Consider the following 230,686-nt stretch of genomic DNA (forward strand, 5'->3'; position numbering starts at 1 on the left):
CGTCGCGGAGGGCTGAGCCGGTCAGCCCGTCCGCGGACGGGCCGCCGGCTCGGCCGGTCAGCCCTGGCAGAGCGACGACCCGTACCGGCAGGCCACGACGTCCGGCGTGTCGACGGGACGGCCGGCGTCGACGGCGTGCGCCAGCCGGATGAACCCCGCGTGGCTCCAGGACAGCGGAGTGGCCGAGAACGTCGGCTCGCCCGGCTCGAACTCCGTCCCCTCCGCCGACGGCGGCTGGTCGTCCCACACCTGCTCGGCGAGGAAGAACGACGCGTCGTCGGCCGAGCGGGCCATGGTGTCCAGCCGCTCCTGGGCACTCGCCGCGGCGTCCCCGCCGAGGGCCAGCTCGTACTCCCCCCGCTCACCGGTCAGCAGCGGCCAGCCGCGGCCGATCGTCTCCCGGGAACCCGGGTCCACCGGCTCCCACTGGGTGCCGTCGGCCTTCTCCCCGTACCCGTCGAAGCTCGACCGGTGCCAGAACTGCCCGTTGGCGGTGTCGTAGCCCAGCTGCTCGTCGATCAGCCGCAGGGTGGTGGTGACCACCGGGTCGTCGGCCGGCACGATCCCCAGCCGCACCAGGTCGAGGAAGCTCGGGTCGAGCACCTCCCGCTGGTCGACCAGCGGGCCGCCGTCGGCGATCTGGATCTGCGTGCCGGCGTCGGCGTCCCCGTCGGCGGTGATGCGCAGGTAGTACGGGTCGGGCGACAGCGGGCCGGTGGTGGTCACCGTCCACTCCGCCAGGCCGGCCCGCCAGGCGTCGGCCGTGGCGAGGTAGGTGTCGGCGCGGACGCTGTCGCCGTTGGCCCGGGCGATCTCGGCGGCGGTGACCAGGCCGGCGATCTCGGCGGCGATGGTGTTGGGCGACCAGCCGGCCAGGTTCTCCCAGCGCTCCTGCTCGGTGTCGGGTCCCTCGGCCACCAGGAAGTCCGCCGAGAGCCGCACGCGCGCCCAGTCCTCCGGCCCGGTGCGGCCCAGCTGCCAGGCCAGCACGATCGGCAGGGCGACCTCGTCCATCTGCAGCCCGCCGAACACCGCCTCCCCGTCCAGCCGGGCGTTCTGCGGGAAGCTCCCGTCGGGGCGCTGCTGCACCGTCCACAGGTGGTCCAGCGCCCGCTCCGCGGCCGCCTCGTCACCCATCGCGATCAGTGCGGTCGCGTGCTGGTAGAGGTCGCGTGACCAGACCTCGTGGTAGACGGGGAAGCGCTGCAGCTCGTTCGCCCACGCCCACGGCTTGCCCGGGGAGGCGACGAACCCGCCGCGGAACGTCTTGTCCTCGCTCGCCGCGACGACCATCGCCGACACGTCGTACTCCGTGCGCCACTGCTCGACGCTGGCCGGCGCAGGGGCGAGGCCGTCGAGGTAGCCGTGCCAGCCCTCGGTGTAGGCGGCCAGGGCGGCGTCGAAGCCGCGGTCGAGGGCCTGGTCGGCGGCCTGCGCGGCCTCGTCCTCCGTCGTCCCGAAGCCCAGCGCCAGCGTGAGCCGCTGGGCGCCGTCCAGGCCGGTGAGGTCGGTCCGCCCGATCTGGACGACGTTGCCCGGGGTGGGCGCGTCCCAGGTGTCGTCGAGCACGAAGTCGTCGCGCAGGTCGGACCAGCCGTCGCTGCGCTCGAGGTAGCCGCTGGAGGTGTCGGTGAGACCGCCGGAGCTCACGACCGCGCTGCTCAGCGCGCCGTCGGTGGCCAGCAGCCGCCCGTCGGCGGAGCGGCCGGTGTCGTCGTTGGCGTTGAGGCCCAGGCCCACGTCGTGCAGCACGTAGACCTGGTAGGGCTGCCCGTCGAGGGACTCGACCTGCACGTCGACGAGCACCGCCGACCGGTCGGGGTCGGTCGTGTAGGTCTTGGTGATCCGGTACCGGCCGCTGGTCGCGGTGTTGGTCTGCCGGTAGACCAGCGCCCGCGGGTCGACCAGCTCGACGACGGAGTCGGTGTCCTCGTCCTCGCGGTCGGCGAAGGTGGCCCCGTCGGTGACGACCAGCTGGGTGTCCCGCGAGCTCGGGGTGTCGATGCGCGGCGCGTAGACCTCGCTGAGCGCGCCGTCGTTCAGCGTGTACCAGACCTTGCTGTCGAGGGCGCCGATCGCGGTCCCGAAGCCGTCCTTGTCGCCGGGCGACCAGTCCGCCGCCTGACCGGGGTACCCGGGGGCCGCCTCCTGGGCGGCGGCGGGCGGCACCACGCCGAGGACGAGGACGCCGACGGCGCCCCCGAGCAGCGCGCGGGCCGGCCCCCGCAGGCGCCTGCCGCGGCGCGGACCCTGGACGACGTCTCGAGCGCTCACCGGCTGCTCCCCCCGGCCGCCGCCGCCCGACCCGGGACACCCCGCGCAGGCGGGGTCCGGGGTCGCGGCACGCGGGGCACCGTTCGGTCGGTGCCGACCCGCCGGGCGTCGCCGGGGCCGGCGCGGCGCCGCTCGCGGACGCCGCAGCTGGGCGGGCCGCCACCCGGGGCTGAGGTGTGACCCGCGCCACACCCTAGGGAGCCCAGCCGCACCGCGCCACCGCCGGACGGGGCTGCGGCGACCGCGACACGTGCACAGGACGCGACCCGGACGCGTCCGCCACCGCGGGGAGTGCACGAACCGCGGACGGCACCTCTCAGATGAGCCCCAGCTTGGAGCCGGCGTACACCGCCTCGGCGCGGCGGGAGACGGCGAGCTTGCGCATGAGGTTGGTGACGTGGAACTTCGCCGTCGTCGCCGAGATGTAGAGCTCCCGGCCGATCGCCTCGTTCGACAGGCCCCGGGCCAGCAGCGCCAGCACCTCCCGCTCGCGGCCGGTGAGGTCCGGTGACGACGGCGAGGGCGGCGAGGGCGGCGAGGGCGGCGCGGGGGCGGCCAGCGACCGCACCACCATCGCCGCGCTGTGGCTGTCGAAGGCGCTCTCCCCGCGGCGCACCGCCCGGATGGCGGCCACCAGCGCGACGGCGTCGACGTCCTTGAGCACGTAGCCGCGGGCCCCGCGCTGGATGGCCTCGAGCACCAGCCGCTCGTCGAGGAACGTCGTCACCACCAGGACGCCGGGGGCCGGCGTGCGGGCGGTGAGCTCGCCGCACAGCGCGAGCCCGGTGACGTCGGAGCCGGCCGACAGCTTGAGGTCGAGCAGCACGATGTGCGGCCGGACCCGGGCGACCAGGTCCAGCGCGTCGGCGGCGGTGCTGGCCTCGCCGACCACCTCGACGTCCGGCTCGCGCTCCAGGATCGAGCGCAGCCCCTGCCGGACGATGGCGTGGTCGTCGACGATCACCAGCCGGATCGGCTCAGACACCGGCGCCCTCGTAGTCGAGGATGTGCCCGCCGTTGCTGGCGACGACGGCGACCGCCTTGGCCGCGTCGATGACCGAACCACCGCCCAGCCCGATGATCACGTCGCAGCCGCTCTCCCGGTAGCGCTGCACACCCTCGGCGACCTCGGCGTCCTTGGGGTTGGGCGTGAGCCCGGACCAGACGGTGGGCCGCAGGCCGGCGTCGACGAGGTGGCCGGCGAGCTCGGCCCACCAGCCGGCCTCGATCAGCCCCGCGTCGGTGACCACGAACGGACGGCGGGCGCCCAGGCGCAGCGCGGCGAAGCCGGCCTCCGACAGCGCACCCCAGCCGAAGACGACCTCGGGCACCAGGTACTTGGTGAACCCGCCGCGGGCGGGCGCCGGCGTGGGCGTGGGGCGCGGCCGCAGCTCGCGCCCGATCGGGAGGCGGGTCGCGGGCGGGCCTGCCCGCAGCGGGACGGCGGTCACCGCGGGGGGCGGGACGGCGGAGCGGGGGCGCGGGTCTCTGCGGGCACGGCGACCTCCGGAGGCGGGCAGCCCGCCCACGATAGCCGGTTCGTAGTGCGCGTCACAGTATCGTGCGCGATGAACGCCCCTCCCCGGCCGGGAGGGGCGGGGCGCATCCGGAGAGGAGCTGCCTCAGCGGCCGAGGATGCCGCCGATCGCGCCGCCGAGGCCGCCACCCTGGCCACCGCCGCCGCTGAGCATCTTCACGAGGTCCATCGGGTCGAGGCCGAGCTTCTGCAGCAGGCCGGCGTGCTGGTCGGTGTCGACCTGGCCGGGCAGTTCCTGGTCGGCCTGCTGCGCCTTGGCGTCGTCGCCCTGGGAGCGCAGCAGCTGGAGGATCTGGTCCTTGTCGATCTGCATGGACCGCCCCTACCCCCGGGGTCCGGCCGGCACGCGCCGGCAGGTCAACACGCGGCGCGCACGATGCGGTCGGGCCGGACGGCGACGGAGGTGGCGCGGCCGGCCCGCAGCCACGCGGCGAGCACGCCGTCGACGTCGTCGACCCGGGTCCGCCGCCCGCCGGCCTCGACGGTCAGGACGCCGTCGCCGGCCGCGGTGAGCACCGCCGGCCCGGTCCCGAGGACGTCGTCGAGCCGGCACTCCCGTCCGTCCACGCGGACCCGCGCGCGGGGGACCAGCGTCCCGGCCAGCCGGCGCCCGGCCCGGCCGCGCCGGTCCACCAGCGGCCCGCGGCGCAGCGGCGGCGTGCGGCTGTCGGTGGCGTAGGCGGCCAGCGCCGGCACCCGGTCGACGGCGGCGAGCACCCCGCGGCGCACCGGCACGGCGGCCGCTCCCCCGCCGGTCATCAGCCGCCCGACCAGCGCCGCCAGCCGGACCAGGGCCCGCGCGTACGGCTCGCGCTCGGCCTGGTGGGTGTCGAGCAGCTCGTCGCCGGCCGCCCCGCCGACGACGGCGGCCACCTTCCAGGCCAGCTGGTGGACGTCGCGCAGGCCGAGCCCGAGGCCCTGGCCGACGAACGGCGGGGTGAGGTGCGCGGCGTCGCCGGCCAGCAGCACCCGCCCGCGGCGCCAGCGGTCGGCGACCTGGGCACGGTGGACGTACTCCGCCGTGCGCACCACCTCGGCGTCCTGCGCACCGAAGGGCGCGAGGAGGGCGCGCAGCGCCGCCGGCCCGGTGAGGTCGGCCGGGGTCTCCCCCGGGCGCAGCCGCGCCTCGGCGCGGTAGCGGTCGCCGGCGACGGGCATGAACGTGGCCGCGCGGAACGGGTCGCAGACCTGGTGCACCCCCGGCCAGACCCGCAGCGGCGCCGCCGAGCGCAGGTCGACCACCAGCCAGCGGTCGGGCCGGCCGAGGTCGCGCATCCGGGCGCCCAGCAGGCCGCGGACGGTGCTGCGTGCGCCGTCGCAGCCGAGCACGGCGGAGGCGACGACGTCCTCGCCCGGGGCCCCGTCGTGGCGCACCCGGACCGTGACGGACCGGTCCGCGTCCTCCAGCCCGACGACCTCGACACCCGTGCGCACCGTGACGCCGGGCGCCCGGTCGACGGCGGCGCGCAGCAGCCGCTCGAGGTCGGGCTGGTGGAACATCGACGCCTGCGGCCAGCCGTGCCGTCCCGCTCCCGGCGCGCGGCGGAACTCCGCCAGCGTCCGGTGGCCGGCGTCGAGCAGCCGCAGGCCCGCCATCGGCCGGCTGACCGCGAGGAAGCCGTCGGCGATGCCGGCGTCGGCCAGCGCCCGCAGCGCCTCGTCGTCGAGGTGGACCGCGCGGGGGAGGTCGTGCGGCCGGGGCCGGCGGTCCAGCAGCAGGACCTCCAGGCCCTGCCGCGCCAGCAGCAGCGCCGCGGTGGTGCCGACCGGGCCGGCGCCGACCACGACCACCGGCGCCGGGTCCGAGGCGAGCTGCGACACGCCGCCCAGTGTCGCGGACCCGGTCACGGCCGCACGGCTGGCATCGTGGTCGCGCCATGGCAGTCGCTCCCCCGCTCGCCCGCCACCGGGGCGACGCGTGGCGCACGCTCGCCGGTGGCCTGGGCCAGACGCTGGTCACCCTCGGCGTCGTCTGCCTGCTCTACGTCGTCTACCAGCTGTGGGTCACCGACCTGTTCGCCGCGCGCGACCAGGACCTGCTCGCCGACCGGCTGCAGGGCGAGTGGTCCGCGTCCGGGACCGCGCCGGCGGCGCCGGCCCCGCCGGCGGCCGTGGGCGTGGGTGAGCCGTTCGTGGTGCTGCACGTGCCGCGGCTCGGCGAGGACTGGTCGCGCGTGGTGCTCGAGGGCACCGCCGAGGACCAGCTGTCGCAGGGCCCCGGCCACTACGTCGGGACGGCGCTGCCCGGCCAGCAGGGCAACGCCGCGTTCGCCGGCCACCGGGTGGGCCGCGGCTCGCCGTTCCTCGACCTCGACGCGATGCGGCCCGGCGACCCGATCGTCGTCGAGACCGCCGACGGGTGGTTCACCTACCGGGTGCTCGGCGACCCGGTCACCGGCGACGTCACCGCGGACCCCAGTGGCATCCCGGGCGTGGAGGTGGTGTCGCCGTCGCAGACGGAGGTCATCGCGCCGACGCCGGACGACCCGGAGGCCGGCCCCACCGGCGCCTACCTGACGATCACCACCTGCCACCCCCGCTACTCGGCGCGGCAGCGGCTGGTCGTGCACGCCGTCCTCGACGGCCCGGGCGTGAGCAGGGCACAGGCACCCGACGGGCCGCCGGCCCTGACCGAGGGCTGAGGAGGAGCGCGTGTACCGCTGGATCTGGCGCCACCTGCCGGGGAGGACGGCGAGCCGGGCGGCCCTCTCGCTGCTGCTCGCGCTGGCCGCGTGTGCGCTGCTGCTGTTCGTCGTCTTCCCCTGGGTGGAGCCGCACCTGCCCTTCAGCGCGGTGACCGTCGACCCCGGCCGCTGAGCGTCCCGCCGCGGGCGACTTGACGACGGTTCCGTCCCGAATGAGTCTGTGGCGCGGCGCACACGCGCCGGGACCCGGCCGACGAGGGCCGGGCCGGACGGAGGGACGAGGGTTGAAGACCAAGGGCGCGATCCTGTGGGGTGTCGGCGAGGAGTGGTCGGTCGAGGAGATCGAGCTGGGCGACCCCAGGGAGGGTGAGGTCCAGGTCCAGCTGGCCGCCTCGGGTCTGTGCCACAGCGACGAGCACCTGGTCACCGGCGGCACGCCCGTCGCCTTCTACCCCGTGATCGGCGGGCACGAGGGGTCCGGCGTCGTCACCAAGGTGGGCCCGGGCGTCACCGGGCTGCAGGAGGGCGACCACGTCGTCACCGCGTTCATCCCCGCCTGCGGGCAGTGCCCGCCGTGCTCGAAGGGGATGCAGAACCTCTGCGACCTGGGCGCGAACCTGCTGGCCGGGACGGCGATCTCCGACGGCAGCTACCGCGTGCAGGCCCGCGGCAAGGACGTCATCCCGATGTGCCTGCTCGGCACGTTCTCCCCGTACATCACCGTGCACCAGGCGTCGGTGGTGAAGATCGAGCCGGACATCCCGCTGGAGATCGCCGCGCTGGTCGGCTGCGGCGTCACCACCGGCTGGGGCTCGGCCACCAAGGTCGCCGACGTCCGCCCGGGCGAGAACGTCGTCGTCATGGGCGCCGGCGGTGTCGGCATGAACGCCGTCCAGGGCGCGGCCGCGGCCGGCGCCAAGCGGGTCATGGTCATCGAGCCGGTGGCCCGCAAGCGCGAGTGGGCGATGGACCTGGGTGCCACGCACACCTTCGAGTCCGCCGAGGAGGCCACCGAGAGGGTCAACGAGCTGACCTGGGGCCGGATGGCCGACAAGACGATCATCACCGTCGGCGACATCCAGGGCGAGGACATCCAGACCGCGTTGAGCCTGACCGGGAAGGGCGGCCGCGCCGTCGTCACCGGCATGGGCAACGCGGCCAACACCGACGTCAAGCTCAGCCTGTTCGAGCTGACGCTGCTGCAGAAGGACCTGCAGGGCGCCATCTTCGGCGGCCTGGCCCCGCGCGCGGCGATCCCCGAGCTGCTCAGCCTCTACCAGGAGGGCCAGCTCAAGCTCGACGACCTGGTGACCACGCGGTACTCCCTCGAGGACATCAACCAGGGCTACCAGGACATGCGCGACGGCAAGAACATCCGCGGGATGGTCGTCTACACCGACGCCGACCGCTGACCCCTCCCCCCGCCGACGCCGTCGTGCTCTGCCCACGGGTGTGGGCAGAGCACCACGGCCGCGGCGAGGACCTCAGCTCCCCCGCAGCTCCGGGAAGTCGGTGTCGGCGTAGTCGGTGCCGGTGCCCCGCGGCGCCGCGTGCTCCTCGCGCTCGCGCAGCTCGACCCGGCGGATCTTCCCGGAGACCGTCTTGGGCAGCTCCGCGAACTCCACCCGGCGCACCCGCAGGAACGGCGCCAGCCGCTCGCGGGCGTGCCGCAGCACCGCCAGCGCCGTCTCCGGGCCCGGCTCCCAGCCCGGCGCGAGGGTGACGTAGGCCTTCGGGACGGCGGCCCGCACCGGGTCGGGCACCGGGACGACGGCGGCCTCGACCACCGCCGGGTGCTCGATGAGCACGCTCTCCAGCTCGAACGGGCTGATCTTGTAGTCGCTGGCCTTGAAGACGTCGTCGGTGCGCCCGACGTAGGTGATGTAGCCGTCGGTGTCCCGGGTCGCGACGTCGCCGGTGTGGTAGTAGCCGCCGGCCATCGCCTCGGCCGCCCGCTCGGGGTCGCCCTGGTAGCCGGTCATCAGGCTCAGCGGCTCCTGGGAGAGGTCCAGGCAGATCTCGCCGTCGTCGCCCTGCTGCCCGGTGATCGGGTCGACGAGCACCACGGGGACGCCGGGCAGCGGCCGCCCCATCGAGCCGGGCCGGACCTGCGCGCCGGGCGGGTTGCCCACCGACGCCGTCGTCTCGGTCTGCCCGTAGCCGTCGCGCAGGGTGAGCCCCCAGTGCCGCTGCACCTGGGTGATGACCTCGGGGTTGAGCGGTTCCCCGGCGGCGATGACCTCGCGCAGCTGCCCCGGCCCGCCCGACAGGTCGGCCTGGATGAGCATCCGCCAGACCGTCGGCGGCGCGCAGAAGGTGGTGATCCCGGCGCTGCGGATGCGCTCGAGCATCGCCGTCGCGTCGAAGCGCCGGTAGTTGGCCAGGTAGACGGTGGCCTCGGCCGCCCACGGCGCGAAGAAGCAGCTCCACGCGTGCTTGGCCCACCCGGGCGAGCTGATGTTGAGGTGCACGTCGCCGGGCTGCAGGCCCAGCCAGTACATCGTCGACAGGTGCCCGACGGGGTAGCTGACCTGGGTGTGCTCGACGAGCTTGGGCCGGCTGGTCGTGCCGCTGGTGAAGTAGAGCAGCAGCGGGTCGCCGGGGTCGGTGCCCGGGTGGCCCAGCGGCCGGTCGGGGGCGGCGGCGGAGTCGGCGTAGGGCGCCCAGCCGGCGGGCTCGCCCCCCACCGCGATGCGGCCGTAGTCGCCGGGGACGTCGTCGAACTTGGCCGCCTCGGCGGCGTCGACGACCACGTGCCGGGCGCCGGTGCGGCCGATGCGGTCGGTGAGGTCGGCGGGCGGGAGGGCCGTGGTGGTGGGCAGGATGACCGCCCCGAGCTTCATGACGGCGAGCATCGACTCCCACAGCTCGACCCGGTTGCCGAGCATGAGGACGACGCGGTCGCCCCGCTGCACGCCGCGCTCGCGCAACCAGGCCGCCACCTGGTCCGAGCGGCGGGACAGCTCGGCGAAGGACCACCGGCCCTCGCTGCCGTCGTCCTCGGAGATCACCAGCCCCGGTCGCTCGACGCCGCGGGCGATCTCGTCGAACCAGTCGACCGCCCAGTTGAAGGGCCCCTCGATCGCCGGCCAGCGGAACTCGGCCGCGGCCTTCGCGGAGTCGCCACGCAGGGCGAGCAGCTGGTCGCGGGCGGCGCGGTAGGCGGAGGTGGCAGGCCCGGGCATCGCGGCCTCCTCGTCGTCGTCGGGGTGCGTTCCCGGCATGGTCGGCGAGACCTCCCCCGCCCCGCCACCCCCGATCGCGCCGGACCCGGCGGCCCTCGGGCCGCGCCGGCGATCCCCCCTCCCGAGCTGCGCTAACGTGACCGGGGTCACCGCCCGTGAGCGAGGAGGTCCGCGTGCCCCTGCCGGCCGCCGCGCGCCCCGACGACCGCGACGTGCTGCGCGCCGCCGTCCGCGAGGTCCGGGCGACCTCCGGGATGAGCGTCGCCTTCGCCGGCCCGGCCGGGTCGGGCAGCGTCCGCATCGCCGAGCTGCTGGGCGGGCGCACGCGGTACCTGCGGGGCCTCGAGGTGCGCTCGGGCGCCGGGCTGGGCGGCCGGGTGCTGCAGGAGGGCCGGCCGGCCGGGGTGGAGGACTACGGCCGCGCCCTCGACATCACGCACGACTACGACGGCCCGGTGTTCGCCGAGGGGCTCCGCACGGTGGCCGCCGTCCCCGTGCTGGTCGACGGCCGGCCGCGGGCGGTGCTCTACGCCGCCAGCCGGGAGGGCGGCTCGGTCGGCGACCGGGTGCGCGACGCGCTGGCCCGGGCGGCCGCCCGCATGGCCACCGAGCTCGCCGTGCGCGACGAGGTCGACCGCCGGCTGGCGGTGGTGGCCGCCGTCCCCTCCGGGACGCCGGCGGCGGAGGACCCCGCCCGGTGGGAGGAGGTCCGCGCGGTGCACGCCGACCTGCGGCTGGCCGCGCAGGCCACCGACGACGCCGCCCTGCGCGACCGGCTGCTGTCGGCCTGCACCCGCCTGGCCGCCCTCGGCGCCGCCGGGGACCCGCCGGCGAGCGTGCACCTGTCGGGCCGCGAGGTCGACGTCCTCACCCAGGTGGCGCTGGGCTGCAGCAACCGGGAGACCGCCGCGCGGCTGTCGCTGCGCCCGGAGACGGTGAAGAGCTACCTGGGCTCGGCGATGACCAAGCTCGACGCGCACACCCGCCTGGAGGCCGTCGTCCGAGCCCGCCGGCTGGGCCTGCTGCCCTAGCCGCAGCCGGCCGCACGTGCCGCTGCCCGACCGGCTCAGCCCAGCAGGCGGGTCAGCGCCGGGCCGAGGTCGCGCACGGTGCGCACCATCTGCGCCGTCCCCCCGCCGCGGGCCGCGAGCGCGCGGGCGGCCTCCTCGGCCTCGGGCGTGGGCAGCGGGCACAGCACGTGCAGCCGGTCGATGCCGCCGAGCGCCGACTCCGGCGGGTCGCCGGTGGTGTGCAGGCAGTCCGACAGCAGGACGACGACCCGCTCGTCGGCGACGTCGGCGGCCAGCTGCAGGCGGGCGGCGCGCAGCGCGGCGGCCAGGTCGGTCATGCCGTGCCCGCGCAGGCCGACCAGGTGCGTGACGACGTCCTCGGCGGCCCGCCGGTGCCCGGAGCGCTGCACGACGTCGACGTCCCGGCCGAAGGTGATCAGGCTCGTGCGCAGCTTCTCGTCGCCGGTGAGGACGACGCCGGCCGCGGCCACCGCCGCGATCGCCACGCCCAGGCCGGTCATCGACCCGGAGGTGTCGACGGCCAGGCACACCGCCCGCCGGTGCCCCGTCCACCGGCGGGTGACCAGGTCGCCGGGCTCGAGCGGGGTGCCGAGGTCCCACCGGTCGAGGGTGCGGTCGAGGTCGAGGTCGCCGTCGCCGCGGTGGTCGGGCACCAGCCGCCGGGTCCCGCGGGTGCGGGCGCGGCCCACCCGCCCGACCTGCACGAACACCCGGCCGGCCAGCCGCCGGGCCGCCGCGCGCAGCTCGCGGTCGGTGGCCGCGGCCAGGTCGGTGAGCAGCGCGGCCGCCGCGTCGGCGTCCTCGGCCATCAGCGCGGCGAAGGCGTCCTCGTCGAGCTCCCCGACCTCCGGGCTGACCTCCTCGAACGCCTCGTGCCGGGCGGCCATCTCCCGGCGGCTGGTCTGCCGGCGCGCGCCACCGGACCGGCGGTCGCGGCGCAGCGAGGAGGGGGGGTCCGTGCCCGCCGGAGCGTCCGGCGGGCTATCGGCTTTTCCCTGACCACCTGCGTCCGCGGGCTCGGCGGCGGGGGCGTCCTGCTCGTCGGGCGGTGGCGGACCCGTCTCGGGCCAGACGTCGTCGAGGATGTCGTCGATGACCGCCTCGGGCGTCCGCTCGACGCCCTCGGCGATGCGGATGCGCCCCGACAGCGCGGCGTAGGCGGCGTCGCGGGCGGTCTCGCGGGCACCCTCGGCACCGAGGCCGGACTGCCCGCGGACGTCGAGCAGGCCGCCGAGCAGCAGCACCAGGTCGGTGGCGCCGCGCACCGAGGAGCCCATCCGCACGTCGCGGTGCTCGCGGGAGGCGCGCACCAGCCGGACGGCCAGGCCGATGAGCGCCGGCGGCGCCCCGGTGACCGCCCCGACGATCGCCCGCTCGGCCGCGGCGTCCTGGTAGCCGAGGACGACCCGGCACATCCGGTCGGCGATGGCCTGACCGACCCGCGCGGTCCCGATGGCGTCGAAGGGGTTCATCGCCGCGATCAGGCGGAAGCCGGCCGCCGCCCGCACGTGCCCGAGCCGGGGCACGGTGATCTCGCCCTCGGTGAGCACCGTGATGAGGACGTTGAGCGTCTCCTCGGGGATCCGGTTGAGCTCCTCGAGGTAGAGCAGCCCGTGCCCGCGCATCGCCGTGAGCAGCGGCCCGTCGGTGAAGCTGTCGGGCACGTACCCCTCGGCGAGCACGGCGGCGGGGTCGTACTGGCCGATGAGCCGGGCCGGGGTCAGCTCCGCGTTGCCCTCGACGAAGACGACCTCCTGGCCGGCGTCGGCCGCGATCGCCCGCAGCAGCGTGGACTTGCCCGTGCCCGGCGGCCCCTCGAGGACGACGTGCCGGTTGGTCCGCAGCGCGACGGTGAGCACCTCGCGCTCCCGCCGCAGCCCGATGACCGGGTGCGGCCCGGCCGGTGCGCTCACGCGGTCCTCTCCTGGTCGTGCGGGGGCTGCACACCCGCGGCGTCGGTCACGCCCCTGAGTGTGCAGCCCCCGGTGTGCCCGGCGTCACCCGGGCTCAGGCCGGCGTGCCCTCCAGCGGCGCGGTGTCGTAGACGATCACGCCGCGGATGTTCTTGCCGTTGACCAGGTCCTCGTAGCCCTCGTTGACCTGGTCGAGGGTGTAGGTCTTGGTGATCAGCTCGTCGAGCTTGAGGTCGCCGGACTGGTAGAGCTCGATCATCTTCGGGATGTCGTGGAACGGGTCGCCCGAGCCGAACAGGCTGCCCTTCACGGTCTTCTCGAACAGGGTGAGCAGCGAGCTGCTGAGCTCGATGTTGGTCTTCGTCGGGTCGGCCAGGCCGGTGATGACCGCCGTGCCGCCCTTGCGGATGGTGTTCACCGCGTCGGTGACGACCTTCGCGTCAACGACGCCCACGGTGATGATGGCCTTGTCCGCACCGACGCCGCGGGTGAGCTCCTGGACCAGCTCCTGCGCCTCCTCGGCGGTCTCGCAGCTGTGCGTGGCGCCCATCTGCTCGGCGGCCTCGCGCTTGTTGGGCAGCGGGTCGACGGCGACGACGTTGCGCGCCCCGGCCAGCGCCGCGCCCTGCACGCTGTTGATCCCGATGCCGCCGATGCCGTAGATGACGATCGTGTCGCCGGGCTCGGTGGCCGCCGCGTGCACCGCCGAGCCCCAGCCGGTCGGGACGCCGCAGCCGATGAGCACGACCTTGTCCAGCGGCAGGTCGGGGTCGACCTTGACCGCGGAGTTCTCGCTGATGACGGCGCGCTCGGAGAACGTGCCGAGCATGCACATGCCGCCGTAGTCCTGGCCGTCGTCGTCGTGGAAGCGGAAGGTGCCGTCGGGCAGGTTGCCGACGAGGATCGAGGCGCCCATGTCGCAGAGGTTGGACTTCCCCGTCGAGCACCAGCGGCAGTGGCCGCACACCGGCAGGAACGAGCAGACGACGTGGTCGCCGGGCTGCAGCCGGGTGACGCCGGGCCCGACCTTCTCGATCACCCCGGCGCCCTCGTGCCCGCCGACGATGGGGAACTGCGGGACGATGTCGCCGTGCCGCAGGTGCTCGTCGGAGTGGCACAGGCCGGCCGCGACGTAGCGGATGAGCACCTCACCGGCCTTGGGCTCGTCGAGCTCCAGCTCGGTGATCTCGAACGGCTGCCCGACGTCCCGCAGCACGGCTGCCCTGGTCTTCATCGATCCCTCCAGTCCCCGGCACCCGCGGGCACCGGCTCGGCTCCTCGGAGACGCGGCAGACCGTCGCCACCGGAGGTCCATCGTTCGACCCCGCCTGTGACGCAGGCCACCCCCGGACGGGGGGAGGTGCGGGTGCTCAGGACGGGCGGCCCCCCAGCAGCGGCCGCGGGTCGAAGGTGACCCGGATCCGCGAGATCCGCCCGTCCTCGACGTGGATCCAGTTGGCCGTGGGCGCCGGCGGCGCGACCGAGGTGTGCAGGTCGAACCAGGTGAGGACGTCGGGGCCGTCGACGAAGCGGTGCCGGACGACGACGTCGGTGAGCAGGCGCTCGCGCATGCCGCGCAGACCGGCGACGCACGCGTCGGCGTCGTCAGCGGTGCCCAGCGGGCCCTCGAAGGTGGCGTCGTCGGCGAGGGCGCTGCGCAGGGTGGCGAAGTCCCCGTCCACCCAGCAGCGGAAGTAGGTCTCGGCCAGTGCGGCGGGCGTGCGGTCGGTGTCCATGCCCTCACGCTGCCCGCGCGGGAGCCATGCGTCCAAGACGCGGTCGTGTTCACTGCCATAACCTCCGGTTGTGGAACTGCACCAGTTGCGCTACCTCGTCGCCGTCTGCGAGGAGGGCAGCTACACGCGTGCGGCGGCCCGCGAGCACGTGGCCCAGCCCGCGGTGAGCGCCGCGCTGGGCGGCCTGGAGCGGGAGCTCGGGGTGACCCTGCTGGAGCGCGGCCGGCACGGCGCCCGCCCCACCGAGGCCGGCCGGGCCGTCCTGGCGCACGCCCGGGCCGCGCTGGCCGCCGTCTCCGGCGCGCGGCACGTCGCCGACGAGCTCACCGGGCTGCTGCGCGGCCGGGTGCAGGTGGGCATGGTCGTCGGCTGCACCTCCGAGGTGCTCGCCGACCTGCTGGCCGACTTCACCGGCGCCCACCCGGCGGTGGAGGTCGCGCTGGAGGAGGGCGGCAGCGACGAGCTGCTGGCGCGTCTGGCCGGCGGCGAGCTGGACCTGGCCTGGGTCGGGCGGGCCGGGCCGCCGCCGGCCGGGATCGAGACCGCGGTGCTGTACGAGGAGGAGCAGGTGGCGGTCGTCCCCGCCGCGGAGGAGCAGGCCGGCCGCCTGCCGCTGGCCGAGCTGGCCGGACGGCGGCTGGTCGCACTCCCGCGCGGCACCGGCGGGCGGACGGCGCTGGACGAGGCCTGCGCCCGGGCCGGCGTGGTCCCCGCCGTCGCCTGCGAGGCCACGGGCCTGGAGATGGTGCTCCGGCTGGCCGCCCGCGGGCTGGGGACCGGGCTGGTGCCGGCCTCGGTGGCCGCGGCCCACGGCGGGGCGGTGGCGGCTCGGCCGCTGGACCCGCCCGTGCGCTCGCGCATCGAGCTGGCGTGGCGCGCCGGCGGGCCGGCGTCCCCGGCCGGACGGGCGCTGGTGGCCGTCGCCCGGGAGCACGTGGCCCGGGAGCACGTGGCCCGGGAGCACGTGGCCCGGGAGCACGTGGCCCGGGAGCACGTGGCCCGGGAGCACGTCGCGCGGCCGGCCGGGGTCAGCGCGGCCGGGGCACCGGCCTGACGGCGTCCCCGGCGCGGGCCGGGTCCAGCGGCACGGCGCTGGTCAGGACAGCGGGGCCCAGCCGCAGGACGCCGTCCGACAGGGGCGTGCAGCGCACGCCGCCGCGTCCGCGCATCCCGCGGTGCGCGCCCGGCGCGAGCACGGTGTCCAGCCAGGCGCAGGGGTTGGCCGGGCGGCCGCCCTGCAACAGCACCACGCCCTCGCCGCAGTCGAGGGCGAACCGCTCGCCGCGCAGCGCCTCGACCTCGGCGCCGCGCAGCACCACGTTGCGGCGGGTCAGCAGCGGGTCGAGGGGGCCGGCGCCGAGCTCGGCGGCCAGCGCCTCCACCGACTCGGCGGCCAGCACGGTCACCGCGGCGTCGCGGTGCGCGGGCCGCCCGGCGTAGCGGTCGCCGACGATGCCGTGCCCGGCGCGGACCTCGACGTGGTCCACCCGGTCGCCGTCCTGGGGCGGGACGGCGCCGCCCGGCCGCCCGTCGTACCGGTGCACCGGTGAGACCAGCAGCCCGACGACCTCCACGTCGTACCGGTGCGGCAACCCGAGGGACTCGCTCACCCTCCCCTCGTGATCACCGGCAGGTGGCTGCCCGACACCCGGCCCCCACGGCCACCCGCCGATGATCACGGCGGTCTCCAGCCCGCCAACGGTCGCTCAGCGATCGGCGGTGCGGTGGATCGGGCCCTCGATCCCGGTCAGCCGCTCGCCCGTGCCGCCCCACCGCCCGGCGATGATCTCCGCGGCGATCGACACGGCGGTCTCCTCCGGCGTGCGCGCGCCCAGGTCCAGCCCGATCGGGGAGGACAGCCGGGCCACCTCGTCCTCGGCCAGCCCGGCCTCGCGCAGCCGGTCGAGCCGCTCCTCGTGGGTGCGCCGCGAGCCCATCGCGCCGACGTAGGCCACCGGCAGCCGCAGCGCGACCTCCAGCAGCGGCACGTCGAACTTCGGGTCGTGGGTGAGCACGCAGAGCACGGTGCGCTCGTCGATCCGCCCGGCGTCGACCTCGGCCTGCAGGTAGCGGTGCGGCCACTCGACGACGACCTCGTGCGCGTCGGGGAAGCGGCGGGCGGTGGCGAACACCGGCCGGGCGTCGCACACGGTCACCCGGTAGCCGAGGAACGCCCCGACCCGGGCGACGGCGGCCGCGAAGTCGATCGCGCCGAACACCACCATCCGCGCCGGCGGGGCGAAGGAGGAGACGAACAGCGTCAGCTCGTCGCCGCGCCGCTCGCCGTCGTGGCCGTAGGTCAGCGTCCCGGTGCGGCCCGCGGCGAGCATGCCCCGGGCGTCGTCGGCGACGGCGGCGTCCAGGCGCTGCAGACCGAGGGTGCCGGAACTGCGGTCGGGCCAGAGCACCAGCCGCTTGCCGAGCCGGTCCTCCGGCCCGCGGACGACGGTGACGACGGCGACCGGCTCGTGCCGGCCCACCGACTCGGCGATCTCGCCCAGCTCGGGGAACGACTCGCGCGAGACCGGCTCGACGAACACGTCGAGGATGCCGCCGCAGGTCAGGCCGACGGCGAAGGCGTCGTCATCGCTCACGCCGTACCGCTCGAGGGTGGGGACGCCGGTCTCGACGACGTCCTTGGCCTCCTCGTACACCGCCCCCTCGACGCAGCCGCCGGAGACGCTGCCCACCGCCGTCCCGTCGGGACCCACCAGCATCGACGCCCCGGCCGGCCGCGGCGCCGAGCGCCAGGTGGCCACCACCGTCCCCATCCCGACCGTCTCGCCGGCCTGCCACCAGCCGACCAGGTCCTCCAGCACGTCCCGCACCGTCGTCCACCTCTCTGCCGCCCACCTGCTCAGGCACGGGAGATCACTCCCGACAGCTCCTCGAACGCCGCCAGGCTGTGCCCGGAGACGAACACGTCCACCGACGGCAGCGCGGCCTGCATCCCGCCGGTCAACGGCTCGTAGCCGGCCCGGCCCTTGTGCGGGTTGACCCACACGACGGCGTGCGCGAGCCGGCGCAGCCGCGCCATCTGCTCACGCAGCAGGTCGGGGCTGCCGCGCTCCCACCCGTCGCTGCACACGACGACGATCGCGCCGCGGGCGGTGCCGCGCTGGCCCCAGCGGTCGAGGAAGGCCTTGAGCACCTCGCCGAGCCGGGTGCCGCCCGACCAGTCGGGGATGGCGTCGCCGCTCGCCGCGAGCGCCCGGTCGGGGTCGCGCAGCCGCAGCTCCCGGGTGACCCGGGTGAGCCGGGTGCCCACGGTGAACACCTCGGTGGAGGACGGCCGGGCGCGCACCGCGGCGTGCGCGAAGCGCAGCAGCGCGTCGGCGTAGGGCGCCATCGAGCCCGAGACGTCGACCAGCAGCACCACCCGCCGCGGCCGGGGCCGGGCCCGCCGGTGCAGCAGCCGGGCCACCTCGCCGCCGTCGCGCAGCGCCCGCCGCACGGTGCGCGAGGCGTGCACCGCGCCGTGGTGGCTGGGCCGGCGCCGCCGGGACGGGCGCATCGGCGCCGCCGGGACCAGCAGCGCGAACAGCCGGCGCAGGTGCTCGCGCTCGGCGACGGTGAGGTCGGCGACGTCGCGGTGGCGCAGGACCTCGTTCCCGCTGGCCTGGGCGGCCAGGTCGGGGGCGTCCTCGCCCTCCTCGCCGGTGCCCGCACCCGCGTCCACGGGAGCCGAGGCGGCCAGGGTCGGCGGCTGCTGCGCCACCGACGCGGTGCGGCGGGGCGTCTCGCCGGCGAAGTACGCGGCGAAGGCGGCGTCGTAGCGGTCGAGGTCGTCGGGGCCCGCGCACAGCGTCAGGCGCCCGGCCCAGTAGACGGCGGTGGCGTCCAGGACGTCGAGCGCCGAGACCGCCGACAGCATCGCCTCCACCCGGTCCGGCGAGGCCGCGACACCGGCCGCCCGCAGCGTCCGCGCGAACCCCAGCACCGTGGTGACGACGTCGTGACGTGCTGGAACGGCCCCGTCCGGAGGTTCGGGCCGAGCCTGCGCGGCGTGAGGGGGAGGGGGTCCTCCGTCAGCCGCCACCGAACAGCGCTCCGCGGGCGAGGGAGTGCACCCGGTCGGTGTCCTCGCGGTACTTGAGCACCGCGCCGAGCGTGCGGGCGGCGAGGTCGGGGTCGAGGTCGCGCGCGCCGAGGGTGTGCAGCGCCGTGGCCCAGTCCATGGCCTCGGCCACGCCCGGCGGCTTGAGCAGGTCGAGGGTGCGCAGCGTCGCCGCCGCCCGGGCCACCTCGCGGGCCAGCTGCTCGGTGACCTCGGGCAGCCGGGTGCGCAGGATGGCGACCTCGCGGTCGAAGTCGGGGTGCTGCAGCCAGTGGTAGAGGCAGCGGCGCTTGAGCGCGTCGTGCACCTCGCGGGTGCGGTTGCTGGTCAGCACCACCAGCGGGGGCACCTCCGCGCGGACGGTGCCCAGCTCGGGGATCGAGATGGTGAAGTCGGAGAGGACCTCGAGCAGGAACGCCTCGAACTCGTCGTCGGCCCGGTCGACCTCGTCGACGAGCAGCACGCTCGGGGCGTCCTCGAGGGCCTGCAGCAGCGGCCGGGCCAGCAGGAAGCGGCGGTCGTAGAGCGAGGCCTCCAGCGACTCGGTGTCCCCGGTGGCGTGCGCGGCCTCCGCGGCGCGCAGGTGCAGCAGCTGGCGGCCGAAGTCCCAGTCGTAGAGCGCCTGGCTGGCCTCCAGCCCCTCGTAGCACTGCAGCCGGTACAGCGGGCGGCCGGTGACCTCGGCCAGCGCCCGCGCCAGCGCCGTCTTGCCCACGCCCGCCTCGCCCTCGAGGAAGAGCGGACGCCGCATGACCAGCGCGAGGTAGGCGGCGGTCGCCAGCCCCTCGTCGGGGAGGTAGCCGGTCTGCCGGAGCGCGGCGGCCAGCTCGTCGGGGCCGCCGGGCAGGCCGTCGGTCGCGGTGGGCGCTGCCGTGGTCTCGGTCACGCGCCGAGCATCCCACCTGCGTCAGCGGGGGACACACCGCCGACCGGACCGGTCGGACGGCCTACGCCCACACGGCGCGACGGCCGGCCGGAGGGTGTCCTCCGGCCGGCCGTCGCGGTCAGGTGCTGCAGTTCCCCCGCAGGGGGTGGTACCTCAGCGCCCGATCTTGCCGTCGTTGTCGCGGTCGAGGGCGTCCTTGGCCTTCTGCACCAGGCCGCGGTCGTCGTGACCCGTGGTCCCGGTCGTGGTGCCGGTGCCGGCGACGCCGGTCTGGCCGCCGTCGACCTCGATCTGCTCCTTGCGCACGTCGCCGCTGACGGTCTCCTGACCGGTCACGGTCTCGGTGTCGAGGCGGACCCGCTCGACCGGCGTGGCCTCCTTGGAGACGACGGGACGCTCGGCGTGCAGCGTGACCTCGTGCTCCTCCTCGGAGATGGCCGGCCCGTCCATCGCGCTGGGCATGTTGGCGTCGGTGATCGGCTCGCGCTCGACCCGGACCTCCTCGCGCGAGACCGGCACGGTCTCGGTCACGTTCTCGGTCACCACGTACTTGCGCAGCCGCGCCTTGCCGGCCTCGACGCGCTGGGTGCCCACGTTGAGGTGCTCCTCGGAGCGGGTCATGGCGCTGTCGGTGGTGGGACCGGAGGTATCGCGGCCCACGGCGCGGCCCTGGACGTCGTCGTAGACGCCGTCGCCGTCGCGGTCGCGGCTGGTGCCCGTGGTGGCCATCCCGGCGGTCCCGGCCGTGCCGGCGGTCCCGGCCATCCCGGCGGTCCCGGTCGTCCCGGCGGTGCCCGTCGTGGTCTGCGTGGTCTCGGTGGTGGACTGCGTGCCCATGCCGGTGCCCGTGCCGCTGCCGAGGCCGTAGTACCGGTACAGCTCCTGCTCCTCCTGCGGGGACAGGTGGCCGTCGGTGTCGATCCGCGGGGCGTCCTTGACCTGGGCCTTGCTCACGCGGACGCGCAGGCCGTCGTTGGTCAGGTCCGCGTCACGCAGCGGGACGAAGGACTCCTTGGTGCCGAACAGACCGGTGCGCACCGTGGCCCACTCCGGCTGACCGGTCTCGTCGTCGAGGTAGACCTCCGAAGCCGAACCGATCTTGTCGCCCGACTCGTCGTAGACGTCCTGTCCGATCACACGGCTGATGGTGTCGGTGCCGATCATCGTCGTTCTCGCTCCCATCTGAGCTCTGGTGGAACGGTCGGGTGGATGGGTGACCAGGCACGACGGACCGAAACGGCCGGATTGGATCTTCCTTCGGGCAGGGGCACTGCGTGACCGTCCCCGCGGTGTGCGGATGGGGCTGACCACGACTCGTTCGTACGGCATAAGCCCAGCTCAACGGCTCGTCGGGCACACGGGACGCTGTACCCGACGGCGCCCGGCCGCCCGCGACGAACAATGACGGAGCGCGATCACCGCCATGCCCGGGCGTGTCGCACTCCACTCGGCGACACCCCGTCCCGGCGCGTCTCCCCGGGGAGCGAGCCGTCATCGCGTCTCCTGGGGGCGTGCCGCCGCGTTCCCCCTATGACGACCTGGTGCACTCGCGCACCGTCAAGAAGCCGCCGCCGCAGGTCGCCGCCGAGCGCGACCTCGTGGTCGAGGACCCGAGCTCCGGCTTCGTCGGCGCCGTCGTCCGCTGCGAGAAGGACGTCGTCCACCTCGAGGACCGCCGCGGGCGCGTGCGCGCCTACCCCCTGGGCCCGGGCTTCTGGGTCGACGGCCGGCCGGTCGCGCTCGTGCGCCCGACACCGGAGGGCCCGGCGACGCCGACCCGCAGCGCGTCCGGCTCGACGTACGTGGCCGGGGCGCGGGCGCGCGTGGCCCGTGAGGGCCGGATCTACGTGGAGGGCAAGCACGACGCCGAGCTGGTCGAGAAGGTCTGGGGCCACGACCTGCGCATCGAGGGCGTCGTCGTGGAGCCGCTGCACGGCGTCGACGACCTGCCCGGCATCGTCCGGGAGTTCCGCCCGTCGTCGGTACGGCGGCTGGGTGTGCTGGTCGACCACCTGGTGCGCGGGTCGAAGGAGTCGCGGATCGCCGAGCGGGTGACCGGGGAGCACGCGCTCGTCGTGGGCCACCCGTTCATCGACATCTGGCAGGCGGTCAAGCCCTCGGTCGTCGGCATCCGCGAGTGGCCGACGGTGCCCAGGGGCGAGGACTGGAAGACCGGCGTCTGCCGCCGGCTGGGCTGGGAGGACGACACCGGCTACGTCTGGGCGCAGCGCGTCCTCGCCCGCGTGCGCACCTGGACCGACCTGGAGCCCGCGCTGATCGGCCGCGTCGAGGAGCTCATCGACTTCATCACCACCGAGTAGGCCCCCAGCTGACGATCACGGCGCCGTGACCGTCCCGGAGAGGTCTTCCGGTGGTCACGGCGCCATGGTCGCGGGGGCGTCCCTCAGCGGGGCACGTAGTCGAAGGTGTCGGGGTCGGGGCCGGTGCGCTCGCCGCGGTCGAGGCCGGTGATCGTCGCCATCTGGCCCTGGTCGAGCTCGAAGTCGAACAGCGCGAAGTTCTCCTCGACGCGGCTGCGGGTCACCGACTTGGGGAAGACGACGTCGCCGCGCTGCACGTGCCACCGGAGCACGACCTGCGCCGGCGTGCGGCCCAGCCCCTCGGCGATCGCGGTGATCGCCGGGTCGTCGAGCACCTTGCCCTGCGCGATCGGCGACCAGGCCTCGGTGACGATCTCGTGGTCGGCGTCGAACACCCGGAGCTCGTCGTTGGCGAGGTAGGGGTGCGCCTCGATCTGGTTGACCGCCGGCCGCACCTGCGTCTCGCCGAAGAGCCGCCGCAGGTGGTGGGCCTGGAAGTTGGAGACGCCGATCGCCCGGCAGCGACCCGACGCGTAGATCTCCTCCATGGCCTTCCAGGTCTCGACGTAGTCGACGTCGATGGTCGGCAGCGGCCAGTGGACCAGGAAGAGGTCCAGCTGGTCGAAGCCCAGGTCGGCCAGCGTCTGGTCGAAGGCGCGCAGGGCGTCGTCGTGGCGGTGGAAGCCGTTGTTCAGCTTGCTGGTGACGAACACCTCCGACCGGTCGATCCCCGACTCGCGGACCGCCTGGCCGACCTCCTTCTCGTTGCCGTACATCTCGGCGGTGTCGATGTGGCGGTAGCCGACCTCGAGTGCGGTGCGGACGGCCGCGGCGGTCTCCTCCGGCGGGATCTGGTAGACGCCGAAGCCCAGCTGCGGGATCTCGACGCCGTTGTTCAGGGCGATGGTGGGCACGGGTGCCACGGGGCCTCCTGGTGGGTCCGCAGAGGGGGTCTGCGGAGTGGGGTCTGCGGACGGCGGGCGGCGCGCCACCCGGTGGCACGCGATCTCCCCGCCCGCTGCGCCTACCCGCCGACCGCGTCCTCAACCGGTGCCGGGGCACCCTCGCCCGGTGCAGCCGCGGGTGCCCGGCCCAGCAGCGGCGCCCCGGCCAGGGAGAGGAGCGCGGCCGCAGCGGCCGCCAGCGCCGGGACGGCGAACGCCGCCTGCGCGCCCCAGGCGTCGACCGCCGCGCCGGCCAGCGCCGACCCGGCCGTGACGCCGAGGGTGAGCCCGGTGTTGGTCCACGCCAGCGCCTCGGTCAGCGCCGCGCGGGGCACCCGCGACTCGACCAGCGAGGCCCCGGAGACCAGCACGGGCGCGACGGCGAGCCCGGCGAGGAACCCGGCACCGACCAGCAGCGGGAGGGAGCTGACCGCCCACAGCCCCTGCGCGGCCAGCCCGAAGGCGACGGCGGTGGCCAGGAAGCGGGCCGCCAGCGTGCCGCGCAGCCGGGCGACGCCGTAGGCCAGGCCGGCCAGCAGGCTCCCGCCGGCGTAGAGGGCCAGCGCCAGGCCGGCCAGCGCGGGCACGCCCTGCTCCTCGGCGAACCCCACGACGACGACGTCCATCGCGCCGAAGACCGTGCCCACGCCCAGGAAGCCGGCGCAGACGACGAGCACCGCCGGCCCGAGCGCAGCCGCCCGCCCGTGCCGCTGGCCGGCCGCGACCGGCACGACCGCGGGCTCGGTGCCGCGCTGGCGGGCCAGCCACAGCCCGCCGACCGTGCCGAGCACGATGCCGGTGGTGAAGCCGGCGGCCGGGGCCACCATGGTGCCCAGCACGGTCACCAGCGGCGGGCCGACGACGAAGACGACCTCGTCGACCACGGCCTCGAAGGCGAACGCGGTCTGCCGCCGCTCGGCGTCGGCCAGGGCGGCGGCCCACCGGGCCCGCACCATCGCCCCGATGTTGGGCAGGCTCGCGCCGGTGAGCGCGGCGAGGAGGAACCAGCTCCAGCGCGGCGCGTCGAGGACCACCACCCCGACGAAGGACAGGCCGGTGACCAGGTAGGCGGCCATGGCCGGCCGCAGCGCGGCACCCTGGCCGCGCCGGTCCATGGCCCGCGACCACTGCGGCCCGGCCACCGACGCCGACAGCGCCAGGGTCCCGGAGACGGCGCCGGCCAGCGCGTAGCTCCCCGACTCCCCCTCCACGAGCAGCACCGCACCGAGGCCCAGCATCGGCAGCGGCAGGCGGGCGACCCAGCCGGCCAGGGAGAACCACGCGGCCCCCGGGACGGCGAACAGACGGGCGTAGGGCCTGAAGACGGTGCGGGGTGACACGGGCTCTCTCGCGCTTCCTGGCCACAGGCGAGTGCGGATCCGTCCGCCGGCTCCTCGGGTGGCGTCCCCGACGGTAACCAACCGCTCCCGCGTCGTCGTCCCGGTTTGTCGACACCGCGTGTCCCGGAGCGGTACATGAAAATTCATGTACTCTCCGCCACGACCCGCTCACCGACGATGAGGAGCCCTGTGGCCCCCACCTCCCGGCAGCCCGCGTCCCGCCCGCTGCCCCTCCGCGCCGTGCCCCTCCGCGCCGTGCTCGTCGCGCTGCTCGCCGCGCTGTCCGCCCTGCTCGCGCCCGGCACCGCGTGGGCCGGCGGCGACGACGGCGGCACCGCGGCCGGCAGCGCCGGCGGCGACTTCGCGGTCACCGTCAACGGCCGGACCCACGACCCCGCCGCCGGCCGCGAGGTCCGCCTGCAGGGCGTGACGCCGACCGGTCCGATCACCGTGCGCGGCGTGCACGTCACGTACAGGATCGACCCCGCGACGCTGGGTGTCTACGACTACACGCTGACCGGTGCGCCGAGCCCCGAGCGCATGGTCACCGCGCCGACCGTCGTCTTCGCCTCGAAGGTCCCCGTGCTGACCGCCGCGCAGCTGCGCGACGTCCGGATCAGCGACCTGCGGCTGCGCGACGACGTCCTCGTCGCCGAGTTCACCACCGCCGCCGGCAAGTTCAAGATCCAGTCGAAGGACGCCCCCCAGGGCGGCATCTTCCAGATGGAGCAGGAGTTCGGCACCGCCGTCGAGTTCGTGCACACCCTCGGCGCCGGCGTCTTCTACTTCGTGAACGAGTACACCGGCAAGGTCAACTTCGGGAACGGGATCGCCGCCGACGCCACCCACCGGATGCTGCTCGGCAAGGACAGCCCCCAGGTGGCCACCAAGCTGTCGCAGACGGCGACGACGACGCGCTGGTCGGTCGCCTCGGGCGGCCGCATGGGCGGCGTGCTCGGTGAGGACGCGATCGAGCTGTCGGCCGGTGCCACCAACTGCACCACCGACTGCCAGGCCCAGAACCGGGTCCAGGGCGACCTGGTCGTGCCGCAGGACCCGACCGACCCCACCCCGATCGGCTGACACCCGGCTGATCTGCACTCCCCCGACGGGGGCGGCCCGCACCCGGGTCGCCCCCGTCGCCGTGTCCGGGGGCGGCGCGGCCGGGCCCGACGCCACTACATTCGCTGGTGTGACCTCCCCCAGCCCCCTGCCCGACCCGGTGGTGCGCCGCCCGGCGCTCCCCGCCACCGCGCCCGGCAGCGGCGGGCTGGTCGACCGGCACGGCCGGGTCGCCACCGACCTGCGGGTCTCGCTGACCGACCGCTGCAACCTGCGCTGCACCTACTGCATGCCGGCCGAGGGGCTGCAGTGGCTGCCCAAGATCGAGCAGCTCACCGACGACGAGGTCGCCCGCCTGGTCCGCATCGGCGTGGAGCGGCTGGGCATCCGGGAGGTCCGGTTCACCGGCGGGGAGCCGCTGCTGCGTCCCGGGCTCCCGGGCATCGTCGCGGCGGCCACCGCGCTGACCCCCCGACCCGAGGTCAGCCTGACGACCAACGCCATCGGGCTGTCCCGGACGGCCCCGGCCCTGGCCGCGGCCGGCCTGGACCGGATCAACGTCAGCCTCGACACCCTCGACCGCGAGCGGTTCCGGACGCTGACCCACCGCGACCGGCTCGACGACGTCCTCGCCGGCCTGCAGGCGGCCCAGGACGCCGGGCTCACCCCGGTGAAGGTCAACGCCGTCCTGCTGCACGGCCTCAACGACGTCGACGCGGTGCCCCTGCTCGACTTCTGCCTCGAGCACGGCTACCAGCTGCGGTTCATCGAGCAGATGCCGCTGGACGCCCACCACGCCTGGACCCGGGGCCGGATGGTCACCGCCGAGGACGTCCTCGAGCGGCTGTCGGCCGCCCACACGCTCACCCCCGACACCGAGGAGCGCGGCTCCGCCCCGGCCGAGCGCTGGCTGGTCGACGGCGGCCCGGCCACGGTCGGGATCATCGCCTCGGTCACCCGCTCGTTCTGCGGCGCCTGCGACCGCACCCGGCTCACCGCCGACGGCCAGATCCGCAACTGCCTGTTCGCCCGCGAGGAGTCCGACCTGCGGACGGCGATGCGCGAGGGCGCCACCGACGACGAGCTGGCCGACCGCTGGCGGATCGCCACGCTGGCCAAGCTGCCCGGCCACGGCATCGACGACCCGGCCTTCCTGCAGCCGACCCGCCCCATGTCGGCGATCGGGGGCTGAGCCGGTGACCGTCACCGTGCGCTACTTCGCCGGCGCCCGCGCCGCGGCCGGCGTCGACACCGAGACCTGCGCGGCCGGCACCCTCGAGGAGCTGGTCGGCCGGATCGTGGACACCCACGGCGAGCGGCTCGAGCGCGTGCTCACCGCCTGCTCGTTCCTCGTCGACGGAACGCAGACGCGCGATCGCTCGTTGCAGCTGGCACCCGGGGCGGTCGTCGACGTGCTGCCCCCCTTCGCCGGAGGATGACCGCGCCCCTGTGAGCCTGCCTCACCATACGAGCCGTCCCCCGTCCCACCTCCGTCCCCGGACCACCGCATGACCGAGTGGTTGCTCGTCCTCGTCGGTGTCGTGCTGGTCCTCGCCTGTGCCGGCTTCGTGGCCTTCGAGTTCGCCCTGGTGACCGTCGACCGGGCCACCGTGGAGCGCGAGGCGGCCGCGGGCACCCGCGGCGCGCCGGGCGTGCTCGCCGCGCTGCGCACCCTGTCCACCCAGCTGTCGGGCGCCCAGCTCGGCATCACCGTGACCAACCTGGCCATCGGCTTCGTCGCCGAGCCCTCGATCGCCGCCCTGCTGCGGGGGCCGCTGGAGTCCGTGGGCCTGTCCGGCGCCGCGGCCCGGTCGGTGTCGATCACCCTGGCGCTGGTCCTGGCCACGGTCCTCACCATGGTGTTCGGCGAGCTGGTCCCGAAGAACCTCGCGATCAGCGACCCGCTGCGCACCGCGCGGGCGGTCGCGGGCTTCCAGCGGGGCTTCACCCGCGCCACGGCGCTGGTGATCCGCCTGCTCAACGGCTGGGCGGACGCGGTGCTGCGCCGGCTGTTCGGGGTGGAGCCCCAGGAGGAGCTGGCCTCGGCCCGCTCCCCCGAGGAGCTGACCTCCCTGGTCCGCCGCTCGGGCCGGCAGGGCACGCTGCCGGCCGAGACCGCGGTGCTGCTCGAGCGCGGCCTGGCCTTCGGCGAGCTGCGGGCCAGCGACGCCGCCACCCCGCGCACCCGGATGACCACGGTCGATGCCGGGGAGTCCGTCGCCGCGGTGCTCACCGCCGCCCGCGACTCCGGGCACTCGCGCTTCCCGGTCGTGTCCGCCGGCGGCGTCGACGACGTCGTCGGGATGGTGCACGTCAAGCACGCCCTCGCCGTCGCCCGCGACCGGCGGGGGGCCACCCCGGTGTCGGCGGTCATGCTGCCGGCGCTGTTCGTCCCGACCTCGCGCCGCCTCGACGACCTGCTCGGCGACCTGCGCCGCGGCGGCCTGCAGATGGCCGTCGTCGTCGACGAGTACGGCGGCACCGACGGCGTGGTGACCGTCGAGGACCTGGTCGAGGAGCTGGTCGGCGACCTCACCGACGAGTACGACACCGAGGCCGGTGACGACGTCGTCGACCGCGGCGACGGCACCTGGTCGGTCTCGGGCCTGCTGCGGCCCGACGAGGTGGCCGCGGCCACCGGCCTGGCCGTCCCCGCCGACCGGCACTGGGAGACCCTCGGCGGGCTGGTGCTGCACGTCCTGGGCCGCATCCCCGACGTCGGCGACCGGATCGAGGCCCGCCCCACGCTGCCGCCGGAGCTGGCCGCCGAGGCCGAGGGGCTGCCGGCCGGCGTGTGGGTGCGGGTCGACCGGGTCGACGGCACCCGGGTGGAGCGCGCCGTCGTCGGCGGCCTGCCCGCCACCACCGGCGACGAGGAGGAGGACGACCGTGGGTGACTGGGTCGGCGTCCTCGTCGCGGTCGTGCTGCTGCTGGCCAACGCGTTCTTCGTCGGCGCGGAGTTCGCGCTGGTCTCCGCGCGCCGCTCCTCGATCGAGCCGCTGGCCGAGGCCGGCTCGCGCCGCGCCCGGACGACGCTGGCGGCGATGGAGCGGGTCTCGCTCATGATGGCCGGCGCCCAGCTGGGCATCACCGTGTGCTCGCTGGGTCTGGGCGCCATCGGCGAGCCCGCGGTCGCCCACCTGCTCGAGCCGGTGTTCGAGCTGCTCGCCGTCCCCGAGGCGCTGGTGCACCCGATCGCCTTCGTCATCGCGCTGACCGTCGTCGTCGCGCTGCACGTGGTGATCGGCGAGATGGTGCCCAAGAACCTCGCCCTGGCCGGCCCGGACCGCGCCGCACTGGCGCTGGCGCCGCCGCTGGCCGGCGTCGTCACCGTGCTCAAGCCCGTGATCGTCGCGCTCAACGCGCTGGCCAACGGCGTGCTGCGGCTGCTGCGCGTCCAGCCCCGCGACGAGGTCACCAGCGCGTTCACCCGCGACGAGGTGGCCGGGCTGATCGACGAGTCGCGCGCCGGCGGGCTGCTCGACCAGCGCGGCCACGAGCTGCTCACCGGCGCGCTGGGCCTGGAGGACCGCGACACCCGCTCGGTGCTCATCCCCCGCGCGGCGCTGACCGTCGTCGGCCCGGGGGACGACACCGCCGCCGTCGAGCGGGCGGCCGCGGCCACCGGGTTCTCCCGCTTCCCGGTGGCCGACGGCGAGCGGCTGCTCGGCTACGTGCACGTCAAGGACGTGCTGGTGGCCGACGGCGCACCGGACTCCCGGGTCCGCGACATCACCCGGCCGCTGCCGCGGGTCGCCGCCGCCGACGACCTGCGCCGCACCCTCGGGGTCATGCAGGCCGGGCGCGCGCAGCTCGCCGCGGTCACCGACGGGGGCCGGGTGGTCGGCGTGGTGGCACTGGAGGACATCCTGGAGGAGCTGGTCGGCGAGATCCGGGACGCCGCACACCGGGGTTCGGAGAGGACGGGGCTGCGATGAGCTTTCTCGACAGGGCGAAGGCGAAGGCCGAGGAGCTGCTCGGCCGGGCCGAGGAGGTCTACGGGCAGTCGCACGGCGACGCCGCCGCGCAGGTGGCCGGTGAGGCGCACCGGCTCGAGGCCGAGGTCGAGCTGGAGGAGGAGCGCGGGCACGAGGCCGCGCCCGGCTCCGGCGCGGCCCGCCCCACCGACGAGGACGGCCGCACCGTCGGCTGACGCGCAGGTCAGCCGCCCAGGCGGAGGGCCACGAGCGCGACGTCGTCCTCGGGGCGGCTCTGCACCAGCCGCTCGATGAGGTCGTCGCAGAGCTCGTCGAGCGGCCGGTCGGCCAGCTCGCGGGCGGCGGCGACCAGCCGCGCCGTGCCGGTGTCGAGGTCGGTGCCGCGCCGCTCGACCAGGCCGTCGGTGAACAGCAGCACGGTCGTGCCGCGCTCGAGGGTCACCGCCTGCTCGGTGCGCGGGCTCTCGGGGTCGACCCCGAGGAGCAGGTCGCCGGCGCCCTCGGGCAGCGCCAGCGGGGAGCCGCCGGGGTCGAGCACGAGGGGCGGCAGGTGGCCCGCGTTGGACCAGCACATGCGCGCCCGGCCGGCCGCGGCGTCCTCCGCCGTCTGCTCGAAGCGGGCGACGGCCGCCGTAGCGTAGGTGTCGACGCCGAGGGTGGCCATCGCGGTGTCCAGCCCGCGCAGCACCTCGGCGGGGCCGGCGTCGCTGTAGGCGGCGATGCCGCGCAGCAGCGAGCGCAGCTGGCCCATGGCCGCCGCGGCCGCCGTGTCGTGGCCGACGACGTCGCCGATGACCAGCGTCGTCCCCCCGCCGGGCTGGGTGAAGGCGTCGTACCAGTCGCCGCCGACGCGGGCGGCCTCGGCGGCCGGCGTGTAGCGCACCGCGATGCGGCCCAGCGGCGAGCGGCGGGGCCTGGTGAGCAGGCTGCGCTGCAGGGCCTCGGCCAGCTGCCGCTGCCGGGCGAAGAGCCGGACGTTGTCCAGCGCCAGGCCCACCCGGCCGGCGACCTCCCGGGCGGTGAGCGGGTCGACGCGGGAGGTGACGCTGCCGGTGTCGGCGAGGAAGGTCAGCGCGCCGATCACCCGCTCCCGGCCGGGCAGCGGCACGGCCAGCACCGCGGGCGTGCCGAGCTCCCGGTACAGCTCGTGCGCCTCGCCGCCGGGGATGGCGGCCAGCACCTCGGCGCCGCTGGCCGCCACCGTCTCACCGGCCAGGGCCCGGACGACGGGGGCGGCGGCGGGCATCCCGGGCAGGCGGACCGAGGCGTAGCGGACCAGGACGTCGCGGCGCGCGGGGTCACCGTGCCAGGAGCCGAGGTCGCGGGGCCGGCCCTCGTCGTCGAGGACGGTGAGCAGGCAGGCCTCGCCCAGCTCGGGCACGACCATGCGGGGGATGCGGCGCACCGCCTCGGCGAGGTCCAGCGTGCCGGTCAGCTCGGCGCCCACGCGGGCCAGCAGCGCCAGCCGGTCCTGCGCGAGCCGGCGGGCGCCGACGTCGGAGAAGTACAGCGCCAGGCCGCTGGGCACCGGGACGGCCCGCACCTCGAACCAGCGGTCCAGCGGCTCGGGGTGGAACGCCTCGACCGTCTGCGGGTGACCGGTGGCCACCGCCGCGCGGTAGGTGCGGCCGAACTCGTTGTCGACGTCGTCCGGGAACGCCGACCACCACTCGCGTCCGACCAGCTCGTCCCAGGTCCGGCCGACGACCGCCTCGGCGACCGCGTTGACGTAGGTGACCCGCCAGTCGGTGTCGACGGCGACGTAGCCCAGCGGCATCGACTCCAGGACGGGGTCCCGCTGCGGCACGAGCACGTGGCGCACCCTCCGTCCGGTGTGGTGACGGGCCGGCGAGCCCGCGCACCGTTGTGCCACGGGGGCCACGCCGGGTCAAGGTGTCCGGCTGCACGCAGGGGCAGGGGCCGGTCATGGCACGCGGTCACCCCGGTCCGGGGCGTCAGCGCGTCACGGGCAGGCGACCCACTCCTCCTCGCCGTCGGTGAAGACCTGCCGCTTCCAGATCGGCAGCCGCTTCTTCACCTCGTCGACGAGGTCGGCGCAGGCGCGGAAGGCCTCCCCGCGGTGCGCGGCGCTGACCGCGCAGGCCAGGGCGACGTCGCCGATGCCGAGCAGGCCCACCCGGTGGGAGACGGCGACCGCGCGGACCTCGGGACGGGCGGCGAACTCCTCGGCCAGCTCGGTGATGACCTGCGCGGCGGTCGGGTGGCCGACGTACTCCAGCTCGGTCACCGACCGGCCGCCGTCGGAGTCCCGGACCACGCCGGAGAAGGAGACGACGGCGCCGGCACCGGAGTCGGCCACCGCCTGCTCGTGCTCGGCGACCGACAGCGGCTCGTCGACGACTCTGGCGATCAGGTGCCCGGCGATCACGGGCCCGAAGCTACCCCGCCGGGCGGCACGTCGAGGTCGACCGGGTCGGCCAGGCCGGTGCAGTCGACCTCGGTGACGTCGTGCGCGGCCAGGTAGCGGCGGGCGCCCTCGTCGCCGGTCGCGGTCGCGGCCACGCCGGCCCAGTGCTCCCGGCCGAGCAGCACCGGGTGCCCGCGGACGCCGTCGTAGGTGGCGACGGCCAGCGCGTCCGGGGCGGCGTGCGCGGCCACCGCGGCCAGCGCCTCGGGCGTCATCCCCGGCATGTCGACCAGCGTGACCAGGACGGCGTCGACCCGCCCCGGCCAGCCGCGCAGCCCGTCGAGCCCGGTGCGCAGGCTCGAGGCCATCCCGGTCCCCCAGTCGCGGTTGGCCAGCACGGTGGCGCCGTCGAGGTCCGCCGTCCGCCAGACGTCGACCGCCCGGGCGCCGAGGACGACGAGCACCGGGTCGCACACCGCCCGCGCCGTCCGCACCGCCCGCTCGACCAGCAGGCTGCCGCCGTGCTCGACCAGCGCCTTGGGCATCCCGTAGCGGCGTCCCCCGCCCGCGGCGAGGACCAGACCGGCGACCGTGCTCATGCCCGCCACCCTGTCACCGGGTGTAGACGGCGACCTCGGAGGCCTTCACCACCGCCCACACCGGCGACCCCGGCGCCAGGCCCAGCTCGGCGAAGGCGGTGGCGGTGACGTCGGCGACCAGCGGCACCTCACCGTCGAGCTCGCAGCGCACCGTCGAGCCGTGCGGCGTCGCGCCGGCCAGCCGCACCGGCCAGGCGTTGCGCGGGCTGCCCGCGGGCCGTGTCGGGTAGAGCGCGACCGACTCCGGGCGGACGGCCACGAAGACCGGGCCCGCCGCCTCCTCCGCGACCGCCACGCGGCCGCCGCCGTCCAGCCGCACCACCCCGCCCTCCCCCGTGCCCGGCAGCAGCGAGAGGCCCACCAGCCGGGCGACGTAGTCGGTGCGCGGGTGCCGCGCCACGTCGGCCGGGGTGCCGGCCTGCACCACGGCGCCGTCCTCCACGACGAGCACCCGGTTGGCCAGGGCCATCGCGTCGACGGGGTCGTGGGTGACCAGGACGGTGCTGCCCCCGAAGTCGGCGAGGTGGCGGCGCAGCTCGGCGCGGACGGACAGCCGGGTGCGCGCGTCGAGGGCCGAGAGCGGTTCGTCGAGCAGCAGCAGCGCCGGGTCGCCCACCAGCGCCCGGGCCAGCGCCGCCCGCTGCGCCTGCCCACCCGACAGCTGCCCGGGACGGCGGTCCCCCAGCTCGGCCAGCCCCACCCGCTCGAGCCACGCGTCGGCCGCCCGCCGCGCCGCGGCCCTGGGCACCCCCCGCGTCCGCGGGCCGAAGGCGACGTTCTCGCGCACGCTCAGGTGCGGGAAGAGCAGGTGGTCCTGGAAGACCATCCCGAGGGAGCGGCGGTGCGCGGGCAGGTGCACGCCCGCGCCGTCCCAGACCTGCCCGTCGACGGCGACCCGGCCGCCGTCGGGGGGCAGCAGGCCGGCGAGCACCCGCAGCAACGTGGACTTGCCCGCGCCGTTGGGCCCGAGGACGGCCAGCACCTCGGCGTCGGCCACCCCGACCGCGACGTCGACGGTGAGCGCACCCCGGCGGACGACGACCTGCGCGTCCAGGCTCACGCGGCCGCGCCCCGCCCGAGCCAGCGGTCGCGCAGCAGCAGCAGGGTCGCCACCGAGACGACCAGCAGCACCAGGGAGAGCACGATCGCCGCCTGCGGGTCGCGCTGCAGGGCCAGGTAGACGGCGAGCGGCATGGTCTGCGTCGTCCCCGGGAAGTTGCCGGCGAAGGTGATCGTCGCGCCGAACTCCCCCAGCGCCCGCGCCCAGCACAGCACCGCGCCGGCGGCCACGCCCGGGGCGACCAGCGGCAGGGTGACCCGGCGGAAGGTGGTCCAGCGGTCGGCGCCGAGGGTGGCGGCGGCGTCCTCGAAGCGGGCGTCGGCGGCCCGCAGCGCGCCCTCGACGCTGATGACGAGGAACGGCATGGCCACGAACGTCTCGGCGATGACGACGGCGGCGGTGGTGAACGGGATGGTGATGCCGGTGGCCTCCGCCAGCCAGCTGCCGACGATGCCCTGGCGGCCGAGCACGAGGAACAGCGCGACGCCGCCGACGACCGGGGGCAGCACCAGCGGCACGGTGACCAGCGCGCGCAGGACCGCCCGCCCACGCGCCGTGGACCGGGCCAGCACCCAGGCCAGCGGCACGCCGAGCACGACGGAGACGGCGGTGGCGAGCGTCGCCGAGACCAGCGAGAGGCGCAGCGCCTGCCCGACGCCGGGTGCCGTGAGCAGGGTGCCCAGCTGCGACCACGGCGTCCGCACGAGCAGCCCGACCAGGGGCAGGACGAGGAACGCGACGGCGAGGGCGGCGGGGACCAGGAGCGGCGCGGGGGTCCGGGCCCGCCTCACGGGGTGCGGAAGCCGGCGTCCTCGAGCGCCTGCCGTCCCTCCTCGGAGAGCACCAGGTCGACGAAGGCCCGCGCACCCGCGGGGTTCGGAGCGGCGGCCAGCGTGCACAGGGGGTAGTCGTTGACGGCGTCCTCGGCCTCCGGGAAGGGGACGCCCTCGACGGCGTCGCCGGCGGCGGTGACGTCGGTGGCGTAGACCAGTGCGGCGTCGACCTCGCCGAGCTCGACCTTGGTCAGCGCGGCGCGCACGTCCTCCTCCTGGGTGTCGGGGCGCGCGGTCACGCCGGCGGCGGCGAAGACGTCCTCGGCGGCCGCGCCGCAGGGCACCTCGGGCGCGCAGACGGCCAGGGTGAGCTCCTCGCGGCCGAAGTCGGCCAGCCCGGTGATCCCGGCCGGGTTGCCCGCGGGGACGGCGATCTCCAGGACGTTGCCGGTGAACACGGTGGGGTCGCCGTCGGTGAGGCCGGCGTCGGTGACGACCGACATCTGCGTGCCGTTGGCCGAGGCGAAGACGTCGGCCGGGGCGCCCTGGGTGAGCTGGGTGGCGAGAGCCGAGCTGCCGGCGAAGTTGAACTGCACGTCGAGGCCGGCGTTCCCGTCCTCCAGCCGCCGGCCGAGGTCGGTGAAGACGTCGGTGAGCGAGGCGGCGGCGAAGACGGTGACCGTGCCGCTGAGGCCGCCGCCGCTCTCCGACGCGCTCGTCGTCGCCGCGGCGTCGTCTGCCCCTCCCCCGCAGCCGGCCGCCCCCAGGGCCACCGCCGCCAGCACCGCCGCGAACCTCCTGCGCATCGGGTCTCCTCCCCGCCGGGCGGATCTCCCCATCCGCGCTCGCGGGACCATAGCCCAGTCGGCTCCGGACTTGCGGCTACCCGATCGGTAGTGCGTCCGCATCTCCGTGTCCAGCCGTCGCGGCCTCAGGGGACGTCGACGCTGACCTGCGTCGCCTTGACCGTGGCCACCGCGCGGACCCCGACCTCCAGGCCCAGCTCGTCGGCGGCCTCGCGGGACATCAGCGAGACCAGCCGGAAGGGCCCGGCCTGGATCTCCACCTGCGCCATGACGGTGTCGCGGACGACCCGCGTGACGATGCCCGCCAGCCGGTTGCGGGCCGAGGACCCGCGCGTGGTGCCCGGCTCGGGCGCCTCGTGCAGGGCGGCGGCGACGCGGGCGAGGTCGGCGCCGTCGACGACGGCCGGGCCGCCGCCGTCGCGGTGCGCGGGCAGCCGGCCGCTGTCGACCCAGCGGCGGACGGTGTCGTCGCTGACCCCGAGCAGCGCCGCGGCCTCGGCGATCCGGTAGCTGGTCGTCACCGCCGCAGGGTAGGAGCCGGGTGTAGGGCTGCGGACCTGGGGCAGGGAGCAGGCAGCCGGTGCCGGCCCGGCCGCCGGGGACGGGGGGACGCGACGAGCATGCGCCGGTGGCGCGGTCCGCTGACCGTCTCGGTGGTCTACCTCGGGCTCTGGCTGGGCCTCGACGTCGTCGCCAGCGTCTTCCAGGCCCGGCAGGAGGTGTCGCTGTGGTACCCGCCGACGGGGCTCAGCTTCACCCTGCTGCTGGTGTTCGGGCTGCGCTACGCCCCGCTCCTGCTGCTGACCAACCCCCTGCACGGACTGGTGCTGAGCAGCCCGGAGGTGAGCTGGGTCAGCGTCTGGCTCAGCGGCGCGTTCGGCACCGCCGTCTACACGGCCGTGGCCTGGGTCCTGCTCCGGCGACTCCGGATCGACCCCCGCCTGCCCGGTCAGCGCGACGTCGCGTGGTTCCTCGGACTGGCCGCCGTCGCCGGGCCGTTCGTCGTCGCCGTCGTGCAGGTCCTGCAGTACACCGTCACGGGCCTGCTGACCTGGGGGGAGTGGTTCCGGGCCGTCCTCGGCTTCTGGTCCGGGCGCGCCACGGGTGTCGGGGTGCTGGCGCCCGCGCTGCTGGTCGCGAGCCGGCGGGTGCCGGCGCTCTGGCGCGACCGGCCGGCGCTCCCCGGCGCGCCGTGGACCGGACGGGGGCACGGGCACGCCTCCTGGCCGGACCGGGTGCGCCCGCGCCGGCTCGGCCGCCTCGCCGCCCGCCTGCTGGACCAGGAGCTGGAGGTCGCCGGGCAGGCCGTCCTGCTGCTGACGACGGTGTACCTCGCCTACGGCGAGCCGTCGGTCGGCGGCCTGGATCTGGCCTACCTGGTGTACGTGCCGCTCATCTGGATCGCCGTCCGCGGCGGGCTGCCCCGGGTGGCCTTCGCCGTGCTCGTCGCCAACGCCCTGGCCGTGGCACTGGTCGGCCGGGACGTCGTGGAGAGCCCGCTGCGCCTGCAGCTGGGCCTGGTGACCCTCACCCTGGCCGGCCTGACCCTCGGCGCGCTGGTCACCGGCCGGCAGGCGAGCATCGCGGCCGCCGAGCACGCGGCGGTCCACGACTCGCTCACGGGGCTGGCCAACCGGGTCCTGCTCATGGACCGGGTCGACGCCGCGGCACACCGCACCGAGCGCAGTCCCGACGCCCGGTTCGCGGTGCTCTACTGCGACCTGGACGGCTTCAAGGGCGTCAACGACCAGCTCGGGCACGACGCCGGCGACGAGCTGCTCGTGGCGGTCGCGCGCCGGCTGGAGCAGGCGGTGCGGCCCGCCGACCTGGTCAGCCGCCTCGGCGGGGACGAGATGGCCGTCCTGCTCGACGGCGTGACCGGCGCGGAGGAGGCGGCCGGGGTGGCCGAGCGGCTGCTGGCGGCGCTGGCCGAGCCCTACGCCGTCGACGGCCGGGAGGTGGTCGTGACGGTCAGCGTCGGGATCGCGGTCGCCGACGCGGAGGGCCTGGCCGGGCCGCGGCTGCGCGAGGAGCAGGACGCCGCGTCCGGGCCGGACGGGGGCGGCCACGCCGAGGAGGTGCTCCGGGCGGCCGACATGGCCCTGCAGCGGGCCAAGGCGAGGGGCGGGCACCGCTACGAGCTGTTCAACGAGCCGCTGCGCCAGCGGACCCGGGACCGGCTGGGGCTGCGTGCCGCGCTGCGCCGCGCGGTCGGCGCGGGGGCGGTCACGGTCGCCTACCAGCCGATCGTGCGGGTGGCCGACGGCCGGCTGGTGACCGTCGAGGCGCTCGCGCGGTGGCACGACGACGAGCGCGGCGAGGTGCCCGCGGCGGAGTTCATCGCCGCCGCCGAGGAGACCGGGCTGATCCACGAGCTCGGCGCGCAGGTGCTCGAGCAGGCCTGCGCCCAGGCCGCGCGGTGGCGCCGGGTCTTCGGGGCCGCCACCCCCCGCGTGGCGGTCAACGTCTCGACCCGCCAGCTGCTCCCCGCCGACTTCGCGCCCCGGGTGCTCGCGCTGCTCGACCGCGTCGGGCTGCCCGCGGACGCCCTCGAGCTGGAGATGACCGAGTCCTGCGCCGTGGAGCCGGGCGCGCGGGCGGCCCTGGAGCGGTTCACCGCGGCCGGCGTCGTGCTGGCCGTGGACGACTTCGGCACCGGCTACTCCAGCTTCGCCGCCCTGCGCGAGCGGACGCCGCAGGCCTTCAAGCTCGACCGCTCCTTCGTCGCGCGGCTGCCCGACGACCGCCCGACCGACGCGATCGTCTCCGCCGTCCTCGCGCTCGCCCAGCACCTGGGGGCCACCGTCACCGCCGAGGGCGTGGAGACCGAGGAGCAGCTGCGGCGCCTCCGGGAGCTCGGCTGCCCGCAGGTCCAGGGCTACCTGCTGGGCCGCCCGGTGCCGGCGGACCGGATCGAACGGGAGTGGCTCGCCCGTCCGCGGTGATCCGCGGTGCGCCCGCGCGGGCCTGTGGACGGCGGCCGGCCGTCCACAGCGCCTCCGCGACGGCGCCGCGCCGCCGGGAGAGCATCGCCGGCATGGCGACGACGGCGGACGACACCTGGCTGCGGACCCTGCTGCTCGGCGGCGACTGGCACGCCGACGGCGCCGCCGCGGGCGCGGTGGCCGCCGTCCTGGCCGGACGCGACCCGGCGGTCGACGGGTCGGGCGGGGCCACCGGGGCGCTGCTGTCGGCCCTGGCGGACGCGTGGGAGCGGGGCTGGCAGCCGGCCGACGTCGCCCACGCGGTCCGCCGCCGGGCGACCACCCGCGCGGCGCGGCTGGTGGTCGCCCTCGTCGCCGAGGACGCCCGCCGCTCCGACGCCGCCTCCCGGGCGCCGCAGGGCTGGGTCGACCAGCTCCGCGAGCTGGGGGCGCTGACCGCCGGCACCCCGGCCGGCAACCCCGCCGTGGTGGCCGCCTGGCACCGGGCCGAGGGCCGGTCGGCCGGCGAGGCGTGGCGGGAGGTGCTGGTCGTGGCCGCGACGCTGCGCACGCTGGCGCGGATCGACCAGCTGCTGCCGCCGCCCTCGCGCTGGGGCCCGGCGGCGCGCCGGGCGGAGCCGGCGTCCGCGCCCGACGACGCCCGGGCGCTGCGTCGCATCCGGGCGCTGCTGGCCAAGGCGGAGTCCACGGGGTTCCCGGACGAGGCCGAGGCGCTCACCGCCAAGGCGCAGGAGCTGATGACCCGCCACGCGGTCGACTCCGCGCTGCTGGAGGCCGGCGGCGGGGCGGCCCGGACAGGTGTGGACACCCGCCGGGTCCACGTCGACGACCCGTACGTGCGGGCCAAGGTGCAGCTGCTGGGGGCGGTCGCCGAGGCCAACGGCGTGCGGCTGGTCTGGTACCAGGGTCTCGGCATCGCCACCCTGGTCGGCTTCAGCGGCGACCTCGACGCCGTCGAGCTGCTGTTCACCTCGCTGCTGCTCCAGGTCGGCCAGGCCCTCGGGGCCGCGGAGCGGGCGTCGCGCCGGGGGTCGGCCTCCCGCTCGTTCCGCCGGGCGTTCCTGCTCGGTTACGCGAGCCGCATCGGCGAGCGGCTGACCAGCGCGCGCGACCGGGCCGCGACGGCCGCGGCGACGGAGCAGGGCGTGGACCTGCTGCCCGTCCTGCGCTCGCGGCAGGAGGCGGTGGACGACGCGTTCACCGGGCTGTTCCCCCGCGTCCGCAGCAGCCGCGGCCGCTCCTCGGCGGACGCCGCGGGCTGGTGGGCCGGCCGCGCGGCCGCCGACTCCGCCGAGGTCGGCTCCCGCCACCCGCACGTGCACTGACGTCCGGCCGCGTCTGCGCGGCAACGCCCCCCGGCCGCGTCTGCGCGGCAACGCCCCCCGGCCGCGTCTCCGCGGCAACGCCCCCCGGCCGCGTCTCCGCGGCAACGCCCCCCGGCCGCGTCTCCGCGGCAACGTCCCTGCGCTTCTGACCTGCGGTTCTGTCACTGGCCGGCCATAGCCTCCGAACACACGATCGACGAGGAGACGCCGTGCCCGAGCCGAGCAGCACCCCGCACCCCTCCGGCAGCCCGCTGCCCGAACTGGCCCGGGCGATCACCGCCGGCGCCGTCCGGCTGGCGGCCGCCACCGCCGCGTGGCTGCGCCTGGTGGCCGAGTTCGACGAGCGCGACGGCTGGCACGGGTGGGGCATCCGGTCCTGCGGGCACTGGCTGGCGTGGCAGTGCGGCCTGACACCGGGTGCCGCGAGGGAACACGTCCGCGTGGCCCGGGCCCTGCGCCTGCTCCCGCTCACCGAGGCGGCGTTCGCCGACGGCCGGTTGTCCTACTCCAAGGTCCGAGCGCTGACGCGCATCGCGGAGCCCGACACGGAGGGGGCGCTGCTCGACCTCGCCGTCGACACCACCGCCGCCCAGCTCGAGAGCTTCGTCCGCTCCTGGCGCCGCGCCGACCGCGCCGACGACGAGGAGCACGACCGGCCCGAGTCCCGGGAGTCCTTCCAGTACTCCTGGGACGACGACGGGATGCTGACCCTGCGACTGCGGCTGCGCCCCGAACCCGGCGCCGAGGTGCTGGCCGCCATCGAGTCGGTCGCCGAGCGCGAGGCCCGGCGTGAGCGGGCGCAGAACGTGCGCACCCGGGAGGTCGGCCCGGCCCCGGGATCGGACTGGCAGGAGCGGCAGGAGCTGCACCGCCGCTGCGCGGACGACGACGAGCTGGCCGGGCTGGCCCACGAGCGCACCACCGCCCGCCGGCTGAGCGCGCTCGCCTCGCTCGCCCGGGCCGGGGTGGACGCCGACCGCCGTCCCGGCGACCCACCCCGGCGCGAGGTCGTCGTGCACGTCGACGCCGCCGTCCTCGCCGACGACACCGCGGCCGGCCGGGCGCACCTGGAGGGCGGTCCCGCCCTGACGCCGGCCCAGGCCCGGCGCATGCTCTGCGACGCCACAGCCGTGACCATGCTGGAGCGCGGCCGCGAGCCCCTCGCCCTCGGCCGCGGACGGCGACGCGCCAGCAAGGGACAACGGCAGGCGCTGCTGCGCCGCGACGGCGGCTGCGCACGGCCCGGCTGCCCGGAGACGCGCGTCGAGCGACTCCACGCCCACCACCTGCGCCACTGGTCCTTCGGGGGTCGCACCGATCTGGACAACCTCGTCCTGCTCTGCGACGTCGACCACGGCCTGGTGCACGACCGTGACCTGGTCGTGGCCCGGGTCGACGGCCGGCTCGTGGTCACGGCACCGGACGGGCGGCACGTCTGGGGCACGGCCGACGCGGCCTTCCACGGCGGCCTGGACGGCCTCGACGACACCTCGCACCCCCGGGACGCGGCAGTCGAGCCGACGACGCTCGACCCGTTCACCGGCGTCCACCCGATCGACGACGAGGTCGGCCGGCGGCCGGTGCGCGTCGCCCGCCGGGCCGAGGACGCCCAGGGGACGCGGTCGGCTCGTCGGAGACGGGCCGCGGCCGGACGGCAGGGCCTCCGCGCCGGGAGACGTCCGAAGCGCCGATCGCTCCGGCCGAGGACAGACTCCGCCGCCGGTGAGCACCCCTCCGCCGGCCAGCACCCCTCCGCCGGTCTGCACCCCTCCGCCGGTCTGCGCTCCGGCAGGATTCCCGGCCTGCCGCACCGGAGGAGGTACGCGGCGGAGGGCACTGCCGCGATGGGCAGGGTCCTGTTCCCCGCGGGTGAGCCGGCGCTCCCCGACGTGCTGCCCGCGAGCGGCGAGCGGATGGACCTGCGGTACGCGGTCGGGGTCCTGATGGACCACCGCGACCGGCTCCGCCGCCTCGCGGCCGGGGACGGGGCGTCCGACACCTGACGGCCGGCGTTCCCGCGGAGACGCGACCCAGCCGATCCCGCCGCATTCCCGCCGCGTTCCCGCGGAGACGCGACCCAGCCGATCCCGCCGCATTCCCGCCGCGTTCCCGCGGAGACGCGACCCGGCCGATCCCGCCGCGTTCCCGCGGAGATGCGACCGAGCCCGCGGAGCCCAGCGTCCAGCAGCGCTCCGTTTGCCGATCTCGGGCCCCGGGCAGCGCGTGCCGGTGCCCCGAGAGAAGCAGGACAACCCCGCCGGCGGCTCGGCCTCCGTCCGCACCCGCCGGCTGCGCGAGACGGCTCGCGACGTCCTCGGCTTCGACGACTTCCGCCCGGGGCAGGAGCGCGCGATGCAGGCCGTCCTCGCCGGCCAGGACACGCTGGCGGTGCTGCCCTCGGGAGCCGGGAAGTCGGCGGTCTACCAGGTGGCCGGGCAGCTGCTCGACGGTCCGGTGCTCGTCGTCTCGCCGCTGATCGCGCTGCAGCGCGATCAGGTGGAGCGGCTCGACGAACTCGGGGACGCCGTCGGCCGCGCCGCCCAGCTCAACTCCAGCCTGTCGGCCGGCGACCAGCGCGCAGCCCTGGAGGGGCTGGCGGACGGAACGGTCCGCTACCTCTTCCTCGCACCCGAGCAGCTGGCCAAGTCCGAGGTGGTCGACGCCGTCCGCGACGCCGGCCCGGCGCTGTTCGTCGTCGACGAGGCGCACTGCGTCTCCGCCTGGGGCCACGACTTCCGCCCCGACTACCTGCGGCTGGGCCAGGTGGTCGAGCAGCTCGGGCACCCGACGGTGCTGGCCCTCACCGCCACCGCCGCCCCGCCGGTGCGCGCCGAGATCCTCGAGCGGCTGTCGATGCGCGACCCGGAGGTCGTCGTCGCCGGGTTCGACCGGCCGGAGATCCGGCTGGAGGTCGACCACCACGCCGACGCGCACGCCAAGCGGCAGGCGGTGCTCGACCGGGCGGCCGGCGAGGTCGAGGCCGGCCGCGGCCCGGGCATCGTCTACAGCGCCACCCGCAAGGGCACGCTGGACCTCGCCGAGGCGCTGACCGAGCGCGGGCTGCGCGCCCGGGCCTACCACGCGGGCCTGAAGAAGAGCGAGCGCGAGGACGCCCAGCGCGCGTGGATGGACGACGAGCTCGACGTCGTCGTCGCCACCACCGCCTTCGGCATGGGCATCGACAAGCCCGACACCCGCTTCGTCGTCCACGCCGAGCCGGCCGACTCGGTCGACAGCTACTACCAGGAGATCGGCCGCGCCGGTCGCGACGGCGACCCGGCGCTCGCCGTCCTGGTCTACCGGCAGGAGGACCTCGGCCTGCGCCGCTTCTTCGCCGCCGGCGCCCCCGCCGAGGAGGAGCTGCAGCAGGTGGCCGGGCTGGTCGCCGCGGCGCCGGCCGCCGGGCTCGAGGAGGGCGTCGACGTCAAGCAGCTGCGCGAGGAGACCGGCCGTCCTGCCACACCCCTGGCCCGCGACCTCAACCTGCTGGAGCAGGTGTCGGCCGTCGTCCTCGACGACGAGGGCGCCGCCCACCCGGCCGAGGGCGCGCCGTCCCCCGGCGAGGCCGCGGCCGCCGCCCGCGAGCTGGCCGAGCACCACGAGCGTGTCGACCAGAGCCGGGTCGAGATGATGCGCGGCTACGCCGAGACCACCGACTGCCGCCGCCAGTTCCTGCTCGGCTACTTCGGCGAGCAGCTCGACGAGCCCTGCGGCAACTGCGACACCTGCTCCGCCGGCACCGCGCAGGAGCACGCCACCGTCATCGACGCCGACACCCCGTTCCCACCCGAGACGCCGGTCGTGCACACCGAGTGGGGGCCGGGGATGGTCATGCGGGTCGAGGACGACCGCGTCGTCGTCCTCTTCGACGAGGTCGGCTACAAGACCCTCGCGCTCAAGGCGATCGAGGCCAACGACCTGCTCCAGGTGCGCGGCGGCTGAACGTCCCGACCTCGGGCATGCTGTGCCGCACGTCACACCCGACCCCGGAAGAGGTGGCCCATGGCCCCGGCAGAACGGTCGCCGCTCGGCGACGAGGCCTTCGACCAGCTGCTCGCCCACGCCCGTCTGGACCTCAGCACCGAGCGGCGGGCCGCGGCGGGTCCGGCCGTGACCATGGTCCTCGGGCTGTACGACAGCCTCGACGAGATCGCCGTGGGCGAGACGCCCCCGGCCGCCGCCTTCGACGCGCGGTGGGCGTGAGGACGTGCAGCCCTCCGAGCTCGACATCGCCGAGGCCGCCCGCCAGATCGAGCAGCGCACCCTGTCCCCGGTCGAACTCGTGCAGTCCGCGCTCGACCGCATCGAGGCGGTCGAGGACAGGCTGAACGCCTTCGTCGTCGTCACCGCCGAGCAGGCGCTGGAGGCCGCGCGGCAGGCGGAGCGGGAGATCGCCGACGGCGGCCACCGCGGGCCCCTGCACGGCATCCCGGTGGGCATCAAGGACCTCTACGACGTCGCCGGCCTGCCGACCACGTCCAGCTCCGCGGTCCGCGCCGAGCACGTCGCGACGAAGGACTCCGCCTGCGTGGCCCGGCTCCGCGACGCCGGCGCGGTCGTGGTGGGCAAGACGCACACCCACGAGTTCGCCTACGGCGTGCTGACGCCCACCACCCGCAACCCCTGGGACACCGGTCGCGTGCCGGGCGGGTCGAGCGGCGGCTCGGGCGCCGCGGTGGCGGGCGGGGAGTGCCTGATGGGGATGGGCACCGACACCGGCGGCTCGATCCGCATCCCGGCGTCGGTGTGCGGCACCGTCGGCCTCAAGCCGACCTACGGCCGCGTCTCGCGCCACGGCATCACGTCCCTGTGCTGGTCGCTCGACCACGCCGGGCCCCTCACCCGCACCGTGCGCGACGCGGCCCTGACGCTCCAGGCGATCGCCGGCTTCGACGCCCGCGACCCGGGCTCGGCGTCCGAGCCCGTCCCCGACTTCACCGCCGACCTGGAGGCCGGGGTCCGCGGCCTGACGCTCGGCGTGCCGACCACCTACTTCTTCGACGACGTCGACCCCGAGGTGGAGTCCGCCGTCCGGGAGGCCATCGGCGTGCTCGAGGCGCAGGGAGCGACGCTGCGGGAGGTGGAGATCCCCTTCGCCGAGCAGATGATGGCCGTCGAGTTCGGGGTGCTCATCCCGGAGGCCAGCGCGTACCACCAGGAGATGCTGCGCGAGTCCGGGGAGCTGTACACCGACGACGTCCGGGTGTTCCTCGAGGCCGGCGAGACGGTGCTGGCCACCCAGTACATCAAGGCCCTGCGCGTGCGCACGCTGGTGCAGCAGGCGTTCCGCCGCGCCTTCGAGGGCCTCGACGCGCTGGTGTGCCCGACCCTGCCCGCCGCCGCGGCCGAGGTGGGGCAGCAGACCTTCACCTTCCCCGGCGGGAGGGAGAAGGCGGTGATCGACGCCTGGGTCGGCCACTCCGCCCCGGGCAACGTCACCGGCCTGCCGGCGCTGTCCGTCCCGTGTGGCTTCACCTCCGCCGGGCTCCCCATCGGCCTGCAGGTCATCGGCCGGCCCTTCGACGAGGCCGGTGTGCTCCGCGTGGGACGGGCCTACGAGTCGGCGACCGACTGGGGGACGCGGCGCCCCCCGCTCTAGGCCGGATCCGGTCACCGCACCCGGTGCTCACCCTGCGGGACCGCGGGGAGAAGTCGATGATCAAGGCCGGAGAGCCGGGCACCGAGCCCGGTGCGGGAGGAGAGCGCACGTGAAGGTCCTCGGCATCAACGCCATCTACCACGACCCGGCGGCGGCTCTGGTCGTCGACGGACGCGTCGTGGCCGCGGCCGAGGAGGAGCGGTTCAGCCGGCGCAAGCACGGCAAGCGCCCGCTGCCGTGGAGCGCGTGGGAGCTGCCCGAGCTGTCGGCGGCGTGGTGCCTGGCCGAGGCGGGCATCCGCCCCGAGGAGCTCGACGCCGTCGCCTACTCCTTCGACCCGGCGCTGATGGTCACCCCGGAGGAGACGGGTCTCTTCGACGACGGCGACGTCATGCGCAAGCGGTACGCCGAGATGGCGCCGGACTTCCTCGCCCACGCGCTGCCGGGCCTGGACCCCGCGAAGGTGCACTTCGTCAAGCACCACGTCGCGCACGCCGCCTCCGCCGGCAAGGCCGCCCCCCAGCGCGACAACGCGGTCCTCGTGCTCGACGGCCGCGGCGAGGCCCACAGCCACCTGGCCGGCCGCTACGTCGACGGGCAGCTGGACATCCTCGCCGGCCAGGCGCTCCCCCACTCGCTGGGCCTGATGTACGAGGAGCTCACCGACCACCTGGGCTTCCTGCGCAGCTCCGACGAGTTCAAGGTCATGGCGATGGCCTCCTACGGCAAGCCGCGCTTCCTCGGCGAGCTGTCCGAGCTCATCCGCGCCACCGACGACGGCGGCTTCCGCACCGAGCGGATCGACTTCGCCGAGTTCGCGCCGCGCCTGGGCAAGGACGAGCCGTGGACCGAGGACCACGCCGACCTCGCCGCCAGCGTCCAGACCCGGCTGGAGGAGGTGCTCGTCGACCTGGCCCGCTGGGTGCACGAGCAGACCGGCGAGAAGACCCTCACCCTGGCCGGCGGCACCGCGCTCAACTGCGTGGCCAACACCCGCATCCTCGCCGAGAGCCCGTTCGAGGAGGTCTGGGTGCAGCCGGCCGCCGGCGACGCCGGCACCGCGCTGGGCAGCGCGCTGCACGTGGCGCACGAGCTCGGCGAGCGCACCGAGCCCATGCCCGGCGCGGCGCTGGGCCGCGGGTGGAGCGACGACGAGATCGAGCGGTGGCTGCAGACGGCGGCGATCGACTACGAGCGCCCGGACGACGTCGCCGAGGCCGTCGCGGAGGTGCTCGCCGACAACGGGATCGTCGCCTGGTTCCAGGGCCGCAGCGAGTACGGCCCGCGCGCGCTGGGCCACCGGTCGCTGCTGGCCCACCCCGGGTACGAGGCCAACCTCGAGCGGATGAACGACGTCAAGGGCCGCGAGCAGTTCCGTCCCGTGGCACCGATGGTCCTGCTGGAGCGGGCCCCGGAGATCTTCAGCCGCGGCCCGATCCCCTCGCCGTACATGCTCTTCGTGCACGACGTCGCCGAGGAGTGGCGCGACCGGATCCCCACGGTCACCCACGTCGACGGGACGGCGCGCATCCAGACGATCGACCCCGCGACCGAGCCGCTGGTGCACCGCGCGATCGCGGCGTTCGAGCGGCGCACCGGCATCCCCGTCGTGGTGAACACCAGCCTCAACACCGCGGGACGGCCGATGGTCGACGACCCGCGCGACGCCCTGGAGTGCTTCGGCTCGGCCCCGGTGGACCTGCTGGCCATCGGCCCGTTCGTCGTCCGCCGCTCCCGCCCGACGCCGAGGCCCTGAGCGGCTGCCGGGCCCGCCCGCGAGCGGGCCCGGCAGCCGGCATCCCCCCACGGGGTGAGGACGCCGAACCGGGACGGCGGTGGCGCACGAAGACCGCCTGCACCACCGCCCCGCCGGTCACGGTCCGGACACGACGCTCCTCCGTGTGGATGAGTTCCGGTTCCCGCCGACTCGCCGGGGTACCCGCTGGAACAGAGCGCGCCACTCGGTTGCGCACAACACACTCGGAGGACCCCATGGCTTCGTCCGGTCACACCGGCGCCCGTCCGGCCAAGACCTGGCCGCAGACCCTCGCGCTCGCCTTCGGCGTCGTCTACCTGCTGGTGGGCATCGTCGGCTTCTTCGTCACCGGCTTCGACTCCTTCGCCGACAACGCGCAGGACGAGATGCTGCTGATCTTCATGATCAACCCGCTGCACAACATCGTGCACATCGTCATCGGCCTGGCCGGGATCGCGCTGTCCCGCACCCTGGCCGGCGCCCGCACCTACGGCTGGCTGCTCGCCGTCGGCTACGCGGCGGCGTTCGTCTACGGCCTCATCGCCATCAACCAGACGTGGGACTTCCTCAACATCAACGCCGCCGACAACGTGCTGCACATCGCCACGGCCGTCGTCGGCCTGGTGATCGCCCTCGGCCCGGTCAACGACCGCATCGCCCGGCCGTCGCGCGCCTGACGCACGGGCCCTCCTGAACGGGGGCCATCCGGGTGGGACACCGGGAGCCGGGCACCTCACGGGGTGCCCGGCTCCCGGCGTCCTGGCTCCCGGGAACGAGGCGGAACGGGGCCGGACCCCGGTGCGACGACGGTCACGCAGCGGGCTACCTTCCGAGCATGGACTTCGCCCTCTCCGCCCGAGCCGAGGACGTCTGCGGCCGGATGTGGGACTTCATGCGTGAGCAGGTCTTCCCCGCCGAGCCGGTGTACGACGCCTGGCGCACCGAACGCGGTCACGACGACCACGGACACCCCCCGGTCCTCGAGGACCTCAAGAAGGAGGCCCGCGCCCGCGGCCTCTGGAACCTCTTCCACCACGAGCTCGGTGGCCTCACCAACCTCGAGTACGCGTCCGTCGCCGAGATCATGGGCTGGTCGCCGGTGATCGCGCCGGAGGTCACCAACTGCGGCGCCCCCGACACGGGCAACATGGAGACGCTGATGCTGTTCGGGACGCCCGAGCAGAAGCAGCGCTGGCTCGAGCCGCTGCTGGAGGGCGAGATCCGCTCCGGCTTCGCGATGACCGAGCCCGACGTCGCCTCCTCCGACGCGCGCAACATCCAGACCTCGATCGTGCGCGACGGCGACGAGTACGTGATCAACGGCCGCAAGTGGTGGACCAGCGGTGCCGCCGACGAGCGCTGCCAGATCTTCATCGTCATGGGCAAGACCGACCCCGAGGGCGCGCCGCACCGCCAGCAGTCGATGGTGCTCGTCCCGCGCGACACCCCGGGCCTGGAGATCGTCCGGCACCTGCCCGTGTTCGGGTACCAGGACCAGCACGGCCACTCGGAGCTGCGCTTCACCGACGTCCGGGTGCCGGTGTCGAACATCCTCTCCGGCGAGGGCGACGGCTTCATGATCGCCCAGGCGCGGCTGGGCCCCGGCCGCATCCACCACTGCATGCGCGCCATCGGCATGGCCGAGCGGGCGCTGGCGCTCATGGTGGACCGGACCCAGAAGCGGGTCGCCTTCGGCCGGCCGCTGGCCGAGCAGGGCACCGTGCGCGAGGCGATCGCCCTCTCCCGGATCGAGATCGACCAGGCCCGCCTCTACGTGCTCAAGGCGGCCGACCTGATCGACAAGTTCGGGGCCAAGGGCGCCCGGACCGAGATCTCGGCCATCAAGGTCGCCGCCCCCCGCGTCGCCCTCGACGTCATCGACCGCGCCATCCAGGTGCACGGCGGCGCCGGCGTCAGCAACGACACCGTGCTGGCCCGCTTCTACGCCAGCGCGCGCACCCTGCGGATCGTCGACGGCCCGGACGCCGTGCACATCCGCGGGGTCGCCAAGGAGGAGCTCGCCCGCGAGCGTCCCTGGGTCGGCTGAGCCCCGGAGCCACAGCTCCCCCGCACGACGACGGGGCCGGCACCTCGGCGAGGTGCCGGCCCCGTCGCACGTGCTGGCCTCCCCGCCGGCTCAGGGGGACAGGCTGGTCCCGAAGCCCGCGGCCGCGAGCTTGGCCATCAGCTGGGTGCGGTCGAGGCCCACGTCGGACAGGGCGTCGGCGTCGCGGTCGGTGTCGATGTCGTCGGGCAACCCGTTCTCCACCGCGTCCGCGGTCGAGTGGTCGCCCTCCGTTCGCAGGATCTCGAGCAGTCGCTTCTTCTGCAGCTCCACGCACGTCCTCCGTCCTGGGGTCCGCTCGGTCCCCGGAGTGTGGTGCCCGTCACGGCCGCACCGCAACGCGGAGCTCAGCGCGCCTGGCGCGACCGGCGCAGCAGGGACCCGCCGACGGCGAGCAGGACGACGCCCAGGGCCAGCTGCGCGACGCCGACGACGGTGCGGTCGCTGGCGAACCACGTCGGCGAGGACAGCAGCAGCACCACGCCGATGCCGAGGACCAGCAGCGCGACCAGCCGCTCCCGCCGCGCCGTCGTCCCGCCGTCCCCAGCCCGTGCCGGACCGCCGCCCATCTCGCCTCCGTCCCGCCGGCCCGCGACCGGCTGCTCCGACCGAGCCAACCAGACGGCGGGTGGCAGGCCGCGGGGGGTCGGAGGCGGGCCGACGTCCCGGCCGCCCGCCCCGGCGTCCTCGCTAGGGTCGGGGCGTGGCGGAGCCGGTCGACCGGGTGCTCCCGTGGGCCCTGCTGCTCCGGGTCCACGCCGCCGTGCTCCCGCAGCTGGAGCGCGCCCTCGCTCCGCACCGGCTGCCCCTGGCCTGGTACGACGCCCTGCTCGAGCTCAACGCCGCGCCCGGGCGCCGGCTGCGGATGAGCGAGCTGGGGGCTCGGGTGGTCCTCAGCCGGGAGCGGGTCAGCCGGGTGGTCGACGAGCTCCAGCGCGCCGGTCTGGTGCGGCGCGAGCCCAATCCCGACGACCGGCGGTCGCTGTTCGCCGTCCTCACCGACGCGGGCCGGGAGCGGCTGCGCGCCGCCGCCCCGGACTACCTCGCCGGCATCGAGGCCCACTACACCCGCCACCTCGACGACGAGGAGATCGCCGTCCTCTCCCGCGCGCTGGCCCGCGTGCTGGAGGCCGAGGAGCGGCGCTGAGGCCGCCTCAGAAGGTCTTGCCCGCGTCGCGGGCCTGCGCGTGGGCCAGCCCCCGGCGGACGTCGACGTCGTCGGCGACGAGGTCGGGCCGCAGGTGGATCTCGGTGACGTCGGTGATCCCGGCCCAGTGCAGCCAGTCGGTGAAGAAGGTGCTCTGGAAGTCCGACCCGAACGCGGGGCCGCGGCCGGGCCCGTACACGGCGCTGGTGTAGACGACGGCGGCCTTCTTGCCGGTGAGCAGGCCTCGGTAGCCGGTGTCGGGGTCGAAGCCGAACAGCAGGCCCGGCTGGCTGACCACGTCGATGAACTGCTTGAGGACGTAGGGCACCCCGGCGTTCCACATCGGCACGCTGAACAGGTAGCGGTCGGCGGCGTCGAAGCGGCGGAACGTCGCCTCGACCGCCCGCCAGGCCTCGGCCGCCTCACCCTGGGGCTCCTGGCCGGCGAAGAGGGCCATCTTGCCGGCCGTGGCCGCAGCGCCGAAGGCCGGGAGCGTGCCGTCCCAGAGGTCGAGGGTGTCGACCGGGACGCCCGGGTGGGTCTCGGCGAAGGCGGTCAGGAAGGTGGTGGCCAGCGCGCGGGACTCGGAGGCCGATCCGCGCGGGGAGGCGGCCACGTGCAGCAGGGCGGACATCGGAGGTCCTCTCGGAAGGATGTGTGCGGACGCACGTAGTATGCTCAGGTGCGTGCGCACGCACAAGCCCTGAGGCTATTCCCACCGACGGCTGGTCCCCGCGGCTCAGCCGTTCTTGCTCGGCGGCTCGCCGGCGTCGAGGGCCGCCTGGGCCCGGACCGGGTCGTAGGCACAGGCGTCACCGACCTCGGCGGCGGGCGTGGTGGTCGGCGCTGCCGGCGTCTGCCCGGCGGTGGCGTCCCCGGCGCCGGCCGCCTGGTCGCCGGACCCCGCGGGAGCCGTCGAGGACGCCGCCGGTGCGGCAGAGGCAGCTGCCGCGGCCGCAGGCGCCAGGGAGTCGGACACGATCCGGCGCATCAGGTCGTAGTCGGGGTAGGCGGGGTCGATCAGGCTGGTGTCGAAGACGACGCTGCGCACCTCGGCGTCCTTGACCAGGAAGGCCAGGTCGACGAAGTCGTCGAGCGCCGAGCGCGGGATGTCGGTGCTGACGATGTCCTGCGTCGTCTCCGCGAGCTCCTGGTACTGCTCGAGCAGGGTGATCGGGTCGGCCGCGTCGATGATCGCCTTGATCGCGCAGCGCTGCCGGTCCATCCGGTCGTAGTCGGTGAGCCCGTACCGGCCCCGCGCGAACTGCAGCGCCGTGTAGCCGTCCATGTGCTGGTCGGGCCCGGGGGCGATGTAGTCGTCGGGGAGTTCCTCGCCGGTGATGCCGTTGATCGGCACGTAGTAGTTGACGTTGACCGTGATCCCGCCGAGCGCGTCGACCAGCCGGCTGAACCCGTCGAGGTTGACCAGGACGAAGTAGTCAATGTGCAGGCCGAGCGCCTCGCCGACACCGAGCTTGAGGAAGTCCGCGCCGGGGTCGTCGGTGGGCCCGAGGACGTCCGGGTGGGCAGCGGGCCCGTTGCGGTAGACGGAGTTGAGCAGGCTCTCGCTCTCGCTGCCGGCGTCGAAGCCGTTCGGGTAGAGCGCGGCCAGCGGGCTGTCGGCCGGGAACGGCAGGTCCTCGAGGTTGCGCGGCAGGCTGAACAGCGTCGTGTCGCCGGTGTCGGTGTCGATGCTGGCCACGATCACCGTGTCGGTGCGCACGCCCTCGCGGCCCTCGCCGCCGTCGCCGCCGAGCAGCAGGACGTTGACCCGCTCCTTGCTGCCGAACGGGTCGGCGGCGTCGTCGACGGTGGCCGACTGGCGGTCGTCGCCGAACACGCCGTCGAGGAGGCCGCGCTGGGCCACCGCCACCGTGCCGACCCGGTAGGCCGGGTAGGCGATCGCGGCGACCAGGGCGACGACGAGCAGCGCCCCGACGGCGAGCCTCGGGCGCGAGCTGCGCCGCGGCAGCAGTGACCGGTAGCCGGTGACGACGACGAGGACCCAGACGAGGGCCACCGCGACGATCCCGGCGAGGACCCAGTCCAGGCTCGTGGAGTCGACCAGCAGCCGCGCCGCGGTGCGCTGCCCGGCCGTGGCCAGCCAGACGCCGCCGGCCACGAGCAGCAGGAAGACGACGAGGACGGCGAGACCCAGCTTCCGGCGTCCGGAGGCCAGGAAGGCGGTCCCCGGGACGACGGTGTTCGCGACGGTCAGCCCGAGGACGGCGCCCAGGGACCGCGACCCGGGTCGCCCGTGCCCGGACCCCTCGTCGCGCCCGCGGGCCGTGGCGCCCGGCACCGGCGGGAGGGCCGGCGCGTCGCCGATCGGGCGGGTGAGGTCGTCGCGGTCGGTCACGACCGCACCCGGCGGGCAGCCGGGGTCCGCGTCGTCCAAGGCGTGGTCATCCGGCCATCGTCCCACCGGTACCTGTCAGTCACGGCGGCTCGGTACCCCGTGAACGCGCAGGTCACCCGGGAGGACGTGACCGTGGTCCCCTGCCGGAGCCGTCCCGGGCGGCGGCTCTCGTTACGCTCGGGTGCCGTGCGCCTCGCGACCTGGAACGTGAACTCCGTCCGCACCCGCGCCGACCGGGTGGTCGCCTGGCTGCAGCGGCGCGACGTCGACGTCCTGGCCCTGCAGGAGACCAAGTGCCGCGACGACCAGTTCCCCACGGAGCGCTTCACCGAGCTGGGCTACGAGGTCGCCCACGTCGGCCACTCCCAGTGGAACGGGGTCGCGGTGCTCTCCCGGGTCGGGCTCTCCGACGTCGAGGTCGGCTTCCCCGGGATGCCGACCTGGAGCACCAAGGAGGGCGCCGACCCCACCGAGGAGGCCCGCGCGCTGGGTGCCACCTGCGGTGGCGTGCGGGTGTGGAGCCTCTACGTGCCCAACGGCCGGGCGCTGGGCGACCCGCACTACGACTACAAGCTCGCGTGGCTGGCCGCCCTGCGCACCGCGGCCGGCGGGTGGCTGGCCGCCGACCCGGGCGCCCAGGTGGCCCTCGTCGGCGACTGGAACATCGCCCCCCGGGACGAGGACGTGTGGGACATGAGCGTCTTCTCCCACTCGACGCACGTCTCCGAGCCCGAGCGGGCGGCGTTCCACGCGGTCGTGGACACCGGGTACGCCGACGTCGTCCGGCCGCACGCGCCCGGCCCCGGCGTCTTCACGTACTGGGACTACACGCAGCTGCGCTTCCCGCGGCGCGAGGGCATGCGGATCGACTTCGTCCTCGGCACGCCGACGCTGGCCGGGCGGGTGACGAACGCGCTGATCGATCGCGAGGAACGCAAGGGGAAGGGCGCCAGCGACCACGCCCCCGTGGTCGTCGAGCTCGCCGACTAGGGACCGGGCGGCCTGTCCACCCGGCCGTCACCGGCCGGGTGGTCGAGCCGCTGCACACCGGCCGCGTGCCGGCGGGCGAGCTCCTGGTAGATCGACGGGTTGCCGTCGACCCACACCGCGGCGCCCTCCGACAGCGGCCCCCGCACGCGCGCCGGGGCGCCGACCACGAGCACCTCGTCGGGCACCTCCATGCCCGGCGGCACGAGGCTGCCGGCACCGACGAGCGCCCTTCGGCCGATGCGGGCGCCGTCCTGCACGGTCGACCCGTTCCCGACCAGCGCCTCGGCGCCGATCACCGACCCGTGGACGACGCAGACGTGCCCGATGGTCGCGCCGGGCCCGACCTCGGTGACCGGGTCCTCACCGCCGTGCAGCACGGAGTTGTCCTGCACGTTGGCCCCGGCCCGGACGACGATCCGGCCGAAGTCGGCCCGCAGCACCGCGCCGTACCAGATGGACGCGCCCGCCTCGACGACGACGTCGCCGACCAGCGTGGCCGTCGGGGCCACCCACGCGTCGGGGTGCACCTGCGGCGAACGGCCTTCGAAGGAGAACAGCGGCACGGTCCCGCAGCGTAGGCACGCCCGCGCGCGGGCCGGGACCCGGCGGTCTCGGACCGGCCGGGGGAGGGACGGCGACGTCTGTCACGCACGTGGGCCGACGTCGGCGGACACTCCTGGTGGTGCACGTGCCTCGAGCCAGGAGGTGTCCGGTGACGAGCACGCCGATGTCGGTCGGGCCACCTGCCGTGCGCACGGCGGACCGCGTCCTCCCCGCCGACGGCCTGCGGCGCCTCTCCGGGAGAGGGACGCCGTCGTGACCGGTTCCTCGAGGGCTCCTGGCGTCACCCCGCCCCGGCCCGCCGATCCCCCCGCCGCGCACCCCGCAGGTCGTGCGGGCGCCGGCGGCCTGGTCCTCGCCGCGCTGGGCATCGTGTTCGGCGACATCGGGACCAGTCCGCTCTACGCCCTGCAGACGGTCTTCTCCATCGACCACGGTGCGGTCCGGCCCACCCCGGGCGACGTCTACGGCGTCATCTCGATGATGTTCTGGTCGGTCACCCTGATCGTCTCGGTCAAGTACGTCGGCGTCCTCATGCGCGCGGACAACGACGGCGAGGGCGGGGTCATGGCCCTGACCGCCCTGGTGCGGCGCCTGTACGGGAGCCGCAGGCGACGCACGGGGCTGCTCGTCGTGGTCGGCATCCTCGGGGTGTCGCTGTTCTACGGTGACTCGCTGATCACCCCCGCGATCAGCGTGCTGTCCGCGGTCGAGGGCGTGCACGTCGCCACCCCGGCGCTCGGGCACGTCGTCGTGCCGGTCGCCGCGGTGATCATCACCGCGCTGTTCACGGTGCAGCGGTTCGGCACCGGCCGGGTGGGGTTCCTGTTCGGGCCGGTCATGCTGCTGTGGTTCGCGGCGCTCGCGGTGGCCGGCCTGCACGGCGTCCTCACCCAGGCCGACGTCCTCACCGGGCTGTCCCCCACCTACGCCGTCCTCTTCGTCGCCGAGCACCCGGGCACCGCGTTCATCGCGATGGGCGCCATCGTGCTGGTCATCACCGGGGCGGAAGCGCTCTACGCCGACATGGGGCACTTCGGCCGGCAGCCCATCCTGCGCGCCTGGTTCGCCGTCGTGCTGCCCGCGCTGACGCTGAACTACCTCGGGCAGGCCGCGCTGATCCTCCACCACCCCGAGTCGGTCTCCAGCCCGTTCTTCCTGCTCATGCCGGCGTGGGCGCGCCTGCCCATGGTCCTGCTCGCCACCGCCGCCACCGTCATCGCCAGCCAGGCGGTCATCTCCGGAGCGTTCTCCTTGTCGCGCCAGGCGGTCCAGCTCGGCCTGCTGCCCCCGGTCACGGTCCGGCAGACCTCCGAGCACGAGGCCGGGCAGATCTACCTGCCCGGCGTCAACGCGTTCCTCTTCGTCGGCGTCCTGGTCGTCATGCTGTCGTTCCGGTCGGCCGAGCGGCTCGCCACCGCCTACGGCGTGTCCGTGACCGGGGCTCTCGTCATCGACACCGTCCTGCTGCTCATGGTGGCGCGCGCGCTGTGGCACTGGCGCCCGTGGCAGCTGGCCCTGGCCGCGGTCGCCTTCGGCGGCCTGGAGGCCACCTTCCTCTCGGCCAACCTGTCGAAGGTCGCGCACGGCGGCTGGCTGCCGCTCGCCATCGCGCTCGCCGTCTTCACCGTGATGACCACCTGGCGCCGGGGACGCGAGATCGTCGCGGCCAACCGCAGGAGGCAGGAGGGGTCGCTGGCCGACTTCGTCGAGGACCTGTACCAGCGGCCGCTGCCCCGGGTGCCCGGGATCGCGGTGTTCCCGCACCCGGGCAAGGACACCACCCCGCTCGCGCTGCGGGCCAACGTCGAGCACAACAAGGTGCTCCACCACGACGTGCTCATCGTCTCCGCCACGTCGGCCAACGTCCCGCACGTGCCCGTCGCGGAGCGGTTCGAGGTCGACGACCTCGGCCACACCGACGACCGCATCCAGCACCTCGCGGTCCGTTTCGGCTTCTCCGACGACCCGAACCTGCCGGAGGCGCTGCACCACGCGTGCGAGGCCGGCCTGTTCGAGGGCGGCCTCGTGGACGCGTCGGCGGCGTCCTACTTCCTGTCCCGCGGGCCGATCCGGCGGACCTCCGCGCGCGGCATGGCGCAGTGGCGCAAGGTGCTGTTCCTGGTCCTCGCGCACAACGCGGCCGACCCCGCGGCCTACTTCGGCCTCCCGGTCCACCGCACGGTGACGATGGGCAGTCCCGTCGACGTGTAGCCGCCGGGCGGCGTCACGCCCGCCCGCTCGCGGAGGTCGTCGGGCACACCGGCCCGTCCGCCGTCGACCGGGAGATCGACCGACACCGGCGCATCCTGCGCCAGCGAGGAGCAGCCGACGTGCCCACGGACGCGACGACCGGGACCACGGACGGGGCCACGGACGGGGAGTTCGCCTTCCGGCCGATCCACCACGTGCAGCTGGCCATCCCGCGCGGCGGGGAGGAGCAGTGCCGCGCGTTCTGGGGCGGGGTGCTCGGCATGACGGAGCTGGACAAGCCGCCGGTCCTCGCCGCGCGGGGCGGGTGCTGGTTCCGCGGCGGCGCGCTGGAGGTCCACCTGGGCGTGGAGGAGCCGTTCACGCCGGCCCGCAAGGCCCACCCCGGGCTGCTCGTCGACGGCCTGACCGCGCTGGCCCGCCGCCTGGAGGAGGCCGGGCACCCGGTCACCTGGGACGGCGACTTCCCGGGTCACGACCGCTGCTACGCCGCCGACCCGTTCGGCAACCGCCTGGAGTTCCTGCAGCCGCAGGCCGACTAGCGATCGAGCGCGGCCAGCAGCTCGGCCTCCCGGGCGGCGCTGAGCCCCGCCCGCCGCAAGCGGTCGAGCCCCTGCGCGCGCTCCCACGCCAGGACGTCGGCCAGCAGCTCCTCCCGCGGGCGGTGTCGCAGCCCGGCCGCCGCGGCCCGCGCGCCCGAGCGGCTCGACCAGCCCCGGTCCTCGGGCGCGGGCAGCCACATCGCCAGGGAGTCCGTGCCCGCGTAGGGCTCGACGCCCTGCGCGAGCAGCCAGTCCGACGGCGCGGGGACCACCGGGCCGGTGTGCCCGCCCACGGCCCGCGACGCGGCCACCCACTCCCCGAAGGGGACCACCGGTCCCACGGCGTCGTGGACCCCGGTGACGGACCGTTCCGCACAGGAGACCAGCCAGCCGGCGAGGTCGCGGACGTCGACGACCTGGGTGGGGAGGTCGGGGGTGTCGGGGACGAGCAGCGCGCCGTGCGGGTCGCGCGCCGTCCGGGCCACCCAGGCACCGGAGCGGTCGGTGTGATCGCCGGGGCCGCCGATCAGGCCGGCCCGCGCGACGAGCAGGCGCTCACCCACCGCGGCCCGGGACGCCTCCTCGCAGGCCACCTTCGCCGGCCCGTACAGCTCCCGGCCGACGCGGGCCTGCCCGGTGGACCGCCCCAGCTCCGCGGTCTCGTCCCCGCCCGGCGTCGTGCGGCCGGCGTAGACGCTGACCGAGGAGACGTAGGTCCAGTGCCGCGCCCGCGCACCCAGGGCGTCGAGCGCGGCGCGGACGAACGCCGGCTGCCAGGACACCTCCACGACGGCGTCCCACGTGCGGTCGGCGACCGCGTCGTACGCCCCGGGCCGCTCCCGGTCGGCGACCACCAGCCGGGCGCCGTCGGCGACCCCGCCGGACGCGCCGCGGGCCAGGCAGGTGACCGCGTGGCCGCGGGCCAGCGCCTGCCGCGCGACCTCCCGGCCCAGCCACGCCGTCCCGCCGAGGACGAGCACGTCCACCCGGACCCCTCTCCGTCGTCTCAGCCCGCGAGCGCGGTGGGCAGCGCGGCGGCGGAGGCGACGACGTGGTCGATCAGGCCGTACTCCCGCGCCTGCTCGGGAGTGAACCAGCGGTCGCGGTCGGAGTCCCGCTCGATCTCCTCGACCGTCCGGCCGGTGTACTCGGCCTGCAGGCCGTTGAGGTCCCGCTTGAGCCGGCGCAGCATGTCGGCCTGGATGGCGATGTCGGCCTGGGTGCCGCCGACGCCGGCCGAGGGCTGGTGCACCAGGATCCGCGTGTGCGGCAGCGAGAACCGCTTCCCCGGGGTGCCCGCGGTGAGCAGGAACTGCCCCATCGAGGCCGCCATCCCGAACGCGTAGGTGGCGACGTCGCAGTCGAGGAACCGCATCGTGTCGTGGATGGCCATCCCCGCGGTGACCGAGCCCCCGGGTGAGTTGACGTAGAGGGAGACGTCCCGCCGCGGGTCCTCGGCCGCGAGCAGGAGCATCTGGGCACACAACTGGTTGGCGACGTCGTCGTCGACCTCGCGACCGAGGACGACGATCCGCTCCCGCAGCAGCCGGTCCAGGACGGCGTCGGACAGGCCCGTCGAGGCGCCGTCCCTGCCGTTGAGGACCGGTCGTGTACCGGTCGGCGTGTGGCTGGTCATGGTGTGGAGGCCTCCTCCGGTCGTTCCTCCCCGACGCCTGAGAGCCTGGCCGGAATGGCATGGAAATGCGCGCCCGACGCCATTGTTCCGCTATACGCAGAATGGCGTTCGCTCCCCGCGAAAACCGTTGACGGATCAGCCCCCGAGCAGCCCGTCGACCACGGTCGCCAGGCTGCCCACCAGGGCGAGGGCGAGGGCGGCGGCACGTGCCGCGGACGGCCGCACCCGGGTCGACAGGGCGGTGCCGGCCACCAGGCCGGCAGCGAGGGCGGCGGCCGCGACCGCCCAGTCCACGACGGGCAGGGAGGGCAGCCCCTTGGCCGCCACGGTGGCCGCGCCGATGACGGTGAAGCACAGCTGCGCCGTCGCGGCGAAGGCACGCTGCGGCCAGCCGGTGGCCACCGCGTACACCGTGAGGGCCGGTCCCCCGACCCCCGCGGTCGCGTTCATGAAGCCCGACGCGGCTCCGGCGAGCACCACGGGCCCGGGTCCGGTGCCCGGCGCGGACCCGCCCCGGGCGCCGCTGCGCCGGCCGATCACGAGGAGGGCGAGCAGCGCCACCACCACGCTGCCGCCCACGAGCACCTGCAGGACGGCCGGCGCCGTGTGGCGGGCGACCCACGCCCCGGGCAGGACCGCGAGCAGCGCGGGCGCCGAGAGCAGCAGGCCCCGGCGCACGTCGACGTCCCGCCGCACCTGCGCGAGCACGAGCACCGCCGCCGCCACACCCAGCACGTTGACCACGAGCACCCCGGCGAAGGGGCCGAGCAGCAGCACCAGGAAGGGGGCGGAGACCAGGGCGAAGCCGAGCCCGGTGATGCGCTGCGTCCCGGCCCCCAGGGCCACCGCGGCGGCGAGTCCGAGCGACGGGAGCCAGCCGGCGTCCACGTCAGCCGGCCCGGCCCGGACACCCCGCGGCCGGGCAGGGGCGGGTGCGGGCGGACACGTCCCGACCTTGTCCGACGCCGCCGCCGACGGCGACAGGAGGGGCCGGAAAGGCCGCTGAGCAGGGCATCAGCGGCCCGCCGCCGGTGTTGTAGACGGCGATGACCGCGCTGCTCGCACCGCCCGCTCCTCCCGCCCCCACTGCTCCCGCCCCCTCCCGGCTGTGGACCCCGAAGCGGGTCCTCGTCACCCGCTCGGCCGCCGAGCGCCCGCACGGACAGCGCGTGCTCGCGCGCCTCGAGGCCGCCGGCATCGACGCCGTCGAGCTGCTGCGCGGCGACCGGCTGCCCTCCCTGCGGGGCGACGACGACCGCGCCGCCTTCATGGCCGCCAAGGACACGATGGCGCTCGTGGTGCCGCCGCCGTCCAAGCGGAAGCTGCAGCCCATCCCGCCGTCGGCGGACTTCCGGCTCGACCTGGCCGAGGGCTGCCCCGCGCACTGCCAGTACTGCTACCTCGCCGGCTCGCTCGGCGGCCCGCCGATCACCCGCGTGTGGGCCGACCTCGACGAGGTCCTCGACGGCCTCGACGACTACGTCGGCCGCGGGACGATCACCTCCGGCACCCTGGAGCGCGGCGGCGAGGGGACGACGTTCGAGGCCTCCTGCTACACCGACCCGCTGGCCATCGAGCACCTGACCGGCGGCCTCTCACGGATGGTCGAGCACTTCGGCAGCCACGAGTGGGCCGGCCCGGTGCAGCTGCGCGCCACCACCAAGTTCGACGACGTCGCCGGCCTGCTGGACCTGCCGCACGGCGGCCGCACCCGGCTGCGCTTCTCGGTCAACGCGACGTCGGTGGACCGCCGGTTCGAGGGCGCGACGGCCACGGTGCCGGCGCGGTTGCGGGCGCTGTCGGCCGTGGCCGCGGCCGGTTACCCGGTGGGCGTCACCATCGCGCCGATCATGCCCGTCGAGGGCTGGCAGGAGGAGTACGGCGCGCTGCTCGACGGCATCGCCGCCGCCGTCCCGGCCGGGCACGACCTCACCGTCGAGTGCATCACCCACCGGTTCACGCCGGGCAGCAAGGAGACGCTGCTCGACTGGTACCCGCGGACGAAGCTCGAGATGGACGAGTCCCGCCGCACCACCAAGCGCGGCAAGTTCGGCTCGGTCAAGCACGTCTACCCTAGGGACACGATGGCCGAGCTGCGCGCCTGGTTCGAGCGCGAGCTCGCCGAGCGCCTCCCCCAGGGCCGCCTCCTCTACTGGACGTGAGGCCGTCTCGTACGCTCGGACGGCCGCGTCCCGGGCCCCGCCCTGAGCTTGCGAAGGGTGGGTAGGACGTGGTCCTCCTCCTGCTGCCGCCGTCGGAGACCAAGTCCCCGGACGGCGACGGCGACCCGCTCGACCTCGCCGCGCTGGCCACGCCCGAGCTGACCCCGGTCCGCGAGCGGCTGGTCGGCGTCCTGGTCCGGCTGGCCGCCGACCCGCCGGCGGCCCGCACCGCGCTCGGCCTCTCCCCCGGCCAGGACGCCGAGCTCGCCCGCAACGCCGCCCTGTGCACCAGCCCGACGAAGCCCGCGGTCGAGCGCTACACCGGCGTCCTCTACGACGCCCTCGGCGTCCGCTCGATGACCCGGGCGCAGCGGGCGCGGGCCGACCGCCGGCTCGCCGTCGGCTCGGCGCTGTTCGGCCTGGCCCGCGCGAGCGACCCCATCCCGGCCTACCGGCTCTCGGCCGGCTCGACGCTGCCCGGGCTCCCCACCCTGCGCGCGCTGTGGCGGCCGGTCCTCGGCCCGGCCCTGGCCGCCACGGGCGAGTTCGTCGTCGACCTGCGCAGCGGCGGCTACCGGGCCCTGGCCCCCGTCCCGGGCGCGGTGACCGTCGACGTGCGGAGCGAGCGTGCCGACGGCAGCCGGACCGTCGTCAGCCACGCCAACAAGTCGCACAAGGGACGGATCGCCCGCCTGCTGGCCACCACGACCGCCGAGCCCGACGACGTGGTGCGGCTGCGGACGCTGCTGCGCCGGTCGGGGTTGCACGTGGAACACGACGGCGGGACGGCGCTCACACTGGTCCTGCCGGCGGCCTGAGCGGTGGGCCGTCACGGGGTGTGATCCGACACAGCGGTTCGGGTGTCCCGTCGCAGCGGACGTCACCTACGATCTGTCCGGCTCCCTGACCCAACAGCGGCCGGTCGGCCACGGCACCAGAGTCGGCCACGAGCCGGGCGGAGAGGTTCGGTGGACGACACGTCGCGTCCCCCTGCGGGGGGCGCCGTCGCGGATCCTCGTGCGGCGGCCGAGGTCCTGCAGGCCGACCGCCCCCGGGCGCGGGCGGCGCGGCGGCTGCGCCTGCGCGACGCCAGCGCCGCGCTCGACCGCCTCGCCGAGCTGGCCGCCCGGCTGCTGGGCGTCCCGATCACCCAGATCTCCCTGATCGACGACGTCCAGGTCGTGGTGGCCGGCTCCGGGCTGCGGCCGGGCAGCGTCGGCACGGAGACCCCGCTGCAGGCGACTGCCTGCGCGATCACCGCTGCCGACCGCTCCCCCCTGACCGTCCCCGACGCGCAGGCCGACCCCCGGGTCAGCGCGCTGGCGCCGGTGGCGGCCGGCGCCGTCGGCGCGTACCTCGGCGCACCGCTGATCGACGGCGACGGGCACACCGTGGGGGTCCTGTGCGCCGTCGCCCCGGCGCCCCGGCCGTGGTCGGAGACCGACGTCGCCACCCTGCGGGAGCTGGCCGGGGCCGCGGTCACCGAGCTGGAGCTCGCCGCGCTCACCACCGCCTACGAGAGCGAGCGGCTGCGCTGGGGCCTGGCCGTCGACGCCGCCGGCATCGGCACCTTCGACTGGGACCTGGGCACCGGGGAGCTCACCTGGGACGCGCGGCTGATCGAGATGTTCGGCCACACACCGGAGACCTTCGGCAACAGCATCGAGGCCTTCAACGAGCGCGTGCACCCCGACGACCTGCCCCGGGTGACCGACGCGCTGCAGGCCAGCATCGAGACCCGTGGCGACTACGAGGCCGAGTACCGGGTCGTGTGGCCCGGCGGGGACACCCGCTGGCTGCAGGCCCGCGGCCGCACGCTCGTCGACGGCGACGGGACGGCGTCGCGGGTGATCGGTGCGGCGTACGACACCACCGCCGAGCGGGCCGCCGGCCTGCGGGTCACCCGGGTGCTGGAGGCCATGCCGGCCGGCTTCTACTCCCTCGACCGCGAGTGGCGGTTCACCCACGTCAACGCCGAGGCCGAGCGGCTGCTCGGGCGCAGCCGGGAGGAGCTGCTCGGCCAGGAGCTGTGGACCGCCTTCCCGGCCGCGGTCGGCAGCGTGTTCGAGGAGAACTACCGCACCGCCGTCCGCACCGGGACGCCGGTCCACTTCGACGCCCACTACCCCGCGCCGCTCGACGGCTGGTACGAGCTGCGGGCCTGGCCGAGCCCCGAGGGGTTGTCGGTCTACTTCCTGGAGGTCACCGAGCGGCGCCGGGTGCAGGACCGCGCCGAGCGCGGCGCCCAGCGGCTGGCTCTGCTCGCGCAGGTCAGCGCGGAGCTGGCCGGGGCACTCGACGTCCGGACGGCGACCGCCCACCTGCCGCGGCTGGTGGTGCCGGCGCTGGGCGACTGGTGCATCGTCACCGTCGTCGACCCCGACGGGCGCCCGCGCGACGTCGGGCACTGGCACGCCGACCCCTCGGCCCGCCCGCTGGTGGAGCGCTACGCCGCCGTGCGCACCGACGCCATGCCGGTCACGGCGCCGCTCATGCGCGCCCTGCTCACCGGCGAGCCGGTGATGGAGCTGGCCGAGTCCGTGCTCGGGGTGCTGCCCGAGGGGGAGGCGCGCGACCTGCTGGCCGCGCTGGCTCCCGAGTCGGCGATCGCCATCCCGCTGCGCGGCCGCGACCGGACGCTCGGCGTGATGACCCTGTACTTCCGCCGCGGCTGGACGCCGCGGGAGGAGGACCTGGCCACCGCCCAGGACGTCGCCGACCGCGCCGGCCTGGCACTGGACAACGCCCGGCTCTACGGCCAGCAACGGGCCCTCGCCGAGGGCCTGCAGCGCAGCCTGCTGACCGAGCCCCCCGAGCCCGACCACGCCGAGGTCGCCGTCCGGTACCAGCCGGCCGCGGAGGCCGCGCGGGTCGGCGGCGACTGGTACGACGCCTTCCTGCAGCCCAGCGGGGCGACGATGCTGGTGATCGGGGACGTCGTCGGCCACGACACCGAGGCCGCCGCGGCGATGGGCCAGCTGCGCGGGCTGCTGCGCGGCATCGCGACCTACAGCGACGCGGGCCCGGGCGAGGTGCTGCGCGGGCTGGACGCCTCGATGGCGCTGCTGCAGACCCGGGTGCTGGCGACCGCGGCGGTGGCCCGGTTCGAGCAGACCGACGACGAGCGTGCCCGGGGCGTCACCCGGATGCGCTGGGCCAACGCCGGCCACCTGCCGCCGCTGGTCGTCGGCACCGACGGCAGCGTGACCGAGCTGGCGGCCTGGCGCGGTGACCTGCTGCTCGGCGTCGACCCGGACACCCGCCGCGAGGAGTCGGTGGTGACCCTCGACCGCGGCGCGACGGTGCTGCTGTTCACCGACGGCCTGGTCGAGCGGCGCGACGCCGACCTCGACGCCGGCCTGGAGCGGCTGCGTGAGGTCCTGCGTGAGCTGGCCGACCGGCCGCTGCAGGAGCTGCTCGACGAGGCCCTCGAGCGGCTGGTCGACGGTCACCCGGAGGACGACGTCGCCCTGGTCGCCGTCCGGCTGCACCCCCAGGACCGGCCGCGCCCGGCGGTGGCCGGACCCAACCGGGTGCCCGACGTCGTCCCGGAGGACCCGGCCGGCCCGCCCCGCCGCTGATGGAGGGCCCCTGCAGGGGGACGTGAGCAGCCCCCCTGCAGGGTCTCGGCTCAGGCCGGGATGAGGCCGTTCGGGTTCAGCACGTACTTCTTCGCCGCGCCCTGGTCGAACTCCTGGTACCCGCGCGGTGCGTCCTCCAGCGGGATGACCTCGGCGTTCACCGCCTTCGCGATCTGCACCCGGTCGTGCAGGATCGCCATCATCAGCTGGCGGTTGTAGCGCATGACCGGGCACTGGCCGGTGGTGAACGCGTGCGACTTCGCCCAGCCCAGCCCGAGCCGGATGGACAGCGACCCGGTCTTGGCCCCCTCGTCGGCCGCGCCCGGGTCACCGGTCACGTACAGACCCGGGATGCCGAGCGCACCGCCGGCCCGCGTGATGTCCATCAGCGAGTTGAGCACGGTGGCCGGCGCCTCGCGCTCGGCGTCCTTGCCGTGGCCGCGCGCCTCGAAGCCCACCGCGTCGACACCGCAGTCGACCTCGGGCTCGCCCAGGATCTGCTCGATCTGGTCCTTGGGGTCGCCCTGGGAGACGTCGACGGTCTCGCAGCCGAAGCTGCGGGCCTGGGCCAGCCGGTCGGCGTTGAGATCGCCCACGATGACGACCGCGGCGCCGAGCAGGTGCGCCGACGCCGCCGCCGCCAGGCCCACCGGGCCGGCGCCGGCGATGTACACCGTCGACCCCGTGCCCACCCCGGCGGTCACGCAGCCGTGGTAGCCGGTCGGGAAGATGTCCGACAGCATCGTCAGGTCGCGGATCTTGGCCAGCGCCTGGTCCCGGTCCGGGAACTTCAGGCAGTTCCAGTCCGCGTACGGGACCATCACGTACTCCGCCTGGCCGCCGGTCCAGCCGCCCATGTCGACGTAGCCGTAGGCCGAGCCGGGGCGGTCGGGGTTGACGTTCAGGCAGATGCCGGTCTTGCCCTCCTTGCAGTTGCGACAGCGGCCGCAGGCGATGTTGAACGGCACGCTGACGATGTCACCGACCTGCAGGAACTCGACGTCCGAGCCCTTCTCGACGATCTCCCCGGTGATCTCGTGGCCGAGCACCAGGCGCTCGGGCGCCGTCGTGCGCCCGCGGACCATGTGCTGGTCACTGCCGCAGATGTTGGTGGCCACCGTCCGCAGGATGACCCCGTGCGGGGTCTTGCGGCCGACGTTGGCCGGGTTGACCCCCGGCCCCTCCTTCAGTTCCAGGCCGGGGTAGTCCAGGTCGGCGACCTCGACCTTGCCCGGCCCCATGTACATGACCGCCTTGTTGCCTGCCACGGACGCTCCTCCCAGTCGGCGGCCGGCACGCCGATGTGCCGGCCTCGTCCGTCGTCCACCGCGCCGGTCGGCGCGGACGTCCCCGACGGTCGGCGCGGTCCGGCGTCGTTGCTGGCCGCCCCGGTCGCGGGTGCTCGGGGTGGGTGGTGCTCAGCTGCCGCCGGCCCGGGGCGGCGATCGCCAGCCGGGCACGCGCGGCCCCGGGGGCCGGGCGGCGGGCATCGGTCGCGTCCATCTCGGACCTCCACGTCTCGGAGGCGGCAGGAGAAACGAGTGTGGTGCAGACCACTCGATCGCGCACCACGGGACGGGGCGGTTCCGGAGGGACCTGGCCCGTGTGCACGCAGCGTGGCTCGTCGTGCTCGTCCCGCCGCCGGGCGGGCGCCCCGTCGCCGGACGGAGGCCCTCCTGCAGGGTCCCGCCGCGAGCCTGCGAGTGGCGGGGGGCAGGAGGGTCCTTCATCAGCCGCCGGACTGCTGGTCGCGCAGCTCGCGGCGCAGGATCTTCCCGGTCGTCGTCTTGGGCAGCTCGTCGACGAACTCGACCGACCGCGGGTACTTGTAGGCGGCCATGCGCTCCTTGGCCCAGGCGATCACCTCCTCGGGCGTCACCGAGGAACCGGGCTTGAGCGACACGAAGGCCTTGACCGTCTCACCGCGGTAGGCGTCGGCGACCCCGACCACCGCGGCCTCGCGCACCGCCGGGTGGCCGTAGAGGACGTCCTCGACCTCGCGCGGCCACACCTTGTAGCCGGCCGCGTTGATCATGTCCTTCTTGCGGTCGACCAGGTAGAACCAGCCCTGCTCGTCCATGAAGCCGACGTCGCCGGTGCGCAGCTCGCCGCCCGGGATCGACTCCGCCGTGGCCTCGGGCCGGCCCCAGTACCCGGGCACCACCTGCGGGCCGGACGTGGCGATCTCCCCCACCTCGCCGGGCGGCAGCTCCTGGCCGTCCTCGCCGAGGATCCGGACGACGGTGTCGTAGACCGGGACGCCGACCGACAGCGCCCCGGAGTTCTCGTCCACCGGCGCCTTCACACCCATCGGCACGGCGTGCGACGGGGAGTTGGTCTCCGTCAGCCCGTAGATGTTGTGGATGTAGCGCCCGGTCCTCTCCTCGAACGCGTCGGTGACGGCCGGTGCGATCGGGGCGCCGCCGGAGTAGATGGTGCGCAGCGAGGAGAAGTCCTCCCGGCTCACGCCCTCGACCCCCGACAGCGAGATGAACACCATGATCGCCCCGACGGTGAACGTCGGCCGGTGCTCCCGGACCGCGTCGAGCACCACCTCCGGCTGGAACCGGTGTGCCAGGACCAGCGGGCAGGGCAGCAGCAGCGCGAGGGCGACGTGCCCGATCAGCCCGGTGATGTGGAACAGCGGCGCAACCCCGAGGACGACGTCGTCGGGCGTCAGCCGCATCCACTCCCGGTAGGTGCAGGCGTTGAACACCATCGTCGCGTGGGTGTTCATGGCACCCTTGGGCTGCCCGGTGGTGCCGGAGGTGTAGGTCAGGATCGCCACGTCGCCGCCGGACAGGGCGGCCGGCGACGGCGTCCGCCCGGCGTGGGTCTCCAACAGCTCGGCGAGGGCCAGGGTGCCCTCCTGGCGGGCCCGGACGACGTCCCCGAGGACCCGCGCGTCGTCGCGGGACTGGTGGTCCAGCGGCGAGCAGGTGACCACGGTCGCGACCTTGGTCTCCCCGCTCTCGACGACGTCGCGGGCGACGGACTCGTAGAGCTGCTCGAGGCACAGCAGCGCCGTGGCGCCGGAGTCGCTGAGCAGGTAGGTGAGCTCACGGGCCTTGTTCATCGGGTTGATCGCGACGGCGGCCCCGCCGGCCTTCCACGCGCCGAGCAGCCCGATGACGAACGCCGGGTCGTTCTGCACGTAGACGCCCATCCGGTCGCCCGGGGCGAAGCCACCCTCGGCCAGCGCGACAGCCAGGGCGTCGGAGGCCCAGTCGAGGTCGGCGAAGGTGAGGACGCCGTCGAAGTACCGGATCGCCACGGCGTCGGGCGCCGCCGCCAGCGAGGCGCGGAAGACGTCGAGCAGCGTCTCGTGCTCGGGCGTGATGTCGGCCGGCTGCCCCTCGCCGTAGAGGGCCAGCCAGGGCCGGTCGGTGTAGACGCTCACCGTCGCCCCCTCCTGCCGGTCACTTGACGGCGAGCGGGTTGACCGGCGCGCCCGTCGCCTGGTGGATCTTCAGCGGGGCCGCGGCGTAGAGGAAGGTGTACTGGCCGTCTCCGGCGCAGTCCTCGGCGAGCTCCTCCAGGTCGGCGATCTCGCTGAGGGTCACCCCGAGGTTGCGCATCAGCGCGCAGTGCAGCGGCAGCGCCGTCCCGTTGTTCGGGTCGTAGGTGACCTCGTTGGCGATCGTGTCGGTGGTCAGGTTGGGGATCTCCATGTCCTGGAACCACCGCACCAGCTCGGGGCTGTAGACCAGGCCGGGCTCGTTGAAGCCCTCGTAGAAGGCCTGGCCCTGGTCGAAGAACAGCTGCAGGAAGTTGGTGCGGATCAGCAGGACGTCGCGCTTCTCGATCGGGGTGCCCTGGGCCTCGGCGCAGGCCACGAGGTCCTCGTGGGTGAAGGTCTCGCCCTTGTCCAGGTGGGGCTTGCCGCGGAAGCGGGCCATGTCGAGCAGGATGCCGCGGCCGACGACGCCCTTGCGCGCGATCGGCTCGACGCTGGCCCGGTCCATCCCGCCGACGGTGCTGCGGGCGTCGTAGCCGTTCCAGATCTGGCCGTCGTACCAGACGTGGCCGAGCGCGTCGTACTGCGTGGAGCCCTGCAGGAAGGCGTTGATCTTGTCGTCGGCGTAGTGGAGGCCACCGGGGAACTGCGGGGCGTCCGGGGAGTCCCAGGAGGACTCGTCGAGGATCATCGTCCGCTCGGCCGGCGAGCGCCCCGGCCACACCGGGTCGCCCTTCGGGTCGCCGATCAGCCGCTGGAGGGTGAAGACCTTGCCCTGCCGGACGTGCCGCACGCCGCGCAGGACCTCGTCGGCGGTGAGGTAGTTCAGCGCACCGACCTCGTCGTCGTCACCCCACTTGCCCCAGTTCTTCGGTGCATCGGCGAGGACCTCGGTGATGGGGGGCGCGTCGGCCACGGTGTCTCCCAACTGTCGGGCCCCGGACCGAGTGCGCAGCTCCGGGGCGGGAAGGTGGTCAGCGTCACAAGGGGTGACAGTGGCGTCAAGCGCAGGCCGCGCGCGGATCCGGGGGACGGACGGGACGTCGCCGTCGGCCGGATCGCGGCCGGCCACCGTGGATGCCCATGCAACTCAGTGCATGACTATGCTGCGTCCGTGTCCTCCCTCCGCGTCGCCGCCGTGCCGTGACCGCGGCGCTCGACGTGCGGGTGTGCCTCTTCGGTGACTCCCTCACCGCGGGGGTCGGCGACCCGACCGGCGCGGGCTGGGTCGGCCCCGTGGCCGCCGCCGCCCGGGACGCCGGCTGGGCGCTCACGGCCTACGGCCTCGGGGTGCGCCGGGACACCTCGGTGGACGTCGCCGACCGGTGGCTCGGCGAGGCCCGTCGCCGGCTGCGCGACGGCGACCGCCACGGGGTCGCCTTCGCGTTCGGCACCAACGACGTCGACACCTCCGACGGGCGGCGGCGGGTCGGGCGGGAGCGGTCGCTCGCGGTGCTGGCCGGCCTGCTCGCGGACGCGTCCCGCGCCGGCTGGCCGGCGCTGGTCGTCGGCCCGCCCCCCGCGCGTGACGCCGACCTCAGCGCCCGGGCGGCCGACCTGGCCCGCGGGATGGCGGGGGTGTGCGCCCGCTCCGGCGTGCCCTTCGTCGACGTCGGCGGGCTGGCCACGGACCCCGTCTGGGTCGCCGAGGTCGCCGCCGGGGACGCGTTCCACCCCTCGACCGCCGGCTACGGGCGGTTGGCCGCGCTGGTCGGGCCGGCCTTCGCCGCCTGGCTGGCCGGTTCGGTGGCCCGGCCGGGAGGCGTCCCGTGACCGGGCTGCCGGCGGGGTGGACCGTGCGCCGCCCCGCCGAGGAGGACCACCCGCGGGTGCTAGCCGTGCTCGACGAGTGGTGGGGCGGCTTCGGCGGCGCGGCCGGGTCCCGGGAACGGGCGCTGCTGCTCCCCCGCCTCTTCCTCGAGCACTTCGCCGACACCAGCACCGTGGTCGAGGACGCCGGCGGGCGCATCGTGGCCTTCCTGGTCGGCTTCCTCTCCCCCGCGCGGCCCGCGACCGCCTACGTCCACTTCCTGGGCGTGGACCCGGCCGTCCGGCGGGCCGGCCTGGGCCGGGAGCTGCACGCCCGCTTCCTCTCGGCGGCGGCGCAGCGCGGCGCGCGGGAGGTCCGGTGCGTCACCAGCCCGGGCAACGCCGCCTCGATCGCCTTCCACACCCGGGTCGGGTTCCGCGTCGAGCCCGGCGACCTGGTGGTGGACGGCGTCCCGGTGCACGCCGACCACGACGGCCCCGGGCTGCACCGGGTGGTGTTCAGCCGGCCCATGCCCGGCGACTCCGCCCTCAGGGGTGCGGGCGCTCCCGGCGGACGGTCACCTTCCGGCCCTTGACGGTGGTGGCCCGCAGCGCCGCGATGACGTCCTCGGCGGCCGCGGCGGGCACCTCGACCAGCGAGAACCGCTCGGCGATCTCGATGGCGCCGACGTCGCGGCCGCGCAGCTCGGTCTCCCCCGCGATCGCGCCGACCAGGTCGCCCGGGCGCACCCCGGCGCTGCGGCCGGCGCCGACGAACAGGCGGACGGCGTCGCTCGGGCCCGACCGCGAGCGCGGGGGGCGGCCCTGCCCCCGGTCGCCGCGGCCGTCCCGGTCGCCGTCCCGCCGCGGCCGCTCGGGCCGCAGGGTGACCTCGGGGATCTCCTCGTCGTCGTCCGGGCCGGTGGTGGCCTCGTGGGCGAGCTTGACCGCCGCGAGCGCCACCTCGACGACGTCGAACTCGTCGGTCAGCGTGTCGACGACGGCACGGAAGCGCTCGAGGTCGTCGCCGAGCAGGCTCTCCCGCAGCGCGGCGCGGGTCAGCTCGAGCCGGCGGGCGCGGAGGTCGGCGACGGTGGGCACCCGCTCCACGGAGATCGGCGCGCCGGTGACCCGCTCGATGGTCTTGAGCATCCGGTGTGCCCGGGGCTCGACCAGCGTGATCGCCACGCCCTCGCGGCCGGCGCGGCCCACCCGGCCGATGCGGTGCACGTAGGTCTCGGCCGCGGCGGGGACGTCGTAGTTGACGACGTGGGTGAGCTGTTCGACGTCCAGGCCGCGGGCGGCGACGTCGGTGGCGACCAGCAGCTCGGCGGTGCCGCTGCGCAGCCGGTTCATCACCCGGTCGCGCTGCTCCTGGCTCATCCCGCCGTGCAGCGCCTCGGCGCGGTAGCCGCGGCCGTTGAGCGTCTCGGTGAGGTCGTCGACCTCGTCGCGCGTGCGGCAGAAGACGATGGCCGCGGTCGGGCTCTCGACGTCGAGCACCCGGCCCAGCGCCGCGGGCTTGGCCGCCCGGGCGACGACGAACGCCGTCTGCCGGACCCGGGGCGCCTCCCCCTCGACCGGCACCTCGCGGGCGACCTGGATGCGCAGCGGGTCGCGCAGGTGCCGGCGGGCCATCGCGTCGAGGCGGCGCGGCATGGTGGCGCTGAACAGCACCGTCTGCCGGTCCTCCGGCACCTCGTCGAGCAGCGCCTCGAGGTCGTCGGCGAAGCCCATGTCGAGCATCTCGTCGGCCTCGTCGAGCACGACGGTCGCGACGCCGCCGAGGTGCAGGCTGTTCCGCTGCACGAGGTCCAGCGCCCGGCCGGGGGTGGCGACGACGACGTCGACGCCGGCCTCCAGGGCCCGCAGCTGGCGGGGGATCGGCTGGCCGCCGTAGACCGGCACCACCCGGGCGCCGAGGTCGCGGCCGTAGCGGTGCAGCGCCTCCGACACCTGGATGCACAGCTCGCGGGTGGGGACCAGGACCAGCGCGAGCGGGTCGCCGCCGGGCCGGTCGTCGGGCAGCCGCTGCAGCACCGGTAGCGCGTAGGCCGCCGTCTTGCCGGTGCCGGTGGCGGCCTGGCCGAGCAGGTCGCGGCCCTCCACCATCGGCGGGACCGCCTCGCGCTGGATCGGCGTCGGCTCCTCGTAGCCGAGGCGGGACAGCGCCGCGAGCAGCTCGGGGCGCAGGCCGAGGTCGGCGAAGGTGCCGCCGTCCTCCTGCGGAGGCGCGCTCCCCTCGTCCGGTGCCGTCACCGTGCCCACCTCGCTGGTCATGCCCTGATGGTCCCCGGTCGGGGCGCCGCTCCTCCTGCCGGGTGGACCACGCGCGCTGGGCCTCCCGACCGGCCCGCGGTCACCGGGGGAGGGCGGCCCGTGGCACCCTCCCCCGGTGACCGCCGCGACCCCCGCCGACGACGACCTCTGCTTCCGCCCGGCCACCGAGCTGGCCGCCCTGGTGCGCGCGCGGGAGGTGTCGGCGCGCGAGCTGCTGGAGGCGCACCTCGCGCGGATCGGGCGGGTGGACCCGCAGGTCAACGCGATCGTGACGCTGGACGCCGAGGGCGCCTGCGCCGCCGCGGACGCCGCCGACGCCGCGCTCGCCGCCGGCGAGGACGTGGGGCCGCTGCACGGGCTGCCGGCGGCGCACAAGGACAACCACCTGACCGGCGGCATGCGCACGACCTGGGGCTCGCCGCTGCACGCGGAGAACGTGCCGCCGCACGACGAGCTGGTGGTCGAGCGGCTGCGCCGCGCGGGCGCGGTCCGGGTGGGAAAGACCAACGTGCCCGAGTTCGCCGCCGGCTCGCACACGGTCAACCCGCTGTTCGGGGCCACGCACAACCCCTGGCGGCACGGGTTGTCGGCCGGCGGGTCCAGCGGCGGCGCGGCCGCGGCGCTCGCCGCCGGGCTGGTGCCGGTCGCCGAGGGCAGCGACATGGGCGGCTCGCTGCGCAACCCGGCGGCGTTCTGCAACGTCGTCGGCCTGCGGCCCACGCCCGGCCGGGTGCCGAGCTGGCCGGCGGCGATGGGCTGGTCGACGCTGTCGGTGGACGGGCCGCTGGGCCGCACGGTGGGCGACGTCGCCCTGGTGCTGTCGGCGATCGCCGGGCCCGACCCGCGGGCGCCGCTGTCGCTGTCCGACGACCCCGCCGGCTTCGCCGCCCCTCTGGACGGCGACCTGCGCGGCCTGCGGGTCGCCTGGGCGCCCGATCTCGGCGGCCTCGTCCCGGTCGACCCGGCGGTCACCGCCGTGCTGCGCGAGGTGCTGCCGGTGGTCGAGTCGCTGGGCGGCACCGTCGAGGAGGCCTGCCCCGACCTGCGCGAGGCCGACGACGTGTTCGGCACGCTGCGCGCCTGGCAGTTCGACGCGACGTTCGGCGACGTCGTCCGCCGCTCACCGGAGGCGGTGAAGGAGACGATCCGCTGGAACGCGGCGGCCGGGGCGGCGCTCACCGGGGCCGACGTCGCCCGCGCCGAGCAGGCGCACACCCGGCTGCACGAGCGGGTGGTCCAGTTCTTCGACCGCTACGACGTCCTGCTGGCGCCCACCACGCAGGTGCTGCCCTTCCCCGTGGAGCTGGAGTACCCGACCGAGGTCGCCGGGGTGCCCCAGCCGGACTACCTGGGCTGGATGCGCTCGTGCACGCTGGTGTCGGCCACCGGCTGCCCGGCGCTGTCGCTGCCCGGCGGCTTCACCGACGACGGCCTGCCGGTCGGCCTGCAGCTCGTCGCCGCGCCCCGCGCCGACCGGCGGCTGCTGGAGATCGCCCACGCGATCGAGCAGGCCACCGGGCACGGCCGCCGTCGTCCGCCCCTCTGACGCCGTCTGCGGCTTTCTAGCGCCTGCACTAGAGAGCCGCAGACGAGGTCATCGACGCTCGGCCCGCGGCGGCGGCGGGGCCACCGGGGTGTCGGAGGACTCCTCCAGGACGTCGGCGGCCGAGCCGACGATGAGCGGGTCGGGGTCGCCGACGACGTCGCAGTCCTTGCCCTCGTAGTCCAGCCGGCACAGCACGTGGCGCATGGCCTCGAGCCGGGCGCGCTTCTTGTCGTTGCTCTTGATCACCGTCCAGGGCGCGTGCGCGGTGTCGGTGTGCAGGAACATCGCCTCCTTGGCCTCGGTGTAGGCGTCCCACTTGTCCAGGCTGGCGAGGTCGGTGGGCGAGAGCTTCCAGCGCCGGACCGGGTCGATCTGCCGGACGATGAACCGCGTCCGCTGCTCGCCGCGGGAGACGGAGAACCACAGCTTGAACAGCCGGATCCCGCTGGCGACGAGCATCCGCTCGAGCTCGGGGGCCTGCACCAGGAACTGCGCGTACTGCTCGTCGGTGCAGTAGCCCATGACCCGCTCGACGCCGGCGCGGTTGTACCAGGAGCGGTCGAACAGGACCAGGTCCCCGGCGGCCGGCAGGTGCTGCACGTAGCGCTGGAAGTACCACTGCGTCTGCTCGCGCTCGCTGGGCTTGTCCAGCGCGACGACGCGGGCGCCGCGCGGGTTGAGGTGCTCGGTGAAGCGCTTGATCGTGCCGCCCTTGCCCGCGGCGTCGCGCCCCTCGAAGACGATGACCAGCCGCTGGCCGGTGTCCTTCACCCAGCCCTGCAGCTTGAGCAGCTCGATCTGCAGCCGGCGCTTCTCGATCTCGTACTCGCGGCGCTGCATCCGCTCGGTGTAGGGATAGCCCTCTCGCCAGGTCTCGACCAGCAGCCCGTCGGGGTCGAACAGCTCCCGGTCGTCGTCCCAGTCCTCGTCGCTGTTCTCGTCGGGCAGGGCATTGAGCCGCCACCGGGACAGGTCCAGGACGTCGGCCGTGCGGGGCGGCTCCAGCCGGCACGGCGTCCCGTCCTCCGCCGCCGGGCGCGCTGCGGCGTCGTCGCGGTCGATCAGGGTGTCGGGCTGCACGCGGATCCCCTCCCGGGTCGGTCACGCTCCGGTGCGGCCGTACCCCGGACGCGCGCCGGCAGTCCTGCGCCGCACCGGCGGGCCGCCCGCCTCGAGCACGTGCGCGACGGCGTACTCCGCGAGCGACGCCAGCGGCCCGGGCGCGCAGCCGGGGACGAGGGCGGGCAGCAGGTGCACCTCGACGACGCCCCCGCCGGCGCTGCCGGCAGCGCTCACTCCCCCGGGGGGGGGGGGGGGGGGGGACGGCCGGCGCCACACCGGGCGGACTCCTCGCGCCGGGAACCTCGCCGTCGTGGGTCGACCCCCGGGTGCGCGCACGCGCCCGGGGGTCGGCCCCTGCGGGGTCAGTCGAACAGCACCGAGGACACGACGTCGTGCAGGTGGGTGTTCGGGTAGTAGCCGGTCAGCTCCTCGCTGCCCGGGCCCTCCGCGGTGACGACGGTCGGGACGCCGGTGTGCGCGGTCGTCGTCCAGTCCAGGGCGAAGTCGTAGGCGCCGTCGGTGCCGGCGACGGTGAACGGCCCGTCCTCACCGGAGACCGTCTCGCCCTCGACCGCGGTCTCCTGCGGCAGCGTGCCGCCGGGACCGCTCTCGTCCTCGGGGTCGACGTCCTCGATGGTCAGCCCGCCGCACTCGTGGTCGCCGGTGACGATCAGCAGCGTGTCCGGGTGCTCCTCGACGTAGGCGCGGGCGACCTCGACGGCGGCGTCGAGCGAGCGCATGGCCTCCAGCATCCGGGTGCCGTTGTTGTCGTGGCTCATCTCGTCGACCGCCTCCTCCTCGACCAGCAGGAAGAAGCCGTCCTCGTCCTGGGAGAGGACGTCGAGGGCCTTGGTGGTCATGTCGGCGAGGGGCACGACCGGGTCGTACTCGTCGCCCTCGCCCTCGGGGCGCTGCTGGAACATCTCCTCGTTGGCGAACAGCCCGAGCAGCGGGCCGGAGCCGGCGTCGGCGAACTCCTCGGCGGTGCTGACGTACTCGTAGCCCTGCGCCTGTGCCTGCGCGACGAGGTCGCCCTGGGTGCTGCGGGACACCTCCGGGTCCTCGGTGTCGCCGGTGCGGGGCGGGTAGGTGCCCTCGTCGCCGGCGGGCAGCCACCAGTCCTCGCCGCCACCCAGGATCACCTCGGGGTGGCTGACCTCGAGATACTGGCGGGCGATGTCGTCCTGCGCGGAGCGGTTGACGCTGTTGGAGAAGAACGCCGCCGGCGTGGCGTCGGTGACCTGCGCGGTGGTCACGATGCCGCCGGCCAGGCCCGCCTCCTCCACCTGCTGGCCGATGGTGGGCAGCGGATTGCCGTCGACGTCGACGCTGATCGCGCCGTTGTAGGTCTTCACCCCGGTGGCCCAGGCCGACGCCGCGGCCGCGGAGTCGGTGACGGTGTCCTCGGGGTCGCGCGCGTCGGTGGTCTGCAGCCCGGCGATCGGCAGCTGGTCCATGGCCAGCTCCCCGTCGAAGCCCTCCTGGTCGAGCCGGCCGGCCTCGCGGTGGGCGGCGCTCATCCCGTCGCCGTTGACGAAGATGACGCTGCGCGGGTGCCCGTTCGCGCTGCCGTTCCCGGAGCCGTTCCCGGAGCCGTTGCCCGGACCGCCGCCACCGGCGAACGCGCCGGTCGCCGGCAGCAGTGCCAGCGTGCCGCCCGCGACCGCGACGACGGCGAGCGTCCGCGTCCGCCGTCCTGTCCTCGACCTGGTCATGACCGTCCCCTCCCGCCCGGGAGCGGTTCCCGGTGCCCGGTCACCGTCCGGGGCGGCAACGTCCGGCAGGTGTGCGACGCGAGGACATCCGGTGAACCACGTCACATGCCGCGCCGCGTCGCCACCCGTTCGGGACGGATCGGTTCCTCACAGTCACCACCCAGCGACCTCGCAGCCGGCGCCCAGGAGGCCCGGGGGGATGAGCGCTCAGCGGCGGCGCAGCCCCCGCAGCGTCCGGACGGCGACCAGCAGCTCGGGCAGCTCGTGCCGGTCCCCCGCGGCGATGTCGGCGAGCTGGGCGGCGGCCCGGCGCTGGGTGGGGTCCCACCCGGCGGCCCACGTCTCGACCAGCCCGGCCGCGTCGGCTCCCCGGCCGCGCCCGGCCAGCACCTCGGCGGTGAGCTCGGCCTGCTCGGCGGCCAGGTCGTCGCGCAGCGACGCCCTGGCCATCGACGGCCACCGCCGGTCGCGGGGCAGCGCGATGACCAGCTCCCGCAGCGGCACCAGCGCCAGCCGCTCGGCCAGCGCCTGCGCCACCTGCCCGGCGAGCTCGATCGGCGCCCCGGTCCGCTCGGCGACGACGGCGAGGTCGAGCGCGGCGGGCATCAGCGGCGCGGCGGCCACCTCCGCGGCCAGCGCGGCGGGCACCCCCGCCGCCTGCAGGCGCTGCGACCGCTCGGCGTGGGCGGCCGCCTCCTCGCCGAGCAGCCACCCCGGCAGGCCGGCCCGCACCGCCGCCACGGGCGCGGCGAACCGGTCGGTCAGGGCCGAGATGCCGGCGGCCGGCCCGCTGACCAGCTCGGGCAGCCCCAGCAGCCAGCGCGTCGCCCGCTCGGCCAGCCGGGTCGCCTCGGTGCGCACCTCCACCTGCACCGGCGCGGGCACCCGGTTGTCCAGCGGCCGGACGCTGTCCCACAGCCGGTCGACGTCGAACACCGCCCGGGCCACCGCGTGCGCCCGCACCACGCCGACCAGGTCGACGCCGGTCTCCTCGGCCAGCCGGAACAGGCCGGTGACCCCGGCGGTGTTGACCGCCCGGTTGGTGAGCGCGGTGGCGACGATCTCCCGGCGCAGCGGGTGGCTGTCGACCGCCTCGGGGAAGCGCTCGCGCAGCGCCGCCGGGAAGTAGTCGCGCAGCAGCCTGGCCAGCGCCGGGTCGTCGGGCAGCTCGGAGGACAGGACGGCGTCGCTGACCTCGAGCTTGGCGTAGGCCAGCAGCACCGACAGCTCCGGGCTGGTCAGCGCCTGCCCGTCGCGCCGGCGCTGGGACAGCGCGCGGTCGTCGGGCAGCGCCTCGACGGCGCGCGCCAGCCGGCCGGAGCGCTCCAGGGCCCGGATGAACCGCTCGTGGGCGTCGAGCAGGCTGCGGGCGTTGGTCACCTCGGCGGCGAGCGTCGCGTTCTGCGCGTGGTTGTCGGTGAGGACGGCGACGGCGACCTCGTCGGTCATGTCCGCCAGCAGCGCGGCCCGGCCCTCGGCGTCGAGCGCGCCGGCCTCGACGACCCCGTTGAGCGCGATCTTGATGTTCACCTCGTGGTCGGAGGTGTCCACGCCCGCGGAGTTGTCGATCGCGTCGGTGTTGACCCGGCCGCCGGCCAGTGCGTACTCGACGCGGCCGCGCTGGGTGAGCCCGAGGTTGCCGCCCTCCCCCACCACGCGCACGCGCAGCTGCCCGCCGTCGACGCGGACGGCGTCGTTGGCCTTGTCCCCGACGTCGAGGTGGCTCTCGGCGGCGGCCTTGACGTAGGTGCCGATGCCGCCGTTGAACAGCAGGTCCACCGGCGCGAGCAGGACGGCACGGATGAGCTCGACCGGCGAGAGGGCGTCCACGTCGGCGGGCAGGTCCAGCGTGGCGCGCATCGGCTCGCTGACCGGGATCGCCTTCGCCGTCCGCGGCCACACGCCGCCGCCGGGGCTGATCAGCGACGGGTCGTAGTCGGCCCACGACGAGCGGGGCAGGTCGAACAGCCGGCGGCGCTCGGCGAACGACGTCGCGGCGTCGGGCGTGGGGTCGACGAAGACGTGCCGGTGGTCGAAGGCCGCCACCAGCCGGATGTGCTCGGACAGCAGCATCCCGTTGCCGAAGACGTCACCGGACATGTCGCCGACGCCGACGACGGTGAACTCCTGGCTCTGCACGTCGACGTCGAGCTCGCGGAAGTGCCGGGTCACCGACTCCCACGCGCCGCGGGCGGTGATGCCCATGGCCTTGTGGTCGTAGCCGACCGAGCCGCCGGAGGCGAACGCGTCGCCGAGCCAGAAGCCGCGCTCGAGCGCCACGGCGTTGGCCAGGTCGGAGAAGGTCGCCGTCCCCTTGTCGGCGGCGACGACCAGGTAGGCGTCGTCCCCGTCGTGGCGGACCACGCGCTCCGGCGGCACCACCCGGCCGCCCACCAGGTCGTCGGTGAGCGACAGCAGCGCGCCGATGAACAGCCGGTAGCAGGCCTGGCCCTCGGCCTGGACCTCCTCGCGGGAGGCGCCCTCCGGTGGTGGGTTGCGGACGACGAAGCCGCCCTTGGCCCCGGTCGGGACGATGACGGTGTTCTTCACCATCTGCGCCTTGACCAGGCCGAGCACCTCGGTGCGCAGGTCCTCGCGCCGGTCGGACCAGCGCAGCCCGCCGCGGGCGACCGCGCCGAAGCGCAGGTGCACGCCCATCACCCGCGGCGAGCTGACGAACACCTCGCGGGCCGGGCGGGGCTCGGGCAGGTCGGGGACGGCGTGCGGGTCGAGCTTGATCGCCAGCGGCCCGCCGGCGTAGTACGTCGTCCGCTGGGTGGCGGTGACGGCGGCGAGCAGGCTGGTCAGCACGCGGTCGGCGTCCAGCGACTCGACCCGGCCGATCGACTCCCGCAGCGAGCCGACCAGCGCCTCCTGCCGGGTCGCGCGGCCGGACTCGCGGCCCGGGGAGAACCGGGTCTCGAACAGCGCGACCAGCCGGGCGACGACGTCGGGGTGCGCGGCCAGGGTCGTCTCGACGTAGCGCTGGCCGAAGGGCAGGCCGGCCTGGCGCAGCCACTGCACGTAGGCGCGCACCACGGTGACCTGCCGCCAGTTCAGCCCGGCCAGCAGCACCAGCGCGCCCAGGCCGTCATCCTCGGCGTCGCCGCGCCACACCGCGCCGACCGCCTCGGTGAACCGCTCCGGCAGCGAGCCGGGGAAGGGCAGCTCCCCGCCGGGCGCGGTGAGCCCGAAGTCGTAGATCCAGGCCGGCCGGGCGCCGATCCGGTCGATCTCGTAGGGCCGCTCGTCGACGACGTCGACGCCCATGTGCTGCAGCACCGGCAGGACGTCGGACAGCAGCAGCCGCTCCCCCACCCGGTAGACGGTCAGCCGCGGCTCGGCCGCCCCGGCGCCGCGCGGGCGGCGCAGCCGCAGGCCCAGCTCGCCGGGCGCCAGGGCGTCGAGGCGGGTGAGGTCCTCGACGGCCGCCGTCGCCGGGAAGTCCTCCTGGTAGGCGGCGGGGAAGGCGTCGGCGACGCGGGCCAGCACCTGCCCGGCGCCGTCGCCGTGGTGGGCGGCCAGCGCGTCGGCGAGGTCGTCGGTCCAGCTGCGGGCGACGGCGGACAGCTCCTGCTGCAGCGCCTCGGCGTCGACCTCGGGCAGCCGCGGGACGCCGTCGCGGCCGACCGGCACCCGGACGACGAAGTGCAGGCGGGCCAGCACCGACTCGGTGGAGCGGGCGGTGAACTCGATGTCGCGCCCGCCCAGCCGGGACAGCAGCAGCTGCTGCATGGCCAGGCGGACCTCGGTCGTGTACCGGTCGCGCGGCAGGTACACCAGCGCCGACCAGAACCGGTCGTAGGGGTCGCGGCGCAGGAACAGGCGGGTCTGCCGGCGCTCCTGCAGGTACAGCACCGACATCGCCACCGGCAGCAGCTCGCCGGAGGAGGCCTGGAACAGCTCGTCGCGCGGCAGGGTCTCCAGGATGTCGACGAGCACCTTGCCGGTGTGGCTGTCCGCCGGCACCGAGGAGCGCTCCACCACCTCGTCGACCTTGCGGCGGACCAGCGGCACGTCGCGGACGCCGGCGGCCGTGGCCGCGGTGGGGAACAGCCCGACGAGGCGGTGCTGGTGGGCCGGGCGGTCGCCGTCGGCCGGCAGCGTGACCGCCACCAGGTCCAGCCAGGCGCGCCGGTGCACCGTCGAGCGCATGTCGGCCTTGGTCACGGTGACCAGCGCGGGGCCCAGCCGGCCGGGGGCCTCGGGCAGCGCCGCCGGGCCGGCGTCGCTGCGCAGCACGCCCAGGCCGCTGCCGGGGACGGCGCGGACGGTCCCCCCCACCTCGACCTCGCGGGCGCCGAGGAAGACGAAGTTGCCGTCGGCCAGCCAGCGCAGCAGGGCGGCGGCCTCGGCCGGGTCGTCGGCCGGGTCGGCGGTGTCGACGGTCGCCTGCTCCTCCAGCCGGGTGGCCAGCTCCAGCGCGCGGGCGGCGGTGCGCGGGGCGTCCTCGTCGACGGCGCGGACGTCGGCCAGCACCGTCCGCAGCCCCGTGACCAGGTCGGCGGCGGCCTCGTCGTCGAGCGGGCCGTCGAGGACGGCGGCGATCCAGGACTCGGCCAGCGCGTCGGCGCCGCACTCGGTCACGTCGGAGCCGCCGCTGTCGCAGAAGGCGCGCAGCGCGCCGGTGACGTCGCGGCGGACGACGACGACCGGGTGGACGACGTGCTGCAGGCCGGCGCCCTGGCGGACCACCTCGGCGGTGACCGAGTCGACGAGGAAGGGCATGTCGTCGGTGACGACCAGCAGCAGCCCCCGCCCGTCGGTCACCCGCTCCACGGCCACGGTGGCCGAGCCCTGCGGGCGGACAGCGGCGACGCGCAGGTGGCGCAGCGCGAGGTCGGCGAGGTCGGCCGGCTCGTGGCCGAGGACCTCGGCGGCCGGCTCGCTCCAGTAGTAGCGCTGCAGCAGCGCCGGCAGGTCGCCCGCACCGCAGCCGGCAGGCAGCCCCGGCTCGTGGTCCAGGGTGCCGGCCGCGGCCTGCGCGGCCCGCGTCAGCAGGGTGCGCTTCTCGTCGTTGGCCGCCTCGAGGGCGACCAGCTCAGGAGGTGCCGCGGGCTCGCTGGGGGCCGGCGGGGCGGGGCGCTCCGGCGGTGTCGCGCTGCCGGGCTCGTCGGGTCGTCCCGGGACGGCGGTGTCCACGCCGGACGTGCTGACCATGACCACCCACGCTAGTGCGCCCGGCGGCGGGCGTCATCGCGTGCGGTCCGCCCGGCGCGCCGCGCGGCTCCCGCCGTCGGGCTCCCGGCCGTCCCGGGGCGCTCAGCGGCGATCGAGGGCGACGTCGGCCAGCCAGCCGACGACGGCGAGCACCAGCCCGCCGACGACCGCGGTGCCGAACCCCTCGACGTCGAGCCGGTCGGAGAGGGCGGCGGTCAGGCCCAGCAGCGCGGCGTTGACCACGACGAGGAAGAGCCCGAGCGTCAGCAGGATCGCCGGGAACGACAGGAACCGCAGGATCGGCCCGACCACCGCGTTGACCACCGCGAACAGCAGCGCCACCCACAGGAAGGTGCCGGTGACGCCGAGCGGCGCCGCCTCGTTGCCGATGACGTCGATCCCCGGCAGGTACAGGGCGAGGAAGTAGAACGCCACCGCCATGACGACGACCTTGAGCGCGAACCTGACCACGGGACCACGCTAGTGGGGACGGCTGTGAGTTCCCTGGGTCCCGGGCGGTCCAGCGCTCCCCGGCTCCGGCGCTAGACCTGAGCAGCCGGCGCGAGGACCGGGGTCTGCGTGTACAGCGCGAGCCGCCAGCGCCCCCCGTCGTGGGACCAGAGGCTGCTCATCACGGCGGTGAACGGCGGCTCCTGCTCGCTCCGCCACGCCGTGCCGGTGTAGACGACGGCCGCGGCGTCCGCCCCGGCGCGGACCAGGCGGACGTCGTCCATCGCGTAGCGGTGCCAGGGCGGCGACGCGGCGAGCGCGGCGACGACGGCCTCGCGGTCCATCACCGACCCGTCGGCGAGGACCATGACGCCGTCGTCGGCCATGACCTCGCCGTAGAAGCCGGCCGCCGTGGCGTCGCACAGCGCGTCCCAGCCGCGGCGCTCCAGCGCCAGCAGCTCCGTCGTGACCTGGTCGTCCATGCCGGGGTCGTCCATGCCGGGCACCCTGGCGCGGCGGCGCCGCGGCGTCGACCCCCTCTAGCGTGCTCACCACGGAGCCCCCGAGGCCCGCGAGGAGAGGGGACGCCCGTGCAGCGACCGGCCCTGGTCTTCGACGGCGACTGCGGGTTCTGCACCCGCTCGGCGGCCGTCGCCCGGCGGCTGCTGCCCGCCGCGTGCGCCGTCGTCCCGTGGCAGGGCGCGGACCTGGCCGCCGTGGGCACCACCGCCGCGCGCGCACAGCGGGAGCTGCTGTGGGTGCCGCGCACGGGGGACGTCGTCGGCGGGGCGCGTGCCGTGGCCGCCGCCCTGCGCGCCGCCGGGTCCGGGTGGGCGGTGCTGGGCCGGTTGCTGCAGGTCCCGCCGGTCGGCCTGCTGGCCGACGCGGTCTACCGGGTGGTCGCGGCCAACCGGACGCGCCTGCCCGGGGGGACGGCGGCGTGCGCGCTCCCGGCGACGAGGGGCGCGACCCCGCGCACCGACCGTGGCGACGCGCCACCAGGACCGCGACACGATCGGGCTCTCTAGGCGCTTCTACGGGCTCGGCTAGAGGCGTCCATACGGTGCTCGACGTGGACCCCGTGCGGAACCCCTACGCCCCCGGCGCCGGTCAGCGCCCGCCGGAGCTGGCCGGCCGCGACGACGAGCTGTCGGCCTTCGACGTCGTCCTCGAGCGCATCGCCCGCGGCCGGCCCGAGCGCTCGCTGGTGCTCACCGGGCTGCGCGGCGTGGGCAAGACGGTGTTGCTCAACCAGCTGCGCTCGGCGGCGATCGGCCGCGGCTGGGGCACCGGCAAGATCGAGGCGCGGCCGGACCAGTCGCTGCGCCGGCCGGTGTCCTCGGCGCTGCACATGGCGCTGCGGGAGCTGCGCCACCCCGACCAGGAGTCGATGGACGCCGTCCTCGGCACGCTGCGGGCCTTCGCCCAGCGGCTGACGCCGGCCGACGCGAAGCTGCGCGACCGCTGGCAGCCGGGCATCGACGTGCCGGCGTCGAGCGGGCGGGCCGACTCCGGGGACATGGAGATCGACCTCGTCGAGCTGCTCAGCGACGCCGCGGGGCTCGCCGCCGACGTGGGCAGGGGCATCGCGCTGTTCGTCGACGAGATGCAGGACGTCCGGGCCGACGACGTCTCGGCCATCTGCGCGGCCTGCCACGAGCTGTCGCAGCAGGGCGCGCCGCTGATCGTCGTCGGCGCCGGGCTGCCGCACCTGCCGGCGGTGCTGTCGGCGTCCAAGAGCTACTCCGAGCGGCTGTTCCGCTACCTGCGCATCGACCGGCTGGACCGCCCCGCCGCCGACCGGGCGCTGCTGGCCCCCGCCGAGCGGGAGGACGTCGCGTTCGAGCCCGCCGCCCTCGACGCCCTCTACGCCGCCGCCGACGGCTACCCGTACTTCGTGCAGGCCTACGGCAAGGTCACCTGGGACGTCGCCGCCGCCTCCCCGATCACCGCCGGCGACGTCGCCGTGGCCGCGCCGGTGGCCGAGGCCGAGCTCGCGGTGGGCTTCTTCGGCTCCCGCTACGACCGGGCCACGCCCGCCGAGCGCGAGTACATGCACGCGATGGCCGACCTGGGCGGCCCGGCCGGCGCCCCGGTGGCGACGTCGGAGGTCGCGGCGAGCCTGGGCCGCAAGCCCGCGTCGCTGTCCCCCGCACGCGACTCGCTGATCAAGAAGGGGCTGGTCTACTCCGCCGAGCGCGGGCAGATCGCCTTCACCGTGCCCCACTTCGGCCGCTACCTGCTGCGCCACCCCGACTGAGGGGAGCCGCGCGCGACGATCAGGGTCCCTGATCGTGGAGCGTCCTCCCTCACCGTGGGACGTGAGGGAGGACGCGCTGGGATCAGGTTCCCTGATCATCGCGCCGGGCCGGCCGGGGTTCGGCGGAGGGTGCGGCGGGCACCGAGCGGGCCGTGCCGGAGGTCGTGCAGGCGGGGCTGTGGGGGCTGCTGGGCGGGGCCGCTCTCGTGCTGGGGGCGCTGGTCGCCTGGTTCGTGCGGGTGCCGCGGGTCGTCATCGCCTCGGTCATGGCGTTCGGCTCCGGCGTCCTCATCTCCGCGGTCGCCTTCGACCTGATGGCCGAGGCGGCCGAGACCGGCGGGCTCGGGCCGACGGCGATCGGCTTCCTGGGCGGCGCGGCGGCCTACCTGGCGGCCAACGCGGCGCTGGCCCGGCGCGGCGCCCGGCACCGCAAGCGGTCCGGCGGCGAGGGCCCCGAGCAGCAGCCCTCCGAGGACGAGCAGGGCGGCAGCGGGGCGGCGATCGCGATCGGGGCGCTGCTCGACGGCGTCCCCGAGTCGGTGGTCCTCGGCCTCGGGCTGCTCGGCGGCGGCTCGGTGAGCGCACCGGTGCTGGCCGCGGTGTTCATCTCCAACGTGCCCGAGGGCCTGTCCAGCGCCGCGGGCATGAAGGCCAACGGCCGCTCGGCGGGGTACGTCTTCGGCGTCTGGGGCGGCATCGCCGTGGCCAGCGGCCTGTCCGCGCTGGTCGGGTACGCGGCGCTGGGCAGCGCGCCGCCCGAGGTGGTCGCCGTCATCACCGCGGTCGCGGCCGGCGCGATCCTCACCATGATCGCCGACACGATGATCCCCGAGGCCTTCGAGCGCACCCGCACCTGGACCGGGCTGATCACCACGCTCGGGTTCCTCGTCGCCTTCGCGATCGAGCGGCTCGGCGCCTGACCTGCGCCCGGCGCGCGACGGCGGCAGGGTGGGGGCGTGAACGAGGTGCGCGACCCCGTCCAGATCGCCGTCCCGGTCGAGGGCGGTGAGCTGTCGGCCCTGCACTGGGCCGCCGACGCGCCCGGCGCGCCCATCGCCGTCCTGGTCCACGGCATCACCGCCAACGCCATGGCCTGGGCCCGCGTGGCCGCCGCGCTGGCCGGGGAGTTCGAGGTGGTCGCCCCCGACCTGCGCGGGCGCGCGGGCTCGGCCGGGCTGCCCGGCCCCTACGGGCTCGAGCGGCACGCCGAGGACGTGACCGCCGTGCTCGACCGCTTCGGGGCCGACGCCGACACCGGCGCCGACGCCGCGGTGCTCGTCGGCCACTCGATGGGGGCGTTCGTCGCGGCCATGGCCGCGGCCGGCCCGGCGCGCGACCGGGTGCACGGCCTGGTGCTCGTCGACGGCGGCCTGGCCCTCCCCCGCCCGCCGGGGGCCGACGTCGACGCGATGCTCTCCGCCGTCCTGGGTCCGTCGCTGGACCGGCTGGGGGCGACGTTCCCCGACCTGGCCGCCGTCCGGGAGTTCTGGTCGCGGCACCCCGCCGTCGGGCCGTGGGTCGACGTCCCCTCCGTGGCGGCGTACCTGGCGCGCGACCTGGTCGGCGAGCCGCCCGAGCTGCGCAGCGCGTGCGTGCCCGAGGCGGTGCGGGTCGACGGCGGCGACGTGCTGCTCAACGAGCGCGTGCTCGAGGCCACCACCGCCCTGCCGGTCCCGGCGACGCTGCTGTGGGCGACGCGCGGCCTGCTCGACCAGACGCCGGGGCTCTACGACGAGGTGCGGCTGGCCGGGCTGGGGCTCGAGCCCGCCGGCATCACCGCCCACGAGGTGCCCGGCACCAACCACTACTCCATCGTGTGGGCCGACCAGGGCGTGGCCGCCGTCGTCGAGGAGGTGCGGGCCGCCGTCGCCCGCTGAGCGGTCGGGCGGGGCGGCCCGGTGAGCGGTCGGGCGGGGCGGCCCGCTGAGCGGTCAGGCGGGGCGGCCCGGTGAGCGGTCAGGCGGGGCGGCCCGGCGCCGGGGGCAGCACCTCGGGACCGGTCCCGGCCGGCCGCTCCCCCGCCATCGGGTGCGCCCGGACGGCGAGCAGCGCGACGTCGTCCTCCGCGCCCTCCCCGAGCATGCCGGCCAGCAGGTCGTCGCACAGCTGTTCCAGCGGCTGCCCGGCCGCCACGGACACCAGCCGCCGCAGCTGCTCGCGGCCGTCGTCGAGCAGGACGCCGCGTCGCTCGAAGAGACCGTCGGTGAACAGCAGCAGCGTGCCGCCGGGCGGGAGCACCGCCTGCCCGTCGGTGCGCGGCCCCCGCCACCCGGTGCCGAGCGGGGGGCCGACCGGCGCGGAGAGGTCGCGCACCGTCCCGTCGGGCAGCAGCAGCACCGGGTCGGGGTGCCCGGCCGAGGACCAGCGCAGCCGGCGCAGCCCCGCGGCCCGGTCGTCGGCGTCCTGCTCGACCCGGCAGACCAGCGCGGTCGCCAGCGTCGGGACGGCGAGGCCGACGAGGGCGTGGTCGACCCGCCGCAGCACCCCGGCCGGCTCCTCCAGCCGGTCGAAGGCGATGCCGCGGACCAGCGTCCTGACCTGGCCCATCGCCGCGGCGGCCTCGATGTCGTGGCCCGTGACGTCGCCGATGACCAGCACCGTGTCGCCGTCGGGCTGCAGGAACGCGTCGTACCAGTCCCCGCCGATGGAGATGCCGCGGGTCGCCGGCCGGTAGCGGACGGCGAGCTCGAGCCGGTCGGGCTGGACCGGCGGGGACAGCAGGCTGTGCTGCAGGCGCTCGGCCACCTGCTGGGCGGCGCCGGCGAGGCGGGCGTTGTCCAGGGCCAGCGCTGCCCGGCGGGACGCGATCTCGGCGGTGCGCAGCTCGGCGTCGGTGTGCGGACCCCGATCCGGGCCGTTGACCAGGGTGAAGGCCCCGAACAGCTCCCCGCGGGCGAGCAGCGGGAAGGTCGCGACGGCGGAGACCCGCAGCGGGGCCAGCGCGGCCCGGCTCTCCTCGTCGGCCACCATCGCGCGCACGTCGTCCTCGGTGACCCGCGGGATGACCACCGGCCGGCCGCTGGCCAGCGCCGTGGGCACCGGCGCCGCCGCCCGGTTGCTGCGCACCCGCAGGTCGGCGTAGCGGTGCATCGCCGGGACCATGCGCGGGTCGCCGTGCGCCCGCCCGACGTCGCGGCGGGTGCCGTCCGGGTCGACCACGCTCACCAGGCACCAGTCGGCCAGCAGCGGGACGACGAGGTCGGCGAAGCGGGCGACGGCCACGTCGACGTCGGTGGTCGCGGTCATGGCCTGGCTGATGTCACCGAGCAGCACCAGGTGGCGCGCCGCGGTCTCGGCCCGGGCCGCGGCCTCGGCGGCCTGGGCGGCGGCCTGCTCGCGCGCCACGATCGCCGCCGCCCGCTCGGCCTCGGTGCGGCGGCGCTGCGTGACGTCGTCGAAGGTGACGACCAGGCCGGCCGCGGTGAGGAAGGCGTCGGCCCGGAACCACGCGGCCAGGCGCCGGGACTCCGCCTCGGTGGACCCCGCCTCGCCGGTCGCGCGCACGTGCCGGTAGAGCTCCTCGAAGGGACCGCCGACGGTGTCCGGGAAGGCCTCCCAGAAGACCCGGCCCACCAGTTCCTCGACGGTGCGGTCGAGCGCCGCGGCCCCCGCGGGGTTGACGTAGGCCAGCCGCCAGTCGCCGTCCAGGACGAACAGGGGCCGTTCCATGCCCTCGACGGCCTGCACGAGCAGGTCGTGGGGCGGCGGGGCGCTGCCGTCCGGAGTCATCGGGTCACATGCTGCCGCATGCCGGCCCCGGGACGGGCGGGGGCGTCCGGCGGTACGCGCGACACGCCCGGTGCGTTCCCGGACCGCCCCGATCCGCTGCGGCCCACGGTTGGGCGCCGGGTCGGCTGGGCACCCTGGAGTCGTCCGGCTGAGAGGACGACGACGGAGAGAGGACATGGGTCGACTGACGTGGCCGCTGCGGCCGCTGCCCGACGGGCGGGGTGAGCTGTGGCGCTGGGACCTCGGCCAGATCGCCGAGCTGCCCGCCGCGCGCGCCGGCCTGCGGGGCCACCTCGACGCGATCGGCTTCCCGCGCGATCCGGACGACCCGGCGGCCGACCGGCTCGTCCTCGCCTTCGACGAGCTGGCCTCCAACGCGCTGCGGCACGGTGTCTCCCCGGTCGTGGCCACCGTGGTGGCCGGCACCGGTGGCTGGCTGCTCGACGTCAGCGACCGCGACCCCGACACCATGCCGGCGCCGGCCGTGGGGCGGGACCCGGCCCAGGGCGGCCTGGGCCTCTACCTGGTGGCGCGCCTGTCGGTGGCGCACGGCTGGTACGTCGACGACGGGTGCAAGCACGTCTGGGCCTGCCTCCCCTCGGCGATCGAGGAGCACGCGGCCACCTCGGCCTGAGCACCCGCCCCCGCCGTCCGGTCCCGGAGATGACGGTGCCGGGAGACGACGGTGCCGGGAGACGACGGTGCCGGGAGACGACGCTGCCCGGAGACGCCGCTGCCCCGGGGCGGCGGGACGGTGGTCCCGCTGCCCCGGGGCAGTCGGTGCGGTGTCGTGACCGGTGGCGGGCCCGGAGGGTCCCCGCCGGGCGCGACGGTGGTGCTCAACGTCCGCTGGGGACGACTCCTGATCGCGGTGTCGTCCGGCAGGACGACGGTGTCAGGGCACGACGAGCGAGAGCCGTCCCTTGCCGTAGCCGGGCACCTCGACGGCGAGGTCGAGGCGGTTGAAGGCCGCCAGCATGCCTGCGATGTCGCCGGGCAGGTCGTCACCGGGGGCGTAGGACGCGTGCAGCTTCGAGTGCGGGGCACCCGGCACGTTGAACAGCGCCGAGAGGACGTTGACGACCTCGTGCAGTGCCTCGGTGAGCATCGCGGTGAGCTCGCCGTCCTCCTCGACGGCGTCCTGCACGCCGCCGGGCGGGAGCAGGGCCAGGGCGCCGCCGGTCCAGGCCGCCAGCGGCAGGTCCATGACGCACAGGGCGTTGACCGCCATCGTCGGGCTGACGTAGACGGCGACCGAGACGGGGTCCTTCTCCGTCGGGGTCACCGGGGCGCCCGGCGTCACGCCGACCGGCTTGCCGACGAGGCCGGAGAGCATGTCCTTGACGGCCTTGGCATCGGGCAGGACGACCGTCAGCGGCGCGGTCACGCGAGCACCCCGTCGAGGTTCTCGCGGAAGGTCTCCTCGGTGAACGGCTTGGCGATGAGGAAGAGGGCGCCGGCGTCGGCGGCCTTCTCCCGCATCTCCGCCGAGCCCTCGGAGGTGACGAAGCCGAACGGCACGGCCGAGCCCGACGAGCGCAGCGCCTGCAGGCACTCCAGGCCGGTCATGTTCGGCATGTTCCAGTCCGACAGCACCAGGTCGGGAGCCTCGGACCGGACCTTGTCGTAGGCGTCGCGGCCGTCCTCGGCCTCGACAATGTCGTGGTCGTCGTAGCCGGCCTGCCGCAGGGTGCGGATGACGATCTGCCGCATGACGCGGCTGTCGTCGGCGACCAGGATCTTCACAATGACACTCCGTTCGGGTGCGGGTTCTCGTGGTGCGGGGACGCGGAGGGCAGGGCGCCCTGGACGGTGATGACGAGGGGCTGGCCCCGCCAGAGGACCTCGACGCGGCAGACGTCGTCGGGGTTGCGGACGGCGGGGGCGTCGCCGACTTGGGGCAGGCTCAGCGCCGAGGGCCCGGGCAGGGCGGCCTTGACGTTGCCGCCGACCACGTTGGCGATCTCCCCGAAGGCGTCGGTGACGTCCTCGGGCTCGAGGACCTCGGGGGCGGCCTCGGCGAGCAGGGCGCGGGTCAGCTCGACGGCGGTCCCGCGGCCGGCGGTCAGGACCACCGAGCCCGTCCAGGGGCCGACGACGTCGACCCAGGTCGACAGGACGTCCGCCGGCAGGTCGCCGGGCACCGGGACGAGGAGCTCCTCCTCGCCCACCAGGGCGATCCAGGCCTCGCCGGCGATCGCCTCGACGGTGGCCTCGTCGATCAGGGAGCTGATGAGCGGCCGCGCTGCGGCGCCGTGCGCAGTGGCGTCGGGTGCGAGCGTCACAGGACGGCCTCCTGCGGGAGCAGGCCGAGCAGCGCCAGCTTGTCGCGGAGCGCGTCGGCGGTGAACGGCTTGATGACGTACTCGTGCGCACCGGCGGCCAGCGCGCGGACGATCTGGCTCTGCTCGCTCTCCGAGGTCACCATCACCAGCGTCACCGAGCGCCAGGCCGGGTTGGCCCGGACGGCGTTGACGAACTGCAGGCCGTCCATCACCGGCATGTTCCAGTCGATGGTGCAGAGGTCGGGCACCCAGCCCTCGTGGAGGACGTCGAGCGCCTCCTGGCCGTGCCCGGCCTGCCGGGTCTCGTAGCCGAGGCCCTCCAGGATCCCGGTCACGATCCGGCGCATCGCGCGCGAGTCGTCGATCACCAGTGCACGCATGGTCATGCCCCCTTCAGCGGGCGGTAGGCGGAGCTGCGTCCGACGACGACGCGGCTCCAGGAGTCGTCGACTCCGAGGGTGGTCTCGGCGGCACCGAGGAACAGCCATCCGTCGGGGCGCATGAGCTCGCGCACCCGGCGGAGGATCGCCTGCTTGGTCGGCAGGTCGAAGTAGATGAGGACGTTGCGCAGGTACACGACGTCGAAGGGGCCCATCCGCGGCAGCGGGGCGGCGAGGTTGCACTCCCGGGCGGTGACCATCCGGCGCAGCGCGGGAGCGACCTCCCACTCGTTGCCGGCCCGGGTGAAGTGGCGGACCAGCATGGGCGCGGGCAGGCCCCGGTTGACCTCGAGCTGGCTGAACCGGCCGGCCCGGGTACGCTCGACCATCTCGCGGGAGATGTCGGTGGCGGTGATCGCCACCCGCGACGCGGCGTGGGGCATCGCGTCCTCCAGCAGCATGGCGACCGTGTAGGCCTCCTGGCCGCTGGAGCAGGCCGCCGACCAGATCTGCAGCCGCTCCGCCGGCCCGCGGGTGGTGAGCAGCGAGGGCAGCACCGTCGAGGTGAGGGCGGTGAACGGGTCGCCGTCGCGGAACCACGACGTCTCGTTGGTGGTGAGGGCCTCGACGATCTGGCGGGTGTCGTCCGGCCGCGGCCGGCTGCGGACGGTGTCGACGAGCTGGCCGACGTCGGTGAGGCCCATCTTGCGTGCAACCGGCAGCAGCCGGGCCTCGACCAGATACTCCTTGCCGGGGGCGAGCACGATGGCGCTCTCGCGGTGCACCAGCTGGCGCACCCAGTCGAAGCTCGTGGTCGTCAGGGTCATCGGGGAGCTCCCGTCGCGAGGGTCAGGGTGGCGGGCTTCGGCGGGACACCGGGGACGGCGCGCGCGAGGTGGCGGGTGATCGACTCGGCCACGCGATCGAGCGGCAGGACCTCGTCGGCCAGGCCGGCCGAGGCGACGGCGCCAGGCATGCCCCAGACGACGGACGTGGCCTGGTCCTGGACGACGACGGTGCCGCCGGCGTCGCGGACGGCGCCGCACCCGGCCCGCCCGTCGGCACCCATGCCGGTGAGGACCACGGCGAGGACGGCACCGTCGTAGGCGGTCACCGCGGACCGGAACAGCGGGTCGACGGCCGGGCGGCAGAAGTTCTCCGGCGGGCCCTGCGACAGCATCGTGGTCGCGCCCCGGCCGGTGCCGCGGACGGTGAGGTGGAAGTCGCCGGGGGCCAGGTGCACGGTGCCGGGCAGCAGCGGCGTCCCGTCGACGGCCTCGACCACGGTCAGCGGGCAGAGCCGGTCCAGGCGCTGGGCGAACTGGCGGGTGAAGACGGGCGGCATGTGCTGCGTGAGCAGGACCGGGACCGGCAGGCTCGCCGGGAGCAGGGGGAGGACCTTGGCGAGGGCCTCGGGGCCGCCGGTCGAGGAGCCGATGACCAGGACGGCGGGCGCCTTGTGCGGCGTGGTGCGCGGCGCCGGCGGCCGGACGGCGACCGGGGCGGCAGCGGGCCGGGGCAGCCCGGCGACGGGGCGGCCGGTGAGCGCCTTGATCTTCGGGATGAGCTGCTCGCGCACGCTCTCCATCGACTGCGCCACGCTGCCGACGTTGGCCGGCTTGGTGACGTAGTCGTTGGCGCCGGCCGACAGCGCGTCCAGGGTGGCCGAGGCGCCGCGCTCGGTGAGCGTGCTGAACATGACGATCGGCACGCGGTTGCGGCCGGCGCGGATGGCGCGGACCGCCTCGATGCCGTTCATCTCCGGCATCTCGATGTCCATGGTGACCAGATCGGGCCGCAGTCCCTCGATCTTGGCCAGCGCGAGCTTGCCGTTGACCGCCGTCCCGACGACCTCGATGCCCGGGTCGGCGGACAGCACGTCGGTCACGATCTTCCGGACGACGACCGAGTCGTCGACCACCATCACCCGGATCGGGTCCACGCGTCCTCCTGCTGCTGCCGTGGTCCAGCACCCGGCACGGGGCTGTCCCTTCGGTGTCGGCACCGGGCGGCTACGTGTTGAGCGCAATCCGGTTTCGCGAGGGGGACCGGTCCCTCGGACCCACCGCCGTCGCAGGAGTTGTCGGCCGGGACGCGGGCGCGCTTGAGGCCGACGGGACAACCGTTACGGAAACGTCCGCTGACGGCCGCCCCACACGGCACATGTCGACCCGCCCGTCACACGGCCCGCCGCGAGCGTGCGAGCGGTGGGGGCGGGCGGCCTCCCCGCAGGGGCCCGCCGCGAGCGTGCGAGCGGTGGGGGGCGGGGAGGCCCTTGCTCAGCGGGGAGCGGTGAGGCGCGTCCAGGGCGCGCGGAGGACGCCGAGGGCGCTGCCGTCGAGCAGGTCGCCCATCGTCATGGCCTGGACGACGCCGGCGAGGGCGTTCCACGAGCCGGCGGCGCCGTCGGAGGCGGTGAAGCCCGCGTCGGCGAAGGCGCGGACGGCGAGCAGCTGGACGGCGGCCAGCGTGCGGGTGCGGCCGGAGACGTGCGCGGCCCAGGAGGCCTCGTGCATGGCGGCGGCCCAGGGGCGCTGCTCGGCACGGCCCTCGTCGACGGCGGCCCGCCAGCGGTCCCGGCCGCGGGCGTCGAGCGCGGCCACGACGGCCAGCACCGTGCGCAGCTCGGGGGTGGCCGGGCCGAGGTCGGCGTCGGCCCCGCGGGTGGCCGCGTCCGGGACGACGCCGGCGAAGGGCTGGTGCAGCTCGCGGCGGACCAGCGGGGGCAGCACCCCGGCGGCCCAGGCGCCCACCGCGGCGTCGGCGAGCACGTCGGCGGCCTGCTCGCGGGTGTCGTCGGCGAGGCGGGTGAGCGCGGGGTGCTCGGGGCCGAGCACGTCCTCGCGCAGCAGCCGCTCCAGCGACGAGGCGGTGCCGATGGTGCCCTGCTCCAGCTGCGCCACGAGGACGGCGGTGCGGTCGGCGCCGGCGCCGTCCGCCGTGCCCTGGCCCACCGACCGCAGCTGCGGCACGGCGGCGGCCATCTCCCGCGCGCGGCGGGCGCGCACGGCCAGGACCGACCGCTGTTCGCGGTCGGCGCCGTGCGAGCGCGCGCCGCGGGCGAGCGCGGTCAGCTCGGCGGGACCGGCGGTCAGGGCGGTGAGCAGCACGTCGGCGACGGTGCGGCCCGCGGGCAACCGCACCAGGTCGAAACCGAGGGTCGCGGCACTGACCAGCGAGTAGGGCACGTCGCCTCCAGGGGAGTGGGGTCAGCCCATGCTGGCCGCCATCCCCACGAGACGCCACGCGGCCGTCACCCGTTCGCCGGAGTGGCGGAGGGTGACGGCCGCGTGGCGGGACGCGTCAGGCAGTCGATCGGTGACCGTGTGTCACCGATCGGGCTCGCTCAGGCGCCGACGGCCTTCTGGACGTCGAGCGCGAGCAGCAGCTTCCCGTCGAGCTTGTAGGCACCGCGGATGAGCTCGCGGGCCTGCCCGTCGAGGGTGTCCGGCGGGGCCTCGAAGTCGTCGGCCGCCACGTCGACGACGTCGGCGATCGAGTCGACGAGCAGGCTCACCGCCTCCCCGTGCAGGCGCACGACGATGACCACGGCGTCGGTGCCGGCCGGCCGCGGCGGGCGGCCCAGCCGCTCGCGCAGCTCGATGGCGGTCACCACCTGGCCGCGCAGGTTGATCAGCCCGGCGACGGCGGGCGGCGCCAGCGGCACCCGGGTCAGGCCCTGGCTGCGCAGCACCTCCTGCACGTGCTCCACCTCGACGCCGTAGAGGTCGCCGTCGAGGCGGAAGGTGGCCAGCTGGCCGCTGGTCGCCCGGGGGGTGGTCTCGGTCGGGGTCGTCACGTCAGACCTCCAGCAGGGCGGACTCGGGGGCGTGGACGGGGGTGGCGGCGTAGAAGGCCGGGTCGGCCGCGAGGATCGCGGCGCGGACGTCGAGCAGCTCGGTCACCTTGTCGCCGAGGACGGCGGAGCCGAGCAGGCCCAGGTCGTCGATGTCGCTGCGGACCGCGGCCCCGCCGTCGACGATGTCGAGGATCTCCTCGACGACGATCGCGACGCTGCGGCCGTGGTCGCTGTAGACGATGACCTCGAGGACCTCGCGCTCGCTGCTGCCGTAGGCGCCCAGGTGCCGGTCGAGCCGGACGATCGGCAGGATCGCCCCGCGGTACTGCACGACCTCGCGGTTGCCGACCCGCTCGACGGCGTCGGTGCGCACCTGCTCGAGGCGGGTGACGGTGTCCAGCGGGATGGCCACGCGCCGGCCCTCGCCGATGGCGGCGAGCAGCATCCGCTGGCGCTCGGTCTCGGCCGCGACGCTGCGCGCCAGGGCCTCGCGGGACTCCTGCCGCTCGGTGGTCTCGGTGCGCAGCGCCCGGCGGGCCAGGGCCTGCACGTCGAGGATCAGCGCCACGGTGCCGTCGCCGAGGACGGTCGCCCCCGAGTACAGGCCGATCGCCTTGAGCTGGCCGCCGACGGCCTTGACGACGATCTCCTCGGTGTTGATGACCCGGTCGACGACGAGGCCGAAGCGGCGGCCCTCGGAGCGCAGCACGGCGATGACGACGTGGCCGTCGTGCCGGTCGCTGGCCAGGCCGAGGACGTCGGTGAGCCGCACCAGCGGGAGCAGCTCGCCGCGCAGCCGGTAGACCGGGGCCCCGCCGACCTCCTCGACGGCGTTGGCGGCCTTCTCGGCGTCGAGGCTGACCAGCTCCTGCAGGCTGATCTGCGGGATGGCGTAGCGGTCGCCGGCGCACTCGACGGTCAGCGCCGGGACGATGGCCAGGGTCAGCGGGATCCGCAGCCGGCAGACCGTGCCCCTGCCGGGCTCGGACTCCACCTCGATGGTGCCGCCGATGGACTCGATGTTGGTCTTGACGACGTCCATGCCGACGCCGCGGCCGGAGACGTTGGTGACGGCGGCGGCGGTGGAGAAGCCGGGCAGGAAGATCAGCTGCAGGATGTCGGCCGGGCTCATGCGGTTCAGCTGCTCGGCGGTGACCAAGCCCCGCTGCAGGGCCTTGGCGCCGAGCTTCGCGGGGTCGATGCCCGCGCCGTCGTCGGCCACCTCGACCACGACCTGGCCGCTCTCGTGCTTGGCGCGCAGGGTCAGCACGCCCTCGGTGGGCTTGCCGGCCTTCCGGCGCGCCTCGGGGGACTCGATGCCGTGGTCGACGCCGTTGCGGACGAGGTGGGTCAGCGGGTCCTTGACCGCCTCGAGCAGCGTCTTGTCGAGCTCGGTGTCCTTGCCCTCCATCTCCAGCCGGACGGTCTTCCCGCACTGGATGCCGAGGTCGCGGACGACGCGCGGCAGCTTGGACCAGATGTGGTCGATCGGCTGCATGCGCGTCTTCATGACGCCCTCCTGCAGCTCGCTGGCGATGAGGTTGAGCCGCTGGGAGGCGCGGACCAGGTCGGTGTCGGTCGAGCGCCCGACGTACTGGACGATCTGGTTGCGGGTGAGCACGAGCTCGCCCACCAGCAGCATCAGCGAGTCGAGCAGGTCGACGTCCACGCGGATCGTGCTGTCGGCGACGGCGCGGCGCGCCTGCTGGCCGCCCTGCGCCTCCGGCTTCGCGGCACCGGCGGGAGCGCCCGCGGGGGCGCCGGCGGGCACCTCGGCCGGGTGGTCCTCGTGCTCGTCGTGGACCTCGTCGTCGTGGTCCTCGTCGTGGTCCTCGTGCTCGTCGTGGACCTCGTCCTGAACCTCGTCGTGGACCTCGTCGCCGGCCTCGTCGTCGTGCGCGACCTCGGGCACGTCCCGGTGGGCGTCCTCGGGGATCGCGGCCGCGGCGACGGCGGGGGCCGCGGCCGCGGGGGGCAGGTCGGCGACGAGCGCGGCGGCGGCGGCCGCCGACGGGCCGTCCTCCATCGCGGCGCTGATCGCGGCGACGACGGTGGAGACGTCGACCGTGCCCTCGCCGCCGGTGGCCTCGATGGAGGTCAGCAGCGAGCGGACGGTGTCGACCATGCGCAGCAGCACGCTGGTCCGCTCGGGGGTGAGCGACAGGACGCCGTCGCGCAGCCGGGAGAGCATGTTCTCCCCGACGTGCGTGACCTCCTCGAGCCGGTTGAAGGCGAGGAAGCCGCTGGTGCCCTTGATCGTGTGGATCGTGCGGAAGATGCTCGAGAGCCGCTCCCGGGAGTCGGGCTCCTGCTCGAGGGCGACCAGGTCCGTGTCGAGCTGGTCGAGGTTCTCGTGGCTCTCGACGAGGAACTCCTCGACGATGTCGTCCAGACCGTCCACCGTTGCCTTCTCTCTCGTCGCAGGGGGACGTGGGCGTCCCGCATGGGTCATCGGCCGCGCCGCGCCGGACTCAAGGTGAGTCCGGCGCGGCCGTGCTCAGTAGGTGAAGCGGCTGACGCTGGTGCGCAGGTCGGCGGCCATCCGGGACAGCTCGTCCACGGCGGTGCGCGTCTGGGTCAGGGCCTGGGTGGTGGAGTCCGCCGCGGTGGAGACCCCGGTGATGTTGTCCGCGATCTGGCTCGAGCCCTGCGCGGCCTCCGACACCGACCGGCTCATCTCGTTCGTGGTGGCGGTCTGCTCCTCCACCGCCGAGGCGATGGTGGTCTGCCGGTCGGAGATCTGGGCCACGATCTGGGAGATCTCCTCGATCGCCCCGACGGCGGCACCGGTGTCCTTCTGGATCGCCTCGACCCGGCGGGCGATGTCCTCGGTCGCCTTGGCCGTCTCCTGCGCCAGCTCCTTGACCTCGTTGGCCACCACGGCGAAGCCCTTGCCCGCCTCACCGGCACGCGCCGCCTCGATCGTGGCGTTGAGGGCCAGCAGGTTGGTCTGCTCGGCGATCGAGGTGATCACCTTCACCACGTTGCCGATCTCCGCGGAGGACTCCCCGAGCTTGGCCACGGTCGCGGTGGTGGTCTCCGCGGCGGTGACCGCCCGGGCGGCGACGTCGCTCGCCGCGGCGGCGTTGGTCGCGATCTCCCGGATGCTGGCGCCCATCTGCTCCGCGCCCGCGGCCACCGTCTGCACGTTCCGGCTGACCTCCTCGGCGGCGCTGGACACGACACCGGACTGCGCGGAGGTCTCCTCCGCCGATGCCGAGATCTGCGCCGAGGAGGCGCTCAGCTCCTCCGACGAGGCCGCGACGGCGTCGGCCGAGGCGACGACGGAGGCCATGACCGTGCGCAGCTGGGCCTGCGCGGCGTCCAGGGCGGCTGCGGTGCTACCCAGCTCGTCCTGACGGTCTATGCCGGTGGTGCGGGTCAGGTCGCCGGCGGCAATGCCTTCTGCGACCTGCTGCACCGCCTGCAGGGTGCGGCGGATGCCCCGGGCGATCGACCAGCCGAGACCGAGGGCGAGGACGGTGCCGGCGGCCATGACGGCCAGCAGCAGCGTCCGGGCGGAGGAGGCGGTGTCGGCGACCTCGGCGGCGGCCTCGGAGGCCTCCGCGGTCTCGGAGGTCAGCAGGGAGTCGATGCCGTCCCCGATCACGGGGAGGAGCTGCTGGGTCTGCGCGAACAGCCGGGTACCGGTCTCGACATCGCCGATCGCGCCGGCGGCCAGCACCTGCTCGTTGATCTCGTTGTACTGCGCGTAGCTGTCGATCACGCCCTGGGCGATCTCGGTCTGCGCCGCGGTGGGAGAGGTGCTCATGTACCGCTGCAGCGCGTCGGAGACGGCGACCCCGGCGGCCGTAGAGGCCTCGGTGTATGCCGGTGCCGCGGCCGGATCGCTGAACTTCACGGCATACGCGAGGGCCTGGCCCAGCTGCATCTCGAGGAACTGGGCCCGCATGTCATCGACGCTGAGGAGAGCCAGCGTGCTGCGCTCGTAGGTGTTCTCGGCCGAGCCCGCCGCGGCGTTCAGCGAGACGACGCCGACGGCGCCCACCGACACGCCGGCGAGGGCGGCGACGGAGACCGACGCCAGGATCTTGCGAGAGACCGACATGTTCGCCAGAACACGTCGCACACCGCCATTCGTTGACATCGCGTGTACGTCCGATCGCACGTGGGGAGACGACCCGATCACCACCGGGCCGAGAGTTGCCGGAGATGCCGGCGACGCGACAGACGTTAGGGGCTGCCGACGATCATGCCGAGGAAATCCGCAGCGCGTCGCACGTCGCGCACGACAACGATCTGAGAACGGTGTCGACATTCTCGCCTGGCCGATCTGGTGACCATTCTTTGCATTGTCGACATGTCGCGAGATGGCAGAGGAGCGCGCGACCCCGGCGGGGTCGCGCGCTCCCTGTGCGTCCGGATCAGCGCCGGTGCGGTGTGCCCGTCAGTAGGTGAACCGCCCGACCGTGCCGCGGAGGTCGGACGCCATCCGGGACAGTTCGTCGACCGCGGTGCGGGTCTGGGTGAGCGCCTGGGTGGTGGAGTCCGCCGCGGTGGAGACCCCGGTGATGTTGTCCGCGATCTGGCTCGAGCCCTGCGCGGCCTCGCTCACCGAGCGGCTCATCTCGTTGGTGGTGGCGGTCTGCTCCTCCACCGCGGAGGCGATGGTGGTCTGCCGGTCGCTGATCTGGGCCACGATCGTGCTGATCTCCCCGATCGCGGCCACCGCCGCGGTCGTGTCGCCCTGGATGGCCTGCACCCGCCGCGCGATGTCCTCGGTGGCCTTCGCCGTCTCCTGCGCCAGCTCCTTGACCTCGTTCGCGACCACCGCGAAGCCCTTGCCGGCCTCACCGGCCCGGGCGGCCTCGATGGTGGCGTTGAGGGCCAGCAGGTTGGTCTGCTCGGCGATGCTGGTGATCACCTTCACCACGTTGCCGATCTCCGCGGAGCTCTCGCCCAGCTTCGCGACGGTGGCGGTGGTGGTCTCCGCGGCGGTCACGGCCCGCGCGGCCACGGCCGACGCCTCGGCGGCGTTGCTGGCGATCTCCCGGATGCTGGCACCCATCTGCTCGGCGCCGGCGGCCACCGTCTGCACGTTGCGGGAGACCTCCTCCGCCGCCCCGGCGACCACGCCGGACTGCGCCGAGGTCTCCTCCGCCGACGCCGAGATCTGCGCCGACGACGCCGACAGCTCCTCCGACGACGCGGCGACCGCGTCGGAGGCGCCCGCCACCGAGGACATGACGCCGCGCAGCTCGGTCATGGCCGCGTCGAGCGCGGCGCCCATGCGGCCCAGCTCGTCCCGCGTGGTCAGGCCGGAGGAGCGGGTGAGGTCACCGGCCGAGAGGCCCTCGGCCACCACCTGCACGCGGGCGACGCCCCGCGCCAGGCCGCGGGCGACCAGCAGGCCCAGGGCGAAGGCGGCGGCCAGACCCACGGCCAGGACGGCGAGGACCAGGGTGCGCTGGCTGGCCGCGGAGTCCACGCCGGCCTGCGCCGCGGCGTCGGCCTCGCCGTTCTCGATCTCGACGAGCCGGTCGATCGACTGCTCCACGCCGTCGGCCAGCGGCTTGGCCTGCGCCTGGTTGGCCTGGTCCCACGCCGCCGTGTCGCCGGTGCGGGCGAGGGGCTCGAGGACGGTGTGCTCGATCTCGACGTACCGGTCGAAGTCCTCGCCGATCTGCGACACCAGGGTCGCCTGCTCGTCGGTCAGCCCGGTCTCCGCGTAACCCTCGCGGGCGGTGGTGAAGCGGTCCGCGAGGTCGGGGATCGCGTCGAGCGCCTCCTGGATCTGGGCCGGGTTGCTGACGATGAGCGCGTCGCGGGCCTTGATCCGGACGTCCTTGAAGGCCCCGCGCATGGTGGTGACCTCGCCGAGGCCGTCGATCTGGGCGTTGAGGTCGGTGCTGCGGTCCGCGGCGGCGGCCAGCCCGACGACGGCGGTGACGCCGACGACGACCGCGACGCCGGACGCCGCGCCCACCGCGGTCAGCACCTTGGTCCTGACGCCGCGGTCGCCCCACCACGAGGAGCGGACGCCGGCCACGGGGCCGCGGCCCGGGACGTCGGTGGGGATGGCCATGGGGATCTCCTGGGGTGTCGGAGGAGCGGAGCGCCGGTTGCGCTGTCGGGGACCACTGTGGGGCACCCGGAATGGTCCGATGCGCATTTCCCGGCGGTGTGTCGGTGACGTTTCCGACACGGAGGGAATGGTCGTCGACGGCAGCTCGGCTGCCATTGTCGGTCGCCGTGTCGACATGGCTCCACGCGGAGGGCGGCGACCATTCTGCCGTTGCCGGAGAATGGTCGGGGAGCGTTCCCCGGGAGATGGCGCCGCCGTCGCTGCAGCACCGCGGACGCGCCGCGGCCCGCGCCTCCCGGGGTGGGAGGCGCGGGCCGCGACGTCGTCGGGTCCTCCCCCACGGCCGCCCGTGGGGGAGTGCAGGTCACCAGGTGAAGCGGCCCACCGCCGTCCGCAGGTCGCCGGCCATCCGCGACAGCTCCTCGACGGCGGTACGGCTCTCGTCCAGGGCCGAGGTGGTGGCGGCAGCCGCCGTCGAGACGCCCCCAATGGTGCCGGCGATCTGGCTCGAGCCCTGCGCGGCCTCGCTCACCGAGCGGCTCATCTCGTTGGTGGTGGCGGTCTGCTCCTCCACCGCGGAGGCGATGGTGGTCTGCCGGTCGCTGATCTGCGCGACGATCGAGCTGATCTCCCCGATCGCGCCGACGGCGGCGCCGGTGTCCTTCTGGATCGCCTCCACCCGGCGGGCGATGTCCTCGGTGGCCTTCGCCGTCTCCTGGGCCAGCTCCTTGACCTCGTTGGCCACCACGGCGAAGCCCTTGCCGGCCTCACCGGCACGCGCCGCCTCGATGGTGGCGTTGAGGGCCAGCAGGTTGGTCTGCTCGGCGATGCTGGTGATCACCTTCACCACGTTGCCGATCTCCGCGGAGGACTCTCCCAGCTTCGCCACCGTGGCCGTCGTGGTCTCCGCCGCGGTCACCGCACGCGCGGCGACGTCGCTCGCCGCGGCGGCGTTGGTCGCGATCTCCCGGATGCTGGCACCCATCTGCTCCGCGCCCGCGGCCACCGTCTGCACGTTGCGGGAGACCTCCTCGGCGGCCGCGGCCACCCGGCCGGACTGCGCCGAGGTCTCCTCCGCCGACCCGGAGATCCGTGTGGACGTGGCGGAGAGCTCCCCCGAGGAGGAGGCGACGGCGTCGGCCGAGGCCGCGACCGCGGTCAGCACGGTCCGGAGGTTCTCCTGGGCGGCGCCCAGCGCGGCGGCCATGCGGCCCAGCTCGTCCTGCGTGTCGACCTCCGGGGCCACGGTGAGGTCGCCGGCGGCCAGGGCGTCGACGGTGCGCTGGACGGCGCGGACGGTGCCGACGATCTGCCGGACGACCACGAAGACGATCAGGAAGCCGATGCCCACGGTGATCGCGAGGATCGTCCACAGGGTGGTGACGGCCCCGGCCGCCGTGTCGGCCCCGGCGACGGCCTGGGCGTCCGCCTCGTCGCGGATCACCTGCCGCAGCCCGGTGAAGTCGGCGGTGACGGCGTCCTGCGCCTGGACCTGCGGCCCGGCCGCCACGCCGCCGGCGGTGACCAGGTCCCCGGCGTCGAGCGCCGGCAGGAGCTGGTCGTCGCAGACCGCGAGGTAGTCCTCGACGTGCCCGGCCAGGGCGGTGAAGCGGTCGGGGTGCTCGGTGTCCTGCGCGTAGTCGTCGACGAGCGCGGCCAGCGCCTCCTGCCCCTCGGCGATCTGTGCCCCCAGGCCGGTGCGGGTGGCGGTGTCGGCCAGGAAGTAGGACGTGTAGCCCTGACGGAGCTCCTCGAAGGCGGCCTGGATGGAGTCCAGGTCGGACAGCGCCACGACGTGGCCCTCGTACATGTCCCGCTGGCTCTCGTCGAGGGCGCTGATCCTGCCGACGGCGACGAGGCAGAGGACCACGCCGACGGAGGCGCTGAAGGCCAGCAGGCTGAGGATCTTGACGGCGATCGGCCGGTTGGCGAACCAGCCGGAGCGCCGGCGCCGGGTCGCGGCGGCGGGGGAGTGCATCGGGTTCTCCTGTGCGGTGGGTGGATCAGTAGGTGAAGCGGGAGACGCTGGTGCGCAGGTCGGCAGCCATCCGCGACAGCTCGTCCACCGCGGTGCGCGTCTGGGTCAGGGCCTGGGTGGTGGAGTCCGCGGCGGTGGACACCCCGGTGATGTTGTCCGCGATCTGACCCGAGCCCTGCGCGGCCTCCGACACCGACCGGCTCATCTCGTTCGTCGTCGCGGTCTGCTCCTCCACCGCGGAGGCGATGGTGGTCTGCCGGTCGGAGATCTGGGCCACGATCTGGGAGATCTCCTCGATCGCCCCGACGGCGGCACCGGTGTCCTTCTGGATCGCCTCGACCCGCCGCGCGATGTCCTCGGTCGCCTTGGCCGTCTCCTGCGCCAGCTCCTTGACCTCGTTGGCCACCACGGCGAAGCCCTTGCCGGCCTCCCCGGCACGCGCCGCCTCGATGGTGGCGTTGAGCGCCAGCAGGTTGGTCTGCTCGGCGATCGAGGTGATCACCTTCACCACGTTGCCGATCTCCGCGGAGGACTCCCCCAGCTTCGCCACCGTGGCCGTCGTGGTCTCCGCGGCGGTCACGGCGCGGGCGGCCACCGCGGAGGCCTCCGCCGCGTTGGTCGCGATCTCCCGGATGCTGGCGCCCATCTGCTCGGCACCCGCGGCCACCGTCTGCACGTTGCGGGAGACCTCCTCCGCCGCCCCGGCCACGACACCGGACTGCGCGGAGGTCTCCTCCGCCGACGCGGAGATCTGCGCCGAGGAGGCGCTCAACTCCTCGCTGGAGGCCGCCACCGCGTCGGAGGCGCCGACCACGGAGGACATCACCGTGCGCAGGTCGGCCACCGCGGTGTCGAGGGCGGCGGCGGTCCGGCCCACCTCGTCGTCCCGGACCACGCCGGTGGTGCGGGTCAGGTCGCCGGCGGCCAGACCCTCCGCGACGTGCGTCACGGCGAGCAGCGGGCGGACGACCCGGCGGGCGACCGCCAGGGCCAGGCCGAGCACGACGAGGGCGCCGAGGGCGGCGACGACGCCCATCGTCCACAGCGTCCGGGTCTGCTGGGCGTCGGCCGCGGCCCGGGCGTCGGCCACCCGGCCCTCGAGCGACTCCTTCAGCTGGGCGGTCAGGTCGAGGATGCTGAAGTAGACGTCGTAGCCGTCGCCGAGGATGAGCGCGTCGGCGGCGTCCACGTCGGCCGGCGTCCCCTTCGTGTACAGCGCCACGGCCTGGTCGTCGACGTCGAAGAAGGCGTCCCACTGGTCGACGATCTGCCCGTACGCGTCCGCCTCGTCCGCGTCGAGGACGTCGGTGGGCATCGCCGCGAGCGCCGTCTGCATCTCGTCGGAGATGTCGAGGAAGCCGGCGCGGTTGCCGCTCGAGGGGTCGACCGCCTGCTGGGGACCGATCCGGCGGGCGTCCCAGGCGTAGGCGACCTGCCACCCGCTGACGTCGGCGTTGAAGTACTTCATCTCCTGCGCCTGGCCCAGCGCGTCGCTCAGCTCGGCCACCTCGGCGCGCGCGTCGCCGGCGCCCTGCAGGCCGCTGAGGGCGAGACCGCCGACGACGAGGGCGGCGGCCATGCCGGCCGCACCGACGCCGAGGATGGAGGTGCGCACGCCGAGCCGGGTGTGTCGCGGCGACGTCGTCGTCATGGGAGAGGTCCTCTCGGGAGGGGCTGTACGGGACGGGACGGGCGGGGTGGCCCCGCTGACGGGGCCGGCGTTCAGTAGGTGAAGCGGGAGACGGTGGTGCGCAGGTCGGCGGCCATCCGGGACAGCTCGTCCACCGCGGTGCGGGTGTGCGTGAGGGCCTGGGTGGTGGAGTCCGCGGCGGTGGAGACCCCGGTGATGTTGTCCGCGATCTGGCTCGAGCCCTGCGCGGCCTCGCTCACCGAGCGGGACATCTCGTTGGTGGTGGCGGTCTGCTCCTCCACCGCGCTGGCGATGGTGGTCTGCCGGTCGGAGATCTGGGCCACGATCTGGGAGATCTCGCCGATGGCCCCGACCGCGGCACCGGTGTCGGCCTGGATGGCCTGCACGCGGCGGGCGATGTCCTCCGTCGCCTTCGCCGTCTCCTGGGCCAGCTCCTTGACCTCGTTGGCCACCACGGCGAAGCCCTTGCCGGCCTCACCGGCCCGGGCGGCCTCGATGGTGGCGTTGAGGGCCAGCAGGTTGGTCTGCTCGGCGATGCTGGTGATCACCTTCACCACGTTGCCGATCTCCGCGGAGGACTCCCCCAGCTTCGCCACCGTGGCCGTCGTGGTCTCCGCGGCGGTCACGGCGCGGGCGGCCACCGCGGAGGCCTCGGCGGCGTTGGTGGCGATCTCCCGGATGCTGGCACCCATCTGCTCCGCGCCCGCGGCCACCGTCTGCACGTTGCGCGACACCTCCTCCGCCGCCCCGGCGACCACGCCGGACTGCGCCGAGGTCTCCTCCGCCGACGCCGAGATCTGCGCCGACGACGCCGACAGCTCCTCCGACGACGCGGCCACCGAGTCGGCGGCGCCCACGACCACGGCCATGACCTCCCGCAGGCCGGCCCGGGCGCCGTCCAGGGCCGCGGCCATCCGGCCCAGTTCGTCCCGGGAGGTGATGCCGGTCGTCCCGGTCAGGTCACCGGTGGCGAGCGCGTCGAGGGAGGCCTGGACGGTCCGGACCGGGCGGATCACCGAGCGGGCGGTCAGCCAGCTCAGCCCGCCGAGCAGGGCCAGGCCGACCGCCGCGGCGACCAGCGCGACGGTCTGCCAGCGGGAGATGGTGTCCGAGAGCGTCTGCTCGGCCGCCGTCACCGCGGCGTCGAGGGTGTCCTTGGCCGTGCCGACGGCGCCGTCGCTGAGGTCGTTGGCCGCCTGGATGTCCTCCCACCGCACGCGGGTGGCGGCCTGGTCGGCCACCGCGCCGTCGACGAAGGTGGTGATGGCGTCGGTGTAGTCGCCGAACGTGCCCGCCAGGTCGGCGACCGCCGCGGCCGCGTCGCCGTCCAGGGTGATCCCGTCCAGCTCGGCGAGCAGCGCCTCGGGCTCGGCGACGTCGTCGGCCAGCTCGGACAGCTGCTCGGAGGGGTCCTCCCGCACGACCGCCTTGAACCCGTCGACCTTGAGCTCGCTGGCGCGGGTGTCCAGCCGCAGCACCAGCTCCTGGGCGTGGTGCAGGTCGGCCAGCCGCGCCTCGGCGTCGCGCACGGCGCCGTTGCCCACCAGGACGGCACCGAGCAGGCCGCCGAGGGACAGCGTGCCGACGGCGACGAGCGCGCCGAACTTGACCGCCAGCGGGCGGTCGGCGAACCAGCCGGCCGAGCGGGGGCGCGGGGGGAGCGCGGCGTTCACGGTGCCTCCTGGGGCGACGGTGCACGCGGGTCACCGCGGTGACCCGACGGGCGTGCAGGAGGAATGGTGCTGGCCGGCACGGCCCGCGCCGCGGCACGGGGGACGGTCCCGACCGGATCGTTGTCGAGGAGGTGGCGACCGTCCGCCGGCCGTCGTCAGGTCGACCGCGCCGGGCCGGTCACCGGCCCCGCGAGAGGCGGGCGGCGGCGCATCGGTGCTGGTGGCGGGCGGGTCCCCCGTCGCCGTGTCGACGCCGCACGGGACGGTGAGCGCCCGAGGGGGCGACGGCGACCCCGGCCGCGGCGGCGACGCGCCGCGCGACGGGTCAGGCGAGCAGGTCGCCGAGCAGCCGGAGGACGCCGAGCACGGCACCGGGGTCGGCGACCCGGTACCCGGCCGCCGTCTCGCCGTCGCCGACCTTGATGCCGACGTCGTCCGGGCCGAGCGTGCGGAACACGTCCTCGTCGGTGACGTCGTCCCCGAGGTAGACGACCGCGGCCGCGCCGAGCTCGCCGCGCAGCCGGCCGACGGCACTGCCCTTGTCCGCGTCGGTGACGGCGACCTCGAGCACCGCCTTGCCCGGTTTCACCGTCAGTGACGGATCCACCGCCGCGCGGGCGTGCGCCAGCAGCGCGGCGGCCGCGGCGGGGTCGGCGACCTGCCGCACGTGCACGGCCACGCTGGCCGGCTTGACCTCCAGCCGCGCACCCGGGACGGCGACGACCAGGGGAGCCAGCCGCTCGGCGAGGGCGTCGCGGCGGCCGGCGAGCTCGTCGGCCAGCGGCCCGTCGTACTCGGCGCCGTGGCTGCCCACCCAGCGGTAGGGGCCGGTGAGGCCGCTGACCGCCCGGAGGTCGGCGACGCCGCGCCCGCTGACCAGCGCCACGGTGACGCCGCCGGCCGCCGCGACCCGCGCCAGCCCCTCGGCGACCCCGGGGGAGGGGACCGCCGCGGAGGGGTCGTCGGTCAGTGGGGCGAGGACGCCGTCGTAGTCGGAGGCGACCAGCAGGGGACGGCGGCCGGCCAGCGCCGTCAGCGCCGTCCCGAGGTCCTCGGGCACGCCGCTGCTCACGCCTGGGCGCGCAGCGCGTCGAAGAACGACGTCGCCCAGTGGTCGAGGTCGTGCCGGGCCAGGTGCCGGCGCATCGCCCGCATGCGGCGGGCGCCCTCCTTGGGGTCGAGCCGCAGCGCCCGCAGCAGCTGGTTCTTCACGCCGGCGATGTCGTGCGGGTTGACCAGGAACGCCTGCTTGAGCTCGGCGGCGGCCCCGGCGAACTCCGAGAGGACCAGCGCCCCGCCGAGGTCGCCGCGGGCGGCCACGTACTCCTTGGCCACCAGGTTCATGCCGTCGCGGTAGGGCGTCACGAGCATGACGTCGGCGGCGCGGTAGAGGGCGGCGAGCTCCTCGCGCGGCATCGACTGGTTGAAGTAGTGCACGGCCGGGGCGCCGATGGCCCCGTGGACGCCGTTGATGTGCCCGACCTGCTGCTCGATGGTCTCGCGCATGTGGACGTAGTGCTCCACCCGCTCGCGGCTGGGTGTGGCCACCTGCACCAGGACCGTCTGCGGCGCCTCGATCGCGCCGTCCTCGAGCAGCTCCTGGAAGGCGTTGATCCGGACGCTGATGCCCTTGGTGTAGTCCAGCCGGTCGACGCCCAGGACGATCTTCTCCGGGTTGCCGAGCTCGGCGCGGATCTCCCCGGCCCGCTTGAGCACCTCCGGCGAGCTCGCCAGCTCGTCGAACGCGGCCACGTCGATGGAGATGGGGAACGCCCGCGCGGTCACCGTGCGGCCGTCGTACGCGATCGTGATCCCGCGGGTGGGCAGCTCGTGCAGCCGGCGGGCGAGCTGCACGAAGTTGACCGCCGCGCTCGGGCGCTGGAAGCCGACCAGGTCGGCGCCGAGCAGCCCCTCGACGATCGCCGAGCGCCAGGGCAGTTGGGTGAACAGCTCGTAGGGCGGGAACGGGATGTGCAGGAAGAAGCCGATCGTGAGGTCGGGGCGGCGCTGGCGCAGCATCGCCGGCACCAGCTGCAGCTGGTAGTCGTGCACCCAGACGATCGCGCCCTCGCCGGCGACCTCCGCGGTGCGGTCGGCGAAGCGCTTGTTGACCTGCACGTAGGTGTCCCACCAGGTGCGGTGGTACTCGGGCTTCTCGACGACGTCGTGGTACAGCGGCCACAGCGAGGCGTTCGACATGCCCTCGTAGTAGCGGTCGACCTCCTCCTCCGAGAGCGGCACGGGGATCAGCGACATCCCGCCGGACTCGAAGGGCTCCGGTGCCTCGCCGGCCGAGCCCGACCAGCCCACCCACGCGCCGCCGCGGCCGGCCACGAAGGGCTCCAGGGCGGTCACCAGGCCGCCGGGGCTGCGCTGGTAGCGCGTCGTCCCGTCCGGCTCGACCACCTGGTCGACCGGCAGCCGGTTGGCCACGACGACGACCGGACTGTCCGCCCGTCCGTCTCCCGCGTCAGCACCGGTCATACGCCCCGACCCTAGTGACCCGGTCCCGTCCGCGCTCCCGGGGGCGGCGGTCCTGCCGGGCCCGGCGACCGGGGCCGCTCCGCTCACCCCCGAGGATGACTCCCGGCGACGCGGAGCCCCCCGCCACTTGCCCGCTGGTGCAGGGCTGGCTGCACAGCCCCGCCCGGCCGGTCGCGGAGCTCGTGGCCACCGAGCCGGTGCCGGCGGCCTGAGCCGACCGGCACCGTCAGGCGGCGACCGCGAGCCAGCCCGCAGCCGCCGCACCGAGCCCCAGCACGAGGCTCGCGGCCACGTAGCGGAGGGCCCGGCCGACGGCGTGCTCCTCCACCAGCCGGACGACGTCGGCACCGAAGGTCGAGAAGGTCGTCAGCGTGCCGCAGAAGCCGGTGCCGACCAGGGCGAGGACCGCCGCCGGCACCCCCGACAGGCCGGCGAGCACGCCCAGGACGGCGCTGCCGGCCACGTTCACGGCCAGCGTGCCCAGCGCCGGGTCGCGGCCGGACCGGTGGACCAGCCGGAGGACGAGCAGCCGCAGCGGGGCCCCGGCCAGGGCACCGGCCGCGACCAGGAGAGGGGTCACAGTTCCTGGTCCCGGACCAGCCGGACGCCGGCGGCCACGGCCAGCGCGCCACCGAGGACCGAGGCCAGCACGTAGCCCACGGCGAGGACGGCCCGGCCGGCGTCGACGAGCTCGACGACCTCCACCCCGAACGCGGAGAACGTGGTGTAGCCGCCCAGCACCCCCACGCCGAGCAACGGCCGCGCCCACGCCGGCTCGCGGTCCCGCCCGCCGAGCACGGCCAGGAGGACGCCCATCAGCAGGCAGCCGGTCAGGTTCACCAGCAGCGTCGCCCAGGGCCACCCGTCGTCCGGGTGGGGGAGGGCCTCGGCGACCGCCCAGCGCACCAGCGCGCCCAGCGCTCCGCCCACCGCCGCCAGCACGTACGCCACGGCGCCCCCCTCGACCTCGTCGTCCGGCCGGCCGGCCCGTCCACCCCGGACCCGGTGCGTCCTCCCTCACCGCGGCGCGTCCTCCCTCACCGTGCACGGTCGGGGAGGACACGCGACGATCAGGTTCCCTGATCATCGCCCGGCCCCGTCAGCGGCGGCGGGTCTCGGGGAAGAGCAGGTCGACGAAGCGGGCCGCGGTCGGCTGCGGCTCGTGGTTGGCCAGCCCGGGCCGCTCGTTGGCCTCGACGAACACCGCGTCGGGGCCGGTGACGTCGGGCACCAGGAAGTCGATGCCGGTGACCGGGATGCCGATCGCCCGGCTGGCCCGCACCGCGGCCTGCCCGATCGCCGGGTGCAGCCGGTCGGTGACGTCCTCGATGGTGCCGCCGGTGTGCAGGTTCGCCGTCCGCCGCACGCGCAGTCGCTCGCCGTCGGCCAGGACGTCGTCCATGGCGTGACCGGCCGCCCGGACGACGTCGGTCGTGACGTCGTCCAGCGGGATCCGCGACTCCCCGCCGGTCGCCCGCTCGCGCCGCCGGCTGGTCTCGCGGACCAGCTGGGTGACCGTGCGGCGGCCGTCGCCGACCACCTCGGCCGGGCGGCGCACCGCGGCCGCAACGACCTCGTGGTCGATGACCACCACGCGCAGGTCCTCGCCGGCCACGAGCTCCTCGACGAGCACGTCGGGGCAGAACAGCCGCGCAGCCGCCACCGCGCGCTCGAGTTCCTCCCCGGTCGTGATGCCGACGGTGATGCCCTTGCCCTGCTCGCCGCGGGCGGGCTTGACCACCAGCTCGCCGCACTCGGCCAGCAGGTCCCGCGCCGGGGCGAGGTCGTCCTCGGGCACGGTGGCGCCGCGGGGCACGGCGACGCCGGCGTCGGCCACGATGCGCCGGGTCACCCGCTTGTCGTCGCAGCGGCTCATCGCCACGGCGGTGGTGAACTCCGAGAGCGACTCGCGGGTGAGCACCCGCCGGCCCCCGAGGGAGAGCCGCAGCTCGCCGAACTCCGCGTCGGTCACCTCCACGCGGATGCCGCGGCGCAGCGCCTCGTCGGCGACGATCCGCGCGTAGGGGTTGAGCTCGTCCAGACCCGGCGGGCGGGCGGCGAACAGCGGCGTGTTGATCGGGTTCTTCCGCTTGACGCACAGCACCGGGGCGCGCACGAAGCCGAGCTTGCGGTAGAGCGCGATCGCCCCGCTGTTGTCGTGCATGACCGAGAGGTCGACGTAGGAGCGGCCGCGGCCGACGTAGCGCTCGGCCAGCACCCGCACCAGCGCCTCCCCGGTGCCGGCCGGGGCGCTCTGCGCGTCGACGGCCAGGCACCACAGGCTGGTGCCGCCCTCCGGGTCGCCGTAGGCGAGGACGTGGTCGACGCCGGTGACCGTGCCGACCACCCGGCCGGTGCGGGTGTCCTCGGCGACCAGGTAGGTGAAGCTGCGGGTGCGGTGGTTGGCCCACATGGTCTCCGGGTCGCCGGTGACCATGCCGTTGCGGGCGTAAATCTCGTTGATGACCACCATGTCGTCCAGCGCGGTCACCGTGCGGACGAAGACGCCGCGGATCAGCTCGGGCCGGGAGCGGTAGCGGTAGAGGTCGAGCCGGTAGGTGTAGGAGGGGTCGATGAACAGCTCGTCGGGGGCCAGGCCGACGAGCACGTGCGGGTCGCGCGCGTAGATGCAGATGTCGCGCTGGCCGGCCCCCTCCGCCCGGAGCGCGTCGAGGATGTGCCGCATCTCGGCGAAGGTCTGGCCGAAGACCAGCCGGCCCCACGCCAGGTCGAGCACGACGTCGGTGTCCATCCCCTCCAGCTGGTGCTCGGAGGGCTTCTGCCAGCTGCGCCGGGTCAGGTCGGGCGTCGGCGACGCCGACGGGGGGCGGCGGCGCAGTCCGGCGAGCCGGGGCGGTACCACGGGGCGCCCTCCTCAGACCCCGTGGTTCTGCAGCCACAGCTCCAGCAGCCCGAGCTGCCACAGCTTGTTGCCGCGCAGCGGGGTGAGCTCCCCGTTGGGGTCCGCGAACAGCCGGTCCACGTACTCGGGCCGGAACAGCGCCCGCTCGCGCGCCGCCTCGCTGGAGAGCGCGTCCTTCACCAGGCCGAGCACCTTGCCCTCGAGGTGGGTGATCGCCGGCACCGGGAAGTAGCCCTTGGGCCGGTCGATGACCTCTGGCGGGATGATCCGGCGGCCGATCGCCTTGAGCGCGCCCTTGCCGCCGTCGGCGAGCTTGAGCTCCGGCGGGCACCGGGCGGCGAGCTCGACCAGGTCGTGGTCGAGGAAGGGCACCCGGGCCTCCAGGCCCCAGGCCATGGACATGTTGTCCACCCGCTTGACCGGGTCGTCGACCAGCATGACCTCGCTGTCGAGGCGCAGCGCGGCGTCCACGGCGGTCTCCGCGCCGGGCCGGGACATGTGGTCGCGGACGAAGTCGAGGCTGGGGTCGCCGTCGAGGGCGTAGCGCTCGCCGACCAGCGCCCGCATGTCCTGCGCCCCGCGGTCGAAGAACGCCTTCGCGTAGCGCTCGACGGCCTCCTCGCGGTCGACGTCGGCCAGCGGGGGGTACCAGTGGTAGCCGGCGAACACCTCGTCGGCGCCCTGACCGGACTGCACGACGCGGATCGACTGGCTCACCCGCTCCGAGAGCAGGTCGAAGGCGACGACGTCGTGGCTGACCATCGGCTCGGCCATCGCGCCGATGGCGTGGCCGAGCGCGGCGGCCAGCTCGTCGGAGGACACCCGGATGCGGTGGTGGTCGGTCCCGAAGCGCTCGGCGATCACGTCGGAGTAGCGGAACTCGTCGCCCGCGTGCCCGCCGACGGTCTCGAAGCCGATCGAGTAGGTGGCCAGCCCGGTCTGCCCCTCCTGGGCGAGCAGCCCCACGATGAGGCTGGAGTCCAGGCCGCCGGAGAGCAGCACGCCCACGGGGATGTCGGAGACGAGGCGACGGCGGACGGCGACCCGCAGCGCCTCCTCGATCGCGTCCTCCCAGTCGCGGGCCGACCAGCCGGCCTGCTCGGGGCGCCGCTCGTAGGTGGGCTCCCAGTAGCGGCGCTCGGTGCTCGTGCCGTCGGCCTCGATCACGCGGACGGTGGCCGGCGGCAGCTTGCGGACGCCGTTGAGCAGCGTGCGCGGCGCCGGGACGACGGCGTGCCAGGTCAGGTAGTGGTGCAGCGCGACCGGGTCGATGGAGGTGTCGACGTCGCCGGCGCGCAGCAGGGCCGGCAGCGAGGAGGCGAACCGCAGCCGGCCCGGCGTCTCGGACAGGTACAGCGGCTTGATGCCCAGCCGGTCGCGGGCCATGACGACGCGGCCGGTGTCGCGCTCGTGGATGACGACGACGAACATCCCGTGCAGGTGGTCGACGAAGTCGACGCCCCAGTGGTGGTAGCCCTTGAGCAGGACCTCGGTGTCGCTGGTGGAGAAGAAGCGGTAGCCGTGGCCCTCGAGCTCGGCGCGCAGCTCCTGGTAGTCGTAGATGCAGCCGTTGAAGACCGCCTCGAGGCCGAGCTCGCTGTCGACCATCGGCTGCGAGCCGCTGGCGGAGAGGTCGATCACCGACAGCCGGCGGTGGCCGAACGCCACCCGGCCGGAGCTCCAGTGGCCCTCGCCGTCCGGCCCGCGAGGGACCAGCGCCTCGACCATCCGCGCCACCGCGGTGGTGTCGGCCAGGGAGCCGTCGAACCTGATCTCGCCGGAGAGGCCGCACATGGGTTTGATCCAACCCCACGGGGGCGGCTCACGCGACGCCTCGCAGGATTCGTCACACGGACGTCACACGGCCCGGTTCCACGGTGGCTGCCAGGGTCCGGTTCCACGTGGAACGGGCCGGAGCCGGGGCCGGCGTCCGGCAGGGTGGAGGTGTGCACGCCGACCCGGAGGGACAGGCCCCCTGGGCCCTGCAGTTGGTCGCGCGCGTCGAGAGGGGCGCGCCGCCGACCCGGACCGCCGTCTGCGAGGCCGCGGCCGTCGCGGTCGTCCGGTTGCTCGCCGACGACCGGGCGCGGCCCGGCGGCGAGTGGGCCGCACCGGTCCGGCGGTGGACCGACGGGCGCATCCGCAAGCACTGCCGGCGGGCCCGGGGAGTGGCCTGGGAGCGGGTGCTGGCGCTGCCCGGCGTCACCGCGGAGGTGGCCGGCGCCGAGGTCCGCGCGCTCGTGCCGACCGCGACCGACCAAATCCCCCCGGAGGTCGCGAGGCTGCAGCTGTCCGGCAGCGAGCTCGACGACCCGGACGCGCGCCCGGCGGTCGACCCGGTGCCGGGCGGCCCGGTCGTGGTGTCGCTCTGCCCCGAGCCGTTCCTGCCGCTGGGCAAGGCCGCCGCGGCCTGCGGGCACGCCGCCCAGCTGACCGCCGCGCGGATGCCGGCGGAGCGACTGGCCGCCTGGACGGGCGCCGGCTTCCCGGTGGTCGTGGAGCACCCGCCCGTCCCGCGGTGGTCGCGGCTGCGGTCGGCGGCCCCCGTCGAGATCGTCGACGCGGGGTTCACCGTCGTGGCACCGGGGACCAGCACGGCGCTGGCCCGCTGGGCGTAGGCCGCACCCGGCCCGGCCGGCACCTCGCCGCGGCCCGGCCGGCGTCCCAGGGAGCGCGCCCCGGGACCCCGGCGGCGGCTCAGGAGACGGCGGCCTCGATGTCGTCCATGACGAGGTCGGCCGCGATCGGGCCGGAGGCGCTGCTCCACACCGAGCCGTCGACCTCGGTGGTCGTGCCGTTCTGCACGGCGGCGAGCTGGGTGAAGGCCGGCTGCGAGCGGGCGGTCTCGAGCGCGCCGGTGCCGTCGGCCCCGAAGGCGGCGAGGAAGAGCCGGCCGGCGTCGACCTGGGTCAGGTTCTCCAGCGACAGCGGGTCGCTGTGCGGCCGGGTGCCGAGGTCGGCCGCCTCCACCGGGGTGGCGCCGGCGGTCTGCAGCAGCGAGCCGGGCATGAGCGCGGAGTTCATGAGCACCGGGCCGGTGGCCATCCAGCGCAGGACGGCGGCGCTGCCCTCGAGCGAGCCCGCCTCGGCCAGCGCCTCGGCGCGGCCGGTGACGTCGTCGAGCGCGGTGGTCAGCTCGTCGTCGGCACCCAGGGCCTCGGCGTAGGTGCGCAGCGGGGCCTGCCAGTCGCCGCCGGTGCTCGCCTCGGGCACCACGGTGGGCGCGATGGCGGTCAGCGCGTCGTACCGGTCCTGCGCCATGCCCGCCGAGGCGAGGATGACGTCGGGCTGCGCCTCGAGGATCGCCTCCAGGTTCGGCTCGTTCACCGTGGCGACGATCGGGATGCCGGCGGCCGCGTCCCCGAGGTAGGCCGGCGCGGAGTCACCGCCCCGGCTGGCCGTCGTGCCGACCGGGGTGACCCCCACGGCGAGGGACACGTCCAGGGCGGACTCCGCCAGGGTGACCACCCGCTCGGGGTCCGCCGGCACGGTCACGTCGCCGAAGGCGGTGCCGACGGCGGCGTCCGCCGCTCCCGACGACGAGGACGACGGGGACGACGCGGAGGACTCGCCGCCGCAGGCGGAGAGGACGAGGGCGGCGGCGGCCATCGCCGCGGTCGGCAGGGCCGGGCTCCGGCGGGCCACGGGCGGGTGGGTCACGGGGGGTTCCTCTCCGGTTTGGAGGCACCGTCGGTCGGCACCGGGCTGTAGGTTAGCCTGCCCTAAGTACGGCTCCGCACAGGTGGGGCGAGGGAGGAGCGCCGTGGACCACCGGCTCGTGCTGCGCGGAGTGCTGCCCGCCGCAGCGGCACTCGGTCTCGCGGCCCTGGCCAGCCTGCTGGTCGGCGCGGGCGAGGTCGGGCCCGCCCGGGCCCTGGCCGTGCTGGCCGGCACGGGCGACGGCGACGCGTCCTTCGCCGTCCTGCAGCTGCGGGTGCCCCGGACCCTGGTCGCCGTCGCGGTCGGCACCGCCCTCGGGGTCGCCGGCGCCGTCCTGCAGACCGCCGCCCGCAACCCGCTGGCCGAGCCGGGCCTGCTCGGCGTGAGCGCGGGGGCCTCCTTCGCCGTCGTGCTGGTGATCGCGTCCGGCGCCAGTGCGGCGGCCCTGGGCCCGTGGGTCGCCGTCGCCGGTGCCGGGGCGGGGTGCCTGCTCGCGCTCGGGGCCGCCCGGCTGCGCGGCACCGGTGACGACCCGGTGCGGCTGGTGCTGGCCGGTGCGGCGCTGTCGGGGCTGCTCGGCGCGGCCACGTCCGTCCTGCTGGTGCTCGACCAGCGGACCGCCGACGAGGTGCGCTTCTGGACCGTCGGCTCGGTGGCCGGCCGCGACCTCGGCACGCTGACCCAGGTGGGCCCGGTGCTGGCCGCGGGCCTGCTGCTGGCGCTGCTGGCCGCCCGGCCGCTATCGGCCCTGGCCCTGGGGGACACGGTGGCCCGGGGCCTCGGGCACCGCCCGGCACGCAGCCGCGGGGTCGCCATGACGGCGGTCGCGCTGCTGGTCGGGGGAGCGGTCGCCGCCGCCGGGCCGATCGCCTTCGTCGGGCTGGTCGTGCCGTTCCTGGCCCGCGCCCTGGTCGGCCCGGACCTGCGGCGGGTGCTGGCCGTGGCGGTCCTGCTGGGACCGGCCGTCGTGCTCGTCGCCGACGTCGCCTCGCGGCTCCTGGTGCGCCCGTACGAGATGCCGCTGGGCGTGGTGACGGCGCTCGTCGGCGCGCCGGTGCTGGTGGCCGTCGTCCGCTCGACCCGGATGCCGGCGCTGTGACCGCGGCCCCCGCCCGCACCGTCGCCGCACCCGTCCCCCGTGCCGCGCCGCCGGGGACCTGGCTGCTCGCCGCCGGCGGACGCTCGCTGCTGGTCGACCGTCGCGCGTTCCTCGCCGCGGCCGGACTCGCGGTCCTGGTGCTCGTCACGGCGGCCGCGGCCCTGGCCACCGGCACCGCGTCGGTGCCGGTGGGCCGCACCCTGCCGGCGGTGCTCGGGATCGGCGAGGCCCGCGACGTGCTGCTGGTGCAGCAGCTGCGGCTGCCCCGGGTCGCGGCCGGGCTGGCCGTGGGAGCCGCCCTCGGCACCGCCGGCGTGCTGCTGCAGACCCTGGCCCGCAACCGGCTGGCCACCCCCGACACCGTCGGCCTCGACGACGGCGCGACCGCGTTCGCGGTGGCCAGCGTGGTCGCGGTGTCGACGAGCGTCACGCCCTCGGCCTTCGCGCTCGTCGGCTCGGCCACCGCGGCGGCGCTGACGATCGGGCTGGCCGGCGGGGCGGGCTCCCGCGGGTACCGCTTCCTCGTCGTCGGGCTCGGCGTGGGGGCCGCCCTGGGCGCCCTCACCCAGCTCATGCTCGCCCGCGCCGCGATCGACGACGCCAACGCGGCGTTCCCCTGGACCATCGGCAGCCTCAACAGCCGGTCGGCCACCTCGGTGACCGTGCTCGCCGTCGCGCTGGCCGTGGCGCTGCCGGTGGCGGTCGTGCTCGGCCGCCGGCTGCGGCTGCTGCGGCTGGCCGACCCCGTGGTGATCGGGCTCGGCTCCCGGGTGGGCCGGATCCGGCTGGCCGTGATCGCCACCGCGGTCGTCACCGCCGGGCTGGCCGTGGCCACCGCCGGCCCGCTCGGGCTGGTCGCGCTGCTGGCGCCGGAGATCGCCCGCCGGGTGGCGGGGCCGCGGGGGGTGCCGGTGGTCGGCACGGCGCTGGCCGGCGCGCTGGTGGTGCTGCTGGCCGACCTGCTCGGGCGCACGGTGGCCGCGCCGCTGGAGCTGCCCGCGGGCCTGGTCACCGCCGTCGTCGGAGGGCCCTACCTGCTGTGGCTGCTGCTGACCACCCGCACGAGGAGGATGCCGTGAGCCTGCTGGAGGCACCGGGCGCCGAACCCGCGGTCGAGACCGCCGACCTGGCCACCGAGCGCCTGGACCTCGGCTACGACGGCACCCGCGTCGTCCACGCCCTGGACCTGCGGCTCCCGCCGGGCCGGGTGACGGCGATCGTCGGACCCAACGGCTGCGGCAAGTCCACCCTGCTCGGGGCGCTGGCCCGCGTGCACGGCCCGCAGGGCGGCGCGGTGCTGCTCGACGGGCGGGACCTCGCGACACTGCGCCCGCGGGACGCCGCCCGACGGATCGGGCTGCTGCCGCAGCAGGCCGAGGCGCCCGACGGGCTGACCGTCCGCGACCTGGTCCGCTACGGCCGGCACCCGCACCAGGGGCTGCTGCGGCAGTGGTCACCCGGGGACGCCGCCGCGGTGCACCGGGCACTCGCCGCCGCCGACCTGCTCGACCTCGCCGACCGGCCGCTGGACACCCTCTCCGGCGGCCAGCGGCAACGGGCCTGGATCGCGATGGTGGTGGCCCAGGAGACGGCGGTGGTGCTGCTCGACGAGCCGACCTCCGCCCTCGACCTCGGCCACCAGCTCGAGGTCCTGGACCTCGTGCACGACCTCGCCGCGCAGGGGCGCACCGTCGTCCTGGTCCTGCACGACCTGTCCACCGCCTGCCGGCACGCCGACCACCTGGTGGCGATGCGCGCGGGCCGGGTCGTCGCCGAGGGCCCGCCGGCCGACGTCGTCACCGCCGGCCTGGTGCGCGAGCTCTACGGCGTGGAGGCGGCCGTGCTGCGCGACCCGGCGTCGGGGACGCCGGTGGTCTGCCCGGTCCGGCGAGTGGGAGGCCGCTAATCGGCCGGGCACCGCCGGCCGGGCACCGCCGGCCGGGCACCGCCGGCCGGTTGGGCACGACGGGCCCGGGGCAGGAGCGGCGGCATGCAGACACGCACACTGGGCCCGCTGTCCGTCCCGGCCATGGGGCTGGGCTGCATGGGGATGAGCGAGTTCTACGGCACCGGCGACCAGGCGGAGGCCGAGCGCACCATCCACCGCGCGCTCGACCTCGGCGTCACCTTCCTCGACACCGCCGACATGTACGGCCCGTTCACCAACGAGCGGCTGGTCGGCACGGCGATCGCCGGGCGCCGCGAGGAGGTGGTGCTGGCCACCAAGTTCGGCAACGAGCGCGGCGAGGACGGCTCCTCCCGGGGCGTCAACGGGAGGCCCGACTACGTGCGGCAGGCGTGCGACGCCTCGCTGCAGCGCCTCGGCGTCGACGTCATCGATCTCTACTACCAGCACCGGGTGGACACGAAGGTCCCCGTCGAGGACACCTGGGGCGCCCTCCGCGAGCTGGTCGAGGCCGGCAAGGTCCGGTTCACCGGCATCTCCGAGGCCGCGCCGGAGACCATCCGCCGCGCGCACGCCGTCCAGCCCGTCGCCGCGGTGCAGACCGAGTACTCGCTGTGGAGCCGCGACCCCGAGGAGAACGGCGTCCTGGCGACGTGCGCGGAGCTCGGCATCGGGTTCGTCGCCTACTCGCCGATCGGCCGCGGCTTCCTGTCGGGGCAGATCCGCAGCGTCGAGGACCTCGCGCCCGACGACTTCCGCCGCAACAACCCGCGGTTCCAGGGCGAGGCGTTCGAGCAGAACCTGCGGCTGGTCGACCGGGTGCGCCAGATCGCCGACGAGAAGGGCGTGACGGCGTCGCAGCTGGCGCTGGCCTGGGTGATGGCGCAGAGCTCGCGCGACGGCGGGCCCTCCGTCGTCCCGATCCCGGGCACCAAGCGGGTGCGCTGGCTGGAGGAGAACGCCGCGGCGGCCGACGTCGCGCTGACCGACGACGACCTGCGCCGCCTCGACGAGGCCGCTCCCGTCGGTGCCGCGGTCGGCGACCGCTACCCCGACATGTCCACCGTGCACCGGTGACTGATGGAACGGCCCTCCTGCAGGGGCCCGCCCCGAGCGTGCGAGGGGTGGGGGGCAGGAGGGTCCTTCCTCAGGCGACGGCGGCGCGGGGGGCCACGGGGACGACGACGCCGAGGACGTCGGCGACGTGGGCGCGGGCCGCGGCGGCCAGCCGGGCGCCGATCTCGGCCCACGCGTCGCGGACGTCGCGGGCGGGCCAGCCGGGCGGCTGCAGGGCCGCGGGCAGCAGCGGGTCGCCGGCGAGCACCGCCCGGATCTCGGCGCGCAGCCGCAGGTGCAGGCCGAGCGCGGCCGGGCCGTCGGGCGTGCCCGCCCCCCGCAGCCGCTCGAGCACCCGGGTCCAGCCGGCGGCCAGCCGGGGGAGGTCCCAGCAGCGGGCGGCCAGCTCGCGGTCGGTCAGCCGGGGGTCGGCGACCGAGGCGGTCAGCAGGTCGAGCCGGGAGGTCCGCTCGCCGGCGAGCTCGGCGCGCACCTCGTCGAGGGCCGAGGAGTGCGGGGACACCCAGGTGGCCGGGGCGAGCGGGCCGAACCCGGCCCGCGCCAGCCCCCGCCGGACGCGCTCGCGGGCGGTCCGGTCGGTCTCCGGGACGGAGTAGACGACCATCCGCCACTGCCCGTCCCACGGCGCGAGCCGGCGCTCGACCCGCTCCCGCTGCGCGGCGACCGCCTCCCGCAGACCGGCCGCCGGCGCGCACAGCGTCTCCCGTCCGCGGCGCACCGCCGTCAGCCGGCCCGAGCGCCGCAGGGCGGCCACGGCGACCCGGGTGCTGGGCTCGGCGACCCCGCAGGCGGCGAGCAGCTGGACCAGCGCCTGCAGCGGTACCGGGTCACCGGTCACGCCGTCCAGGTGCTCCGCACAGAGGTCGACCAGGAGGTCGCGGACGGTCATGCCCCCCTCACTACCCCGCGTCCGCCGGCTCTGCCCGCAGGCGCGGGATCATGGTCGGCGATGAACGCCACCCTCGCCTGGTCCGCGACGACGGTCGCCGTCCTCGTGGCGCTCGCCGGCCTGGCCTCGACGCTCGCCCGCCGGCGGATCGGCCTGCTGCACCTGGCCGGCGCCGCCGTCCTCGAGGTGCTGCTGGTCGTGCAGGCCGTCGTCGCCACGGTCGCGCTGGCCGGCGGTCAGCGGCCGCCGGAGACGGCGACCTTCGTCGGCTACCTCGCCGGCGTCGTGCTGCTGCCGGTGGCCGGGGTGCTCTGGTCGCGCACCGAGCCCAGCCGCTGGGCGGGCACCGTGCTGGCCGTGACCGGCCTGGTCACCGCCGTGATGATCTGGCGGCTGGTGCAGCTGTGGGAGGGCCCCGGTGCCTGAGCCGGCCGGCACGGCACCCGGCGGGACGGCGACCGGGCCCGGGCGGGTGCTGGTCGCCGTCTACGCGGTCTTCGCCCTGGCCGCCGGGGCGCGGGCGGCGGTCCAGCTGGGCACCCGCTTCTCCGAGGCGCCGGTCGCCTACCTGCTCTCCGCCCTGGCCGCGGCCGTCTACATGGTGGCGACCGTGGCGCTGGCGCGCGGCGGACGCCGGGTGGCGCTGGCCGCCATCACCGTGGAACTGGTCGGCGTGCTCGTGGTGGGCACCCTGTCTCTGGCCGACCGCGCGGCCTTCCCCGACGAGACGGTGTGGTCGGCCTACGGCCGCGGCTACGGCTTCGTGCCGCTGGTGCTCCCGGTCCTCGGCCTGCTCTGGCTGCGCCGCGCCGCCCGCGCCGCGTCGCGCTGAGGGACCGGAGCGGGCCGACCCGGGACGCTCGCACCCCTCACAGCGGTGTGCTGATTGCTTGATGGGTACCGCTGAAGGCATGCGGGCGTACTCGATGGATCTGCGTGAGCGGGTCGTCGCCGCAGTCGATCGCGGGATGACCCAGGAGCAGGCGGCAGTGACCTTCGGGGTGTCGGTGAACACCGTCGGCCGTTACCTGACCCGCCGGCGAAACACCGGCAGCCTGGCGCCGACCGCATACCGGCACGGACCCAGACCGGAGAAGACCCAGCGGCTGCAGGCCTGGCTGCCGGCCCGGCTGCAGGTGGCCGCGGATGCCACCTTGACCGAGCACGCCGCGGCCTTCACCGCCGAAGAGGGCCTGGTGGTGTCGCTGGCGACGATGTCCCGAGCGATCACCACGCTGCCGGCCGATGACCCCGCCGAGGCGTTGACCCCGGCGGGGCGGCGGCGGCCGGGCCGGCCGCTGAAGTCACAAGTCTGAGCGCCACCGAGCGCGACGAGACCGCGCGCGCCCAGTGGCGCATCGACCTGCAGCAGGTGGACCCGGCCCAGGTGGTGTTCGTCGATGAGTGCGGCACGCACACCCCGGGTGACCCGCCGCCGCGCCCGCGCGCCGCGCGGTGCTCGGGCACGCGGGGCGGTGCCCCGCAACCGGGGTGCGGTGACCACGCTGCTCACCGGGCTGAGCCTGGCCGGAATGGTCCCGGCGATGACGGTGGAGGGCGGTACGACCGCGGCGGTGTTCGCCGCCTATCTGCAGCGGGTGCTGCTGCCGGCGCTGCGGCCCGGGCAGGTGGTGGTGGTCGACAACGTCGGCGCGCACAAGCCGGAGCGGATGCGCGCGCTGGTCGAGGCCGCGGGCTGCCGGCTGGTGTTCCTGCCCGCCTACTCGCCGGACTTCTCTCCGGTGGAGGAGGCGTTCAGCAAGATCAAGGCCTTAGTGAAAGCCGCCGGCGCGCGCACCCGCGCGGCCCTGGATGCGGCCATCGCCGTGGCGCTGGCCGCGGTCACCGCCACCGACGCCGCTGGCTGGTTCGCCCATGCCGGCTACTCCACCCACCAAACCACCTGAAGACCGCTGTCAGAAGTCGCCGCCGCCGAAGTCCCCGCCGAAGTCGCCGCCCCCGAAGTCCCCGCCGTCGCCGTAGCCGTTGTCGGCACCACCGGCGAAGTCGGCGTTCGGGTCGCCGCCGTAGCCACCGTCGGCCGCGGCGTAGTCCCCACCGCCGTCCCCACCGCCGTCCCCGCCGCCGTCCCCGCCGTCGGCGCCGTCGGCGTACCCCTCCGCGTAGGCCTCCTCGTCCCCGCCGCCGAAGAGCCCGCCGTCGCCCAGGCCGGTGTCGAACAGCGCGTCGGCCACCGCGGTGCCGATGACCAGGCCGCCGACGGTGCCGAGCAGGCTGCCGCCCAGGGAGCTGCCGAAGCCGCCCATGCGGGGCCCGTAGCCCCCGCCGTAGCCCCCGCCGTAGCCCCCGCCGTAGCCCCCGCCGTAGCCGTAGCCGCCCCCGCTGTAGCCGGGCCCGTACCCGCCGCCGTAGCCGGGCCCGTAGCCCCCGCCGCCGCCGAAGCCGCCGCCGAAGGCCCGCTCCAGCGTCCCGGGTTGGCGCAGCTCGGCCCGGGTGGCCACCCGGGCGAGGGTGTGCGGGTCGTCGGCCCGGGGCCGCTCGGACGCCGGGACCGCGGCCGCGAGCTGGGTGAGCACCTCCTGCCGCTGCTGCTGGGTGAGCTGGGAGAAGGCCTCGGCGTGCGCCTGCTCGATCTGGTCGGGCGGCGCGGTGCGCAGCAGGTAGCGGTAGCGCTCGACGGCCTGCTGGTCGTCCAGCGGCGCCCGCTGCCGGGCGGGTGGGGGCGGCGGCGACTCGTACCCGTCGTAGCGGGGCTCCGGTGCGCGGCGCCGGCCGAAGAGCCGGTCGAGCAGTCCCATGTCGTCTCCCTCCCGAGATCGTCTCCCGGGAGTGCCCGCCCGGGCGCGTCGCACACCTGGGCGACACCGGCCGCACCGCCCACCCGCGCGGGTGACCGCCCCGCGGGTGGCGTCCCCGGAGCGGCGGACGCCGATCCTGCGACACCGGTTAGATTCATTGTGTGCGACCGGAGACGGAGCGGCCCAGGGGCTCGACAGCTCCTCCCGACCTCCTCGGCTCCCTGCTCGACCCGGCCACCACCGCGGACGGCGTCCCGGCCGCGACCCGGGCGGCCGTGGCCGAGGCCACCTCCCCGGCCGGGGACGGCGACCGGCAGGCCGGTGTCGTGAGCGCCGCCAGCGCCGTCGTCTCCCGCCAGGACGGCCACGCCTCGACGACCCTGCCGGCCGTGCTCGCCGACGTCCCCGTCGCCGTCCTGCTCATCGACCAGGAGTCCGGGGTCACCTACGCCAACACCGCCGCGGTGGAGATGGCCGGCAACGTGCACCTGCCGGTCGACATCGACACCTGGGGCGCCTCCGTCGGGCTCACCGACCTCACGGGCGCCCCCCTGGCGCGGAGCACCGGCCCGCTGTCGCTGGTGGCGCAGGGGCTGCCGGTCACCGGTGAGGCGGTCCGCCTGTCACCGGCCCGTGCCGCCGACGCCGCCCCCGACGGCGGCGACCGGCTGCTGTGGGTCACCGGCTTCCCGCTGTCCCAGCGCGGCAGCACCCAGCAGCTGTCGCTGGTCGTCTTCCTCGAGGTCGAGGGCGTCGGCGGCCACGGCGACGCGGAGGCCGAGCTGCAGGCGCTGCGCGAGCGGGCCGTCGTCGCCACCGACATCGCCTTCACGATCACCGACCCGCGCCAGCCGGACGACCCGCTGGTCTGGGTCAACCCCTCCTTCACCCGCATCACCGGGTACTCCTACGAGGAGTCGGTGGGCCGCAACTGCCGGTTCCTGCAGGGCCCGGCCACCGACCCGGCCGCCGTCTCCGCGATCCGGACGGCGCTGCGCGCCCGCGAGGCGGTGACCGTCACGCTGCTCAACCACCGCCGCGACGGCACCGCCTTCTGGAACCAGCTCTCGATCAGCCCGGTCTTCGACGGGGACGGGGAGCTGGTCAGCTTCGTCGGCGTGCAGACCGACGTCACCGAGCGGGTGCGGGTCGAGTCCGAGCGCGAGGCCGCCTTCGCCGCCGAGCAGGCCGCCCGGCAGGAGGCCGAGCAGGCCCGGGCGATCGCCGAGCAGGCCCAGCGGGGAGCCGAGGAGGCCCAGGGCCGCCTGACGCTCATGGCCGAGGCGACCAGCTCGCTCATCGCCACGCTCGACGCCGACGACCTGCTCGACCGGCTGGCCAGCCTGTGCGTGCCGACGCTGGCCGACTGGGTGGTCGTGACCGTCGTCGACGAGTCCGGTGACGTGCAGCAGGTGGTCTCCCGCGACCGCGAGCACCTGCGCACCGAGCTGCGCCGCTCCGACGCCGGGCACGCCCTGCGGCTGCCCGGGGGCTCCCCGAGCCAGCGCGCGATCACCGGGTCGCGGACGGTGCTGGTCGAGCGGCTGCCCGGCCACCTCGACGACACCATCGCCTTGCCGGTGGCCCGGGAGATCGCCGGACGGCTGGGCGCGGCGTCGGCACTCAGCGCGCCGATGGTCGCGCGCCGCCGCACCCGCGGGGCGATCACCCTCGTGCGCACCTCGCCGCACCGGCCCTTCAGCCCGGAGGACGTCGGCCTGGTCGAGGACCTCGCGCAGCGGGCCGCGCTGGTGATGGACAACGTGCGGCTCTACCAGCAGGAGCACGCGGTCGCCGACACCCTGCAGCGCTCCCTGCTGCCGCAGCTGCCCGACATCCCCGGGCTGACGGCGGCCGCGCACTACGTCAGCGCCTCGACCGCCACCGACGTCGGCGGGGACTTCTACGACCTGCTGCAGCTGCCCGACGGGTCGGTCGGGATGGTGGTCGGCGACGTCGTGGGCCACGACATCGTGGCCGCCGCGGCGATGGGGCACCTGCGCGGGCTCATCCGCGCCTGCCTCTGGGACGCCCCCGACCCGCACCCGAGCACCGTGCTCACCCGGATCGACCGGCTGGTGCAGGGCCTGCAGGTGGCCCCCCTGGCCACGATGGCCTACCTGCACGCCGTGCCCCCGGCCGAGCCCGGCGGCCCGTGGCGGGCGCGGCTGGCCAACGCCGGCCACCCGCCGCTGCTGCTGCGCTCGCCGGACGGGGAGGTGCGGCCCGTCGACGGCGTCACCGGCCTGCTCGTGGGCGTCGACGTCGACGCGCGGCGGACCGCCCTCCCCGTCGACCTGCCGGCCGGGTCGACGGTCCTCGGCTACACCGACGGCCTGGTCGAGACGCCCGGCTCCGACCTCGACCAGGGCATCGCCGCGCTGGTCGAGCGGCTCTCGGCGACGCCGGTCGACGCCTCACCGCGCGAGCTGTGCGACGCCGCGGTCAGCGGCACCCTCGACGGGCGCGACGACGTCGCGCTCATCGCCGTCCGCTTCGGACAGGGCCCCGGGCCGGACCGGCCACGACAGCACTGATCGGCCACGTCGACCAGCACCGACAGGAGTTCCAGCTCGAGCCCGAGGACCAGCGGGTCCTCGGGGTCCTGCTCAGCGGGAGGCGGCAGGCTCACGCGCAGCCCAGGCGCTCCCCTGCTCGCGATCGAGCACCGTGACGCCCTTGTTCTTCAGCCCGAAGACGTAGACCAACAGGCTCACGCCGATCACCACCGTGACGTAGACGGTGAACACGTCGTCCTGACCGCCCGACTTGGCCGCTTGGAACAGCAGCGGTGCCGTACCGCCGAAGGCGGAGTTCGCGAGCGCGTAACCGATCCCCACGCCCAGGGCGCGGAAGTCGGCCGGGAACAGTTCCGCCTTGACGATCGCGTTGATCGAGGTGTAGCCGGTGAGGATGACGTAGCCGATGGCCGTCAGCGCGAACGCCGCGAGCGGTGAGGTGGTCTGTGGCAGGTAGGTGAGGAGGACGTAGGTGTAGAGAACGCCACCGACGCCGAAGAAGACCAGGAGTGGCTTGCGACCGACCATGTCGCTGACCAGGCCGCCGACGGGCTGCAGGAGCATCAGGAAGATCAGTCCGAGCAGGTTGATCCACGTCGCCGTCGTGGCCCGGTCGGCGCCGATGGTCGACTTGATGATGGCCGGCGCGTTGACGCTGTAGGTGTAGAAGGCGACCGTGCCACCCGCCGTGATGAGGAAGACGAGCACCAGGGGTCGCCAGTGCGTCGTGAACAACACCCGCAGGGACCCGGCGTGCGGGTCCCTGCCCTCGCGGATGGCCTCCAGGTGGGACTCGCTCAGCGTCTCGTCCATCGTGCGACGGATCCACAGCACCACCAGGGCGGCGATGCCCCCGATGAAGAACCCGATCCGCCATCCCCAGGCATCGACGGCGTCGACGTCCAGGGTGCTGAGCGCGACGAGGAGCGTGAGCTGCGCGAGCACGTGGCCGCCCACGAGGGTGACGTACTGGAAGGACGACAGGAACCCGCGCCGGTTCGCGGTCGCCGCCTCGGACATGTACGTCGCCGACGCGCCGTACTCCCCGCCGGTGGCGAATCCCTGCACGAGCCGGGCGAGGACGAGGATCACCGCCGCCCAGGCCCCGATGACCTCACGCGTGGGCATGATCGCCACGACGAACGAGGCGCACGACATGACCGCGACGCTCAGCACGAGGGCGGCCTTGCGGCCGCGACGATCGGCGTACCGGCCGAAGAACCAGGACCCCACCGGCCGCATGACGAAGGTCACCGCGAATATGGCGTAGATGTACAGCGTCGAGTTCTCGTCGCTCGGGTCGAAGAACTGCGCCTCGAAGTACGGGGCGAAGACCGTGTAGACGTAGACGTCGTACCACTCGACGAGGTTCCCCGCGGAGCCCTTGAGGGTGTTGAGAGCCGCGCGCGCGGTACTCGTCTCCGCACGTGTCGGAGCGGGAGCGACGTCGGGCCGGAGCGCCGGGGGGCGATCGGAGCTCGCCATGTGGGCACGCTAGCGCTCGGCGGATGAGGGCACCCGCCGGGCTCCTGGCGGGAGCCCTAGGCGCCGCTGCGGTGCGCGAGGCCGTAGCGGCCGCGGTGGAACAGCAGCGGCCGGCGGTGCGGGTCGGCGCCGAGGTCGAGCACGCGGGCGGCGACGATCGTGTGGTCGCCGCCGTCGTACTCCGCCCACAGCGCGCAGTCGATCCAGGCGACGACGCCGTCGAGGACCGGCGAGCCGTGCGGACTGGACCACCAGGGGACGCCGGCGAACTTGTCGGTGCCCGAGCGGGCGAAGGTCGCCGAGAGCCCCGACTGGTCCTCGGCGAGCACGTTGACGCAGAACCGGCCGATGTCGCGCAGCCAGGGCCAGGTGGTCGAGGTGCGCGCGGGCGCCAGCGCCACCAGCGGCGGGTCGAGCGACAGGGAGCTGAACGACTGGCAGGTGAACCCGATCGGGTCCTCGCCGGTGCTCGCCGTCACCACGGTGACGCCGGAGGCGAAGTGCCCGAGGACGTCGCGCATGACCTGCGGGTCGACCGCCTCGCGCGGCCCGTCGTCGCTCACGCCGGGTTCCCGGCGGCGGCGCGCGGCACCGGCGCCGGGTTCCCGGCGGCGGCGCGCGGCACCGAGCGGCCCCCGGCCCGGTACAGCGAGCTCGGCAGCTCGTGGCCCACGGCCTGCTCGGTGACCCGCGCCGCGGCCAGCAGCGCGTCGAGGTCGATCCCGGACGTCACGTCGGACTCCTCCAGCCAGTAGACGAGCTCCTCGGTGGCGATGTTGCCGCTGGCGCCGGGTGCGAACGGGCACCCGCCGAGCCCGCCGATCGAGGCGTCGAGCTGGGTCACGCCGGCCTGCACGGCGGCCAGGGCATTGGCCTGCCCGGTGCCGCGGGTGTCGTGGAAGTGGACGGCCACCGGCGTCCCGGGGCAGGCCCGGCGGACGGCGTCGAGCAGCCGCACCACCCGCGCCGGCGTCGTCGTCCCGATGGTGTCGCCGAGGCACAGCGCGTCGGCGCCGGCGGTGACCGCCGCCCGGCAGACGTCGACGGTGCGCGCGATCGGCGTGCGCCCGTCGAACGGGCAGTCCCAGGCCGTGGCGACGACGACCTCCAGCGAGCCGCCGGCCCCGTGCGCGAGGGCCGCGACCTCCCCGACGCCGGCGAGCGCCTCGGCGGTGGAGCGGCCGGCGTTGGCGCGGCTGTGGCCGTCGGCGGCCGAGACGACCAGCTCGAGGTCGGCCAGGCCGGCGTCGACCGCGCGGACCGCGCCGCGGGGGTTGGCCACCAGCGCCGACCAGTGCACGCCCGGCCACCGGGACAGCTCGGCGGCAACCCGGTCGGCGTCGGCCAGTGCCGGGACCGCCTTCGGCGAGACGAACGACGTCACCTCGATGCGGCGCACGCCGGTGGCCACCAGCGCCTCCAGCATGGCGAGCTTGGCCTCCAGCGGAACCGGCGCCTCCAGCTGCAGGCCGTCGCGCATGCCCACCTCGCGGACGTCGACGGCCGCCGGGAGCACCAGGTCGAAGTCGGTCGGCACGGCTGTCCTCCTCGTCACCTGCGCGGATCCCCGCGCCCGCTCCCCATCCTGCCCCGACGCCAGGTTCCACGTGGAACCCGAGCGGGAATGGAGGGATGACCGGGGCGCCGTCCCGGGTTCCTGATCGTGGGTGGGGGAGGAACGGAGTGGACCGTGTTCGAGAGCGAGGCCGTGGGCGTCCTGCCGCCCGCCGACGTCGGCAGCGCCTTCACGAACTCGCCCATGGGCGTCGCCCTGGCCACGCCCAGCGGGGTGGTCATCGCGGCCAACGACGCCCTGGGTGAGCTGCTCGGCGTCCCCGCGGAGGAGCTGCGCGGCGCGACGCTGTTCGCCTTCACCCACCCCGACGACCTGGCCGGCGCGACGGCCGCGTGCCGCGAACTGCAGGTGAGCCACGGCCGGATGCGGCACGAGTCCCGGATGCGGCGCCCCGACGGCGACACGGTCCCGGTCCAGGTGACGTCGTCGTGGGTGGACGGCGCGGCCGAGGGCCGGTCCCCGCACCTGGTGATGGTGGTCGAGGACGTCACCGAGCGGAAGGCACTGGAGACGCGGCTGCTCCACCTCTCGGCGCACGACCCGCTCACCGGGCTGCCCAACCGGCTGCTGTTCCGCGACCGGCTGCGACACGCGCTCGAGCGGGGCCACCGCGAGCACACACCGACCTGCGTGCTGGTGCTCGACCTCGACGGCTTCAAGGCGGTCAACGACGAGCACGGTCACCCCACCGGCGACGCCGTCCTCGTGGCGGTGGCCGAGCGGCTCACCGGCGTGCTGCGCGCCAGCGACACCGCGGCCCGGCTGGGCGGCGACGAGTTCGCCGTCGTCTGCGAGAACACCGAGCGCGCCGACGCCGAACGCCTCGCCGCACGGCTGCGGGAGGTGCTGCCGCGCACCCTCACCCCCGCCGGGACGACCGTGGAGGTGGGGCTGAGCATCGGCATCGGCTCGATCGACGGCGGGAGCGACCCCGAGCACGCGCAGGACGCGGTCGTCCGCGAGGCCGACGCGGCGATGTACGCCGACAAGACCCGTCGCCGGTGAGGTCCGGCGCCGCCGACCCCGGCCGCGTCAGCGGCCGGTGGACGCCCAGCCGACCGTGGACGCCCAGCCGACTGTGGCCGGCAGGCGCGCGAACGCCGCGCCGCCGGCCCGCTCGCCGTCCCCGGGGGGACGCCCTCCCGGTCCTGCTCGTGGGGCTGCCCGGTCGTGCCGGACAGTCTGCCGACGGCGTCGCCGGCGACCCCGTCACCGAGCCGTGTGGCTCGCCCGGACGGGTCAGCCCCCGTCCGGGCCGGACCCGCCGTCCCAGCGGCCGACGACGTCGGTGAAGGCGGCCGCGGCCTGCTCCAGCTCGGCGAGCTCGACGTACTCGTCCCGCGCGTGCATCACCGCGGGCGTGCCCGGGCCCCAGACGACGACCGGGGCGCCGCCGACCACCCGGACCAGCACCGAGGCGTCGGTGAAGTAGGTGGCCGGCGTGGAGAGGACCGGCGCGGGCAGGCCGGCCACCCACGGGTCGTCGGCCGGCGTCCCGACCGGCGGCAGGTCCACGCGCACCTCGACGTCGGCCACCTCCGGCTGCGCGCGCCACCACGACAGCAGGTCACCGCCCTCGGTGACCGTGCGCATGTCGACGACCACCTCCGCGCGGTCGGGGACGACGTTGGGCACCGTGCCGCCGGAGACGACCCCGGGGTTCCAGGTCTCGGTGCCGAGGAACGGGTGGGTGCGGAAGGGGAGGGCGGAGCCGGCCCGGGCGAGGACGGCGGCCAGGTCGAGCACCGCGTTGTGCCCGCGCTCGGGGGTGCTGCCGTGCGCGGCCCGCCCGGCGGTGCGGACGGCGAGCCACAGGGCGCCCTTGTGGCCGAGCACGACCTGGTTCCCGGTGGCCTCGGGGACGACCACCGCGCCGACCGGCAGGTCGGCCACGGCGGCCGCGGCCGCGGCGGCGCCCTGAGACCCGATCTCCTCGTCGCTGGTGAGCAGCAGGGCGACCGGCGTCTGCGGGTCGGCGGCCGCGAGGGCGGCGACGGCGGCGACCACCCCGGCCTTCATGTCGCTGCCGCCGCGCCCCCAGACCCGGCCCCCGTCGAGCTCGGCGCCGAAGGGGTCCCGTGCCCACGCGCCGGCGTCGGGCACCGGGACGGTGTCGACGTGGCAGGCCAGCAGCAGCTGCCGCCGGCCGGGGTCGGCGGGCGTCCGCAGCAGCCGCCACGGGTGGTCGGGGTCGCGGCCCTCGGTGACCAGCAGGTGCGGCGACCGCTCCTGCAGCACCTCGGTGAGGATGCCGAGCAGGTCCTGCTGGGCCGCGGCGTCGCCGGAGACGGTGGCGCGGCCGACCAGCTCGCGCACCAGGGGGACGACGTCGACGCCGGTGTCGCTCATGCGCCTGATCGTGCCCCCGGACCGCGTCCGCGGCCCGCCGGGGAGACCTCGGGCGAGCGCCGGCGCGGTCGTCGCGGCCGGGGCCGCCGTGCCCCGTCCGGTATCTCGTGCGGCTGACTAGTCAGCCGTACTGCCCACTCGTGACGGAGGACCGGTGGCCCGGCGAGTGGCTGCGCGGCGTCCTGTCGCTGTGCGTCCTGCGGATCGTCGCCGACGGCCCCACCTACGGGTACGCGATCGCCGGGCGGCTGGCCGACGCCGGCCTGGGCTCGATCAAGGGCGGGACGCTCTACCCGATCCTGACCCGGCTGGAGGCCGAGGGGTCCCTGACCTCCTCCTGGAGCGCCGGGGACGGCGGACCGGGTCGCAAGTTCTTCGCCCTCACCGAGGCCGGGGCGCGCTCGCTGCGCGAACGGACCGAGCAGTGGCAGGTCTTCACCCAGCGGGCCGCCGGCCTGCTGTCCACCCCCACCCCCGTCCCCTGAGGAGCCCGCGGTGTCCGCTGCCCTGGGCGAGGCCGACCGGGCGTGGTGCGACGACCTGCTGCTCGCCCTGCGCCTGCGCGAGGTCCCCGGAGCGCGCATCGGCGAGGTGCTGGCCGAGGTGCACAGCCACGTCGCCGAGACCGGCGAGGCGCCCGCGGAGGCGTTCGGCCCCGCGGAGGACTACGCCGACCGGATCGCCGACGCCCTCGGCCTCTCCCGCGTCCGCACCTGGACGCTGCTGTTCCGCGGCCTGGGCCGGGGCGAGCTGCTCGTCGCCGTCCTCGGAGCTGCGGCCTTCTTCCTGCTCGGGGACGGGCTGTGGTCCCTCGGCGCCGGCAGCGCCGGCGTCCTCGGCCTGCCCGGCGGGGTGCAGACGGCGGTCGCCGTCGTGCTGGTGGCGGCCGTCGCCGCGCTGTGCGTGCGGGCCTCCCGGCGCGACGACGGGACGGACGCCGTGATCGACCCCCGCACCGGAGCCGACATGGTGTCGTCCGGCGCGTGGCGGGTCGTCCTGCTGGTCGCCCCGGCGGTGCTCGTGCCGGTCGGGATGTACCTCGGCGGCGTCCTCGTCGGCGGCTGACCGGCCGCGCTCAGCCGCCGAGCGCGGCGCCGACGACGGCGCGGGCCTCCTCCTGCACGCGGGCCAGGTGGTCGGGGCCCCTGAACGACTCGGCGTAGACCTTGTAGACGTCCTCGGTGCCCGAGGGCCGGGCGGCGAACCAGGCGTTCTCGGTGACCACCTTGAGGCCGCCGAGCGAGGCCCCGTTGCCCGGCGCCTCGGTCAGCTTCGCGGTGATCGGCTCGCCGGCCAGCTCGGTGGCGCCGACGTCGGACGGCGACAGCTTGCCCAGCGCCGCCTTCTGCTCGCGGCTGGCGGGTGCGTCGACCCGGGCGTAGGCCGACTCCCCGTACCGCGCGACCAGCTCGGCGTGCAGCTGCGACGGCGAGCTGCCGGTGACCGCCAGGATCTCGCTGGCCAGCAGGGCCAGCAGGACGCCGTCCTTGTCCGTCGTCCACACCCCGCCGTCGCGGCGCAGGAACGACGCCCCGGCCGACTCCTCGCCGCCGAAGCCGACCGTGCCGTCGAGCAGGCCGGGCACGAACCACTTGAACCCGACCGGCACCTCCACCAGGCGCCGGCCCAGCCCCTCGACGACGCGGTCGATGAGCGAGGAGGACACCAGCGTCTTGCCGACGGCGACGTCGGCGCCCCACTGCAGCCGGTGCGCGAAGAGGTAGGAGATGGCGACGGCGAGGAAGTGGTTGGGGTTCATCAGCCCGGCGTCGGGGGTGACGATGCCGTGCCGGTCGGCGTCGGCGTCGTTGCCGGTGGCGACCTGGAACTCCGCACGGCGACCGATCAGCGAGGCCATCGCCGAGGGCGACGAGCAGTCCATCCGGATCTTGCCGTCCCAGTCCAGCGTCATGAACCGCCACGTGGGGTCGACCAGCGGGTTGACCACGGTGAGGTCGAGGCGGTGCCGCTCGGCGATCGCCGCCCAGTAGTCCACCGACGCGCCGCCCAGCGGGTCGGCGCCGATCCGCACGCCGGCGTCGCGGACCACGTCGAGGTCGAGCACGGCCGGCAGGTCGTCGACGTAGGTGCCCACGAAGTCGTACCGCTGCGCCGCGGCGTGCGCCCGGGGGAACGGCACCCGCCGGACGCCGTCGAGCCCCGCCGCGAGCAGCTCGTTGGCCCGGTCGGCGATGACCTTCGTGGCGTCGGTGTCGGCCGGGCCGCCCGAGGGCGGGTTGTACTTGAACCCGCCGTCGCGGGGCGGGTTGTGCGACGGGGTGACCACGATGCCGTCGGCCAGCCCCGAGGTCCGCCCGCGGTTGGCGGTGAGGATCGCGTGGCTGACCGCCGGGGTGGGTGTGTACCGGCCGGCGGCGTCGACCAGCACGGTGACGTCGTTGGCGGCCAGCACCTCCAGCGCGCTGGCCCAGGCCGGCTCGGACAGCGCGTGGGTGTCGCGGCCGAGGAACAGCGGGCCGTCGTACCCCTGCTGCGCCCGGTACTCGCAGATGGCCTGCGTGGTGGCCAGGATGTGCGCCTCGTTGAACGCGGTGTCGAACGAGGACCCCCGGTGCCCGGAGGTCCCGAACGACACCCGCTGCCCGGCGTCGGCCGGGTCGGGCACCAGCGTGTAGTAGGCGGTCACCAGCGAGGCGACGTCGACCAGGTCGGCGGGGGTCGCGGGCTGGCCGGCACGGGGATCGGTCACGGCGTCGATCCTGGCCCGCCGCCCCCCGCGGTGGCGACCCGGGAGCTCACTCCACCCGGGCGGTGGACCGGCGCACCCGCAGGCCGTCGAGCAGTAGCCCGGCGGCCAGCGCGGCGCCGGCGCCCTCCCCGGCCCGCAGCCGCAGGTCCAGCAGCGGCTCCAGCCCCAGCGCCTGCAGCACCAGGTCGTGCCCGCGCTCGCGGCTGCGCTGCCCGGCGACCAGGCAGGCCTGGGCCCCGGGTTCGAGCAGGACGGCGGCCAGCGCGGCCACCGAGACGGCGAACCCGTCGAGCACCACGGCGGTGCCGGCCTCCGCGGCGCCGAGCACCACACCGGCGAGCACGGCCAGCTCCGGGCCGCCGAGCTCGGCGAGCGCGCGGGCGGGGTCCAGGCCGCCGCCGGCGCGGGCCACGGCGGCGGCGACCACGGCGCGCTTGCGCTCGAGCACGTCGCTGTCGGCGCCCGCGCCGAGGCCGGTGACCTCCGCGGGGTCGGCGCCGAGCAGCCCGGCGGCCAGCGCGGCGGCGACGGTGGTGTTGCCGACGCCGACCTCGCCCAGGGCGGTGAGCCCGGGCCGGGCGGCGCCCAGGGCCCGCCCGGCGTCCAGCAGCCGTGTCACGTCGGCGGCGGTCAGCGCGGGGGAGGAGGCGAGGTCGCCGCGGGGGCCGGCCGGGCGGGCGTCGACCGCGCCGGGCAGCGGGTCGCCGGCCACCCCGGCGTCGACGACGACGGTCGCCAGCCCGGCCGCAGCGGCGGCGGTCGCGCCCACCGACACCCCGGCCAGCGCCGCGCGGGCGACGTCGCGGGTGACCCGGACCTCGTAGGCGGAGACGCCGAGCCCGGCGACCGGGTGGTCGGCGGCGGCGAGGACGAGCGTGCCGCCGGTGACCCCGCCCCGGCCCAGGGCCACGACCCGGTCCACCGCGCGGTCGAGGACGCCGAGGGAGCCCGGCGGGGTGAGCAGCCGGTCGGCCTGGTCGCGGGTGGCCACGACCGCCTCGCGGCCGGGCGCGCGCAGGTGCGACGGGGGAGCGGCCGGGCCGCCGTCGTCGGCCGGCCAGCGGTCCTCGACGACGACGGCCGACAGCGGCAGCCGCCGCGACCAGCCGGCCCGCTCCAGGCCCGGCGCGGGCGGGCGCTCGTCGGGCCAGCCCAGACACAGCCAGCCGAGCGTGGCCACGCCGTCGGGCAGGCCGACCAGCCCGGCGAGCTCCTCGGGGCGGAACAGCGTCACCCAGCCCATGCCCAGGCCCTCGGCGCGGGCGGCCAGCCACAGGTTCTGGATCGCCGCCGCGCAGCTCCACAGGTCGGCATCGGGGAACGTGGCCCGCCCGAGCACGCCGGCCGCCGCCGTCCGCCGGTCGCAGCAGACGACGATCCCGAGCGGCGCCTCGCGCACGCCCTCGAGCTGCAGGTCCAGCAGCCGGCGGGCCGCGTCGGGTTCGAGCTGGGCGGCCTGCCGCAGCCGCTCGCGGTCGGTGAGGACGGCGGCGCGGTCGCGCGTGGCAGGGTCGCGGACGACGACGAAGCGCCACGGCTGGCTGTGCCCGACCGACGGCGCGGCGTGCCCGGCGGCCAGCACCCGCTGCAGGACGTCGTCGGGCACCGGGTCGGGGCGGTAGCGGCGGACGTCGCGGCGGGCGGCGACCACGGCGTAGAGGCCGTCCCGGTCCTGGGGCATGGCCCAGCCGGCGGGGTCCCCGGCGCGCTGCGCCGCCGACGTCGCGTCACCGACCAGCGGCACCGGCCGCGGCCACCCGGGGGAGGGCGCCGTCATCGGCTCTCCTCCCGTCCGCCGCTGGACCGGGCCCGCCGCCGGGCCGGGCCGGGGACCGACTCTAGCCAGGGACCCGGGAACGCCGACGGGCGCCGCGGACCTCCCCGTGGATGGTCCGCGACGCCCGTCGTCCCCTGCCGCCGCCCGCCGCCGGGCACGTCCGCGGACGTGCCCGGCGGTCGGGTCAGTAGCGGAAGCGCTGCACCAGCTCCTGCAGCCCGCCGGACATGCGGGCCAGCTCCTCGGCCGCCGTGCGGGTGCGCGCGACGCCGGCGGTGGTGGCCGACGCGGCATGGGCGACGCCGCTGATGGTCCCGGCGATGCGGCCGCTGCCGGTGGCGGCCTCGGCGACGCTGCGGTTCATCTCGGCCGTCGTCGCGCCCTGCTCCTCCACCGCCGAGGCGATGGTGAGCTGGAAGTCGTTGATCTGGCCGATGATCGCGGCGATCCCGCTGATCGCGGTGGTCGCGCTGGCGGTGTCGGCCTGGATGGCGTCGACCCGGCGGGCGATGTCCTCGGTGGCCTTGGCCGTCTCCTGGGCCAGCTCCTTGACCTCGTTCGCGACGACCGCGAAGCCCTTGCCGGCCTCGCCGGCGCGGGCGGCCTCGATGGTGGCGTTGAGCGCCAGCAGGTTGGTCTGCTCGGCGATCGAGGTGATGGTCTTGACCACCTCGCCGATCCGCTGGGAGGAGGCGCCGAGCTTGGCGACCGTCTGGGTGGTCTGCTCGGCGGCCTGGACGGCGGACCCGGCGACGCGGGCGGCCTCGGAGGCGTTCTGGGCGATCTCGTTGATGGAGGCGCCCATCTCCTCCGACCCGGAGGCGACGGTCTGCACGTTGGAGGAGATCTGCTCGGCGGCCGCGGCGACGGCGCCGGCCTGGGCGGCGGCCTCCTCGGCGCTGCCGGCGATGACCTCCGAGGAGCCGCTGAGGTCGCGGGCGGCGGTGGCGAGGGCGGCGGCGGACTCGGCCGTCGAGGCGACGGTGGTGCGCAGGCTCTGCGCGGCCTCGTTGAGGGCGCCGGCCATCTGGCCGACCTCGTCGCTGCCGGAGACCTCGACCCGGGTGGTGAGGTCACCGGCGGCCATGGCGACCAGGCCGTCGCGGACGGCGGTCACCGGGCGGACGACGAGCCGGGCGACGGACCAGCCCAGCGCCAGGGCGGCGGCCAGGCCGAGGCCCAGGACCACCCAGACCAGCGTGCGGGCGTGCGCGTGGGTGGCCTTCGCGTCGGCGATGGTGGCGGCGGCGTTGGCCCGCTCAGCCTCCTCCAGCCGGGTCAGCGCCTCGTTGAGCGCGACGGCCGCGGGCTTGACCTGGGTGGTCCGCAGGGTCAGGAAGTCCTGCACCCGGCCGGGGGTGTGGGCCAGCACGAGCAGGTCGCCGCCGACGATCTGCTCGTAGGTCTGCCACGACTCGGTGAGGACGTCCACGTCCTCCCGCTGGTCGTCGGTCAGGGTGCTGCCGCCGGCGTAGGCGGCGACGGCGGCCTCCATGGTCTCGACGTCGGCGAGGTAGGCCTGGTGCTCGACGTCCTCGGCGCCCTTGGGCAGCACCTCGTCGGCGAGGGCGTCGACCCGGGTCTGCAGGAAGGCCCGCCGGATCTCGGCCAGCTGCATCGACGGCACGAGCGCCTCGTCGTGCACCTCCTCGCTGCGCTCGGCCAGCGCGGCCAGCTGCGTCAGGGCGAGCAGCCCGACGACGAGCGCCACGACGCAGGCCACGGCGACGGCGGTGAGCACCTTGACGCGCAGCGGCAGGGAGAGCAGGACGGAGGGGGCGGACAACCGCACGGGGACACCTCGGGCACGGGACGACAGCAGCCCTCCGGGTTTCGACCGGTGGCGTCTCGTGTCAAGCCGAGGGCGGACCCGCCCTCCGCAGCCGAGCCGGCGCGCGCCGGGTCCAGGCCTCCTGGAGCAGGTCGGCGACCAGGTCCTCGCCGGCGGCGGCGAGGTCGACGCGGACGCCGGAGAGCCGCCGTCCCCACCACAGCAGCGAGCAGGCGCCGCCCTCCGCGGCCCGCGCCTCCGACTCCCCGACGAGCACGTGCAGCGCGCCGTCGTCCCACAGGGTGGCCAGGACGCTGCCGCCCAGCCGGAAGGACGGGCGGCCGTGGTGGTCGGCCTCGGTGACCTCCGGGAGAGCGAGGGCCAGGCCGCGGACGTCGTCGGGCGTCACGGCCGCGGCGCCCCGCGGTAGTCGCCGACGCTCCAGCTGTTGCCCTCGGGGTCGCGCACGGAGAACTCGCGGGCGCCGTAGTCGGTCTCCTGCAGCGGCCGGGTGACCTCCGCGCCGGCCGCCTGCACCCGCGCCCACACGCCGCCGACGTCGTCGGTGACCAGGTAGGCGCCGGTGGCGCCGGGCCGGACCGGCCAGCCGCCGTCCTCGCGGACCGAGCCGAGCATCACGCCACCGCCGGGCGGCCAGGCGAGCTCGGCGTGGCCGACCAGGTCGCCGTCGGGGACGACGAGGGTCTCCTCGAAGCCGAGGACGTCGACCAGCCAGCGGATGAGGGCGGGGGCGTCGGTGGCGCGGAAGGCGGGCCAGACGGTGGGGGCGGGGGTGCGGTCCGGTGTCGCGGTCATGCCGCCGACCCTGCCGCGCCGGGCGGGGTGCCGTCTTGGACGAACCCGATCTCCGCGGCCAGCCAGCGCAGCGGCGGCAGACCGCTGAACGCGCGCCAGTCGCGGGTCAGGTGGGCCTGGTCGGCGAACCCGGCCGCGGCGGCGAGGCCGGCGAGGTCGGGGCGGCGCCCGGACGTGACGCGCGCGGCCAGCACCCGGCGGGCGCGGTCGAAGCGGACCACCCGGGCCGCCTCCTTGGGGCCGAGGCCGGTCTCGGCGCGGAAGCGGACGGTGAGGTGGCGCTCGGACCAGCCCACCCGGCGGGCGAGCTCGGCCACCCGCAGCCGCCCGCCGCCGGCCAGGGTGAGCCGCCAGGCCTCGGCGACCTCCGGCGCGGGCCCGCCGTCCCCCGCGACGCGGCGGAGGACCTGCTCGGCGGCGGCGAGGCGGGCCGCCCAGCCGTCGGCGGCGCGCACCCGGTCGACCAGCTCGGTGCCGACCGGCCCGAGGGCGTCGGCGAGGTCGACGTCCAGGGCGGCGAGCTCCCCGGCCGGCACGCCGAGCAGCCGCCGGGCACCGAGCGGGGTGAGGTCGAGCTGGAGGCCGGCCTGGCGGCCGGGGTGGCGGAGGAGCGCCGGGGTGGTGTGCAGGCCGCCGAGCAGGGCGTCGTAGCGGTCCGGCGCCTGGGCGGGGTCGGGGTGGGCGGCGACGTCGAGCGGGTCGTCGAGGGTGACGACGAGCGTGAGCGTGGGGGAGGGCAGGCCCCGGTGGACGCCGGGCGGCACCCCCTCCTGCCGGTAGCCGACGGCCCGCGCGACCAGCCCGCGCAGCCCCGGGTGCGGCCGGTGCAGCACGTGCTCGCTGGTCACCGGCCCAGGATGCAGCGCCGGGGTCGGGGCTCCAAGGGCGCTCGGCGCACGTCCGTCCGCGGACGTGCGCTGGACGTCCCCGCGGAGGTGCGACGGACCGGACGGCTGCCGGCTCAGGAGTTCGCCGCGATGCCGGCGAGGAGGGCCAGCCCGAGGACGCCCACGCCGATCCAGCCGAGCACGATGCCGGCGATCGCCATGCCGTCGCCACCCTCGCCGCGCTCGCGGATCTGGCTGCGCGCGACGTAGCCGAAGACGAGGGCCAGGACGCTGCCGATCCAGTAGATCCAGACGATCCCCAGGACCATCGACGCGATCGCGAACCCGTTGGTGCGCCGTGGGAGGTAGCCGTACCCGTAGGGCGGGAGGTGGCCGTGGCCGGGGAACCCCGGTGGCGGGCCATAGGGCCCCTGCGGCGGTCCGCCTCCGTGGCTGGGCCAGCCCTGCTGCCCGGCACCGGAGCCCTGCGCGTCCCACTGGGTCATGTCCGTCCCCGCCTCGAGTGCTCGTGTCCGTGCCCGACAGGTGCCGGCCGGGCTCCCGGCGGCCCGGCGCCGGGCCGTGGGGACGGTACGAGGTCGTGGCGGCCCCGGACCAGCTCTGCCACCCCGAGGGGTCAGGTCGCCCGGGGCGCGTCACTGCGCTCGGGTGTCCGCAGTCGGAGGACCACCCGGCCGCGCCTCGTGTCCCCCGGGTGTCGTGCAGCGGTGCTCGCACGGGAGGACGACGGTCGCTCCCGACCGGCCGGCTCGCAGCCCACGGGCAGACTCGCCGACCCCGGCTCTGAGCTGCGGTTTCTGTCGTACCCCACTCGTAGTCTCGGGGTGTCGGCAGGTCGCTGCAGGGGAGGAGGCGAGGGCGTGTCCGAGCTGCGTTCGGCCCTCGACGACCTCGCCGCGCTCGACCCCACGGAGCTGTCCGACGACGCGGTGCTCGACCTCGTCGGCGAGCTGAGCACCGTCGCCAACCGGGTGGCTGCCGTCCTGACGTCGGCCGTGCGAGCGGCCGACCGCCGGGAGGCGTACCGGCGCGACGGCGCGGTCTCGATGACGGCATGGCTACGCGGCAGCCTCCGGCTGGCACCGGCGGAGGCGACGGCGATCGTCTCGACCGGCCGGAGGATCGAGCAGCTACCGGCCACGGCCGCCGCCTTCGCCGCCGGGGAGATCACCGCGACGCACGCCCGCGTGATCACCCGGGCCATGACGCCCGGGCGGGTCGCCGAGGCCGCCGAGGCGGGCATCGAGCTGGCCGAGACCGACCGCATCCTCGCCGACCTGGCCCGGCGGACGGCGCCGCAGTAGACCGCGCAGGGCGTGGCCCGCTGGGTGGCCGGTGTCGATCCCGACGGCACGCTCGACGAGGCGGCCGACGTCCGCCGCCGGTTCACCATGGCCAGCGGTCTCGACGGCCGCGTGCACCTGCGCGGCGACCTCGACGCCGTCGGCGGCGAGTACCTGCACGCCGCGCTAGCGGCGCTGATGAACGGCGACCGCCTGGCCGGCGACACCCGCGGCCACGCGGAGCGCCAGGGCGACGCTCTCGTGGCGCTGGCCCGCGGCGCCCTGGACGGCGGCTCGCTGCCCGACGTCCGCGGCGAGCGGCCGCACGTGCGGGTCGCCATCGACTGGCAGGCCCTGTGCGCCGCCCGTGGCGCCGCCGGTGTCTCCGGAGGTTCGCTGGGGTGGGCGGGACCGATCTGCCCGGAGACAGCACGGCGGCTGGCCTGCGACGCCGGCGTCGTGCGCGTCGTCACCGGGCCGGACGGGCTGCCGCTGGACGTCAGCCGGGCGCAGCGCACCGCCACCGCGGCCATCCGCCGGGCCGTCGAGATCCGCGACGGGCAGTGCGTCTTCGCCGGCTGCGACGCCCTGCCGGAGTGGTGCGACGTCCACCACGTCGTGCACTGGGCGCACGGCGGGCCGACGAGCTGCGACAACGGTGCGCTGCTCTGCGAGCGGCACCACACGGCCTGTCACGAGGGCGGCTTCTCGGTCAGCCGGGACGCCGGGACGAGCACCTGGCACACCTGGCGACCGGACGGCACCGAGGTCCTCACCCGCACCGGTCCTTACCGACGCCGGCGGCTCGTCCACAGGGCGACCCGTCGTCCACAGGTCGGCGACGGATTCCTCGGAACAGGGTCCGGCGTCGTCCCGGACGCCTAGCGTCGGTGCCGTGTTCGAGGACCTGCGACCCCGGCTGACCGATGCCGTCATCCGGCGCTCGGTGGGGGACGCCCCGTTCCGGCGCGCCGTCCCCTATGCCCAGGCCGGCCGCGTGTCCCTGGTGGTCCGCCACCGGGACGAGGTCGGCGGCCGGGTGGCCGGGAGGGGCGGCGTCTACCAGACCGTCGCCGGGTGGGACGGGGACGCGACGCGCTGGTGGGGTGAGTGCAGCTGCCCGGTCGGCTACGACTGCAAGCACGTGGCCGCCCTCCTCCTGGCCGTGCGCGAGTCGCTGCCCGGTCCTCCGCGGACGGCCGCTCCGGCGACCCCCGACTGGGAGCGGCTGCTGGCCCCGCTGATCTCCTCCGCACCGTCGGCGGAGCAGCGGGGCACGCCCCTCGGCCTGCAGTTCGAGGTGTCGGGGACCGGCCGCACGCTCGTCGTCCGGCTGCGTCCCGTCGTCCCGGGCGCCCGGGGCCGCTGGGTCCGCGGCGGGGTGTCCTGGCGGACCCTCGACCACGGCTCGCTCGGCCGTCGCGATCCCGAGCACGCCGCCGCCCTGACGTCGCTGTACCGCGCCCACCAGATCGGCGACGGCGGCGCCGGTTCCCACGGCTACTGGTCCGGCGAGGTGCCCGTGCTGCTCGAGGACTTCGGGCCGGAGCTGTGGCCGGCCCTGCGGCGGGTCGCCGACGCCGGCGTGCCGATGCTGACGACGAGCGGCGCCCCGGTGCGGCTGGCCGGCGAGTCGGCGCGGCTCGCGGTCGACCTGAGTCGGGACGACACCGCCCTGCGGATCCGCCCCGTCCTCGTGGTCTCCGGCGGGGACGACCTGCTGCTCCCGGCCACCGAGGTCGGGCTGCTGGGCGACCCTCCGCACGGCGCCGTCCTCGCGGCCGGCGACCCCGGGCTCCCCGCCGGGCTCGTCCCCGACGGTGGCGTGCTGCTCGTCCCGCTGGGCCGGGTCGATCCCCGGGCCGCACCGCTGTTCCGCGACACGCCCGTGATGGTGCCCCGCCGCGACGTCGACCGGTTCCTCACCGACTTCTACCCGGCCGTGCGCCGCACGCTGGCCGTGGCCTCCTCCGACGGCTCGGTGGACCTGCCCGAGGTCCTCCCGCCCCGGCTGTGCCTGCAGGTGGACCACGCCGACGCCCACCGCGCCTCGCTGACCTGGTGGGTGCTCCACCGCGTCGGGGACGAGGAGCGCCGGCTGCCGGGGGCGGGGGAGGACGGCGCGGCCGGCGATCCCGTGCGGGACGCGGCGGCGGAGGACCGGCTGGTCCAGCAGCTGCCCGACGCCGTCGACCGGGTGCCCGGGCTGTGCCGGTCCGCGCCGCCGCAGCGCCGGCTGGCACCGACCGCGCAGCTGCGCGGCACGGACACCGCGGTCCTCACCACCGAGGTGCTGCCCGCGCTGCGCGAGGCCGGGGTCGTCGTCGAGGTGACCGGCGACCCGCCGGACTACCGGCACACCGGGGTGGCGCCGGTCGTGCACGTCTCGGCCACCGACGGGCCGGACACCGACTGGTTCGACCTCGGCGTGACGGTCACCGTCGACGGCGAGGACGTCCCCTTCGCCCTGCTCTTCGCCGCGCTCGCGTCCGGCGAGAGCCACCTGGTGCTGCCCAGCGGCACCTGGTTCGACGTCCGCCGCCCGGAGTTCGACCGGCTGCGCCGCCTGCTCGACGAGGCACGCGCCCTGCAGGACGCCGACCGCCCCGGGCTGCGGATCAGCCGTTACCAGGCCGGCCTGTGGGAGGAGCTCGTCGAGCTCGGGGTGGTGGCCGAGCAGAGCGAGCGGTGGGCACGCGACGTCCAGGGGCTGCTCGGCCTGGCCACGGCCGCCCCGCCGCCCGTCCCGGCGGGCCTGGACGCGCAGCTGCGGCCCTACCAGCTCGAGGGCTACCGGTGGCTGGCCTGCCTCTGGGACGCCGGGCTCGGCGGCGTGCTCGCCGACGACATGGGGCTGGGCAAGACCCTGCAGACGCTCGCCCTGCTGTGCCGGGCGCGGGAGGCCGGCGAGCTGACCGCGCCCGTGCTCGTGGTCGCGCCGACGAGCGTGGTGTCCAACTGGGCGCGGGAGGCGGCGCGGTTCGCTCCCGACCTCACCGTCCGGGTGGTCGGGTCGACCGGCCGCAAGCTCGGGGTGCCGCTGGCCGAGGTGGTGGCCGGCGCCGACCTGGTGGTCACCACCTACACGCTGCTGCGCCTGGACGAGGAGGCCTACGGCGCGCTGCCGTGGGGCGGGCTGGTCCTCGACGAGGCCCAGTTCGTCAAGAACCACACGGCCCGGACCTACGCCGCCGCCCGGCGGCTGCCCGCCCGGTTCAAGCTGGCGATCACCGGCACGCCGCTGGAGAACAGCCTGATGGACCTGTGGTCGATGCTGTCGATCGTCGCACCGGGCCTGTTCCCCGACCCGCAGCGCTTCACCGAGCGGTACCGGACGCCGATCGAGCGCAGCGGCGACGCGGCCGCCCTGGCCACGCTGCGCCGCCGGATCCGCCCGCTGGTCCTCCGGCGCACCAAGGAGCAGGTCGCCGCCGAGCTCCCGCCCAAGCAGGAGCAGCTGCTGGAGGTCGTGCTCAACCCCCGGCACCGCAGGGTCTACGACACCCACCTGCAGCGGGAGCGGCGCAGGGTGCTCGGGCTCGTCGACGACCTGCAGAAGAACCGGTTCACCATCTTCCGGTCGCTGACCCTGCTGCGGCAGCTGGCACTGGACCCTGCGCTGGTCGACGACGCCTCCGCCGGCATCCCGTCGAGCAAGGCCGACGCCTTCCTCGAGCACCTGCAGGAGGTGGTGGCCGAGGGACACCGCGTGCTGGTGTTCAGCCAGTTCACCCGGTTCCTGCGCACCGTCCGCGACCGCCTCGACGCCCACGGCCTGCCCCACGCCTACCTCGACGGCCGCACCCGGAACCGCGAGCAGCGCATCGAGGAGTTCCGCAGCGGCCGCGTGCCGGTGTTCCTGATCAGCCTCAAGGCGGGCGGCTCCGGGCTCAACCTGACCGAGGCCGACTACGTCTACGTCCTCGACCCCTGGTGGAACCCGGCGGTGGAGGCGCAGGCGATCGACCGCGCGCACCGCATCGGCCAGGACCGCACCGTGATGGTCTACCGGCTGGTGGCGGCGGACACCATCGAGGAGAAGGTCGTGGCCCTGCAGGAGCGCAAGCGCGACCTGTTCAGCCGGGTGGTGGACGACGACGGCGCGCTGACCGGGCCGCTCACCGCCGACGACATCCGCGGCCTGTTCGCCTGACGGAGCCGCCGGGGACGAGCCGCGGGGGCCCGTCCTCAGTGCAGGAGGTCGACGGTGCAGCGCAGTCCCGGCGCTCGCGCCAGCCGTCCGTCGCCCGTGACCAGCGGGACCTCCAGGAGCTCGGCGAGCGCGACGTACTGGGCGTCGTAGGCGCTGACGGAATCGCGCAGCTCCCAGGCCCGGGCGAGGAGGGGGAGGTGCGGGTAGCGCTCCACCGTCAGCTCACTCCAGTCCTGCACGGCTTCGGCGCCCCGCCGGACGGGGAGCCGACCGGCCAGGACCGCGCGCCGGACGACGGAGAGCACCTCCACGTCCGCCAGCGCCGGGACGTGCACGTCGGAGCCGAGGAGCCGCTCCCGAGCCAGGGCTCCGGACCCGCCGTCGTCGACCAGCGCAGGTACGAGGACCGAGGCGTCGGCGACGATCACCTCTCCTCCGGTCGCTCCGCCGAGATCGCGGCGACGGCGTCGTCGAACGACATCCGCCCTCCGCGTCGCGCCGCGCGAGCGAGGACCTCGGCCTTGCTGGGTCGCGCAGCCAGCGTCTGCAACTCCCGGAGCACGTACTCCGAGAGGCTCAGTCCACTCGCCGCGGCCCGCGCGCGCAGGGCCGCGTGGAGGTCGTCCGGCACGTTGCGGACCTGGAGCATCTTCGGCACGCGAGCCAACCTACATGTCCACCGCATGCGTCCGCATGTGCTCCGCATGCGCATCCGTCCTCGGGCGACCGGTCGTCCCGACCTGCCGGGAGGGTCGCCTCCCCGGACGGGAGGCGGCGCGCTCGGCCGCCCTCCGCCTCCCCGCACCGCGTCGCGGCCCTACCGCTCCGCCTCGACCACGTCCAGGAAGCGGCGCAGCGTCTCGAGGAAGACCTCCGGCTGCTCGGAGTGCACCCAGTGGCCGGCGTTCTTCACCTTCACCAGCCGGACCGAGGGGAACAGCTCGTCCATCCGGGCGCGGTCCTCGGGCAGCACGTAGTGGCTGGTCGCGCCGGCGATCCAGAGCACCGGGCCGTCGAAGGCGGCGCCCGGCGGCGGGTCGGGGAAGCCGCGCAGCTCACCGAGGTCGCGCTCGAGCAGCTCCAGGTTCAGCCGCCAGCGCCAGCCGCCACCCGAGCCCAGCCCCTCCCGGACCAGGCTCTGCAGCAGGAACGACCGCACCATGCGGCTGGGTACCGCCTCGCGCAGCGCCCGGTCGGCGTCCTCCCGCGTCTGCAGCGCCCCGAGGTCGACGGCGCGCATGGCGGCGATGTAGGCGCCGAACGGGGAGGCCTCCTCGTCGGCGTCGTCGGTGCGGCCGCCGGTGAGCGGGTACTCCACCGGCGCGATGTCGACCACGACGAGCGCGCGCAGCAGCTCCGGGCGCCGCAGCGCCAGCTGCATCACCACCTTGCCGCCCATGGAGTGCCCGACCAGCGTCACCGGCTCGCCGAAGGACTCCAGCTCCGCGGCCACCATCCGCGCCATGTCCAGGTAGTCGACCCGCTCGGTCCACGGCGAGTGCCCGTGGTTGGGCAGGTCGAGCAGCGTCACGCGGTGTCCGTCGGCGAGGCCCTTGGCCGCCGTCGTCCAGTTCTTGCCCTGGCCGAACAGACCGTGCACGAACACCACCCGGGGCCCGGACTCGCCGACGGTCCGCGCCGCCAGCCGCTCGTCGGAGGGCGCCTCGGCAGTCACCCGGCGATTCCACCAGATCCGCGCCCCCCGGCGACCTACCGTGCCCCGGACGACGGGGGAGGTCCCACGATGCCCGGACGGCGCCGCGCCGCCAGCACCACCACCAAGCGCCGGACCACGAAGCGGCGGACGACGGCCCGCCGGCCCGCGGTGCCCGACCTGCCCACCGCGGGTCCGGGGGAGCGGGTGTGGGTGCTCGCGGTCCCCTTCCGCGCGCCGGCGCCCGGCGCGGTCTGGCACGCCGGCCTGCAGGCGCACGTGTGGGTGGGCGCGCAACTGCCGCCGGCGCTGGCGCCCTACGACCCGCCGCCGTACACGTTCGAGCGGTTCCTCGAGGACGAGCTCAACGAGACGCCGCGGCCGCTGCCCGAGGGCCGGCCGATGGTGCCGCGCGAGGAGCAGTGCACCGGCGCCGAGGCCGTCGTCGCCTCCGCCGCGGCCGGGCACCGGGTGTTCCTGCTCGGCGACGACCCCGGCGTCGGCAAGACCGGCACCGCGGTGATGGCCGCCCGGGAGATCTGCGAGCTGCGCGGCGGCGAGCGGGTGCTCGTCGTCGCCGACCGGCCGGCGGCCATTACCATCCCGCACTGGACCCGCTCGATCGCCGGCTTCGGCGACGGCGGCCTGCGCTGGTGCGTGACCACCTGGGACCGGCTGGCGAAGGTCGCGAAGCTGCCGTTCGACGTCGTGATCGCCGACGAGGCACACATGGTCCGGCACACGACCACGCAGCGCTGGAAGCACTGGAAGGCCGTCTCCGGAGGCGCCCGCACGAAGGACGTCCCCTTCGTCGTCGCCGCCACCGCCACCCCGGCGCACACGCCGCTGGAGCTGCCCTACCTCGCCCCGCAGTTCGCCCAGCGGCACGGTGAGCCGCTGCGCGCCTGGGCCGACCTGCCGGCGAAGCTGGCCGAGCACGGGTTCCACGTGGAACGCGGCCGCTACGGCTGGGCCTGGACCGAGGACGCCGACGAGCGCCGCGCCGACCTGGCCCGGCTGCAGGGCTGGCTGGCCGACGGGAGAGGCCCAGCCGACCCGCCCGCGATGCTGCACCGCGCGGCACCGTGGGGCCCGGTGTCGGTGACCGGGACCCCGGTGGCGCTGACGCCCGCCGAGCTGGCCGCCTACGAGTCGGGGTGGCAGGAGTTCCGCGCGGAGATGCAGCTCGCGCGGCGGGCCCGGCAGAGCGCCCGCGGCCGCGCCGCGCTGCTGCGGTTCCGGCAGAAGGCCGGGCTGATCCGCGCCCAGGCCACCGTCGACTGGGTGCGCGCCCAGGTGGAGGCCGAGCGGCAGGTGGCGGTGTCGGTGGAGTTCGTGGAGACCGCGGCCGACCCGATCCGCGAGGCGCTGCTGGACTCCGGCATCGCCGTCGCGTCGATCTACGGCCGGGACCGGTTCGACGTCGAGGCCGAGCGGCTGCGCTTCCAGACCGGTGCGGCGCCGGTGTGCGTGTTCACCGTGACCGCGTCGATCAGCCTGCACGCCGGCGAGCTGCTGCCCGGCGGCGCCATCGCCTCGACCACCCCGCGGGTGGGCCTGTTCCACCAGCCGCGCTTCTCCGGCATCCAGGCCCGCCAGGTCACCGGCCGCACCCACCGCGACGGGCAGGTCTCGCCGTGGCGGGTGGCCTTCGCCGCGGACACGGTCGAGGAGCAGGTGGCCCGGGTGATGGTCGAGCGGCTGGCGGTCAGCGGGTCGACGGCGGGGGCGGACACCTCCTCGCTGCAGGAGATCGCCGAGCTGCTCGACGCCGACTGGCTGCCGCCCGCCGCGCTCACCGATGCCTGAGCCCGGCGCGCGCCGCGCCGCAGGCCCGTGCGGCGTCCCCGGGGCCACGAGGACCCCCGGCGCGTCCGTGGGCGTCCGCCTCCCGTCCGACGACGCGGTGCGGCGGGAGTCGACCGGTGACCGGCCCGAGGGCATCGAGGCCACGTGGACGCTGCCGCCAGATCGTCGAGCAGAACCCGGACCTCGAGGTGGTCGGCCACCCCGTCACGATCGCCCAGGGGGACTGGACGGCCGTCGTCGGCGAGCTCATGGGTGGGCAGCGGATGGTGACGGTCGCGCGCTGGCGCGACGACGCGATCGCCGAGGAGCTCGTCTTCCTCGGCGGCCCGGCCGACGGCGGGCCCGACACCTGAGGCGGCGCCGCAGGACGCTCACCGACCGGGCAGGCGCTCCAGGAGGCGGTCCAGCGCTTGCCCGGCCGAACCGGGCCGCTCCAGCCAGGGGAAGTGACCGGCGTCCGCCACCTCCTCCACGACGGCGTCCGGCAGTCGCTCGGCAGCGCCCCTCGCGATCGTCTCGGGGACCGGGCTGCCGGTCCCGCGGACGAGGAGGACCGGCACGGCGACGCCGGCCAGCGCGGCCTCGAGCCGCGGCAGCTCGCCGAGTGCGGCCGCCAGCAGCCGCTCGTACACCTCGAGGTCCAGCCGGACGGCGGGCATCGGCGGCGGGGCCGACGGGGAGGCGGCGTAGGCCGGCCACACCAGGCCGTACAGCTCCTCGAACTCCCGTGCGCCCGCCCGGCCCTCCGCGCGGGCCCGCGCGAGCTCGGCCAGCCGGGGGCGGGCGGCCTCGGGGGTGCGGGCGGCCAGTGCCGCCTGGAACTGCGGCAGGCCACCGTCCCCGGGTGACGCCCGGCACGAGGTCCAGGCAGAGCACCGCGGCCAGCCGGCCGCGGGGGAGCCGGCCGCGGGCGGCGACCGCCAGGGCCAGGTGCGCACCCCAGGAGTGGCCGGCCAGCACGACCCCCGGTTCCCTCAGCCCGTCGAGGACCGCCCGGACGTCGTCGACGGCGGTGGTCAGGTCGAAGGGACCCTCGGTCGTGGACGGGGCCAGGCCGCGCTGCTGGAAGGTCGCCACCCGCGCGCGAGGGAGGAGCTTGCGCTCCAGTCCCGCCAGCGACTCCACGGAGGCACCGGGCCCGCCGTGCAGGAGGAGCACCAGGGGCGCGGCCGCGTCGTGGGTCCCGTCCTCCACGGCCCCCACGAGCGAGCCCCCGGTCACCGGGACGCTCAGGTCCGATCTCACGCCGACCCGCCGTCGCCGTCCCGGTCGGGGTGGTGGACGACGTTGACGACGGTGCCGTCGGGTGCCCGGACGAAGAACCGGCGCACGCCCCACGGCTCCGTGGTCAGCGGGTGCACGATCTCGTAGCCGCGGTCGAGCGCCTCCGCGTGTGCGGCGTCCACGTCGTCGACGAGCACGGAGACGACGGGGTCCTCGGGTGCCGAGGCGTCGCGCGTCACCAGCTGGACCTCCGCCCCGGTGTCGGGGGAGCGGTGACGGGCCACCCAGCCCAGGTCGAACTCCTCGCTGCTCAGGCCGAGGTAGTCGGCGTAGAAGCCCTTCGCCGCCCGGAGGTCGGCCACCCGGAGGTCGGCGATGACCCGTGTGACGCGCATGCCGGATGGTCGCCCTCCGGCCGCGGCCGCGTCCAGGCTCCCGGCGTGCGCGGCGTCCACGTCGTCGGTGCCGGCCGTCGCCTGCCCCGTCCGCACCTCGGGCCGGGGGTCACCCGGCACCGTCCGGGCGGACGCCCGCCCACAGCTCGTCGAAGGCCAGGGTGTCGTAGAAGGCCATGCCGTCGACGACCAGGCCGTCGCGCAGCGTCAGGAGCCAGGCGTAGGTGTTGCGGTAGGTGGTCCCCGCCGTCGTGGTGCCCTCGCCGTCCCACACGACGCCGACGGTCTCCCCGTTGGCGTGGACGCGCCGCACGTGGACCGGCCGGAACGGCGTCTCCGGCGCGAACCGTGCCCCGAAGGGCCGCAGCACCTCGTCGGTGAACTGCTGCGCGCTCGCGTACCTGCCCGCGGCCGCCGAGCGGCCGGTGCCGACCGCGGTCAGCGCAGGAACCCGGTGACCACCTGCCCGGCACCGGCGGCGCCGTGGGGACCTCGGCCCCAGCGGGTCACGACGTCTCTCGACCGCACCGGCACCCGCCAGCGGGTCAGGGCGGCGTCGTACACGGCCTCGGAGGCCGCGCGCTCACCGTCGCCACGCGCCACGCCTCCCCTCCGCGGGGCGGTCCGGTGACGAGCGCGGCCGGCCGGGGATGATCGGGGCGTGCGGCGGGAGGCGAGCGTGCTGCACCTGGACCTCGACGCGTTCTTCGCCGCCGTCGAGCAGCGCGACAAGCCCTCGCTGCGCGGCCGGCCGGTCGTCGTCGGCGGCACCGGCGGCCGCGGCGTCGTCGCCACGGCCTCGTACGAGGCGCGCGCCTACGGCGCCCGCTCGGCGATGTCGACGGCGGAGGCCCGCCGCCGCTGCCCGCCCGGGACGGCGTTCCTCGGCGGCCGCTTCGGCGCCTACCGCCGGACCTCGGACGTCGTCATGGGCCTGCTGCGCGAGCTCTCGCCGCTGGTCGAACCCGTGTCGATCGACGAGGCCTACGTCGACCTGGCCGCCGGTCCCGGCCACGACCTGTCCGTCGACGGCGTCACCGCGCTCGCCCGGCGGCTCAAGGCCGGCATCGCCGCGGCCACCGGCGGGGTGACCGGGTCGGTGGGCATCGGCAGCTCCAAGCTCATGGCCAAGATCGCCTCCGACCTGGACAAGCCCGACGGCCTCGTCGTCGTCCCGCCCGGCTCCGAGCTCGACGTGCTTCACCCGCTGCCGGTGACCCGGCTCGGCGGCGTCGGCCCGGCCACCGCCGAGCGGCTGCGCACCGTGGGCGTGCGGACGGTGGCCGACCTGGCCGGCAAGTCGCTGACCGACCTGGTGTCGCTGGCCGGGCGGGCGCACGGCACCGCGCTGCACCAGCTCGCCCGGGCCGAGGACGACCGCCCGGTGGTCGCCGAGCGGGAGGCCAAGTCGGTGTCGCAGGAGTCGACCTTCGAGCGCGACCTCACCGACGTCGCCGAGCTCAACCGGCTGATCGACGCGATGGCCGGCCGGGTGGGCGGCCGGCTGCGCGCCTCGGCGCTGTCGGGGCGGACGGTGACGCTCAAGCTGCGCCGCTACGACTTCACGACCATCACCCGCTCGCAGACGCTGCCCCAGCCCACCGACGACGCCCGGCAGGTGGCCGCCGTCGCCCGCAGGCTGCTCGTCGAGGCCGGCACCGGCGGAGGCCTGCGGCTGCTCGGCGTCGGTGTCTCCGGGCTCTCGCAGTACGCGCAGGGCGACCTGTTCGCGGTGGAGGACACCCCGGCCGAGGCCGCGACGGCCGCCGTCCCGGACGAGCCCGCCGAACCCGAGCCGCCGGCCGACCGGCGGTGGTGGCCCGGGCAGGACGTCGTCCACGACGAGCTGGGGCCCGGCTGGGTGTGGGGCCGCGGGCTGGGCCGGGTGACCGTGCGCTTCGAGGGGCCGCTGACCCCGCCCGGGCCGGTGCGCACGCTGGCCGCCGACGACCCCGCCCTGCACCCGGGCGACCCGCCGGACTGGCGAGCGGCGACGATGGGCCGGTGACCGAACCGAGTGCCTGGGTGCGGATGACGGAGGCCGACCCCGGCCACTCGGCGGCCTACGTCGAGCGCTTCCGTCGGCTGGCCGCCGGCGGGACGGACATCGTCGGTGAGGCGCGGCTGGTCGACGCGATGCTGCCGCGGGCGGCGCGGGTGCTCGACGCCGGCTGCGGTCCGGGCCGGGTGGGCGGCCACCTCGCCACGGCGGGGCACGACGTCGTCGGCGTCGACGTCGACCCGGTGCTGATCGCCGCGGCCGAGGAGGACCACCCGGGCCCGCGCTGGCTGGTCGGCGACCTGGCCGAGCTGGACCTGCCCGACCGGTTCGACGCGATCGTCTGCGCCGGCAACGTCGTCGCGTTCCTGGCGCCCTCGACCCGGCGGGAGGTGCTGCGCCGGTTCCGGGCCCACCTGGCGGCCGGCGGGCGGGCCGTGGTCGGGTTCGGCGCCGGCCGCGACTACGCCTTCGACGACTTCCTCGCCGACGCCCGCGCCGCCGGGTTCGAGCCGGACCTGCTGCTGTCGAGCTGGCACCTGCACCCGTTCACCGCGGCGTCGGACTTCCTGGTCGCGATCCTGCGCCCGGCCTGAGGCCGGCGGGGCTCAGCCGACCTCGGCCAGCCAGCCGACGACGGTGAGGTCGGCGTCGATCTGGACGACGACCACCTGGCCGTCGGCCGAGAGCAGGTGCGCCTCGAACAGGCCGGAGCCGTCGACCTCCAGCCGCTCGATCACCGCACCGGGGAGCGCGGCCACGGCGGTCGCGCCCACCGCGACGGCGGCCTCGGCGGTCGGTCCCGGCAGCGGACGGCGCGGGGTGCGGACCCACGCGTGCCGGCCGACGCGCTCTGGAGCGGTCCGCGCGGCAGGGGGACGACGCGTGACCGGACGCCCCGGGGTGAGCCGCTCGATCGTGGCGCGCTCGGTGCTGCGGATCATGGCGGACCTCCTCGCTGCGGCGGCTCCCGACCGGTGCCGCCGTGGGACCGAGCGTGGGGGGCCCGGCTGGGAGGTCCCTGTGAGCCGCGTGCGAGTCGGCTGCGGACCGCGCGGCGCCGGGATCAGCGGACGCCGAGGGCCAGGGTCAGCTCGAGGACGGTCTGGGGGTCGTCGAGGCGGGCGCCGAACAGCTCGCGCAGCTGGCCCATCCGGTAGCGCACCGTCTGCGGGTGCACGTACAGCTCGCCGGCCACCTGCTCGCGCCGGCCGTGGTGCAGCAACCAGGAGCGCAGCGTCTCCAGCAGCTTCTCGCGCGGCCCCGGGCCGAGGTCGTCCAGCGGGGCGAGCACCTGGGCGCGCAGGTCGGCCAGCGCCTCGCCGTCGGCACGCAGGACCAGGTCGGCCAGCCGCAGCTCGGTGTCCACGGGGGCCCGGCCCTCCGGGACGAGCCCCAGCTGCAGCGCCCGCAGCGCGCGCGAGTACGACGACCGCGCGTCCTGCCACGGCCGCGCGGGCCCGACGACGGCCTGCCGCCCCGACAGCGACCGCAGCAGCGCCGTCCGCGCGAACCCCTCGGCGTCGGGCACCAGCAGGACGGCACGCTCGGTGGAGGGTTCGGCGCCGGGCAGGTCCTCGCCGGCCGGCAGCGTGCGCGTGTCGAGCACCGCCAGCGCGTCGCGGGCGCGCGCCTCGGGCAGCAGCACCGCGGTGAGGGTCCGCGGCGGCGTCCAGTCCGCCCGCTCGGCGGCGGTGTGCAGCTCGTAGGGCGGTGCCCCGCTGAGCAGCAGCTCGGCCAGCCGCTCCAGGTGGCGGCGCCGCATCCGGCCGCTGACGGCCAGCTGGTCGGCGTGCCCGGAGGCGCTGGCGGCCGAGAGCTGGTCGATGTAGGCGAACACCAGCTCGGCGAAGCGGGCCAGTGACGCGGCGGGCATGCCGGCCGCCACCGCCGTCTCGCTCATGTGCCGCCACGCCACCCGCGCCCCCACCCGGTAGGCGGCCAGCAGCGCGTCCATCGACCGCCCGGTCCGCGCCTCCCCGCGGCCCAGCGCGTAGGCCCCCTCGATCGCCGGGCCGATCGGGCGGCTGGCGTCGGCGTCGCCGTCGGCCGTCGCGAGCTCGAGGAAGGCACCGAGCGCCAGCTGGACGGCGTTCTCGATCTTGCGGCCCATCGGGCCGCTGAAGGCCTCGGTGTAGCTGGGCACCTCGACGACGATCGCGGCCACCGTCTGCGTGGCGACCGACGGCAGCTCGGCGCGCATCGCCGCCGCGACGTCGGCCGCGAAGGTCCCCTCCGGCGTCATGCCACCTCCCCGGACCCGGACTTGTTCGCCGGGAACAGTATCCGCCGCGACGTTCACGTCCAGAGCACAGGTGATTGCCCCCCACGCAGGGAACCATCGAGGTATGACCGCCACCGCCCCGCGACCGGCCCCGGCCCGGCCGGCCCTGAGGACGCTGCGCGACCGCGCGATGCGCCTCGCCGAGGCCGTCACCACCCCGCTGCTCCCGGCCGACTACCTCGACCTGGTGAACCCCCTGCGCTCGGGCGCCGACCTGCGCGGGCGCATCGAGGCCGTCCTGCCCGAGACGCGGGACGCCGCCACGGTCGTCATCCGCCCCGGCGCGGACTGGCAGCCGCACCGCCCCGGCCAGTACGTGCGCATCGGCATCGACGTCGAGGGCGTCCGGATGTGGCGGGCGTACTCGATCACCTCCGATCTCGGCCGCACCGACGGCTGCTTCACCGTGACCGTCAAGGCCATCCCCGACGGCAGGGTCAGCAACCACCTGGTGCGCCGCACGCGGCCCGGCACGATCGTGCAGCTCGACCAGGCGACCGGGGAGTTCTGCCTGCCCGAGCGGCGCCCGGCCAAGGCGCTGTTCGTCACCGCCGGCTCCGGCATCACGCCGGTCATGGGCATCCTGCGCAACCACCCCGAGCTCACCGACGTCGTCCTGGTGCACTCCGCGCCCACGGCGGACGACGTCGTCTTCGGCGCCGAGCTGCGGCAGCTGGCCGCCGACGGCCGGATCCGGCTGGTGGAGCAGCACACCGACACCGCCGGCGTGCTCGACGCCGCCGCGATCGCCGAGCTCGTCCCCGACCTCGCCGAGCGCGCCACCTGGGCCTGCGGGCCGGTCGGCATGCTCGAGGCGCTCGAGGAGCACTGGGCGGCCGCCGGCCTCGCCGACCGCCTGTACACCGAGCGGTTCCGCCCGACGGTGCTCGTCACCGGCGAGGGCGGCACGGTCACGTTCACGAGGAACGGGACGTCGCTCGAGGCCGACGGCGCCACCCCGATCCTCGACGCCGCCGAGGAGGCCGGCGTCCTCATGCCCAGCGGGTGCCGCATGGGCATCTGCTACGGCTGCGTGCTCCCGCTGCGCGAGGGCGCCGTCCGCGACCTGCGCACCGGCGAGGTGACCACCGCCGCTCCCGGCGACGGCGTCCTCGTCCAGACCTGCATCAGCGCCGCCGCCGGCGCCTGCGACATCGACCACTGACCACTCGAGACCCGAGGAGCCGCACCGCATGACCGTCCTGCAGAAGAAGGCCGTCAACCCCATCGAGCACCTCACGCCCGAGGACGTCGAGCTCATCGGCAAGGAGCTCGACGAGATCCGCCAGGGCGTGATCGACAGCCGCGGCGAGTCCGACGCCCGCTACATCCGCAGGGTCATCGACGTGCACCGCAAGATCGAGCTGGGCAGCCGCGCCGTCCTGCTCGCGTCGGGCTTCCCGCCGGCCTGGATCGCCGGGACGATCGGCCTGTCGATCGCCAAGATCCTCGAGAACATGGAGATCGGGCACAACATCCTCCACGGCCAGTGGGACTGGATGCGCGACCCGAAGATCCACTCCACGACGTGGGAGTGGGACATGGCCAGCCCGGCCGACCAGTGGAAGCACTCGCACAACGAGCTCCACCACACGTACACGAACGTGATCGGCAAGGACAACGACCTCGGCTACGGCATCATGCGCGTCGACGAGGACCAGCCGTGGACCCCCATGTACCTCGGTCAGCCGCTGTGGAGCTTCATCAACGCCTGCTTCTTCGAGTACGGGATCGCCGCCTACGACCTCGAGCTCGGCGCGGTCATCGCCAAGAAGCAGACCGGTGACCCGGAGTTCCGCCGCCGCGCCAAGCAGGTGCTGGTCAAGATCGGCCGGCAGGTGCGCAAGGACTACGTGCTGCACCCGCTGCTGTCGGGCCCCAACTTCGTCGCCACCCTGGCGGCGAACTTCACCGCCAACATCGTGCGCAACCTGTGGTCGAACTCGGTCATCCTCTGCGGGCACTTCCCCGAGGGCGTCGAGACCTTCGAGAAGAAGTCGATCGAGGGCGAGACCCGCGGTGAGTGGTACCTGCGCCAGATGCTCGGCTCGGCCAACATCTCCGGCTCCCGGGCGATGCACATCCTGACCGGGAACCTGTCGCACCAGATCGAGCACCACCTGTTCCCGGACCTGCCGAGCAACCGGTACGCCGAGATCGCGCCGAAGATCCGCGACCTGTTCGACCGCTACGGCCTGAACTACCACACCGCGCCGCTGCCGCGGCAGGTCGGCTCGGCCTGGCACAAGATCATCCGGCTGTCGCTGCCCAACGGCTGGCTGGAGCTCACCAACCGCCGCAACCTGCTCCAGCAGCTGGCAGTGCTCTACGAGATGACCACCGGCACCCCCAAGGTCCGCCGCACGCTGCAGCGGAAGCTGACTGCCGGGGTGCGCCTGAGCCGGGCGGCCACGGCCGCCTGAGAAAGGACCCCGCTGCCCCCCACCGCTCGCACGCTCGCGGCGGGACCCTGCACCGGGGCCGGTGTGGGGAAGGGCCCGGGACGACGACCGTCGTCCCGGGCCCCTCTGCGTTCGGCGTCCGGTCAGGGCCGCAGTGCCGGCTGGTCGAAGTTCAGCGCCAGCAGCAGGTCCGGGTCGCTGATCGGCACCTCCCACACGGCGCCACCCTGGTCGGGGTCGACGACCTCCCCGCGGCCGAGGAAGGCCGCCACCTGCGCCTGCCCCGGGAGCGCCCCCAGCGGGAACTGCACCGGGTTGAGCAGGAAGCCGTGCGGGTTGGTCGCCGCCTGCGGCGTCCTGTCGTTGCGGTACAGGCTGGTCCGTGACCACAGGTCCCCGGCGTCGACGACCGTGTACGACGTCGGGTTGGGCACCGTCTGGTCACCGAAGGCCACCTGGAACACCGCCCGCTCCGGGGCGATCAGCGGCGAGAAGGTCTCCGGGCTGCCCGGACGCGACAGCCAGGTCGACCGGGCCAGGTAGTCCTGGATGGCCACCGCACCCGGCACGGTCACCGTCACCGGGCCCTCGCCCCGCAGCGGCATCTGCTCCTGGAACCAGTTCCGCGTCGGGTCGTCGCTGTTGAGCAGGCCCGCGGCCCGCAGCGCCTCGGTCAGCCCCGGCCGGAACACGCCCAGCCGGCTGATCTCGGTGATCGGTCCGCCGGCCACGTCGAGCACCGAGCGGGCGATCGTCGGGTCGGCGCCGGTGACCATCGTCCCGTAGATGCCGCCGAAGCTCTGGCCGAAGTAGGTGACGCCCTGGCCGGAGAGGTCCGCCGTCCCGTCGCCGTCGACGTCGGTGCCCCCCACGGAGCGCACCAGGGTCATGACGTCCGCGGAGGTCTGGCGCAGCGCGTCCCGCGAGGACTGGGCGGCCGCGGCGCCGGTCGCCGAGGAGCCCTCGGTGCTGTCGACCGTCCCGTCGCCGTTCTGGTCGACGCCGCGGCCGTACGCCGGGATCGTCGTCGTCGCGCCACCGAGCGGGGTGACCTGCCAGGCGCTGTCCGGGCCGAACCCGTGACCCACGACGTCCGTGGCGATGGTCGCGATCCCGCTCTGCGCGTTGACGATGGCCGCGAGGAACACGTCGGCCGCGGTGCGGGTGAAGCCGTGACCGAACACCGCCGTCGGCCACCCGCCGGCCGGGGCGGTGCCCTCGGGCAGGACGGCGACGAACGGCAGCCGGACCGCCTCGACCGGCTGCGGGCCCGCGTCGCGGGTCGGCGTCTGCTCGATGGTGACGTCGGGACGCAGCCAGGACGGCGCCTCGAAGGAACCGAACACCAGCGTCCCGCCCGTCGCCGCCTGCGGCACGGGCACGGTCGCCGTCGTGTCGGCGCCGGTGGTGGAGGTGTCCTGCACCAGCGAGACGCTCGTGCCGCGCGCCGGGAAGACGCCCTCGACCTGCAGGCCCGGGGTGGTGTCCGTGGCCGTGAAGGCCTGGCCGCTGTCGATCTGCTGCCGCAGGTCGAGCAGGCCGTCGGTGGCGCTCAGCGTGGTGAACGTGTCCTGGATCGACCGGTGCGGACCGTCCTGCACGCGCAGCCGATAGGTGGTGGCGGGAGCGAGCTGCTCGGCCGGGTGGGCGTAGAGGGTGTCGGTCTCCGGGTCCCAGACGACGCGGTCGACGCCGGTCCGCCACCCGGCGTCCTCCGCCTGCACGGTGATCCGTGCGGCCACCCGTGCCGGGTCGTCCACCGGCTCGCTGAACCGGATGGCGATGCGGGGGTCGAGGTCGAAGCCGTCGAGCTGGTTCAGCTGCTGCGTCAGGCCGCAGGAGATGGGCTGACCGCAGCCCTCGAGCGGCAGGGCGACCCGGCGGCCGGTGACCTGGCCGGGGTCGGCGACGGTGAGAGAGTCCGACGGGAAGACCGAGAGCGGCTCGGGCCTCTGCGCGTCCGCCAGCGCGGGTGAGGCGGTGACCGAGAAGGCGGTGAGGGCCAGCGCACCGACGACCGACGAGGTCATCCGGTGCCAGCGTCGTTGCTGCACAGGCGTCTCCAAGCTGAGGGGAGGGACGCCCCTTCGTAGCCGACGGTGAGCCGCACCACAAACACGGACGGTTCCCGCAGGTGGACGCACCGCCGGGGCACGGCCGAGCGCTGATCCACGTGGAACACCGGCGCTCAGAGCAGGACGACGCTCTCCTGCTCGTTGGGGTCGGTCCGGGCCACCAGCGCCCGGGCCGGCCGGTCCGTCGGGTTGAACGGCTGGTGCGGCACCCCGGCGGGGATGTAGACGAAGTCGCCGGCCTGCACGGTGTCGACGTGCTCGAGGTGCGGGCCGTGCCGGAACGAGGTCGACCCCTCGAGCACGAAGATCGCCGACTCGTGGGCCTCGTGCAGGTGGGCCCGGGCCTCGGCACCGGGCGGGAGCACCAGGAGGTGCAGGCACAGGGCCTCCGAGCCGCAGCTCTCGGCCGAGACGCCGGTGGAGTAGTCGAGGTCCTGCTTGCCGCGGTAGCCCGGGCCGCTGCCTCCGCGGATGATCCTGCACTGCCGCATCAGGGCCTCCCCGGCGTCCTGGGACGTGCCAGATGACCGTAGTGATCCGCAGCGGCCGCCCCCAGGGCCCGAGGACCCGCCATCCGCCGATCCCCTCGGCCCCGGGCCGCAGTCCGAACGAGACCGGGTGCCGGTGTCCTGACCGGCGGGACGACGAGAGGCCCGGGACCGTGTGGTCCCGGGCGCCTCCTCTCGTCCGGCCGGTACCGGCCCTGCGTCAGTCGGCCACGCCTCAGTTGGCCATGTCGACGAAGCGGCTGTAATGACCCTGGAAGGCGACCGTGACGTTCGCCGTCGGACCATTTCTGTGCTTCACCAGCATGATGTCCGCTTCTCCCGCACGCGGTGATTCCTTCTCGTACATGTCTTCTCGGTGGATCATCATGACCATGTCGGCGTCCTGCTCGATCGATCCACTTTCGCGAAGGTCCGAGAGCATCGGCTTCTTGTCCTGCCGTTGTTCTGAACCGCGGTTCAGCTGCGACATCGCGATGACCGGGACCTCGAGCTCCTTGGCCAGCAGCTTGAGGGCACGGGAGAACTCCGAGACCTCCTGCTGCCGGCTCTCGACGCGCTTCCCCGACGTCATGAGCTGGAGGTAGTCGATGACGACGAGCTTGAGGTCGTTGCGCTGCTTGAGCCGCCGCGCCTTGGCCCGGATCTCCATCATCGTCATGTTCGGCGAGTCGTCGATGTAGAGCGGTGCGTCGGCCACCTCGCCCATCCGGCGGGCGAGCTTGGACCAGTCCTCGTCGGACAGCGTCCCGGCGCGCATGTGGTGCAGCGGCACCTTCGCCTCGGCCGACAGCAGACGCATGGTGATCTCGTGCTTGCTCATCTCGAGCGAGAAGATGACGGCCGGCAGGTGGTGCTTCACCGTCGCAGAACGCGCGATGTCCAGCCCGAGCGTCGAGTTGTGCGTGGGGATGAAGCTCCGGCCGGCGAGGAACAGAGAGTCTGCGGCGTCGACCTGGATGCAGCGGACGGGCACGCTCACCACCGGCCGCACGTCCGTGACGAAACGGACGCCGCGGGCCGTGAACGTGCGGGCACCGCGCTCCTTGTGCAGGAGCTTCTTGCGCTCGAGGGCGAACACCTCGTCGTCGGTGCTGAAGGTCAGCGTGTAGCAGGTGGACGAGGCCTCGGTCCGGCCCCGGACCCGCTTGGTGCTCATCCGCACGCGGTGACCGAGACCCGCGATCAGTTCCCGGGCGTCCTCGGCCAGTCGCCGGTTGGTGACGGCGAACTGCACCGCCCCACCCCCGGTGACCGTGCCGTCGGTGTCGAGCAGGCCGGCGAGCAGGGCCCGCCGCTGAGCCACCGAGGCGCGCAGGTAGGCGACCGGGATGTGCTTGTCGCCCAGCACGCCCAGCGTGCGCAGCAGCCCCTTCACGGTGCCGTGGTCGTCCCGGCAGACCTGGCACTGCGCCATCCCGCTGGACGGGCCGCCGCAGTCGGGGCAGGCAGCCTGCCGGCCCACACCACCGCTGGCCCGCAGGGCGCCACCGCAGGTCTTGCCACACGTCTGCACCTGTGCGGTCCTCGGCACGAACAGCCGGCCGCACATCGGGCAGGGCCGCTCGGCGGGCGACGGACGGGCGGGCAGACGCATCGAGTACGGCCGGTCGACCCCGGTGGGGACGACGACCAGACCCTCGGCCTCGATGTAGGTGGCGATCTCGGGGTCGTTGCTCGTGTACTGCGCCGCGGCCGAGGTGCCGTCGCCCAGCCACACGCCGAGCGCGTACGGCGGCACCAGCAGGTCGGCCTCGGGCAGGTCGAGCGGGGCGGCGTTGACCACGGCGTGGTTGAGCCGCCGGTCCGCGGTCGCGCAGCGGACCGTGCGGGCCAGCTCCTCCGTCGTCCGGACGTGAGCCTCGCCGCGCTCGCCGAGCCGGCGGGCGGCGCGGTCGGTGGTGACCCACTGGTGCTGGGCGTCGGCCACGACCACCGAACCGTCGGAGAAGTGCACCTCGTAGCAAGGCCGGTCGGTCATGACGTCGGTGGCGGCGACGACCGTCGTGGGACGCCCGTCCCCGCCGAGCACCCGGTCGCCCACCCGGACCGCACCCATCGTCGTCCAGCCCTCGGGTGTGGCGATCGGGGTGTCGAGGGCCAGTGCCTTCCCGACACCGGGACGGGCGGCGATGACCACCATCTGGCCGGCCTGCAGACCGTTGGTGAGCTCGTCGAGATCACGGATCCCCGTGGGGACGCCGCGGGCGGTGCCGCCGCGGGAGGCGATGGCGTCGAGCTCGTCCATCGTCGGCTGCAGGACGTCCTCGAGGCGCGAGTAGTCCTCGCTCATGCGCTTCTCGGTGACGTCGTAGATCTCCTGCTGCGCGCGGTCGACGATGTCGTCGACGTCGCCCCGCCCGCCGGCCGCGCCGTAGCCGAGCTGCACCACGCGGGTGCCGGCCTCCACCAGCCGCCGCAGCACCGCCTGCTCGGCGACGATCGCGGCGTAGTAGCCGGCGTTGGCCGCCGTCGGCGTGGAGGCGATGAGCGTGTGCAGGTAGACCGCGCCGCCCATCTTCGACAGCTGGTCGGTGCGGTTGAGCTCCGCGGCGACGGTGATCGCGTCGGCCGGCTCCCCGCGGCCGTAGAGGTCGAGGATGCAGTCGAAGATCACCTGGTGCGCCGGCCGGTAGAAGTCCGGGCCCGCCAGCACCTCGACGACGTCGGCGATCGCGTCCTTGCTCAGCAGCATGCCGCCGAGCACCGACTGCTCCGCCGCGACGTCCTGCGGCGGCTGCCGGTCGTACGCCGGCGCCGTCGCGGACGGTCGGCTGAAATCGTCGGCCACCGCCACGGGAAGCCCTCCTTCTCTCCACCGGCGCACCCACAGACAGACCCCGGCCGCTGACCGGGGTCTGGTGGGGGAAGCACCAGGACTGCTGGCACGCACGCTCGAACGCCTGTTCGAGCACGAGGCTAGGTCGGGGTGCCGACGAAACCGCCGACGTCGACCGCCGGGGAGGACGTTAGGAAGTGCGGCCGGGCGCGTCCAACACCGCTGTGGGGAGCGTTCTGCACAACTTGTGGACAAGTCGGTGGACACAGGCGTGTCGACATGTGGAGACGGCGGGGGACGGGGACGGGCCGTCGTGCTCCTCCGGGGCCTGACCTGCGCAGAGACCGCCCACCGGGTGTGGACGGGAGAAAGTCCGGAGAACTCGCGGTGTCGGGCACCGGCGTGTCGCGCACCCCGACCCACCCGTACCGGTGGTCACACGTCCACAGGACGACGGCCGGCGGATGGTGGGGCGGTGCCGACACGGCGCCCGGTGTCGACACGGCGCCGCGTCCAGCCGCCCGCGCGACCGCCGTGGACCCACGGGCTCCGCGGGGGGACCGAGGGGCGCCGGCGGCGGCCCTCGGCCGCGGCGACGGTCTCCGGGGCCCCAGGACACCCCTCAGGACCCCCGGACGCCGTGAGGGGCGCCGGACGATGTCCGGCGCCCCTCACGGGCGGTACAGCGGCCGTCAGCCGGCCGCGCGCGCTCAGCCGGCGACGACCTCGATCGGCAGCTGGGCGGTCACCTCGGGGTGCACCCGCACGGTGACGGTGTGCCGGCCCGTGGTCTTGATGCTGCTGGGCAGCTCCACCCGGCGGCGGTCGAGCTCCGGGCCACCGGCCGCGGTGACGGCGTTGACGACGTCGGCGGTGGTGACGCGGCCGAACAGCCGGCCGCCGTCACCGGCGCGGGCCGGCACGCGGACGGTCAGGCCGGTGAGGCGCCCGGCCACGGCCTGGGCCTCCTCGAGCGAGCGCACCTCGCGGGCGGCGCGCGCCCGGCGCAGCGACTCGACCTGCTTCTCGGCACCGCGGGTGGCGACGATGGCCAGGCCGCGGGGCAGGAGGTAGTTGCGGGCGTACCCGCCCTTGACCTCCACCGTGTCACCGGAGGACCCGAGACCGGTGACCTCCTGCGTCAGGATCAGCTTCTGGGTGCTCATGGTCAGCGCGCCGTCGAGGTGTAGGGCAGCAGGGCCATCTCGCGGCTGTTCTTCACGGCCACGGCGACGTCCCGCTGGTGCTGGCTGCAGTTGCCGCTCACGCGGCGGGCACGGATCTTGCCGCGGTCGGAGATGAACTTCCGCAGCAGGGTCGTGTCCTTGTAGTCGATGTAGGTCGCCTTGTCCTTGCAGAACTGGCAGACCTTCTTCTTGGGCTTGCGCACGGGGGGCTTGGGCACTGGGTTCTCCAGGTACGGCTAGGTACGACTAGGGGTGGGGGCGAGGGGGTCCTCGCTCTAGAAGGGCGGCTCGTCGGACGGGCCGGCCGGCGTCGACCAGGGGTCGCTGGCCCCGCCGCCGCCACCGAAACCGCCGCCACCGCCGCCGCCGCCGAAGCCGCCACCGCCGCCACCCTCACCGCGGGAGGCCCGGGTGACCTTCGCGGTGGCGTAGCGGAGCGACGGGCCGATCTCGTCGACCTCGAGCTCGACGACGGTGCGCTTCTCGCCCTCCTTGGTCTCGAACGAGCGCTGCTTGAGGCGCCCCGAGACGATGACCCGCGAGCCGCGGGTCAGCGACTCGGCGACGTTCTCCGCCGCCTGCCGCCACACGTTGCACCGCAGGAAGAGGGCCTCGCCGTCCTTCCACTCCTGCGACTGCCGGTCGAAGGTGCGCGGCGTCGAGGCGACGGTGAAGTTGGCGACCGCGGCCCCCGACGGCGTGAACCGCAGCTCCGGGTCGGAGGTCAGGTTGCCGATGACGGTGATGACGGTCTCGCCGGCCATGCTCAGTGGACCTCGGGCCGCATGAGCTTGGTGCGCAGCACCGACTCGTTCAGGTTGAGCTGGCGGTCGAGCTCGGCGACCGCGGCGGGCTCGGCCTGGATGTCGATGACCGCGTAGATGCCCTCGACGTTCTTCTTGATCTCGTAGGCCAGGCGGCGCCGGCCCCAGATGTCGGTCTTGACGGTGCCACCGGAGTTGGTGACGACGGTCAGGAACCGGTCGAGGGAGGGAGCGATCGTGCGCTCCTCCAGGTCGGGGTCGAGGATGACCATCAGTTCGTAGTGACGCACGGAGAACCCCACCTCCTCTGGTCTGTGGCGGCTGCAGGACGTCTGCAGCAGGAGGGTCGTACACGCGTCGCGCGCCCGGTCCCGCCGACGACGGCGGGCGGACGCGCAGCTCTGAGGCTACCAGCGCCGCCGGGTGGGGACGCCGGCCGTGCCTGACTACCGTGCGCGGGGTGAGCACGCACCCGGTCGGCGTCCACGTCGGACCCGGCCTGACCGAGGACAACGAGCTCGACGCCGGTGGCCCGCTGGCCCGTGCCGCCGAGATGGACGCCGACGGCGTCCAGGTGTTCCTGGGCGACCCGCAGGGCTGGAAGGCCCCGCCGCCGCGTCCGGACGCCGAGGACCTGCTCGCCTCCGACGTCGCCGTCTTCGTGCACGCGCCCTACGTGCTCAACGTGGCCTCGACCAACAACCGCATCCGCATCCCCAGCCGGAAGAACCTGGCCGTGCACGCGCGGGCGTCGGCGGCGATCGGCGCGCGCGGGATGGTCGTGCACGGCGGGCACGTGCTCGCCAAGGACGACCCGGCCGCCGGGTTCGACAACTGGCGCAAGACGTTCGTACGGCAGGCCGAGGACGGCGGCTTCCCGCTGCCCCTGCTGATCGAGAACACCGCCGGCGGGGACAACGCGATGGCCCGCGAGCTCGGCGCGGTGGCCCGGCTGTGGGACGCCGTCGGCGAGTTCGGCGCCGGGTTCGTGCTCGACACCTGCCACGCGTGGGCGGCCGGCTGGGACCTCGCCACCGCCGTCGACGACGTCCGGGCGGTCACCGGCCGCGTCGACCTGGTGCACCTGAACAACAGCCGCGACCCGGCCGGCTCCGGCCGCGACCGGCACGCGCCGCTGACCGGCGGCGAAATCCCGCTGGAGGTGCTGCTGGAGGTGGCCCGGGCCGCCGACTGCCCCGTCGTCCTGGAGACGCCGGGCGACGCCGCCTCGCACGCGGAGGAGGTCGCCCTCGTCCGCGAGGCCCTCGGTTAGCCGTCCTCCCTCACCGCAGCGCGTCCTCCCTCACGGTGGGCGGTGAGGGAGGACGCGCCACGATCAGGTCACCTGATCCCGGACGAGCCGCCGGCGTCGCAGGGTCACCGCGTCGGGCGCGCCGTCCAGGGGGCCGCCGGCGGGGTCGTCGACGCCGGGCCACGACGTGCGGACGACGTCGTCGTCGGGGTCCCACACGTCGCGCACCACCAGGCCCACGAGCACGAGGACGGCGAGGTCGCGGACGCCGACCGCGAGGAAGAACCACTCGGTGCCCACGCCGCGGTCGTCGGTGCCGAGGTACCAGAGCATCCGCACCCCCCACAGCACCGCCTCGGTGGCCTGCCAGGCCAGCAGCGAGCGCCACCGCGGCCGGGCCAGCACCGCCAGGGGCAGCAGCCACAGCGAGTACTGCGGGCTCCACACCTTGGTCACGAGGAGGAAGCCGGCCACCAGCAGGAACGCGACCTGGCCCACCCGCGGGCGCACCGGCGCGCGGAGCACCAGCCAGCCGAGCGAGGCGACCACCAGCAGCACGCAGACGGCGACCAGCGCGTTGAGCACCACCGGCGTCTCGCCCTCGGCCAGCGGCCCGTCGAGCAGCGTCCCGCCCGATGCGGTGATCGCCATGTTCCACAGGGTGTCCGGGTCGGCCGGGCGGCTGCTGTTGAGCCGGAAGAACAGCGACCAGTTCTCCGGCGCCAGCAGGGCCACCGGGACGTCGACCACGAGCCAGGCGACCACCGCCGCGACCGCGGCGCGCAACCACGCGCGCAGCCGGCCGGCCCGCAGGCACAGCAGGAACAGCGCCCCGAGCAGCAGCGCCGGGAACAGCTTGGCGGCGGTGCCCAGGCCGAGCAGGACGCCGGCGAGCACGGGCCGCTCGTGCGCCCAGGCCCACAGGCCGCAGGCGGCCAGGGCCACGGCGAACAGGTCCCAGTTGGTGAAGGCGTGCACCAGCAGCAGGGGGGACAGGCCGACCATCGCCGCGTCCCACGGACGGTGCCCGGAGGCGCCCAGCACGGCGCGGGCGGTGACCAGCGCGCAGAGGCTCAGCAGCAGGCAGGTGGCCACGTAGTAGGCCTGCACCGGCGGCACCTGGGGGAGCAGGCCGGCCGCTGCCGCCAGGTCGTCGTAGGCCCGGCCGAGGGTGGCCGCCAGCGCCATGAAGGCGCCGGTGAGCACGGGGTACTCGACGGCCGAGTCGAGGTAGGGCAGCGCGCCGGAGTCCAGGCCGTGGATGCCGAACAGCGGGACGGTGTCGGAGTAGCAGAAGTGCGTGTACTGGACCGAGCCGGCCCAGTCGCCGTCGGCGCAGGGCGACTGCTTGAGCCAGGCCAGGGCCAGCACGGCCGTGGTGAAGAGCAGGCAGACGCGCAGCGGCGTCCAGAACAGCGCCCGGCCGGTCACCGCGTGCCGCCCCCAGGGTCCGCCCACGGCCTCGCTGGCCTGCGCGGCGACCGGGTCCACCCAGGTGGGCACCACCCGGTCGGGGCCGCGCCCGGCCGGGGGGAGCGCGGGCTGCGGGTCGGGGAACGCCGCGGGCCCGTCCGCCGGCGGAGTCGCCGGGGCGGACGGGCCCGTGGGGGAGGAGCTCACCTGCGCCAGTGTGCCGGGCGGGTCAGCCGGTGGGTTGCGCCTGTGTCGGAGGCGGCGGCGCGCCGTTCTGGCCGCCGGCACCGGCACCGGCACCGTCGCCGGTGCCGCCCCCGGTGCCGTTCTGACCGCCCAGGCCGACGTTCGGGTCGACGGTCGGGGCGTCGCCCTCCACCGGTGCCGGGGCGGGCACCTGCTCGGTCGGCGACGGCGTGGTCGGCTCCGGGGCCTGCGTGGTCGGCTCCGGGGCCTGCGTGGTCGGCGCGGGCGCGGCGGTGGTCGGCTGCGGGGTCGGCTGCGACTGCGTCGTGGGTGCCGCCGTCGTCGGCGCGGCCACGCCCTGGCCCGTGTCGCCTCGGATGCGCGGCGAGTTGGGCAGGTCCTCCTCCGGCGTGCCGGCCAGCGTGGTGTCCATGAACTCCTGCCAGATGGCGCCCGGCAGGCCCGCGCCGTAGATGATCCGGTTGTCGGCGTTGCGGATCGGCTGGTAGCCGTCGCTGCCCATCCACACCGCCGTCGAGACCGAGGGCGTGTACCCGACCATCCAGGCGTCGGAGTTGTCGTCGGCGTCGATGCCCTGAGTACCGGTCTTGCTGGCCACCTCGCGGCCGTCGTCGAGCGAGCGGCGCGAGTAGTCCGCCACGCCCTCCAGCGCGTAGGTGACGTCGTTGGCCACGTCGGCCGACAGGACCTGCTCGCCGGCGTTCTCGCCGTTCTCCAGCAGCACCGCGCCCGACGTGTCGGTGACCCGGCTGATGAACGTCGCGTCGCGGTGCACGCCGCCGCTGGCGAAGGTCGCGAAGCCGACGGCCTGGTCGATCGGCCGCATCTCGTACTGCCCGATGCCGATCGACGCGCCGGTCTGCCCGGTCTCCGGGTCGGCCAGCGTCGGGCTGCCGTCGAGGCTGCCGCCGGTGACGGCCGGCCAGGTCTCGGGCATGCCGGTCGCGGCCAGCGCCGTGTCGCGCACGTTGGTCGGGCCGACCTCGTAGGCCAGGCCGTAGTAGGTCGTGTTCAGCGAGCGGGTCATCGCCTCGATCAGCGTGCAGGCCCCGCAGGAGACGCCGCCGGAGTTGCGCACCGGCAGCCCCGGGCGGTCCGGGAACTCCTGCGGCGAGCTGCCGTCGCGGCGGGCGTTGACGCTGATGCCCTGGTCCAGCGCCGTCGCGAGCACGTAGGGCTTCATCGACGAGCCGGGCTGGCGGCGGCTCTGGGCGTAGTCGATGGCGCCGTCACCGGCACCGACCGGGCCGCCGTAGTACGCCCGCACCCCGCCGGTCCGCGGGTCGACCGAGACCAGCGCCGTCCGGAGGTTGTCCGGCTGGTCGTCGGTCAGGACGTCGCCGACGGAGGCCACCGCGGCGTCCTGCGCGGCCTTGTCGACGGTGGTGGTGATCCGCAGGCCGCCGGCGCGGATCTGCTCGTCGGTGTAGCCCCGCCCCTCGAGCTCGGCGAGGGCCTGGGAGACCACCAGGCCCTCCGGGCCGGTCGGGATGCCGAGCGCGGAGGCCTCCGGGCGCGGCAGCACCGGCGGGTACACCGAGGCGTCCCGCTCGTCCTGCGTCATCCAGCCCTCGTCGACCATCGCGTCGAGGACCAGCCCCCAGCGGTCCTGCGCACCCTCGGCGTTGCCCTCGGGGTCGTAGTTGCTGGGGCTGCGGACGAGGACGGCGAGGACGGCGCCCTGCTGCGGGGTCAGCTCCGCGGCCGAGACGCCGAAGTAGGTGTTCGCCGCGGCCTCGATGCCGTAGGCGCCGCGGCCGAAGTAGATGGTGTTCAGGTAGTTCTCCAGGATCTCGTCCTTGGAGTACTGGTTGTCGAGCTTGACCGCGAGGAAGAGCTCCTGGAACTTGCGGCTGAAGGTCTGCTCCGACGTCAGGAACGCGTTCTTGACGTACTGCTGGGTGATCGTCGAGCCACCCTGCGTCGAGCCGCCGGTGACGTTGTTCCACGCCGCGCGGACGATCCCGGTGAAGGAGATGCCCGGGTCGGAATAGAAGTTCCGGTTCTCCGCGGCGAGGACGGCGTTGCGGGCGCCCTCGGAGACCTCGGTCAGGGGCACGTTGGTCCGGTTGGTGTCACCCAGGCGGGCCATCTCGGTGGTGCCGTCGGCGTAGTAGACGACGGAGGTCTGCGCGCTCTGCACCGAGTCCGGGTCCGGGACCTCGGTGGTCGCGTACACGACGCCGACGAACACCCCGAACAGGACGAACAGACCGGCCAGGGTGGCCAGCGCGATCTTCAGCCGGCGACGGCGGCGCTGCTTGGGAGTGCGCGCCTTCGGGCCGCCGGGGCCGCTCCCGGCCGGGCGCGACCCCGCCGGACGGCTGCCGGACGGGCGGGACCCGCCCGGGCGGGCGCCGCCGGAGCGCGCCGGCGTGCGGCCGCGGCCGGCCGGCGGGCGCCGGGGCGGGCCCTGCGGTCCGACCGGGGTGGTCTCGTCGTGGGGAGGCACCAGGCAGCCCCTCCTCGGTAGTAGGTGGGCGGGACGTGGTCCCGCCCAGCGTGGTGTTCTCGGCTGTGTGTACCCGGGAGGACGCGCGCGGGCGCCGTCCCCCTGGGACGTGTGTGACGGACGGTCCGGCGGTCCCCCGCCGGCCGACTACCGCTGGTCGGTGCCGGCGCGGCGCCGGGCCCGGCGCGGCTGGCGCCCGGGTGCCGGCTCGGCCCCCAGGACGTACGAGGAGTCCAGGTGGTTCCACCCGCACGCCCGGCACACCTCGACGGTGTAGACGGAGAACTCCTCCTGCGCGGCGTCCATCCGGGCGAGCTCCGTCTCGGTCTTGGCCTGCCCGGACACGTGCCCGAGCGACTCGCCGTAGACGTAGTTCACCAGCGTGAGGCGCTCACGGCGGCAGACCGGGCAGGGGACGTCGGTGGGCCGGCCGTGGTACCTCGCGGCGCGGGTGAGGTACGGGCTGGCGTCGCAGACCTCGAAGAGCCCGGTGCGCCCGGACTGCACGTCCGCGAGGACGGCCCGCCGGTGCAGCGAGTAGTCCACGACGGAGCGGCGTCCGGGCACGGCCGCCAATGTACGCAGGTGCGCCACCGCGGTGGCCCGTCCAACGCCCCTGCCGGGGGTCGCCCGATGGTGCGCGAGCGGTCTCCGGTTGCGGCCTCCGACACCCCCCGATGTATCGTCTCGATACATCGACCGACACGGACCGATGGGGGGCGGAGTGCTCGAGTTCGCCATCCTCGGACTGCTGCAGCAGACCCCCATGCACGGCTACGAGCTGCGCAAACGGCTCGCAGAGGTGCTCGGGGGTCTGCGCAGCGCCTCCTACGGCTCGCTGTACCCCGCACTCAAGCGGTTGCACGCCGCCGGGCTGGTCAGCACCGACGAGCCCGACCGGCGGGCGCCGCTGCCGGCCGACGCACCGCCGCTCACCGGCCGGCGCGGGAAGGTGGTCTACACGATCACCGCGGAGGGCAAGGAGCGTTTCGCGGAGCTGGTCAGCCAGGCCGGCCCCGAGACGTACGACGACGGCCGGCTCTTCGGCGTCCACCTCGCCTTCTTCCGGCACACCGCCGCCGACGTGCGGCTGCGCATCCTCGAGGGGCGCCGCCGCACCGTCGAACGGCAGCGGGAGGGCCTGCGGTCCTCGCTGGCGCGGACCCGCGAACGGCTGGACCGCTACACGCTGGAGCTGCAGCGCCACGGCCTCGACTCGGTCGACCGGGAGGTGCGCTGGCTGTCGGAGCTCATCGACAGCGAGCGGCGCGACCCGGGCCCGGACGGGACCCCGGAGCCGCCGTCCGGCCCCGACTGACCGCGCACCCAGCACCACCCACCGAGCACGACTGCCGCGCCGAGCGCCGGCAGCGCACCACCGGCTGCCCGCTCCACCGGCAGCCGCCGCCAGGGCCGCAACGGTCCCGAGCACGAGGACCACCCGGTCCAGGGAGAAGGGAAGACCATGGGAGCTGTCAAGGTCGCCATCGTCGGCGTGGGCAACTGCGCCGCCTCGCTGGTGCAGGGCGTGCACTACTACCGCGACGCCGACGAGACCACCTCGGTGCCGGGCCTGATGCACGTGCGCTTCGGCGAGTACCACGTCTCCGACGTGCAGTTCGTCGCCGCGTTCGACGTCGACGCCAAGAAGGTCGGCCGCGACCTCTCCGAGGCCATCGTCGCCAGTGAGAACAACACGATCACGATCTGCGACGTCCCGCCGCTGGGCGTGCCCGTGCAGCGCGGCACCACCCTCGACGGCCTGGGCCGCTACTACCGCGAGACGATCGAGGAGTCCGACGAGACGCCGGTCGACGTCGTCGCGGCGCTGCGCGAGGCGCAGGCCGACGTCCTGGTCTGCTACCTGCCGGTCGGGTCGCAGGAGGCCGCGGAGTTCTACGCCCAGGCCGCCCTCGACGCCGGGGTCGCCTTCGTCAACGCGCTGCCGGTCTTCATCGCCGGGACCGAGGAGTGGGCGGACAAGTTCACCGCCGCCGGCATCCCGATCGTCGGCGACGACATCAAGAGCCAGGTCGGCGCGACCATCACCCACCGGGTGCTGGCCAAGCTGTTCGAGGACCGCGGCGTCCAGCTCGACCGCACGATGCAGCTCAACGTCGGCGGCAACATGGACTTCAAGAACATGCTCGAGCGGGAGCGCCTGGAGTCCAAGAAGATCTCCAAGACCCAGGCGGTGACCAGCCAGGTCGGCCGCGACATGGGCACCGGCAACGTGCACATCGGCCCCTCGGACCACGTGCCGTGGCTCTCGGACCGCAAGTGGGCCTACGTCCGCCTCGAGGGCCGCGCGTTCGGCGACGTCCCGCTGAACCTGGAGTACAAGCTCGAGGTCTGGGACTCCCCGAACTCCGCCGGGATCATCATCGACGCGGTCCGCGCGGCGAAGATCGCCAAGGACCGGGGGATCGGCGGCCCGCTGCTGTCGGCGTCGTCGTACTTCATGAAGTCCCCGCCGGAGCAGTACCGCGACAGCGAGGCGCGCGACAAGGTCGAGGCGTTCATCCGCGGCGACGTCGAGCGGTAAGGCCGCTCCTGCAGGGCCGCCCAGGGCCCGCTCCCCGTTCGGGGGGCGGGCCCTGTCCCGTCCCCGGTCGCCGCGCGTGGGACGCCGGAGCCGTGCCCGGCCTGCCTAGGCTGATCGCCATGCCGCGCCGCCTGCTCGCGATCGCGCTCGTCCTGCTGGCGGTCCTGCTCACCGGCTGCTCCGACGACTCCTCCGACCGGCAGCCCGGCGACCCGGTCACGGCCGAGGAGGCCGAGGTGCTGGCCGGGCTGCTGGCCGGCAACACCGAGGAGGGCGGCGCCGACGTCGTCGTCACCGCGCCCTTCGGCGAGGGCGGGCTGCTCACCCTGACCGGGGAGGTCGACCTCGCCGGCGCGGCCGGCCGCGCCCGCGCGGTGACCGACTACGGCGACGACCGCCCCGACGACGTCCGCACCGTGTTCTTCACCCCGGAACAGATCTGGTTCGGGGACCTGCCGGGCCTGCCGGCGGCCCTGGCCGCCGCGGGGCTGCCCGACGTCCCCTTCCTGCGCCGGCCGGTGGCCACCGGGACCGAGGCGGTGCCGCTGACCGACGTGCTCGTGCGGCTGGTGCTCAACCTGGGCGCGGCGGAGGCCGACGACGCCGGTGCCTTCACCGGCGGCGGCACCACGTGGGAGGGGCAGCGCTCGATCGACGGGCAGCTGGCCACGGTCTATGCCTCGGACAGCGGCTGGTCGGTGGCCGTGGACGACAGCACCGGCCTGCTGCTGCAGTACGTGACGCCGCTGCCCGGCCTGGCCGGCGGTGCCGACGCCGGTGCCGATGCCGACGCCGGGGGCGATGCCGACACCGACGCCGACGCCGCTGCCGACGTGACCGTGACGCTGGCCGACCACGGGCCGCGGACGATCGCGCTGCCGGAGGAGGGACAGACCGTCGACGCGGTGGCCAACCCGGGCGTGGCCGCGGCGGTCGGCGTCTAGGAGGACCCCCTCGCCCCCCACGCTCGGCGCGGGGCCTTGCGAGGGGGCCGTTCCAGCAGCTCACCGGGCTCGGCACGGGGCCCTGCACGGGGCCGTTCCAGCACCGCGGCAGCGGCCGGGTCGGGACGTGGAGGGAGGGGGCGGCCTCTTCCCCAGACCGCCCCCTCCGGGGTTCTTCCTACCAGATCCCCGCCGGACGCGGCTACCGGGGACGGCGGGTCGGGTGACTCAGTTCGCCGAGGGGTCGGCCGGCGCGGTCGACAGCACCGCCAGGCGGCCGGTCTGCCGCGCCAGGACCGCGCGCCACAGCGCCGAGCCCGCCAGGTCGCTGAGCACGTCACCGGGCGTGCCGGGCACGCAGGCCCACGCGCCCTCGGCGATCTCACCGGCCAGCTGATCGGGCGACCAGCCGGCGTAGCCGGCGAACACCCGCAGGCCCGCCAGGCCGTCGCCGAGCGCGCCGGGGTCGGCGTCGAGGTCGACGAGGTAGACGTCACCGGCGACGCGGCGCAGCCCGGCGTCCTCGGCTCCCGCCGCGCCGGCCCAGCTGGCCAGGCACAGCGCGGTGTCGGTCTCGCACGGGCCGCCGACGTGGAAGACGCCGGGCTCGACGGCCAGGTCGCACCAGCCGGGCAGCACGTCGCGGATCTCGACCTGGCTGGGCCGCCCGAGCACGACCCCCAGCGTGCCGCTGTCGTTGTGGTCGAGCACGTAGACGACGCTGCCGGCGAAGTTCGGGTCGGTCAGCGCCGGCATGGCGACCAGCAGGGAGCCGGGACCCACGTCGTCGAGCGAGCCGGTCGAGAGCTGCGGGACCGCCGCGCGGCGTCGGCCCGTACCCGGCCGGCTCGGCCGGCCGGACTCCGGGTCAGGTGACGGGGGCACCGTGGACATCCATCCCAGTGTGCAACAGCCGGGCGCTCAGGGGGCGGCCGAGCCGCGTCCTAAGGTGAGCCGGTGCGCCGGGCCGACACGACGGTGCGGCACCTCCTCCTGCGCGGTGACTTCCGCCGGCTGCTGCTCACCCGGCTGTCCTCCCAGTTCGGGGACGGCGTGTTCCAGGCGTCGCTGGCCGGCACGGTGCTGTTCAACCCGCAGCGCGCCGCCACGCCGGTCGACGTCGCCGCGGGGTTCGCCGTCCTGCTGCTGCCGTACTCGGCCGTGGGGCCCTTCGCCGGCGTCTGGCTGGACCGGTGGAGCCGCCGCCAGGTGCTGCTGCGGGCCAACGTGCTGCGCGCCGGGCTGGTCGCCGTCGTCGCCGCCCTGGTCCTCGGCGGAGCCGCCGGGCCGGCCCTGTACGCCACGGGGCTGGCGGTCTTCTCGGTCACCCGCTTCGTCCTGTCGGCGCTGTCGGCGGGGCTCCCCCACACCGCCGACGAGCCCTCGCTGGTCCCGGCCAACGCCCTGTCGACGACGTGGGGCGCGGTGGCCACGGTCGCCGGCGGAGCCGCGGCTGTCGGCCTGTCGCGACTGGGCGTCACCGGCGACGCCGTCTACGCGGCCGTGGCGCTGTCCGCGGCGCTGCCGTACCTCCTCGCCGCGGCCACCGTCGCCGGGTTCGCCCCGGCGGACCTGGGGCCCGATGCCGGCCCGGACCGGGCGACGGCGCGGGGCGTGGTGCGCGGGATGGTGGCCGGCGTCCGGCACGCCCGCGCCCGGCCGCCGGTGGCCGCCGCGCTGCTCGCGATCGGCGCCCACCGGGCCTGCTACGGCGTCCTGACGCTGATGACGCTGCTGCTGCACCGCGACCGCTTCCCGGCCGCGGACGGGCTGTTCCCGGGTGGACTGGTCGGGCTGGGGCAGACGGTCGCCGCCGGGGCGGTCGGCACCCTGCTGGCGGCGGTGGTCACGCCGGGGGCGGTCCGCCGGCTGGGCCGGCGCGGGTGGACGACGGGACTGCTGGCCCTCGGCGGTGCGCTGCAGCTCGTGCTGGGGCTGCCGTTCACCCCGGCGTCGACCGTGGCCGCGGGGCTCGTGCTGGGCTTCGTCGCGCAGGGCGTCAAGATCTGTGTCGACACCACGCTGCAGGAGTCGGTGGACGACGACCTCCGCGGCCGGGTGTTCTCCGTCTACGACACCCTGGTCAACGTCACCTACGTGACGGCGCTGCTCGTCGCGGCGGTGCTGCTCCCGCGCGACGGGGCGTCGGTGGCCGCCCTGCTGGCCGTCGCGACCGGCTACGTGCTCACGGCCGCCGGGTACGCCCGCGCCACGCGGGAGCGGCAGGTCTAGAGCGCCGGCTCGCAGGCGCCCCGGCCCAGGGCGGCGAGGCCGGCCCGGTCCCCGGGGCCGAGCTGCCGCTGCCCGTCGTTCTGCGGGTCCATGAGCTCGGCCGGGTCGTCGACGTGGTCGAGGCCGACGACGTGGCCGAACTCGTGCACGAGCACCGCCCGGACGTCGGCCGGGCCGTCGGGGGACAGCACGGCGCGGGCGGCCCACCCGGCGTCGACCGTGACCGCCCCGGTGACGTAGACCCACGGCCCGCCGGCCGACACGGCGGTGCTGCGACCGCGCCCGGCAACCGTCCCGGCGAGCGCGGGGTCCTCCTCCGGCGTCTCCCAGGTGACCAGGACCGGCGCCCACCGGTCGCCGTAGCGCCCGGGCTGGTGGGCCGGCCGGTCCTGCGCGTACGCCTCGCCGGTCGCCCCGTCGGACACGAACCGCAGGCCGGTGGCGGCCGACACCTCGGCCACGGCGTCGGCGACCAGGCGGTCACCGCCCGGCGGGGCGCCGTCGGGCCGCACCACGTAGTGGACCGGACGGCAGGGGTCGTAGGCGACCGGGGTGACGCCGTCGTCCTGGTACTGCAGGAAGTCCCACGTCCCGGCGGCGGGGACGTCCGCGGGCCGGCCGAGCGGGGCGCCGGCCGCCTCGAACCCCGGCGACGGGCGTCCCGGGGCCGGGGCACCGGCGGCCGCGGCCGGTGCCCCGGGCCACGGCACCTCGCCGGCCAGGTGTGCGGCGCCCGAGCCGACGGCGAGGAGCAGCGCGAGGGCCAGGACGGCGCGGGCGGGGGAGCCCGGCAGTGCACCGCGCAGCGGCTCCCCGCCGCGCCCCCGCGTCCCCCCGTGCACGTGCCCCCCTCGCCGCCGGTCCGGCCGTCCGTCCTACCGGCCGACGCCGCGGCAGGGGAGACCGCGGGCCGGGGTCACCACCCGCCCGGGGGAGGTCAGGAGAGGTCCCCGCCCCCGAAGTCCTGGCCCTCGAAGTCCTCGGGCGCGTACTCCCGGGGCTCGACCAGGACCATCCAGTTGCCCGAGTTGTCCCGCATGAGCGCCTCGACGCCGTAGGGCCGCTGCGTCGGCGGCTGGAGGAACTGCACGCCCTTGGCGGAGAGCTCCTCATAGGTCTTCTGGCAGTCGTCGACGTTGACGCCGACGCCGGGCAGCCCGCCCTCGGCCTGGGCCCGCTGCATCGCGGCGATGAGGTCGTCCGACAGCGGCCGGCTCGGGGTCGTGAGGTGCACCTGCAACTCGGGCTGGCTGGGGTGCCCGACGGTGACCCAGCGGAAGTCCGGGCCGAGCTGGATGTCGTCCTTGGCCACGAAGCCGAGGACGTCGGTGTAGAAGGCCAGGGACTCGTCGAGGTCGGTGACCCAGACGCTGACGAGGGAGACGTTGGTGATCATGCGGCGAGGCTAGGGAGTCGCGCCGTCCCCGGGCTTCTCCCCGCTTGCGGAGTCCCCGGCCCGGCGCTCGGCCAGCCCCCGCATGAAGACGTGGCAGCCGGGGATGCGCGGCGCGCCGGTGCGCGCCCAGCGGGCCTGGAAGGCGCTGGGCGTCTCGCCGACGAGCTCGCGGAACCGGCTGCTGAACGAGCCGAGGCTGCTGAAGCCCACCGCGTGGCACACCTCGGTGACCGTCAGGTTCGTGGAGCGCAGCAGGTCCTGCGCCCGCTCGACCCGCCGCCGCGACAGGTGGGCGGCGGGGGAGACGCCGTACGTCGTGGTGAACAGCCGGTGGAAGTGCCACTTGCTCAGCGCGGCGACGGCGGCCAGCGCGGCGAGGTCCAGCGGCTCGTCGAAGTGCCGGTCGGCGTGGTCGCGGGCGCGGCGCAGGTGCGGGAGGACGTCGTCGGCCGCCCGGTCCGGCCCGGTGCTCACCGCGCGGCCCACCACGCGCGCAGCTCGGCCTCGGCCTCCTCGCGGTCGAGCGGGCCGCGTTCGAGGCGGAGGTCCTTGAGGTGCTTCCAGGCCTCGCCGACCTCCCGGCCCGGCGGGATGCCCAGGATCTCCATGATCGCGTTGCCGTCGAGGTCGGGACGCACCCGGGCGAGGTCCTCGGCCGCCGACAGCTCGGCGATCCGGCGCTCCAGCGAGTCGTAGGTGGCCGACAGCGCCGCCGCCCGCCGCCGGTTGCGGGTCGTGCAGTCCGAGCGCACCAGCTTGTGCAGGCGGGGCAGCAGGTCACCGGCGTCGGTCACGTACCGGCGGACGGCGGAGTCGGTCCACTCGCCGGCGCCGTAGCCGTGGAACCGCAGGTGCAGGAAGGTCAGCCGGGCGACGTCCTCGGTGATCTCCTTGGAGTACCGCAGGGCCTGCAGCCGCTTGCGCACCAGCTTGGCGCCGACCACCTCGTGGTGGTGGAAGGAGACCCGGCCGCGGGGCTCGTGGCGGCGGGTGGCCGGCTTGCCGACGTCGTGCAGCAGCGCGGCCAGCCGCAGCACCAGGTCCGGCGAGGGCGCGTCCGGGTCGGCCTCGTCCAGCGCGATCGCCTGGTCGAGCACGGTCAGCGAGTGGCTGTAGACGTCCTTGTGCTGGTGGTGCTCGTCGATCTCCATGCGGAGCGCGGGCAGCTCCGGCAGGACGACGTCGGCCAGCCCGGTGGACACGAACAGCTCCAGCGCCGCCCGCGGGGCGTGCTGCAGCAGCGTCTTCGACAGCTCGACCTGCACCCGCTCGGGGGTGATGCGGGCCAGCTCGGCCGACATCGCGGTCATCGCCGCGACGACGTCGTCGGACGGGGTGAGACCGAGCTGGGCGACGAAGCGGACGCCGCGCAGCATCCGCAGCGGGTCGTCGGCGAAGGAGTCCGCCGCCGTCCCGGGGGTGCGCAGCCGGCGGGCCAGCAGGTCGCCCAGGCCGCCGAAGGGGTCGGTGACCGTGCGGTCGGGGCCGAGGGAGACGGCCATGGCGTTGACCGTGAAGTCGCGCCGGGCGAGGTCGTCGACCAGCGACGTCCCCCAGGCCACCTCGGGGTTGCGCGACTCCCGGTCGTAGCGGTCGGCGCGGAAGGTGGTGATCTCCAGCCGGGTGCCGCGCACCTCGGCGCCGACCGTGCCGAAGGCGATGCCGGTGTTCCACGTGGAACTGGCCCAGCCGCGCAGCAGGTCGAGCACCTGCTCGGGACGGGCGTCGGTGGTGACGTCGAGGTCGCCGGGCGGTCGCGGCGCGTCGCTGCCCGCGGCCAGCAGCGCGTCGCGCACCGAGCCGCCGACCAGGTGCGCCTCGAAGCCGGCGGCGGTGAACCGCCGGCCCAGCTCGACGAGCACGGGGGAGACGTCGACCAGCTCGCGCACGGTCGACTGGACCGCCGGGGACACGGGAGCGGCGGCCGGGCGACGCGGAGGGACGACGGACACGACGCGCCAGGGTAGTGCTCGTCTCGCGCTACCCTCCTGGCATGGCTGGGACGGGCGGACGAGCACGCCCCGGGCGCCGTCTGCGTCGGGTCGACGAGACCTCCGCCGGCGGCCTGGTGGTCGCCGACGACGGCGTCCACGGGCCCCGGGCCGCGCTGATCGGCCGCACCGACCGGCGTGGCCGGCTGCTGTGGTCGCTGCCCAAGGGCCACATCGAGGAGGGCGAGACCCCCGAGGACACCGCCGTCCGGGAGGTGGCCGAGGAGACCGGGATCATCGGCGAGGTGCTCGCCCCGCTCGGCATCATCGACTTCTGGTTCGTCGCCGAGGGCCGGCGCGTGCACAAGACGGTGCACCACTTCCTCCTGCGCGCCATCGGCGGCGCGCTGTCCGACGCCGACGTCGAGGTCACCGAGGTGGCCTGGGTGCCCCTCGACGAGCTGAGCGGCCGGCTGGCCTATGCCGACGAGCGGGCGCTGGTCGAGCGCGCGCCCGCGCTGCTCGCCGACAGTGCGTGACCCGGCGCGCGAGGTCCCTCCCAGGCAGCACACCCCCCGGTCCGGGGCCGGCCGGCGCGGGGGACCCGTGACGCACTCCGGCCGGCCGTCCCGCGCCCGGTGGCCGCGGGTCCTGACGACGACGCTGCTGGCGCTCCCGCTGCTCGCCGTCCCCCCGGTGGCCGCCGCACCACCCGCCGCGGCGGCGCCCGCCCCGACCGCCCCGGCCGCCGACGACGAGCGGCCGGTGACCGTCGAGGTCACCCGCCTCGAACCGCGCACCGTCGCCCCCGGCGGCACCGTCACCATCGAGGGCACGCTGCGCAACACCGGCACCCAGACGCTGACCGACCTGACCGCCCGGCTGCAGCGCGGCGCGGTCCTCACCACCCGCGCCGACCTGCTGGCCGCCGACCCCGAACCGGCGACCGTCGCCGCCACCGCCTTCACGCCGCTGGCCGGGCGGCTCGGCCCCGGCGAGCAGGTCCCCTTCACCTACGGCACCACCACCGCCGACCTGGGCCTGGACCGCGACGGCGTCTACCCGGTGCTGCTCAACGTCAACGCCGCCGGCCCCGACGGCGAGCAGAGCCGGGTCGGCGAGGTCAGCACCTCCGTGGTGCAGCAGAGCGCCCCACCGGCGACGGCGACGGCGGTCGCCTGGCTGTGGCCGCTGGTCGAGCGCACGCACCGCGACGCCACAGGGGCGTTCGTCGACGACGAGCTGGCCGCCGAGGTCTCCGACGGCGGCCGGCTCGACCGCGCGCTGGCGGTGCTCGAGCGGGTGCCGCAGGTCGTGGCGCCCGGGACGACCGAGCCCGCGCCGCTCGCCCCGGTGACCCTCGCGGTCGACCCGGTCCTGGTCGAGGAGCTCGCGCTCATGGCCGAGGGGCCCTACGACGTCGCCGGGGCCGAGGACGCCGGCACCGGCACCGGCACCGACGCCGCGGCCGCGTGGCTGGACCGGCTGCGCGCCGTGGCCGGCGACCACCCCGTCGTCGCCCTGTCCTACGGCGACGTCGACGCCGACGCCCTGCAGGCGGCCGGCCTGCCGGCCGCGGTGACCCGCAGCCTGCCCGGCGCCGCGGCCGGCACCGGCACCGGCACCGGCACCGAGGACGGGAACGGCCGGCCCACCGCCACCGCCGACTCCCCGGGCCCGGACGGCGCCGCCCTGCTGCGCGAGGAGCTGGGCACCGACGTCCGCACCGACCTCGCCTGGGCCGCCGGCGGGGCGCTGCGCGCCGACACCCTGGGCACGCTGACCGGCGGGGGGATCGAGCAGGTGGTGCTCGGCTCCGACGCCCTGACCGGCGGCGCCACGGCGATCGGCCTTACCGGCGCCGCGGCGGCGCGCACCACCGCGGTGGGGGACGGCGGCCCGGTGCCGGCACTGGTCGCCGACAGCGGACTGTCCGACCTCGTCGGCGCCGCCGGGCAGAGCAGCGGCGGCACCCGGGTGGCCGAGCAGCGCTACCTGGCCGAGCTGGTCCTGCTCTCCCAGCAGCCGGTCGCCGACCCCGCCGGCCAGACGGTCCTCGTCGCCCCGCCGCGCGACGTCGACCCCGCTCCCGACGGCGTGGCCGCCATGATCGCCGACACCGCGCTGCCCGGGCTGCGCCCGGTCGCGCTGACCGACCTCGCCGCCGGGCCGGCCACGGACGCCGGCACGCCGGTCGACCCGGTCGACGCCCCGCTCCTCGACGCCGCCGGGCTGGCCGACGTCGTCGCCGCGGCCGGCCTGCGCGACGACCTGGCCGGCGCCGTCGTCGGTGACCCCGCCGCTGCCCTGGCCGGCACCGACGCCGCCCTGGCGCGCACCACCTCCGCCGCCTGGCGCGAGGACCCCGACGGCTTCCGGGCCGCCGCCGGCGGCCTGCGCGAGAGCGTCGACCGGCTGCGCGGTCAGGTGACCCTGGTGGCGCCGGCGGAGGGCAGCTACAGCCTGGCCTCCAAGGACGCGCCGCTGGTGCTGACGGTGCAGAACGACCTGCCCTTCGCCGTCCGGGTGCTGGTCGACGTGCACACCCGCGACAACGTGGGGCTCACCATCGGCAGCCTCGGCGCGCAGGAGGTGCCGCCGCAGCAGCGCACGACGCTGCAGGTGCCCACCGAGGTCCGCCAGTCGGGGCGCTTCGCCGTCTCGGCCGGGCTGACGACGCCAGGCGGTGGGCGGCTGGGCGAGACCGTGGCGATCCAGGTCCGCAGCACCGCCTACGGGACGATCTCGCTGTCGATCACCATCGGTGCCGCCGTCCTGCTGGGCCTGCTCTTCCTGCGGCGTGGGGTGCTGTTCGTGCTCCGCCGCCGCCGCGGGGCGGCCGAGGAGGACCTGCCCGCCGACGCCTGGCCGCCGAGCCGGAGCCCGGTGTGACCGGCCGCCCGCGCAGCGAGGAGGACCTGACGGCCCGCCAGGCGCCCGCCGACGGCACCGAGAGCGCTGCCGTGGGGGACGACGACGGGGACGCCCCGCGGGACGACGACGGCGCCCGCGGGCCCCGCCCGCGCCCCCTGCCGCCGGTGCCCCCGGCTCCCTCGCCGACACCTCCGCGGGCCACCCGGCCGCCGCGCGAGCGGGGCCGTCCGCTGCCCCCGCCGCCCTATCCGGTGGCGGCGCCCGGGGACGCCCGCGCGACCCCCGCGCCGCCGCGTCCGGTGCCGCCCGTGCCGCCCCCGCCGCCGGTCCGGCGCCCGGGGACGCCCCAGCAGGACACCCCGCCGCAGCAGGACACCCCGTCGCAGCAGGACACCCCGCCACAGGCCCAGGCCCACGCCCACGCACCGCGGGAGACCGCCGCCGTGCCGCCGCTCCCCGCGGCGGTGCGGCGCACCCCGCGGCCGCTGCCGCCGGTGCCCCCGCCCACGCGGACCCGCTTCCTGCCGGCCGACGAGACCCAGGTCATCCCGATCCACGTCCTGCCGCCGGTGCCGGCCGCGCCGGAGGGGGAGACCGAGGAGGAGGCCCGCGAGCGGGAGGGCGCCCCCGGGGGCAGCCGCGGCATCCTGCGCGCCGCCGGCACCATGGCCGTGGCCACGCTCGTCTCCCGGGTCACCGGCCTGCTGCGCACGATGGTGCTGGCCGCCGCGCTGGGCGTGGGCCTGGTCAACGACGCCTACAACACCGCCAACACGCTGCCCAACATCGTCTACGAGCTGCTGCTGGGCGGCGTCCTCACCTCGGTGATCGTGCCGCTGCTCGTCCACGCCCAGGAGCGCGACCGCGACGGCGGCGTGGCCTACGCCCAGCGGCTGTCGACCGTGGCGATCGCCGGGCTGGTGGCCGTGACCGCGGTCGCCGTGGTGGCCGCCCCGGTGCTCACCGCCCTCTACGGCATCGAGGGCGACCCCGAGCAGGTCCGGCTGGCCACCTGGCTGGCGCGGATCCTGCTGCTCGAGATCGTCTTCTACGGCGTCGGCGCACTCGCCCAGGCGATCCTCAACTCCCGGGGCGTGTTCGGGCCGCCCGCGTGGGCGCCGGTGCTCAACAACGTCGTCGTCATCGCCACCGGCGTGCTGTTCGTGGCGGCCAGCGGGCCGGGCGACCTGCGGCCGGAGACCATCAGCGCCGGGCAGGTGTGGCTGCTGGGGATCGGCACCACGCTCGGCATCGCGCTGCAGGCGCTGGTCCTGGTGCCGCTGCTGCGCCGCGCGGGCGTCCCGCTGCGACCGCGCTGGAACCTGCGCCAGACCGGCCTGCGCGAGGTCGGCGGCCTGGGCGGCTGGGTGGTCCTCTACGTCGCGGTCAGCCAGGTCGGCGTCGTGGTGGCCACCCGCGTGGCCAACGCCGCCACCCGCGAGGGTGGCCTGGGTTCCAGCGCCTTCGCCTACGCCAGCCTGCTGTTCCAGATGCCCTACGGGATCATCGGCGTCGCGCTGCTGACCGCCCTGGTGCCGCGGATGAGCCGGGCCGCCGCCCGGCACGACGTCCCCGGCGTGGTCCAGGACCTGGCGCTGGGCACCCGCCTGTCCGCGCTCGGGCTGCTGCCGGTGGCCGCCGCGCTCACCGTCCTCGGGCCGGCGCTGGCGACCGTGGCCTTCGCCCGCGGCCAGACCAGCGTCACCGACGCGCGGGCGATCGGCACCGCTCTGGCCGTCGGCGCCTTCGGCCTGCTGCCCATGGCGGTCACGCTGCTGCAGCTGCGCGTGTTCTACGCGATGAAGGACGCCCGGACGCCGGCGCTCATCCAGGTCGGCATGGTCGCCGTCCGGGTGCCCCTGCTGCTGCTGGTGCCCGCGCTGGTCGGGCCCGAGCACGTCGTCGCCGGGCTGACGCTGGCCACGAGCGTCACCTACCTGGCCGGCTGGGCGTTCGGGCACGTCGCGCTGCGGCGCCACCTGCTGGCCGCCGACCCGGACCGGGCACGCGCCGGCGGGACCCTCGGACCGGTATTGCGGATGACCGCGGCCGCCGCCGCGGGCGCGCTGGCCGGCTGGCTCGCCGTCGGGGTGACCGACGACGCTCTGGGGACGTCGGTCACGGGCTCGCTCGTGACCGTGCTGGTCGGTACGGTGGTCGTCGGTGTCACGACCCTCGTCGGGTTCGTGCTCGCCCGCGTCCCGGAGCTCCGGGAGCCCCTCGCCGCCGCCCGTGCGCGGCTGAGGCGCGGATGAGCACGGTCCCACCGGGGCAGGCACCGCCGCCGGGGCAGCGCGCCGCCGGCCGGGGAGGGTCGAGGAGGTCGTCCGCGTCCATGACGTCCACGATCACCGGGCTCCCCGACCGCTACCGCCCCCTCGACGAGGTCGGCCCGGTCGAGCGGACCGAGACCGGCGTCATCCACTGCTGGCGGGCCAAGGACCGGGTCCTCAACCGCGACGTCGCCGTCCGGGTGCACGAGCCCGGCGGCCCCGCCGCCCGCTCCTGGATCACCCGCGCGCTGACCGCGGGCGGGCTGGCCACGCCGGCCCTGGCGATGGTCTACGACGCCTCCGAGGGCGGCGGGGACGGCGGGGACGGCGGCGGGGGTGCCGCCTACGTCGTCAACGAGTGGATCGAGGGGCAGACCCTGGCCGAGCGGCTCGGGTCCGGGCCCATGGACGAGCGGGAGGCCCGCACCGTCCTGCGCCGGCTGGCCGAGGGCGTCGCCGAGGCGCACCGGGTCGGCCTCGCGGTGGGCGGGCTGAGCCCCGAGACGGTCGTCCTGCGGCCCAACGGCCTCGTCGGCCTGCGCGCCGTCCCCGCCGCGACCGGCACCGTCCAGGAGGACATCGCCGCGCTCGGCGCGCTGCTCGAGTACTGCCTCACCGGCTCGCGCGCCGGTGTCCCCGGACCCGGCGGCACCCCCGCCCACCCGCCGGTCATCGACCAGCCCGACCTCGCCGCCCTGGTCCGCCGCGCCCGCTCCACCGAGCCGGGGGCGCGGCTGGCCAGCGCCGCGGCGATGGCCGCGCTGCTGGCCGAGCGCCCCCGCGCCGGTGGCACGCCGGTGCGCGGCCGCGACGAGAGCGACAGCGGCTGGCTGCGCCGGCTGCGCGAGCACCGCGACACCGAGCAGGCGGCCGAGGAGCCGGCGCCGACCGCCGCCGCCGACGCCGAGCACCCGCAGCGCCTCGAGCGCCAGACGATGCCGCCCGTGCCGAGCGGCCGGGCGGGTCTCCCCCTGCCGGGGAACGAGCCCGCCGGCGGCGACACCGACGACGACGCCGACGAGCGCGTCGACGGCCGCCGCCGGCTGCTGGTCGTGGGGCTCCCGCTCGCCGCGCTGCTCGTGGTGATCGCGCTGGCCTGGTGGGTGGGCACCCACGTGCTGTCGGTCGCCGGCAGTGTCGACGAGGTGCCCGGCGCGGTGCGCTCCAGCCCCTCCACCAGCAGTGCGGCCGCCGAGGGGAGCGCCGCCGCGTCGTCCTCCGGGGGTGCGCCGGTCGCCATCGCCGGCGGCACGGTCCTCGACCCCTTCGGTGACGGCGACCCGGACAACCCCGGGGACGTCCCGGCGTCCTACGACGGCGACCCGGCCACGGCCTGGTCGACCTACACCTACCGCGGCTCGGCCGCCTTCGGTGGCCTCAAGCCCGGCATCGGCGTCGTCTACGACCTCGGCTCGGCCCAGCCGGTCGCCGGCGTCACGCTGACCACCACCACGCCGGGCGTCTCCGTCGAGGTGCGCACCGGCGACAGCCGCGACGGCGACCTCGACTCCTTCGCCGTCGCCGCCGCCGGCACCGTCGACGGGACCACCGACCTGGCCTTCGACGAGCCGGTGACCACGCAGTACGTCCTGGTCTGGGTGACCGGCCTGGTGCCCGCCGAGGACGGCTTCGCCGGCGACCTGGCCGAGGTCGCGGTCACCCCCGCCGGGTGAGACAGGACCCCCCGACGGGGGCTTCCCGGCCCCTGCCTGCGGGAATGCCGCACCTGCGATCCTCGTTGTGCCGCGCGTGACCGATTCTCAGCCGACCCCCGGCCCCGCGACGACCACCGAGGTCACGTCGCCCGTCATCCCGCCGGCGGAGCACGACGGCGTCCGTGACCTGATCATCATCGGGTCGGGCCCGGCCGGGTACACCGCGGCGGTCTACGCCGCGCGGGCGAACCTGCACCCGCTGGTCTTCGAGGGCTCGCAGTTCGGCGGCGCGCTGATGACCACCACCGAGGTGGAGAACTTCCCCGGCTTCGCCGAGGGCATCCAGGGCCCGCAGCTGATGATGGACATGCGCCAGCAGGCCGAGCGCTTCGGTGCCGAGCTGGTCGCGCGCGACGTCTCCGAGGTCGACCTCACGGCCACCCCCAAGGTGGTCAAGGTTGGCGACGAGGTGCACCTGGCGCACGCGGTCATCGTGGCCACCGGATCGAAGTACCGGTACCTGGGCCTGGACAACGAGCAGCGCCTGCTCGGCCACGGTGTCTCGGCCTGCGCCACCTGCGACGGCTTCTTCTTCCGCGACCAGGACATCGTGGTGGTCGGCGGCGGTGACTCGGCGATGGAGGAGGCCACCTTCCTCACCCGCTTCGCCAAGACGGTCACCGTCGTGCACCGGCGCGAGGAGCTGCGCGCCTCGAAGATCATGCAGAAGCGCGCGCAGGACAACGAGAAGATCCGCTGGGCCCTCGGCAAGCAGGTCACCGACGTCCTCGGCGACTCCACCGTCTCCGGTGTCGAGCTCACCGACGTCGGCTCCGGCGCCACCGAGGAGCTGCCGGTCTCGGGCCTGTTCGTCGCCATCGGCCACGACCCGCGCAGCGAGCTGTTCGTCGGCCAGCTCAAGCTCGACGACGAGGGCTACGTCCAGGTCGAGCACCCGACCACCCGGACCACCATCGACGGCGTCTTCGCCTGCGGCGACGTGGTCGACCACGTCTACCGCCAGGCGATCACCTCGGCCGGCACCGGTGCCGCCGCCGCCATCGACGCCGAGCGCTGGCTGGCCGAGACCTTCGACGAGCGCTGAGAAAGGACCTCCCTGCCCCCCACCCTTCGCAAGCTCAGGGCGGGACCCTGCAGGGAGGCCATGAGCCGCCAGGCATAGACCGGGGCCGCCGTGGGTTGACCACCCGCAGAGGCCCGACCCCCACGACCTCGATCGACCCACAGGAGGAACGACCATGGCAGACAACACCGTGAAGGTCACCGACGCCAGCTTCGCCAACGAGGTGCTGGGCAGCGACAAGCCCGTCCTCGTCGACTTCTGGGCGGAGTGGTGCGGCCCGTGCAAGATGGTCGCCCCGGTCCTGGAGGAGATCGCCCGCGAGCACGGCGACAAGCTGACGATCGCCAAGCTCAACATCGACGAGAACCCGCAGATCGCCCGCGACTACCAGGTCATGTCGATCCCGACCATGACGGTGTTCCAGGGCGGCAAGCCGGTCAAGAGCATCATCGGCGCCAAGCCCAAGGGTGCCATCCTCTCCGACCTGGCCGACTACATCTGACGAAGGACCTCCCTGCCCCCCACCCCTCGCTGACGCTCGGGGCGGACCCCTGCAGGGAGGCCACAGCCAGGGCCCGCTCCTCCGGCCGGGGGAGCGGGCCCTGCCGCGTCCGGAGGACCCCCGGCGGGCCGCGCGGGGTCGCGGACGGGACAATCGGGGCACGATGGGTAGCGAGATCAGCATGCAGACGCTGGGTCCCGGCAGCCGGGGACCCGCCGTGGCCGACGTCCGGGCCGCCCTGCGCAGCCTGGGCCTGCTCACCCCGGCCGACGGCGTCCCGGACGACGCCGGCACCGAGGTGTTCGACCAGGCCACCGAGCTCGCCGTCCGCCACTTCCAGCAGGTGCGCGGGCTGTCGGTCGACGGCCGGGTCGGTGAGGAGACCTACCGCGCGCTGTCGGAGGCGCGGTGGTCACTGGGCGACCGCTTGCTGCACCACGACCCCGAGCGGCCCGTGCGCGGCGACGACGTCACCGGCCTGCAGGAGCGCCTGCTCGAGCTCGGCTACGACGCCGGCCGCGCCGACGGGATCTTCGGTCCCGAGACCGAGGTGGGCCTGCGCGCCTTCCAGCGCGACTACGGGCTGACCTCCGACGGCACCTGCGGGCCGGCCACGCTGCGCGCGCTGCGCCAGCTCGGCCGCAAGGTCACCGGCGGCCGCCCGCAGCTGCTGCGGCAGAGCGCCTCGCTGGTCGACAGCGGCCCGCACCTCATCGGCCGCCGCATCGTCGTCGACCCCGGCCACGGCGGTGCCGACCCCGGCGTCACCTCGGGGGAGACCACCGAGGCCGACCTGGTCCTGGACCTGGCCAGCCGGATCGAGGGGCAGCTGGCCGCCGCCGGCGCCACGGTCTACCTCACCCGCGGCCGCGACCAGGACCCGACGCCGGCCGAGCGGACCGCCTTCGCCAACGACGCCCGCGCCGACCTGTTCATCTCCCTGCACCTCGAGGCCCACGAGTCCGAGCACGCCCGCGGGGTGGCCAGCTACTACTACGGGACCGGGTCGGGGACGTCGTCGACGGTGGGGGAGCGCTTCGCCGACCTGGCCCGCCGCGAGGTCGTCGCCCGGACCGGCATGCTCGACCTGGGCGGGCACCCCAAGACCTGGGACCTGCTGCGGATGACCCGCATGCCGGCCGTCCGCCTCGACTGCGGCTACCTCTCGCACCCGGTCGACCGGCTGCTGCTGCTCGACGCGCGGCTGCGCAGCACCGTCGCCTCCGCCGTCCTGGCCGCCGTCCAGCGGCTCTTCCTGCCTGCCGACGCCGACCCGCCCACCGGCACCTTCGTCCTCCCCGGCCGGGTGTAGCCGCGCGCCACGATCAGGGGACCTGATCGTGGCGCGTCCTCCCTCACCGCCCACCGTGAGGGAGGACGCGCTGCGGTGAGGGAGGACGTGCCGCGGTGAGGGAGGACGGCGCCCCCGGACCCCGCCGGGCAGCCGACGCGTGAGCCCCGCGACGGTGCCGGTGGGACGCGTGGGACGGCGGCGGGCGGACGGGTCCGTCTCACCGGCGGTGTCGGACGGGTGGCGCGGGCGGCCTCCCTACACTCGACGGGTGGCCTCTCTCCCGCCGGGACAGCCGTCCTCCGGCACCCCGCACGCCCACTCGCACGTCGTGCCCCGCCACCCGCGGCTGGACCCCCTGGCCGACCGGTACGCAGCACGCACGCACGGGATGAAGTCCTCGGAGATCCGCGCGCTGTTCTCCGTGGTGAGCCGGCCCGAGGTCGTCTCCCTCGCCGGCGGCATGCCCGCCGTCACCGCCCTCCCGCTCGACGCCGTCGGCTCGATGATCGGCGAGCTGGTCAGCGGCATGGGCGCGCAGACCCTGCAGTACGGCTCCGGTCAGGGCGACCCGCGGCTGCGCGAGCGCATCTGCGACGTCATGGCGCTGGAGGGCATCACCGACGCCTCGCCCAGCGAGGTCGTGGTGACCGTCGGCTCGCAGCAGGGCCTGGACCTGGTCACCCGCGTCTTCTGCGACCCCGGTGACGTCGTCCTCGCCGAGGGCCCGTCCTACGTCGGCGCGCTCGGCGTCTTCCAGGCCGCCCAGGCGCGGGTCCGGCACGTCGCCATGGACGACGACGGGCTGGTCCCCGAGGCGCTGGAGCAGGCGCTGCTGGAGTGCCGGGCCAACGGCGACCGGGTGAAGTTCCTCTACACGGTGCCCAACTTCCACAACCCGGCCGGCGTGACGCTGTCCGAGCCGCGCCGCCAGGCGATCGTCGACATCGCCGACCGCTACGACCTGCTGGTCATCGAGGACAACCCCTACGGCCTGCTCGGCTTCGACCGCGAGCCGATGCGCGCGCTGCGGGCCCGCGACGCCCAGCGGGTCATCTACCTCGGCTCGTTCTCCAAGACCTTCTCCCCGGGCCTGCGGGTGGGCTGGGTGCTCGCCCCGCTCGCCGTCCGCGAGAAGCTGGTGCTGGCCACCGAGGCGCAGGTGCTCTGCCCGCCCTCGCTCACCCAGTACGCCGTCGCCCGCTACCTCGACACCCAGCCCTGGCGCGAGCAGATCAAGCTGTTCACCGAGCTCTACCGGGAGCGGCGCGACGCCACGCTGGAGTCGCTGCGGGCGCTGATGCCCCCGGGCACCACCTGGACGCACCCCGACGGCGGCTTCTACGTGTGGCTCAAGCTGCCGCACGGCCTGGACGCCAAGCTCATGCAGCCCCGCGCGGTGAACGCGCACGTGGCGTACGTGCCGGGCATCGGCTTCTACGCCGACGGGTCGGGTCGCGAGCACATGCGGCTGTCCTACTGCTACCCCGAGCCCGACCAGATCCGGGAGGGCGTGCGCCGGCTGGCCCGCGTCATCGAGGCCGAGCTGGACCTGCACAGCACCTTCGACACCGTCGACACCGGGACGTTCCGCGCGGTCGGTTCCCCGATGAACACCGCGGAGACCATCGTCGGCCCCGCCAACAGCGACCGCACCGAGGACTGACGCCGTGACCGAGCCCGCCGCACCACCCGCCACCGATCCCGCCGCCGACACCGCCTCCGCCACCGGCGCCGCTGCCGCTCCCGCCGTCGAGGCGACCTCGCTGCGCGCCGTCGTCCTCGCAGGCGGGCTGACCTTCGAGCGGGAGGTCAGCCTGTCCTCGGGCACCCAGGTGGTCGAGCAGCTCGCCCGGGTCGGGGTCGACGCCGAGCTGCGCGACGCCGACGCCGAGCTGCTGCCCGGGCTCGCCGCCGCCCCCGCCGACGCGGTGTTCATCGCGCTGCACGGCGCGACGGGAGAGGACGGCGCCCTGCGCGCGGTCCTCGACCTGGCCGGCGTCCCCTACGTCGGCTCCCCGGCCGCGTCCTGCCGCCTGGCGTGGGACAAGCCGGCCGCCAAGTCCGTCGTCCGCACCGCCGGGCTGACGACGCCGGACTGGGTGGCACTGCCGCACAGCACGTTCCGGGAGCTGGGCGCCGGCGCCGTCCTCGACCTGATCGTGGCCCGCCTCGGGCTGCCGCTGATGGTCAAGCCGGCCTCGGGCGGCTCCGCGCTGGGTGCGCAGAAGGTGAGCCGGGTGGAGGACCTGCCGGCCGCCATGGTCAGCTGCTTCGCCTACGGCGAGACGGTGCTGGTCGAGCGGTTCGTCGACGGCGTGGAGCTCGCCGTCTCCGTGGTCGACCTGGGGGAGGGGCCCGAGGCGCTGCCGGCGGTGCAGATCGCCCCGGAGTCCGGCGTCTTCGACTACACCGCCCGCTACACCCCCGGCCTGACCGAGTACTCCGTGCCGGCCCGGGTGTCCGACGAGGTCGCCGCCCGCGCGGCCGACCTCGCCGTGCGCGTGCACCGGGCGCTGGGCCTGGCCGACCTCTCGCGCACCGACGCGATCGTCTCCCCCGACGGCGAGGTGCACTTCCTCGAGGTCAACGTCTCCCCGGGGCTGACGGAGACGTCGATGTTCCCGATGGCGGTCGAGGCCGCCGGGTACGACCTCGGGGACGTCCTCGCCCGGCTGCTCACCCGCCGGGCACACACCGCCCGCTGAACCGGGCCGCTCCAGCTCACCGCGAGAGCCCGGCCTTCCGTCCGTGACGGAAGGCCGGGCTCTCGCGGTTCAGTCCTCCTCGCGGCGCCCGGCCACCTCCGGGGCCATCAGCCCGATGATGCGCTGCAGGTCGTCGACCGAGCCGAACTCGACGACGATGCGCCCCTTGGCCCGGCCGATCTGGACCTTCACCTTGGTCTCGAAGACGTCGGAGAGCCGGCCGGCCAGGTCCTCGACGCCCGGCGCACTGATCCGGCGGGCCCGGCGGCGGGAGGCCGGCTGCTCGGCCGCGGCGAGGGCCACCGCCTCCTCCGTGGCCCGCACCGACAGCCCCTCGGCGACGATCCGGGTGGCCAGCGCGTCCTGCGCCTCGGCGTCGTCGAGGCCGAGCAGCGCCCGCGCGTGACCGGCCGTGATGACCCCCGCGGCCACCCGGGTCTGCACCTTCACCGGCAGCTTGAGCAGCCGGATGGTGTTGGTGACCTGCGAGCGGCTGCGCCCGATCCGCCCGGCCAGCTCCTCGTGGGTGGCGCCGAACTCCTCCAGCAGCTGCTGGTAGGCCGCCGCCTCCTCCAGCGGGTTGAGCTGGACGCGGTGGATGTTCTCCAGCAGCGCGTCGCGCAGCAGGGCGTCGTCGGTGGTGTCCCGGACGATGGCCGGGACGACGTCGAGACCGGCCGCCCGGGCCGCCCGCAGGCGGCGCTCGCCCATGATGAGCTCGTAGCCGCCACCGGCCCCGTCCTCGGCGCTGCGCTCGCGGACGACGATCGGCTGGAGCAGCCCGAACTCCCGCACGGAGTGGGTGAGCTCCTCGAGCGCCTCGTCGTCGAAGACCTGCCGCGGCTGCCGTGGGTTGGGGACGATCTCGCCGACCGACACCTCGCGCAGCTGCGCGCCCGGCACGCCCACCGCCTCGTCGCGCTGCCGGGCCACCTCGGCGGCGGCCTGCGCGGCCGGGGGGAGCACGGCGACCGGCGGCGCGGGGGCCTCGGGCGCCGCCTGCCCGCCGGCCGGCGCGTCGGGCGCCGGTGCCACGGGGGACGGCTGTGACCCCTGGGGCACCGGGTGCACCGCGGGGGCCTCGGCGGGTGGGGCGCTGGTGGGGATGAGCGCCGCCAGCCCCCGGCCGAGGCCGCCACGCTTGCTCATCGGGTCTCCTCGTCGACGGAGGTGGGAACGGGCAGGACGGCCGCGTCGGTGCCGGCGAAGGCCCGGCCGGCCAGCGAGCTGTCCGCGCGGGAGCCGGTGGCCGACGCCGTCTGGGGACGGATAGCCGGCATCGGCGCGGTGGCCGGTGGCGGCGGGGGAGGCGGCGGGCCCATCGGCCGGGGATCGGCCTCGGGCCGCAGGTGCACACCGCGCTCGGCGAGCTCGCGGGCGGCCTCCACGTAGCTGGTGGAGCCGCGCGAGCCCGGGTCGTAGGTGAGCACCGACTGGCCGTAGCCCGGCGCCTCCGACACCCGCACGTTGCGCGGGATGACCGTCCGCAGCACCAGGTCCCCGAAGTGGCTGCGCACCTCCTCGGCGACCTGGTCGGCCAGGCGCGTGCGGCCGTCGTACATCGTCAGCAGGATCGTGCGGACGGCGATCCCCGGGTTGAGGTGCGCGCGCACGAGCTCGATGTTGTTGAGGAGCTGTCCCAGGCCCTCCAGCGCGTAGTACTCGCACTGGATGGGGATGAGCACCTCGTCGCCGGCCACGAGCGCGTTGAGCGTGAGCAGGCCTAGCGACGGCGGGCAGTCGATGAGCACGTAGTGCGGCCGCTCGGCCTCGGGCAGCGCGTGCACGTAGCCCTCGATCGCGCGGCGCAGCCGGTACTCGCGGGCGACGACGGAGACCAGCTCGATCTCCGCGCCGGCCAGGTCGATCGTCGCCGGGACGCAGCGCAGGTTCGGGCTGGCCGTCGTCGGGTGGACGACGTCGGCGAGTGAGCTGTCACCGACCAGGGCGTCGTAGATGGACGGCGTCCCCACGGTGTGCTCGACGCCGAGGGCGGTGCTCGTGTTGCCCTGCGGGTCGAGGTCGATGACCAGGGCCCGCAGTCCGTAGAGCGCCAGCGCGACGCCCAGGTTGACCGTCGAGGTGGTCTTGCCGACACCGCCCTTCTGGTTGGCCACGGTGACGACGCGGATGCGGCCCGGCGCGGGAAAGGGCTCCTGGTCGGCGGCGTGCAGCACCCGGGTGGCGCGCAGGGCCTCCATGGCGATGGGGCTGTCGAAGTCCGCGCCGGAGCTGGCCGCCGAGTCGGCCGCGAGGCTGCTGCGCAGCCGCTGGCCCGGGTCGGTCATCGCGGGTCCTCCCTGCCGACCCGTTTCACGTGGAACGGGGTCGGATGTCTGTGCGGGTTTCACGTGGAACGACGGGTCCGTCGTCGACGGCTCACCGGGACCCACGGGTCATGACCACCACGGTAGTGGCAGCCTCTCCCAGCCCGGAGCCGACAGCCCGGGGGTGGATGTCACACATCCCCGCCCGTTCCAGCTCGGGGACGAGCGCGGGCAGCTCCTCCACCGCGCGGGCACCGACGAGGGCCACCAGCTGGGCCCCAGGCCGCAGCAGGCCCCGGCACCAGCCGACCAGCCGGGGGAGGGCGGCCACCGCCCGCGCGGTGACGACGTCGACCGGCCCGACCTCCCGGACCACCGCGCGCTCCTCGGCGCGGCCGCGGACCACCCGCCAGGGCGTGCCGAGCTCGGCCACGACCTCCTCGAGGAACTCCACCCGCCGCGCCATCGGCTCGACGAGCGTGAGCCCGAGGTCGGGGCGGGCCAGCGCCAGCGGGATCCCGGGCAGACCCGCGCCGCTGCCGACGTCGACCACCCGGGCACCCTCGGGCACCGCCTCGGCCACCGCGGCGCTGTTGAGGACGTGCCGCTCCCACAGCCGTGGGACCTCGCGCGGCCCGATCAGCCCACGCGTCACACCGTCGGAGGCCAGCCGGGCGACGTAGCGCTCGGCGTCGAGCAGGGCCGCCCCGAACACCGAGCGTGCGGCGTCCGGGGTCGGTGGTGCGTCCGGGGCCGGTGGGGCACCGGTGCCGGGCCCGCCCGGTGCGGCCGTCCCGGCGGCGTCGCCCGGCCGCGCCGCCGGCTCGTTCCCCGGGAGGTCCGCGCGCCCGCTCACGCGTCCGGCAGGACCACGACGCGCCGGTTCGGCTCCTCGCCCTCCGACTCGCTGTGCACCCCGGGGACGCCGGCGATGACGTCGTGGACGACCTTGCGCTCGAAGGGGTTCATCGGCGCCAGCCGCTCGGCCTGCCGGCTGCTCGCGACCCGCCGGCCGGCCTCGGCGGCCAGCGAGGTGAGGTCGGAGCGGCGGCGGGCACGGTAGCCGCCGACGTCGAGCATCAGCCGGCTGCGGACGCCGGTCGACTGCGCCACGGCCAGACGGGTGAGCTCCTGCAGGGCCTCCAGGACGGCGCCGTCGGAGCCGACCAGGTCCTGCAGCTCGCCGCCGACGATGGCCACCGACGCCCGGTCGCCCTCGACGTCGAGGTCGATGTCGCCGTCCACGTCGAGGATGTCGAGCAGCCGCTCGAGGTAGTCCCCAGCGACGTCGCCCTCGCGGACGAGCAGGTCGGTGCCGCTCCTGCCCCCGCCCGCGCCGCCGGACGGTGCGTCGTCGGACAGGTCGTCGTCGGCCGGCTCGAGCAGGGCGTCGGCGCTGGCGTCGTCGGGGTCGGGCAGGTCGGTCGGCTCGGCCGGTGAGGTGTCGGCCGCGGGGCTGAGGACGGCGCCCGAGGTCGCCTCGGCGGTCGTGGCGGTGTCGGTCGAGGGCTGGTGCGGAACGCTCACGGAGGTACCTCCAGTCGGTGCGGGCAGCCGGGTGGACCCGGTGGTCTCGGGAGGTCGGGCGCGCGACGGGTGCGCGGCCCGGCCGGGTGCGGCCGCTCCGGGCGTCGGGACGCTCGGGGCCGCGGGGAGCTAGCGGCGCTTGCGCTTGCCGCCGGTGCCGGCGGGGCGGCCGTGGGGAGCGCGGTTGGCCGGGCGGGAGCCCTTGCCCCCACCGGCGCGGCCGCCCGGGCCGGCGGCACCGGAGGCGCCCGCCGCGGTGCTGCCGTGGGCACCCGTGCCCTCGGCGCCCGCGCTGTCGGCAGCTGCGCCGTCGGGACGGGCGCCGTCCACACCCGCGCCGTCGGCGTCGCTGCCGCCCTTGGTCAGCGCCACCCCGGGGCTCGGCGTCCCGCCGTCCGGGGCGCCGTCGTCACCCGGGCCGACCCCGGTGGAGTCCTTTCCCAGGTCGACACCGGCGGACGCCGGGCGGCCGCCCCGGGTGCGCACCGGCTTGGCGCCGGGCCGCGGGGCGAGGGTCCTCGGGTCGACGGCCGGCTTGTCGGCAGCGGCCTTGGCCAGCGCCGCGGGGGACCCGGGCGGGGGCATCTTGCGCAGGATGAAGAACTGCTGGCCCAGCGTCCACAGGTTGTTGGTCATCCAGTACAGCAGGACGCCGATGGGGAAGAAGAAGCCGGTGACGAAGAGGCTGACCGGCATGCCGTAGAGCAGCAGCTTCTGCACCATCGCGGCCTGGCCCTCGACCGGGCCGGAGCGCCTCATGATCTGCTTCTGCGTGAAGAACGTTGTCACGCACATGATCACCATGAGCGTCAGCGCGACGGCGCGGATGCCGCCCTGGGTGACGCCGGGCAGCGCCAGGATGTCGACGGCCTTCTGGCCGGTCATGTTGAACGACGAGGAGATCGGCGCCCCGAACAGCTCCGCGCGCGCGGCCTGGTCGGTGAGCGTGCCGTCCCAGCTGTACAGGCCCGGGGCGCCCGGCCGCAGCCGACGCAGGACGTGGAACAGCGACAGGAAGACCGGGATCTGCGGCAGGATCGGCAGGCAGCCGGCCAGCGGGTTGACCCCGCGCTCCTTCTGCAGCGCCATCATCGCCTGGCTGAAGCCCTGGCGGTCGGCGCCGTACTCCTTGCGCAGCTTCTGGATCTCCGGCTGGATCTCCTGCATCGCCCGCTGGCTCTTCACCTGCTTGACGAACAGCGGGAAGAGGATCAGCCGGACGGTGACGACGAGGAAGATGATCGACAGCGCCCAGGTGATGCCGCCGGCGGGGTCGAGGAACGTCGAGAACACCGCGTGCCACGTCTTCATGACGAAGGCGATCGCGGTGTACAGCCAGTCAAGCAACGCCAGCCTCCTGCTGCGGGGACCGGCGGTCAGCCGGTGGGGTCTCGGGGGCGGGACGACGGGCACCGTCGGCGGGCACCGGGAGGGGTGCCGCTGTCCTCGACGTGCGGCCGTCGCCGCCGGTTCCGGCGGTCGCCCGGCCGGCGCGCGGCGCCGGGACCGGGTCGAACCCGCCGGGGTGCCAGGGGGCGCACTTCAGCAGCCGCCGCAGCGCCAGCCACGAGCCGCGGCCGGCGCCGTGGACGGCGACCGCCTCGGCGGCGTACGTGCTGCAGGTGGGCGCGAAGCGGCAGCGCGGGGGCAGTGCCGGGCTGATCGCGCGGGAGTAGAAGCCGACGGCGGCCAGCAGCGCCCGGGCGACGGGGCCGGGACGGCGGGTGGGGCTCACGAGGAGCCGGCCCGCTCGGCGAGCACGCGGTCGAGGCCCGCGGCGAGGTCGCGGCGCAGCCGCGCGGAGGACGCCGTGGCCGCCTCGGGACGGGCCCGGACGACCAAGTCGGCGGTGGCCGGCAGGCGGGGGAGCTCCTCGCGGACGGCGGCCCGCAGCCGCCGGGTCACACGGTGGCGCACCACGGAGTTGCCCACCGTCCTGCCCACGACGAAACCCGCCCGCGGGCCCGCGGGCACGTCGACGGCCCCGGCCGGGGAGGCCGAGGCACGGACGGGGAGGTAGTGGAGGACCATGGTCGGCCGACCGGCACGCCGGCCCGACCGGACGACCGCGGTGAACTCCGGACGCCGGCGCAGGCGGGCCTGCGCGGGCAGCACCTCAGGCGGAGAGCTTCTCGCGACCCTTGCGGCGGCGGCCGGCGAGGATCGCGCGGCCCGCGCGGGTGCGCATCCGCAGCCGGAAGCCGTGGGTCTTGGACCGTCGGCGGTTGTTCGGCTGGAAGGTGCGCTTGCTCACGGGGAACTCCTACGGCAGGACATCGGTGGTGCGGGCCCGCCGGTGGGCAGGCACGCTGCGGGGCACCGGCGCGAACGGCGACGGCCGCTGCGCAGCACCCCGGGAGGCTGGTCGCTGCGGGCCGTCCCCGTCGCCTCCGGACAGCGGACCCGCCGCCCACCGGCGCCGGACCGTGTCAGGGCACCGCGACCGGCCCACAGACTCCGACCAGCATAGCCGAGGACGGCGGACACCCGGGACGCCGACCGGGGAGGGCTCGCCGGGGCCCCGCGGCGGCTCCCCTCGCGCCGCCGGACGGGCCAGCGTGCACCGCCCGGGCGGACGGGCGGTGTCGGCACGCCGACCGACGGCTGACGACACGCCGACCGACACGCGCACCGGCTGTCCCAGGAGTCCCCGACCGTCGTTGCCGGGCTGTGGACGAGGCTGTTAGCGTCGCCGTCGCTCCGGTCCGGGCAACCGCGTCCGGTCCGGGAGCCGACCACCCGGTCGACCCGACCGCCGTCCGCCTCGAGCCGCATCCCGATCTCCCTCCCGACCAGCGACGATGCACGGAGGCAGCCCGTTGGAGCGGGTCTCCGAGCGCCGTGTCGCCGGCCGTGCACAGCCTGTGGACACTCGTGTGGAACCCGTGTGTCCGGATGTCCACAACCGGGCAGCCGGGGCCCCGCGCGGAGCGGGCACCGGGCCGGCTCCCGGGACGTCGGGTGTGCCGACGACGGGGAACGAACTGCTTGGGGAGGACACGGTCATGGCCGATGCCACGGTCGAGCTGGCGACGGTCTGGGACTCGGTCCGCGAACGGCTGGCCACCAGCCTGACCCGGCAGCAGAACGCGATGCTCAACCTCACCCGCCCGCTGGGGCTGGTCGAGGACACCGCTGTGCTGGCCGCCCCCAACGAGTTCACCCAGACCGTGCTCGAGTCGCGCATGCGCCGGGTGCTGGCCGAGGCGCTGTCCGAGCAGTTCGGCCGCGACATCCGCGTCGCCGTGCAGCTGGAGGACAGCCCCGCCGACGTCCCGGCCGGGCGCGAGCAGCCCCCGCCGACCCGCCGGCCGTGGACGCCGCCGGCCGAGGACCGGCCCGGCGACGAGGACCGCGAGCGGGCCGACGACGGACGCAGCGCGTTCGGCGTCCGCAGCGACGCGCGCCCGCTGGACCGCTCCTTCGACGGTGCCGGCTACGAGCCGGTGCCCTCCTACGACGGCCCGTACGACCGGCCGGCCTACGACGCGCCGGCGGCCCCGGCCGGTGGCGAGCCGGCCGAGCGCCCGGGGACCGAGGACTGGGGCGCCACCGACTGGAGCCCCGCCGGTCGCAACCGCAGCAGCGGCCGCCGGCGCGGGCCGCGCCCGGGGGAGGGGGCGGAGGTGCTGCCCTTCGACCTCGGCGACGACGTCCCCGCCGGCCCGCCCGAGGACGACGAGGTCCCGCCGCGGCGCAGCACCGGCGGCCGCGGGGACGGCGGCGCGGTGCCGCTGTTCGGCGACCGCCGTCCGCCGGGCCTGGACCCGGGCCTGAACCCCAAGTACGTCTTCGACAGCTTCGTCATCGGCAACAGCAACCGCTTCGCCCACGCCGCGGCGGTCGCCGTCGCCGAGGCCCCGGCGCGCGCCTACAACCCGCTGTTCGTCTACGGCGACTCCGGGCTGGGCAAGACGCACCTGCTGCACGCCATCGGGCACTACGCGGCGCGGATGTTCCCCAACGTCCGGGTGCGTTACGTCAGCACCGAGGAGTTCACCAACGAGTTCATCAACCTGGTGCACTCCGGCCGGGCCGAGGACTTCCGCCGCCGCTACCGGGACATCGACTTCCTGCTCATCGACGACATCCAGTTCCTGGAGCGCGCCGAGCGGACGCAGGAGGAGTTCTTCCACACCTTCAACACGCTGCACAACGCCAGCAAGCAGATCGTCATCACCTCCGACCGGGCGCCGAAGAAGCTGACGACGCTGGAGGACCGGCTGCGCACGCGGTTCGAGTGGGGGCTGATCACCGACGTCCAGGCACCGGACCTGGAGACCCGCATCGCCATCCTGCGGAAGAAGGCCTACGGGGAGCGGCTGCAGGCGCCCGACCCGGTGCTGGAGTTCATCGCGAGCAAGGTGCAGACCAACATCCGCGAGCTCGAGGGCGCGCTGATCCGGGTGACCGCGTTCGCCTCGCTGAACAAGCAGCAGGTGGACCTGCCGCTGGCCGAGCTGGTGCTCAAGGACCTGATCAGCGACGAGCAGGGCCCGCAGATCACCGCGGCGATCATCATGGCGGCCACCGCCGAGTACTTCTCCGTGACGATGGAGGAGCTGCAGGGCTCCAACCGCAGTCGCACGCTGGTCAACGCCCGTCAGATCGCCATGTACCTGTGCCGGGAGCTCACCGAGCTGTCCTTGCCGCGGATCGGGGCCTCCTTCGGCGGCAAGGACCACACCACGGTCATGCACGCGGTCAAGAAGATCACCAACCTGATGAGCGAGCGCCGCGCGACGTACACGCAGGTCACCGAGCTGACCGCGCGGATCAAGAGCCGCGCCCGGCAGTAGCTGCATCACTGTCGGCCTACCGACCGACACCGCGGCCAGGTGCCGTCCCCCAGCTGCGCTGAGCCCACCTCGGCGCTCGGTCGCGGGACCCTCCGGGCCCCACTCCTCACCCCACCTCGCAGGGCGGCTCGCCTCGACCTGTGGCCTGGTGGCGTCCCCGGCTCTCGTCGAGCCCTGCCGCTGCCCCCTCCGTTCGCCGAGAACGGTGTGCGTCGGGGCTCGAGGGGGCGGGTCGTCCACCTGCGAGACGCCGGAGTGCCGCCGGCTGTCCACAAGCGGGGGAGGGTGGGGACGGCGGCCAGTGCCCCGTCGTCATGGGCATCCGGGCCGATCACCGGCCTCCCGGCTGTCGACAGGTCGAGGAGTTGTCCCCAGGGATGTGCACACCCTGGGGAGATCGGAACCGGTGCGGGACCCCCGGTCGCTCCGCGCCGCTGGCACCGGGTGCCGTCCCCAGGCTCCTCCCCAGGTGTGCACGGAGCCGCCGTCTGCCGTGCTGAGCTGGACTTTCGCCCGATCACACCGCCCGGACCGGGGCGCGGCACCCGGAACGCCCGCCGGCCCTGGGCACGGACTGGGGATCGGGGGTGGGGAGACGGGGGACGGCGCGTGGACGACCGGCGGTCGCTGTGCACGGCCGTCGAGATGTCCACGTGTCGACAACAGCGGGACGCCGGTTGCCCACACCGGACCAACATGTCGACTTCCGCGCTGACCTGCGCGAAGGGGCCCGATCCCCAGCTTCCACACCGGTGATGACGGAGATGAGGGAGAGAGATCCAGGTCTTCTCGAACCCCAGTAGGGGTGGGGAAGCTCTGGGCCGGGGTGCTCCCGGGGCAGGCAACAGCAGGACGGCGAGGGCCTTGATCGGGTCCCGGGTTCCCCGCACGGTCGCCGGACAGGCACGATGAACGACGCACCGCGACCGGTGGGCACGGGCCGCACGGTGCACAGACAGCAGTGGACCGTGCAGAGCTGGGGTGGGTCGGTCATGGAGTTCCGGGTGACACGCGAGGTGCTCGCCGATGCCGTCGCGTGGACGGCGCGCAGCCTCCCGCCGCGGCCGTCGGTGCCGGTGCTCGCCGGCATCCTGCTCGAGGTGGACGGCAGCCAGCTGTCGGTGTCGGGCTTCGACTACGAGGTCTCCGCGCGCGCGGAGGTCGACGTGCAGAGCGGGGAGAGCGGACGCGTGCTCGTCCCCGGCCGGCTGCTGGCCGAGATCACCCGGGCGCTGCCGCCGCACCCCGTCGACGTCCGCGCCGAGGGCCCGCGCCTGTCCATCACCTGTGGCAACGCCCGCTTCAGCCTGCCGACGCTGCCGGTCGAGGACTACCCGTCCCTGCCGGCCATGCCGTCGTCGGCCGGTGTGGTCGACAGCGACGTCTTCGCCGAGGCGGTCGCCCAGGTCGCCGTCGCCGCTGGGCGCGACGACACCCTCCCGATGCTCACCGGTGTGCGGCTGGAGATCGACGACGACCGGGTGACCCTGGCCGCCACCGACCGCTACCGGCTGGCCGTGCGCGAGTTCGCCTGGCGCCCGGAGAGCGCGGGCGTCTCGGCCGCGGTGCTGGTGCCCGCGCGCACGCTGGCCGAGGCGGCCCGGACGCTGACCAGCGGGCCGGAGATCGTCGTCTCGCTGTCCTCCGGCGGCTCGGGCGAGGGCATCCTGGGCCTGTCGGGCAAGGACCGGCAGACCACCACCCGGCTGCTCGACGCCGAGTTCGTCAAGTACCGGGCGATCATGCCGAGCGAGTCGAGCGCCAACGCGACCCTCCCGGTCGTGCAGTTCACCGACGCCGCCAAGCGCGTGGCGCTGGTCGCCGAGCGGGGTACCCCGCTGCGCTGCGAGTTCACCCCGGGGCAGGTCACGCTGCGCGCCGGCGGCAGCGACGACGAGGGCCAGGCCGAGGAGCGCTGCGACGTCGAGTTCGACGGTGACCCGCTGACCATCGGCTTCAACCCGACGTTCCTGCTCGACGGGCTGGCCGCGGTGCACACCGGCCGGGCGCGGATGGACTTCACCAGCCCGCTCAAGCCCGCCGTGCTGTCCGGGGTCGAGGACCCGGCCGCCGACGACGGGGACGGCGCGTCGCGGCCCGCCGAGCGTCCGGGCAGCTACCGGTACCTGATCATGCCGGTGCGGCTGCCGGGCTGAGGAGGGACCGCCTCTCCCCACGCCTCGCGAGCTCGGCGCGGGCCCCTGAGAGGCGGCCACGGAGCAGGGCCGGTGCGGGCCGGGGCGGCAGGTGTCCGGACCGGGAGGTGTCCGGACCGGCGCGGCCGGGCACCGCACAGCGCGGGCGGCGCACCGGCGCGTGCGCCCGGGCCACGACGACCGCGAGGGAAGGACGAGCCGTGCAGCTGGGGCTGATCGGGCTGGGCAAGATGGGCGGCAACATGGCCGAGCGGGTGCGCCGCGCCGGTCACGAGGTGGTCGGGTACGACCGCACGCCGGGCAGGCGGGACGTCGACAGCCCGGAGGCGCTGGTCGGCGCGCTGTCGGCGCCGCGCGTGGTGTGGGTGATGGTCCCGGCCGGTGAACCGACGCGGCAGACGGTGCGCCAGCTCGGTGAGCTGCTCGAGCCCGGCGACGTCGTCGTCGACGGCGGCAACTCCAAGTTCACCGACGACAAGGTGCACGCGGAGATGCTCGGCGAGAAGGGCATCGGCTACGTCGACGCCGGCGTCTCCGGTGGCGTGTGGGGCCTGGAGAACGGCTACGCGCTGATGGTCGGCGGCTCCGAGGAGGACGTCGCCAAGGTGCAGCCGGTCTTCGACGCGCTCAAGCCGTCGTCGCCCGCGGACGCGTCCGGGCAGGCGATGCCGGGTGCGGGGTTCGTGCACGCCGGCCCGGTCGGCGCCGGCCACTACGCGAAGATGGTCCACAACGGCATCGAGTACGCGATGATGCAGGCCTACGGCGAGGGCTACGAGCTGCTGGCCGCCAAGGACCTCATCGAGGACGTGCCCGGCGTCATCGCCTCGTGGACCCAGGGCACCGTCATCCGCTCGTGGCTGCTGGACCTGCTGGTCCGCGCCCTGCAGGAGGACCCGAACCTGGAGAAGATCACCGGGTACGCCGAGGACTCCGGCGAGGGCCGGTGGACGGTCATGGAGGCCATCGACCACGCCGTCCCCATGCCGGCGATCGCCGCTTCGCTGTTCGCCCGCTTCTCCTCCCGGCAGGAGGACTCGCCGACCATGAAGGCGGTGGCCGCGCTGCGCAACCAGTTCGGCGGGCACTCGGTGCACGCCGTGCAGGCGCAGGAGGTCGAGCGCCCCGCATGAAGGAGGACCCCCCTGCCCCCCGCACGTCGGCCCTCGTGCAGGGTCCCGCCGCGAGCCTGCGAGCGGTGGGGGGCACGAGGGTCCTTCGTCTGCAGGGGGGCCGTTCGCTCCGGTTCCCGTGGGGCCGTTCCCGCACCTCGTCGGCGGGCCGGGGCTGAGGTGTACGTCCGGCACCTCCAGCTCGTCGACTTCCGCAACTGGGAGAAGGTCGACCTGGCGCTGCGACCTGGGCCCACGGTGTTCGTCGGCCGCAACGGGGAGGGCAAGACCAACCTCGTGGAGGCGGTCGGCTACCTCGCCACCATGAGCAGCCACCGCGTGTCGGCCGACGCCCCGCTGGTGCGGCACGGCGCGTCGCAGGCCGTCGTCCGGGCGGCGCTGCGGCGCGAGGACCGGGAGCTGCTGGTCGAGGTGGAGGTGAACCCGGGCAGGGCCAACCGGGTGCGGGTGAACCGGGCCGCGCTGCCGCGGCCCCGCGAGCTGCTGGGCCTGGTCAAGAGCGTGCTGTTCGCCCCGGAGGACCTCGCGCTGGTGCGTGGCGACCCGGCCGAACGGCGGCGCTTCCTCGACGACCTGCTGGTCAGCCGCGCCCCGCGGCTGGCCGGCGTCCGCAGCGACTACGACCGGGTGCTCAAGCAGCGCAACGCCCTGCTCAAGACCGCCCGACTGGCCCGCGGCGACGCCCTGGCCACCCTCGACGTCTGGGACGCCCACCTCGTCGAGCTCGGCGGCCAGCTCCTGGCCGCCCGCCTGGCCCTCGTCGCCGACCTGGCGCCGCACGTGGCCCGCGCCTACGCCGGCGTCGCGGGGGCCGGCGCGGCAGCCGCCGCCCTCGGCTACGCCAGCAGCGTGCCGCTCGCCGGCGACGGGTCACCGCCGGCACCCGGCGTCCCGACGCCGACGGCCGCCGAGCTGTCGGCGGCGCTGCGCGAGCGGATCGGCGAGCGGCGCCGCGACGAGGTCGACCGCGGGGTGACGCTGGTCGGCCCGCACCGCGACGACCTGGTGCTCCACCTGGGGCCCGCGCCGGCCAAGGGCTTCGCCAGCCACGGCGAGTCCTGGTCGCTGGCGCTGGCGCTGAAGCTGGGCTGCTTCGGCCTGCTGCGGGCCGACGACGAGGAGCCGATCCTGGTCCTGGACGACGTCTTCGCCACCCTGGACGCCGGGCGGCGGGCCGCGCTGGCCGAGGTCGCCCGCTCGGCGGAGCAGACGCTCATCACCGCGGCCGTGCTCGACGACGTGCCCGAGGAGCTGAGAGGAGCGCGCGTGGAGGTCTCCGACGGGACGGCGACGCTGGTCGAGGCGGCCGACCGTGGCTGAGCAGCGCCCGGCCCGGCCCAGCGACATCGCCCGCGCCGCGCTCGAGGCGGCCCGGGCGGCGTCGGCGGCGCGGCCTGCCCCCACCCGCCGCCGGGTGGCCGGGCCGCGACGGAACTGGACCGGGCCCCGCCCCGGCGACGACGACCCGCAGCCGCTGGCCCGGCTGGTCGACTCCCTGGTCAGCACGCAGGACTGGTCGGAGCAGACGCGGGTCGGGGCGGTGTTCGGCCGCTGGTCGGCGCTGGTGGGCGCGGACATCGCGGCCCACTGCCGCCCGGAGACGCTCACCGAGGGCGAGCTGCTCGTCGTCGCCGAGTCCACCGCCTGGGCCACCCAGCTGCGGCTGCTGGCGCCGACCATCCTCGGCCGGCTGCGCGCGCAGGTCGGCGGGGACGTCGTGACCCGGCTGCGCGTTGTCGGACCGACGGCCCCGAGCTGGAAGAAGGGCCCGCGGTCGGTGCGCGGGCGGGGGCCACGCGACACGTACGGATGAGGGCACGCCCGGCAGGAGCCGGGTGCCCGGGAGGACGGTGCAGCGATGAGCGGCCCGCACGAGCACGACCGCAGCGAGCACGACCGCGACGGTGGCCGCCGGCCCGACGGCTGGCAGGAGCCGGCCCACCTCGGTGACGGGGACGGCAGCGGCGGCCGGGGGGACGAGGGGGTCGACCTGACCAAGGGAGGGCCGGCCGCCGGCTCCGGTGCCAGCGCCTGGCGGCCGGCCGGCTGGGACCTGCCGTCGGCCGGGGACGAGCACCGGCCCACCGGTGCGGAGGCCGGTCAGCAGGTCGCCGCCGAGCAGCCGGGCGGGCTGCTCGGGGGTGGCCGGCCGCGCCCGCCGTCGGTGGTCGAGCAGGTGTTCCGCTACCAGGGCGACACGGTGGGCGCGCAGGGCTGGGCGCTGCAGCACGGCTGGGTCGTCTCCGACGGCACCGCGCCGGAGGACGCCGTCCTCGCCGAGCTCGTCGCGACCGCGCCGGTCCGCGCCACGCGGGACCACCGGCCGGCCGGCGTGATGCGCGGGCGGGCCGGGTCGCTGGAGCTGGTCGCCTTCGACGTCGTCTTCGCCGACCGGCGCCGCGTGGTGCCCCAGTACGCCGTCACCGCCGCGCCGGTGCTGCTGCCGCTGCCGGGCCTGCGGCTGTCCCCGGCCCGCTTCTGGCGGCACCGCACCGGCGGGCTGGTGCAGGTCCCCAGCGGCGACGAGGCCTTCGACGCGCGGTGGCTGCTGCTGGCCGCCGAGGACGGCGACGCGGTGCGCCGGCTGGTGGCCGACCCGGCCGTGCGCGGGCTGCTGCTGGGCACCGACGACGGCGACGAGTTCTGGGCCGCCGCCGGGCACCTCGCGGCGATCCGGCCCGACGGCCACCGGCCCGAGCTGCTCGAGCACCACGCGCGCCTGCTCGGGGCCATGGTCGCCGCCCTGGCCGGCGTCGCCTGAGCCGGCGTCCGGCGACCGAGCCCGACGTGGCCACCACCGCCCCCGGAGCCGGAGCCGGAGCCGCCGAGGGACCACCGCCGGACGGGGCGCCGCCGGCCGGCCGGCCGGCGACCCCGGGTCCGGGTCCGGCGGCCGGGCTGCGGGAGCTGCTGCCGCTGGTCGGGCCGCACCGCCGTCCGCTGCTGCTGGCGGCCGGGCTGTCGCTGGTCGGCGCGGCCGCCGCGCTCGCCCAGCCGGCGCTGACCGGCCGGGTCATCTCCGCCGTCGGCGCGGGGCGGCCGCTGCTGCCCGCGGTCGTGGCGCTGCTGCTGGTCCTGGTCGCCGGGGCGGTGCTCAACGCGCTGCGGTCCTACCTGCTGCAGCGCACGGGGGAGGGCGTGGTCCTCACCACCCGCCGGACGCTGGCCGACCGGCTGCTGCGGCTGCCGGTCGCCGAGTACGACCGCCGCCGCACCGGCGACCTGATGTCCCGCATCGGCGCGGACACCACGATGCTGCGGGCCACGGTCACCTCCGGCGTGGTCGAGGTGGTCGGGTCGGCCGTCGTCGGCGTCGGCGCGCTGGTGGCCATGGCGCTGGTCGACGTGTGGCTGCTGCTGGTCACCGTGGCCGCCGTCGGGGTGGGGTTGGTCGTGGTGGTGAGCACCAGCCGGCGGGTGCGCCGGCTGTCCCGCCAGGCCCAGGAGGAGGTCGGCGCCATGACGGCGGCCGTCGAGCGGGCGCTGTCGGCGGTGCGCACCATCCGGGCCAGCGGGGCCACCGCCCGCGAGGTGGGTGGCGTGGGGGAGAGCGCGGCGCGGGCCTACCGGGCCGGCGTCTCGGTGGCCCGGGTGCAGGCGCTCGTGGCGCCGGCCGGGTCGATCGCCGTCCAGGGCGCGTTCCTCGCCGTCCTGGGCCTCGGCGGCTACCGGGTGGCCACCGGCTCGATCGCCGTCGCCGACCTGGTCGCGTTCATCCTTTACCTGTTCCTGCTGGTCATGCCCCTGGGGCAGGCGATCGGGGCGTGGACGCAGCTGCAGACCGGGCTGGGGGCGCTGGCCCGCGTGCAGGAGGTCCTGGCGCTGGAGCCCGAGCGCGACGACGTCCCCGAGGTGGGTGCGGCCGTGACGGTGCCGCGCCGGCCGGCGCCGGGCGCCCCGCTGCTCGAGCTCGACGACGTCTCCTTCGCCTACCCGGACGGCACGGAGGTGCTGCGGGGGGTGTCGCTCGCCGTGCCGGCCGGCAGCCGGGTGGCCCTGGTCGGCCCCTCGGGCGCGGGCAAGTCCACGGTCCTGGCACTGGTCGAGGGCTTCTACCCGCTCACCGGCGGGGTGATCCGGTGGGCCGGCACCGACGTCCGGGAGCTGCCGCGCGCGGGGCTGCGGGCCCGGCTGGGCTACGTCGAGCAGGAGGCGCCGGTGCTGGCCGGCACGGTGCGCGAGAACCTGCTGCTGGCCGCGCCGCACGCCGCCGACGACGAGCTGTGGGCGGTGCTGGCCGACGTCGGCCTGACCGGGGTGGTGCAGCGCTCGCCCCGCGGCCTCGACGTCCCGGTCGGCGACGAGGGCGTGCTGCTGTCGGGCGGCGAGCGGCAGCGGCTGGCGATCGCCCGGTCGCTGCTGGCCCGCCCGGCGCTGCTCCTGCTCGATGAGCCGACGGCCAGCCTCGACGCCCGCAACGAGGGGCTGCTGCGCGAGACGCTGGCCGCCGCGGCCGCCGACCGCGCGCTGCTGGTCGTCGCCCACCGGCTGTCCACCGTGCTCGACAGCGACCAAATCGTCGTCCTGGATGCCGGCCGGGTGGTCGCCCGCGGGACGCACCAGGAGCTGGTGGGGTCCAGCCCGCTCTACCGCGAGCTGGCCGCCGCCCAGCTGCTGGTCTGAGTGCCCGCGCGACGATCAGGTGACCTGATCGTCGCGTGTCCTCCCTCACCGCCCACCGTGGGGGAGGACGCGCTGCGGTGCGGGAGGACGCGCTGCGGGGCGGGAGGACGCCGGCCGGCCCAGCCCGACCAGGGTGGGGGAGGACGGCCCCGCCGTCAGGCGGCGCGGTCGGTGGCGGCGCGCTCGTCGCCGGCCTCGAGCGCCTCGGCCGCGCGGCAGATGTTGCGGATCATGCTGCCGAAGACGATGCCGTGGAACGGCGAGATGCTCCACCAGTAGAGCTGGCCGAGCAGGCCGAGCGGGTGGAACGTCGCCTTCTGCCGCAGTCGGGTGCGGCCGGAGTCGGCTCGTTCCACGTGGAACTCGAGCCAGGCCAGGCCGGGCAGCCGCATCTCCGCACGCAGCCGCAGCAGCCGGCCCTCCTCCAGCTCCTCGACCCGCCACCAGTCCAGCGCGTCGCCGACGTAGAGGTCGCTGGGGTCGCGCCGTCCCCGGCGCAGGCCGACGCCGCCCACCGCGCGGTCTAGCCACCCGCGCACCTCCCAGGCCAGCGGGAAGCTGTACCAGCCGGTCTCCCCGCCGATGCCCTCGACCACCCGCCACAGCGCCTCCGGCGAGGCGTCGGTCTCCCGGGTCCGCTCGTCGAGGTAGAGGCTGCCGCCGGCCCAGTCCGGGTCGCTGGGCAGCGGGTCCGACGGCGCCCCGGGCACCGAGGCCCCGGTCCACCGGGTGTCGACGGCGTTGTTGCGGACCTTCAGCACCGCCAGCAGCACCGCCTCGTCGAACCCGAGCAGCCCTTCCGGGGGGTCGGGCACGTACCGCGCGATGTCGTGCTCGGAGCAGACGACGGTGTTGCGCAGCGACTCGACCAGCGGCCGGGCGATGGCCGCCGGCACCGGGGTGATGACGCCGACCCAGTGGCTCGATAGCGACGGCGAGAAGATCGGGACCGGCAGGATCCGCCGTCGCGGCAGGCCGGTCACCTCGGCGTAGCGCTGCATCATCGTGGCGTAGTCCATGACGTCGGGGCCGCCGATGTCGAAGCGGCGGTGCACGTCGGGGGGCAGCGTGGCGCACCCGACCAGGTAGCGCAGGACGTCGCGGACGGCGATCGGCTGGATGCGGCTGTGCACCCAGCGGGGCGTCACCATGACCGGCAGCCGCTCGGTGAGGTAGCGCAGCATCTCGAAGGACACCGACCCCGAGCCCAGGACGACCGCCGCCCGCAGCACCGCCGTTGGCACGCCGGACGCCAGCAGGATCTCCGCCACCTCGGCCCGGCTGCGCAGGTGCGGGGAGAGCTCCTCGTCCACCGGCTCGAGCCCGCCGAGGTACACCAGCCGCCCGACGCGGGCCTCCTCCGCGGCCCGGGCCACGACCTCCGCCGTCCGCCGGTCCTTCTCCTCGAACTCCGGGCCGCTGCCGAGGGAGTGGATGAGGTAGTAGACGACGTCGGCGCCCGCGCAGGCCCGGCCGACGGCGTCGGGGTCGGTGGCGTCCCCCTCCGCCATCTCCACCCGCCCGCTCCACGGGACGTCGCGCAGCTTGCGCGGTGAGCGGGTGAGCACCCGGACGCGGTGGCCGGCGGCCAGGAGCTCGGGGACGAGGCGGCCCCCGACGTAGCCGGTGGCGCCGGTGACCAGACAGGTGAGTGCACGCTCGGCGGGCTGCATGTCGACCAGTCTGGGAGCACCTGCCGGACGGCGCCGTCCGGTCGACCCGCCCAGCGGCCCTGGGCGGGCGTGTCGCCCCCGGGGCCAACACAGGTGGTACAGCCGGTGCCGCGAGTGGCGCAGACGCCGCGTCAGGGCGTGGACGGCGGCATTCCTGTCGGTGGACCCGGTAACATGGAGGACAGGAATCCCCAGCATCCGGCTCAGTGGCGCTGTGCGCCCTCGGACACCTCCTGCCCGGAGGGTCCTGCGTCCGGCTGCTCGACAGAAGGGCCCCACGTGGTCGCTCGGACCCAGACCGACAACAGCTACTCCGGCAGCTCCATCACCGTCCTCGAGGGGCTCGAGGCGGTCCGCAAGCGGCCCGGCATGTACATCGGCTCCACCGGTGAGCGCGGCCTGCACCACATGGTGTGGGAGGTCGTCGACAACTCCGTCGACGAGGCGCTGGCCGGCTTCTGCGACACCGTGCGGGTCACCCTCCTGGCCGACGGGGGTGTCCGCGTGGAGGACAACGGCCGCGGCATCCCGGTCGACCTGCACCCGCGCGAGAAGCGGCCGACCGTCGAGGTCGTCATGACGGTGCTGCACGCCGGCGGCAAGTTCGACGGCAAGAGCTACGCGGTCTCCGGTGGTCTGCACGGCGTCGGCGTCACCGTCGTCAACGCGTTGTCCAGCGCGCTCGACGTGCGCATCTGGCGGGACGGCCGCGAGTGGCACCAGTCCTACGCCCTGGCCAAGCCCGGTCCGCTCGAGGAGGTCGGGCCGACCACCAAGCGGGGCACGCAGATCACCTTCTGGGCCGACGGGTCGATCTTCGAGACGACGACCTACTCGTTCGACACCATCAGCCGCCGGCTGCAGGAGATGGCCTTCCTCAACAGGGGCCTGACCATCGTCCTGCGCGACGAGCGGCCCGGTCGCGGCAAGGTCGAGACCGGCATGGCCGAGGAGCTGTCGGTCGCCGAGGAGGCGCCGGCGCCGGGCGCGGAGCACGAGGCCTTCGAGCCCACCGAGATCACCTACCGGTACGACGGCGGCCTCGAGGACTACGTCCGCCACATCAACGCGAAGAAGACCGCGATCCACCGCTCGATCGTCGGCTTCGGCGCCGAGGGCCTCGGCAAGAACGACATGCGCATGAGCGTCGAGGTCGCGATGCAGTGGTCCGACGCCTACTCCGAGTCGGTCTACTCCTTCGCCAACACGATCAACACGCACGAGGGCGGCACCCACGAGGAGGGCTTCCGCACCGCGCTCACCTCGATCGTCAACCGCTACGCCGTCGAGAAGAAGCTGCTCAAGGAGAAGGACGAGAAGCTCACCGGCGAGGACATCCGCGAGGGCCTGGCCGCGATCGTCTCGGTCAAGATCGGCGACCCGCAGTTCGAGGGCCAGACGAAGACCAAGCTCGGCAACACCGAGGTCAAGGGCTTCGTGCAGCGGGTCTGCAACGAGCAGATCTCGCACTGGTTCGAGGCCAACCCGGCCGAGGCCAAGACCATCATCACCAAGGCCGCCTCGGCCGCCCGTGCCCGCCGCGCGGCGCAGGACGCCCGCAAGCTGGCCCGCAAGAACCTGCTCTCCAACAACTCGCTGCCGGGCAAGCTGGCCGACTGCCGCTCGACCGACCCGCGCGCCTCGGAGATCTACATCGTCGAGGGCGACTCGGCCGGCGGCTCGGCCAAGTCCGGCCGCGACTCGATGTTCCAGGCGATCCTGCCGATCCGGGGCAAGATCATCAACGTCGAGAAGGCGCGCATCGACCGGGTCCTCAAGAACAACGAGGTCCAGTCGATGATCACCGCCTTCGGCACCGGCATCCACGACGAGTTCGACCTCTCCAAGCTGCGGTACCACAAGATCGTGCTGATGGCCGACGCCGACGTCGACGGCCAGCACATCCGCACGCTGCTGCTGACCCTGCTGTTCCGCTTCATGCGGCCGCTGGTCGAGGCCGGCCACGTCTACCTGGCACAGCCACCGCTGTACAAGATCAAGTGGGGCGGCAAGACCGGCGACGAGTACGTCTACACCGACAAGGAGCGCGACGCCGTCCTCAAGGCCGGCGCCGAGGCCGGCCGCAAGCTGCCCAAGGACGACGCGATCCAGCGGTTCAAGGGGCTCGGCGAGATGAACGCCACCGAGCTGTGGGACACCACCATGAACCCCGAGACGCGGATCCTGCTGCAGGTCACCCTCGAGGACGCCGCGACCGCCGACGAGCTGTTCAGCGTGCTCATGGGCGAGGACGTCGACGCCCGCCGCAGCTTCATCACCCGCAACGCCAAGGACGTCCGCTTCCTCGACGTGTAGTCGAGCACCCCCTCGCCGGGCCCACCGCGTGCTCGCGGCGGAGCCGGGCGAGGGGGCCGGCCGTCCCTCTCCTGCGCACCCACCCCTGGAGATCTGAACCGTGACCGAGACCCCTGCCCGCGACCGCGTCGAGCCGGTCGACCTCCAGCAGGAGATGCAGCGCAGCTACATCGACTACGCGATGAGCGTCATCGTGGGGCGCGCGCTGCCCGAGGTCCGCGACGGCCTCAAGCCCGTGCACCGCCGCGTGCTCTTCGCGATGTACGACCAGGGCTTCCGCCCCGACCGCGGGTACGTGAAGTGCGCCCGCGTCGTCGGTGAGGTGATGGGCAACTACCATCCGCACGGCGACAGCTCGATCTACGACGCCCTCGTGCGGCTGGCCCAGCCGTGGTCCATGCGCTACCCGCTGGTCGACGGCCAGGGCAACTTCGGCTCCCCGGGCAACGACCCGGCCGCCGCGATGCGCTACACCGAGGCCCGGCTGACGCCGCTGGCCATGGAGATGCTGGCCAACATCGACGAGGAGACCGTCGACTTCCAGCCCAACTACGACGGCAAGAACCAGGAGCCGCTGGTCCTGCCGGGGCGCATCCCCAACCTGCTCGTCAACGGCTCGGCCGGCATCGCCGTCGGCATGGCCACCAACATGCCGCCGCACAACCTGCGCGAGGTCGCCGCCGCGGTGTTCTGGGTGCTCGAGCACCCCGACGCCGAGCCGGAGGAGGCCCTGACCGCGTGCATGGAGCGGATCAAGGGCCCCGACTTCCCGACCCACGGCCTCATCGTCGGCCGCGAGGGCATCGACGAGGCCTACCGCACCGGCCGCGGCTCGGTCCGCATGCGCGCCGTCGTCACCGTCGAGGAGGACGCGCGCGGCCGCGTGCAGCTCGTCGTCACCGAGCTGCCCTACCAGGTCAACCCGGACAACCTCGCCGAGGCGATCGCCGAGGCGGTCAAGGACGGCCGGCTGCAGGGCATCAGCGAGATCGCCGACGAGTCCAGCGACCGGGTCGGCCGCCGGCTGGTCATCACCCTGCGCCGCGACGCCGTGGCCAAGGTCGTGCTGAACAACCTCTACAAGCACACGCAGCTGCAGACGTCGTTCGGCTGCAACATGCTCTCGATCGTCGACGGCGTCCCGCGGACGCTGCGCCTCGACGAGCTGGTGCGCCTCTACGTCGACCACCAGATCGAGGTCATCCAGCGGCGGACCCGCTACCGGCTGCGCAAGGCCGAGGAGCGCGCGCACATCCTGCGCGGCTACGCCAAGGCCCTCGACCAGCTCGACGCGGTCATCGCGCTCATCCGCAGCAGCGAGTCGGCCGAGGCGGCGCGCAGCGGCCTGATGGAGCTGCTCGACGTCGACGAGATCCAGGCCGTGGCGATCCTCGACCTGCAGCTGCGCCGGCTGGCCGCCCTCGAGCGCCAGCGGATCATGGACGAGCTGGCCGAGATCGAGGCCCGCATCGCCGAGCTGCAGGCGATCCTCGACTCGCCGCAGCGGCAGCGGGAGATCATCCGCGACGAGCTGGCCGAGATCGTCGAGAAGTACGGCGACGACCGGCGCACCAAGTTCGTGGCCAACGACGGCGACGTGACGATGGAGGACCTCATCGCGGAGGAGGAGGTCGTCGTCACCATCACCCGCACCGGTTACGCCAAGCGGACCAAGAGCGACCTCTACCGCTCCCAGCGCCGCGGCGGCAAGGGCGTCATGGGTGCGGCCCTGAAGCAGGACGACATCGTCGACCACTTCTTCGTCGGCTCCACGCACGACTGGATCCTGTTCTTCACCAACAAGGGACGGGTCTACCGGGCCAAGGCCTACGAGCTGCCCGAGGCCAACCGCACCGCCCGTGGCGCGCACGTGGCCAACATCCTGGCGTTCCAGCCCGACGAGAAGATCGCCCAGGTCATGCAGATCAAGGACTACGGGGTCGCCCCCTACCTGGTCCTGGCCACGGCGAACGGCCAGGTGAAGAAGACCCGGCTGACCGACTTCGACAGCCCGCGCACCGGCGGTGTCATCGCCATCAACCTCCGCGACGGCGACGAGCTGGTCGGCGCGGCACTCATCGACCCGGAGCAGGACCTGCTGCTGGTGACCCGCAAGGCGATGTCGATCCGGTTCAAGGCCGACGACGCCACGCTGCGGCCGATGGGCCGGGCCACCGAGGGCGTGCGCGGCATCTCCTTGGCGGGCGACGACTCGCTGCTGTCGATGATGGTGGTCCAGGAGGGCGTCGACGTCCTGGTGGCCACCGAGCGCGGCTTCGCCAAGCGCACCGGCATCGAGAACTACCCGCCGCAGGGCCGCGGCGGCAAGGGCGTGCTCACCGCCGACCCCAAGGCGCGCAAGGGCAACCTGGTCGGGGCCCTGGCGGTGCAGCTGGGCGACGAGCTCTACGCGATCACCTCCGGCGGCGGCGTCATCCGGACGCCGGTCAACGGCGTGCGCCACAACAAGGACCGGGCCACCATGGGTGTCAAGCTCATGAACTTGCCCGAGGACGTGACGATCGTGGCGATCGCCCGCACGACGGACAACGACGAGCCCGCCGCCTAGGGTGAGACCTGGAGCAGGAGGGACCGTGGCCGCGCGCCACGCGTCCCCCGGGCCTCCTCCTGACGGGAACCGGCGCCCGGGCGCCTCCGGCACCGAGCCGGGGCACCCGGACGCGAGAGCGCGGCGAGGGCCGCAGGCGAACGGGAGACTGGCATGAGCGACCGGCCGCAGGCGGTGCGCACCGGGGTCCGCCCGGACGGCGCGCCCGGAGCGGACAGGGCGCCCGGGGCAGACCCGTCGCCGACCGCCCCGGTGGGCTCCCCGCCCGCCGGCACCTCCGCTGCCGGCGCGTCGGCTGCCGGCGCCTCCGCCGCCGGGACCTCGGGGTCCGGCGCCTCGGGGACGCCTGCCGCGGGGGCCCCCACCGCCGGCTCCTCCGCTGTCGGCGGGTCGCCCACGGGCACCTCCCCGGCCGGCCAGCCGGCTCCCGGCGGCGCGCCGTCGCTGAGCAAGCCGGCCACCGGGCAGGCGCCCGTCCCGCAGGCGACCCCGTCGCCGGCCGGCGCTCCCGGCGTCCCGCCGGCCGACCCGGCCACGGGCTCGTCGGGCGCGGGCTCGTCGGGCGCGGGCTCGGCGGGCGCGGGCTCGTCGCGCACGGACTCGTCGGGGACCACGCAGACCATCACCCCGGGCGCCGCCGCTCCGCCGCCGGCCGCCGCCCGCGGCGGCCAGCAGGTGACCGGCGGTCAGCAGGCGGCCGGTGGCCAGCAGGTGACCGGCGGCCAGCAGGTGACCGGCAAGGCCGCCAAGCGCGGCGTCCGCGGTCCGCGACGGGCCCGCCTGCAGCTGCGGCACATCGACACCTGGTCGGCGCTGAAGATCTCGCTGGTCCTGTCGATCGCGCTGTTCTTCATCTGGATGGTCGCGGTCGGGATCCTCTACGGCGTCCTGTCCGCGGTCGGCGTCTTCGACACGCTCAACGACCTGTTCGGCCAGCTCGGCACCGCGTCGGGCGGCGAGGGCGGCGGCGAGGTCATCACCCCCGGCATCGTCTTCGGCGGCGCCGCGGTGGTCGGTGCGATCAACATCGTGCTCATGACCGCGCTGTGCACCGTCGCGGCGTTCATCTACAACCTCTGCGCCGACCTGGTCGGCGGCCTCGAGGTCACCCTCGCCGAGCGCGACTGAGGAAGGCCCCCTCGTCGCGGCGGCGAGGACGCCAGGTAGGCTGATCGAGGTCCACGGGCCTGTAGCTCAGGCGGTTAGAGCGCATCCCTGATAAGGATGAGGCCGGAGGTTCAAGTCCTCCCAGGCCCACCCGTGTACCGGTGCCCCGGCGCCGGACGGCCCCGTCGTCACGGCGCGGGGGCGCCGTCGACCGCAGGAGGTACCGCGTGTTGAAGAAGCTGGCTCTGGCCGCCGTCGCGGCCGCCGGTGTCGCCGCCGTCCGCCGCCGCTCCGGTGCAGCGGGCGCGGGCGGCAAGGCCGAGGCGGACCTCTGGCACGAGGCCACCAGCGGCCCACAGGCCGTCAGCCGGCCCACCACCCGCTGACCCCCGGCCCCTCGGGGCCGTCCGGGGCGCAGCTCCCGGGGACGTAGCTCAATTGGCAGAGCACCGCCTTTGCAAGGCGGGGGTTAGGGGTTCGATTCCCCTCGTCTCCACCAGCTCGACAGGCCCTCCGCCTGCGTTTCCACCGTTTCATCTCGTCCCTCGGCGGCCCGCTGAGGGTGCTCGGTCCGCACGTGATGGAACGCAGCCTGTCGAAGCGTTCTGCGACCTCGTCCACGTGTCGTCGAAGAGGTCCGCGTACCGGTCGAGCGTCATGGCCGCCGAAGCGTGCCGTTTGCTCCTGGGGCTTTGCTCCGGGCTCGTGGACGAGGCTCCCGAGCAGCTGAGCGGGTGCGAGCGGCGTCAACCGCCAGGTTTGTCGGTAGCCTGTGATCATGACGGCTGGCGCTGCAGAGGATCAGCCCCTGGCCGGATGGGACCCGCGTCGCCGCGCTGCTCTCGAGGCCGTGTGGGAGCAGTTCCAGCAGGCTGCTGGCGACGTGAGCCTGAGCGACGAGCTCATTGCTGATCGCCGCCGCGAGGCTGCCGCTGAGGACTCCTCGGCCCGCGGGTGATCGTTTTTGACGCCTCAGCGCTGCTCGCCCTTCTCCACCGCGAGGCCGGCTGGGACGTCGTCGCGCGGGCCGCCGCCATGGACAGCGTGGCCGTGAGCGCCGTCAACTACGCGGAGGTCATGCAGAAGGCGGCTCAACACGCGATCGCCGCTGAGGACGTGGACGCGGCGCTGGAGGGCCTGGGCGTTGTCGTGAGCCCTTTCGGGCGACTCGACGCTCGCCTCGCCGCTTCGTTCTACCGGCATCGATCCGGTCTGGGCCTGGGTGACCGCGTCTGCCTCGCGCTCGCACACAGCCTCTCAGCCCCAGCCCTCACCGGCGACCGCGACGGGGAGCGTTGGGCCGACGAGCTCGGCGTGGACCTACGGATCATCCGCTGAGGGCGTCGCTCGAGACCGGTCGGAAACCCGCAGCTCGGACCGGGTCACAGGCCGGAGGGACCAGCTGCTCGGGCGCCTTCGGTCGAGTGTGCAGGGCGGGGGTCGAGGGTTCGGTTCCCCTCGTCTGCGCCTCCCGGCCCGCCGGTCCCGTCGACCGGGGAGCCCGCCTCAGGCCGGCACGGTCGCCGGGCGGACGGCGGCGGCGCGGTCGCTGAGCCAGCCCAGCAGCTGCTCGGGCGGCAGCGGCCGGCTCAGGTGGTACCCCTGCACCTGGTCGCAGCCGAGGTCGGCGAGCGCGTCGACGGTGGCCTGGTCCTCGGCGCCCTCCGCGACCAGCACCAGCCCGAGGGCGTGCGACAGCTGCAGCGTCGAGGTGACGATGGCGGAGTTGCGCGGGCTGTCGACCATCGTGCCCACGAACGCGCGGTCGAGCTTGAGCTCGGTGACCGGCAGCTCGGCGAGGTAGGCCAGGCTGGAGTAGCCGGTGCCGTAGTCGTCGATCGCGATGCCCACCCCGGCGTCCCGCAGCCGGCGCAGCACGCTGACGGCGCGCTCCCGGTCCTCCATGAGCAGGCTCTCGGTCACCTCGAGGACCAGCGCGGACGCCGGCAGGCCGTGCGCCTGCAGCCGCTGGGCCACCTCCTCGGGGAAGCGGTCGTCGACCAGGTTCGACGGGCTGACGTTGACCGCGACGCTGAGCCGGTGGCCCAGGTCGGACCAGGCCCGCGCCTGGGCGAGGGCGAGGTCGAGCACGGCGACGGTCAGCTCGCCCATGAGCCCGGAGGACTCGGCCAGCTCGATGAAGGCGTCGGGGAACAGCAGGCCGTGCTCGGGGTGGTGCCAGCGCACCAGCGCCTCGGCCCCGACCACGTGGTCGCCGTCGAAGGCGAGCTTGGGCTGGTAGTGCAGCACCAGCTCGCCGCCGGCGATCCCCCGGCGCAGCTGGTCGGCCAGCTCCAGGCGGTGGCGGCCCTGCCCGTCGCGGGCCTCGTCGTACACGGCCACGCCGGTGCGGCGGCGCTTGGCCGCGTACATCGCCAGGTCGGCCATCTGCAGCAGCCCCTCGGCCCAGTGGGCCTGCGCCGGGCCGACGGCGATGCCGATGCTGGCGTCCACGGTGAGGTCCATCGAGCCGGACCGGAACGGCTGCTGCAGCCGCGTGCGGATCCGCTCTGCCAGCGCGCTGGCGCCGTCGGCGTCCAGGTCGCGGGCGAGGACGACGAACTCGTCGCCGCCCAGGCGGGCGAGGACGTCGGTCGCGCGCAGGTCCGGGACCAGCCGGGGACCCACCTGGCGCAGCAGCTCGTCGCCGGCCGCGTGGCCTAGGGAGTCGTTGATCTCCTTGAACCGGTCGAGGTCGATGAGCAGCACGGCCACCTCGCCCCCGGCGGCCAGCTCCGCGTCGAGGGGCGCCAGCAGCTCGTACACGCCGCGCCGGTTGACCAGGCCGGTGAGCTCGTCGGTGCGGGCCTGGCGGCGGCTGTCGGCCAGGGCCTTGACCACGCGGAAGGACAGGCCGGTGCGCGCCAGGGCGGCCAGGACCGCCCCGATGGCCAGCCACCCGGCCAGTGGCTCGCCGGTGCCCAGGTAGCCGTACAGCAGCAGCGCGAGGGCGCCGACGGCACAGACGCCGGGCAGCACCAGCGCCTCGGTGCCCTCGCGGCGCCGGGCCCGCTCGGCGGCGGGACGGCGGGTGGCGGCCGCGCCGAAGCAGGCGAACGCCAGCGCCCAGCCGAGGTCGACCGGGCCGCCGTCGACGTAGGTGCCGTGGGCCAGCTGGAAGGCGTAGACGGTGTCGACGACGACGAACAGGCCCATGCCGCCGGAGATCCACCACCACGCGGGGCCCGCGCCGCGGCCGATGACGGCGATGCCGCCGCCCACCAGCGTCAGCAGCGCGAGGTCGGCCACGGGGTAGGCGAGGCTGACCAGGACGACGTCCAGCTTGCCCTCGGCCGCGCGCACCGCCGCGCCCAGGGCGAAGGCCGCGCCGGCCGCGGCGACGGTCAGGCCGACGACGAGGCCGTCGAGCCACACGCCGGCGCCCAGCCGCGTGACCCGGGTCCGCAGCATGCCGGTCAGACCGGCGTACACGAACGGGTAGAACAGGACCCAGCCGAGGTCCGACCACGCCGGGTAGGGGACCACGGCGAGGTCCTGGTAGCGCGCGTAGTAGACCAGGGTGCCGGCCAGGAAACTGGCCAGACCCAGGCCGAAGGCGGTCCACGCGCGGCGGTCCTGGCGCGAGGCGGCGGCCCGGCAGAACGCCAGGCCGATGACGGCGGCGACGAAGACGGTCTGGCACCACCCGTCCAGGACGAGGGAGAAGCCGGCCTCGGGCCGGACGCCGGGCAACAGGGAGACCGTGTACGGGACGCCGCAGCCGGCCGCGACCACCGTCAGGGCGCGACGGAGGACCCGCGAGCGGTCGGCAGCCGGCCGGGGAGCGGGCGACGGGGAGTGGAGCACGGACAGGCCATCGACGGCGAGGCGCGTCTCCTTGACGGGACCGTCCCGGAACACCCCCTCAGGGGGAGCCGCACGGTCCCCGCGCCCGGCCGCTCAGCAGGCCGGTCGCCGTCGTCCCCGGGCCGGCGGGAGGAGCAGCGCGACGCCGGCCGTGAGCTGCCGGCCGGTGGACACCAGGACCGGCACCGGCCGGAGCAGCCGCTGCTCGTCCCGCGGGACCGCCCGGGCACGGGATGGGAGAGTGGACGTCGTGACCGAAGCGACTCCTGCACGCCGTGCCGTGCTCCACACCAACCACGGCGACATCACCGTCGACCTGTTCCCGGACCACGCGCCCAAGACGGTCGCGAACTTCGCGGACCTGGCCGAGGGGCGCCGCGAGTGGACCCACCCGCGCACGCGCGCGAAGACCACCGACCGGCTCTACGACGGCACCGTCTTCCACCGGATCATCGACGGCTTCATGATCCAGGGCGGCGACCCGCTGGGGCAGGGCATCGGCGGCCCCGGCTACCAGTTCGGCGACGAGATCCACCCGGAGCTGGCCTTCACCCGCCCCTACCTGCTAGCCATGGCCAACGCCGGCCCCGGCACCAACGGGTCGCAGTTCTTCATCACCGTCGCCGCCACCCCGTGGCTGACCGGCAAGCACACGATCTTCGGCGAGGTGGCCGACCAGGCCGGCCGCGAGGTCGTCGACCGGCTGAGCAAGGTCGCCACCGCCCGCGGTGACCGGCCGGTGGAGGACGTCGTCCTGCAGTCGGTCGAGGTGCAGCGCAGCTGACCGCCTCTCCGTCCGACGGGGGCGCCGGCGACGTCCCACCGCCGCCGGCGCCCCCGCCGACCACCTGCTACCGGCACCCCGACCGGCCGACCGGGGTCCGCTGCACCCGCTGCGGCCGGCCGATCTGCCCCGAGTGCATGACGCCTGCCTCGGTCGGCTTCCAGTGCCCCGACGACGTCCGGGCGGGCAACGCCGGCGTGCGCCGCGCCCGGCCGGTCCCGCGCTGGACCGCCGTCCGCCGCCGCTTCGGCCCGGTGACCACCACCCTCGTCGCGATCAACGTCGTCGTCTTCCTCGTCACCGCCGTCTCCGCGGTCTCCGCCGGCGAGAGCGCGCTGGAGAACTGGCGCTCCCCGGTCTTCCAGGAGTTCTCCCAGGTCCCCGTCCTCGTCGACGTCTTCGGGCAGGACTGGCGGCTGATCACGGGGGCGTTCCTGCACATCGGGATCACCCACCTGCTGCTGAACATGCTCAGCCTGCTCGTCTTCGGCCCCGAGCTGGAGGCCCGGCTGGGCTGGTGGCGCTACCTGGCGGTCTACCTGGTCTCCGCCCTCGGCGGCTCGGTGGCCATCCAGCTCTTCGGTGAGCCCGGCCGCCCCGTCGCCGGGGCCTCGGCGGCCCTCTACGGCCTCCTCGGCGCCCTGGGCGTCCTGATGCTCGTCGCCCGGCAGGACCTGCGGGGGCTGCTCACCCTGCTGGCCATCAACGTCGTCATCAGCTTCCTGCCGGGGGTCTCCCTGCTCGGGCACATCGGCGGGTTCGTCGCCGGTGTCCTCGCCACCGGCCTGCTGGTCCTCGGCCGGGGCCGCGCGGGGCTGCAGGCGGCCGGGCTGGTGCTCCTCGTCGCCGTGCTGGTGACCCTCGCGCTGGCGGTCTCGGTCCCCGTGGTGGTCCTCGGCCTCTAGAAGGACCCTCCTGCCCCCCACCACTCGCTGGCGCTCGTGGCGGGCCTCTGCAGGAGGGCCGCCTGCCTCCCACCACTCGCTGGCGCTCGCGGGCTCGCGGCGGGCCCCCGCGGAGAGGCCTCCCAGCACGTCATGATGGGCGCAGGGCCTCCAGCGTCTGCGCGACCGCGGCGGGGTCGGTGCCCAGGTCGCGGCGGCCCAGCAGCACCAGCGTCCCGTCGTCGTCCGGACCGCCGGCGGTGTCGAGCTCCAGCAACCGCGAGCGCACCCCCAGCCGGCTGGTCGTCCGCAGCCGCACCCGCAGGCCGGGCCAGGGCAGCCGCGTCCGGCCGGTCAGTGTCCGGACCTCCACGCCGCCGTCACCTGCTGACAGCCGCGGCCGCAGGACCACGTCGCGGACGGCGAGGCCGAGCAGCAGCAGTCCCGCCGCGCCGACCAGCACCCTGCCGACGGCGTCGAGCCCCACGGCGGCCAGTCCGAGCAGCGCGCCGGCGAGGGCCAGGGTGACCGTCCCCCCCGTCCGCGCCGACCACTGCACGTCCCCAGCCTCCCAGGCGACCGCGGCCGGACGTGGCCGAGTCCGTCCACAGGCCCGCGTCCCTGGGGACGGCCGCCCGCCAGGTCGCATCTGGCCTGCTCACCGCGCGTGTCGACTCCTCGATATGGAGTGGTCGGTTGCGCAGGGTGATCGTCCGTCCGCAGCCGCTTGTCGGCTTGTCCCCAGCTGGGTACACACCTGGGGACAAAGCACAGAGCTGTAGTTACTCGGCCGCTCTTCTCGTCACACCTGTCCCACGCGCCACATCCGCCCAGCTCAGCGACGTGTGGTCGAACAGGCGTTCTCCACACGTGGTGGACAACCCTGGGGGTGGAGCGCCATGTCGACCTGTGGACGGGCCGACCGCCTGTGTACAGCGGCCGCTGCCCCCCGGGGGACCGGCGTCCGGTCGGCTGGTGTAGACCCCCGGACACACGAGAGGCCCCCGTCCCCGGGGGACGAGGGCCTCGTCGGGCGGTCGCCGGCCCCTCCGCGGGGCCCCGCCGTCAGCGCCAGCGCATCGACATGACCAGGCCGAGCACCATGGCGCCGAAGCCGATGGCGAAGTTCCAGGCCGACAGCGACACCATGAACGGGATCTGGTCGCCGGCCACGTAGTAGACGACGATCCACAGCAGCCCGAGCACCATGAGCGTGACCATGAGCGGCGCGTACCAGCGCGGGCTGGGCTGGGCGGCACGCGCCTGCGACGCCCGGGACCGCAGCACGCCCTCCGGCGGCGTGTAGACCGACTTCTTCCGCACCTTCGACTTGGGCACTCGTACCGACTCCTGCTCCCCGGGGCACCGGTCCGTCGCGACCGGCACGCACTCGTCCCAGCCTAAGCTGCGGGTGGACCAGGGCGGTCCGCACGCGGGCCGTCCCTCCCCCACGTGTCCCTGGAGGCCCCCGTGACCCCGCCACCGACACCCGGGACCCCGCCGCGCGGGCGCTCGGCGTGGGGCGCCCTCGTGCCCGTGGTGGCGCTGGCGGCGGGGCTGCTGTTCGCCACCTCCAGCCAGACCGCCCAGGGGTCGGACCTGCGCGCCGGTGACGTCACCGAGCTCTCGACACTGATCGCCCAGCGCAACGAGGTCATCGCCGACCAGGAGGCGCAGCTGCTCGACCTGCAGCGGCGGGCGGAGGCGCTCACCGACCAGGCGGCCTCCCGCGACGGCGCGGTCGCCGCCGCCCAGGCCGCTGCGGACGGCGGCGCGCTGTCGGCGGGGCTGGTGGCCCTGCGCGGGCGCGGCGTGGAGATCACGCTGGACGACGCGCCGCGCCGTCCCGACGGGAGCCTGCCCACCGGGGCCCGGCCCGACGACGTCGTCATCCACCAGTCCGACGTGCAGGCGGTGGTGAACGCCGTCTGGGCCGCCGGCGCCGACGGTGTGGCGGTCATGGGCCAGCGGCTGGTGGCCACCAGCGCCGTCCGCTGCGTGGGCAACGTGCTGCTGCTGCACGGCCGCACGTGGTCACCGCCGTTCGTGGTGAGCGCGATCGGGGACCCCGCCACCATCCGCACGCAGCTCTACGCCTCCCCGCAGGTGCAGCTGTTCCTGCAGGCCGTCGACGACTACGGGCTGGGCTTCGCCTTCCGCGAGCAGGCCGACCTCACGCTGCCGGCCTACGACGGCCCGCTGGCGATGCAGTACGCCACGGCGGCCGACGGCTGAACCAGGGGCGGGTGCACCGCCCGCCGGTGTACACAGGGACGGTGAGCCGTCGCGTCCTCGTCGTCGACAACTTCGACAGCTTCGTCTACAACCTGGTGCAGTACCTGGGCCAGCTGGGCGTGGAGTGCGTCGTGCGGCGCAACGACGCCGTCGGCGTCGACGAGCTGGCCGACCTCGACGTCGCCGGGGTGCTGCTGTCCCCCGGCCCCGGGACCCCCGCCGGCGCCGGCGTGACCGTGCCGATGGTGCGGGCGGCCGCGGAGGCCGGCACGCCGGTGCTGGGCGTGTGCCTCGGCCACCAGGCCGTCGCGGAGGCCTTCGGTGCCGAGGTGGTGCGCGCGCCGGAGCTGCTGCACGGCAAGACCAGCGAGGTGGTCCACGACGGCGTCGGCGTGCTGGCCGGGCTGCCCTCGCCGTTCACGGCCACCCGCTACCACTCGCTGGCCGTCGACCGGACGACCGTGCCCGCCGAGCTGGAGGTCACCGGGACGACCCCGTCGGGGATCGTGATGGCGCTGCGGCACCGGGAGCTGCCCGTCGAGGGCGTGCAGTTCCACCCCGAGTCGGTGCTCACCCAGGGCGGGCACCGGATGCTGGCCACCTGGCTGGAGGCCTGCGGCCTGGCACCGGACCCGGACGTCGTCGAGGCCGCCGCGGCCGGCGCCCGCCGGCTCTCCGCCGCCGCCGGCTGAGCTCCCCAGTCCTGCGACGACACGAGGGCCCCCTCCCGTCCGGGAGGGGGCCCTCGTCGTGTGCTGTGCCGGGTCAGCCCGGGGTGCTCGGGTCGCCGTCGGCGCCGCCCCCGGTGGTGCCGGTGCCGGTGCCGCTGCCGGTGCCGCTGCCGCTCCCGGTGTTGTTGCCGTTGCCGTTGCCGTTCCCGTCGTCGGGCGCCTCCCGGTAGACGATCAGCGTGATCTGCCCGTCGGGCGCCACCGTCTGGCCCGGCTCAGGGTCGCTCCCGGCCACCGTCCCCACGGTCTGGCCCTCCTCGGCCGCCACGTCCTGCACGGTGATCCTCCCGGTGAAGCCGGCCTGGGCCAGCGCCTGCCGGGCGGCCTGCTCGGTCGCGCCGACGACGGCCCGCGGGATGGTGATCTCGGCGAGGCCGCCGGACACCTGCAGCGTGATCTGCTCGTCGGCCGAGGCCTGCGTGTCGGCGGCCGGGTCGCTGGCGACGACGGTGCCGGCGGGCTGGTCGGAGTCGACCTCCTCGGTGCTCACCCGGGTGAAGCCGGCCGTGCTGAGCGTGTCGCGGGCGGTGGCCTCGTCCTGGCCGGTGACGTCGGGCAGCGCGGCGTCGCCGTCGGAGACCTGCAGCGTGAAGTCGGTGTCCGGGGCGGCCTGCGAGCCCTGACCCGGGTCGGCGGCGACGACGGTGTTCTCGTCCTCGAGGGAGTCGACCTGGTCGGTGTTGACGTTCCCCGTGAAACCGGCGTTGCGCAGCGCGGTCTGGGCGTCGTCGGCGTCGAGGTTGACGATCGGTGGCACCGTCAGGGTGTCGGGTCCGGCGCCCACCACCAGGGCGACCTCGCTGTCGCGGTCGACCCGCGCGCCGCCGGCGGGGTCGGTGCTGAGCACCAGGCCCTCCTGCTCGGCGCTGCTGGCCTCGGTGGTGACCTGCCCGACGGTCAGGCCGGCCTCCTCGAGCTGGCTGCGGGCCGCCTGCTCCTGCTGGTCCACCACGTCCGGCACGGACACCTGCGGCGTCGTGGCCGCGGGCTCCCCGTCGGAGCTGTTCACCAGCAGCGCCACCCCGACCACCGCGCCGATCAGCACCAGCGCGCCGACGGTGAGCGCGATCAGCCGGTTGCGCCTGCGCCGGCGGGCCGCCGCGTCGTCGTCCCAGCCGTCCTCGCCGCCGGGGAAGCCGGGCGTGACGCCGAGGATGGTGGTCTTCTCCTCGTCGCCCATGACCGGCGTGGCCTCGACCCGCTGCCCGGCCAGCGAGCGGAGCAGGTCGTTGCGCATGTCGGCGGCCGACTGGTAGCGGTTGGCCGGGTTCTTCGACAGCGCCTTGAGCAGGATCGCGTCGAGGTCGGCCGGGATCGCCGGGTTGACCGACGACGGCAGCCGCGGGTCCTCCCGGACGTGCTGGTAGGCCACCGAGACGGGGGAGTCGCCGGTGAACGGCGGCGCCCCGGTGACCAGCTCGTAGAGCAGGCACCCGACCGAGTAGACGTCGGACCGGGCGTCGACGGCCTCGCCGCGGGCCTGCTCGGGGGAGAGGTACTGCGCGGTGCCGATCACCGCGGCCGTGGAGGTCATCGTCGCGGCGGAGTCCGACACCGCGCGGGCGATGCCGAAGTCCATGACCTTGACCGTGCCCTGGGGCGTGATCATCACGTTCCCGGGCTTGACGTCGCGGTGCACGATGCCGTTGCGGTGGCTGAAGTCCAGCGCCGCGCAGATGTCGGCGGCCAGGCTCATCGCCCGCTCGGGCCGGAGCACGCCCTCGCGGCGGAGCACGTCCCGCAGCGTCTCGCCCTCGACGTACTCCATGACGATGTAGGGCGTCGCCCCCATCGTCGTCCGGTCCTCGCCGGTGTCGTAGACGGCCACGATCGCGGGGTGGTTCAGCGACGCGGCGGCCTGCGCCTCGCGCCGGAACCGCACCTGGAACGAGGGGTCGCGGGCGAGGTCGCTGCGCAGGACCTTGACCGCGACCTCCCGGCCCAGGCGCAGGTCGCGTCCGCGGTGGACCTCCGCCATGCCGCCACGGCCGAGCACCCCGCCGATCTCGTAGCGCTCGCCGAGCACCTGGGGGGTGGTCATCGGTGGTCCTCTCGAGCGGTGCGCTGGCGCGCGGCGGGCGGGCCCGGGCACGGGAGAGCGCCGGGGACGGACCCCTTCCCGGCGGGCAGCGTAACGGCCGGGCTGCCCGATCCCGGGACGGCGCGGTGGAGCGGCGTCACTCCGTCGGGCCCTCCGCCGCGGTCCCTCGGGCGGCGGGCGAGGAGGCGTCCGCGCCGGCGCCGTCGCCGCGGCCGGTGTTGCCGGTGCCGTTGTTCGCCGTCGGCACGGGAGGCGTCACCGCCGAGGGGGCCGGCGCGGACTGGCCGGGCTGGGTGGTCGCGGAGCTGCTCGTCGGCGCCGCGCTCGTGGTGGGCGGCGCCGTGGTGGTCGGGGCGGTCGTCTGCGGCGCCTGGGTCTGGTTACCGTTCCCGTTCCCGTTCCCGTTGCCCTGACCGCCGTTGCCGTTGCCGTTCCCGTTCCCGTTCCCGTTGCCCTGACCGCTGTTGCCGTTCCCGGTGTCGCTGTCGCCCTGGTCGCCGTCCTCGGTCTGCTCGCTCGAGCCGCCGTCCTGGGTCTCCTCCTCGGGCGTGTACCCGTCGACCGCGACGGTCAGGGTGACCACGGAGCCCGGTGCCACGGAGGTGCCCGACGGGTCGATCCCGGCGACGTCGTTGGGATCCAGCTCGACGCCCAGTGCCTGCAGCTGGGCGTCGGTGGCCTCCGTGCGCTCCACCGTGAGGCCCTGCCCGGTCAGGTCGGCCTCGACGTCGTCGGCGTCCTCGCCGATGTAGTCCGACGCCGCGCCGATGGCCACCTGCTGCGCCACCGCGCTCGTCGCCCCGGAGGACGGCGCGCTGGTGGTGGTCGCGTCGGTGGTGGTGCCGGCGTCGTCGCCGCTGCCGCCCGGGAGGAGGAAGAAGGCGCCGAGCACCAGGCCGGCCACGAGCAGGGCGGCGACGAGCCACAGCCACCGGCGGTTGCCGCGGCGCCGGTCGTCGCGCCGGTCGCTGCGCCGCGGCTGCGGCGGTGCGGCCGGCGCGTCGTCCCAGCCGCGGTCGTCCTCGTCGTCGACCGGCGGACCCTGCAGCGGCGGCATGGTCCGCGGACCGGCCGCGTGCCGCCCCCCGGTGCGCGGGCCCGCGGCCGCCGCGGCGGCACCGGCGGCGGCCCCCGCGGCCGCGCCGGTGACCGGACCGCCGAAGACACGTGTGCCGTCGCCGCCGACCTCCGGGATCACCTCGGTGGCGGCGGCCGCGATCCCGGTGGCCGCCGCCGCGGGGGCCGCTCCCCCGCCCTGGGCGACCGCCCGGACCGCGGCGGCGAAGTCCGCGCCGTCGGTGAACCGGTCGTGGGGGTCCTTGGCCAGAGCGCGCCCGATGAGCTGGCGCACCGCGGGCGGGATGTCGGCGGGCAGCGGGGGCGGCGGCCGGTTGATGTGCGCCAGCGCGATGGCGACCTGGGAGGTGCCGTCGAAGGGCCGCCCGCCGGTGAGGCACTCGTAGCCGACGACGCCGAGGGAGTAGACGTCGGAGGCCGCGGTCACCTCCATGCCCTGGGCCTGCTCGGGCGAGAGGTACTGGGCGGTGCCCACGACCATCCCGGTGCGGGTGAGCGGCGTGGCGTCGCGGGTGCGGGCGATGCCGAAGTCGGTCAGCTTGACCACGCCGTCGGGCCGCACGATGAGGTTGCCCGGCTTGATGTCGCGGTGGACGACGCCCGCGGCGTGCGCGGCCGACAGCCCGTCGGCGGCCTGGCCGAGCACGTGCAGCGTCCAGTCGACCGGCAGCGAGCCCTCCTCGTGGAGGATCTGCACGAGCGGCTTGCCCTCGACCAGCTCCATGACGAGGAAGGCCAGCTGGCCGGGGCCGCCGTCGGCGGTCGTCTCGCCGTAGTCGTAGACCGAGGCGATGTTCGGGTGCGACAGGGCCGCGGTGTGCCGGGCCTCGTTGCGGAACCGGGCCACGAAGCTCGGGTCGCCGGTGTACTCGCTGCGCAGGACCTTCGCGGCCACGATCCGGTCGAGCACGCGGTCGCGGGCGCGCCAGACCTCGCCCATGCCGCCGGTCGCGATCGGCTCGGTGATCTCGTAGCGGCCGGCCAGGACGGTGCCGGTGGACAGGGCCATCAGCCCCCCTGACCCTCGAGGTAGGCCTCGATCACCTCGCGGGCGATCGGTGCGGAGGTGTCGCCTCCGGTACCCCCGCCGTTGGCCACGAACACCGCGACGGCGATCTGCGGGTCGTCGGCCGGGGCGAAGCCGATGAACCAGTTGTGGTCGGGCACGTCCGGGGCGACCTGCGCGGTGCCGGTCTTGCCGGCCACCGCGACGCCCGGGATGCGCGCGGCGCGTCCGCTGCCGTTGGCCACGACGCTCTCCATCATCTCCGTCAGCTGGCCGGCCACCTCGGCGCTGACCGGCTCGGAGAGCTCCTCCGGGTCGGCCCGGTCGATGACCGTGAGGTCGGGGGCGCGCACCTGGTCGACCAGGTAGGGCGTCATCAGTGTCCCGTCGTTCGCCACGGCGGCGGCGACCATCGCCGCCTGCAGCGGGGTCATCCGGACGTCGCGCTGGCCGATCGAGCTCTGGCCGAGCGCCGCCTCGCTCTCGATGTCACCGACGCTGCTGCCGGCGGTCTCCAGCGGGATCTCCAGGCCGTCGCCGGTCATGCCGAAGGCCTCGGCCATCTCCCGCACCCGGTCCTCGCCGAGGTCGATGCCCAGCTGGGCGAAGGCGGTGTTGCAGGAGATGGTCAGCGCGTCGATCAGCGACTGCTCCTGGCTGCTGCTGCACGAGGAGTTGCCGAAGTTGCGCAGCTGGGTGGAGGTGTCCGGCAGGGTCAGGGTGTCGGGGGCCGGGATGACCGTGTCGGGGGTGTACTCCCCGCTCGCCAGCGCCGCCGCCGACACGATGACCTTGAACACCGAGCCGGGCGGGTAGTTGTCCTGGATCGCCCGGTTCAGCCGCGGGTCGGCGTCCATCGCGTCGAGCTCGGCGGCGTAGGCGCGGATGGCGTCGGGGTCGTGGCTGGACAGCTGCGCCGGGTCGTAGGTGGGCGTGCTGGCCATGCCGAGCACCGCGCCGGTGGCGGGGTCGAGCGCCACGACGGCGCCGGTGACGCCCTCGAGCCCGGCCATCGCGGCCTCCTGGACGCCTGCGTCGAGGGTCAGGACGACGTCGCCGCCGGCCGGGTCGCGGCCGGTGAACAGGTCGGCCAGCCGCCGGGTGAACAGGCGGGCGTCGGAGCCGGCGAGCACGTCGTTGGCCGCCTTCTCCATCTGCCAGCTGTTGTAGAGCAGCGAGTAGTAGCCGGTGACCGCGGCGTAGGTGGGGCCCTCCGGATACTGGCGCAGGTACTTCAGCGTGTCCTGGGTGGGCGTGGACAGCGCCACCTCGGTGCCGTCGACGACCATCGAGCCGCGCTCGCGGGAGTACTCCTCGGTGAGCACCCGGGTGTTACCGGTGTCCTCGCGCAGCTCGTCGGAGCGCACGACCTGGATGACGTTGACGTTGACGATCAGCAGCGTGAACAGGACCAGCACGCTGATGGCGACACGGCGCAGGGGTGCGTTCACGGCGTCACCACCTCGGTGGGCGCCTCGCCGATCGCCGGCTTCGGCGGTGCAGGCGGGGCGGCCGGGCGGCGCGCGGCGTCGCTGATCCGCACCAGGACCGCCACCAGCCCGAAGTTGGCCACCAGCGACGAGCCGCCGTAGGCGACGAAGGGGGTGGTCAGGCCGGTCAGCGGCAGCAGGCCGGTGACGCCGCCGAGGACGACGAACAGCTGCCAGGCGATGGCGAAGGACAGCCCGCCGGCCAGCAGCTTGCCGAACGCGTCGCGCACGACCAGCGAGGTGCGCAGGCCGCGCTCGACCAGGATGAGGTAGAGGACGATGATCGCGACCAGGCCGAACAGGCCCAGCTCCTCGCCGAGCGCGGCGGCGATGAAGTCGCTCTTGGCCACCGGCACCTGGTCGGGCCGCCCGCCGCCGAGCCCGGCGCCGAACAGCCCGCCGGTGCCCAGGCCGAACAGCGACTGGACCAGCTGGTAGCCGCCCTCGTCGCGGTAGGCGAAGGGGTCCAGCCAGGTGTCCACGCGCACCCGCACGTGCCCGAAGACCTGGTAGGCGAGGAACGCGCCGCCGGCGAACAGGGCCAGCCCGATGAGCAGCCAGCTGGCGCGCTCGGTGGCGACGTAGAGCATCACCACGAAGATGCCGAACAGCAGCAGCGAGCTGCCCAGGTCGCGCTCGAAGACCAGCACGAGGATCGACAGCGCCCAGGCGACCAGCACCGGGCCCAGGTCGCGGGCCCGCGGGATCTCCAGGCCCACGACCCGGCGGCTGGCCAGCGCGAGCACGTCGCGCTTGTCGACCAGGTAGGAGGCGAAGAAGACGATCAGGCAGATCTTGGCGAACTCGCCGGGCTGGATGCTGAAGCCGGCGACGCGGATCCAGATCTTGGCGCCGTAGACCTCCGAGATCGAGGCGGGCAGCACGGCGGGCAGCGCGAGCAGGACCAGCCCGACCAGCGCGAGGGTGTAGGCGAACCGGGACAGCAGCCGGTGGTCGCGCAGGACGACCAGCACGGCGATGAACAGGCCGGAGCCCACGGTCGCCCACAGCAGCTGCACCGGCGCGTCCTCGCCCCCTGCGGTGCCGCCCTGCTCACCGGCGAGGTCGAGGCGGTGGATCATGGTCAGCCCCAGGCCGCAGAGCAGCGCGACCGCGGGCAGCAGCAGGGGGTCGGCGTAGGGCGCGAACCGGCGGACGACGAGGTGCAGCACCGCCCACAGCGCGGCGAACCAGCCGCCGAAGGTGACCAGCTCCGCGCGCAGCGAGCCGGTGACGGTGAGGTCGACGATGCACTGCGCCGCGAGCGTGATGAGGACGGCGAAGCCCAGCAGCGCCAGCTCGGTGTTGCGCCGAGTGGGGGTGGCCGTGCCCGGCGCCGCCGAGCGGGGGTCGGTCGTGGGGCCGCCGATCACTCCGCCTCCCGGCACTCGACTCCGGGCTCGGGCGTCTCCGTCGACGTCGACGAGGCCGCGGTGGTCGTCGGGACGGTGGTGGTCGTCGGGACGGTGGTGGTCGGGGCGGCTGTGTCGGGCGCGGGCGCCGCGCCGGTCTCGGGCGCGGGCAGGGCGCCGTCGGGCAGCGGCAGCGAGGGTGCGGCGGGCGGCTCGGGGGAGGGGGACGCCGACGTCGCGGCGGCCGCGGTGGAGGGGCACTCGGGGAGCGCGGCGTCGTGCAGGTCGGCGACGATGCGCTGGGCGTCGGCGGCGTCGCCGGCGTCGATGCCCTGCCGGACGCTGTTCTGGTCGTAGGAGCTCAGGTCGTCCAGCGTGATGTCGGTGACGTCGTCGACCCGGTAGAGGTCCAGGCCCAGCAGATCGGTGTTGAACCCGCGGAAGACGGCCACCCGGTCGCCGTCGTCGGCGGCCGCGACCCCGACGAACCAGTGGGTGAGCACCCACAGCCAGGTGGCGATCCCGCCGGCCACCAGGACCAGAACCGTCCCCACAGCGAGGAACAGCCGCCGCCGAGGGCGGCGGCGGTCGGGGGGTGCGGCGGCCGTGGGTGCTGTCGGCGGGGGTGGTGGAGCCGGTGGCGGGTCGGCCAGCGCGGCCCGCCCGGCCGCCGATCGGGGGTCCACCTCGCGCTGTCCGCGGTTGTCCCCGGCGGCGCCGTCGACGACCGGCTCGATGAGGATGCCCGAGCCGTTGTCCTCGACGACGTCGGCGACGATCACGGTGATGTTGTCCGGCCCGCCGCTGCGCAGCGCCAGCTCGATGAGCCGGTCGGCGGTCGACTGCGGATCGGGGTCCTTGAGGGCCTCGGCGAGGGTCTCCTCGCTCACGACGCCGGAGAGACCGTCGGAGCACAGCAGGTAGCGGTCGCCCGCGCGGGCCTCGCGCATGGACAGGTCGGGGTCGACGTCCTGGCCGTTGAGCGCCCGCAGCAGCAGCGAGCGCTGTGGGTGGTGGTTGGCCTCCTCGGGGGTGATCCGCCCGTCGTCGATGAGCGTCTGCACGAACGTGTCGTCGTGGGTGATCTGCTGCAGCACGCCGTCGCGCAGCAGGTAGGCCCGCGAGTCGCCGACGTGGCAGAGGGCCAGCCGGCCGCCGGCGAACAGGACGGCGGTGAGCGTGGTGCCCATGCCCTCCAGCTGCGGCGACTCGCGGATCACCTCGCGCAGGTGCTCGCTGCCGTCGAACACCGCCGCGCGCAGCGCCTGCAGCATGTCGCCGGAGGGCGCGTCGTCGTCGAGGTGCTCGAGGGCCGCGATGACCACCTTGCTGGCGACGTCGCCGGCCGCGTGTCCCCCCATGCCGTCGGCCACGGCCAGCAGCCGGGGCCCGGCGTAGACCGAGTCCTGGTTGTTGCCGCGGACCAGACCGCGGTCGGAACGGGCGGCGTAGCGCAGCGCGAGACTCATCGGACCCTGCTCACGTCTGGACTGCCGCTCCCCCTGGTCGTCGTCACCGCAGCTCCAGGGCGGTCTGGCCGATGCGGATCGGCTGGCCCGGAGCCACGAGCAGCGGGCCCTGCACCCGCTGCTGGTCGAGGTAGGTGCCGTTGGTGGAACCCAGGTCCTCGACGTACCACTGTCCACCACGGTTGGTCAGTCGCGCGTGCCGGGAGCTGGCGAAGTCGTCGGTGAGCACGAGGGTGGAGTCGTCGGCGCGGCCGATGAGGATCGGCTGCTCGCCGAGAGTGATCTTGGTGCCGGTCAGCGGGCCGGCGGTCACCACCAGCGTGCGCGGGCCGCGGCCGCGCTTGCGGCCGGGAGCGGCCGCCCGCGGCGGCACCGAGGCCACCCGCCCGGCGCGGCCGCCGAACAGATCGGCGCGCACCACGCGGAACGCGGCGAAGATGAACAGCCACAGCAGCAGCAGGAAGCCGAAGCGGAAGACCTGCAGGACGATCTCGGCGGTCACGGCCGGCTCCCGCTGCTGTGCACACCCGGGAGCTCGCTCACGTGCCGTCCTGCCGGTACACCAGGACCGAGTGGCCGATGCGGATGACGTCGCCGTCGGCGAGCGCCTGCCGGGTGATCTTGCGCCCGTTGACCAGCGTGCCGTTGGTCGAGCCGAGGTCCTCGGCGAAGGCGGTGCCGCCGTCGAGCACGACGTCGACGTGCTTGCGGCTCACCCCGGTGTCCGGGAGCCGGATGTCGGCGTCGGTGCCGCGGCCGATGACGTTGCGGCCGGTGGTCAGCTCGTGCCGCGTCCCCGGCCCGTCGACGACGAGCACGTGCGTGACACCGGGCTTCGTGCCGGCGCGGCCGACCATCGACGGGTGCTGCTTGCCGGTGTCGGTGGCCACCCGGCCGCGCAGCGGCGGCAGCGGCGGGACGGCGCCCGAGCCGGTCACCGGCGGTGGGGCGGGGGGCACCGCGGCGGCGTCGGCCCGGGAGGCCGGCCGGGCGGGGTCGGCCACGTGCGAGCTGACCTCGAACACCCCGGTGGGCAGGTCCTCGTCGCGCTCGAGGCGCACCTGGACCTCGTCGAAGACCTGCCAGCCCTCGCCCTGGATGTGCTCGGCGACCATGTCGGCGAGCTCGGCGGCGAGCTGACCGGACCACTCGGCGAGGTTCTCGTAGTCGGTGGAGCCCAGCTTCACGTCGTAGACGTTGGGTG

207 protein-coding genes, 2 tRNA genes and 1 pseudogene (2 of these 210 running past the window's edge) are annotated in these 230,686 nt (G+C 75.4%); 91 read left to right on the forward strand and 119 right to left on the reverse strand.

Annotated features, from left to right (window positions below):
- Positions 1-16: the final stretch of an SRPBCC family protein gene (locus ACWIZO_RS05835; RefSeq protein WP_448641565.1), read on the forward strand. 446 nt of this gene lie to the left of the window's left edge; only the last 16 of its 462 coding nucleotides appear in the window; its start codon lies off the left edge, out of view; it ends in the stop codon at positions 14-16.
- Between the two features lie 41 nt (positions 17-57).
- Here ACWIZO_RS05835 and ACWIZO_RS05840 read toward each other — a convergent pair whose 3' ends face one another.
- The 5 genes from ACWIZO_RS05840 to ACWIZO_RS05860 form a co-directional block, all read right to left on the reverse strand.
- Positions 58-2,274, reverse strand: coding sequence for a glycoside hydrolase family 15 protein (locus ACWIZO_RS05840; protein WP_448641566.1), 2,217 nt, complete (start codon positions 2,272-2,274; stop codon positions 58-60).
- Positions 2,275-2,590: 316 nt separating this feature from the next.
- Positions 2,591-3,259 carry a MadR family response regulator transcription factor gene (locus ACWIZO_RS05845; RefSeq protein ID WP_448641567.1) on the reverse strand — a complete coding sequence of 223 codons (669 nt, stop codon included), beginning with the start codon at positions 3,257-3,259 and terminating at the stop codon, positions 2,591-2,593.
- On the reverse strand, positions 3,252-3,725 hold the full coding sequence (locus ACWIZO_RS05850) for an iron-containing alcohol dehydrogenase (RefSeq protein ID WP_448641568.1): 474 nt from the start codon (positions 3,723-3,725) through the stop codon (positions 3,252-3,254). Before ACWIZO_RS05850 ends, ACWIZO_RS05845 begins: the two co-directional genes overlap by 8 nt.
- Positions 3,726-3,896: 171 nt before the next feature.
- On the reverse strand, positions 3,897-4,124 hold the full coding sequence (locus ACWIZO_RS05855) for a hypothetical protein (protein WP_446757805.1): 228 nt from the start codon (positions 4,122-4,124) through the stop codon (positions 3,897-3,899).
- Between the two features lie 44 nt (positions 4,125-4,168).
- Positions 4,169-5,632 carry a bifunctional 3-(3-hydroxy-phenyl)propionate/3-hydroxycinnamic acid hydroxylase gene (locus ACWIZO_RS05860; RefSeq protein WP_448641569.1) on the reverse strand — a complete coding sequence of 488 codons (1,464 nt, stop codon included), beginning with the start codon at positions 5,630-5,632 and terminating at the stop codon, positions 4,169-4,171.
- 56 nt (positions 5,633-5,688) lie between these two features.
- Between ACWIZO_RS05860 and ACWIZO_RS05865 the strand changes: the two genes are divergently transcribed.
- The 3 genes from ACWIZO_RS05865 to ACWIZO_RS05875 all read left to right on the forward strand — a co-directional run bounded on the left by ACWIZO_RS05865 (position 5,689) and on the right by ACWIZO_RS05875 (position 7,868).
- Positions 5,689-6,453 (forward strand): class E sortase, encoded by a 765-nt coding sequence (locus ACWIZO_RS05865; RefSeq protein ID WP_448641570.1) that lies wholly within the window; start codon positions 5,689-5,691, stop codon positions 6,451-6,453.
- 10 nt (positions 6,454-6,463) lie between these two features.
- Positions 6,464-6,628 carry a hypothetical protein gene (locus ACWIZO_RS05870; protein WP_448641571.1) on the forward strand — a complete coding sequence of 55 codons (165 nt, stop codon included), beginning with the start codon at positions 6,464-6,466 and terminating at the stop codon, positions 6,626-6,628.
- Between the two features lie 112 nt (positions 6,629-6,740).
- Positions 6,741-7,868 carry an NDMA-dependent alcohol dehydrogenase gene (locus ACWIZO_RS05875; RefSeq protein WP_448641572.1) on the forward strand — a complete coding sequence of 376 codons (1,128 nt, stop codon included), beginning with the start codon at positions 6,741-6,743 and terminating at the stop codon, positions 7,866-7,868.
- A gap of 72 nt (positions 7,869-7,940) precedes the next feature.
- Here the strand turns inward: ACWIZO_RS05875 and ACWIZO_RS05880 are convergent, their stop codons facing one another.
- Entirely contained in the window at positions 7,941-9,641 is a 1,701-nt protein-coding gene (locus ACWIZO_RS05880; protein ID WP_448641573.1) for an AMP-binding protein, read from the reverse strand.
- 173 nt (positions 9,642-9,814) lie between these two features.
- Here ACWIZO_RS05880 and ACWIZO_RS05885 point away from each other — a divergent pair, with 173 nt between their 5' ends.
- On the forward strand, positions 9,815-10,672 hold the full coding sequence (locus tag ACWIZO_RS05885; RefSeq protein ID WP_448641574.1) for a LuxR C-terminal-related transcriptional regulator: 858 nt from the start codon (positions 9,815-9,817) through the stop codon (positions 10,670-10,672).
- Positions 10,673-10,707: 35 nt separating this feature from the next.
- On the opposite strand, the gene ACWIZO_RS05890 is transcribed toward ACWIZO_RS05885, so the two are convergent.
- The 3 genes from ACWIZO_RS05890 to ACWIZO_RS05900 all read right to left on the reverse strand — a co-directional run bounded on the left by ACWIZO_RS05890 (position 10,708) and on the right by ACWIZO_RS05900 (position 14,321).
- Positions 10,708-12,585, reverse strand: coding sequence for an AAA family ATPase (locus tag ACWIZO_RS05890; protein ID WP_448641575.1), 1,878 nt, complete (start codon positions 12,583-12,585; stop codon positions 10,708-10,710).
- 94 nt (positions 12,586-12,679) lie between these two features.
- A complete protein-coding gene (locus ACWIZO_RS05895; RefSeq protein WP_448641576.1) occupies positions 12,680-13,819 on the reverse strand; it encodes an NDMA-dependent alcohol dehydrogenase in 1,140 nt (379 codons plus the stop codon).
- 136 nt (positions 13,820-13,955) lie between these two features.
- The gene (locus ACWIZO_RS05900; protein WP_448641577.1) at positions 13,956-14,321 is read right to left on the reverse strand and encodes a nuclear transport factor 2 family protein; all 366 of its coding nucleotides are present in this window, start codon (positions 14,319-14,321) and stop codon (positions 13,956-13,958) included.
- A 70-nt stretch (positions 14,322-14,391) separates the two neighbouring features.
- Here ACWIZO_RS05900 and ACWIZO_RS05905 point away from each other — a divergent pair, with 70 nt between their 5' ends.
- Positions 14,392-15,375, forward strand: coding sequence for a LysR family transcriptional regulator (locus tag ACWIZO_RS05905; RefSeq protein WP_448641578.1), 984 nt, complete (start codon positions 14,392-14,394; stop codon positions 15,373-15,375).
- Here the strand turns inward: ACWIZO_RS05905 and ACWIZO_RS05910 are convergent.
- From ACWIZO_RS05910 to ACWIZO_RS05930, 5 genes are all read right to left on the reverse strand, one after another.
- A complete protein-coding gene (locus ACWIZO_RS05910; protein WP_448641579.1) occupies positions 15,350-15,931 on the reverse strand; it encodes an MOSC domain-containing protein in 582 nt (193 codons plus the stop codon). The two genes, ACWIZO_RS05905 and ACWIZO_RS05910, sit on opposite strands and share 26 nt — an antisense overlap.
- A gap of 96 nt (positions 15,932-16,027) precedes the next feature.
- Positions 16,028-17,149 (reverse strand): XdhC family protein, encoded by a 1,122-nt coding sequence (locus tag ACWIZO_RS05915; RefSeq protein WP_448641580.1) that lies wholly within the window; start codon positions 17,147-17,149, stop codon positions 16,028-16,030.
- A 29-nt stretch (positions 17,150-17,178) separates the two neighbouring features.
- A complete protein-coding gene (locus ACWIZO_RS05920; protein ID WP_448641581.1) occupies positions 17,179-18,261 on the reverse strand; it encodes a vWA domain-containing protein in 1,083 nt (360 codons plus the stop codon).
- A gap of 88 nt (positions 18,262-18,349) precedes the next feature.
- On the reverse strand, positions 18,350-19,264 hold the full coding sequence (locus ACWIZO_RS05925) for an AAA family ATPase (RefSeq protein ID WP_446757819.1): 915 nt from the start codon (positions 19,262-19,264) through the stop codon (positions 18,350-18,352).
- Between the two features lie 153 nt (positions 19,265-19,417).
- Positions 19,418-20,428 carry a PRC and DUF2382 domain-containing protein gene (locus ACWIZO_RS05930; protein WP_448641582.1) on the reverse strand — a complete coding sequence of 337 codons (1,011 nt, stop codon included), beginning with the start codon at positions 20,426-20,428 and terminating at the stop codon, positions 19,418-19,420.
- Between the two features lie 347 nt (positions 20,429-20,775).
- Between ACWIZO_RS05930 and ACWIZO_RS05935 the strand changes: the two genes are divergently transcribed.
- A complete protein-coding gene (locus ACWIZO_RS05935) occupies positions 20,776-21,585 on the forward strand; it encodes a DUF3097 domain-containing protein (RefSeq protein ID WP_448641583.1) in 810 nt (269 codons plus the stop codon).
- Positions 21,586-21,668: 83 nt separating this feature from the next.
- Here ACWIZO_RS05935 and ACWIZO_RS05940 read toward each other — a convergent pair whose 3' ends face one another.
- The gene (locus ACWIZO_RS05940; RefSeq protein WP_448641584.1) at positions 21,669-22,508 is read right to left on the reverse strand and encodes an aldo/keto reductase; all 840 of its coding nucleotides are present in this window, start codon (positions 22,506-22,508) and stop codon (positions 21,669-21,671) included.
- 101 nt (positions 22,509-22,609) lie between these two features.
- On the reverse strand, positions 22,610-23,869 hold the full coding sequence (locus ACWIZO_RS05945) for an MFS transporter (protein ID WP_448641585.1): 1,260 nt from the start codon (positions 23,867-23,869) through the stop codon (positions 22,610-22,612).
- A gap of 240 nt (positions 23,870-24,109) precedes the next feature.
- Between ACWIZO_RS05945 and ACWIZO_RS05950 the strand changes: the two genes are divergently transcribed.
- The 6 genes from ACWIZO_RS05950 (at position 24,110) to ACWIZO_RS05975 (ending at position 29,085) form a co-directional block, all read left to right on the forward strand.
- On the forward strand, positions 24,110-24,952 hold the full coding sequence (locus ACWIZO_RS05950; RefSeq protein ID WP_448641586.1) for a hypothetical protein: 843 nt from the start codon (positions 24,110-24,112) through the stop codon (positions 24,950-24,952).
- Positions 24,953-25,061: 109 nt separating this feature from the next.
- Entirely contained in the window at positions 25,062-26,123 is a 1,062-nt protein-coding gene (gene moaA, locus ACWIZO_RS05955) for a GTP 3',8-cyclase MoaA (protein WP_448641587.1), read from the forward strand.
- Between the two features lie 4 nt (positions 26,124-26,127).
- On the forward strand, positions 26,128-26,370 hold the full coding sequence (locus tag ACWIZO_RS05960) for a MoaD/ThiS family protein (RefSeq protein ID WP_448641588.1): 243 nt from the start codon (positions 26,128-26,130) through the stop codon (positions 26,368-26,370).
- A 69-nt stretch (positions 26,371-26,439) separates the two neighbouring features.
- The gene (locus ACWIZO_RS05965; RefSeq protein WP_448641589.1) at positions 26,440-27,828 is read left to right on the forward strand and encodes a hemolysin family protein; all 1,389 of its coding nucleotides are present in this window, start codon (positions 26,440-26,442) and stop codon (positions 27,826-27,828) included.
- Positions 27,821-28,870, forward strand: coding sequence for a hemolysin family protein (locus tag ACWIZO_RS05970; RefSeq protein WP_448641590.1), 1,050 nt, complete (start codon positions 27,821-27,823; stop codon positions 28,868-28,870). The genes ACWIZO_RS05965 and ACWIZO_RS05970 overlap by 8 nt, the downstream gene beginning before the upstream one ends.
- Positions 28,867-29,085, forward strand: coding sequence for a hypothetical protein (locus tag ACWIZO_RS05975; RefSeq protein WP_446757830.1), 219 nt, complete (start codon positions 28,867-28,869; stop codon positions 29,083-29,085). The genes ACWIZO_RS05970 and ACWIZO_RS05975 overlap by 4 nt, the downstream gene beginning before the upstream one ends.
- Before the next feature lie 8 nt (positions 29,086-29,093).
- On the opposite strand, the gene ACWIZO_RS05980 is transcribed toward ACWIZO_RS05975, so the two are convergent.
- The 7 genes from ACWIZO_RS05980 to ACWIZO_RS06010 all read right to left on the reverse strand — a co-directional run bounded on the left by ACWIZO_RS05980 (position 29,094) and on the right by ACWIZO_RS06010 (position 34,997).
- Complete coding sequence (locus ACWIZO_RS05980) at positions 29,094-30,683, reverse strand: SpoIIE family protein phosphatase (protein ID WP_448641591.1); 1,590 nt, start codon at positions 30,681-30,683, stop codon at positions 29,094-29,096.
- Between the two features lie 150 nt (positions 30,684-30,833).
- Entirely contained in the window at positions 30,834-31,259 is a 426-nt protein-coding gene (locus ACWIZO_RS05985; protein ID WP_448641592.1) for a molybdenum cofactor biosynthesis protein MoaE, read from the reverse strand.
- On the reverse strand, positions 31,256-31,837 hold the full coding sequence (locus ACWIZO_RS05990) for a nucleotidyltransferase family protein (RefSeq protein ID WP_448641593.1): 582 nt from the start codon (positions 31,835-31,837) through the stop codon (positions 31,256-31,258). The genes ACWIZO_RS05985 and ACWIZO_RS05990 overlap by 4 nt, the downstream gene beginning before the upstream one ends.
- A gap of 13 nt (positions 31,838-31,850) precedes the next feature.
- Entirely contained in the window at positions 31,851-32,897 is a 1,047-nt protein-coding gene (locus ACWIZO_RS05995; protein WP_448641594.1) for an ABC transporter ATP-binding protein, read from the reverse strand.
- Entirely contained in the window at positions 32,894-33,688 is a 795-nt protein-coding gene (locus ACWIZO_RS06000) for an ABC transporter permease (RefSeq protein ID WP_448641595.1), read from the reverse strand. Before ACWIZO_RS06000 ends, ACWIZO_RS05995 begins: the two co-directional genes overlap by 4 nt.
- Positions 33,685-34,476: a molybdate ABC transporter substrate-binding protein gene (gene modA / locus ACWIZO_RS06005; RefSeq protein ID WP_448641596.1), complete on the reverse strand. Its 792-nt coding sequence runs from the start codon at positions 34,474-34,476 to the stop codon at positions 33,685-33,687. The genes ACWIZO_RS06000 and modA overlap by 4 nt, the downstream gene beginning before the upstream one ends.
- Positions 34,477-34,601: 125 nt before the next feature.
- A complete protein-coding gene (locus ACWIZO_RS06010) occupies positions 34,602-34,997 on the reverse strand; it encodes a TOBE domain-containing protein (RefSeq protein WP_446757836.1) in 396 nt (131 codons plus the stop codon).
- 99 nt (positions 34,998-35,096) lie between these two features.
- On the opposite strand from ACWIZO_RS06010, the gene ACWIZO_RS06015 reads away from it, so the two are divergent.
- The 9 genes from ACWIZO_RS06015 (at position 35,097) to ACWIZO_RS06055 (ending at position 48,148) form a co-directional block, all read left to right on the forward strand.
- A complete protein-coding gene (locus ACWIZO_RS06015) occupies positions 35,097-37,421 on the forward strand; it encodes a putative bifunctional diguanylate cyclase/phosphodiesterase (protein WP_448641597.1) in 2,325 nt (774 codons plus the stop codon).
- Between the two features lie 92 nt (positions 37,422-37,513).
- Entirely contained in the window at positions 37,514-38,746 is a 1,233-nt protein-coding gene (locus ACWIZO_RS06020; RefSeq protein ID WP_448641598.1) for a DUF2786 domain-containing protein, read from the forward strand.
- A 209-nt stretch (positions 38,747-38,955) separates the two neighbouring features.
- Positions 38,956-40,749: a DUF222 domain-containing protein gene (locus tag ACWIZO_RS06025; protein ID WP_448641599.1), complete on the forward strand. Its 1,794-nt coding sequence runs from the start codon at positions 38,956-38,958 to the stop codon at positions 40,747-40,749.
- 226 nt (positions 40,750-40,975) lie between these two features.
- Positions 40,976-42,688 carry a RecQ family ATP-dependent DNA helicase gene (locus tag ACWIZO_RS06030; RefSeq protein ID WP_448641600.1) on the forward strand — a complete coding sequence of 571 codons (1,713 nt, stop codon included), beginning with the start codon at positions 40,976-40,978 and terminating at the stop codon, positions 42,686-42,688.
- A 60-nt stretch (positions 42,689-42,748) separates the two neighbouring features.
- Positions 42,749-42,949: a hypothetical protein gene (locus ACWIZO_RS06035; RefSeq protein WP_446757841.1), complete on the forward strand. Its 201-nt coding sequence runs from the start codon at positions 42,749-42,751 to the stop codon at positions 42,947-42,949.
- 4 nt (positions 42,950-42,953) lie between these two features.
- Entirely contained in the window at positions 42,954-44,345 is a 1,392-nt protein-coding gene (locus ACWIZO_RS06040; protein WP_448641601.1) for an amidase, read from the forward strand.
- A gap of 109 nt (positions 44,346-44,454) precedes the next feature.
- Positions 44,455-46,101: a carbamoyltransferase family protein gene (locus ACWIZO_RS06045; protein WP_448641602.1), complete on the forward strand. Its 1,647-nt coding sequence runs from the start codon at positions 44,455-44,457 to the stop codon at positions 46,099-46,101.
- 236 nt (positions 46,102-46,337) lie between these two features.
- The gene (locus tag ACWIZO_RS06050) at positions 46,338-46,778 is read left to right on the forward strand and encodes a DUF4383 domain-containing protein (RefSeq protein ID WP_448641603.1); all 441 of its coding nucleotides are present in this window, start codon (positions 46,338-46,340) and stop codon (positions 46,776-46,778) included.
- Between the two features lie 158 nt (positions 46,779-46,936).
- Complete coding sequence (locus ACWIZO_RS06055) at positions 46,937-48,148, forward strand: acyl-CoA dehydrogenase family protein (protein ID WP_448641604.1); 1,212 nt, start codon at positions 46,937-46,939, stop codon at positions 48,146-48,148.
- Between the two features lie 90 nt (positions 48,149-48,238).
- On the opposite strand, the gene ACWIZO_RS06060 is transcribed toward ACWIZO_RS06055, so the two are convergent.
- Together ACWIZO_RS06060 and ACWIZO_RS06065 are read right to left on the reverse strand one after the other, a co-directional pair.
- The gene (locus tag ACWIZO_RS06060) at positions 48,239-48,439 is read right to left on the reverse strand and encodes a hypothetical protein (RefSeq protein ID WP_448641605.1); all 201 of its coding nucleotides are present in this window, start codon (positions 48,437-48,439) and stop codon (positions 48,239-48,241) included.
- Between the two features lie 74 nt (positions 48,440-48,513).
- Positions 48,514-48,735 (reverse strand): hypothetical protein, encoded by a 222-nt coding sequence (locus tag ACWIZO_RS06065; RefSeq protein WP_448641606.1) that lies wholly within the window; start codon positions 48,733-48,735, stop codon positions 48,514-48,516.
- 134 nt (positions 48,736-48,869) lie between these two features.
- Between ACWIZO_RS06065 and ACWIZO_RS06070 the strand changes: the two genes are divergently transcribed.
- Complete coding sequence (locus tag ACWIZO_RS06070; RefSeq protein ID WP_448641607.1) at positions 48,870-49,313, forward strand: MarR family winged helix-turn-helix transcriptional regulator; 444 nt, start codon at positions 48,870-48,872, stop codon at positions 49,311-49,313.
- A 7-nt stretch (positions 49,314-49,320) separates the two neighbouring features.
- On the opposite strand, the gene ACWIZO_RS06075 is transcribed toward ACWIZO_RS06070, so the two are convergent.
- Together ACWIZO_RS06075 and ACWIZO_RS06080 are read right to left on the reverse strand one after the other, a co-directional pair.
- A complete protein-coding gene (locus ACWIZO_RS06075) occupies positions 49,321-49,947 on the reverse strand; it encodes an FMN-dependent NADH-azoreductase (protein WP_448641608.1) in 627 nt (208 codons plus the stop codon).
- A 105-nt stretch (positions 49,948-50,052) separates the two neighbouring features.
- Positions 50,053-51,672: an LCP family protein gene (locus tag ACWIZO_RS06080; RefSeq protein WP_448641609.1), complete on the reverse strand. Its 1,620-nt coding sequence runs from the start codon at positions 51,670-51,672 to the stop codon at positions 50,053-50,055.
- 186 nt (positions 51,673-51,858) lie between these two features.
- Between ACWIZO_RS06080 and ACWIZO_RS06085 the strand changes: the two genes are divergently transcribed.
- Complete coding sequence (locus ACWIZO_RS06085) at positions 51,859-52,662, forward strand: exodeoxyribonuclease III (RefSeq protein ID WP_448641610.1); 804 nt, start codon at positions 51,859-51,861, stop codon at positions 52,660-52,662.
- Here the strand turns inward: ACWIZO_RS06085 and ACWIZO_RS06090 are convergent.
- Positions 52,659-53,225 carry a gamma carbonic anhydrase family protein gene (locus ACWIZO_RS06090; protein ID WP_448641611.1) on the reverse strand — a complete coding sequence of 189 codons (567 nt, stop codon included), beginning with the start codon at positions 53,223-53,225 and terminating at the stop codon, positions 52,659-52,661. The two genes, ACWIZO_RS06085 and ACWIZO_RS06090, sit on opposite strands and share 4 nt — an antisense overlap.
- A gap of 253 nt (positions 53,226-53,478) precedes the next feature.
- Between ACWIZO_RS06090 and ACWIZO_RS06095 the strand changes: the two genes are divergently transcribed.
- Positions 53,479-55,437, forward strand: coding sequence for a potassium transporter Kup (locus ACWIZO_RS06095; RefSeq protein ID WP_448641612.1), 1,959 nt, complete (start codon positions 53,479-53,481; stop codon positions 55,435-55,437).
- A gap of 119 nt (positions 55,438-55,556) precedes the next feature.
- On the forward strand, positions 55,557-55,976 hold the full coding sequence (locus tag ACWIZO_RS06100) for a VOC family protein (RefSeq protein ID WP_448641613.1): 420 nt from the start codon (positions 55,557-55,559) through the stop codon (positions 55,974-55,976).
- Here the strand turns inward: ACWIZO_RS06100 and ACWIZO_RS06105 are convergent.
- From ACWIZO_RS06105 to ACWIZO_RS06115, 3 genes are all read right to left on the reverse strand, one after another.
- Positions 55,973-56,962, reverse strand: a complete 990-nt coding sequence (locus ACWIZO_RS06105) for an NAD-dependent epimerase/dehydratase family protein (RefSeq protein ID WP_448641614.1) — start codon at positions 56,960-56,962, stop codon at positions 55,973-55,975. The genes ACWIZO_RS06100 and ACWIZO_RS06105 overlap by 4 nt on opposite strands.
- 20 nt (positions 56,963-56,982) lie before the next feature.
- Positions 56,983-57,612 carry an ATP-dependent Clp protease proteolytic subunit gene (locus ACWIZO_RS06110; protein ID WP_448641615.1) on the reverse strand — a complete coding sequence of 210 codons (630 nt, stop codon included), beginning with the start codon at positions 57,610-57,612 and terminating at the stop codon, positions 56,983-56,985.
- A gap of 135 nt (positions 57,613-57,747) precedes the next feature.
- Positions 57,748-58,500 (reverse strand): TSUP family transporter, encoded by a 753-nt coding sequence (locus tag ACWIZO_RS06115; protein ID WP_448641616.1) that lies wholly within the window; start codon positions 58,498-58,500, stop codon positions 57,748-57,750.
- Between the two features lie 158 nt (positions 58,501-58,658).
- Here ACWIZO_RS06115 and ACWIZO_RS06120 point away from each other — a divergent pair, with 158 nt between their 5' ends.
- From ACWIZO_RS06120 to ACWIZO_RS06130, 3 genes are all read left to right on the forward strand, one after another.
- Positions 58,659-59,774 (forward strand): spore photoproduct lyase family protein, encoded by a 1,116-nt coding sequence (locus tag ACWIZO_RS06120; protein WP_448641617.1) that lies wholly within the window; start codon positions 58,659-58,661, stop codon positions 59,772-59,774.
- A 68-nt stretch (positions 59,775-59,842) separates the two neighbouring features.
- Positions 59,843-60,592 (forward strand): peroxide stress protein YaaA, encoded by a 750-nt coding sequence (gene yaaA / locus ACWIZO_RS06125; protein ID WP_448641618.1) that lies wholly within the window; start codon positions 59,843-59,845, stop codon positions 60,590-60,592.
- Positions 60,593-60,742: 150 nt separating this feature from the next.
- Positions 60,743-63,355, forward strand: coding sequence for a SpoIIE family protein phosphatase (locus tag ACWIZO_RS06130; RefSeq protein WP_448641619.1), 2,613 nt, complete (start codon positions 60,743-60,745; stop codon positions 63,353-63,355).
- A 50-nt stretch (positions 63,356-63,405) separates the two neighbouring features.
- On the opposite strand, the gene fdhA is transcribed toward ACWIZO_RS06130, so the two are convergent.
- From fdhA to ACWIZO_RS06145, 3 genes are all read right to left on the reverse strand, one after another.
- On the reverse strand, positions 63,406-64,623 hold the full coding sequence (gene fdhA, locus ACWIZO_RS06135; RefSeq protein ID WP_448641620.1) for a formaldehyde dehydrogenase, glutathione-independent: 1,218 nt from the start codon (positions 64,621-64,623) through the stop codon (positions 63,406-63,408).
- A 461-nt stretch (positions 64,624-65,084) separates the two neighbouring features.
- Entirely contained in the window at positions 65,085-66,755 is a 1,671-nt protein-coding gene (locus ACWIZO_RS06140; protein ID WP_448641621.1) for an AMP-binding protein, read from the reverse strand.
- A 19-nt stretch (positions 66,756-66,774) separates the two neighbouring features.
- The gene (locus ACWIZO_RS06145) at positions 66,775-67,728 is read right to left on the reverse strand and encodes a cyclase family protein (protein ID WP_448641622.1); all 954 of its coding nucleotides are present in this window, start codon (positions 67,726-67,728) and stop codon (positions 66,775-66,777) included.
- 227 nt (positions 67,729-67,955) lie between these two features.
- Here ACWIZO_RS06145 and ACWIZO_RS06150 point away from each other — a divergent pair, with 227 nt between their 5' ends.
- Together ACWIZO_RS06150 and ACWIZO_RS06155 are read left to right on the forward strand one after the other, a co-directional pair.
- Positions 67,956-68,585, forward strand: a complete 630-nt coding sequence (locus ACWIZO_RS06150; RefSeq protein ID WP_448641623.1) for a GDSL-type esterase/lipase family protein — start codon at positions 67,956-67,958, stop codon at positions 68,583-68,585.
- Positions 68,582-69,157: an N-acetyltransferase family protein gene (locus ACWIZO_RS06155; RefSeq protein ID WP_448641624.1), complete on the forward strand. Its 576-nt coding sequence runs from the start codon at positions 68,582-68,584 to the stop codon at positions 69,155-69,157. The genes ACWIZO_RS06150 and ACWIZO_RS06155 overlap by 4 nt, the downstream gene beginning before the upstream one ends.
- On the opposite strand, the gene ACWIZO_RS06160 is transcribed toward ACWIZO_RS06155, so the two are convergent.
- A complete protein-coding gene (locus tag ACWIZO_RS06160; protein ID WP_448641625.1) occupies positions 69,111-70,841 on the reverse strand; it encodes a DEAD/DEAH box helicase in 1,731 nt (576 codons plus the stop codon). The two genes, ACWIZO_RS06155 and ACWIZO_RS06160, sit on opposite strands and share 47 nt — an antisense overlap.
- A 115-nt stretch (positions 70,842-70,956) precedes the next feature.
- On the opposite strand from ACWIZO_RS06160, the gene ACWIZO_RS06165 reads away from it, so the two are divergent.
- A complete protein-coding gene (locus tag ACWIZO_RS06165; RefSeq protein ID WP_448641626.1) occupies positions 70,957-72,387 on the forward strand; it encodes an amidase in 1,431 nt (476 codons plus the stop codon).
- A 48-nt stretch (positions 72,388-72,435) separates the two neighbouring features.
- On the opposite strand, the gene ppk2 is transcribed toward ACWIZO_RS06165, so the two are convergent.
- The 6 genes from ppk2 to ACWIZO_RS06195 form a co-directional block, all read right to left on the reverse strand.
- Positions 72,436-73,467 (reverse strand): polyphosphate kinase 2, encoded by a 1,032-nt coding sequence (ppk2, locus tag ACWIZO_RS06170; RefSeq protein ID WP_448641627.1) that lies wholly within the window; start codon positions 73,465-73,467, stop codon positions 72,436-72,438.
- Positions 73,468-73,488: 21 nt separating this feature from the next.
- Positions 73,489-73,683: a hypothetical protein gene (locus tag ACWIZO_RS06175; protein ID WP_448641628.1), complete on the reverse strand. Its 195-nt coding sequence runs from the start codon at positions 73,681-73,683 to the stop codon at positions 73,489-73,491.
- Positions 73,684-73,811: 128 nt separating this feature from the next.
- Entirely contained in the window at positions 73,812-75,164 is a 1,353-nt protein-coding gene (locus ACWIZO_RS06180; RefSeq protein ID WP_448641629.1) for an alkaline phosphatase, read from the reverse strand.
- Between the two features lie 207 nt (positions 75,165-75,371).
- Positions 75,372-80,324 carry an NAD-glutamate dehydrogenase gene (locus ACWIZO_RS06185; protein ID WP_448641630.1) on the reverse strand — a complete coding sequence of 1,651 codons (4,953 nt, stop codon included), beginning with the start codon at positions 80,322-80,324 and terminating at the stop codon, positions 75,372-75,374.
- 102 nt (positions 80,325-80,426) lie between these two features.
- The gene (locus ACWIZO_RS06190) at positions 80,427-80,795 is read right to left on the reverse strand and encodes a phage holin family protein (protein ID WP_446757881.1); all 369 of its coding nucleotides are present in this window, start codon (positions 80,793-80,795) and stop codon (positions 80,427-80,429) included.
- 71 nt (positions 80,796-80,866) lie between these two features.
- Complete coding sequence (locus ACWIZO_RS06195) at positions 80,867-81,271, reverse strand: nuclear transport factor 2 family protein (RefSeq protein ID WP_448641631.1); 405 nt, start codon at positions 81,269-81,271, stop codon at positions 80,867-80,869.
- 93 nt (positions 81,272-81,364) lie between these two features.
- Here ACWIZO_RS06195 and ACWIZO_RS06200 point away from each other — a divergent pair, with 93 nt between their 5' ends.
- From ACWIZO_RS06200 to ACWIZO_RS06215, 4 genes are all read left to right on the forward strand, one after another.
- Positions 81,365-81,802 carry a thiol-disulfide oxidoreductase DCC family protein gene (locus ACWIZO_RS06200; protein ID WP_448641632.1) on the forward strand — a complete coding sequence of 146 codons (438 nt, stop codon included), beginning with the start codon at positions 81,365-81,367 and terminating at the stop codon, positions 81,800-81,802.
- 44 nt (positions 81,803-81,846) lie between these two features.
- Positions 81,847-83,034, forward strand: coding sequence for an AAA family ATPase (locus tag ACWIZO_RS06205; protein WP_446757883.1), 1,188 nt, complete (start codon positions 81,847-81,849; stop codon positions 83,032-83,034).
- Between the two features lie 152 nt (positions 83,035-83,186).
- Positions 83,187-83,954: a ZIP family metal transporter gene (locus tag ACWIZO_RS06210; protein WP_448641633.1), complete on the forward strand. Its 768-nt coding sequence runs from the start codon at positions 83,187-83,189 to the stop codon at positions 83,952-83,954.
- Between the two features lie 36 nt (positions 83,955-83,990).
- On the forward strand, positions 83,991-84,911 hold the full coding sequence (locus ACWIZO_RS06215) for an alpha/beta fold hydrolase (protein ID WP_448641634.1): 921 nt from the start codon (positions 83,991-83,993) through the stop codon (positions 84,909-84,911).
- Positions 84,912-84,990: 79 nt separating this feature from the next.
- Here the strand turns inward: ACWIZO_RS06215 and ACWIZO_RS06220 are convergent, their stop codons facing one another.
- Entirely contained in the window at positions 84,991-86,763 is a 1,773-nt protein-coding gene (locus ACWIZO_RS06220) for a SpoIIE family protein phosphatase (protein ID WP_448641635.1), read from the reverse strand.
- Between the two features lie 175 nt (positions 86,764-86,938).
- Between ACWIZO_RS06220 and ACWIZO_RS06225 the strand changes: the two genes are divergently transcribed.
- On the forward strand, positions 86,939-87,397 hold the full coding sequence (locus ACWIZO_RS06225) for an ATP-binding protein (RefSeq protein ID WP_448641636.1): 459 nt from the start codon (positions 86,939-86,941) through the stop codon (positions 87,395-87,397).
- Positions 87,398-87,658: 261 nt separating this feature from the next.
- Here ACWIZO_RS06225 and ACWIZO_RS06230 read toward each other — a convergent pair whose 3' ends face one another.
- From ACWIZO_RS06230 to ACWIZO_RS06325, 20 genes are all read right to left on the reverse strand, one after another.
- Positions 87,659-88,150 carry a hypothetical protein gene (locus ACWIZO_RS06230; RefSeq protein ID WP_446757888.1) on the reverse strand — a complete coding sequence of 164 codons (492 nt, stop codon included), beginning with the start codon at positions 88,148-88,150 and terminating at the stop codon, positions 87,659-87,661.
- Positions 88,147-88,509, reverse strand: a complete 363-nt coding sequence (locus tag ACWIZO_RS06235; RefSeq protein WP_446757889.1) for a response regulator — start codon at positions 88,507-88,509, stop codon at positions 88,147-88,149. The genes ACWIZO_RS06230 and ACWIZO_RS06235 overlap by 4 nt, the downstream gene beginning before the upstream one ends.
- Positions 88,506-89,048: a chemotaxis protein CheX gene (locus tag ACWIZO_RS06240; protein ID WP_448641637.1), complete on the reverse strand. Its 543-nt coding sequence runs from the start codon at positions 89,046-89,048 to the stop codon at positions 88,506-88,508. The genes ACWIZO_RS06235 and ACWIZO_RS06240 overlap by 4 nt, the downstream gene beginning before the upstream one ends.
- Entirely contained in the window at positions 89,045-89,428 is a 384-nt protein-coding gene (locus tag ACWIZO_RS06245; protein ID WP_448641638.1) for a response regulator, read from the reverse strand. Before ACWIZO_RS06245 ends, ACWIZO_RS06240 begins: the two co-directional genes overlap by 4 nt.
- 2 nt (positions 89,429-89,430) lie before the next feature.
- Positions 89,431-90,255 carry a CheR family methyltransferase gene (locus ACWIZO_RS06250; protein WP_448641639.1) on the reverse strand — a complete coding sequence of 275 codons (825 nt, stop codon included), beginning with the start codon at positions 90,253-90,255 and terminating at the stop codon, positions 89,431-89,433.
- Complete coding sequence (locus ACWIZO_RS06255; RefSeq protein ID WP_448641640.1) at positions 90,252-91,370, reverse strand: protein-glutamate methylesterase/protein-glutamine glutaminase; 1,119 nt, start codon at positions 91,368-91,370, stop codon at positions 90,252-90,254. Before ACWIZO_RS06255 ends, ACWIZO_RS06250 begins: the two co-directional genes overlap by 4 nt.
- A 337-nt stretch (positions 91,371-91,707) precedes the next feature.
- Positions 91,708-92,616, reverse strand: a complete 909-nt coding sequence (locus ACWIZO_RS06260) for a hypothetical protein (RefSeq protein WP_448641641.1) — start codon at positions 92,614-92,616, stop codon at positions 91,708-91,710.
- A 158-nt stretch (positions 92,617-92,774) separates the two neighbouring features.
- Positions 92,775-93,227, reverse strand: a complete 453-nt coding sequence (locus ACWIZO_RS06265) for a chemotaxis protein CheW (protein WP_446757895.1) — start codon at positions 93,225-93,227, stop codon at positions 92,775-92,777.
- Position 93,228: 1 nt separating this feature from the next.
- Complete coding sequence (locus ACWIZO_RS06270) at positions 93,229-95,628, reverse strand: chemotaxis protein CheA (protein WP_448641642.1); 2,400 nt, start codon at positions 95,626-95,628, stop codon at positions 93,229-93,231.
- A 96-nt stretch (positions 95,629-95,724) separates the two neighbouring features.
- On the reverse strand, positions 95,725-97,296 hold the full coding sequence (locus ACWIZO_RS06275) for a methyl-accepting chemotaxis protein (RefSeq protein WP_448641643.1): 1,572 nt from the start codon (positions 97,294-97,296) through the stop codon (positions 95,725-95,727).
- A 339-nt stretch (positions 97,297-97,635) separates the two neighbouring features.
- Complete coding sequence (locus ACWIZO_RS06280) at positions 97,636-99,273, reverse strand: methyl-accepting chemotaxis protein (protein ID WP_448641644.1); 1,638 nt, start codon at positions 99,271-99,273, stop codon at positions 97,636-97,638.
- Between the two features lie 364 nt (positions 99,274-99,637).
- Positions 99,638-101,251, reverse strand: coding sequence for a methyl-accepting chemotaxis protein (locus ACWIZO_RS06285; RefSeq protein ID WP_448641645.1), 1,614 nt, complete (start codon positions 101,249-101,251; stop codon positions 99,638-99,640).
- 25 nt (positions 101,252-101,276) lie between these two features.
- The gene (locus ACWIZO_RS06290; protein ID WP_448641646.1) at positions 101,277-102,902 is read right to left on the reverse strand and encodes a methyl-accepting chemotaxis protein; all 1,626 of its coding nucleotides are present in this window, start codon (positions 102,900-102,902) and stop codon (positions 101,277-101,279) included.
- Positions 102,903-102,973: 71 nt separating this feature from the next.
- Positions 102,974-104,575, reverse strand: a complete 1,602-nt coding sequence (locus ACWIZO_RS06295; RefSeq protein WP_448641647.1) for a methyl-accepting chemotaxis protein — start codon at positions 104,573-104,575, stop codon at positions 102,974-102,976.
- A gap of 325 nt (positions 104,576-104,900) precedes the next feature.
- On the reverse strand, positions 104,901-105,647 hold the full coding sequence (gene otsB, locus ACWIZO_RS06300) for a trehalose-phosphatase (RefSeq protein WP_448641648.1): 747 nt from the start codon (positions 105,645-105,647) through the stop codon (positions 104,901-104,903).
- Positions 105,644-107,059 (reverse strand): alpha,alpha-trehalose-phosphate synthase (UDP-forming), encoded by a 1,416-nt coding sequence (locus tag ACWIZO_RS06305; protein WP_448641649.1) that lies wholly within the window; start codon positions 107,057-107,059, stop codon positions 105,644-105,646. The genes otsB and ACWIZO_RS06305 overlap by 4 nt, the downstream gene beginning before the upstream one ends.
- A 226-nt stretch (positions 107,060-107,285) precedes the next feature.
- Positions 107,286-107,639 (reverse strand): fluoride efflux transporter FluC, encoded by a 354-nt coding sequence (locus ACWIZO_RS06310; protein WP_448641650.1) that lies wholly within the window; start codon positions 107,637-107,639, stop codon positions 107,286-107,288.
- A complete protein-coding gene (gene crcB, locus ACWIZO_RS06315; RefSeq protein ID WP_448641651.1) occupies positions 107,636-108,010 on the reverse strand; it encodes a fluoride efflux transporter CrcB in 375 nt (124 codons plus the stop codon). The genes ACWIZO_RS06310 and crcB overlap by 4 nt, the downstream gene beginning before the upstream one ends.
- 148 nt (positions 108,011-108,158) lie before the next feature.
- Positions 108,159-109,922, reverse strand: a complete 1,764-nt coding sequence (gene ngg, locus ACWIZO_RS06320) for an N-acetylglutaminylglutamine synthetase (RefSeq protein ID WP_448641652.1) — start codon at positions 109,920-109,922, stop codon at positions 108,159-108,161.
- Between the two features lie 12 nt (positions 109,923-109,934).
- A complete protein-coding gene (locus ACWIZO_RS06325) occupies positions 109,935-111,716 on the reverse strand; it encodes an N-acetylglutaminylglutamine amidotransferase (protein ID WP_448641653.1) in 1,782 nt (593 codons plus the stop codon).
- Between the two features lie 152 nt (positions 111,717-111,868).
- Here ACWIZO_RS06325 and ACWIZO_RS06330 point away from each other — a divergent pair, with 152 nt between their 5' ends.
- Positions 111,869-112,540: a hypothetical protein gene (locus ACWIZO_RS06330; RefSeq protein ID WP_448641654.1), complete on the forward strand. Its 672-nt coding sequence runs from the start codon at positions 111,869-111,871 to the stop codon at positions 112,538-112,540.
- 79 nt (positions 112,541-112,619) lie between these two features.
- On the opposite strand, the gene ACWIZO_RS06335 is transcribed toward ACWIZO_RS06330, so the two are convergent.
- Positions 112,620-113,582 (reverse strand): ABC transporter substrate-binding protein, encoded by a 963-nt coding sequence (locus ACWIZO_RS06335; RefSeq protein ID WP_448641655.1) that lies wholly within the window; start codon positions 113,580-113,582, stop codon positions 112,620-112,622.
- Positions 113,583-113,685: 103 nt separating this feature from the next.
- On the opposite strand from ACWIZO_RS06335, the gene ACWIZO_RS06340 reads away from it, so the two are divergent.
- From ACWIZO_RS06340 to ACWIZO_RS06355, 4 genes are all read left to right on the forward strand, one after another.
- Positions 113,686-114,681: a FecCD family ABC transporter permease gene (locus ACWIZO_RS06340; protein WP_448641656.1), complete on the forward strand. Its 996-nt coding sequence runs from the start codon at positions 113,686-113,688 to the stop codon at positions 114,679-114,681.
- Positions 114,678-115,760: a FecCD family ABC transporter permease gene (locus ACWIZO_RS06345; protein ID WP_448641657.1), complete on the forward strand. Its 1,083-nt coding sequence runs from the start codon at positions 114,678-114,680 to the stop codon at positions 115,758-115,760. The genes ACWIZO_RS06340 and ACWIZO_RS06345 overlap by 4 nt, the downstream gene beginning before the upstream one ends.
- On the forward strand, positions 115,757-116,587 hold the full coding sequence (locus ACWIZO_RS06350; RefSeq protein WP_448641658.1) for an ABC transporter ATP-binding protein: 831 nt from the start codon (positions 115,757-115,759) through the stop codon (positions 116,585-116,587). The genes ACWIZO_RS06345 and ACWIZO_RS06350 overlap by 4 nt, the downstream gene beginning before the upstream one ends.
- Before the next feature lie 84 nt (positions 116,588-116,671).
- Entirely contained in the window at positions 116,672-117,664 is a 993-nt protein-coding gene (locus tag ACWIZO_RS06355; protein ID WP_448641659.1) for an aldo/keto reductase, read from the forward strand.
- Between the two features lie 70 nt (positions 117,665-117,734).
- On the opposite strand, the gene ACWIZO_RS06360 is transcribed toward ACWIZO_RS06355, so the two are convergent.
- Complete coding sequence (locus ACWIZO_RS06360) at positions 117,735-118,553, reverse strand: PaaX family transcriptional regulator C-terminal domain-containing protein (RefSeq protein ID WP_448641660.1); 819 nt, start codon at positions 118,551-118,553, stop codon at positions 117,735-117,737.
- Between the two features lie 60 nt (positions 118,554-118,613).
- Here ACWIZO_RS06360 and ACWIZO_RS06365 point away from each other — a divergent pair, with 60 nt between their 5' ends.
- The 4 genes from ACWIZO_RS06365 to ACWIZO_RS06380 all read left to right on the forward strand — a co-directional run bounded on the left by ACWIZO_RS06365 (position 118,614) and on the right by ACWIZO_RS06380 (position 120,460).
- A complete protein-coding gene (locus tag ACWIZO_RS06365; RefSeq protein WP_448641661.1) occupies positions 118,614-118,979 on the forward strand; it encodes a hypothetical protein in 366 nt (121 codons plus the stop codon).
- On the forward strand, positions 118,972-119,385 hold the full coding sequence (locus ACWIZO_RS06370; protein WP_448641662.1) for a hypothetical protein: 414 nt from the start codon (positions 118,972-118,974) through the stop codon (positions 119,383-119,385). Before ACWIZO_RS06365 ends, ACWIZO_RS06370 begins: the two co-directional genes overlap by 8 nt.
- 79 nt (positions 119,386-119,464) lie before the next feature.
- Positions 119,465-119,869, forward strand: coding sequence for an IS630 transposase-related protein (locus tag ACWIZO_RS06375; RefSeq protein ID WP_448641663.1), 405 nt, complete (start codon positions 119,465-119,467; stop codon positions 119,867-119,869).
- 84 nt (positions 119,870-119,953) lie between these two features.
- On the forward strand, positions 119,954-120,460 hold the full coding sequence (locus tag ACWIZO_RS06380) for a transposase (protein ID WP_448641664.1): 507 nt from the start codon (positions 119,954-119,956) through the stop codon (positions 120,458-120,460).
- A gap of 9 nt (positions 120,461-120,469) precedes the next feature.
- Here the strand turns inward: ACWIZO_RS06380 and ACWIZO_RS06385 are convergent, their stop codons facing one another.
- The gene (locus ACWIZO_RS06385; protein ID WP_448641665.1) at positions 120,470-121,312 is read right to left on the reverse strand and encodes a hypothetical protein; all 843 of its coding nucleotides are present in this window, start codon (positions 121,310-121,312) and stop codon (positions 120,470-120,472) included.
- 161 nt (positions 121,313-121,473) lie between these two features.
- On the opposite strand from ACWIZO_RS06385, the gene ACWIZO_RS06390 reads away from it, so the two are divergent.
- On the forward strand, positions 121,474-123,849 hold the full coding sequence (locus ACWIZO_RS06390) for a SpoIIE family protein phosphatase (protein WP_448641666.1): 2,376 nt from the start codon (positions 121,474-121,476) through the stop codon (positions 123,847-123,849).
- A gap of 72 nt (positions 123,850-123,921) precedes the next feature.
- Here the strand turns inward: ACWIZO_RS06390 and ACWIZO_RS06395 are convergent, their stop codons facing one another.
- Genes ACWIZO_RS06395 through ACWIZO_RS06405 form a run of 3 tightly spaced genes read right to left on the reverse strand, consistent with a single transcriptional unit; the run spans position 123,922 to position 126,853 of the window.
- Positions 123,922-125,316 carry an MFS transporter gene (locus ACWIZO_RS06395; RefSeq protein WP_448641667.1) on the reverse strand — a complete coding sequence of 465 codons (1,395 nt, stop codon included), beginning with the start codon at positions 125,314-125,316 and terminating at the stop codon, positions 123,922-123,924.
- A 56-nt stretch (positions 125,317-125,372) separates the two neighbouring features.
- Complete coding sequence (locus ACWIZO_RS06400; protein WP_448641668.1) at positions 125,373-125,879, reverse strand: flavin reductase family protein; 507 nt, start codon at positions 125,877-125,879, stop codon at positions 125,373-125,375.
- Positions 125,876-126,853, reverse strand: coding sequence for a hydroxymethylglutaryl-CoA lyase (locus ACWIZO_RS06405; protein ID WP_448641669.1), 978 nt, complete (start codon positions 126,851-126,853; stop codon positions 125,876-125,878). The genes ACWIZO_RS06400 and ACWIZO_RS06405 overlap by 4 nt, the downstream gene beginning before the upstream one ends.
- 153 nt (positions 126,854-127,006) lie before the next feature.
- On the opposite strand from ACWIZO_RS06405, the gene ACWIZO_RS06410 reads away from it, so the two are divergent.
- Positions 127,007-127,897 carry a diguanylate cyclase domain-containing protein gene (locus tag ACWIZO_RS06410; protein WP_448641670.1) on the forward strand — a complete coding sequence of 297 codons (891 nt, stop codon included), beginning with the start codon at positions 127,007-127,009 and terminating at the stop codon, positions 127,895-127,897.
- 234 nt (positions 127,898-128,131) lie between these two features.
- On the opposite strand, the gene ACWIZO_RS06415 is transcribed toward ACWIZO_RS06410, so the two are convergent.
- Complete coding sequence (locus tag ACWIZO_RS06415) at positions 128,132-129,241, reverse strand: M20 family metallopeptidase (RefSeq protein WP_448641671.1); 1,110 nt, start codon at positions 129,239-129,241, stop codon at positions 128,132-128,134.
- Positions 129,242-129,381: 140 nt separating this feature from the next.
- Between ACWIZO_RS06415 and ACWIZO_RS06420 the strand changes: the two genes are divergently transcribed.
- The gene (locus tag ACWIZO_RS06420; protein ID WP_448641672.1) at positions 129,382-129,726 is read left to right on the forward strand and encodes a PadR family transcriptional regulator; all 345 of its coding nucleotides are present in this window, start codon (positions 129,382-129,384) and stop codon (positions 129,724-129,726) included.
- A 10-nt stretch (positions 129,727-129,736) separates the two neighbouring features.
- Positions 129,737-130,306 (forward strand): hypothetical protein, encoded by a 570-nt coding sequence (locus tag ACWIZO_RS06425; RefSeq protein ID WP_448641673.1) that lies wholly within the window; start codon positions 129,737-129,739, stop codon positions 130,304-130,306.
- 10 nt (positions 130,307-130,316) lie between these two features.
- Here ACWIZO_RS06425 and pgm read toward each other — a convergent pair whose 3' ends face one another.
- The 7 genes from pgm to ACWIZO_RS06460 all read right to left on the reverse strand — a co-directional run bounded on the left by pgm (position 130,317) and on the right by ACWIZO_RS06460 (position 137,648).
- Complete coding sequence (pgm, locus tag ACWIZO_RS06430; RefSeq protein ID WP_448641674.1) at positions 130,317-131,951, reverse strand: phosphoglucomutase (alpha-D-glucose-1,6-bisphosphate-dependent); 1,635 nt, start codon at positions 131,949-131,951, stop codon at positions 130,317-130,319.
- 46 nt (positions 131,952-131,997) lie between these two features.
- Positions 131,998-133,728, reverse strand: a complete 1,731-nt coding sequence (gene bluB, locus ACWIZO_RS06435; RefSeq protein WP_448641675.1) for a 5,6-dimethylbenzimidazole synthase — start codon at positions 133,726-133,728, stop codon at positions 131,998-132,000.
- Positions 133,729-133,912: 184 nt separating this feature from the next.
- Positions 133,913-135,520, reverse strand: coding sequence for a methyl-accepting chemotaxis protein (locus ACWIZO_RS06440; protein WP_448641676.1), 1,608 nt, complete (start codon positions 135,518-135,520; stop codon positions 133,913-133,915).
- Positions 135,521-135,581: 61 nt separating this feature from the next.
- Positions 135,582-135,908, reverse strand: coding sequence for a hypothetical protein (locus ACWIZO_RS06445; RefSeq protein WP_448641677.1), 327 nt, complete (start codon positions 135,906-135,908; stop codon positions 135,582-135,584).
- A complete protein-coding gene (locus tag ACWIZO_RS06450) occupies positions 135,905-136,315 on the reverse strand; it encodes a VOC family protein (RefSeq protein WP_448641678.1) in 411 nt (136 codons plus the stop codon). Before ACWIZO_RS06450 ends, ACWIZO_RS06445 begins: the two co-directional genes overlap by 4 nt.
- Positions 136,312-137,163: a helix-turn-helix domain-containing protein gene (locus ACWIZO_RS06455; protein WP_448641679.1), complete on the reverse strand. Its 852-nt coding sequence runs from the start codon at positions 137,161-137,163 to the stop codon at positions 136,312-136,314. The genes ACWIZO_RS06450 and ACWIZO_RS06455 overlap by 4 nt, the downstream gene beginning before the upstream one ends.
- Positions 137,164-137,276: 113 nt before the next feature.
- Positions 137,277-137,648: a DUF4190 domain-containing protein gene (locus tag ACWIZO_RS06460; protein ID WP_448641680.1), complete on the reverse strand. Its 372-nt coding sequence runs from the start codon at positions 137,646-137,648 to the stop codon at positions 137,277-137,279.
- 444 nt (positions 137,649-138,092) lie between these two features.
- Between ACWIZO_RS06460 and ACWIZO_RS06465 the strand changes: the two are divergent.
- From ACWIZO_RS06465 to ACWIZO_RS06475, 3 genes and pseudogenes are all read left to right on the forward strand, one after another.
- A pseudogene (locus ACWIZO_RS06465) lies at positions 138,093-138,992 on the forward strand (DUF222 domain-containing protein); the annotation flags it as partial.
- 42 nt (positions 138,993-139,034) lie between these two features.
- Positions 139,035-139,331, forward strand: coding sequence for an HNH endonuclease signature motif containing protein (locus tag ACWIZO_RS06470; protein ID WP_448642922.1), 297 nt, complete (start codon positions 139,035-139,037; stop codon positions 139,329-139,331).
- Between the two features lie 10 nt (positions 139,332-139,341).
- Positions 139,342-142,599 (forward strand): SNF2-related protein, encoded by a 3,258-nt coding sequence (locus ACWIZO_RS06475; protein ID WP_448641681.1) that lies wholly within the window; start codon positions 139,342-139,344, stop codon positions 142,597-142,599.
- A 35-nt stretch (positions 142,600-142,634) separates the two neighbouring features.
- Here ACWIZO_RS06475 and ACWIZO_RS06480 read toward each other — a convergent pair whose 3' ends face one another.
- From ACWIZO_RS06480 to ACWIZO_RS06490, 3 genes are all read right to left on the reverse strand, one after another.
- On the reverse strand, positions 142,635-143,027 hold the full coding sequence (locus tag ACWIZO_RS06480; protein WP_448641682.1) for a type II toxin-antitoxin system VapC family toxin: 393 nt from the start codon (positions 143,025-143,027) through the stop codon (positions 142,635-142,637).
- On the reverse strand, positions 143,024-143,248 hold the full coding sequence (locus ACWIZO_RS06485; RefSeq protein WP_448642923.1) for a FitA-like ribbon-helix-helix domain-containing protein: 225 nt from the start codon (positions 143,246-143,248) through the stop codon (positions 143,024-143,026). The genes ACWIZO_RS06480 and ACWIZO_RS06485 overlap by 4 nt, the downstream gene beginning before the upstream one ends.
- A 168-nt stretch (positions 143,249-143,416) precedes the next feature.
- Complete coding sequence (locus tag ACWIZO_RS06490; RefSeq protein WP_448641683.1) at positions 143,417-144,274, reverse strand: alpha/beta fold hydrolase; 858 nt, start codon at positions 144,272-144,274, stop codon at positions 143,417-143,419.
- A 69-nt stretch (positions 144,275-144,343) separates the two neighbouring features.
- On the opposite strand from ACWIZO_RS06490, the gene ACWIZO_RS06495 reads away from it, so the two are divergent.
- Both ACWIZO_RS06495 and ACWIZO_RS06500 read left to right on the forward strand, forming a co-directional pair.
- On the forward strand, positions 144,344-146,062 hold the full coding sequence (locus ACWIZO_RS06495) for a helicase (RefSeq protein WP_448641684.1): 1,719 nt from the start codon (positions 144,344-144,346) through the stop codon (positions 146,060-146,062).
- Between the two features lie 116 nt (positions 146,063-146,178).
- The gene (locus ACWIZO_RS06500; protein WP_448641685.1) at positions 146,179-146,415 is read left to right on the forward strand and encodes a hypothetical protein; all 237 of its coding nucleotides are present in this window, start codon (positions 146,179-146,181) and stop codon (positions 146,413-146,415) included.
- Here ACWIZO_RS06500 and ACWIZO_RS06505 read toward each other — a convergent pair.
- The 4 genes from ACWIZO_RS06505 to ACWIZO_RS06520 form a co-directional block, all read right to left on the reverse strand.
- Entirely contained in the window at positions 146,309-147,400 is a 1,092-nt protein-coding gene (locus tag ACWIZO_RS06505) for an alpha/beta fold hydrolase (RefSeq protein WP_448642924.1), read from the reverse strand. The two genes, ACWIZO_RS06500 and ACWIZO_RS06505, sit on opposite strands and share 107 nt — an antisense overlap.
- The gene (locus ACWIZO_RS06510; protein ID WP_448641686.1) at positions 147,304-147,681 is read right to left on the reverse strand and encodes a VOC family protein; all 378 of its coding nucleotides are present in this window, start codon (positions 147,679-147,681) and stop codon (positions 147,304-147,306) included. The genes ACWIZO_RS06505 and ACWIZO_RS06510 overlap by 97 nt, the downstream gene beginning before the upstream one ends.
- A gap of 109 nt (positions 147,682-147,790) precedes the next feature.
- The gene (locus tag ACWIZO_RS06515; protein ID WP_448641687.1) at positions 147,791-148,051 is read right to left on the reverse strand and encodes a hypothetical protein; all 261 of its coding nucleotides are present in this window, start codon (positions 148,049-148,051) and stop codon (positions 147,791-147,793) included.
- A 68-nt stretch (positions 148,052-148,119) separates the two neighbouring features.
- The gene (locus tag ACWIZO_RS06520; RefSeq protein ID WP_448641688.1) at positions 148,120-148,284 is read right to left on the reverse strand and encodes a hypothetical protein; all 165 of its coding nucleotides are present in this window, start codon (positions 148,282-148,284) and stop codon (positions 148,120-148,122) included.
- Between the two features lie 58 nt (positions 148,285-148,342).
- Here ACWIZO_RS06520 and ACWIZO_RS06525 point away from each other — a divergent pair, with 58 nt between their 5' ends.
- Together ACWIZO_RS06525 and ACWIZO_RS06530 are read left to right on the forward strand one after the other, a co-directional pair.
- The gene (locus ACWIZO_RS06525; RefSeq protein ID WP_448641689.1) at positions 148,343-149,689 is read left to right on the forward strand and encodes a DNA polymerase IV; all 1,347 of its coding nucleotides are present in this window, start codon (positions 148,343-148,345) and stop codon (positions 149,687-149,689) included.
- Positions 149,686-150,276: a class I SAM-dependent methyltransferase gene (locus tag ACWIZO_RS06530; protein WP_448641690.1), complete on the forward strand. Its 591-nt coding sequence runs from the start codon at positions 149,686-149,688 to the stop codon at positions 150,274-150,276. Before ACWIZO_RS06525 ends, ACWIZO_RS06530 begins: the two co-directional genes overlap by 4 nt.
- Before the next feature lie 12 nt (positions 150,277-150,288).
- On the opposite strand, the gene ACWIZO_RS06535 is transcribed toward ACWIZO_RS06530, so the two are convergent.
- Both ACWIZO_RS06535 and ACWIZO_RS06540 read right to left on the reverse strand, forming a co-directional pair.
- Positions 150,289-150,624, reverse strand: a complete 336-nt coding sequence (locus ACWIZO_RS06535; RefSeq protein WP_448641691.1) for a hypothetical protein — start codon at positions 150,622-150,624, stop codon at positions 150,289-150,291.
- Positions 150,625-150,746: 122 nt separating this feature from the next.
- Positions 150,747-151,925 (reverse strand): PucR family transcriptional regulator, encoded by a 1,179-nt coding sequence (locus tag ACWIZO_RS06540; RefSeq protein ID WP_448641692.1) that lies wholly within the window; start codon positions 151,923-151,925, stop codon positions 150,747-150,749.
- Between the two features lie 103 nt (positions 151,926-152,028).
- Between ACWIZO_RS06540 and ACWIZO_RS06545 the strand changes: the two genes are divergently transcribed.
- Both ACWIZO_RS06545 and ACWIZO_RS06550 read left to right on the forward strand, forming a co-directional pair.
- Positions 152,029-153,129, forward strand: coding sequence for a ferredoxin reductase (locus tag ACWIZO_RS06545; protein WP_448641693.1), 1,101 nt, complete (start codon positions 152,029-152,031; stop codon positions 153,127-153,129).
- A gap of 28 nt (positions 153,130-153,157) precedes the next feature.
- Positions 153,158-154,387: a fatty acid desaturase family protein gene (locus tag ACWIZO_RS06550; protein ID WP_448641694.1), complete on the forward strand. Its 1,230-nt coding sequence runs from the start codon at positions 153,158-153,160 to the stop codon at positions 154,385-154,387.
- A 122-nt stretch (positions 154,388-154,509) separates the two neighbouring features.
- Here ACWIZO_RS06550 and ACWIZO_RS06555 read toward each other — a convergent pair whose 3' ends face one another.
- The 7 genes from ACWIZO_RS06555 to rpsF all read right to left on the reverse strand — a co-directional run bounded on the left by ACWIZO_RS06555 (position 154,510) and on the right by rpsF (position 161,967).
- Positions 154,510-156,396, reverse strand: a complete 1,887-nt coding sequence (locus ACWIZO_RS06555) for an Ig-like domain-containing protein (RefSeq protein ID WP_448641695.1) — start codon at positions 156,394-156,396, stop codon at positions 154,510-154,512.
- 158 nt (positions 156,397-156,554) lie between these two features.
- Positions 156,555-156,932, reverse strand: coding sequence for a cupin domain-containing protein (locus ACWIZO_RS06560; RefSeq protein WP_448641696.1), 378 nt, complete (start codon positions 156,930-156,932; stop codon positions 156,555-156,557).
- 232 nt (positions 156,933-157,164) lie between these two features.
- Positions 157,165-159,744, reverse strand: a complete 2,580-nt coding sequence (gene dnaB, locus ACWIZO_RS06565) for a replicative DNA helicase (protein WP_448641697.1) — start codon at positions 159,742-159,744, stop codon at positions 157,165-157,167.
- A gap of 692 nt (positions 159,745-160,436) precedes the next feature.
- Positions 160,437-160,892, reverse strand: coding sequence for a 50S ribosomal protein L9 (gene rplI / locus ACWIZO_RS06570; RefSeq protein ID WP_446757946.1), 456 nt, complete (start codon positions 160,890-160,892; stop codon positions 160,437-160,439).
- Positions 160,893-160,894: 2 nt separating this feature from the next.
- Positions 160,895-161,131 carry a 30S ribosomal protein S18 gene (rpsR, locus tag ACWIZO_RS06575; RefSeq protein ID WP_089305905.1) on the reverse strand — a complete coding sequence of 79 codons (237 nt, stop codon included), beginning with the start codon at positions 161,129-161,131 and terminating at the stop codon, positions 160,895-160,897.
- Positions 161,132-161,188: 57 nt separating this feature from the next.
- Positions 161,189-161,677, reverse strand: a complete 489-nt coding sequence (locus ACWIZO_RS06580; protein ID WP_448641698.1) for a single-stranded DNA-binding protein — start codon at positions 161,675-161,677, stop codon at positions 161,189-161,191.
- 2 nt (positions 161,678-161,679) lie between these two features.
- Positions 161,680-161,967, reverse strand: coding sequence for a 30S ribosomal protein S6 (rpsF, locus tag ACWIZO_RS06585; protein ID WP_091113613.1), 288 nt, complete (start codon positions 161,965-161,967; stop codon positions 161,680-161,682).
- A 170-nt stretch (positions 161,968-162,137) separates the two neighbouring features.
- On the opposite strand from rpsF, the gene ACWIZO_RS06590 reads away from it, so the two are divergent.
- Positions 162,138-162,950 carry a deoxyribonuclease IV gene (locus tag ACWIZO_RS06590; RefSeq protein ID WP_448641699.1) on the forward strand — a complete coding sequence of 271 codons (813 nt, stop codon included), beginning with the start codon at positions 162,138-162,140 and terminating at the stop codon, positions 162,948-162,950.
- 63 nt (positions 162,951-163,013) lie between these two features.
- Here the strand turns inward: ACWIZO_RS06590 and ACWIZO_RS06595 are convergent, their stop codons facing one another.
- From ACWIZO_RS06595 to ACWIZO_RS06605, 3 genes are all read right to left on the reverse strand, one after another.
- Positions 163,014-164,549 (reverse strand): glycosyltransferase family 87 protein, encoded by a 1,536-nt coding sequence (locus tag ACWIZO_RS06595; RefSeq protein ID WP_448641700.1) that lies wholly within the window; start codon positions 164,547-164,549, stop codon positions 163,014-163,016.
- Positions 164,550-164,571: 22 nt separating this feature from the next.
- Positions 164,572-167,001 carry a transglycosylase domain-containing protein gene (locus ACWIZO_RS06600; RefSeq protein ID WP_448641701.1) on the reverse strand — a complete coding sequence of 810 codons (2,430 nt, stop codon included), beginning with the start codon at positions 166,999-167,001 and terminating at the stop codon, positions 164,572-164,574.
- 147 nt (positions 167,002-167,148) lie between these two features.
- A complete protein-coding gene (locus ACWIZO_RS06605) occupies positions 167,149-167,568 on the reverse strand; it encodes a DUF5318 family protein (RefSeq protein ID WP_448641702.1) in 420 nt (139 codons plus the stop codon).
- Positions 167,569-167,725: 157 nt separating this feature from the next.
- Here ACWIZO_RS06605 and ACWIZO_RS06610 point away from each other — a divergent pair, with 157 nt between their 5' ends.
- The 3 genes from ACWIZO_RS06610 to ACWIZO_RS06620 all read left to right on the forward strand — a co-directional run bounded on the left by ACWIZO_RS06610 (position 167,726) and on the right by ACWIZO_RS06620 (position 170,490).
- Entirely contained in the window at positions 167,726-168,319 is a 594-nt protein-coding gene (locus tag ACWIZO_RS06610) for a PadR family transcriptional regulator (protein ID WP_448641703.1), read from the forward strand.
- A 147-nt stretch (positions 168,320-168,466) separates the two neighbouring features.
- Positions 168,467-169,546, forward strand: a complete 1,080-nt coding sequence (locus tag ACWIZO_RS06615; protein ID WP_448641704.1) for an inositol-3-phosphate synthase — start codon at positions 168,467-168,469, stop codon at positions 169,544-169,546.
- Between the two features lie 119 nt (positions 169,547-169,665).
- On the forward strand, positions 169,666-170,490 hold the full coding sequence (locus ACWIZO_RS06620) for a hypothetical protein (protein WP_448641705.1): 825 nt from the start codon (positions 169,666-169,668) through the stop codon (positions 170,488-170,490).
- 228 nt (positions 170,491-170,718) lie between these two features.
- Here the strand turns inward: ACWIZO_RS06620 and ACWIZO_RS06625 are convergent, their stop codons facing one another.
- Positions 170,719-171,384: a YqgE/AlgH family protein gene (locus ACWIZO_RS06625; RefSeq protein ID WP_448641706.1), complete on the reverse strand. Its 666-nt coding sequence runs from the start codon at positions 171,382-171,384 to the stop codon at positions 170,719-170,721.
- Positions 171,385-171,447: 63 nt separating this feature from the next.
- Between ACWIZO_RS06625 and ACWIZO_RS06630 the strand changes: the two genes are divergently transcribed.
- A complete protein-coding gene (locus tag ACWIZO_RS06630; RefSeq protein ID WP_448641707.1) occupies positions 171,448-172,722 on the forward strand; it encodes an MFS transporter in 1,275 nt (424 codons plus the stop codon).
- Here ACWIZO_RS06630 and ACWIZO_RS06635 read toward each other — a convergent pair.
- From ACWIZO_RS06635 to ACWIZO_RS06650, 4 genes are all read right to left on the reverse strand, one after another.
- Entirely contained in the window at positions 172,719-173,564 is an 846-nt protein-coding gene (locus tag ACWIZO_RS06635; protein ID WP_448641708.1) for a matrixin family metalloprotease, read from the reverse strand. The two genes, ACWIZO_RS06630 and ACWIZO_RS06635, sit on opposite strands and share 4 nt — an antisense overlap.
- A gap of 95 nt (positions 173,565-173,659) precedes the next feature.
- Complete coding sequence (locus tag ACWIZO_RS06640) at positions 173,660-174,118, reverse strand: VOC family protein (protein WP_448641709.1); 459 nt, start codon at positions 174,116-174,118, stop codon at positions 173,660-173,662.
- Positions 174,119-174,127: 9 nt separating this feature from the next.
- Entirely contained in the window at positions 174,128-174,592 is a 465-nt protein-coding gene (locus ACWIZO_RS06645) for a helix-turn-helix transcriptional regulator (RefSeq protein WP_448641710.1), read from the reverse strand.
- On the reverse strand, positions 174,589-176,070 hold the full coding sequence (locus tag ACWIZO_RS06650) for a CCA tRNA nucleotidyltransferase (RefSeq protein WP_448641711.1): 1,482 nt from the start codon (positions 176,068-176,070) through the stop codon (positions 174,589-174,591). The genes ACWIZO_RS06645 and ACWIZO_RS06650 overlap by 4 nt, the downstream gene beginning before the upstream one ends.
- A gap of 41 nt (positions 176,071-176,111) precedes the next feature.
- Here ACWIZO_RS06650 and ACWIZO_RS06655 point away from each other — a divergent pair, with 41 nt between their 5' ends.
- From ACWIZO_RS06655 to ACWIZO_RS06695, 9 genes are all read left to right on the forward strand, one after another.
- Positions 176,112-176,588 carry an NUDIX hydrolase gene (locus ACWIZO_RS06655; RefSeq protein WP_446757961.1) on the forward strand — a complete coding sequence of 159 codons (477 nt, stop codon included), beginning with the start codon at positions 176,112-176,114 and terminating at the stop codon, positions 176,586-176,588.
- Between the two features lie 67 nt (positions 176,589-176,655).
- Positions 176,656-178,941 (forward strand): DUF6049 family protein, encoded by a 2,286-nt coding sequence (locus ACWIZO_RS06660; protein ID WP_448641712.1) that lies wholly within the window; start codon positions 176,656-176,658, stop codon positions 178,939-178,941.
- Entirely contained in the window at positions 178,938-181,178 is a 2,241-nt protein-coding gene (murJ, locus tag ACWIZO_RS06665; protein ID WP_448641713.1) for a murein biosynthesis integral membrane protein MurJ, read from the forward strand. Before ACWIZO_RS06660 ends, murJ begins: the two co-directional genes overlap by 4 nt.
- 80 nt (positions 181,179-181,258) lie before the next feature.
- The gene (locus ACWIZO_RS06670; RefSeq protein ID WP_448641714.1) at positions 181,259-182,869 is read left to right on the forward strand and encodes a hypothetical protein; all 1,611 of its coding nucleotides are present in this window, start codon (positions 181,259-181,261) and stop codon (positions 182,867-182,869) included.
- Between the two features lie 76 nt (positions 182,870-182,945).
- Positions 182,946-183,956, forward strand: coding sequence for a thioredoxin-disulfide reductase (trxB, locus tag ACWIZO_RS06675; protein WP_448641715.1), 1,011 nt, complete (start codon positions 182,946-182,948; stop codon positions 183,954-183,956).
- A 154-nt stretch (positions 183,957-184,110) separates the two neighbouring features.
- Positions 184,111-184,437 (forward strand): thioredoxin, encoded by a 327-nt coding sequence (trxA, locus tag ACWIZO_RS06680; protein WP_448641716.1) that lies wholly within the window; start codon positions 184,111-184,113, stop codon positions 184,435-184,437.
- A 181-nt stretch (positions 184,438-184,618) separates the two neighbouring features.
- Positions 184,619-185,749, forward strand: a complete 1,131-nt coding sequence (locus ACWIZO_RS06685) for an N-acetylmuramoyl-L-alanine amidase (RefSeq protein ID WP_448641717.1) — start codon at positions 184,619-184,621, stop codon at positions 185,747-185,749.
- A gap of 250 nt (positions 185,750-185,999) precedes the next feature.
- On the forward strand, positions 186,000-187,394 hold the full coding sequence (locus ACWIZO_RS06690; protein ID WP_448641718.1) for an aminotransferase-like domain-containing protein: 1,395 nt from the start codon (positions 186,000-186,002) through the stop codon (positions 187,392-187,394).
- Between the two features lie 4 nt (positions 187,395-187,398).
- Positions 187,399-188,436 carry a D-alanine--D-alanine ligase family protein gene (locus tag ACWIZO_RS06695; RefSeq protein ID WP_448641719.1) on the forward strand — a complete coding sequence of 346 codons (1,038 nt, stop codon included), beginning with the start codon at positions 187,399-187,401 and terminating at the stop codon, positions 188,434-188,436.
- A 69-nt stretch (positions 188,437-188,505) separates the two neighbouring features.
- On the opposite strand, the gene ACWIZO_RS06700 is transcribed toward ACWIZO_RS06695, so the two are convergent.
- The 8 genes from ACWIZO_RS06700 to rpmH form a co-directional block, all read right to left on the reverse strand.
- Positions 188,506-189,585, reverse strand: coding sequence for a ParB/RepB/Spo0J family partition protein (locus ACWIZO_RS06700; RefSeq protein ID WP_448641720.1), 1,080 nt, complete (start codon positions 189,583-189,585; stop codon positions 188,506-188,508).
- On the reverse strand, positions 189,582-190,724 hold the full coding sequence (locus tag ACWIZO_RS06705; protein ID WP_448641721.1) for a ParA family protein: 1,143 nt from the start codon (positions 190,722-190,724) through the stop codon (positions 189,582-189,584). The genes ACWIZO_RS06700 and ACWIZO_RS06705 overlap by 4 nt, the downstream gene beginning before the upstream one ends.
- A 91-nt stretch (positions 190,725-190,815) precedes the next feature.
- Positions 190,816-191,559 (reverse strand): 16S rRNA (guanine(527)-N(7))-methyltransferase RsmG, encoded by a 744-nt coding sequence (gene rsmG / locus ACWIZO_RS06710; RefSeq protein ID WP_448641722.1) that lies wholly within the window; start codon positions 191,557-191,559, stop codon positions 190,816-190,818.
- Positions 191,556-192,230 (reverse strand): Jag family protein, encoded by a 675-nt coding sequence (locus ACWIZO_RS06715; protein WP_448641723.1) that lies wholly within the window; start codon positions 192,228-192,230, stop codon positions 191,556-191,558. Before ACWIZO_RS06715 ends, rsmG begins: the two co-directional genes overlap by 4 nt.
- A 129-nt stretch (positions 192,231-192,359) precedes the next feature.
- Positions 192,360-193,577 (reverse strand): membrane protein insertase YidC, encoded by a 1,218-nt coding sequence (yidC, locus tag ACWIZO_RS06720; RefSeq protein ID WP_448641724.1) that lies wholly within the window; start codon positions 193,575-193,577, stop codon positions 192,360-192,362.
- A complete protein-coding gene (gene yidD, locus ACWIZO_RS06725; protein ID WP_448641725.1) occupies positions 193,570-193,965 on the reverse strand; it encodes a membrane protein insertion efficiency factor YidD in 396 nt (131 codons plus the stop codon). Before yidD ends, yidC begins: the two co-directional genes overlap by 8 nt.
- Positions 193,962-194,345: a ribonuclease P protein component gene (rnpA, locus tag ACWIZO_RS06730; protein WP_448641726.1), complete on the reverse strand. Its 384-nt coding sequence runs from the start codon at positions 194,343-194,345 to the stop codon at positions 193,962-193,964. The genes yidD and rnpA overlap by 4 nt, the downstream gene beginning before the upstream one ends.
- Before the next feature lies 1 nt (position 194,346).
- Positions 194,347-194,484 (reverse strand): 50S ribosomal protein L34, encoded by a 138-nt coding sequence (gene rpmH, locus ACWIZO_RS06735; RefSeq protein WP_040338882.1) that lies wholly within the window; start codon positions 194,482-194,484, stop codon positions 194,347-194,349.
- A 751-nt stretch (positions 194,485-195,235) separates the two neighbouring features.
- Between rpmH and dnaA the strand changes: the two genes are divergently transcribed.
- From dnaA to ACWIZO_RS06770, 7 genes are all read left to right on the forward strand, one after another.
- Positions 195,236-197,029 carry a chromosomal replication initiator protein DnaA gene (dnaA, locus tag ACWIZO_RS06740; RefSeq protein ID WP_448641727.1) on the forward strand — a complete coding sequence of 598 codons (1,794 nt, stop codon included), beginning with the start codon at positions 195,236-195,238 and terminating at the stop codon, positions 197,027-197,029.
- A 968-nt stretch (positions 197,030-197,997) separates the two neighbouring features.
- Complete coding sequence (gene dnaN / locus ACWIZO_RS06745; RefSeq protein WP_448641728.1) at positions 197,998-199,185, forward strand: DNA polymerase III subunit beta; 1,188 nt, start codon at positions 197,998-198,000, stop codon at positions 199,183-199,185.
- A 107-nt stretch (positions 199,186-199,292) separates the two neighbouring features.
- Positions 199,293-200,318 (forward strand): phosphogluconate dehydrogenase (NAD(+)-dependent, decarboxylating), encoded by a 1,026-nt coding sequence (gnd, locus tag ACWIZO_RS06750; RefSeq protein ID WP_448641729.1) that lies wholly within the window; start codon positions 199,293-199,295, stop codon positions 200,316-200,318.
- Positions 200,319-200,477: 159 nt separating this feature from the next.
- Positions 200,478-201,638 (forward strand): DNA replication/repair protein RecF, encoded by a 1,161-nt coding sequence (gene recF, locus ACWIZO_RS06755; protein ID WP_448641730.1) that lies wholly within the window; start codon positions 200,478-200,480, stop codon positions 201,636-201,638.
- Positions 201,631-202,131 carry a DUF721 domain-containing protein gene (locus ACWIZO_RS06760; protein ID WP_448641731.1) on the forward strand — a complete coding sequence of 167 codons (501 nt, stop codon included), beginning with the start codon at positions 201,631-201,633 and terminating at the stop codon, positions 202,129-202,131. Before recF ends, ACWIZO_RS06760 begins: the two co-directional genes overlap by 8 nt.
- Before the next feature lie 45 nt (positions 202,132-202,176).
- The gene (locus ACWIZO_RS06765) at positions 202,177-203,079 is read left to right on the forward strand and encodes a hypothetical protein (protein WP_448641732.1); all 903 of its coding nucleotides are present in this window, start codon (positions 202,177-202,179) and stop codon (positions 203,077-203,079) included.
- Between the two features lie 26 nt (positions 203,080-203,105).
- Entirely contained in the window at positions 203,106-204,941 is a 1,836-nt protein-coding gene (locus ACWIZO_RS06770) for an ABC transporter ATP-binding protein (protein WP_448641733.1), read from the forward strand.
- A gap of 155 nt (positions 204,942-205,096) precedes the next feature.
- Here the strand turns inward: ACWIZO_RS06770 and ACWIZO_RS06775 are convergent, their stop codons facing one another.
- Positions 205,097-206,614 (reverse strand): SDR family oxidoreductase, encoded by a 1,518-nt coding sequence (locus ACWIZO_RS06775; RefSeq protein WP_448641734.1) that lies wholly within the window; start codon positions 206,612-206,614, stop codon positions 205,097-205,099.
- Between the two features lie 279 nt (positions 206,615-206,893).
- On the opposite strand from ACWIZO_RS06775, the gene gyrB reads away from it, so the two are divergent.
- From gyrB to ACWIZO_RS06810, 7 genes are all read left to right on the forward strand, one after another.
- Positions 206,894-208,930, forward strand: a complete 2,037-nt coding sequence (gene gyrB, locus ACWIZO_RS06780) for a DNA topoisomerase (ATP-hydrolyzing) subunit B (RefSeq protein ID WP_448641735.1) — start codon at positions 206,894-206,896, stop codon at positions 208,928-208,930.
- A gap of 100 nt (positions 208,931-209,030) precedes the next feature.
- On the forward strand, positions 209,031-211,499 hold the full coding sequence (gene gyrA, locus ACWIZO_RS06785) for a DNA gyrase subunit A (protein ID WP_448641736.1): 2,469 nt from the start codon (positions 209,031-209,033) through the stop codon (positions 211,497-211,499).
- Between the two features lie 153 nt (positions 211,500-211,652).
- Positions 211,653-212,627, forward strand: coding sequence for a DUF3566 domain-containing protein (locus ACWIZO_RS06790; protein ID WP_448641737.1), 975 nt, complete (start codon positions 211,653-211,655; stop codon positions 212,625-212,627).
- Between the two features lie 55 nt (positions 212,628-212,682).
- A tRNA-Ile gene (locus tag ACWIZO_RS06795) sits at positions 212,683-212,756 on the forward strand.
- A 77-nt stretch (positions 212,757-212,833) separates the two neighbouring features.
- Positions 212,834-212,992 (forward strand): DLW-39 family protein, encoded by a 159-nt coding sequence (locus ACWIZO_RS06800; RefSeq protein ID WP_448641738.1) that lies wholly within the window; start codon positions 212,834-212,836, stop codon positions 212,990-212,992.
- A gap of 37 nt (positions 212,993-213,029) precedes the next feature.
- Positions 213,030-213,105: transfer RNA gene (locus tag ACWIZO_RS06805), tRNA-Ala, on the forward strand.
- A gap of 455 nt (positions 213,106-213,560) precedes the next feature.
- Positions 213,561-213,944 (forward strand): PIN domain-containing protein, encoded by a 384-nt coding sequence (locus ACWIZO_RS06810; RefSeq protein ID WP_448641739.1) that lies wholly within the window; start codon positions 213,561-213,563, stop codon positions 213,942-213,944.
- A 168-nt stretch (positions 213,945-214,112) separates the two neighbouring features.
- Here ACWIZO_RS06810 and ACWIZO_RS06815 read toward each other — a convergent pair whose 3' ends face one another.
- Positions 214,113-216,299: a putative bifunctional diguanylate cyclase/phosphodiesterase gene (locus tag ACWIZO_RS06815; protein ID WP_448641740.1), complete on the reverse strand. Its 2,187-nt coding sequence runs from the start codon at positions 216,297-216,299 to the stop codon at positions 214,113-214,115.
- Positions 216,300-216,663: 364 nt separating this feature from the next.
- On the opposite strand from ACWIZO_RS06815, the gene ACWIZO_RS06820 reads away from it, so the two are divergent.
- Together ACWIZO_RS06820 and ACWIZO_RS06825 are read left to right on the forward strand one after the other, a co-directional pair.
- Positions 216,664-217,197, forward strand: a complete 534-nt coding sequence (locus ACWIZO_RS06820; protein WP_091368626.1) for a peptidylprolyl isomerase — start codon at positions 216,664-216,666, stop codon at positions 217,195-217,197.
- Positions 217,198-217,334: 137 nt separating this feature from the next.
- Entirely contained in the window at positions 217,335-218,102 is a 768-nt protein-coding gene (locus ACWIZO_RS06825; protein ID WP_448641741.1) for a rhomboid family intramembrane serine protease, read from the forward strand.
- 130 nt (positions 218,103-218,232) lie between these two features.
- On the opposite strand, the gene ACWIZO_RS06830 is transcribed toward ACWIZO_RS06825, so the two are convergent.
- Together ACWIZO_RS06830 and crgA are read right to left on the reverse strand one after the other, a co-directional pair.
- A complete protein-coding gene (locus ACWIZO_RS06830) occupies positions 218,233-218,640 on the reverse strand; it encodes a PH domain-containing protein (RefSeq protein WP_448641742.1) in 408 nt (135 codons plus the stop codon).
- A gap of 506 nt (positions 218,641-219,146) precedes the next feature.
- Positions 219,147-219,419 carry a cell division protein CrgA gene (gene crgA / locus ACWIZO_RS06835; protein WP_448641743.1) on the reverse strand — a complete coding sequence of 91 codons (273 nt, stop codon included), beginning with the start codon at positions 219,417-219,419 and terminating at the stop codon, positions 219,147-219,149.
- 132 nt (positions 219,420-219,551) lie between these two features.
- Between crgA and ACWIZO_RS06840 the strand changes: the two genes are divergently transcribed.
- Positions 219,552-220,316, forward strand: coding sequence for a DUF881 domain-containing protein (locus tag ACWIZO_RS06840; RefSeq protein WP_448641744.1), 765 nt, complete (start codon positions 219,552-219,554; stop codon positions 220,314-220,316).
- A gap of 41 nt (positions 220,317-220,357) precedes the next feature.
- The gene (locus ACWIZO_RS06845; RefSeq protein WP_446757994.1) at positions 220,358-221,008 is read left to right on the forward strand and encodes an aminodeoxychorismate/anthranilate synthase component II; all 651 of its coding nucleotides are present in this window, start codon (positions 220,358-220,360) and stop codon (positions 221,006-221,008) included.
- 73 nt (positions 221,009-221,081) lie between these two features.
- On the opposite strand, the gene pknB is transcribed toward ACWIZO_RS06845, so the two are convergent.
- The 7 genes from pknB to ACWIZO_RS06880 form a co-directional block, all read right to left on the reverse strand.
- A complete protein-coding gene (gene pknB, locus ACWIZO_RS06850) occupies positions 221,082-223,088 on the reverse strand; it encodes a Stk1 family PASTA domain-containing Ser/Thr kinase (RefSeq protein ID WP_448641745.1) in 2,007 nt (668 codons plus the stop codon).
- A gap of 136 nt (positions 223,089-223,224) precedes the next feature.
- On the reverse strand, positions 223,225-225,174 hold the full coding sequence (locus ACWIZO_RS06855; protein ID WP_448641746.1) for a protein kinase domain-containing protein: 1,950 nt from the start codon (positions 225,172-225,174) through the stop codon (positions 223,225-223,227).
- Positions 225,174-226,622, reverse strand: a complete 1,449-nt coding sequence (locus ACWIZO_RS06860; RefSeq protein ID WP_448641747.1) for a peptidoglycan D,D-transpeptidase FtsI family protein — start codon at positions 226,620-226,622, stop codon at positions 225,174-225,176. Before ACWIZO_RS06860 ends, ACWIZO_RS06855 begins: the two co-directional genes overlap by 1 nt.
- Positions 226,619-228,034, reverse strand: a complete 1,416-nt coding sequence (locus tag ACWIZO_RS06865) for an FtsW/RodA/SpoVE family cell cycle protein (protein WP_448641748.1) — start codon at positions 228,032-228,034, stop codon at positions 226,619-226,621. The genes ACWIZO_RS06860 and ACWIZO_RS06865 overlap by 4 nt, the downstream gene beginning before the upstream one ends.
- Positions 228,031-229,482 (reverse strand): PP2C family protein-serine/threonine phosphatase, encoded by a 1,452-nt coding sequence (locus tag ACWIZO_RS06870; RefSeq protein WP_448641749.1) that lies wholly within the window; start codon positions 229,480-229,482, stop codon positions 228,031-228,033. The genes ACWIZO_RS06865 and ACWIZO_RS06870 overlap by 4 nt, the downstream gene beginning before the upstream one ends.
- Positions 229,483-229,525: 43 nt before the next feature.
- Positions 229,526-229,984, reverse strand: a complete 459-nt coding sequence (locus tag ACWIZO_RS06875) for an FHA domain-containing protein FhaB/FipA (protein WP_089405435.1) — start codon at positions 229,982-229,984, stop codon at positions 229,526-229,528.
- 37 nt (positions 229,985-230,021) lie between these two features.
- Positions 230,022-230,686: the 3' portion of an FhaA domain-containing protein gene (locus ACWIZO_RS06880; RefSeq protein WP_448641750.1), read on the reverse strand. Its footprint extends 160 nt past the window's final position; 665 of the gene's 825 nt are visible here — the last part of the coding sequence; its start codon lies off the right edge, out of view; the stop codon is at positions 230,022-230,024.

This window comes from Geodermatophilus sp. URMC 63 (assembly GCF_053502565.1).

Bases quoted from the DNA above. Each gene is read 5' to 3' on its own strand.
- ACWIZO_RS05855 (WP_446757805.1), bottom strand. From the start codon at position 4,124: ATGCAGATCGACAAGGACCAGATCCTCCAGCTGCTGCGCTCCCAGGGC.
- ACWIZO_RS05865 (WP_448641570.1), top strand. From the start codon at position 5,689: ATGGCAGTCGCTCCCCCGCTCGCCCGCCACCGGGGCGACGCGTGGCGC.
- ACWIZO_RS05880 (WP_448641573.1), bottom strand. From the start codon at position 9,641: ATGCCCGGGCCTGCCACCTCCGCCTACCGCGCCGCCCGCGACCAGCTG.
- ACWIZO_RS05895 (WP_448641576.1), bottom strand. From the start codon at position 13,819: ATGAAGACCAGGGCAGCCGTGCTGCGGGACGTCGGGCAGCCGTTCGAG.
- ACWIZO_RS05900 (WP_448641577.1), bottom strand. From the start codon at position 14,321: ATGGACACCGACCGCACGCCCGCCGCACTGGCCGAGACCTACTTCCGC.
- ACWIZO_RS05930 (WP_448641582.1), bottom strand. From the start codon at position 20,428: ATGATCGGCACCGACACCATCAGCCGTGTGATCGGACAGGACGTCTAC.
- ACWIZO_RS05965 (WP_448641589.1), top strand. From the start codon at position 26,440: ATGACCGAGTGGTTGCTCGTCCTCGTCGGTGTCGTGCTGGTCCTCGCC.
- ACWIZO_RS05975 (WP_446757830.1), top strand. From the start codon at position 28,867: ATGAGCTTTCTCGACAGGGCGAAGGCGAAGGCCGAGGAGCTGCTCGGC.
- ACWIZO_RS05990 (WP_448641593.1), bottom strand. From the start codon at position 31,837: ATGAGCACGGTCGCCGGTCTGGTCCTCGCCGCGGGCGGGGGACGCCGC.
- modA (WP_448641596.1), bottom strand. From the start codon at position 34,476: ATGCGCAGGAGGTTCGCGGCGGTGCTGGCGGCGGTGGCCCTGGGGGCG.
- ACWIZO_RS06015 (WP_448641597.1), top strand. From the start codon at position 35,097: ATGCGCCGGTGGCGCGGTCCGCTGACCGTCTCGGTGGTCTACCTCGGG.
- ACWIZO_RS06020 (WP_448641598.1), top strand. From the start codon at position 37,514: ATGGCGACGACGGCGGACGACACCTGGCTGCGGACCCTGCTGCTCGGC.
- ACWIZO_RS06035 (WP_446757841.1), top strand. From the start codon at position 42,749: ATGGCCCCGGCAGAACGGTCGCCGCTCGGCGACGAGGCCTTCGACCAG.
- ACWIZO_RS06050 (WP_448641603.1), top strand. From the start codon at position 46,338: ATGGCTTCGTCCGGTCACACCGGCGCCCGTCCGGCCAAGACCTGGCCG.
- ACWIZO_RS06055 (WP_448641604.1), top strand. From the start codon at position 46,937: ATGGACTTCGCCCTCTCCGCCCGAGCCGAGGACGTCTGCGGCCGGATG.
- ACWIZO_RS06065 (WP_448641606.1), bottom strand. From the start codon at position 48,735: ATGGGCGGCGGTCCGGCACGGGCTGGGGACGGCGGGACGACGGCGCGG.
- ACWIZO_RS06075 (WP_448641608.1), bottom strand. From the start codon at position 49,947: ATGTCCGCCCTGCTGCACGTGGCCGCCTCCCCGCGCGGATCGGCCTCC.
- ACWIZO_RS06110 (WP_448641615.1), bottom strand. From the start codon at position 57,612: ATGACCAGCCACACGCCGACCGGTACACGACCGGTCCTCAACGGCAGG.
- ACWIZO_RS06120 (WP_448641617.1), top strand. From the start codon at position 58,659: ATGACCGCGCTGCTCGCACCGCCCGCTCCTCCCGCCCCCACTGCTCCC.
- ACWIZO_RS06160 (WP_448641625.1), bottom strand. From the start codon at position 70,841: ATGACCAGCGAGGTGGGCACGGTGACGGCACCGGACGAGGGGAGCGCG.
- ACWIZO_RS06180 (WP_448641629.1), bottom strand. From the start codon at position 75,164: ATGACCAGGTCGAGGACAGGACGGCGGACGCGGACGCTCGCCGTCGTC.
- ACWIZO_RS06185 (WP_448641630.1), bottom strand. From the start codon at position 80,324: ATGGTCAGCACGTCCGGCGTGGACACCGCCGTCCCGGGACGACCCGAC.
- ACWIZO_RS06195 (WP_448641631.1), bottom strand. From the start codon at position 81,271: ATGGACGACCCCGGCATGGACGACCAGGTCACGACGGAGCTGCTGGCG.
- ACWIZO_RS06220 (WP_448641635.1), bottom strand. From the start codon at position 86,763: ATGACTCCGGACGGCAGCGCCCCGCCGCCCCACGACCTGCTCGTGCAG.
- ACWIZO_RS06225 (WP_448641636.1), top strand. From the start codon at position 86,939: ATGGGTCGACTGACGTGGCCGCTGCGGCCGCTGCCCGACGGGCGGGGT.
- ACWIZO_RS06245 (WP_448641638.1), bottom strand. From the start codon at position 89,428: ATGCGTGCACTGGTGATCGACGACTCGCGCGCGATGCGCCGGATCGTG.
- ACWIZO_RS06250 (WP_448641639.1), bottom strand. From the start codon at position 90,255: ATGACCCTGACGACCACGAGCTTCGACTGGGTGCGCCAGCTGGTGCAC.
- ACWIZO_RS06275 (WP_448641643.1), bottom strand. From the start codon at position 97,296: ATGTCGGTCTCTCGCAAGATCCTGGCGTCGGTCTCCGTCGCCGCCCTC.
- ACWIZO_RS06280 (WP_448641644.1), bottom strand. From the start codon at position 99,273: ATGGCCATCCCCACCGACGTCCCGGGCCGCGGCCCCGTGGCCGGCGTC.
- ACWIZO_RS06285 (WP_448641645.1), bottom strand. From the start codon at position 101,251: ATGCACTCCCCCGCCGCCGCGACCCGGCGCCGGCGCTCCGGCTGGTTC.
- ACWIZO_RS06290 (WP_448641646.1), bottom strand. From the start codon at position 102,902: ATGACGACGACGTCGCCGCGACACACCCGGCTCGGCGTGCGCACCTCC.
- ACWIZO_RS06305 (WP_448641649.1), bottom strand. From the start codon at position 107,059: ATGACCGGTGCTGACGCGGGAGACGGACGGGCGGACAGTCCGGTCGTC.
- ACWIZO_RS06325 (WP_448641653.1), bottom strand. From the start codon at position 111,716: ATGTGCGGCCTCTCCGGCGAGATCAGGTTCGACGGCTCCCTGGCCGAC.
- ACWIZO_RS06355 (WP_448641659.1), top strand. From the start codon at position 116,672: ATGCAGACACGCACACTGGGCCCGCTGTCCGTCCCGGCCATGGGGCTG.
- ACWIZO_RS06360 (WP_448641660.1), bottom strand. From the start codon at position 118,553: ATGACCGTCCGCGACCTCCTGGTCGACCTCTGTGCGGAGCACCTGGAC.
- ACWIZO_RS06365 (WP_448641661.1), top strand. From the start codon at position 118,614: ATGAACGCCACCCTCGCCTGGTCCGCGACGACGGTCGCCGTCCTCGTG.
- ACWIZO_RS06375 (WP_448641663.1), top strand. From the start codon at position 119,465: ATGCGGGCGTACTCGATGGATCTGCGTGAGCGGGTCGTCGCCGCAGTC.
- ACWIZO_RS06380 (WP_448641664.1), top strand. From the start codon at position 119,954: ATGAGTGCGGCACGCACACCCCGGGTGACCCGCCGCCGCGCCCGCGCG.
- ACWIZO_RS06385 (WP_448641665.1), bottom strand. From the start codon at position 121,312: ATGGGACTGCTCGACCGGCTCTTCGGCCGGCGCCGCGCACCGGAGCCC.
- ACWIZO_RS06395 (WP_448641667.1), bottom strand. From the start codon at position 125,316: ATGGCGAGCTCCGATCGCCCCCCGGCGCTCCGGCCCGACGTCGCTCCC.
- ACWIZO_RS06415 (WP_448641671.1), bottom strand. From the start codon at position 129,241: ATGAGCGACACCGGCGTCGACGTCGTCCCCCTGGTGCGCGAGCTGGTC.
- bluB (WP_448641675.1), bottom strand. From the start codon at position 133,728: ATGACGGCGCCCTCCCCCGGGTGGCCGCGGCCGGTGCCGCTGGTCGGT.
- ACWIZO_RS06450 (WP_448641678.1), bottom strand. From the start codon at position 136,315: ATGACCGCGACACCGGACCGCACCCCCGCCCCCACCGTCTGGCCCGCC.
- ACWIZO_RS06460 (WP_448641680.1), bottom strand. From the start codon at position 137,648: ATGACCCAGTGGGACGCGCAGGGCTCCGGTGCCGGGCAGCAGGGCTGG.
- ACWIZO_RS06485 (WP_448642923.1), bottom strand. From the start codon at position 143,248: ATGCTCCAGGTCCGCAACGTGCCGGACGACCTCCACGCGGCCCTGCGC.
- ACWIZO_RS06495 (WP_448641684.1), top strand. From the start codon at position 144,344: ATGCCCGGACGGCGCCGCGCCGCCAGCACCACCACCAAGCGCCGGACC.
- ACWIZO_RS06510 (WP_448641686.1), bottom strand. From the start codon at position 147,681: ATGCGCGTCACACGGGTCATCGCCGACCTCCGGGTGGCCGACCTCCGG.
- ACWIZO_RS06535 (WP_448641691.1), bottom strand. From the start codon at position 150,624: ATGATCCGCAGCACCGAGCGCGCCACGATCGAGCGGCTCACCCCGGGG.
- ACWIZO_RS06540 (WP_448641692.1), bottom strand. From the start codon at position 151,925: ATGACGCCGGAGGGGACCTTCGCGGCCGACGTCGCGGCGGCGATGCGC.
- ACWIZO_RS06545 (WP_448641693.1), top strand. From the start codon at position 152,029: ATGACCGCCACCGCCCCGCGACCGGCCCCGGCCCGGCCGGCCCTGAGG.
- ACWIZO_RS06550 (WP_448641694.1), top strand. From the start codon at position 153,158: ATGACCGTCCTGCAGAAGAAGGCCGTCAACCCCATCGAGCACCTCACG.
- ACWIZO_RS06555 (WP_448641695.1), bottom strand. From the start codon at position 156,396: ATGACCTCGTCGGTCGTCGGTGCGCTGGCCCTCACCGCCTTCTCGGTC.
- ACWIZO_RS06560 (WP_448641696.1), bottom strand. From the start codon at position 156,932: ATGCGGCAGTGCAGGATCATCCGCGGAGGCAGCGGCCCGGGCTACCGC.
- rplI (WP_446757946.1), bottom strand. From the start codon at position 160,892: ATGAGCACCCAGAAGCTGATCCTGACGCAGGAGGTCACCGGTCTCGGG.
- ACWIZO_RS06580 (WP_448641698.1), bottom strand. From the start codon at position 161,677: ATGGCCGGCGAGACCGTCATCACCGTCATCGGCAACCTGACCTCCGAC.
- ACWIZO_RS06615 (WP_448641704.1), top strand. From the start codon at position 168,467: ATGGGAGCTGTCAAGGTCGCCATCGTCGGCGTGGGCAACTGCGCCGCC.
- ACWIZO_RS06620 (WP_448641705.1), top strand. From the start codon at position 169,666: ATGCCGCGCCGCCTGCTCGCGATCGCGCTCGTCCTGCTGGCGGTCCTG.
- ACWIZO_RS06625 (WP_448641706.1), bottom strand. From the start codon at position 171,384: ATGTCCACGGTGCCCCCGTCACCTGACCCGGAGTCCGGCCGGCCGAGC.
- ACWIZO_RS06640 (WP_448641709.1), bottom strand. From the start codon at position 174,118: ATGATCACCAACGTCTCCCTCGTCAGCGTCTGGGTCACCGACCTCGAC.
- ACWIZO_RS06655 (WP_446757961.1), top strand. From the start codon at position 176,112: ATGGCTGGGACGGGCGGACGAGCACGCCCCGGGCGCCGTCTGCGTCGG.
- ACWIZO_RS06670 (WP_448641714.1), top strand. From the start codon at position 181,259: ATGACGTCCACGATCACCGGGCTCCCCGACCGCTACCGCCCCCTCGAC.
- trxA (WP_448641716.1), top strand. From the start codon at position 184,111: ATGGCAGACAACACCGTGAAGGTCACCGACGCCAGCTTCGCCAACGAG.
- ACWIZO_RS06685 (WP_448641717.1), top strand. From the start codon at position 184,619: ATGCAGACGCTGGGTCCCGGCAGCCGGGGACCCGCCGTGGCCGACGTC.
- ACWIZO_RS06700 (WP_448641720.1), bottom strand. From the start codon at position 189,585: ATGAGCAAGCGTGGCGGCCTCGGCCGGGGGCTGGCGGCGCTCATCCCC.
- ACWIZO_RS06705 (WP_448641721.1), bottom strand. From the start codon at position 190,724: ATGACCGACCCGGGCCAGCGGCTGCGCAGCAGCCTCGCGGCCGACTCG.
- dnaA (WP_448641727.1), top strand. From the start codon at position 195,236: ATGGCCGATGCCACGGTCGAGCTGGCGACGGTCTGGGACTCGGTCCGC.
- ACWIZO_RS06765 (WP_448641732.1), top strand. From the start codon at position 202,177: ATGAGCGGCCCGCACGAGCACGACCGCAGCGAGCACGACCGCGACGGT.
- ACWIZO_RS06775 (WP_448641734.1), bottom strand. From the start codon at position 206,614: ATGCAGCCCGCCGAGCGTGCACTCACCTGTCTGGTCACCGGCGCCACC.
- ACWIZO_RS06790 (WP_448641737.1), top strand. From the start codon at position 211,653: ATGAGCGACCGGCCGCAGGCGGTGCGCACCGGGGTCCGCCCGGACGGC.
- ACWIZO_RS06825 (WP_448641741.1), top strand. From the start codon at position 217,335: ATGACGCCTGCCTCGGTCGGCTTCCAGTGCCCCGACGACGTCCGGGCG.
- pknB (WP_448641745.1), bottom strand. From the start codon at position 223,088: ATGACCACCCCCCAGGTGCTCGGCGAGCGCTACGAGATCGGCGGGGTG.
- ACWIZO_RS06855 (WP_448641746.1), bottom strand. From the start codon at position 225,174: ATGGCCCTGTCCACCGGCACCGTCCTGGCCGGCCGCTACGAGATCACC.
- ACWIZO_RS06870 (WP_448641749.1), bottom strand. From the start codon at position 229,482: ATGAGTCTCGCGCTGCGCTACGCCGCCCGTTCCGACCGCGGTCTGGTC.